260 protein-coding genes, 5 tRNA genes and 1 riboswitch (2 of these 266 running past the window's edge) are annotated in these 224424 nt (G+C 45.3%); of the genes, 217 read left to right on the forward strand and 48 right to left on the reverse strand.

Annotation, left to right across the window (positions count from 1 at the left end; all coding sequences use genetic code 11):
• A protein-coding gene (gene rpsT / locus LCM20_RS05420; protein WP_225194412.1) for a 30S ribosomal protein S20 crosses the window boundary here: on the reverse strand, positions 1 to 45 show its start. It extends 216 nt beyond the left edge of the window; the window shows 45 of its 261 coding nt (coding positions 1–45); the start codon lies at positions 43 to 45; its stop codon lies beyond the left edge, outside the window.
• A 157-nt stretch (positions 46 to 202) separates the two neighbouring features.
• Between rpsT and gpr the strand changes: the two genes are divergently transcribed.
• The 38 genes from gpr (at position 203) to LCM20_RS05610 (ending at position 37106) form a co-directional block, all read left to right on the forward strand.
• Positions 203 to 1294 carry a GPR endopeptidase gene (gene gpr, locus LCM20_RS05425; RefSeq protein ID WP_225194413.1) on the forward strand — a complete coding sequence of 364 codons (1092 nt, stop codon included), beginning with the start codon at positions 203 to 205 and terminating at the stop codon, positions 1292 to 1294.
• A gap of 77 nt (positions 1295 to 1371) precedes the next feature.
• The gene (spoIIP, locus tag LCM20_RS05430; RefSeq protein WP_225194414.1) at positions 1372 to 2514 is read left to right on the forward strand and encodes a stage II sporulation protein P; all 1143 of its coding nucleotides are present in this window, start codon (positions 1372 to 1374) and stop codon (positions 2512 to 2514) included.
• A gap of 5 nt (positions 2515 to 2519) precedes the next feature.
• The gene (locus LCM20_RS05435; RefSeq protein WP_225194415.1) at positions 2520 to 2786 is read left to right on the forward strand and encodes a hypothetical protein; all 267 of its coding nucleotides are present in this window, start codon (positions 2520 to 2522) and stop codon (positions 2784 to 2786) included.
• 83 nt (positions 2787 to 2869) lie between these two features.
• Positions 2870 to 4684 (forward strand): translation elongation factor 4, encoded by a 1815-nt coding sequence (gene lepA / locus LCM20_RS05440; RefSeq protein WP_225194416.1) that lies wholly within the window; start codon positions 2870 to 2872, stop codon positions 4682 to 4684.
• Between the two features lie 75 nt (positions 4685 to 4759).
• Positions 4760 to 5899, forward strand: coding sequence for a radical SAM family heme chaperone HemW (gene hemW, locus LCM20_RS05445; RefSeq protein ID WP_225194417.1), 1140 nt, complete (start codon positions 4760 to 4762; stop codon positions 5897 to 5899).
• Between the two features lie 98 nt (positions 5900 to 5997).
• A complete protein-coding gene (gene hrcA, locus LCM20_RS05450; RefSeq protein WP_225194418.1) occupies positions 5998 to 7020 on the forward strand; it encodes a heat-inducible transcriptional repressor HrcA in 1023 nt (340 codons plus the stop codon).
• Positions 7021 to 7139: 119 nt separating this feature from the next.
• Positions 7140 to 7679: a nucleotide exchange factor GrpE gene (grpE, locus tag LCM20_RS05455; protein WP_225194419.1), complete on the forward strand. Its 540-nt coding sequence runs from the start codon at positions 7140 to 7142 to the stop codon at positions 7677 to 7679.
• Positions 7680 to 7717: 38 nt separating this feature from the next.
• Positions 7718 to 9544 (forward strand): molecular chaperone DnaK, encoded by a 1827-nt coding sequence (gene dnaK / locus LCM20_RS05460; protein ID WP_225194420.1) that lies wholly within the window; start codon positions 7718 to 7720, stop codon positions 9542 to 9544.
• A 228-nt stretch (positions 9545 to 9772) separates the two neighbouring features.
• On the forward strand, positions 9773 to 10894 hold the full coding sequence (gene dnaJ, locus LCM20_RS05465) for a molecular chaperone DnaJ (protein WP_225194421.1): 1122 nt from the start codon (positions 9773 to 9775) through the stop codon (positions 10892 to 10894).
• 109 nt (positions 10895 to 11003) lie between these two features.
• The gene (gene prmA, locus LCM20_RS05470) at positions 11004 to 11942 is read left to right on the forward strand and encodes a 50S ribosomal protein L11 methyltransferase (RefSeq protein ID WP_225194422.1); all 939 of its coding nucleotides are present in this window, start codon (positions 11004 to 11006) and stop codon (positions 11940 to 11942) included.
• Between the two features lie 12 nt (positions 11943 to 11954).
• On the forward strand, positions 11955 to 12701 hold the full coding sequence (locus LCM20_RS05475; RefSeq protein ID WP_225194423.1) for a 16S rRNA (uracil(1498)-N(3))-methyltransferase: 747 nt from the start codon (positions 11955 to 11957) through the stop codon (positions 12699 to 12701).
• Positions 12702 to 12791: 90 nt separating this feature from the next.
• On the forward strand, positions 12792 to 13463 hold the full coding sequence (gene deoC, locus LCM20_RS05480; RefSeq protein ID WP_225194424.1) for a deoxyribose-phosphate aldolase: 672 nt from the start codon (positions 12792 to 12794) through the stop codon (positions 13461 to 13463).
• A 103-nt stretch (positions 13464 to 13566) separates the two neighbouring features.
• The gene (locus tag LCM20_RS05485; protein ID WP_225194425.1) at positions 13567 to 14130 is read left to right on the forward strand and encodes a flavin reductase family protein; all 564 of its coding nucleotides are present in this window, start codon (positions 13567 to 13569) and stop codon (positions 14128 to 14130) included.
• Positions 14131 to 14220: 90 nt separating this feature from the next.
• Positions 14221 to 14394 carry a 30S ribosomal protein S21 gene (rpsU, locus tag LCM20_RS05490; protein ID WP_225194426.1) on the forward strand — a complete coding sequence of 58 codons (174 nt, stop codon included), beginning with the start codon at positions 14221 to 14223 and terminating at the stop codon, positions 14392 to 14394.
• A 21-nt stretch (positions 14395 to 14415) separates the two neighbouring features.
• Positions 14416 to 14862, forward strand: coding sequence for a GatB/YqeY domain-containing protein (locus tag LCM20_RS05495; protein WP_225194427.1), 447 nt, complete (start codon positions 14416 to 14418; stop codon positions 14860 to 14862).
• A 204-nt stretch (positions 14863 to 15066) separates the two neighbouring features.
• Positions 15067 to 16386 carry an NfeD family protein gene (locus LCM20_RS05500; RefSeq protein ID WP_412097986.1) on the forward strand — a complete coding sequence of 440 codons (1320 nt, stop codon included), beginning with the start codon at positions 15067 to 15069 and terminating at the stop codon, positions 16384 to 16386.
• Positions 16383 to 17366 carry a flotillin-like protein FloA gene (gene floA, locus LCM20_RS05505; protein WP_225194429.1) on the forward strand — a complete coding sequence of 328 codons (984 nt, stop codon included), beginning with the start codon at positions 16383 to 16385 and terminating at the stop codon, positions 17364 to 17366. The genes LCM20_RS05500 and floA overlap by 4 nt, the downstream gene beginning before the upstream one ends.
• 30 nt (positions 17367 to 17396) lie before the next feature.
• The gene (locus LCM20_RS05510) at positions 17397 to 17891 is read left to right on the forward strand and encodes a hypothetical protein (RefSeq protein WP_225194430.1); all 495 of its coding nucleotides are present in this window, start codon (positions 17397 to 17399) and stop codon (positions 17889 to 17891) included.
• Positions 17892 to 17960: 69 nt separating this feature from the next.
• A complete protein-coding gene (gene yqfC / locus LCM20_RS05515) occupies positions 17961 to 18245 on the forward strand; it encodes a sporulation protein YqfC (protein ID WP_225194431.1) in 285 nt (94 codons plus the stop codon).
• A gap of 14 nt (positions 18246 to 18259) precedes the next feature.
• Entirely contained in the window at positions 18260 to 19441 is a 1182-nt protein-coding gene (gene yqfD, locus LCM20_RS05520; protein WP_225194432.1) for a sporulation protein YqfD, read from the forward strand.
• Positions 19442 to 19443: 2 nt separating this feature from the next.
• Complete coding sequence (locus LCM20_RS05525) at positions 19444 to 20406, forward strand: PhoH family protein (protein WP_225194433.1); 963 nt, start codon at positions 19444 to 19446, stop codon at positions 20404 to 20406.
• 150 nt (positions 20407 to 20556) lie between these two features.
• Positions 20557 to 22665, forward strand: a complete 2109-nt coding sequence (locus LCM20_RS05530) for an HD family phosphohydrolase (protein ID WP_225194434.1) — start codon at positions 20557 to 20559, stop codon at positions 22663 to 22665.
• A gap of 2 nt (positions 22666 to 22667) precedes the next feature.
• On the forward strand, positions 22668 to 23138 hold the full coding sequence (gene ybeY, locus LCM20_RS05535) for an rRNA maturation RNase YbeY (protein WP_225194802.1): 471 nt from the start codon (positions 22668 to 22670) through the stop codon (positions 23136 to 23138).
• Positions 23110 to 23493: a diacylglycerol kinase family protein gene (locus tag LCM20_RS05540; RefSeq protein WP_225194435.1), complete on the forward strand. Its 384-nt coding sequence runs from the start codon at positions 23110 to 23112 to the stop codon at positions 23491 to 23493. The genes ybeY and LCM20_RS05540 overlap by 29 nt, the downstream gene beginning before the upstream one ends.
• 69 nt (positions 23494 to 23562) lie before the next feature.
• Complete coding sequence (era, locus tag LCM20_RS05545) at positions 23563 to 24468, forward strand: GTPase Era (RefSeq protein ID WP_225194436.1); 906 nt, start codon at positions 23563 to 23565, stop codon at positions 24466 to 24468.
• Between the two features lie 65 nt (positions 24469 to 24533).
• Positions 24534 to 24722 carry a YqzL family protein gene (locus tag LCM20_RS05550; protein ID WP_225194437.1) on the forward strand — a complete coding sequence of 63 codons (189 nt, stop codon included), beginning with the start codon at positions 24534 to 24536 and terminating at the stop codon, positions 24720 to 24722.
• An 18-nt stretch (positions 24723 to 24740) separates the two neighbouring features.
• Entirely contained in the window at positions 24741 to 25487 is a 747-nt protein-coding gene (gene recO, locus LCM20_RS05555) for a DNA repair protein RecO (RefSeq protein WP_225194803.1), read from the forward strand.
• A gap of 318 nt (positions 25488 to 25805) precedes the next feature.
• Positions 25806 to 26693, forward strand: a complete 888-nt coding sequence (glyQ, locus tag LCM20_RS05560) for a glycine--tRNA ligase subunit alpha (RefSeq protein WP_225194438.1) — start codon at positions 25806 to 25808, stop codon at positions 26691 to 26693.
• Positions 26686 to 28770: a glycine--tRNA ligase subunit beta gene (gene glyS, locus LCM20_RS05565; RefSeq protein ID WP_225194439.1), complete on the forward strand. Its 2085-nt coding sequence runs from the start codon at positions 26686 to 26688 to the stop codon at positions 28768 to 28770. The genes glyQ and glyS overlap by 8 nt, the downstream gene beginning before the upstream one ends.
• An 82-nt stretch (positions 28771 to 28852) precedes the next feature.
• Complete coding sequence (locus tag LCM20_RS05570) at positions 28853 to 29482, forward strand: helix-turn-helix transcriptional regulator (RefSeq protein WP_225194440.1); 630 nt, start codon at positions 28853 to 28855, stop codon at positions 29480 to 29482.
• 25 nt (positions 29483 to 29507) lie between these two features.
• A complete protein-coding gene (locus LCM20_RS05575) occupies positions 29508 to 30320 on the forward strand; it encodes a pyruvate, water dikinase regulatory protein (protein ID WP_225194441.1) in 813 nt (270 codons plus the stop codon).
• A 222-nt stretch (positions 30321 to 30542) separates the two neighbouring features.
• Positions 30543 to 31007 (forward strand): DUF188 domain-containing protein, encoded by a 465-nt coding sequence (locus LCM20_RS05580; protein ID WP_225194442.1) that lies wholly within the window; start codon positions 30543 to 30545, stop codon positions 31005 to 31007.
• Positions 31008 to 31043: 36 nt separating this feature from the next.
• On the forward strand, positions 31044 to 32861 hold the full coding sequence (gene dnaG, locus LCM20_RS05585) for a DNA primase (protein WP_225194443.1): 1818 nt from the start codon (positions 31044 to 31046) through the stop codon (positions 32859 to 32861).
• Between the two features lie 36 nt (positions 32862 to 32897).
• On the forward strand, positions 32898 to 34031 hold the full coding sequence (gene rpoD / locus LCM20_RS05590) for an RNA polymerase sigma factor RpoD (RefSeq protein WP_225194444.1): 1134 nt from the start codon (positions 32898 to 32900) through the stop codon (positions 34029 to 34031).
• 136 nt (positions 34032 to 34167) lie between these two features.
• Positions 34168 to 34713, forward strand: coding sequence for a hypothetical protein (locus LCM20_RS05595; protein WP_225194445.1), 546 nt, complete (start codon positions 34168 to 34170; stop codon positions 34711 to 34713).
• Between the two features lie 109 nt (positions 34714 to 34822).
• Entirely contained in the window at positions 34823 to 35203 is a 381-nt protein-coding gene (gene cccA, locus LCM20_RS05600) for a cytochrome c550 (RefSeq protein ID WP_225194446.1), read from the forward strand.
• A gap of 80 nt (positions 35204 to 35283) precedes the next feature.
• Complete coding sequence (locus LCM20_RS05605; RefSeq protein ID WP_225194447.1) at positions 35284 to 35991, forward strand: tRNA (adenine(22)-N(1))-methyltransferase; 708 nt, start codon at positions 35284 to 35286, stop codon at positions 35989 to 35991.
• A complete protein-coding gene (locus LCM20_RS05610; RefSeq protein ID WP_225194448.1) occupies positions 35988 to 37106 on the forward strand; it encodes a Nif3-like dinuclear metal center hexameric protein in 1119 nt (372 codons plus the stop codon). The genes LCM20_RS05605 and LCM20_RS05610 overlap by 4 nt, the downstream gene beginning before the upstream one ends.
• 93 nt (positions 37107 to 37199) lie before the next feature.
• On the opposite strand, the gene LCM20_RS05615 is transcribed toward LCM20_RS05610, so the two are convergent.
• Positions 37200 to 38159 (reverse strand): 4-hydroxy-3-methylbut-2-enyl diphosphate reductase, encoded by a 960-nt coding sequence (locus tag LCM20_RS05615; protein WP_225194449.1) that lies wholly within the window; start codon positions 38157 to 38159, stop codon positions 37200 to 37202.
• Between the two features lie 160 nt (positions 38160 to 38319).
• Between LCM20_RS05615 and LCM20_RS05620 the strand changes: the two genes are divergently transcribed.
• Both LCM20_RS05620 and LCM20_RS05625 read left to right on the forward strand, forming a co-directional pair.
• Complete coding sequence (locus tag LCM20_RS05620) at positions 38320 to 39645, forward strand: DEAD/DEAH box helicase (protein WP_225194450.1); 1326 nt, start codon at positions 38320 to 38322, stop codon at positions 39643 to 39645.
• Between the two features lie 12 nt (positions 39646 to 39657).
• Complete coding sequence (locus LCM20_RS05625) at positions 39658 to 40551, forward strand: deoxyribonuclease IV (protein WP_225194451.1); 894 nt, start codon at positions 39658 to 39660, stop codon at positions 40549 to 40551.
• 191 nt (positions 40552 to 40742) lie between these two features.
• Here the strand turns inward: LCM20_RS05625 and LCM20_RS05630 are convergent, their stop codons facing one another.
• Positions 40743 to 41027: a DUF2624 domain-containing protein gene (locus LCM20_RS05630; RefSeq protein WP_225194452.1), complete on the reverse strand. Its 285-nt coding sequence runs from the start codon at positions 41025 to 41027 to the stop codon at positions 40743 to 40745.
• A gap of 195 nt (positions 41028 to 41222) precedes the next feature.
• Between LCM20_RS05630 and LCM20_RS05635 the strand changes: the two genes are divergently transcribed.
• Together LCM20_RS05635 and LCM20_RS05640 are read left to right on the forward strand one after the other, a co-directional pair.
• Positions 41223 to 41954, forward strand: a complete 732-nt coding sequence (locus LCM20_RS05635) for a lytic transglycosylase domain-containing protein (protein ID WP_225194453.1) — start codon at positions 41223 to 41225, stop codon at positions 41952 to 41954.
• Positions 41955 to 42434: 480 nt separating this feature from the next.
• Positions 42435 to 42914, forward strand: coding sequence for a rhomboid family intramembrane serine protease (locus LCM20_RS05640; RefSeq protein WP_225194454.1), 480 nt, complete (start codon positions 42435 to 42437; stop codon positions 42912 to 42914).
• A 36-nt stretch (positions 42915 to 42950) separates the two neighbouring features.
• On the opposite strand, the gene ispG is transcribed toward LCM20_RS05640, so the two are convergent.
• Positions 42951 to 44054, reverse strand: coding sequence for a flavodoxin-dependent (E)-4-hydroxy-3-methylbut-2-enyl-diphosphate synthase (ispG, locus tag LCM20_RS05645; RefSeq protein ID WP_225194804.1), 1104 nt, complete (start codon positions 44052 to 44054; stop codon positions 42951 to 42953).
• Positions 44055 to 44311: 257 nt separating this feature from the next.
• Between ispG and LCM20_RS05650 the strand changes: the two genes are divergently transcribed.
• The 16 genes from LCM20_RS05650 (at position 44312) to phoU (ending at position 58662) form a co-directional block, all read left to right on the forward strand.
• Complete coding sequence (locus LCM20_RS05650) at positions 44312 to 44968, forward strand: NfeD family protein (RefSeq protein ID WP_318247300.1); 657 nt, start codon at positions 44312 to 44314, stop codon at positions 44966 to 44968.
• Between the two features lie 71 nt (positions 44969 to 45039).
• Positions 45040 to 46827 (forward strand): methyl-accepting chemotaxis protein, encoded by a 1788-nt coding sequence (locus LCM20_RS05655; RefSeq protein ID WP_225194456.1) that lies wholly within the window; start codon positions 45040 to 45042, stop codon positions 46825 to 46827.
• A 239-nt stretch (positions 46828 to 47066) separates the two neighbouring features.
• On the forward strand, positions 47067 to 48725 hold the full coding sequence (locus LCM20_RS05660; RefSeq protein ID WP_412097981.1) for a Na/Pi cotransporter family protein: 1659 nt from the start codon (positions 47067 to 47069) through the stop codon (positions 48723 to 48725).
• A gap of 265 nt (positions 48726 to 48990) precedes the next feature.
• A tRNA-Met gene (locus LCM20_RS05665) sits at positions 48991 to 49064 on the forward strand.
• Between the two features lie 29 nt (positions 49065 to 49093).
• A tRNA-His gene (locus LCM20_RS05670) sits at positions 49094 to 49169 on the forward strand.
• Between the two features lie 3 nt (positions 49170 to 49172).
• A tRNA-Ile gene (locus tag LCM20_RS05675) sits at positions 49173 to 49249 on the forward strand.
• Between the two features lie 11 nt (positions 49250 to 49260).
• Positions 49261 to 49353, forward strand: a tRNA-Ser gene (locus tag LCM20_RS05680).
• A gap of 67 nt (positions 49354 to 49420) precedes the next feature.
• A tRNA-Phe gene (locus tag LCM20_RS05685) sits at positions 49421 to 49493 on the forward strand.
• Between the two features lie 272 nt (positions 49494 to 49765).
• Positions 49766 to 50380 (forward strand): superoxide dismutase, encoded by a 615-nt coding sequence (locus LCM20_RS05690; protein WP_225194457.1) that lies wholly within the window; start codon positions 49766 to 49768, stop codon positions 50378 to 50380.
• Positions 50381 to 50511: 131 nt separating this feature from the next.
• A complete protein-coding gene (locus LCM20_RS05695) occupies positions 50512 to 51747 on the forward strand; it encodes an MFS transporter (RefSeq protein WP_225194458.1) in 1236 nt (411 codons plus the stop codon).
• An 86-nt stretch (positions 51748 to 51833) separates the two neighbouring features.
• Positions 51834 to 53972, forward strand: a complete 2139-nt coding sequence (locus tag LCM20_RS05700) for a peptidoglycan D,D-transpeptidase FtsI family protein (protein WP_225194459.1) — start codon at positions 51834 to 51836, stop codon at positions 53970 to 53972.
• A 207-nt stretch (positions 53973 to 54179) separates the two neighbouring features.
• Positions 54180 to 55208: a PstS family phosphate ABC transporter substrate-binding protein gene (locus LCM20_RS05705; RefSeq protein ID WP_225194460.1), complete on the forward strand. Its 1029-nt coding sequence runs from the start codon at positions 54180 to 54182 to the stop codon at positions 55206 to 55208.
• A 76-nt stretch (positions 55209 to 55284) separates the two neighbouring features.
• On the forward strand, positions 55285 to 56229 hold the full coding sequence (pstC, locus tag LCM20_RS05710; RefSeq protein WP_225194461.1) for a phosphate ABC transporter permease subunit PstC: 945 nt from the start codon (positions 55285 to 55287) through the stop codon (positions 56227 to 56229).
• The gene (gene pstA, locus LCM20_RS05715; RefSeq protein ID WP_225194462.1) at positions 56229 to 57107 is read left to right on the forward strand and encodes a phosphate ABC transporter permease PstA; all 879 of its coding nucleotides are present in this window, start codon (positions 56229 to 56231) and stop codon (positions 57105 to 57107) included. The genes pstC and pstA overlap by 1 nt, the downstream gene beginning before the upstream one ends.
• On the forward strand, positions 57104 to 57982 hold the full coding sequence (pstB, locus tag LCM20_RS05720; RefSeq protein ID WP_412097987.1) for a phosphate ABC transporter ATP-binding protein PstB: 879 nt from the start codon (positions 57104 to 57106) through the stop codon (positions 57980 to 57982). Before pstA ends, pstB begins: the two co-directional genes overlap by 4 nt.
• A gap of 17 nt (positions 57983 to 57999) precedes the next feature.
• Entirely contained in the window at positions 58000 to 58662 is a 663-nt protein-coding gene (phoU, locus tag LCM20_RS05725) for a phosphate signaling complex protein PhoU (protein WP_225194464.1), read from the forward strand.
• 74 nt (positions 58663 to 58736) lie between these two features.
• Here phoU and LCM20_RS05730 read toward each other — a convergent pair whose 3' ends face one another.
• Positions 58737 to 59204, reverse strand: coding sequence for a hypothetical protein (locus tag LCM20_RS05730; RefSeq protein WP_225194465.1), 468 nt, complete (start codon positions 59202 to 59204; stop codon positions 58737 to 58739).
• Entirely contained in the window at positions 59201 to 59563 is a 363-nt protein-coding gene (locus LCM20_RS05735; RefSeq protein WP_225194466.1) for a hypothetical protein, read from the reverse strand. The genes LCM20_RS05730 and LCM20_RS05735 overlap by 4 nt, the downstream gene beginning before the upstream one ends.
• Before the next feature lie 187 nt (positions 59564 to 59750).
• On the opposite strand from LCM20_RS05735, the gene rpmG reads away from it, so the two are divergent.
• From rpmG to LCM20_RS05755, 5 genes are all read left to right on the forward strand, one after another.
• Positions 59751 to 59900 carry a 50S ribosomal protein L33 gene (gene rpmG, locus LCM20_RS05740; RefSeq protein ID WP_225194467.1) on the forward strand — a complete coding sequence of 50 codons (150 nt, stop codon included), beginning with the start codon at positions 59751 to 59753 and terminating at the stop codon, positions 59898 to 59900.
• A gap of 73 nt (positions 59901 to 59973) precedes the next feature.
• The gene (locus tag LCM20_RS05745) at positions 59974 to 60543 is read left to right on the forward strand and encodes a 5-formyltetrahydrofolate cyclo-ligase (RefSeq protein ID WP_225194468.1); all 570 of its coding nucleotides are present in this window, start codon (positions 59974 to 59976) and stop codon (positions 60541 to 60543) included.
• An 88-nt stretch (positions 60544 to 60631) separates the two neighbouring features.
• Entirely contained in the window at positions 60632 to 60814 is a 183-nt protein-coding gene (locus LCM20_RS05750; RefSeq protein WP_225194469.1) for a hypothetical protein, read from the forward strand.
• 36 nt (positions 60815 to 60850) lie between these two features.
• Positions 60851 to 60976, forward strand: a complete 126-nt coding sequence (locus tag LCM20_RS20050) for a hypothetical protein (protein WP_263621959.1) — start codon at positions 60851 to 60853, stop codon at positions 60974 to 60976.
• Positions 60977 to 62509 (forward strand): rhomboid family intramembrane serine protease, encoded by a 1533-nt coding sequence (locus LCM20_RS05755; protein WP_225194470.1) that lies wholly within the window; start codon positions 60977 to 60979, stop codon positions 62507 to 62509.
• Here the strand turns inward: LCM20_RS05755 and LCM20_RS05760 are convergent.
• Entirely contained in the window at positions 62506 to 63366 is an 861-nt protein-coding gene (locus tag LCM20_RS05760) for a hypothetical protein (protein WP_225194471.1), read from the reverse strand. The genes LCM20_RS05755 and LCM20_RS05760 overlap by 4 nt on opposite strands.
• 189 nt (positions 63367 to 63555) lie before the next feature.
• On the opposite strand from LCM20_RS05760, the gene LCM20_RS05765 reads away from it, so the two are divergent.
• From LCM20_RS05765 to LCM20_RS05790, 6 genes are all read left to right on the forward strand, one after another.
• The gene (locus LCM20_RS05765; RefSeq protein WP_225194806.1) at positions 63556 to 64959 is read left to right on the forward strand and encodes a spore germination protein; all 1404 of its coding nucleotides are present in this window, start codon (positions 63556 to 63558) and stop codon (positions 64957 to 64959) included.
• 67 nt (positions 64960 to 65026) lie between these two features.
• Positions 65027 to 65242 (forward strand): YqgQ family protein, encoded by a 216-nt coding sequence (locus tag LCM20_RS05770; RefSeq protein ID WP_225194472.1) that lies wholly within the window; start codon positions 65027 to 65029, stop codon positions 65240 to 65242.
• Between the two features lies 1 nt (position 65243).
• Positions 65244 to 66200 (forward strand): ROK family glucokinase, encoded by a 957-nt coding sequence (locus tag LCM20_RS05775; protein ID WP_225194473.1) that lies wholly within the window; start codon positions 65244 to 65246, stop codon positions 66198 to 66200.
• A gap of 439 nt (positions 66201 to 66639) precedes the next feature.
• Positions 66640 to 68535, forward strand: a complete 1896-nt coding sequence (locus LCM20_RS05780; RefSeq protein WP_225194474.1) for an LTA synthase family protein — start codon at positions 66640 to 66642, stop codon at positions 68533 to 68535.
• A 131-nt stretch (positions 68536 to 68666) separates the two neighbouring features.
• On the forward strand, positions 68667 to 69353 hold the full coding sequence (locus LCM20_RS05785) for an ATP-binding cassette domain-containing protein (protein ID WP_225194475.1): 687 nt from the start codon (positions 68667 to 68669) through the stop codon (positions 69351 to 69353).
• Between the two features lie 11 nt (positions 69354 to 69364).
• Positions 69365 to 70153, forward strand: a complete 789-nt coding sequence (locus LCM20_RS05790; RefSeq protein ID WP_225194476.1) for an ABC transporter permease — start codon at positions 69365 to 69367, stop codon at positions 70151 to 70153.
• A 40-nt stretch (positions 70154 to 70193) separates the two neighbouring features.
• On the opposite strand, the gene LCM20_RS05795 is transcribed toward LCM20_RS05790, so the two are convergent.
• Positions 70194 to 70358 (reverse strand): DUF2759 domain-containing protein, encoded by a 165-nt coding sequence (locus LCM20_RS05795; protein WP_225194477.1) that lies wholly within the window; start codon positions 70356 to 70358, stop codon positions 70194 to 70196.
• 164 nt (positions 70359 to 70522) lie between these two features.
• Between LCM20_RS05795 and LCM20_RS05800 the strand changes: the two genes are divergently transcribed.
• Positions 70523 to 71146, forward strand: coding sequence for an MBL fold metallo-hydrolase (locus LCM20_RS05800; protein WP_225194478.1), 624 nt, complete (start codon positions 70523 to 70525; stop codon positions 71144 to 71146).
• A 46-nt stretch (positions 71147 to 71192) separates the two neighbouring features.
• Here LCM20_RS05800 and LCM20_RS05805 read toward each other — a convergent pair whose 3' ends face one another.
• Positions 71193 to 71438, reverse strand: a complete 246-nt coding sequence (locus tag LCM20_RS05805; protein ID WP_225194479.1) for a DUF2626 domain-containing protein — start codon at positions 71436 to 71438, stop codon at positions 71193 to 71195.
• Positions 71439 to 71675: 237 nt separating this feature from the next.
• On the opposite strand from LCM20_RS05805, the gene LCM20_RS05810 reads away from it, so the two are divergent.
• Positions 71676 to 72059: a Spx/MgsR family RNA polymerase-binding regulatory protein gene (locus tag LCM20_RS05810; RefSeq protein ID WP_225194480.1), complete on the forward strand. Its 384-nt coding sequence runs from the start codon at positions 71676 to 71678 to the stop codon at positions 72057 to 72059.
• Positions 72060 to 72128: 69 nt separating this feature from the next.
• On the opposite strand, the gene LCM20_RS05815 is transcribed toward LCM20_RS05810, so the two are convergent.
• Genes LCM20_RS05815 through comGA form a run of 7 tightly spaced genes read right to left on the reverse strand, consistent with a single transcriptional unit; the run spans position 72129 to position 75982 of the window.
• The gene (locus LCM20_RS05815; protein ID WP_225194481.1) at positions 72129 to 72512 is read right to left on the reverse strand and encodes a hypothetical protein; all 384 of its coding nucleotides are present in this window, start codon (positions 72510 to 72512) and stop codon (positions 72129 to 72131) included.
• The gene (gene comGF / locus LCM20_RS05820; protein WP_225194482.1) at positions 72478 to 72894 is read right to left on the reverse strand and encodes a competence type IV pilus minor pilin ComGF; all 417 of its coding nucleotides are present in this window, start codon (positions 72892 to 72894) and stop codon (positions 72478 to 72480) included. The genes LCM20_RS05815 and comGF overlap by 35 nt, the downstream gene beginning before the upstream one ends.
• Positions 72881 to 73201: a hypothetical protein gene (locus LCM20_RS05825; RefSeq protein WP_225194483.1), complete on the reverse strand. Its 321-nt coding sequence runs from the start codon at positions 73199 to 73201 to the stop codon at positions 72881 to 72883. Before LCM20_RS05825 ends, comGF begins: the two co-directional genes overlap by 14 nt.
• Positions 73191 to 73685, reverse strand: a complete 495-nt coding sequence (gene comGD / locus LCM20_RS05830) for a competence type IV pilus minor pilin ComGD (protein ID WP_263621960.1) — start codon at positions 73683 to 73685, stop codon at positions 73191 to 73193. The genes LCM20_RS05825 and comGD overlap by 11 nt, the downstream gene beginning before the upstream one ends.
• Entirely contained in the window at positions 73624 to 73950 is a 327-nt protein-coding gene (comGC, locus tag LCM20_RS05835) for a competence type IV pilus major pilin ComGC (RefSeq protein WP_225194485.1), read from the reverse strand. Before comGC ends, comGD begins: the two co-directional genes overlap by 62 nt.
• Before the next feature lie 18 nt (positions 73951 to 73968).
• Positions 73969 to 75015: a type II secretion system F family protein gene (locus LCM20_RS05840; RefSeq protein ID WP_225194486.1), complete on the reverse strand. Its 1047-nt coding sequence runs from the start codon at positions 75013 to 75015 to the stop codon at positions 73969 to 73971.
• The gene (gene comGA / locus LCM20_RS05845) at positions 74951 to 75982 is read right to left on the reverse strand and encodes a competence type IV pilus ATPase ComGA (protein ID WP_225194487.1); all 1032 of its coding nucleotides are present in this window, start codon (positions 75980 to 75982) and stop codon (positions 74951 to 74953) included. Before comGA ends, LCM20_RS05840 begins: the two co-directional genes overlap by 65 nt.
• Positions 75983 to 76084: 102 nt before the next feature.
• Between comGA and LCM20_RS05850 the strand changes: the two genes are divergently transcribed.
• Complete coding sequence (locus LCM20_RS05850) at positions 76085 to 76570, forward strand: shikimate kinase (protein ID WP_225194488.1); 486 nt, start codon at positions 76085 to 76087, stop codon at positions 76568 to 76570.
• 48 nt (positions 76571 to 76618) lie between these two features.
• Positions 76619 to 76804, forward strand: a complete 186-nt coding sequence (locus LCM20_RS05855; protein ID WP_225194489.1) for a YqzE family protein — start codon at positions 76619 to 76621, stop codon at positions 76802 to 76804.
• A gap of 69 nt (positions 76805 to 76873) precedes the next feature.
• On the opposite strand, the gene LCM20_RS05860 is transcribed toward LCM20_RS05855, so the two are convergent.
• Positions 76874 to 77662: a YqhG family protein gene (locus LCM20_RS05860; RefSeq protein ID WP_225194490.1), complete on the reverse strand. Its 789-nt coding sequence runs from the start codon at positions 77660 to 77662 to the stop codon at positions 76874 to 76876.
• A complete protein-coding gene (locus LCM20_RS05865; protein WP_225194491.1) occupies positions 77659 to 79302 on the reverse strand; it encodes a DEAD/DEAH box helicase in 1644 nt (547 codons plus the stop codon). The genes LCM20_RS05860 and LCM20_RS05865 overlap by 4 nt, the downstream gene beginning before the upstream one ends.
• A gap of 161 nt (positions 79303 to 79463) precedes the next feature.
• Positions 79464 to 79552, forward strand: a riboswitch (glycine riboswitch).
• Between the two features lie 200 nt (positions 79553 to 79752).
• Here LCM20_RS05865 and gcvT point away from each other — a divergent pair.
• Genes gcvT through gcvPB form a run of 3 tightly spaced genes read left to right on the forward strand, consistent with a single transcriptional unit; the run spans position 79753 to position 83675 of the window.
• A complete protein-coding gene (gcvT, locus tag LCM20_RS05870) occupies positions 79753 to 80853 on the forward strand; it encodes a glycine cleavage system aminomethyltransferase GcvT (RefSeq protein WP_225194492.1) in 1101 nt (366 codons plus the stop codon).
• 22 nt (positions 80854 to 80875) lie between these two features.
• Complete coding sequence (gene gcvPA / locus LCM20_RS05875; protein WP_225194493.1) at positions 80876 to 82225, forward strand: aminomethyl-transferring glycine dehydrogenase subunit GcvPA; 1350 nt, start codon at positions 80876 to 80878, stop codon at positions 82223 to 82225.
• Positions 82218 to 83675 carry an aminomethyl-transferring glycine dehydrogenase subunit GcvPB gene (gene gcvPB, locus LCM20_RS05880; RefSeq protein WP_225194494.1) on the forward strand — a complete coding sequence of 486 codons (1458 nt, stop codon included), beginning with the start codon at positions 82218 to 82220 and terminating at the stop codon, positions 83673 to 83675. Before gcvPA ends, gcvPB begins: the two co-directional genes overlap by 8 nt.
• A 65-nt stretch (positions 83676 to 83740) precedes the next feature.
• On the opposite strand, the gene opp3b is transcribed toward gcvPB, so the two are convergent.
• Both opp3b and LCM20_RS05890 read right to left on the reverse strand, forming a co-directional pair.
• The gene (gene opp3b / locus LCM20_RS05885; RefSeq protein ID WP_225194495.1) at positions 83741 to 84658 is read right to left on the reverse strand and encodes an oligopeptide ABC transporter permease; all 918 of its coding nucleotides are present in this window, start codon (positions 84656 to 84658) and stop codon (positions 83741 to 83743) included.
• 171 nt (positions 84659 to 84829) lie between these two features.
• On the reverse strand, positions 84830 to 85213 hold the full coding sequence (locus LCM20_RS05890) for a rhodanese-like domain-containing protein (protein WP_225194496.1): 384 nt from the start codon (positions 85211 to 85213) through the stop codon (positions 84830 to 84832).
• A gap of 353 nt (positions 85214 to 85566) precedes the next feature.
• Between LCM20_RS05890 and LCM20_RS05895 the strand changes: the two genes are divergently transcribed.
• The 3 genes from LCM20_RS05895 (at position 85567) to LCM20_RS05905 (ending at position 89780) form a co-directional block, all read left to right on the forward strand.
• The gene (locus LCM20_RS05895) at positions 85567 to 88140 is read left to right on the forward strand and encodes a vitamin B12-dependent ribonucleotide reductase (RefSeq protein ID WP_225194497.1); all 2574 of its coding nucleotides are present in this window, start codon (positions 85567 to 85569) and stop codon (positions 88138 to 88140) included.
• 190 nt (positions 88141 to 88330) lie between these two features.
• Positions 88331 to 88762 carry a transcriptional regulator MntR gene (gene mntR, locus LCM20_RS05900; RefSeq protein WP_225194498.1) on the forward strand — a complete coding sequence of 144 codons (432 nt, stop codon included), beginning with the start codon at positions 88331 to 88333 and terminating at the stop codon, positions 88760 to 88762.
• Between the two features lie 130 nt (positions 88763 to 88892).
• Positions 88893 to 89780, forward strand: coding sequence for a patatin-like phospholipase family protein (locus tag LCM20_RS05905; protein ID WP_225194499.1), 888 nt, complete (start codon positions 88893 to 88895; stop codon positions 89778 to 89780).
• A 58-nt stretch (positions 89781 to 89838) separates the two neighbouring features.
• On the opposite strand, the gene LCM20_RS05910 is transcribed toward LCM20_RS05905, so the two are convergent.
• On the reverse strand, positions 89839 to 90237 hold the full coding sequence (locus LCM20_RS05910; RefSeq protein ID WP_225194500.1) for an SA1362 family protein: 399 nt from the start codon (positions 90235 to 90237) through the stop codon (positions 89839 to 89841).
• 323 nt (positions 90238 to 90560) lie between these two features.
• Here LCM20_RS05910 and LCM20_RS05915 point away from each other — a divergent pair, with 323 nt between their 5' ends.
• The 27 genes from LCM20_RS05915 (at position 90561) to spo0A (ending at position 113840) form a co-directional block, all read left to right on the forward strand.
• Entirely contained in the window at positions 90561 to 91076 is a 516-nt protein-coding gene (locus tag LCM20_RS05915) for a YqhR family membrane protein (RefSeq protein ID WP_225194501.1), read from the forward strand.
• A gap of 49 nt (positions 91077 to 91125) precedes the next feature.
• Positions 91126 to 91587, forward strand: coding sequence for a type II 3-dehydroquinate dehydratase (aroQ, locus tag LCM20_RS05920; protein ID WP_225194502.1), 462 nt, complete (start codon positions 91126 to 91128; stop codon positions 91585 to 91587).
• Positions 91580 to 92641 (forward strand): M24 family metallopeptidase, encoded by a 1062-nt coding sequence (locus LCM20_RS05925; protein ID WP_225194503.1) that lies wholly within the window; start codon positions 91580 to 91582, stop codon positions 92639 to 92641. Before aroQ ends, LCM20_RS05925 begins: the two co-directional genes overlap by 8 nt.
• Positions 92642 to 92662: 21 nt before the next feature.
• A complete protein-coding gene (efp, locus tag LCM20_RS05930) occupies positions 92663 to 93220 on the forward strand; it encodes an elongation factor P (protein ID WP_225194504.1) in 558 nt (185 codons plus the stop codon).
• Between the two features lie 301 nt (positions 93221 to 93521).
• Complete coding sequence (spoIIIAA, locus tag LCM20_RS05935) at positions 93522 to 94502, forward strand: stage III sporulation protein AA (RefSeq protein WP_225194505.1); 981 nt, start codon at positions 93522 to 93524, stop codon at positions 94500 to 94502.
• Positions 94447 to 94956: a stage III sporulation protein SpoIIIAB gene (gene spoIIIAB / locus LCM20_RS05940; RefSeq protein ID WP_225194506.1), complete on the forward strand. Its 510-nt coding sequence runs from the start codon at positions 94447 to 94449 to the stop codon at positions 94954 to 94956. Before spoIIIAA ends, spoIIIAB begins: the two co-directional genes overlap by 56 nt.
• A gap of 16 nt (positions 94957 to 94972) precedes the next feature.
• Entirely contained in the window at positions 94973 to 95179 is a 207-nt protein-coding gene (spoIIIAC, locus tag LCM20_RS05945; protein ID WP_225194507.1) for a stage III sporulation protein AC, read from the forward strand.
• 5 nt (positions 95180 to 95184) lie between these two features.
• Complete coding sequence (spoIIIAD, locus tag LCM20_RS05950) at positions 95185 to 95583, forward strand: stage III sporulation protein AD (protein WP_225194508.1); 399 nt, start codon at positions 95185 to 95187, stop codon at positions 95581 to 95583.
• A 17-nt stretch (positions 95584 to 95600) separates the two neighbouring features.
• Positions 95601 to 96764: a stage III sporulation protein AE gene (gene spoIIIAE, locus LCM20_RS05955; RefSeq protein ID WP_225194509.1), complete on the forward strand. Its 1164-nt coding sequence runs from the start codon at positions 95601 to 95603 to the stop codon at positions 96762 to 96764.
• 12 nt (positions 96765 to 96776) lie between these two features.
• A complete protein-coding gene (spoIIIAF, locus tag LCM20_RS05960) occupies positions 96777 to 97379 on the forward strand; it encodes a stage III sporulation protein AF (RefSeq protein ID WP_225194510.1) in 603 nt (200 codons plus the stop codon).
• Positions 97372 to 97992 (forward strand): stage III sporulation protein AG, encoded by a 621-nt coding sequence (gene spoIIIAG / locus LCM20_RS05965; RefSeq protein WP_225194511.1) that lies wholly within the window; start codon positions 97372 to 97374, stop codon positions 97990 to 97992. The genes spoIIIAF and spoIIIAG overlap by 8 nt, the downstream gene beginning before the upstream one ends.
• A gap of 14 nt (positions 97993 to 98006) precedes the next feature.
• Positions 98007 to 98558, forward strand: coding sequence for a SpoIIIAH-like family protein (locus tag LCM20_RS05970; protein ID WP_225194512.1), 552 nt, complete (start codon positions 98007 to 98009; stop codon positions 98556 to 98558).
• 206 nt (positions 98559 to 98764) lie between these two features.
• Positions 98765 to 99256 (forward strand): acetyl-CoA carboxylase biotin carboxyl carrier protein, encoded by a 492-nt coding sequence (gene accB, locus LCM20_RS05975; RefSeq protein WP_225194513.1) that lies wholly within the window; start codon positions 98765 to 98767, stop codon positions 99254 to 99256.
• Between the two features lie 18 nt (positions 99257 to 99274).
• Positions 99275 to 100633 (forward strand): acetyl-CoA carboxylase biotin carboxylase subunit, encoded by a 1359-nt coding sequence (gene accC / locus LCM20_RS05980; RefSeq protein WP_225194514.1) that lies wholly within the window; start codon positions 99275 to 99277, stop codon positions 100631 to 100633.
• Between the two features lie 15 nt (positions 100634 to 100648).
• Entirely contained in the window at positions 100649 to 101050 is a 402-nt protein-coding gene (locus tag LCM20_RS05985) for an Asp23/Gls24 family envelope stress response protein (protein ID WP_225194515.1), read from the forward strand.
• Positions 101051 to 101228: 178 nt separating this feature from the next.
• A complete protein-coding gene (gene nusB / locus LCM20_RS05990) occupies positions 101229 to 101606 on the forward strand; it encodes a transcription antitermination factor NusB (protein ID WP_225194516.1) in 378 nt (125 codons plus the stop codon).
• A 24-nt stretch (positions 101607 to 101630) separates the two neighbouring features.
• Positions 101631 to 102485 carry a bifunctional methylenetetrahydrofolate dehydrogenase/methenyltetrahydrofolate cyclohydrolase FolD gene (gene folD / locus LCM20_RS05995; RefSeq protein WP_225194517.1) on the forward strand — a complete coding sequence of 285 codons (855 nt, stop codon included), beginning with the start codon at positions 101631 to 101633 and terminating at the stop codon, positions 102483 to 102485.
• A gap of 12 nt (positions 102486 to 102497) precedes the next feature.
• On the forward strand, positions 102498 to 103847 hold the full coding sequence (gene xseA, locus LCM20_RS06000) for an exodeoxyribonuclease VII large subunit (protein WP_225194518.1): 1350 nt from the start codon (positions 102498 to 102500) through the stop codon (positions 103845 to 103847).
• A complete protein-coding gene (locus tag LCM20_RS06005) occupies positions 103840 to 104076 on the forward strand; it encodes an exodeoxyribonuclease VII small subunit (protein ID WP_225194519.1) in 237 nt (78 codons plus the stop codon). The genes xseA and LCM20_RS06005 overlap by 8 nt, the downstream gene beginning before the upstream one ends.
• Positions 104073 to 104957, forward strand: a complete 885-nt coding sequence (locus LCM20_RS06010) for a polyprenyl synthetase family protein (RefSeq protein ID WP_225194520.1) — start codon at positions 104073 to 104075, stop codon at positions 104955 to 104957. The genes LCM20_RS06005 and LCM20_RS06010 overlap by 4 nt, the downstream gene beginning before the upstream one ends.
• A gap of 697 nt (positions 104958 to 105654) precedes the next feature.
• The gene (locus LCM20_RS06015; RefSeq protein WP_225194521.1) at positions 105655 to 106245 is read left to right on the forward strand and encodes a hypothetical protein; all 591 of its coding nucleotides are present in this window, start codon (positions 105655 to 105657) and stop codon (positions 106243 to 106245) included.
• Between the two features lie 27 nt (positions 106246 to 106272).
• Positions 106273 to 108165, forward strand: coding sequence for a 1-deoxy-D-xylulose-5-phosphate synthase (gene dxs, locus LCM20_RS06020; RefSeq protein ID WP_225194522.1), 1893 nt, complete (start codon positions 106273 to 106275; stop codon positions 108163 to 108165).
• Between the two features lie 3 nt (positions 108166 to 108168).
• On the forward strand, positions 108169 to 108996 hold the full coding sequence (locus LCM20_RS06025) for a TlyA family RNA methyltransferase (RefSeq protein ID WP_225194523.1): 828 nt from the start codon (positions 108169 to 108171) through the stop codon (positions 108994 to 108996).
• A gap of 121 nt (positions 108997 to 109117) precedes the next feature.
• The gene (gene ahrC / locus LCM20_RS06030; protein WP_225194524.1) at positions 109118 to 109567 is read left to right on the forward strand and encodes a transcriptional regulator AhrC/ArgR; all 450 of its coding nucleotides are present in this window, start codon (positions 109118 to 109120) and stop codon (positions 109565 to 109567) included.
• A 24-nt stretch (positions 109568 to 109591) separates the two neighbouring features.
• Complete coding sequence (gene recN / locus LCM20_RS06035; protein WP_225194525.1) at positions 109592 to 111313, forward strand: DNA repair protein RecN; 1722 nt, start codon at positions 109592 to 109594, stop codon at positions 111311 to 111313.
• 218 nt (positions 111314 to 111531) lie between these two features.
• On the forward strand, positions 111532 to 112770 hold the full coding sequence (gene spoIVB, locus LCM20_RS06040; RefSeq protein ID WP_225194526.1) for a SpoIVB peptidase: 1239 nt from the start codon (positions 111532 to 111534) through the stop codon (positions 112768 to 112770).
• Between the two features lie 293 nt (positions 112771 to 113063).
• Complete coding sequence (gene spo0A, locus LCM20_RS06045) at positions 113064 to 113840, forward strand: sporulation transcription factor Spo0A (protein WP_225194527.1); 777 nt, start codon at positions 113064 to 113066, stop codon at positions 113838 to 113840.
• A gap of 137 nt (positions 113841 to 113977) precedes the next feature.
• Here the strand turns inward: spo0A and LCM20_RS06050 are convergent, their stop codons facing one another.
• The gene (locus LCM20_RS06050) at positions 113978 to 114259 is read right to left on the reverse strand and encodes a hypothetical protein (protein ID WP_225194528.1); all 282 of its coding nucleotides are present in this window, start codon (positions 114257 to 114259) and stop codon (positions 113978 to 113980) included.
• Between the two features lie 190 nt (positions 114260 to 114449).
• Between LCM20_RS06050 and LCM20_RS06055 the strand changes: the two genes are divergently transcribed.
• Complete coding sequence (locus LCM20_RS06055; RefSeq protein WP_225194529.1) at positions 114450 to 115799, forward strand: aspartate kinase; 1350 nt, start codon at positions 114450 to 114452, stop codon at positions 115797 to 115799.
• Between the two features lie 20 nt (positions 115800 to 115819).
• On the opposite strand, the gene LCM20_RS06060 is transcribed toward LCM20_RS06055, so the two are convergent.
• The 3 genes from LCM20_RS06060 to LCM20_RS06070 are packed head-to-tail and all read right to left on the reverse strand — an operon-like array spanning position 115820 to position 118741.
• Positions 115820 to 116548, reverse strand: a complete 729-nt coding sequence (locus tag LCM20_RS06060; RefSeq protein WP_225194530.1) for a PolC-type DNA polymerase III — start codon at positions 116546 to 116548, stop codon at positions 115820 to 115822.
• Between the two features lie 23 nt (positions 116549 to 116571).
• Positions 116572 to 118479, reverse strand: coding sequence for a DUF294 nucleotidyltransferase-like domain-containing protein (locus LCM20_RS06065; RefSeq protein ID WP_225194531.1), 1908 nt, complete (start codon positions 118477 to 118479; stop codon positions 116572 to 116574).
• 25 nt (positions 118480 to 118504) lie between these two features.
• Complete coding sequence (locus tag LCM20_RS06070) at positions 118505 to 118741, reverse strand: DUF2627 domain-containing protein (RefSeq protein ID WP_225194532.1); 237 nt, start codon at positions 118739 to 118741, stop codon at positions 118505 to 118507.
• A gap of 134 nt (positions 118742 to 118875) precedes the next feature.
• On the opposite strand from LCM20_RS06070, the gene LCM20_RS06075 reads away from it, so the two are divergent.
• The 11 genes from LCM20_RS06075 to LCM20_RS06125 all read left to right on the forward strand — a co-directional run bounded on the left by LCM20_RS06075 (position 118876) and on the right by LCM20_RS06125 (position 131410).
• Positions 118876 to 120948, forward strand: a complete 2073-nt coding sequence (locus LCM20_RS06075; RefSeq protein WP_225194533.1) for a sigma 54-interacting transcriptional regulator — start codon at positions 118876 to 118878, stop codon at positions 120946 to 120948.
• A gap of 79 nt (positions 120949 to 121027) precedes the next feature.
• Positions 121028 to 121930, forward strand: a complete 903-nt coding sequence (gene yqiS / locus LCM20_RS06080; RefSeq protein WP_225194534.1) for a phosphate butyryltransferase — start codon at positions 121028 to 121030, stop codon at positions 121928 to 121930.
• Between the two features lie 12 nt (positions 121931 to 121942).
• Positions 121943 to 123037: a branched-chain amino acid dehydrogenase gene (gene bcd / locus LCM20_RS06085; RefSeq protein ID WP_225194535.1), complete on the forward strand. Its 1095-nt coding sequence runs from the start codon at positions 121943 to 121945 to the stop codon at positions 123035 to 123037.
• A gap of 22 nt (positions 123038 to 123059) precedes the next feature.
• Positions 123060 to 124145, forward strand: coding sequence for a butyrate kinase (gene buk / locus LCM20_RS06090; protein WP_225194536.1), 1086 nt, complete (start codon positions 123060 to 123062; stop codon positions 124143 to 124145).
• A 15-nt stretch (positions 124146 to 124160) separates the two neighbouring features.
• A complete protein-coding gene (lpdA, locus tag LCM20_RS06095) occupies positions 124161 to 125582 on the forward strand; it encodes a dihydrolipoyl dehydrogenase (RefSeq protein ID WP_225194537.1) in 1422 nt (473 codons plus the stop codon).
• 20 nt (positions 125583 to 125602) lie between these two features.
• Positions 125603 to 126595, forward strand: a complete 993-nt coding sequence (locus tag LCM20_RS06100) for a thiamine pyrophosphate-dependent dehydrogenase E1 component subunit alpha (RefSeq protein ID WP_225194538.1) — start codon at positions 125603 to 125605, stop codon at positions 126593 to 126595.
• A gap of 15 nt (positions 126596 to 126610) precedes the next feature.
• A complete protein-coding gene (locus LCM20_RS06105) occupies positions 126611 to 127594 on the forward strand; it encodes an alpha-ketoacid dehydrogenase subunit beta (protein WP_225194539.1) in 984 nt (327 codons plus the stop codon).
• Positions 127595 to 127609: 15 nt separating this feature from the next.
• Positions 127610 to 128920, forward strand: coding sequence for a dihydrolipoamide acetyltransferase family protein (locus LCM20_RS06110; protein ID WP_225194540.1), 1311 nt, complete (start codon positions 127610 to 127612; stop codon positions 128918 to 128920).
• Positions 128921 to 129404: 484 nt separating this feature from the next.
• Entirely contained in the window at positions 129405 to 129842 is a 438-nt protein-coding gene (locus LCM20_RS06115) for a BrxA/BrxB family bacilliredoxin (protein WP_225194807.1), read from the forward strand.
• A 63-nt stretch (positions 129843 to 129905) separates the two neighbouring features.
• A complete protein-coding gene (locus tag LCM20_RS06120) occupies positions 129906 to 130856 on the forward strand; it encodes an aromatic acid exporter family protein (RefSeq protein WP_225194541.1) in 951 nt (316 codons plus the stop codon).
• Between the two features lie 38 nt (positions 130857 to 130894).
• Positions 130895 to 131410 carry a L,D-transpeptidase gene (locus tag LCM20_RS06125; protein ID WP_412097982.1) on the forward strand — a complete coding sequence of 172 codons (516 nt, stop codon included), beginning with the start codon at positions 130895 to 130897 and terminating at the stop codon, positions 131408 to 131410.
• A gap of 133 nt (positions 131411 to 131543) precedes the next feature.
• On the opposite strand, the gene prli42 is transcribed toward LCM20_RS06125, so the two are convergent.
• On the reverse strand, positions 131544 to 131654 hold the full coding sequence (gene prli42 / locus LCM20_RS06130) for a stressosome-associated protein Prli42 (RefSeq protein ID WP_225194543.1): 111 nt from the start codon (positions 131652 to 131654) through the stop codon (positions 131544 to 131546).
• Between the two features lie 175 nt (positions 131655 to 131829).
• On the opposite strand from prli42, the gene LCM20_RS06135 reads away from it, so the two are divergent.
• The 10 genes from LCM20_RS06135 to LCM20_RS06180 all read left to right on the forward strand — a co-directional run bounded on the left by LCM20_RS06135 (position 131830) and on the right by LCM20_RS06180 (position 142119).
• Entirely contained in the window at positions 131830 to 133476 is a 1647-nt protein-coding gene (locus tag LCM20_RS06135) for a methylmalonyl-CoA mutase (RefSeq protein ID WP_225194544.1), read from the forward strand.
• 16 nt (positions 133477 to 133492) lie between these two features.
• Positions 133493 to 134299 carry a methylmalonyl-CoA epimerase gene (gene mce / locus LCM20_RS06140; protein WP_225194545.1) on the forward strand — a complete coding sequence of 269 codons (807 nt, stop codon included), beginning with the start codon at positions 133493 to 133495 and terminating at the stop codon, positions 134297 to 134299.
• A gap of 6 nt (positions 134300 to 134305) precedes the next feature.
• Positions 134306 to 135853, forward strand: coding sequence for an acyl-CoA carboxylase subunit beta (locus tag LCM20_RS06145; RefSeq protein WP_225194546.1), 1548 nt, complete (start codon positions 134306 to 134308; stop codon positions 135851 to 135853).
• A gap of 68 nt (positions 135854 to 135921) precedes the next feature.
• Positions 135922 to 137046: a M20/M25/M40 family metallo-hydrolase gene (locus tag LCM20_RS06150; protein ID WP_225194547.1), complete on the forward strand. Its 1125-nt coding sequence runs from the start codon at positions 135922 to 135924 to the stop codon at positions 137044 to 137046.
• Positions 137047 to 137164: 118 nt separating this feature from the next.
• A complete protein-coding gene (locus LCM20_RS06155; RefSeq protein ID WP_225194548.1) occupies positions 137165 to 138412 on the forward strand; it encodes a DNA polymerase IV in 1248 nt (415 codons plus the stop codon).
• Between the two features lie 47 nt (positions 138413 to 138459).
• On the forward strand, positions 138460 to 138588 hold the full coding sequence (locus LCM20_RS06160; RefSeq protein WP_225194549.1) for a YpzI family protein: 129 nt from the start codon (positions 138460 to 138462) through the stop codon (positions 138586 to 138588).
• Positions 138589 to 138600: 12 nt separating this feature from the next.
• Positions 138601 to 138750, forward strand: a complete 150-nt coding sequence (locus tag LCM20_RS06165; protein WP_225194550.1) for a small acid-soluble spore protein P — start codon at positions 138601 to 138603, stop codon at positions 138748 to 138750.
• Positions 138751 to 138784: 34 nt separating this feature from the next.
• Positions 138785 to 139009: a DUF3892 domain-containing protein gene (locus LCM20_RS06170; RefSeq protein WP_225194551.1), complete on the forward strand. Its 225-nt coding sequence runs from the start codon at positions 138785 to 138787 to the stop codon at positions 139007 to 139009.
• Between the two features lie 171 nt (positions 139010 to 139180).
• A complete protein-coding gene (locus LCM20_RS06175) occupies positions 139181 to 139882 on the forward strand; it encodes an ABC transporter ATP-binding protein (RefSeq protein ID WP_225194552.1) in 702 nt (233 codons plus the stop codon).
• Positions 139879 to 142119 (forward strand): ABC transporter permease, encoded by a 2241-nt coding sequence (locus LCM20_RS06180; protein ID WP_225194553.1) that lies wholly within the window; start codon positions 139879 to 139881, stop codon positions 142117 to 142119. Before LCM20_RS06175 ends, LCM20_RS06180 begins: the two co-directional genes overlap by 4 nt.
• 331 nt (positions 142120 to 142450) lie before the next feature.
• On the opposite strand, the gene LCM20_RS06185 is transcribed toward LCM20_RS06180, so the two are convergent.
• Entirely contained in the window at positions 142451 to 143863 is a 1413-nt protein-coding gene (locus LCM20_RS06185) for an aldehyde dehydrogenase (RefSeq protein WP_225194554.1), read from the reverse strand.
• Entirely contained in the window at positions 143826 to 144752 is a 927-nt protein-coding gene (rnz, locus tag LCM20_RS06190) for a ribonuclease Z (protein ID WP_225194555.1), read from the reverse strand. The genes LCM20_RS06185 and rnz overlap by 38 nt, the downstream gene beginning before the upstream one ends.
• Positions 144753 to 144884: 132 nt before the next feature.
• Between rnz and LCM20_RS06195 the strand changes: the two genes are divergently transcribed.
• From LCM20_RS06195 to LCM20_RS06215, 5 genes are read left to right on the forward strand one after another with little or no spacing between them, the layout of a single operon-like run.
• On the forward strand, positions 144885 to 145343 hold the full coding sequence (locus LCM20_RS06195) for an NUDIX hydrolase (RefSeq protein ID WP_225194556.1): 459 nt from the start codon (positions 144885 to 144887) through the stop codon (positions 145341 to 145343).
• Complete coding sequence (locus LCM20_RS06200) at positions 145336 to 145977, forward strand: HAD family hydrolase (protein WP_225194557.1); 642 nt, start codon at positions 145336 to 145338, stop codon at positions 145975 to 145977. The genes LCM20_RS06195 and LCM20_RS06200 overlap by 8 nt, the downstream gene beginning before the upstream one ends.
• A 13-nt stretch (positions 145978 to 145990) precedes the next feature.
• A complete protein-coding gene (locus LCM20_RS06205; RefSeq protein ID WP_225194558.1) occupies positions 145991 to 146716 on the forward strand; it encodes an alpha/beta fold hydrolase in 726 nt (241 codons plus the stop codon).
• The gene (locus tag LCM20_RS06210; RefSeq protein WP_225194559.1) at positions 146703 to 147113 is read left to right on the forward strand and encodes a DUF4440 domain-containing protein; all 411 of its coding nucleotides are present in this window, start codon (positions 146703 to 146705) and stop codon (positions 147111 to 147113) included. The genes LCM20_RS06205 and LCM20_RS06210 overlap by 14 nt, the downstream gene beginning before the upstream one ends.
• 8 nt (positions 147114 to 147121) lie before the next feature.
• Positions 147122 to 147457 carry a DUF5666 domain-containing protein gene (locus tag LCM20_RS06215; protein WP_225194560.1) on the forward strand — a complete coding sequence of 112 codons (336 nt, stop codon included), beginning with the start codon at positions 147122 to 147124 and terminating at the stop codon, positions 147455 to 147457.
• Positions 147458 to 147683: 226 nt separating this feature from the next.
• On the opposite strand, the gene namA is transcribed toward LCM20_RS06215, so the two are convergent.
• From namA to LCM20_RS06230, 3 genes are read right to left on the reverse strand one after another with little or no spacing between them, the layout of a single operon-like run.
• A complete protein-coding gene (gene namA, locus LCM20_RS06220; RefSeq protein WP_225194561.1) occupies positions 147684 to 148700 on the reverse strand; it encodes an NADPH dehydrogenase NamA in 1017 nt (338 codons plus the stop codon).
• A 3-nt stretch (positions 148701 to 148703) separates the two neighbouring features.
• On the reverse strand, positions 148704 to 149858 hold the full coding sequence (locus LCM20_RS06225; RefSeq protein WP_225194562.1) for a glycosyltransferase: 1155 nt from the start codon (positions 149856 to 149858) through the stop codon (positions 148704 to 148706).
• A gap of 5 nt (positions 149859 to 149863) precedes the next feature.
• A complete protein-coding gene (locus LCM20_RS06230; RefSeq protein WP_225194563.1) occupies positions 149864 to 150610 on the reverse strand; it encodes a glycerophosphodiester phosphodiesterase in 747 nt (248 codons plus the stop codon).
• Positions 150611 to 150682: 72 nt separating this feature from the next.
• Here LCM20_RS06230 and LCM20_RS06235 point away from each other — a divergent pair, with 72 nt between their 5' ends.
• The 5 genes from LCM20_RS06235 to LCM20_RS20055 all read left to right on the forward strand — a co-directional run bounded on the left by LCM20_RS06235 (position 150683) and on the right by LCM20_RS20055 (position 154667).
• Positions 150683 to 152311 carry a M20/M25/M40 family metallo-hydrolase gene (locus LCM20_RS06235; RefSeq protein ID WP_225194564.1) on the forward strand — a complete coding sequence of 543 codons (1629 nt, stop codon included), beginning with the start codon at positions 150683 to 150685 and terminating at the stop codon, positions 152309 to 152311.
• 155 nt (positions 152312 to 152466) lie between these two features.
• Positions 152467 to 153444, forward strand: coding sequence for an MBL fold metallo-hydrolase (locus tag LCM20_RS06240; RefSeq protein WP_225194565.1), 978 nt, complete (start codon positions 152467 to 152469; stop codon positions 153442 to 153444).
• The gene (locus LCM20_RS06245; protein WP_225194566.1) at positions 153437 to 154231 is read left to right on the forward strand and encodes an SDR family NAD(P)-dependent oxidoreductase; all 795 of its coding nucleotides are present in this window, start codon (positions 153437 to 153439) and stop codon (positions 154229 to 154231) included. Before LCM20_RS06240 ends, LCM20_RS06245 begins: the two co-directional genes overlap by 8 nt.
• A 22-nt stretch (positions 154232 to 154253) precedes the next feature.
• Entirely contained in the window at positions 154254 to 154484 is a 231-nt protein-coding gene (locus LCM20_RS06250; RefSeq protein WP_225194567.1) for a hypothetical protein, read from the forward strand.
• Positions 154485 to 154541: 57 nt separating this feature from the next.
• The gene (locus LCM20_RS20055) at positions 154542 to 154667 is read left to right on the forward strand and encodes a hypothetical protein (RefSeq protein ID WP_263621963.1); all 126 of its coding nucleotides are present in this window, start codon (positions 154542 to 154544) and stop codon (positions 154665 to 154667) included.
• Between the two features lie 69 nt (positions 154668 to 154736).
• Here the strand turns inward: LCM20_RS20055 and LCM20_RS06255 are convergent, their stop codons facing one another.
• Positions 154737 to 155993, reverse strand: coding sequence for a DNA polymerase IV (locus tag LCM20_RS06255; protein WP_225194568.1), 1257 nt, complete (start codon positions 155991 to 155993; stop codon positions 154737 to 154739).
• A gap of 158 nt (positions 155994 to 156151) precedes the next feature.
• On the opposite strand from LCM20_RS06255, the gene LCM20_RS06260 reads away from it, so the two are divergent.
• The 10 genes from LCM20_RS06260 to LCM20_RS06305 all read left to right on the forward strand — a co-directional run bounded on the left by LCM20_RS06260 (position 156152) and on the right by LCM20_RS06305 (position 161063).
• Entirely contained in the window at positions 156152 to 156484 is a 333-nt protein-coding gene (locus LCM20_RS06260) for an iron-sulfur cluster biosynthesis family protein (RefSeq protein WP_225194569.1), read from the forward strand.
• Entirely contained in the window at positions 156481 to 156708 is a 228-nt protein-coding gene (locus LCM20_RS06265; RefSeq protein WP_225194570.1) for a YqkE family protein, read from the forward strand. Before LCM20_RS06260 ends, LCM20_RS06265 begins: the two co-directional genes overlap by 4 nt.
• A 112-nt stretch (positions 156709 to 156820) precedes the next feature.
• On the forward strand, positions 156821 to 157291 hold the full coding sequence (locus tag LCM20_RS06270; protein ID WP_225194571.1) for a hypothetical protein: 471 nt from the start codon (positions 156821 to 156823) through the stop codon (positions 157289 to 157291).
• A 30-nt stretch (positions 157292 to 157321) separates the two neighbouring features.
• Positions 157322 to 157480 carry a hypothetical protein gene (locus tag LCM20_RS06275; protein WP_225194572.1) on the forward strand — a complete coding sequence of 53 codons (159 nt, stop codon included), beginning with the start codon at positions 157322 to 157324 and terminating at the stop codon, positions 157478 to 157480.
• A 64-nt stretch (positions 157481 to 157544) separates the two neighbouring features.
• Positions 157545 to 157973: a DUF1801 domain-containing protein gene (locus LCM20_RS06280; protein ID WP_225194573.1), complete on the forward strand. Its 429-nt coding sequence runs from the start codon at positions 157545 to 157547 to the stop codon at positions 157971 to 157973.
• Between the two features lie 90 nt (positions 157974 to 158063).
• Positions 158064 to 158828, forward strand: coding sequence for a class I SAM-dependent methyltransferase (locus tag LCM20_RS06285; RefSeq protein ID WP_225194574.1), 765 nt, complete (start codon positions 158064 to 158066; stop codon positions 158826 to 158828).
• Positions 158825 to 159241, forward strand: coding sequence for a hypothetical protein (locus tag LCM20_RS06290; protein ID WP_225194575.1), 417 nt, complete (start codon positions 158825 to 158827; stop codon positions 159239 to 159241). The genes LCM20_RS06285 and LCM20_RS06290 overlap by 4 nt, the downstream gene beginning before the upstream one ends.
• Before the next feature lie 18 nt (positions 159242 to 159259).
• Positions 159260 to 159646 carry a VOC family protein gene (locus LCM20_RS06295; RefSeq protein WP_225194576.1) on the forward strand — a complete coding sequence of 129 codons (387 nt, stop codon included), beginning with the start codon at positions 159260 to 159262 and terminating at the stop codon, positions 159644 to 159646.
• Entirely contained in the window at positions 159643 to 160164 is a 522-nt protein-coding gene (locus LCM20_RS06300) for a GrpB family protein (protein WP_225194577.1), read from the forward strand. The genes LCM20_RS06295 and LCM20_RS06300 overlap by 4 nt, the downstream gene beginning before the upstream one ends.
• Complete coding sequence (locus LCM20_RS06305; protein ID WP_225194578.1) at positions 160161 to 161063, forward strand: alpha/beta fold hydrolase; 903 nt, start codon at positions 160161 to 160163, stop codon at positions 161061 to 161063. The genes LCM20_RS06300 and LCM20_RS06305 overlap by 4 nt, the downstream gene beginning before the upstream one ends.
• Positions 161064 to 161070: 7 nt before the next feature.
• Here the strand turns inward: LCM20_RS06305 and LCM20_RS06310 are convergent, their stop codons facing one another.
• Positions 161071 to 162198 carry a DUF2515 family protein gene (locus tag LCM20_RS06310; protein ID WP_225194579.1) on the reverse strand — a complete coding sequence of 376 codons (1128 nt, stop codon included), beginning with the start codon at positions 162196 to 162198 and terminating at the stop codon, positions 161071 to 161073.
• Positions 162199 to 162352: 154 nt separating this feature from the next.
• Here LCM20_RS06310 and LCM20_RS06315 point away from each other — a divergent pair, with 154 nt between their 5' ends.
• From LCM20_RS06315 to LCM20_RS06355, 9 genes are all read left to right on the forward strand, one after another.
• Entirely contained in the window at positions 162353 to 162661 is a 309-nt protein-coding gene (locus LCM20_RS06315) for a hypothetical protein (protein ID WP_225194580.1), read from the forward strand.
• A 229-nt stretch (positions 162662 to 162890) separates the two neighbouring features.
• Positions 162891 to 164108, forward strand: a complete 1218-nt coding sequence (locus tag LCM20_RS06320) for an MFS transporter (protein ID WP_225194581.1) — start codon at positions 162891 to 162893, stop codon at positions 164106 to 164108.
• A complete protein-coding gene (locus LCM20_RS06325; RefSeq protein WP_225194582.1) occupies positions 164105 to 164377 on the forward strand; it encodes a hypothetical protein in 273 nt (90 codons plus the stop codon). The genes LCM20_RS06320 and LCM20_RS06325 overlap by 4 nt, the downstream gene beginning before the upstream one ends.
• A 60-nt stretch (positions 164378 to 164437) precedes the next feature.
• Positions 164438 to 164899, forward strand: coding sequence for an SRPBCC family protein (locus tag LCM20_RS06330; protein ID WP_225194583.1), 462 nt, complete (start codon positions 164438 to 164440; stop codon positions 164897 to 164899).
• 18 nt (positions 164900 to 164917) lie between these two features.
• Positions 164918 to 165346, forward strand: a complete 429-nt coding sequence (locus LCM20_RS06335) for a hypothetical protein (RefSeq protein WP_225194584.1) — start codon at positions 164918 to 164920, stop codon at positions 165344 to 165346.
• Positions 165347 to 165359: 13 nt separating this feature from the next.
• Positions 165360 to 165878 carry a GNAT family N-acetyltransferase gene (locus tag LCM20_RS06340; protein ID WP_225194585.1) on the forward strand — a complete coding sequence of 173 codons (519 nt, stop codon included), beginning with the start codon at positions 165360 to 165362 and terminating at the stop codon, positions 165876 to 165878.
• Complete coding sequence (locus LCM20_RS06345) at positions 165875 to 166480, forward strand: hypothetical protein (RefSeq protein ID WP_225194586.1); 606 nt, start codon at positions 165875 to 165877, stop codon at positions 166478 to 166480. The genes LCM20_RS06340 and LCM20_RS06345 overlap by 4 nt, the downstream gene beginning before the upstream one ends.
• Positions 166481 to 167266 carry a class I SAM-dependent DNA methyltransferase gene (locus LCM20_RS06350; protein ID WP_225194587.1) on the forward strand — a complete coding sequence of 262 codons (786 nt, stop codon included), beginning with the start codon at positions 166481 to 166483 and terminating at the stop codon, positions 167264 to 167266.
• A complete protein-coding gene (locus LCM20_RS06355; protein WP_225194588.1) occupies positions 167220 to 167822 on the forward strand; it encodes a zinc dependent phospholipase C family protein in 603 nt (200 codons plus the stop codon). The genes LCM20_RS06350 and LCM20_RS06355 overlap by 47 nt, the downstream gene beginning before the upstream one ends.
• 419 nt (positions 167823 to 168241) lie before the next feature.
• On the opposite strand, the gene LCM20_RS06360 is transcribed toward LCM20_RS06355, so the two are convergent.
• Complete coding sequence (locus LCM20_RS06360) at positions 168242 to 169207, reverse strand: sodium:calcium antiporter (protein ID WP_225194589.1); 966 nt, start codon at positions 169205 to 169207, stop codon at positions 168242 to 168244.
• Positions 169208 to 169332: 125 nt separating this feature from the next.
• Between LCM20_RS06360 and LCM20_RS06365 the strand changes: the two genes are divergently transcribed.
• The 4 genes from LCM20_RS06365 (at position 169333) to LCM20_RS06380 (ending at position 172410) form a co-directional block, all read left to right on the forward strand.
• The gene (locus LCM20_RS06365) at positions 169333 to 170370 is read left to right on the forward strand and encodes an ArsR/SmtB family transcription factor (RefSeq protein WP_225194590.1); all 1038 of its coding nucleotides are present in this window, start codon (positions 169333 to 169335) and stop codon (positions 170368 to 170370) included.
• Complete coding sequence (locus LCM20_RS06370) at positions 170370 to 171572, forward strand: MFS transporter (protein WP_225194591.1); 1203 nt, start codon at positions 170370 to 170372, stop codon at positions 171570 to 171572. The genes LCM20_RS06365 and LCM20_RS06370 overlap by 1 nt, the downstream gene beginning before the upstream one ends.
• Before the next feature lie 70 nt (positions 171573 to 171642).
• Positions 171643 to 171870, forward strand: coding sequence for a hypothetical protein (locus tag LCM20_RS06375; protein ID WP_225194592.1), 228 nt, complete (start codon positions 171643 to 171645; stop codon positions 171868 to 171870).
• 81 nt (positions 171871 to 171951) lie between these two features.
• Positions 171952 to 172410 carry a GNAT family N-acetyltransferase gene (locus tag LCM20_RS06380; protein WP_225194593.1) on the forward strand — a complete coding sequence of 153 codons (459 nt, stop codon included), beginning with the start codon at positions 171952 to 171954 and terminating at the stop codon, positions 172408 to 172410.
• A gap of 14 nt (positions 172411 to 172424) precedes the next feature.
• On the opposite strand, the gene LCM20_RS06385 is transcribed toward LCM20_RS06380, so the two are convergent.
• Positions 172425 to 173063: a FusB/FusC family EF-G-binding protein gene (locus LCM20_RS06385; protein ID WP_225194594.1), complete on the reverse strand. Its 639-nt coding sequence runs from the start codon at positions 173061 to 173063 to the stop codon at positions 172425 to 172427.
• A 102-nt stretch (positions 173064 to 173165) separates the two neighbouring features.
• Here LCM20_RS06385 and LCM20_RS06390 point away from each other — a divergent pair, with 102 nt between their 5' ends.
• Complete coding sequence (locus tag LCM20_RS06390) at positions 173166 to 174008, forward strand: alpha/beta fold hydrolase (RefSeq protein ID WP_225194595.1); 843 nt, start codon at positions 173166 to 173168, stop codon at positions 174006 to 174008.
• Positions 174009 to 174083: 75 nt separating this feature from the next.
• Positions 174084 to 174335, forward strand: a complete 252-nt coding sequence (locus LCM20_RS06395; RefSeq protein WP_225194596.1) for a hypothetical protein — start codon at positions 174084 to 174086, stop codon at positions 174333 to 174335.
• A 115-nt stretch (positions 174336 to 174450) separates the two neighbouring features.
• On the opposite strand, the gene LCM20_RS06400 is transcribed toward LCM20_RS06395, so the two are convergent.
• Positions 174451 to 175599 carry an FtsW/RodA/SpoVE family cell cycle protein gene (locus tag LCM20_RS06400; protein ID WP_225194597.1) on the reverse strand — a complete coding sequence of 383 codons (1149 nt, stop codon included), beginning with the start codon at positions 175597 to 175599 and terminating at the stop codon, positions 174451 to 174453.
• A gap of 429 nt (positions 175600 to 176028) precedes the next feature.
• On the opposite strand from LCM20_RS06400, the gene LCM20_RS06405 reads away from it, so the two are divergent.
• Genes LCM20_RS06405 through LCM20_RS06420 form a run of 4 tightly spaced genes read left to right on the forward strand, consistent with a single transcriptional unit; the run spans position 176029 to position 177752 of the window.
• On the forward strand, positions 176029 to 176187 hold the full coding sequence (locus LCM20_RS06405; protein WP_225194598.1) for a hypothetical protein: 159 nt from the start codon (positions 176029 to 176031) through the stop codon (positions 176185 to 176187).
• Entirely contained in the window at positions 176184 to 176366 is a 183-nt protein-coding gene (locus tag LCM20_RS06410) for a hypothetical protein (RefSeq protein WP_225194599.1), read from the forward strand. Before LCM20_RS06405 ends, LCM20_RS06410 begins: the two co-directional genes overlap by 4 nt.
• Complete coding sequence (locus LCM20_RS06415) at positions 176353 to 177153, forward strand: alpha/beta fold hydrolase (RefSeq protein WP_225194600.1); 801 nt, start codon at positions 176353 to 176355, stop codon at positions 177151 to 177153. The genes LCM20_RS06410 and LCM20_RS06415 overlap by 14 nt, the downstream gene beginning before the upstream one ends.
• A gap of 11 nt (positions 177154 to 177164) precedes the next feature.
• Positions 177165 to 177752, forward strand: coding sequence for a GNAT family N-acetyltransferase (locus LCM20_RS06420; protein WP_225194601.1), 588 nt, complete (start codon positions 177165 to 177167; stop codon positions 177750 to 177752).
• 51 nt (positions 177753 to 177803) lie between these two features.
• On the opposite strand, the gene LCM20_RS06425 is transcribed toward LCM20_RS06420, so the two are convergent.
• On the reverse strand, positions 177804 to 178865 hold the full coding sequence (locus LCM20_RS06425) for a P1 family peptidase (protein WP_225194602.1): 1062 nt from the start codon (positions 178863 to 178865) through the stop codon (positions 177804 to 177806).
• A 66-nt stretch (positions 178866 to 178931) separates the two neighbouring features.
• On the opposite strand from LCM20_RS06425, the gene LCM20_RS06430 reads away from it, so the two are divergent.
• The 4 genes from LCM20_RS06430 (at position 178932) to LCM20_RS06445 (ending at position 180622) form a co-directional block, all read left to right on the forward strand.
• Positions 178932 to 179153, forward strand: coding sequence for a hypothetical protein (locus tag LCM20_RS06430; protein ID WP_225194603.1), 222 nt, complete (start codon positions 178932 to 178934; stop codon positions 179151 to 179153).
• 134 nt (positions 179154 to 179287) lie between these two features.
• Positions 179288 to 179449: an aspartyl-phosphate phosphatase Spo0E family protein gene (locus LCM20_RS06435; RefSeq protein ID WP_225194604.1), complete on the forward strand. Its 162-nt coding sequence runs from the start codon at positions 179288 to 179290 to the stop codon at positions 179447 to 179449.
• Positions 179450 to 179482: 33 nt separating this feature from the next.
• Positions 179483 to 179707: a hypothetical protein gene (locus tag LCM20_RS06440; protein WP_225194605.1), complete on the forward strand. Its 225-nt coding sequence runs from the start codon at positions 179483 to 179485 to the stop codon at positions 179705 to 179707.
• Positions 179708 to 180079: 372 nt separating this feature from the next.
• The gene (locus tag LCM20_RS06445; protein ID WP_225194808.1) at positions 180080 to 180622 is read left to right on the forward strand and encodes a GNAT family N-acetyltransferase; all 543 of its coding nucleotides are present in this window, start codon (positions 180080 to 180082) and stop codon (positions 180620 to 180622) included.
• Positions 180623 to 180630: 8 nt separating this feature from the next.
• Here LCM20_RS06445 and LCM20_RS06450 read toward each other — a convergent pair whose 3' ends face one another.
• On the reverse strand, positions 180631 to 181128 hold the full coding sequence (locus LCM20_RS06450; RefSeq protein ID WP_225194606.1) for a DUF4269 domain-containing protein: 498 nt from the start codon (positions 181126 to 181128) through the stop codon (positions 180631 to 180633).
• 196 nt (positions 181129 to 181324) lie between these two features.
• Here LCM20_RS06450 and LCM20_RS06455 point away from each other — a divergent pair, with 196 nt between their 5' ends.
• From LCM20_RS06455 to LCM20_RS06490, 8 genes are all read left to right on the forward strand, one after another.
• On the forward strand, positions 181325 to 181630 hold the full coding sequence (locus LCM20_RS06455) for a hypothetical protein (protein ID WP_225194607.1): 306 nt from the start codon (positions 181325 to 181327) through the stop codon (positions 181628 to 181630).
• 156 nt (positions 181631 to 181786) lie between these two features.
• Positions 181787 to 182227 carry a hypothetical protein gene (locus tag LCM20_RS06460; RefSeq protein WP_225194608.1) on the forward strand — a complete coding sequence of 147 codons (441 nt, stop codon included), beginning with the start codon at positions 181787 to 181789 and terminating at the stop codon, positions 182225 to 182227.
• Positions 182217 to 182678: a hypothetical protein gene (locus tag LCM20_RS06465; RefSeq protein ID WP_225194609.1), complete on the forward strand. Its 462-nt coding sequence runs from the start codon at positions 182217 to 182219 to the stop codon at positions 182676 to 182678. Before LCM20_RS06460 ends, LCM20_RS06465 begins: the two co-directional genes overlap by 11 nt.
• Positions 182679 to 182709: 31 nt before the next feature.
• Positions 182710 to 183192 (forward strand): GNAT family N-acetyltransferase, encoded by a 483-nt coding sequence (locus LCM20_RS06470; protein ID WP_225194610.1) that lies wholly within the window; start codon positions 182710 to 182712, stop codon positions 183190 to 183192.
• On the forward strand, positions 183189 to 183965 hold the full coding sequence (locus LCM20_RS06475; RefSeq protein ID WP_225194611.1) for an SDR family oxidoreductase: 777 nt from the start codon (positions 183189 to 183191) through the stop codon (positions 183963 to 183965). The genes LCM20_RS06470 and LCM20_RS06475 overlap by 4 nt, the downstream gene beginning before the upstream one ends.
• Positions 183966 to 184113: 148 nt before the next feature.
• Positions 184114 to 184584 (forward strand): hypothetical protein, encoded by a 471-nt coding sequence (locus LCM20_RS06480; RefSeq protein ID WP_225194612.1) that lies wholly within the window; start codon positions 184114 to 184116, stop codon positions 184582 to 184584.
• A gap of 23 nt (positions 184585 to 184607) precedes the next feature.
• Positions 184608 to 184844, forward strand: a complete 237-nt coding sequence (locus tag LCM20_RS06485) for a DUF3951 domain-containing protein (RefSeq protein WP_225194613.1) — start codon at positions 184608 to 184610, stop codon at positions 184842 to 184844.
• Complete coding sequence (locus LCM20_RS06490; protein ID WP_225194614.1) at positions 184841 to 185392, forward strand: NUDIX hydrolase; 552 nt, start codon at positions 184841 to 184843, stop codon at positions 185390 to 185392. The genes LCM20_RS06485 and LCM20_RS06490 overlap by 4 nt, the downstream gene beginning before the upstream one ends.
• A gap of 52 nt (positions 185393 to 185444) precedes the next feature.
• Here the strand turns inward: LCM20_RS06490 and rlmN are convergent, their stop codons facing one another.
• Together rlmN and LCM20_RS06500 are read right to left on the reverse strand one after the other, a co-directional pair.
• Positions 185445 to 186530, reverse strand: a complete 1086-nt coding sequence (gene rlmN / locus LCM20_RS06495; protein WP_225194615.1) for a 23S rRNA (adenine(2503)-C(2))-methyltransferase RlmN — start codon at positions 186528 to 186530, stop codon at positions 185445 to 185447.
• A 238-nt stretch (positions 186531 to 186768) separates the two neighbouring features.
• Positions 186769 to 187323, reverse strand: a complete 555-nt coding sequence (locus LCM20_RS06500; RefSeq protein WP_225194616.1) for a glutathione peroxidase — start codon at positions 187321 to 187323, stop codon at positions 186769 to 186771.
• Between the two features lie 343 nt (positions 187324 to 187666).
• Here LCM20_RS06500 and LCM20_RS06505 point away from each other — a divergent pair, with 343 nt between their 5' ends.
• Positions 187667 to 188152 carry a GyrI-like domain-containing protein gene (locus tag LCM20_RS06505; protein ID WP_225194617.1) on the forward strand — a complete coding sequence of 162 codons (486 nt, stop codon included), beginning with the start codon at positions 187667 to 187669 and terminating at the stop codon, positions 188150 to 188152.
• A 61-nt stretch (positions 188153 to 188213) separates the two neighbouring features.
• On the opposite strand, the gene LCM20_RS06510 is transcribed toward LCM20_RS06505, so the two are convergent.
• Positions 188214 to 188405, reverse strand: a complete 192-nt coding sequence (locus LCM20_RS06510; protein ID WP_225194618.1) for a DUF2197 domain-containing protein — start codon at positions 188403 to 188405, stop codon at positions 188214 to 188216.
• A gap of 119 nt (positions 188406 to 188524) precedes the next feature.
• Here LCM20_RS06510 and LCM20_RS06515 point away from each other — a divergent pair, with 119 nt between their 5' ends.
• From LCM20_RS06515 to LCM20_RS06545, 7 genes are all read left to right on the forward strand, one after another.
• Positions 188525 to 188836, forward strand: a complete 312-nt coding sequence (locus tag LCM20_RS06515; protein WP_225194619.1) for a hypothetical protein — start codon at positions 188525 to 188527, stop codon at positions 188834 to 188836.
• Between the two features lie 3 nt (positions 188837 to 188839).
• Complete coding sequence (locus LCM20_RS06520) at positions 188840 to 189007, forward strand: hypothetical protein (RefSeq protein ID WP_225194620.1); 168 nt, start codon at positions 188840 to 188842, stop codon at positions 189005 to 189007.
• Positions 189008 to 189103: 96 nt separating this feature from the next.
• Positions 189104 to 189298, forward strand: a complete 195-nt coding sequence (locus tag LCM20_RS06525; protein ID WP_225194621.1) for a hypothetical protein — start codon at positions 189104 to 189106, stop codon at positions 189296 to 189298.
• A gap of 75 nt (positions 189299 to 189373) precedes the next feature.
• Entirely contained in the window at positions 189374 to 190588 is a 1215-nt protein-coding gene (locus LCM20_RS06530) for an EAL-associated domain-containing protein (protein ID WP_225194622.1), read from the forward strand.
• A 74-nt stretch (positions 190589 to 190662) separates the two neighbouring features.
• On the forward strand, positions 190663 to 191202 hold the full coding sequence (locus LCM20_RS06535) for an AAA family ATPase (protein ID WP_225194623.1): 540 nt from the start codon (positions 190663 to 190665) through the stop codon (positions 191200 to 191202).
• Positions 191199 to 191996 (forward strand): class I SAM-dependent methyltransferase, encoded by a 798-nt coding sequence (locus tag LCM20_RS06540; protein WP_225194624.1) that lies wholly within the window; start codon positions 191199 to 191201, stop codon positions 191994 to 191996. The genes LCM20_RS06535 and LCM20_RS06540 overlap by 4 nt, the downstream gene beginning before the upstream one ends.
• Positions 191993 to 192502 (forward strand): DNA topology modulation protein, encoded by a 510-nt coding sequence (locus LCM20_RS06545; protein WP_225194625.1) that lies wholly within the window; start codon positions 191993 to 191995, stop codon positions 192500 to 192502. Before LCM20_RS06540 ends, LCM20_RS06545 begins: the two co-directional genes overlap by 4 nt.
• Here the strand turns inward: LCM20_RS06545 and LCM20_RS06550 are convergent.
• Positions 192499 to 192984: a DUF6944 family repetitive protein gene (locus LCM20_RS06550; RefSeq protein WP_225194626.1), complete on the reverse strand. Its 486-nt coding sequence runs from the start codon at positions 192982 to 192984 to the stop codon at positions 192499 to 192501. The genes LCM20_RS06545 and LCM20_RS06550 overlap by 4 nt on opposite strands.
• Before the next feature lie 93 nt (positions 192985 to 193077).
• On the opposite strand from LCM20_RS06550, the gene LCM20_RS06555 reads away from it, so the two are divergent.
• The 7 genes from LCM20_RS06555 to LCM20_RS06585 all read left to right on the forward strand — a co-directional run bounded on the left by LCM20_RS06555 (position 193078) and on the right by LCM20_RS06585 (position 198518).
• Positions 193078 to 194697 carry a glycoside hydrolase family 13 protein gene (locus LCM20_RS06555; protein ID WP_225194627.1) on the forward strand — a complete coding sequence of 540 codons (1620 nt, stop codon included), beginning with the start codon at positions 193078 to 193080 and terminating at the stop codon, positions 194695 to 194697.
• An 88-nt stretch (positions 194698 to 194785) separates the two neighbouring features.
• Complete coding sequence (locus LCM20_RS06560; RefSeq protein ID WP_225194628.1) at positions 194786 to 196093, forward strand: hypothetical protein; 1308 nt, start codon at positions 194786 to 194788, stop codon at positions 196091 to 196093.
• Positions 196094 to 196205: 112 nt separating this feature from the next.
• On the forward strand, positions 196206 to 196409 hold the full coding sequence (locus tag LCM20_RS06565) for a helix-turn-helix transcriptional regulator (protein WP_225194629.1): 204 nt from the start codon (positions 196206 to 196208) through the stop codon (positions 196407 to 196409).
• Positions 196406 to 196789 (forward strand): permease, encoded by a 384-nt coding sequence (locus LCM20_RS06570; protein WP_225194630.1) that lies wholly within the window; start codon positions 196406 to 196408, stop codon positions 196787 to 196789. The genes LCM20_RS06565 and LCM20_RS06570 overlap by 4 nt, the downstream gene beginning before the upstream one ends.
• Positions 196790 to 196802: 13 nt before the next feature.
• Positions 196803 to 196973, forward strand: coding sequence for a hypothetical protein (locus LCM20_RS06575; protein ID WP_225194631.1), 171 nt, complete (start codon positions 196803 to 196805; stop codon positions 196971 to 196973).
• A 27-nt stretch (positions 196974 to 197000) separates the two neighbouring features.
• Positions 197001 to 197750 (forward strand): AAA family ATPase, encoded by a 750-nt coding sequence (locus LCM20_RS06580; protein ID WP_225194632.1) that lies wholly within the window; start codon positions 197001 to 197003, stop codon positions 197748 to 197750.
• A gap of 171 nt (positions 197751 to 197921) precedes the next feature.
• Positions 197922 to 198518, forward strand: a complete 597-nt coding sequence (locus LCM20_RS06585) for a hypothetical protein (protein WP_225194633.1) — start codon at positions 197922 to 197924, stop codon at positions 198516 to 198518.
• Positions 198519 to 198553: 35 nt separating this feature from the next.
• On the opposite strand, the gene LCM20_RS06590 is transcribed toward LCM20_RS06585, so the two are convergent.
• Complete coding sequence (locus LCM20_RS06590) at positions 198554 to 199408, reverse strand: diguanylate cyclase domain-containing protein (protein WP_225194634.1); 855 nt, start codon at positions 199406 to 199408, stop codon at positions 198554 to 198556.
• 259 nt (positions 199409 to 199667) lie between these two features.
• Here LCM20_RS06590 and LCM20_RS06595 point away from each other — a divergent pair, with 259 nt between their 5' ends.
• The 6 genes from LCM20_RS06595 to LCM20_RS06620 all read left to right on the forward strand — a co-directional run bounded on the left by LCM20_RS06595 (position 199668) and on the right by LCM20_RS06620 (position 204023).
• Positions 199668 to 200678, forward strand: a complete 1011-nt coding sequence (locus LCM20_RS06595) for a MerR family transcriptional regulator (protein WP_225194635.1) — start codon at positions 199668 to 199670, stop codon at positions 200676 to 200678.
• Between the two features lie 65 nt (positions 200679 to 200743).
• Positions 200744 to 200971: a hypothetical protein gene (locus LCM20_RS06600; RefSeq protein WP_225194636.1), complete on the forward strand. Its 228-nt coding sequence runs from the start codon at positions 200744 to 200746 to the stop codon at positions 200969 to 200971.
• Between the two features lie 223 nt (positions 200972 to 201194).
• On the forward strand, positions 201195 to 201764 hold the full coding sequence (locus LCM20_RS06605) for a GNAT family N-acetyltransferase (RefSeq protein ID WP_225194637.1): 570 nt from the start codon (positions 201195 to 201197) through the stop codon (positions 201762 to 201764).
• Positions 201765 to 201775: 11 nt separating this feature from the next.
• Entirely contained in the window at positions 201776 to 202246 is a 471-nt protein-coding gene (locus LCM20_RS06610; RefSeq protein ID WP_225194638.1) for a GNAT family N-acetyltransferase, read from the forward strand.
• A gap of 3 nt (positions 202247 to 202249) precedes the next feature.
• On the forward strand, positions 202250 to 202804 hold the full coding sequence (locus LCM20_RS06615; RefSeq protein ID WP_225194639.1) for a histidine phosphatase family protein: 555 nt from the start codon (positions 202250 to 202252) through the stop codon (positions 202802 to 202804).
• A gap of 73 nt (positions 202805 to 202877) precedes the next feature.
• Positions 202878 to 204023 (forward strand): PstS family phosphate ABC transporter substrate-binding protein, encoded by a 1146-nt coding sequence (locus LCM20_RS06620; protein ID WP_225194640.1) that lies wholly within the window; start codon positions 202878 to 202880, stop codon positions 204021 to 204023.
• 450 nt (positions 204024 to 204473) lie between these two features.
• Here LCM20_RS06620 and LCM20_RS06625 read toward each other — a convergent pair whose 3' ends face one another.
• Together LCM20_RS06625 and sppA are read right to left on the reverse strand one after the other, a co-directional pair.
• Positions 204474 to 204983, reverse strand: a complete 510-nt coding sequence (locus LCM20_RS06625) for an RDD family protein (protein WP_225194641.1) — start codon at positions 204981 to 204983, stop codon at positions 204474 to 204476.
• A 12-nt stretch (positions 204984 to 204995) separates the two neighbouring features.
• Positions 204996 to 205988 carry a signal peptide peptidase SppA gene (sppA, locus tag LCM20_RS06630; RefSeq protein ID WP_225194642.1) on the reverse strand — a complete coding sequence of 331 codons (993 nt, stop codon included), beginning with the start codon at positions 205986 to 205988 and terminating at the stop codon, positions 204996 to 204998.
• A gap of 251 nt (positions 205989 to 206239) precedes the next feature.
• Between sppA and LCM20_RS06635 the strand changes: the two genes are divergently transcribed.
• From LCM20_RS06635 to LCM20_RS06660, 6 genes are all read left to right on the forward strand, one after another.
• Positions 206240 to 206896 carry an HAD family hydrolase gene (locus LCM20_RS06635; protein ID WP_225194643.1) on the forward strand — a complete coding sequence of 219 codons (657 nt, stop codon included), beginning with the start codon at positions 206240 to 206242 and terminating at the stop codon, positions 206894 to 206896.
• 8 nt (positions 206897 to 206904) lie between these two features.
• Positions 206905 to 207132, forward strand: coding sequence for a hypothetical protein (locus LCM20_RS06640; RefSeq protein ID WP_225194644.1), 228 nt, complete (start codon positions 206905 to 206907; stop codon positions 207130 to 207132).
• Positions 207133 to 207425: 293 nt separating this feature from the next.
• Positions 207426 to 209075 (forward strand): peptide ABC transporter substrate-binding protein, encoded by a 1650-nt coding sequence (locus tag LCM20_RS06645; RefSeq protein WP_225194645.1) that lies wholly within the window; start codon positions 207426 to 207428, stop codon positions 209073 to 209075.
• Between the two features lie 125 nt (positions 209076 to 209200).
• Positions 209201 to 209695, forward strand: coding sequence for a YjdJ family protein (locus LCM20_RS06650; RefSeq protein WP_225194646.1), 495 nt, complete (start codon positions 209201 to 209203; stop codon positions 209693 to 209695).
• Positions 209696 to 209710: 15 nt separating this feature from the next.
• A complete protein-coding gene (locus tag LCM20_RS06655) occupies positions 209711 to 210169 on the forward strand; it encodes a tetratricopeptide repeat protein (RefSeq protein WP_225194647.1) in 459 nt (152 codons plus the stop codon).
• Positions 210170 to 210235: 66 nt separating this feature from the next.
• Positions 210236 to 211351, forward strand: coding sequence for an NAD(P)/FAD-dependent oxidoreductase (locus LCM20_RS06660; RefSeq protein WP_225194648.1), 1116 nt, complete (start codon positions 210236 to 210238; stop codon positions 211349 to 211351).
• Positions 211352 to 211360: 9 nt separating this feature from the next.
• Here LCM20_RS06660 and LCM20_RS06665 read toward each other — a convergent pair whose 3' ends face one another.
• The gene (locus LCM20_RS06665; RefSeq protein ID WP_225194649.1) at positions 211361 to 211663 is read right to left on the reverse strand and encodes a TIGR04104 family putative zinc finger protein; all 303 of its coding nucleotides are present in this window, start codon (positions 211661 to 211663) and stop codon (positions 211361 to 211363) included.
• A 99-nt stretch (positions 211664 to 211762) separates the two neighbouring features.
• Here LCM20_RS06665 and LCM20_RS06670 point away from each other — a divergent pair, with 99 nt between their 5' ends.
• Positions 211763 to 212299 (forward strand): DJ-1/PfpI family protein, encoded by a 537-nt coding sequence (locus tag LCM20_RS06670; protein WP_225194650.1) that lies wholly within the window; start codon positions 211763 to 211765, stop codon positions 212297 to 212299.
• A 48-nt stretch (positions 212300 to 212347) separates the two neighbouring features.
• On the opposite strand, the gene LCM20_RS06675 is transcribed toward LCM20_RS06670, so the two are convergent.
• A complete protein-coding gene (locus LCM20_RS06675; RefSeq protein WP_225194651.1) occupies positions 212348 to 213790 on the reverse strand; it encodes a DHA2 family efflux MFS transporter permease subunit in 1443 nt (480 codons plus the stop codon).
• A gap of 657 nt (positions 213791 to 214447) precedes the next feature.
• Between LCM20_RS06675 and LCM20_RS06680 the strand changes: the two genes are divergently transcribed.
• Positions 214448 to 215479: a dipeptidase gene (locus LCM20_RS06680; RefSeq protein ID WP_225194809.1), complete on the forward strand. Its 1032-nt coding sequence runs from the start codon at positions 214448 to 214450 to the stop codon at positions 215477 to 215479.
• A 63-nt stretch (positions 215480 to 215542) separates the two neighbouring features.
• On the opposite strand, the gene LCM20_RS06685 is transcribed toward LCM20_RS06680, so the two are convergent.
• Entirely contained in the window at positions 215543 to 216463 is a 921-nt protein-coding gene (locus tag LCM20_RS06685) for an aldo/keto reductase (protein ID WP_225194810.1), read from the reverse strand.
• Positions 216464 to 216563: 100 nt separating this feature from the next.
• On the opposite strand from LCM20_RS06685, the gene LCM20_RS06690 reads away from it, so the two are divergent.
• The 9 genes from LCM20_RS06690 to LCM20_RS06730 form a co-directional block, all read left to right on the forward strand.
• Positions 216564 to 217109, forward strand: coding sequence for an NUDIX hydrolase (locus tag LCM20_RS06690; RefSeq protein ID WP_225194652.1), 546 nt, complete (start codon positions 216564 to 216566; stop codon positions 217107 to 217109).
• Between the two features lie 101 nt (positions 217110 to 217210).
• Entirely contained in the window at positions 217211 to 218269 is a 1059-nt protein-coding gene (locus LCM20_RS06695) for an endonuclease Q family protein (protein ID WP_263621966.1), read from the forward strand.
• A 156-nt stretch (positions 218270 to 218425) separates the two neighbouring features.
• Positions 218426 to 219064 (forward strand): stage II sporulation protein M, encoded by a 639-nt coding sequence (gene spoIIM, locus LCM20_RS06700; RefSeq protein ID WP_225194654.1) that lies wholly within the window; start codon positions 218426 to 218428, stop codon positions 219062 to 219064.
• 128 nt (positions 219065 to 219192) lie between these two features.
• Entirely contained in the window at positions 219193 to 219666 is a 474-nt protein-coding gene (locus LCM20_RS06705) for a Fur family transcriptional regulator (protein WP_225194655.1), read from the forward strand.
• A gap of 244 nt (positions 219667 to 219910) precedes the next feature.
• Complete coding sequence (locus LCM20_RS06710) at positions 219911 to 220129, forward strand: DUF4227 family protein (protein WP_225194656.1); 219 nt, start codon at positions 219911 to 219913, stop codon at positions 220127 to 220129.
• A 7-nt stretch (positions 220130 to 220136) separates the two neighbouring features.
• Positions 220137 to 221024, forward strand: coding sequence for a site-specific tyrosine recombinase XerD (gene xerD / locus LCM20_RS06715; protein WP_225194657.1), 888 nt, complete (start codon positions 220137 to 220139; stop codon positions 221022 to 221024).
• A gap of 100 nt (positions 221025 to 221124) precedes the next feature.
• A complete protein-coding gene (deoB, locus tag LCM20_RS06720) occupies positions 221125 to 222303 on the forward strand; it encodes a phosphopentomutase (RefSeq protein WP_225194658.1) in 1179 nt (392 codons plus the stop codon).
• 11 nt (positions 222304 to 222314) lie between these two features.
• Positions 222315 to 223136: a purine-nucleoside phosphorylase gene (locus LCM20_RS06725; protein ID WP_225194659.1), complete on the forward strand. Its 822-nt coding sequence runs from the start codon at positions 222315 to 222317 to the stop codon at positions 223134 to 223136.
• 21 nt (positions 223137 to 223157) lie between these two features.
• Positions 223158 to 224424 carry the 5' portion of a pyrimidine-nucleoside phosphorylase gene (locus LCM20_RS06730; protein WP_225194660.1) on the forward strand. Its footprint extends 35 nt past the window's final position, so the window shows 1267 of its 1302 coding nt (coding positions 1–1267); its start codon is at positions 223158 to 223160; the stop codon falls past the right edge of the window.

The raw sequence follows: 224424 nt of genomic DNA on the forward strand, positions 1-224424 counted from the left end.
TTGGTTGACGCGTACACGCTTTTTAGCTGATTTAATGTTAGGCATAGTTTCACCTCCTAGGTAAAAACAAAAGATCATTCATATCGAACAAGAGACATTTTACCAGAGCGGGAGTCGCTTTTCAATAGATATCTGAACGGTTGTGAAGAATTGCATAGTTTCAATGGTGGTAGGAAAAAATGGATATAAGGAGGAATGACGTATGAAGGAACGTGAAACATATAGTGTTCGTACGGATTTAGCCGTTGAGGCACAGGAGATGACGGTACGAGATCGACCATCATCTTCCGATTCGGACGGAGTGAAAGTAGAAGAAAATAATAAGGGAGATATCAAAATCACCTATGTAACGGTGGATGAAGCAGGAGCAGAGAGGATCGGGAAGAAGCCAGGGCACTATATCACCCTCGATTCCCAAGCGATCCGAAAGCAGGATACTCAACTGCAGGCTGATCTTGCTAAAGTACTCTCAGGCCAGCTGCGAAAACTGTTGCAGGACATGGGGGTCGGAGAACAGGACAGCGGCCTCATTGTCGGGCTCGGTAACCATAACATCACGCCTGATGCTCTCGGGCCTCTCGTCATGGAGCAGGTGCTTGTGACCAGTCATTTATTTAAGCTTCATCCAGAAACGGTGGCTGACGGTTACCGTTCCGTTTCTGCGGTCACTCCAGGTGTCATGGGTACGACAGGAATCGAAACGAGTGACATGGTTCACGGCATTATCGAAGAAGTGAAGCCTGATTTCGTTGTAGTGATTGATGCCCTCGCTTCAAGGTCGATCGACCGCATTAATGCAACGATCCAGCTGTCGGATACTGGCATTCAACCGGGTTCCGGCATCGGGAACAAGCGGAAAGAAATCAGCCGTGAAACGTACGGGATTCCCGTCATTTCGATTGGTGTCCCGACCGTTGTCGATGCGGTCACGATTACAAGTGACACGGTCGATTACGTGTTGAAACACTTTGGGAGAGAGTGGAAGGAGAAAGACGCCCCTTCGAACGCTCTATCACCAGCTATGAACCCTTTTGAGAGAAAAGAGCTTACAGATGAGGATCTACCGAATGAGGAGCAGAGTCAGGCGGTACTTGGGATGTTTGGACAATTGAGCTCAGAAGAGAAGAAGCAGCTCATTCGAGAAGTCCTCACCCCGCTTGGTCACAACCTGATGGTAACGCCAAAAGAAGTGGACGGATTCATCGAGGACATGTCGCATGTCATTGCAACGGGTATAAACGGTGCGCTTCACCCAGGAGTTGAAGATGGAGAGGCGCAATCTTATACAAGATAACCCAATAGAATGGTTCTATTAAATATTCTCTCTCATACGATTTACTAGATAGAGTTCGTATGGGGAGGATATTTTTTATGCGACGATTTCAGCAATGGGGCAGGAAGAAGTATAGTCCGCTCAAAACATGGGTCAAGGGATTAGTGATTCTGACAGCTGTTATGCTCGTTTTATTTATCGGAATCGGTTTGTTAACAGGCGCGAAAAGTACCTATCGATTATATTCAGAAACTATTCAAAACGTAACCAAGGAGCTTGAGGGGGAGTCTTTCATCTATTTGTTTGAGATGGAGAACAAAGCTTACAGGAGTGCACACCCGCAAGGAGATAACCTGCCGACCTTTTCCACTCTCGCTTTTCAATTGTTAACCAGTTTGACTCCGAATGACCCGCGGAGTCTTTTGGGAAGAGAGATTCCAGGTCTCTCCTCTTACAACAGCCGGATTATCATAGCGGGGCGGGGAACCGATTATACGACACTTCCGATCGAATCTGATCCTCCACTTGATGTGGATGAGAGAGGAGAAACAGGAGAAGTGAAAGAGGAAGCACCTGATAAACCGGATACGCCAGTAGTTGGTGAGGATCGAGTCTATATTTATGCCACGCACAGCGAAGAGTCTTTCTATCCTCATTTACCGGACGAATCCACCGCTTATGACGGAAAGGTCAATATCACCTTAGTCGGAGCCCGTCTTGGTGAGAGTCTCGAAGATAAGGGGATAGGGGTCAAAGTTGAGGATACCAACATAGCTGATATTCTCCGTGAGAAAGGTTGGAAGCATTATCAATCGTATGATGCTGCAAGGCCGGTCGTAGAAGAAGCAATCGCACAGAATGATTCGCTGGACTATTACTTTGATTTGCACCGTGACAGCATTGACCGTGAGCATACGACGACAACCATCGGGGGCGAGGATTATGCGAGGTTTGCGTTTGTTGTGGGAGCGGAGCATGCGGGTTATGAGGAGAACCTGGCTTTTGCATCTGAAATGCACAAACGTCTGGAAGAGGCGTATCCTGGAATCAGCCGTGGGGTCATTACGAAGAAAGGTTCTGGAGTCGATGGGGTCTACAACCAGGATCTGAATGAGAATGCCATGCTGATCGAATTCGGTGGCGTCTACAACAACCTTGATGAGCTTTACCGTTCAGCTGATGTATTCGCAGAAGTGTTTGCGGATTATATGCTTGAAGATCAGAAGGTCTCGGGAGAATGAAGGGGATGAAGTGGATCGTCCTCGTTGTGATGGCTGCTGCACTCTTTTTTACGGGAGCGTTGTACGGAATCGAAAAGAATCAACAAAAGGAGACAGAGGCTGTGAAAGTGGAGGCGCCGCAGCCTCAAGTGGCCTCTTCAGGGGAGTGTGCCCCTTCGGAATCTGAAGCAGGGGCACCTTTCATTACACAAATTGCAGAAGGAATCGGAGAGTTGGTGAAGGGAGTCTTCAACGGAATCGTTCTCGTTTTTTCTGAACTGATGGGTCACTGATACGGGTAAACATTGAACTATCCTTCATCTATTGCTATAATCAGGCTAGCTATTTGTGCCGAAATTAGTAGGAGTGATGAAAGTTGACTAGTCAATCAAAACAGCAAAGAGTACGTAACTTTTCGATTATTGCCCATATTGACCACGGCAAATCGACACTTGCTGACCGTATTTTAGAAAAAACAAACGCTCTCACACAACGTGAGATGAAAGAACAATTCCTTGATGCCATGGACCTTGAGCGTGAACGCGGGATTACCATTAAGCTGAATGCCGTACAGTTGAATTACAAGGCGAACGATGGCGATGATTATACGTTCCACTTGATCGATACACCTGGACACGTCGATTTTACATATGAGGTGTCCCGTAGTCTCGCTGCTTGTGAGGGGGCCATCCTTGTTGTGGACGCCGCGCAGGGAATTGAAGCCCAGACGCTTGCCAACGTGTATTTGGCGCTTGAAAATGACTTGGAGATCATTCCTGTCATCAACAAAATCGATCTGCCTGGAGCGGATCCTGAAAGAATCAAGCAGGAGATTGAAGATGTCATCGGCATCGATGCTTCTGAAGCGATTCTGGCGTCTGCAAAAGAAGGCGTCGGCATCGATGAGATTCTGGAGCGGATCGTGACAGACATTCCGGCACCGGAGGGAGAGGCGAACGATCCAACGAAAGCCCTGATCTTCGATTCCCTTTACGATTCGTACCGTGGAGTTGTCGCTTATACGTGTGTGCGTGAAGGTTCCATCAAACTAGGCGACAAGATCCGCATGATGGCGACGGGGAAAGAATTCGAGGTTAATGAGCTCGGTGTATTCCGTCCAACTCCAACACCATTAAAAGAATTGAATGTCGGGGATGTAGGTTATTTAACAGCCTCCATCAAAAATATCGGCGACTCTCGTGTCGGGGATACCATAACGCTTGCGAACAATCCAGCGAGTGAACCACTACCTGGATACAAGCGTATGAACCCGATGGTGTTCTGTGGTATGTACCCGGTTGATGCGAACAAATATAACGACCTACGTGATGCTTTGGAGCGTCTGGAGCTCAACGACTCCTCCCTCCAATTCGAAGCTGAGACTTCTCAAGCCTTAGGGTTCGGATTCCGTTGTGGATTCCTCGGAATGCTACACATGGAAATCATCCAGGAGCGTATTGAACGCGAATACAAAATCGATCTGATTACGACAGCTCCAAGTGTTATTTATAAAGTTAAGCAGACAGACGGATCAGAGCTGAACGTTGACAACCCGTCGATGATGCCTGATAACCAATCGCTTGATGAAGTGCAGGAACCTTACGTCAAAGCAACAGTCATGGTACCGAACGATTATGTCGGCCCGGTTATGGAAATCTGCCAGCGTAAACGCGGAAACTTCATGGACATGCAGTACTTGGATGATAACCGCGTCAATATCGTTTATGAAATTCCATTGTCCGAAATCGTCTATGATTTCTTTGATTCCTTAAAATCTCAGACGAAAGGGTATGCATCCTTCGATTATGAATTGATCGGCTACAGGGCATCCAACCTTGTGAAGATGGATATCCTGTTGAACGGTGATACCATCGACGCCCTTTCCTTTATTGTACACAGAGACTTTGCTTACGAACGTGGTAAGCTTATTGCGGATAAGTTGAAGCAACTTATTCCAAGACAGCAGTTCGAGGTGCCTGTACAGGCGGCAATCGGGAACAAGATCGTTGCGAGAACGACGATTAAAGCGATGCGTAAGAACGTCCTTTCCAAGTGCTACGGCGGGGATATTTCACGTAAGCGTAAGCTTCTTGAGAAGCAGAAAGAAGGTAAGAAACGCATGAAGATGGTCGGTTCTGTAGAAGTACCGCAGGAAGCCTTCATGTCGGTTCTCGATCTAAACGAAGATTAATTGAAAAGCAACAAGATAAACAAAGCCGCAGGAGTAACCCTCTTGCGGTTTTCCTTATGAAAGGTGGAAACAACCATGACAATCTCATCTGCATACATCCATATCCCTTTCTGCCAGCAGATCTGTCACTATTGCGACTTTACGAAGTTTTTCTACAATGAACGCTTAGCTGATGAGTACCTGGAGGCGTTGGAGAACGAAATCCACACGTACATTCCCGGTGAAAAAGCTAAAGTGAAAACGATATTCGTAGGTGGAGGGACGCCGACAGCCGTCAACCATGCCCAGCTGAAGAAGCTCCTTACGATGATCGATGAGCACTTCGACGTCTCTTATTGCGAAGAATACACGTTCGAAGCGAATCCTGGAGATTTAGATGAAGAGAAAGTACGTTTACTGAAAGAATTCGGTGTAGACCGAATATCGCTTGGCGTCCAAGTGTTTGATGATGACATGCTTGAAAAAATCGGGCGGGTCCATCGTGTCAAAGATGTCTATACCAATGTGGACCGTTTAGTGAAGGCTGGACTTACGAATGTGAGTATTGATTTGATGTATGCCCTGCCTGGTCAGACCGTGGATCATTTTGAAAAGACGATCGACGAAGCAATGCAGTTCGATCTGCCACACTACTCGTCATATTCTCTTCAAATTGAACCGAAGACGATTTTCTATCAACGCTACAAAAAAGGTACACTTGTAAAACCTCCTGAAGAAGACGAAGCAGAGATGTATGAGCTCTTACAGCGTAAATTAGCATCTGCCGGGGTCAACCAGTATGAAATCAGCAACTTCTCAAAGCCCGGGTTTGAAAGCAAGCACAACTTGACATACTGGAATAATGAGTATTATTTCGGAATTGGAGCAGGAGCCCACGGCTACCTTCCTGGAAAGCGGACGATCAATTTGCGTCCATTACCTGCCTATACGAAAAAGGCAATGGAAGACGGTCAGCCGATTCTGCACGAGGAACCCGTAGGCGTGAAAGAGCAGATGGAGGAAGAGATGTTCCTTGGTCTGCGTAAGACAGAGGGCGTCTCTTTCCGTGAGTTTAACCGAAAATACAATAAAGAGATTGTAGATGTATTCGGCGAAGCGATTCCGAAACTGAAGGACAGAAAGCTCATTCAGGAGTCAGATGGGTTTATTTCGTTGACCTCTAAAGGCAGGATTCTTGGAAATGAGGTATTTCAAGAATTTCTGCTTGATGACTAGTTTTCATAGGTTAACCGTTGACAACCTTATACCCATTTGATAATTTATTATTAGATTTAGCACTCAAGTAAATCGAGTGCTAACAGAGGTGATCATCGATGTTAACAGAAAGACAACTGCTTATTCTGCAAGTCATTATTGATGATTTCATCACAACCGCACAACCTGTAGGTTCGCGGTCTATATCGAAAAAAGATGCTGTGACCTTCAGTTCAGCGACGGTCAGGAATGAAATGGCGGACTTGGAAGAGATGGGGTTTATTGAAAAGACTCACTCTTCTTCCGGACGAATTCCTTCTGAAAAAGGGTATCGTTTTTACGTCGACCATTTGCTTTCTCCGTTACGCCTTTCTGATTCTGAGGTTACCATTATTCGTGATGCTTTCACGGACAAAATGATGGAGTTTGAACAAGTGGTTCAGAAGTCTGCGGGTATTCTGTCAGACCTTACGAACTATACCTCCATCATCCTCGGTCCTGAAGTGTTCGAGACAAAGCTGAAACAATTGCAGATCGTACCATTGAATGATCAGTCTGCGATTGCCATCCTAGTGACGAATACCGGACATGTTGAACATCGCGCTTTCAACGTACCGGTAGAAGTATCGACTTCTGACTTGGAGAAAATGGTCAACATTTTAAATGCGAGACTTCGTGGAGTGCCTTTGATTCAACTCCATGAGAAATTGTATGAAGAAATCGGGGGCCTTCTGAAAGCACACACTGATCAATACGAAAAAGCTTTTGCGTACTTACGCGCCGCGCTCGTTGAGGAGCAGCCAACGAAGCTGTACATCGGTGGCAAGACGAATATTCTGATGCAGCCGGAATTTAGAGATCTAGATAAAGTCCGCTCATTATACGCCACCATCGAAAAAGAAAGCGAAATGGCGGATCTGCTCAGATCAGATGATGAGGGAATACGTGTCAGAATCGGACAGGAGAATCCGTTCGATGCGATGCAGAATTGCAGTCTCATTACAGCAAGCTACCGTCTGGGTAATGACCAGATCGGAACGATTGCACTCCTTGGTCCAACAAGAATGGAGTACAACCGGATGTTTTCGTTAATGAATGTTCTATCAAAGCATATGACCTCCACATTCAGAGGTTGGTACTAGATCATCCTCTCAGAGATGGGATGCAATCTCCCATCGTTTCTTTTTGTCTATTGCTTTTTCAAATGAGGCATTCATGTTATAGTCAAAAACGGCTAAAGGGAAAGTAGGAGGTGTAAGTCGTGGAAGAGAACAAGAAAGAAGAAGTACTCGAAGAAAACGATGAACAACAGGAAGAAGTAGAAATTATCGAAGAAGAACAAGAACAAGGTTCATCTGAACTCGATGAGCTTCGCCAGGAAAAGGAAGAGCTGAATAATCGCCTTGTGAGACTTCAGGCAGATTATGATAACTTCAGACGCCGTACCCAGAAAGAGAAAGAGGCGGATCGGAAGTATCGCTCTCAGAGCTTGATCGAAGAGCTTGTACCTGTATTGGATAATTTCGAACGTGCACTTCAAGTAGAAGTGGATTCTGAATCTGCACAAAAATTCGCAGATGGAATCAAGATGGTTTATAACCAGTTCCAGTCAGCTATGGACAAAGAAGGACTCGAGGAAATCCCGTCTAAGGGAGAAGAATTCGATCCAAACCTTCACCAAGCTGTCATGCAGGTTGAAGATGAGAATTACGATTCCAATATTGTAGTCGAAGAGCTGCAAAAAGGGTATCGCTTAAAAGATCGGGTTATTCGCCCGGCAATGGTAAAAGTAAACCAATAATAGATGAATGATGAGATTGTAAAGGAGGACATTTAACCATGGGTAAGATCATTGGTATTGACTTAGGTACAACAAACTCTTGTGTAGCAGTAATGGAAGGTGGCGAATCGAAGGTTATTCCGAACCCGGAAGGTAACCGGACGACTCCTTCAGCTGTTGCATTCAAAAACGGTGAACGTCAAGTAGGTGAGGTGGCGAAGCGTCAAGCGATCACTAACCCGAACACGATTCTTTCCGTTAAGCGTCATATGGGCACAGACTACAAAGTAGAAGTGGAAGGTACAGAATACACTCCACAAGAAATTTCTGCTATCATTCTTCAGTACATCAAAAGCTATGCAGAAGACTATCTTGGAGATACAGTAGATAAAGCTGTCATCACAGTACCTGCATACTTCAACGACGCTGAGCGTCAAGCGACAAAAGATGCTGGTAAAATCGCTGGTCTTCAGGTTGAGCGTATCATCAACGAGCCGACAGCAGCAGCACTTGCTTACGGGATCGACAAGGAAGACGAAGATCAAACGATCCTCGTTTACGACCTTGGTGGCGGTACATTCGACGTATCAATCCTTGACATCGGCGACGGTGCATTCGAAGTTGTATCCACTGCCGGTGACAACCGTCTAGGTGGAGATGACTTCGACCAGGTTATCATCGATCACATGGTCGCAGAATTCAAGAAAGAGAACGGCATCGACCTTTCTCAAGATAAAATGGCGAAACAACGCCTGAAAGACGCAGCTGAAAAAGCGAAAAAAGATCTTTCTGGTGTAGCTCAAACACAAATCTCACTTCCATTCATCACAGCAGGTGAAGCGGGACCATTGCACCTTGAAATGAACTTGACTCGTGCGAAATTCGAAGAGCTTGCATCTGATTTAGTAGAGCGCTCTATGAAACCGACTCGTCAAGCATTGAAAGATGCGAAGATGAACGCAAGCGAAATTGACAAGGTTATTCTTGTTGGTGGATCGACTCGTATCCCAGCTGTACAAGAAGCGATCAAGAAAGAAATCGGAAAAGATCCTTCTAAGGGCGTAAACCCGGATGAAGTTGTTGCACTTGGTGCTTCCATCCAAGGTGGCGTTCTTCAAGGTGATGTTAAAGACGTTGTCCTTCTAGACGTAACTCCACTTTCCCTAGGAATCGAAACAATGGGTGGCGTAACGACGAAATTGATCGAGCGTAATACGACAATTCCGACAAGCCACTCTCAAGTATTCTCAACAGCAGCAGATAACCAGACAGCTGTTGATATCCACGTTCTACAAGGTGAGCGTGAGATGGCACAGGACAACAAAACACTTGGTCGTTTCCAATTGACGGATATTCCACCAGCACCACGCGGTGTACCACAAATCGAAGTATCCTTCGACATTGATGCTAACGGTATTGTGAATGTTCGTGCGAAAGACATGGGTACAAACAAAGAACAATCCATTACAATCAAGTCTTCTTCAGGTCTTTCTGATGAAGAAGTTGAAGATATGGTGCGTCAGGCGGAAGAAAACGCTGAAGAAGACAAGAAGAAGCGTGAAGCGATCGAACTTCGCAACGAAGCGGATCAGCTGATCTTCACAACAGACAAGACAATCAAAGATCTTGGCGAACAAGTATCTGAAGAAGAGAAGCAAAAAGCAGAATCAGCAAAAGAAGAGCTTCAAACAGCTCTTGAAGGTGAAGACCTTGATGTGATTAAAGAGAAGAAAGAGGCGCTTGAAGAACAAGTGCAGCAACTTTCTGTGAAACTTTATGAGCAGGCTCAAGCACAAGCGGAAGCACAACAAGGCGAAGCCGGCGGTTCTGATGATGATGTTGTCGACGCTGACTACGAAGAAGTAGACGAAGACGACAAGAAGTAAGGTATGAGGTAAGAAAAGAAAAGTCAAAGTCAGGTTCTTCTTGGCTTTGACTTTTTTTGAGGATTTGAGAAAAGGTGTGGGATGAACGGGATCCTCTTTAATCAGCGCTGCACCTTCTGTTCAAAGCAGGATCTCAATCCTTTCTCATACTCAATCGGCAGTTGCCTGTCGGATTTGTCAGTGTTAACATAAACGTTATGTAATAGCGCCCGGGAGAGTGATGGACTAGTGAGTAAACGCGATTTTTATGAAGTACTCGGCGTTTCAAAAGATGCTTCAAAAGATGAAATTAAGAAAGCTTATCGAAAACTGGCTCGGAAATATCACCCAGATGTCAGTGAAGAAGAAAATGCTTCAGAGAAGTTCAAAGAAGCGAAAGAAGCTTATGAAACACTAAGCGACCAGCAGAAGCGTGCCCAGTATGACCAGTTCGGACACCAGGATCCGAACCAAGGATTTGGTGGATTTGGCGGAGCACAGGACTTCGGTGGATTCGGGGATATCTTTGATATGTTCTTTGGTGGCGGTGGACGTCGCCGTGACCCGAATGCGCCTCGTAAAGGGGCAGACCTTCAGTATACGATGACCCTTCAGTTCGAAGAAGCGATTTTCGGTAAGAGTACGGATATCGAGCTTCCGACCGAGGAAGAATGTGAAACATGTGATGGATCAGGTGCGAAACCTGGCACGTCACCAGAGACATGTTCCCACTGTCAAGGAAGCGGTCAAATCAATCAAGAGCAGGATACACCATTTGGTCGTGTCGTAAACCGTCGTGTTTGTCACCATTGTCAAGGAAGCGGTCAAATCGTGAAAGACAAATGTGAAACATGTGGTGGAGACGGCCGTGTCCAAAAACGTAAGAAGATCCACCTTGATATCCCAGCAGGTATTGATGATGGGCAGCAAATCCGTGTTCAAGGAAAAGGGGAAGCTGGTGCGAACGGCGGTCCAGCCGGAGATCTGTTCGTCGTGATCCGCGTTCAACCTCATGAATTCTTTGAGCGGGAAGGCGACCACATTTTCTGTGAAATGCCTCTAACCTTTACGCAGGCGGCTCTAGGCGATGAAATCGAAGTGCCAACCGTTCACGGTAAAGTCAAGCTGAAGGTTCCAGCAGGTACACAAACCGGAAAAACATTCCGACTTAAAGAAAAAGGCTCTCCGAATGTCCACGGACGTGGAACCGGAGATCAGCACGTCATTACGAAAGTGATTACGCCGAAAAACTTAACAGATCGTCAAAAAGAGTTGTTGCGTGAGTTCAACGAAATCAGTGGAAATGAAGCGACTGATGAACAACACGGCAATTTTTTCGAACGAATGAAGCGAGCTTTTAAAGGCGACTAACATGTGAGAGGAGTGTCTGCTACGACGAGGTTCTAAAGGGTTCCACTAAATCCCATTTCCGAGCGTAGCAGGCACTCGTTTTAATTTTAATGAAAAGTGAGATGATAAGATGAAGTGGTCTGAATTCTGTATTCATACGACGAATGAAGCAATTGAACCGATTTCTAATATTCTGCATGAGTCCGGTGCGAGCGGCGTTGTGATCGAAGACCCGAAAGATTTGGAAAGGGAACAGGCTCCTCTTGGAGAAATCTATGAACTGAATCCTGACGATTACCCTGAAGAAGGCGTGCGCGTGAAAGCATACTTACCTGTAAACAGCTTCCTCGCTGAAACAGTTGATGAAATTAAAGAATCCATCAACAATTTGACGACATTCGGCATTGAACTAGGGCGCAACGAAATCTCGATGAGTGAAATCAACGAAGAAGACTGGGCCACGGCATGGAAGAAATATTATAAACCAGTCAAAATATCTGAGAAGATTACCATCATTCCTACTTGGGAAGATTATACACCGGTATCAAGCGATGAAATCATCATTGAGATGGATCCGGGTATGGCTTTCGGCACAGGAACTCACCCGACGACCGTCCTCAGTATTCAAGCGCTGGAGCAGTATCTTGAAAAAGGGGACAAAGTATTGGATGTCGGAGCCGGTTCCGGAATTCTAAGTGTCGCTTCCGTGTTGTTAGGCGCATCACATGCCTACGCTTACGACTTGGATGACGTAGCAGTGAAAAGCACTCAATTGAACGCAGAGCTTAACCAAGTGCAGGAGAAGGTCACTTCGAAGCATAATAACCTGCTTCAAGGCGTTGAAATGGAAGCAGACTTGATTGTTTCGAACATTCTGGCTGAAATCATCGTACAGTTCACTGACGATGCTTTCAACAGAGTAAAACCGGGGGGATACTTCATCACGTGTGGAATCATTTCAGGGAAAAAGGACATGGTTCGCGATCGATTAGTTGAGTCCGGCTTTGAGATTGTTGAAACGAATAAAATGGAAGACTGGATCAGCATTATTGCAAAAAAACCAATGTAAGGGTGGACGACCATGCAGCGTTATTTCGTAGAAACTGAACATTGGCAGGGTCAGGCTGTAACCATTGACGGTGAGGATGTCCATCACATTTCGCGCGTTATGCGTATGGAACCAGGATCTGAAGTCGTCTGCATCCACCCGGTCGAAGGGGCGGCGCTGTGCCGGATCGAGGAGATAAAAGAGAAAACCGTTGATTGTGAGGTTTTGGAGTGGATGGATGAAGACCGTGAACTCCCTGTAGAGGTCACCATCGTCCAAAGTCTCGGTAAAGGCGACAAACTGGAGCAAGTCGTCCAAAAAGGGACTGAACTGGGCGCCAGTCGCTTTATTCCTTTTGCAGCAGACCGCTCGGTAGCAAAGTGGGATCTCAAGAAAGTGAAGAAGAAAGTCGAGCGCCTTCAAAAGATTGCGAAAGAGGCGAGTGAACAGTCTGAGCGCACGCGTATTCCGGAAGTTTCCAGTTTGTATCAGTTACAGGATCTGCTGAAGGAAGAATCGTTTACGTGGTGCTTTTTCGGACATGCAGAAGAGGCCCGTGACGCTGTTTCACCTTCATTAAAGAGTCGATTAACTTCGATTGAACCTGGAGACAAGGTGCTGATTGTCTTCGGACCTGAGGGTGGTTTTTCGGAAAAGGAAGTCGAGGCGTTTAAAGACAGTGGCTACTTACCGGTAAGGCTGGGGCCACGCATTCTTCGTATGGAAACAGCACCGCTATACTTTTTATCAAGCCTTTCTTATCAGGTGGAAGAAGAGTAATCGAAAACCCCATTCGCATTTTAAGCGCATTCATGCTATGATAGGTTTAGAGGTACGTACAACTCAAAAGATAGAAGGGAAGATGTGAACATGGAACAGAATCTTGCGAAGATGATTGACCATACACAGTTAAAGCCAGATACTCCGAAAGAAAAAATCCTGCAAATTTGCGAAGAAGCAAAAGAAAACGACTTCGCATCCGTTTGCGTTAATCCACACTGGGTAAAAACTTCATATGATCTCCTTAAAGATACAGACGTGAAAGTTTGTACGGTCGTCGGGTTCCCTCTTGGAGCGACAACCAAAGAAACGAAAGCGTTCGAAACGCGCCAGGCTATTGAACAGGGTGCTACAGAAATCGATATGGTGATCAATATCGGAGAGCTGAAATCCGGTAACACGGACGTAGTTGGTCAAGACATCCAAGCGGTTGTCCGTGAAGCAGAAGGCAAAGCCATCGTAAAAGTAATTATCGAAACATCTCTTCTGAATGAAGATGAGAAGGTAAAAGCTTGCGAACTTGCTAAAGAAGCAGGAGCTGACTTCGTGAAGACGTCTACAGGTTTCTCTGGAGGCGGAGCAACGGTTGAAGATATCAGCCTGATGCGCAAGACGGTTGGTCCCGAACTGGGCGTTAAAGCGTCTGGAGGAGTGCGTGATTACGAAGGAGCTAAAGCGATGATTGAAGCGGGTGCGACTCGTATCGGCGCAAGCTCTGGTATCGCAATCGTAAATGGTGAACAAGGTACTTCTGATTATTAAGATATAAACGAACCCCGCCGTTCCTAACGGCGGGGTTTTTAGGTTGTTGATAAAGGTTCTGTACTTTGTGCTACAATACGTGTGTAGAGAAGAGGTGAGCAGGGTGAAAAAACGTGATCATATCAAAATGCACAGCTATCCGGGAATGGTGGCTGTTGTAGGTGTACATACGGAGGAAGGGGCGAACTTTATGTCAGCGGGCTGGCATGCCTATCTATCCATGGATCCACCCATGTATGGTGTGGCTGTCGGGCGCGAGCGTTACACGTATGACCAGTTAAAGAAAGCTGGGCGTTTTTCCATTAACTTTCTGCCATTCGGTCAGGCCGAGCATATTCAATACAACGGCAGCCTTTCTGGTTTTCAAACCGATAAAGGGAAGACCCAGAAGTGGTTCCTGACGGATTCGTCTGTTCCGATGCTGGAGGAAGCGTATCTAGGTTATGAATGCGAGCTGAGTTCTATGGTTCCTACCGGAGATCATGACTGGGTGATCGGAAACATTGAATTATGTTATTATAAAGAGGGATTGTTTGGTGAAGATGGACTGCCGGACTTCAGTCAGGTTAGCATTCCTCTGTATCTTGGCAGGTCAACTTATATGAAATTAGATGATTCCGTTAAAAAAACACAAATTCATATACCGAAAGATGACAAAAAAAGTTGACCATGTTGGCTCCTTATAATATAATTGTCAAAGGTATGGAGGTCCCATACGATAGAAACAGTTTTTGTGCTTCGGAGGGAGGGAAATTGCATGTCAAATACAACTCGCGTTCGTAAAAACGAGTCCATTGAAGATGCTCTTCGTCGCTTTAAGCGTAGTGTATCCAAAAGTGGTACATTAGCAGAATATCGTAAGCGTGAATATTACGACAAGCCTAGTGTACGCCGTAAGAAAAAGTCTGAGGCGGCTAGAAAGCGTAAGTAATGATAGAGGGTGTTGAATAGGATGACGATTACTGAGCGTCTTGCCCAGGATATGAAAACAGCCATGAAGGCCCGTGATAAAGCGAAGCTTTCCACGATTCGAATGGTTCGAGCTTCTATGCAGAATGAAGCTATTAAACTGGGGAAAGACTCATTATCTGAAGAAGAAGAAATGACTGTTTTATCTCGTGAGGTAAAACAGCGAAAAGATTCCCTCCAAGAATTCAAAGAAGCTGGACGTGACGATCTTGTAGAAGGACTTCAGTTCGAACTTGAAGTTTTACAAGCATATATGCCGAAACAGCTGACAAATGAAGAACTTGAGCAAATTGTTCAAGAAGCTATTGAAGAAGTAGGAGCAACAACCAAAGCTGACATGGGCAAAGTCATGACAGCCGTAATGCCGAAAGTGAAAGGGAAAGCGGACGGCTCACAGGTTAATAAACTTGTACTTCAGCAATTATCTTAAGCAAAAAGCCTCTCTTTGTAACAAAGAGAGGCTTTTTTAAATGCCACACCATCGTACATACAATCATGAAGACGGTTCGAAAAATATTTTTATTAATAGTGAAACATAATAACCAACACAACCGTATATGTACTATTCCATGTTCAAGATTTAGGAAGGGAGGTACGTATGGTGAAAGCTTTCAGAGTATGGTCGTTTGTGCTCATGATGGCCGTTGCGGCAGTGCTTTCAGTATTTCAAGTACTGCCTGTTGCGCAGGCTGACGGGGAAGGGGAACAGGTATATGTCATCCCTGTGGAAAGTACAGTCGAGCGAGGGATGGCTGCTTTTTTGAACCGGACGACTAGCGAAGCAGTTGAGAATGGGGCGGACCACGTCATTTTTGAGATTGATACGCCGGGAGGGCGTGTAGACGCAGCGAATGAGATTGCACAAATTCTTCAGGATCTTGATGTTCCGAATACGGCATTCATTACAAGCCAGGCCCTCTCAGCCGGTTCCTATATTGCGTTGAACACGGATCAGATCTATATGAAACCTCAAGCGACAATGGGGGCCTCTGGTGTCATCAATTCCGATGGCACTGCTGCTGATAAAAAAGCTCAATCGGCTTGGATTTCTGCAATGGTTGCGGCCGCTGAATCCACAGGTCGTGACCCGATCTATGCAAGAGCGATGGCTGATGAGAGTGTCGACCTGCCGGAATATGGTGCCGGCGAAGGTGCGTATCTGACGCTTGGACCAAGTGATGCAGTCGAAGTCGGATATGCAGAAGGAATTGTCGAAGATCGTACCGAATTACTTAGTAAGCTGAACTTGACGGATGCGACGGTCGTCGAAAAAGAGCCGACTGCAGCAGAAAACCTTGCCAGGTTCCTGACGAACCCTGTCGTAATCCCGATTCTATTATCTGTTGCAAGCCTCGGACTTGTGGTTGAATTGTATTCACCAGGGTTTGGGATACCGGGCACAATGGGACTGCTGTCATTGGTTTTGTTTTTCTATGGACATATTGTGGCAGGCCTGGCCGGTTATGAAGCCATTATTCTTCTCGTTCTCGGAATCGGATTGATAGTAGCAGAGTTTTTCCTCCCGGGAGGTATTGCCGGGATAGCTGGTATTGTAGCTGTTGTGGCGTCTCTTATGCTTTCGTCCGCTGATATGGGGCATATGGCTATGAGCATCGGAATCGCTTTGCTTGTGACGATTGTGGTCTCAGTCATTTTGTTTAAAACCATGGGCCTTGAGCGTGGCTTTTTCCGCCACATCATACTGACGGATTCCACGTCGTCTGAAAAAGGCTATGTGTCTCAAACGAACAGGCTTGAGTTGATCGGTTTGGAAGGAACAACACTGACGCCTCTTAGACCATCCGGAACAGCGGAATTTGACGATGAAAGGCTTGATGTCGTTTCAGAAGGCGGATTTATAGGTGTTTCTGAGCGAGTAAAAGTCGTAAAGACAGAGGGAACTAGAATTGTTGTAAGACAAATGAAGAAAAATGATGAGGAGGAAGTTCAATGACATTGGAACAATTGATGCCGATTATTATTATCGGAGTCATCATAATCGTGCTTGCTGTACTATTCACTTTCATTCCCGTAATGCTGTGGATCAGCGCACTCGCAGCAGGTGTAAAAATAAATATCTTCACGCTGGTGGGAATGCGTTTGAGACGCGTTATCCCGTCACGTGTTATCAACCCGTTGATCAAAGCACATAAAGCGGGTGTGAACGTAGATACGAACCAACTCGAGAGTCACTACTTGGCCGGTGGTAACGTTGACCGAGTGGTGAATGCTCTGATTGCTGCTCAACGAGCGAATATCGAACTCAGCTTCGAACGCTGCGCAGCCATTGACTTGGCCGGTCGTGACGTATTGGAAGCCGTTCAGATGAGTGTAAACCCTAAAGTGATCGAGACACCGTTTATCGCTGGTGTAGCTATGGACGGAATCGAAGTCAAAGCGAAGGCAAGAATTACGGTAAGAGCCAACATTGACCGCCTTGTCGGTGGTGCAGGTGAAGATACGGTCATTGCCCGTGTAGGGGAAGGGATCGTATCCACAATTGGTTCCAGTACCAACCACAACAAAGTACTTGAGAATCCGGATATGATTTCTCAAAATGTACTTGGTAAAGGATTGGATGCTGGAACAGCTTTCGAAATCCTGTCCATCGATATTGCCGATATTGACATCGGGAAAAACATCGGTGCAATTCTTCAGACTGATCAGGCTGAAGCCGATAAGAACATCGCTCAGGCTAAGGCCGAAGAGCGCCGTGCCATGGCGATTGCACAAGAGCAGGAAATGCGCGCACGCGTTCAAGAAATGCAGGCGAAAGTGGTCGAGGCAGAAGCAGAAGTTCCACAAGCTCTTGCTGCAGCTCTCCGTTCAGGCAAAATGGGTGTGATGGACTATATGAATTACCAAAACATCAACGCCGATACGGATATGAGAAATACACTTGGCAAGATGAACGATGAAGAAGAAGAGGAGTAAACAATTTCTAAGCGATAAAGGAGAATCCTCATGGAAAGCTTAATTGAGCTGATATTCAATAACATTTTCATTATCGCTATTGCAATTGGTGGAATCATCAGCTGGCTTGGGAGAGTCACAGGTAATGAGGATGAGAAGGAAACGACGCGTATGCCTTCCGGTCCTGTTCACGATGAGTCTCTCGAGCCCATGACTCCAGTCGAAGCCAGTCCTCCCCCTGAGAAAAAAGGGGAGGATCGTTTGAAGGAGTATTATGAGAAAAAGCAAGAAACCCTCGAGAAGGCGAAATCGTACGAAATTGGAGGCGGATCGAGTTACGAAACGCCGAATAGGGATATTCATACAATGGAGCGTATTGTTCCGAAAAAACCGAAGAAAACCAACAAGCATGCCGTCCCATCTGCTCATTCATTCAAAACAAAAGACTGGGATCAGAAGAAACTTGCGGAAGGGATTGTCATGGCCGAGATTTTAGGTCCGCCGCGAGCACATAAGCCTCACAGCTCCCATCCCAAAAAAAGATAACAAAAAGCACGAATTGTAGTGATACAATTCGTGCTTTTTTCGTATAAATACGAAGAGGGGGGAAGTCGGATGGCAAAATGGCAGCAGAATATACGGGCATGGATCGGACGTTACTTCGATTTACCTTCTGACGTGATGCTTGATCTGCCGAGGATTACAACCATCGGCTCCATTCACGTTTACATAGAGAACCACACAGGACTTCTGCATTTTTCTGAAGAAGAAATAAGGATTCAATACAAGAGAGGCCAGGTGCGAATTTCAGGAAAAGGTCTTGGCATAAAGATGATGTTGAAGGAAGAGTTGCTTCTAGAGGGGGAGCTCAAGGCTGTTGAATTCTTCCCTGATCAATAAGAGGAGGTGAAGTGATGAGGAATCAGTACGACTTCTACCAAGGGATGATGACCATCAAACTGAAAGGGAAGTTGATTGAGCCTTACCTGCAGGCATGCACAAGACAAGGGTGTCAGATCAGCCACCTCAAACGGATAGGGGATGAGGAAGTCGTCTTGACCATCCGTCTGCAGGACTGGGCTGCCGTACGTTCATTGAGGAAGAAGTACAGGTGTAAGATAACCATTGTTGGAGGGAAGGGGGTCCCTTTTCTCGTTCATAGGATGTTACGCAAAACTTCTCTCATGATTGCTTTTGCGGTAGCGCTGATCTTAATTTTCGTCTTAGCGAACACGCTCTGGTCCATTGAAGTGAAAGGGTTGAACCCTGAGCTCGAGGCGAGTGTTGAAAAAAGGTTGAAATCGTATGGCGTGTCACCTGGGAAATTAACCATTGGCATGAGTGATCCGAATGAGATTCAGGCCAAGCTTTTGGATGATATACCAGACTTGTTGTGGATCGGCGTAAAAAAACAAGGGACAAGCTATCATCTTTATGGTGTAGAGAAGATTCGTCACGATACCGATAAGAATACCAGACCGAGTTATCTTGTGGCGGAAAAGAAAGGCATGATCATCCGTCCGTTCATTAGAAAAGGAAGACCACTTGTATCGGTTTACGACATCGTTGAAAAAGGACAGCCCCTCGCAACAGGTGAACTTGTGGAGGAGGGGGAGATCTTTGTGCATACAGAAGGTGAAGTCATCGCAGAGACGTGGTACAAAGTCGAACAACAACTGCCGACCCGTCACATACTGAACTTGACGGATGGAGAACCTAAACGCACGTATGGGTTGAAAGTCGGTTCTATTGACCTGCCACTTTGGGGCTGGTGGGGAAAAGATGAAGGGACAATTAGAGAAGAGAACGTCATCACAGATTGGCAGATTAAAGGGTGGAAGTTACCGGTGCAATGGCAGTTCGCAGCCAGCTATAAAATGGATCCTTCTGCGTTGGAGAAGTCAAAGGAGGATCTCGGTAAAATGGGGGCTGAAACCGCAAAAAGAAGCCTGAAAAGACAGCTCGATGAAGACGCGGAAATATTGGATGAAAAAGTTTTGCACCTCGGTGAGGAGCATGGTAAAGTAAAATTAATCCTATTATTCAAAGTGCATGAAGACATCGCGGAAACAAAGTATATTAGCCAAGGAGATTGAGTATGCCAGAAGACTTAAGAACGATTGATATCCAATTAGATAATACAACAGAAGCTTTGGCACTCTTCGGAACAGAGGACAGAAACCTGAAACAAATCGAAGAGCAGCTGAAAGTGACAATTATTTCAAGAGGGGAGCACGTACGGGTCTCAGGTCCTACTGAACTCGTGAAACTGGTTGAAGATATTCTCATGTCCGTGCTGAACGTGATCCGCAAAGGGTTGACGATTACAGAACGTGACATCGTATACGCAGTTGAACTTGCGAAAAAGGGAAAAATCAATCAGTTCGAGGCTCTATTTGAGGATGAAATTACGCGCAATGCAAAAGGGAAATCGATCCGTGTCAAGACTCTCGGTCAACGGAACTACGTTTCAGCCATTAAGAACAATGATCTCGTATTCGGGATTGGTCCTGCCGGTACAGGGAAAACGTACCTTGCTGTCGTCATGGCCGTCAATGCATTGAAGAATGGTGAAGTGAAGAAGATCATCTTAACGAGACCTGCTGTTGAAGCAGGGGAAAGCCTTGGTTTCCTTCCAGGAGACTTGAAAGAAAAGGTAGATCCTTATCTTCGTCCCTTATATGATTCGCTTCATGATGTTTTTGGGGCTGAGCACACGACGCGGCTAATCGATCGTGGGACCATTGAAATTGCGCCACTTGCCTACATGAGAGGACGGACGTTGGACGATGCGTTTGCCATCTTGGACGAAGCTCAGAATACAACCCCTGAACAAATGAAGATGTTTTTGACGCGGTTAGGGTTTGGTTCGAAAATGATCATCACAGGTGACATTACGCAAGTGGACTTACCGAAAGGGGTCAAGTCCGGACTGAAGGTGGCTGAAGAGAAGCTTGGTCGTGTGAAAGGATCACAATTCATACACTTGGAACAATCCGATGTAGTCAGACACCCACTCGTACAACGCATTATTGATGCTTACGAAGGGGAAGAGAAGTAAGACCCATGACCTGGGTCTTACTTTCTTATGAGCTGAAATCTCACCTCTCAGCTGACCTTCATGAAGGTGTGAGAAAAGTCATGGACATCGCTCCACAAGATAGAAAGCTGCCTTTCATACAAGGAGAATAACTTTCAATGAGGTGTAAACATGAATAATAAACCTTCCGTTCTATGGCGCTGGCGATTTTGGATGTCCTTGTCTCTTCCGGTGCTTATCGTTGCGATTGTGTTCATGGCGTCCGCCTTCTCCAATATACATAAAAAGACGTACAGCTTAGAAAAGTACGGTACCGCCCCGGAAACCATTTACTCTCCGATTACAATCGAAAATGAGAAAGAAACCGACAGACAGATGAGAGAAGCATTGCAGTCTGTAGAAGATCGTTATTCTGTTTCGAAAACGATTACAGAAGAAAGAATTGAAAAAGTAGATGAAATTTTTGAAGTCGTCAAAGAGGTAGGAAGAGATAAAGAACCCCAGGAGAACTTCATGGATCAAACTTCGGAAATTCAGTCATTGATTTCTGAAGACCTGGCTGAATCACTGCCAGTAGAACTGTTCAGGCCACTGCTGTCTGCCGAGGAGGCAGAGCTCAACGAGGCAAGAGAGATGCTGGTTTCCGCCCTTCGAGGTTCTTTTGAAGGAGGGATCCGTTCCACGGATCTTGCAGGGCAAAAACGAAGTCTTGAGCTGAAAATTGAATACTCAAGCATTCCGGAGTCGTTGCAGCAAGTCGTAACTGACATAGGAAGTTATGCGTTGGTGGAGAACGCTCTGTATGATGCCGGGGAGACTGATGCGGCGAGGAAAGAGGCGATCTCCAACGTCGATCCCAATATGATCAGGTCAGGGGAAGTGATCGTCGAAGAAGGGGCGACCATCTCAAGCGATATTTACGATGAACTGATGCTCACGGGCTTGTTAGATGAGAAGAAGAACCTCCTGCCGCTTCTAGGACTCGGGGTCCTTACGGTTCTGCTTGCCCTCGTGTTTTATTATGAGACTTCAAGAGCTGTGAAAGCAGACGAATTGAATCGACAGCACGTCTATGTTTTGACGGCTATCTCCATTTTCATGATTCTCATGATGAAAGGTTTCGGCCTTTTTGTTACAGTGGGACAGCCCCTGTATTATTGTATGCCGGTCGCTACTGGAGTCATGTTGATCAAGCTGCTCTGTCATGAACGTATGGCGATTGTGATGTCGCTGATCTATGCTGTTATGGCGATGGTTCTTATGAATGGACAACTGTCGGGGCCAGTCAATGGTACAGCTGGTGCTTATATTCTTGTCACTCAATTGGCTGCTATTTTCTTTTTGATCCAAACGAAAGACCGCTTGTCCATTATTCGAGCAAGCTCAGCTGTGGCTGTGACTAATATATGCATGGTGCTCTTCTTTCTATTCGTCTCTTTTGAGAAATACTCCTGGGTGGATGTGTTCATCTACAGTGGATATGGCTTAGCGGGAGCATTCATTGCCGGCGTACTTACGCTTGGTCTGCTTCCATTTATCGAAACCTGGTTCGGAATCCTGTCTGATAACAAGCTGCTGACACTGGCCAGTCCGAATCAGCCTTTACTTAGGAAGCTGCTCATGGAAGCTCCTGGTACTTATCATCACAGCATAATGGTGGCAAACTTAAGTGAAGCAGCATGTGAATCGATTGGAGCCAATGGGCTGCTTGCTCGTGTAGGGGCTTATTACCATGACCTTGGCAAGACGAAAGAGCCCCACTATTTCATTGAAAATCAGATGAAGATGCGTAATCCACACGATTTTCTCGATCCGGAGCAAAGTGCCGATATTATTATTCGTCACCCGGAAGAAGGGGCGAAGCTTTTAGAGAAGGAAAAACTGCCTAAAGAAATCATCGATATTGCGAAACAGCACCATGGCACGACCCTCTTGAAGTATTTTTATTATCAGGCACAGGAAGAGAGGGCTCATGTGAGTGAAGGCGATTATCGATATCCGGGGCCCAAGCCACAGTCGAAAGAGGCAGCCGTTGTCTGTGTGTGTGACTCTGTGGAAGCGGCTGTCCGGTCTCTTGGAGAACCGACAGAAGAAAAAATCAAGAAGATCGTCCATTCGATCATCGAAGACCGCCTTCTTGATGGACAATTTGACGAAAGTGACTTAACGTTTAAGGAAGTCAATCAAATGGAACATGCCATTTGTGAAACACTTCAGGGTATTTTTCACTCAAGAATTCAATATCCTGAAGCAAAAACGGTTGTAAAGGAGGCAAAATAATGATTCATATTGATTTTCAAGACGAAACGAATTCTGTTGATGAGGCGTTTGTAGACCTGATCCAGCGAATTATTAAGTTTGCAGGAGAAAAAGAAGGGGTAAACACTGAATCCGAAGTGTCGATCAGTTTTGTTGATAATGATGAAATTCAGGAAATTAACCGAAATTATAGACAGAAAGACTACGCGACCGACGTCATTTCATTTGCCATGCAGGAACAAGTGGAAGGCGAAATGAATATTTTAAATGAAGATATGCCGCAAATGCTTGGAGATATCGTGATTTCTGTAGATAAAGCTAAGGAGCAGGCTGAAGAATACAACCATTCTTTGGAGCGCGAATTCGGATTTCTCGCTCTGCACGGCTTTCTTCATTTATTAGGCTATGACCATATGAATGAAGAAGAGGAAAAGGCCATGTTCGGCCGTCAAGAGGAGATCTTGAATGAGTTCGGGCTCGAGCGGTCGGAGTAAAAAGAAGTCGATTGGCTTCAGGTTTGCTTGGAACGGAATCCAAGAAGTATGCAGGACAGAGCGTAATTTTCGAATTCATCTTACAGCTGTCGCAGTCGTCGTTACGGCCGGCATTCTGCTTGGTTTGAGCCCGTTGGAGTGGGCGGTCATTGTGTTGATCTGCTCACTCGTCATGGCTCTTGAAATGGTCAACTCGAGTATTGAAAGAATCATGGATTACTTAGCTCCTGAAAAGCATCCGATGGCGGGGTTGATTAAGGATATGGCGGCTGGTGCCGTCTTGGTAGCTAGTATCGGCGCCGTCCTCATTGCCTTCTTCCTGCTTCTCCCTAAAATCGTCGATCTGCTATCCTAAGATGAAACGCGGGATTTTTTGTAGTAAAATGAAATGGAAAGAAAGTTATAGATTTTTGGAGGAACAACAATGACCGAATCATTTAAATCAGGCTTTGTCGCCATCGTAGGACGCCCGAACGTAGGGAAGTCCACATTTATGAACCGTGTAATCGGGGAAAAAATCGCGATCATGAGTGACAAACCACAAACAACAAGAAACAAAATACAAGGTGTGATGACAGATAAGGACTCTCAAGTCATCTTCATCGACACACCAGGAATCCACAAGCCGAAGCACAAGCTCGGCGACTTTATGGTGAACGTTGCGGAAAGTACGCTTAATGAAGTGGACGCTGTTCTATTCATGATTAATGCTGAAGAGGGATATGGCCGCGGTGATCAATTCATTATGGATCGATTGCAGCGAGTGAATCAGCCTGTCTACCTCGTCATTAACAAAATTGACAAAGTTCATCCAGACAAGTTACTTCCTCTTATTGAGCAGTACAAAGAGATGGTGGACTTTGAAGAGATCATCCCGATTTCCGCACTTGAAGGTAATAATGTTGATCATCTTCTAGGCGTTTTGAAGCAGCAACTGCCGGAAGGCCCGCAGTTCTATCCCGAAGATCAAATCACAGATCACCCGGAACGCTTTGTAATCAGCGAGTTCATCCGTGAAAAGGTACTTCACTTAACGAGAGAGGAAATTCCTCATTCCATTGCCGTTGTGATCGAAGGAATCGAACCGAGGGAAGACTCAAATGCTGTCTTTATTCAAGCTGCCATCATTGTCGAGAGGAAATCTCAAAAAGGGATTATCATCGGCAAGCAGGGAAGCATGCTTAAAGAAGTAGGTACGCGCGCTCGCAAGGACATCGAGGCTCTTCTCGGAAGCAAAGTGTACTTGGAGTTGTGGGTGAAAGTGCAGAAGGACTGGCGGAACCGTCAAATTCAATTGAACGATTTCGGGTATCACGACGACGAATATTAAAGGTTGGAAAAAATTAAGTCACATGATAATCAGAATGGGGAAGCAAGCTAAACATGTAAGCCAAAATGAGTTTCATTAAACGAAAGGCGGTGTTTCTTGTGCTCGATAACCTTTCATGGAATGTATTCAGTAAAACCGGGGACATTGAAACCTATTTGTTAATGAAAGAGTTGGAGTCTCAAGATCGGCAGTCTGAAATAAAAGCTTCCTCACCTGAAGTTCATGAAGAGCGTTTGAATGACCTTGATTGGTAAAGTAAGCAGGTGAGTCCGTTGTTGGAAAAAATCGAAGGCATTGTCATCCGTACACGAGATTACGGAGAAACCCATAAGATTGTAACGTTGTTCACCAGAGAAAAAGGCAAGATCGGCGTCATGGCGAGAGGCGCGAAAAAGCCTAAAAGCCGTACAGCCTCCGTCACACAGCCTTTTATTCACGGAATGTATCTCATTCAAATAGGGTCAGGGTTAGGATCAATGAGCCAGGGAGAAATGATATCCTCCTTACGAGGTATAAGGGAAGATATCGTCAATACAGCTTACGCCTCTTATTTGGCGGAGTTGACCGATAAGCTCATTGAGGAAAAACAACCTGACCCTTTTATGTATGAGCAATTTCTTAAAACGCTTGAATGGATCAATGAGGGAAAAGACCCCAACATCCTTTCGATGATGTACGAGTTGAAAATGTTCAAAAAAGCGGGCTTCGCGCCTGTAGTCGACCAATGTGTCCATTGCGGCCGGACGGAAGGTCCTTATTCGTTTTCGATGATGGAAGGCGGGCTTCTTTGTTACCGGTGTAAGGCGCGGGACCCTGAAGCATACGGTCTACCCGATCCACTTCCCAAGCTGTTACGAGTGTTTTTACATATGGATGTCAAACGGTTGGGTGAAATATCTATGAAGGAGCAAAACAAGAAATTGTTGCGTCAGATCATGGATGAGTATTATGATCGGTACGGTGGATATTTCATTAAATCCAAAAAGTTCTTAAGTCAGCTTGATTTATTTTCAGAGTAATGTTTGACAACAATCCATAAATTCAGTATGATTCTATTACTTAAACAAGTGTTGCAGAGAAGGAAAGTAGTAGTCAGAGCCCACGAATTTAGCGAGTCTGTGATGGTGAGAGACAGACATTGATGGACTGATGAAGGCATTCTGGAGCGACAGATCGTAAAAGTGGCTTCCGTACGGGAGCAATTAGGGTGGAACCGCGGATCAACCGTCCCTATGTCTATTGCAGACATAGGGACGGTTTTTTTATTTTCTCATGAGTTCGTACCTAACAATGCTTTCATGGAGCCAGCTTTACCACTATAAGGAGGGAAAGACGAAATGAATATTCAAAATATGATTTTGACACTGCAGAAACATTGGTCTGATCAAGGATGCTTACTGATGCAGGCTTACGATACAGAGAAAGGTGCCGGAACTATGTCTCCCATGACGCTGTTAAGAAGCCTTGGACCTGAGCCTTGGAACGTTGCATACGTAGAGCCGTCCCGTCGACCTGCAGATGGTCGTTACGGGGAGAACCCGAACCGCTTGTACCAGCACCACCAATTCCAAGTAATCATGAAACCTTCTCCTGATAATATTCAGGAATTATATTTGGACTCTCTTCGTGCTCTTGGAATCGATCCGGATCAGCACGATATTCGATTTGTTGAAGACAACTGGGAAAACCCGACACTCGGTGCGGCAGGTCTCGGTTGGGAAGTTTGGCTGGATGGAATGGAAATCACTCAGTTCACATACTTTCAGCAAATCGGCGGACTTGAAGCCCGTCCGGTTTCTGCTGAGATCACGTACGGAATTGAACGTCTTGCTTCCTATATTCAAGATAAAGAAAACGTCTTTGACTTGGAGTGGACGAACGGCGTGACAGTTGGTGATATCTTCACGCAGCCAGAGTATGAGCATTCAGTATATACGTTCGAAGAGTCTGATGAAGACATGCTGTTTGATCTTTTCACGACATATGAGAAAGAAGCGAAGAGAATCATGGATAAGGGACTTGTCTTCCCAGCCTATGATTATGTGTTGAAATGTTCTCATACATTCAATTTGCTTGATGCCAAAGGGGTCATCAGTGTAACGGAACGAACGGGATATATTGGACGGGTGCGAAACCTTGCCCGTGAAATTGCCAAAACATATGTGGAAGAACGCGAACGTCTTGGGTTCCCGATGCTTGAGAAGGAGGCTGAACACAATGAGTAAAACGGTATTATTTGAACTAGGAGTCGAAGAGCTTCCCGCGCGCTTCATTGACGACGCGCTTCGTCAGTTGGAAACAAAAACAGCGGCTTGGTTCAAGGATGCAAGAATTCCATTCGGAGAAGTGAAGGGGTTTGCTACACCAAGAAGGCTGGCTGTTCAGATTACAGAAGTAGCAGACAAACAACCTAACCTTGAAGAAGAGGCAAAAGGACCGGCAAAGAAAATTGCTTTGAATGAAGACGGCGAATGGACGAAAGCGGCCATCGGTTTCTCTAAAGGTCAAGGAAAAGATGTAGAGGACATTTACTTCAAAGAAATAAAAGGTACAGAGTATGTCCATGTTACGAAGTTTGTCGAAGGTGAATGGACAGAAAAGCTGCTGCAAGGATTCCACACTGTCTTTCTAAGCCTGAACTTCCCGAAGAACATGCGCTGGGCGGACTATGAGCTACGGTATGTGCGTCCGATTCGTTGGATTACAGCTCTATTCGGAGATCAAGTGATTCCTTTCGAGATTGGGAATGTGTCAACAGATCGATGGACACGAGGACACCGTTTTCTTGGGGAAGACATTGAAATCCTAGATGCCGAACAATATGAAGAGGCTCTTCAAAAGCAGTTCGTTCTGGCTTCCGTCGAAACGAGAAAACAAATGATACAAAAACAGTTGAACGATCTACAGGAGGAGAAGGGCTGGAACTTAATCATTGATCAGGATCTTTTAGATGAGGTCACCCACCTGGTTGAATACCCAACAGCGTTCAGCGGCTCGTTCAATGAAGAGTTTCTTTCCCTTCCAGAGGAAGCGCTCATTACCTCCATGAAAGAACACCAGCGTTATTTCCCTGTCCGTTCAAATGAGGGAGAGCTTCTTCCTTATTTCGTCGGTGTCCGTAACGGAAATGACAAACACATCGATAATGTTGCAAGAGGAAATGAGAAAGTGCTGAAGGCCCGCCTGAAAGATGCTCAATTCTTCTATGAAGAAGATCAAAAAGGAACCATTGATGAGAAACTGGCGAAGCTTGAGCGTATGGTTTACCAAGAGGAATTGGGTACGTTGTCTGATAAAGTGAACCGCATCGTGGCCATTTCTGGGAAACTAGCAGAATGGTTGCAACTTAACGATCAAGAAAAGCAGTTGACGAAGCGTGCAGCGGAGATCTGCAAGTTCGATCTTGTCACACAGATGGTCGATGAGTTTACTGAACTTCAAGGAGTGATGGGTGAGAAATATGCCCGCTTGTTCGGTGAAGAAGAGGAAGTAGCGGTTGCGATTAACGAACACTACATGCCGAGACAGGCGAATGGTGAACTGCCTTCGACGACAATCGGAGCGATCGTGAGCATTGCAGATAAACTGGACACCATTGTGGGAAGTATCTCAATTGGTATTATTCCGACGGGGTCTCAAGATCCTTATGGATTGAGAAGACAAGCGCTTGGAATCTTGCAGATGCTTAAAGAAAAAGGCTGGAATGTCTCCGTTGAAAAGCTGATTGAGCTCGTACACAACTTCTACGATGAGTTGAATCTGCCAACAAGAACACAAGAAGAAGTAAGTCATGACCTTCACGAGTTCTTCAAAGTGAGAGCGGCTTACCTGTTGAAAGAAGACGGAATCGATCCAGATGTCGTAGAAGCCGTACTTGTTCAGGGAATCGGTCGATATGCGACAACGAGAGATAAGGCTAAAGTTCTTGTCGCCAAACGTTCTGATGCCTCCTTCAAACCTGTTCAGGAAGCACTTGGAAGGGCGATGAACCTTGCGAAGAAAGCGGAAGGAACAGAGGTTTCGAAAAATCTGTTTGAAAATGAGACAGAAGCGAAACTATATGAAGTGTACCAAGCGACAACACCTGATTATCATAAGGCTTTACAAGAAAACAAACCAGAAGAAGCATTGGCTGCTCTTAGCCGCTTAGCTTCACCGATCCATGATTTCTTCGATCAGACGATGGTTATGGCCGAAGATGAACAAGTCAAAGAGAATCGTTTGAGCCTTCTGAATGCCATTTCACAAGATGTTCTGACGTTTGCTGACTTAACAGCCATAGAATGGAAACAGCAGTTTTAAGCATCGTTCTTTTACCACGATAAAAAAATGAGCTATAATAGTGGAATAGTATGTCACATTCCGTGAGCAGGGTGGTGAAAGAATGGAACTATCCAATCGTCAAGAACAAATCATTGAAATCGTTAAAGATAATGGACCCATTACGGGTGAAAATATAGCAGAACGTCTCCACTTGACCCGAGCCACTCTCCGTCCGGATCTCGCCATTTTGACAATGGCGGGGTACCTGGATGCGAGGCCGAGGGTCGGTTACTTTTTTACAGGAAAAACAGGGTCTGAATTGCTTACCGAGAAACTGAAAAAGTTCAAGGTGGAGGAATATCAGTCCGTCCCTATTGTAGTGGAAGAAGATGTGTCAGCGTACGATGCCATTTGTACGATGTTTTTAGAAGACGTCGGTACACTCTTTGTAACGAACGAAAAGTCTCAACTAGTCGGTGTCCTTTCAAGAAAAGACTTGCTAAGAGCGAGCCTTGGAAATCAAGATCTGTCCTCGATTCCCGTTCATATCATTATGACGAGGATGCCGAATGTGACCATTTGTCATCCAGAGGATTTATTACTCGATGCTGCACAGAAGTTGATTGAAAAACAGATTGACGGCCTGCCCGTCGTCATCAATCAAGAAAGTGGTCTGGAAGTAGTGGGACGACTGACGAAGACGAATATCACAAAGGCTCTGGTAGAACTTGGCCGTGACCAACACTTATGAGAATTAGAATTGAGGAGGGGACAGTTTGGAGAAGCCTTTGATCTACGTATTATCCGATTCAGTAGGAGAAACAGCAGAGCTAGTCGTGAAAGCCGCACTCAGCCAGTTTGATGATGGCCCGTTCGATCTTCAGCGTATTCCTTATGTGGAAGATAAGGGAACGATTAATGAAGCGGTCCTTCAGGCGAAAGAGCACGGAGCGATGATCGGCTTTACTTTCGTCATTCCAGAATTCAGAAAGCACTTGGTTGAGAAAGCGAAGGAACTAGAGGTTGAATGTGTGGATATCATGGGTCCGATGATGGAGTCGATGCAGAAACATTTTCAAATAGAGCCAAGGCTTGAGCCAGGACTTGTTCATAAGTTGGATGAAGATTATTTCAAGCGGGTAGAAGCCATCGAGTTTGCCGTCAAGTATGATGATGGTCGTGATCCGAGAGGCATTTCTAAAGCAGACATCGTGTTAATCGGTGTATCCAGAACCTCTAAAACTCCTTTATCCCAGTACTTGGCCCATAAGCGCTTGAAGGTGGCAAATGTACCGATCGTACCTGAAGTACAGCCGCCTGCTGAGCTTTTCCGAGTTGATCCGAATAAGTGTATCGGGTTAAAGATCAATGCTGATAAGTTGAACGACATTCGGAAAGAGCGGCTTAAGTCGTTAGGGTTAGGGGCTCAGGCGAGCTATGCGAACATGAATCGGATCAAGCAGGAGATCGAGCATTTTAATTCGATCGTCGAGCGAATTGGATGCCCTGTCATTAATGTCTCCAACAAAGCCGTCGAAGAGACAGCGAACCTCATTGTGAATAAAATGCGGGAAGTTGCCCAAGAATAGTACAAATTATCAAAAGTCGCGCTGTGGTTAAGCGCGACTTTTGTTGGGAATACTTGAATCAGGTAAAATTAAATATGGCTTTTCGGAAGGGTTTGTATTATAATAATTATTTGTGAAAAAATCCTTTTGAATGCGGGTTGAGAACACTGCATACTTTTCAGAAAAGTTAAACATTCCACGATTAGGAGGATTCTTTCGTTTTTCCGTAGAATAAGAGTAATTATGCCAAAACTAACTCCCACACTTTGGGTGGACGCAGACAGCTGTCCAGTCCAAAAAGAAATTGTACAAGTAAGTGATCATTATGGATGGAAGCCCCGATTTATCGCTACAATTAATCATTATAGAATGGATTTGGAAGGTCAGGATTGGACGTTTCTTGATCATGGTTCACAAACCGTCGATCTCTATATTCTTAATCGGGCAAAATCCGGGGATATTGTCGTAACTCAAGACCTGTCCTTTGCCGTGTTGTTAACCTCTAAAGGTGTTTATGTGCTTACACCTCGAGGTAAACTAGTTACAGAAGATGACGCTGCTCATATTATGGATTCCAAGTATATGAGACAACAAACGATGAGGAGAGAAAAGAAGTGGAAGGGACCTTCCGCATTTACAGATGAAGACCGTCAGCGCTTTTCCCATCAACTGAGAAAATTAATGTCAAATTATGAAGGGATTTCATAACTTAGCACGAATAAATCAATAGTATGGTGATGACAAATGGCAAGACATATTCCAGAAGAAAAAGTCGATGAGATTCGTCGGTCCACAGACATTGTAGAGGTCATCGGTGAATATGTAGATTTGAAGAAACAAGGTAGAAATTACTTTGGACTTTGTCCTTTTCATGGTGAAAGCACTCCTTCTTTTTCCGTTTCTGCTGACAAGCAAATCTTCCATTGCTTTGGATGTGGAAAGGGAGGGAATGTATATACCTTTCTCATGGAATTAGAAGGGTACGGTTTTATCCAGGCGGTCAAACAACTGGCTGACCAAACCAACATTGAACTACCCGAAGAAGTGGTGGAAGACGAGCCTTCGAGCGAGCGAAGTGAAGAAAGTCAAACCATTCTTGAAGCACACCAATGGCTTGCTAAGCTTTATCACCACTTACTGAGGAATTCAAAAGAGGGACAACAAGCTTTTCAATATTTGATAGATCGTGGCTTCACGGAAGAAACGATAAAGAAGTACAAAATCGGTTATTCTCCGAACTCGAGGGATTTCGTCGTGACGTTTCTTGAGAAGAAAGGTTTTCATCCGCAGACCATGGTCAAAGCGGGTTTGCTGAGTTCGAATGATCAGGGCGACTACAGTGACAGATTCCGGGGGAGAGTCATCTTTCCATTACGGAACCATCTCGGTAAGACGGTTGCTTTCGCCGGCAGAGCACAGGGTGATCAAGAACCGAAGTATTTGAACAGTCCCGAAACCGAGCTTTTTCAAAAAGGGAAACTGCTGTTTAACTTCGATCACGCCAGGTCTGCCATACGCAAGCAGAAATCCGTCATCTTGTTCGAAGGTTATGTAGACGTCATTTCAGCAGATCAAGCTGGAATTCACCATGGTGTAGGTACAATGGGAACGTCGATATCCAAGTCACAGGCGAATCTATTAAAGCGTTATGCCGATCAAGTCATCATATGTTATGACGGCGACCGTCCAGGTGTAGAAGCAGCGGTGAAAGCTGCCAAGCTGATGAAGGAAACAGGCTGTCAAACCTTTGTTGCAAGAGTGCCGGATGAACTGGATCCTGATGATTTCATTCAGAAATATGGAGGGGATCGTTTTCAAAAAGAGGTCATTGCTACGAGTGAAACGTACATGACCTTTATGATGAGTTATTTGAGGAGAGATTACAATCTTCAAATTGAAGGAGATCGGATCGCTTATATAGAAAAAGTATTACAGGAAGTCGCGACCCTTGAACGGGCTGTTGAAAGAGACTACTACTTGAACGAAGTGGCAAAGGAATTTGAAATGTCACCCGATACGTTAAGGGAAGAAGTCCAGGAAATCCAGCGGCAGACAGGGTTCAAAAAAACGGCCAAGCCCGCCCCTCAGCCTGCAAGAGCTGAAAAGCCGGCTACAGGACGGAAAAGGTTACTTCCTGCCTTTCATAACGCCGAACGGATGCTGATTGCATATATGTTGAAAGATCCACTGATTGCTGATAAAGTTCAGAACGAATTAGGAGGAGCTTTTAATATATCGGATCATCAGGTCATTGTCACGTACTTGTACGCATATTATGAAGACGGCAATGATGCAGATGTGAGTGATTTCATCGAACGGCTTGATGACCAGAGTTTGAAGAACCAGGTAATTGAACTGGCGATGGTTCCTGTGAATGAAGAAGTGTCGGATCAGGAAATATATGACTATATGGAAAGGATTCGAACAGAAGGAAGCGATCGCACGGATATAAAATCTTTGGAAGATGATCTGAAACGAGCAGAACAGCAGCAGGAACATATTAAAGCTGCTGAAATTGCAATGAAGATTATTGAGAAAAAGAAACAATTGAAAACACACTAGATAGTTTGGATAGATAAGTTGGAAGGAGGGGGACTTATGGCAGATAAGCAACAAAAGCCATCACGTTCTAAAGAAAATCAAAACACAAGCGACTTGACTCTGGAGCAAGCAAAAGAGCAGGTTATCGAAATCGGTAAAAAGCGAGGGGTGCTCGCTTACGAAGAGGTTGCCGAAAAGCTTTCGAATTTCGAGCTTGATTCCGACCAAATGGATGAGTTCTATGAACATCTGAATGAGCAGGGAATCGAAGTCATCGGTGACTCTGATTCAGACCCGAGTATAAAGCAGCTTGACAAAGAGGAAGAGTTCGACCTGAACGATTTAAGCGTACCTCCGGGTGTGAAAATCAATGACCCGGTCCGTATGTATCTGAAAGAAATCGGTCGTGTCAACTTACTTTCTGCAAAAGATGAAATCAGTTTGGCTCAACGTATTGAGAATGGTGACGAAGAAGCAAAGCGTGACCTTGCAGAAGCCAACCTTCGACTTGTTGTAAGTATTGCGAAGCGTTATGTAGGACGCGGCATGTTGTTCTTGGATTTGATTCAGGAAGGGAACATGGGATTGATCAAGGCGGTAGAGAAGTTCGACTACCGTAAAGGATATAAATTCAGTACGTACGCCACTTGGTGGATCAGACAGGCTATCACACGTGCTATTGCCGACCAGGCCCGTACGATCCGTATTCCTGTCCACATGGTTGAAACGATCAACAAACTGATCCGTGTTCAGCGTCAGCTTCTTCAGGACCTCGGACGTGAACCGACTCCGGAAGAGATCGCGCAGGATATGGAGCTGACTCCAGACAAAGTCCGAGAAATCTTAAAGATCGCTCAAGAGCCAGTATCGCTCGAAACTCCGATCGGGGAAGAAGATGACTCACATCTTGGAGACTTCATTGAAGACCAGGAAGCGACGTCTCCTTCAGACCATGCAGCCTATGAGCTGCTAAAGGAACAGCTTGAAGACGTTCTTGATACATTGACAGACCGAGAGGAGAACGTATTGCGCCTTCGTTTCGGCCTGGATGATGGTAGAACACGTACACTTGAAGAAGTAGGTAAAGTCTTTGGGGTAACACGTGAGCGTATCCGTCAGATCGAAGCGAAAGCCCTTCGTAAATTAAGACACCCAAGCCGAAGCAAGCGTCTGAAAGATTTCATGGAATAAGAATCATCCAGCTCAGAGACCATCGGTTGTGCACGGTGGCTCTGAGTTTTTTTATCACTTCTCATAAGGAGAGTATTCCAGAGAACTTTAACCATCATTTCCGGTTTGGACTTTCTTTCGGCCTTGGGGGGATCTTATGATTGATGAGCGCAAACAAACGATAATAAATGAAATTCAATATTGGAAAAAGAACAAGCTCCTGCCAAGTGAATATTGTGACTTCCTTCTTGCTCTCTACACTCAAGGGGATGGTGAAGAGTTTAAGGGGAAAGATAAGGCATCCCGAAACAAGCGGAGGAGAGTGGGGGCGATTCTTATGCTCGCTGTCATCCTGATTATGTTACCCCTTTCATTTCTTGTCATTTATTTTACTGAAATGGACATGATAATGCAAACAGGGCTTTTGTCGACTTTTGTTGCTGTCGCTTTATTGTACAGTTGGCGGTTGAGAAGGAGCGACTCCGAGAAGTTCCATCTACCTCTTATCGTAGGACTGTTGATTGCCCTTTTGTTATCAGTGGCAGTCGTCCATCAATATCTTCCGAATAACTGGAGTGTGTATGGGGTTCTATCTGCTCATTGCGGGTTGTGGGCACTTATTGGCTGGCGTATGAAACTGCCCTATTTACTAATTTCGAGTTCTATAGGTATAATAGTAATGGTCGTATTATTGGTTTCTTAATTTTTTCACATCTTATCTCTTTCATAAGTATGTCTTTTCGAGTAGAATAAAATTAGTCGAATAGACGCTAGAGTACTTTCGTAAGGGAATACATAAGGAGGATGAACTCATGAGGAAAAACCCTGTGATTCCATTCGCAGTTATTGCCGTATTGGGTATTGTGGCAATGATTATCGTTTCCGCTGCAGGTATTAATCAGCGTGAAGCTATTCAAAATCAAGAAGAAAATGGTGGAGAGCATCAAGAAGAATCAGGTGGAGATACAGCAGCCAGTTCAGATCCAGAGCAGCTGTTCCAAAACTCATGTGCAAGCTGTCACGGTGGAGACCTAAGTGGTGGAGCCGGCCCGAACTTGCAAGAAGTCGGAAGCCGATACTCTGCTGAAGAAATCCAAGACATCATTGTCAATGGTAAAGGCAGCATGCCACCAGGACTATACACAGGTGAAGAGGCTCAAATTGTAGCCGAGTGGCTGGCAGAGAAACAATAAGGAATTCGAAGGAGAAAAGCTTTCTGGGTCCAGGGCCCGGAAGCTTTTCTTTTTATTTTTTTGAAAAGAGGGAAAGAAAGATGAATGTTAACCAATTATCGAAACGGTTACAAACGGTAGCCGATTACCTTCCAGAAGGCGCACATTTTGCTGATATCGGATCAGATCATGCGTATTTGCCTTGCTATGTCTGCATGAAGGACCCTGATGCCAAGGCTGTTGCAGGTGAGGTGAATCAAGGGCCCCTTTCGAGTGCGGAGAGGGAAGTTGCTTCTCATGGATTACAGGACCGAATCGATACAAGACTTGGAAACGGACTGGACGTTGTGAAACAAGGTGAGGTCAGCCAAGTGACAATCGCCGGAATGGGAGGTCCTCTTATCCGGGACATTCTTGATCAGGGGAAGGAGAAGCTCTCAACCGTTGATCGACTGATTGTACAGCCGAATATCGATGCGCGTGCGCTTAGAAGATGGTTCCTTGATCATGGATATGAACTCGTCGCGGAGGAAATCATTGAAGAGAAAGGGCATATCTATGAGGTGCTGGTAGCGGACAAGGGAGATTCTCTTAAGCCTTATACAAAAGATAAAAGGGAACAGGAGCTTTGGTTCGGGCCTTTCCTGATGAAGAACAAAGGGGATGTGTTTCAGGCAAAGTGGAAAGAGGAATTGGAGAAGAAGCAGTATGTACTTGCTCAAATGAAGAAAGCACAATCGGTGGATGAAGACAAAATGGAGCAATTGAACAAAGAAATCGATTGGCTGGAGGAGGTATTAGCAGAATGAATAAAACGATTACGGGAGTAGACATCATTCGTGCTTTTGAAGAGTGGTCTCCGAAGTCTTTAGCATATGACTGGGATAACGTAGGACTGCAGGTCGGTACATTGAATAAGCCGGTTCAAAAGGTGATGGTGACGCTTGACGTATTAGAGAATGTCGTTGATGAAGCGATCGAGAAGGGCGTAGACTTGATCATTGCCCATCACCCACTATTATTCATTAAACTTAAGCAGATTAATTTCGATACGCCTAAAGGACGGATTGTTAAAAAACTGATTCAACATGATATTACCGTTTATGCGGCACATACGAATCTGGATGCAGCTAAAGGCGGAGTCAATGACGTGATGGCGGACCTGATCGGCTTGACTCACACACAGCCGCTTGTATCGAGCGGCTCAGACAATTTAGTTAAATTGACGGTCTTTGTTCCTGAAGGCAACGCAGACGACCTACGGAATGCCTTAAGCGAAGCAGGGGCTGGTTTTATTGGGAACTACAGCCATTGTACGTATCAGTTGTCCGGTCAAGGGACATTTAAGCCTCTTGAAGGAACGAATCCTCACATAGGTGAACAGGATAAACTCGAAGTTGTCGACGAGAAGCGTATTGAAACGATCGTACCGAAGTCGAAGCTCGCTGCAGTCTTGAAATCAATGCATGCTTCTCACCCATATGAAGAAGTGGCGTATGATTTGTATCCACTACTTAACGAAGGAGAAGCGATTGGTGTAGGTCGTGTAGGAGACTTGGAGTCATCGATGTCACTCGGTGAGTTGAAAGAGTGGGTCAAAGAAAAGTTTGATGTCCCTGCTGTGCGGTTTACAGGTGACCCTGACAAAAAAGTGAAGCGAGTCGCTGTCCTAGGCGGAAGCGGGGAGGATTATATCCATCAGGCGAAGCGCAGTGGTGCTGACGTTTACATTACAGGGGATATGACTTTCCATATTGCCCAAGACGCGCAAGCCATGGGACTCGCTCTTATAGACTCTGGACACTATTCAGAAAAGGTCATTGTTCCAAAGCTTGCTTCATTCTTAGAAGAGACATGTAATCCGGATAACCAATTGACGATTATCCAGTCTGCCTCTCATACAGAACCATTCACCTTTGGTTAAGGAAAATTCTTTTTTAAAAAACGAACGGAGCATTCCTATGCGAATGCTCCGTTCGTTTTTTTGATGATCTGCCTTTTCATTGAAAAGTGCGTGTTATTTTCTTTTTACTTTTTTGTTTGCGTGAATTTTAGGTAAAATCTTCTTCTGCTCTACTTTCGATTCACGGATCCAAGTCTCTTCATCGGATGGATCGAACTGTTCGATGAATTTGATGACTTCTTTAGTAATCGGAGTCGGTGTGGATGCGCCTGCTGTTACAGCTACTTTTTCAACGCCTTCCAACCATTCGAGATCGATTTCCGTTACGTCGGATATACGATACGCCACGGTCCCTGCTTTTTCTTGCGAAACTTGAGCAAGGCGGTTCGAGTTGTTACTTTTCGGATCACCGACTACAAGCGTCAAGTCTGCTTCTTTCGCTTGTTCAGATACGGCTTCCTGTCTCACTTGAGTTGCCATGCAGATTTCCTGCTGCTTCTCAAGCTGAGGGAACTTCTCTCTTGCTTTTTCCATAACGTCATAGACATCCCATTGACTCATCGTCGTCTGGTTTGTGATCATTAACTTATCATGATCTAGCTCAAGCTCTTCGACGTCTTCCTCAGTTTGTACGAGGTGGACTTTCCCTGGAGCGACACCCATAGCACCTTCAGGTTCAGGGTGGCCTTTCTTCCCTACATAAATCACTTCGTAACCTTCTGCGACTTTCTTGCGGATTAAATTATGGGTATTCGTTACGTCAGGGCATGTGGCATCGAGGGTCATTAATCCCTTGTTCTTAGCTCGTTCTTTAACTTCGGGTGATACACCGTGCGCCGTGAAGATGACGGTTCCTTCGTTAATGCCTTCGAGCAGATCGAGACGATTTTCACCGTCTACAGTGATGATGCCCTCTTTATGGAAAGCATCGGTGACGTGTGAGTTGTGTACAATCATTCCTAATATATGAATAGGGCGTGGCAGGTTCGGGTCTTTTGCTGCGTTTTGAGCAATAACCATGGCGTCCACCACACCATAACAATAACCGCGAGGGGCGATTTTAATGACTTCCATTACGAGACGTCCTCCTCTAATCGTATAAGTTCCACTTTTATTATAAAGGCTAAGTCGAAAGATGACAAAGATTCTCCTTAGAATGAAAGGGAATCGTGCAATTCTACCCTACGTCTATTATAATATAGTAGGGACATTATATATTTAAAGGAGAACGTCTATGAGTCAACATACATTTGAGCAATATGCCATCAGCCCGGAAGTCAGTAATATGGTAAAAGGGCTTGGCTTTACGAAACCAACACCTATTCAGCAGAAGGTACTGCCTGCTGCTCTAAGAGGAGAAAGCTTGATCGGGCAGTCACACACAGGTTCTGGTAAAACACACGCCTATCTTCTTTCTCTATTTTCGAAGCTTGATGAGAAACGGGATCACGTACAAGTTGTCATTACGGCACCTACGAGAGAGCTTGCCATTCAAATTCATGAAGAAGTAAAAAAAGCTGTGAAATTTGCGGGAAAAGATCAAGTTTGGCGATCTAAACTCCTGATCGGAGGAACGGATAAACAGAAGATGGTCGATAAACTTTCATCCAGACCTCCTCATATCATTGTAGGGACGCCTGGTCGTATTCTTGATATGGTGAAAGAAGAAGCCGTTGATCTTCATCATGCGACGGCTTTTGTTTTGGATGAAGCAGATCTTATGCTTGATTTAGGATTTATCGAGGATGTGGATCAGATTCTTGTGAGAATGGATGAAGAAGTACAAATGCTTGTCTTCTCTGCCACCATTCCAGAACGTTTACAGCCTTTCTTAAAAAAATATTTAACAAATCCTACTCACATTCAGATTGAAGATGATAAGCCTTCACCTGAATCGATGGAACACCGTCTGGTACCGCTCCGTCATAAGCACCCATCCGATATTATCATGGATATTTCAAAAGCGATTCAGCCTTATCTTGCCATCATCTTTACAAACGGGAAAGGTCATGCTGATGAACTGGCTGAAGCCCTCTTAAGCAAAGGGCTTGAAGTAGGAGTTCTTCACGGTGGCCTGTCACCTCGCGAAAGAAAGCGGATGTTGAAAGAACTTCAAAGTTTACGTTATCAATATATTGTCGCAACAGACCTTGCTTCAAGAGGGATTGATATCGAAGGCGTGAGTCATGTGATCAACGCTCAGATGCCGAAGGAAGAAGAATTCTACATCCACCGCGTCGGTCGTACAGCGCGTGCAGGACTTGAAGGGACGGCAATCAACCTTTATAAAGAAGAAGACTTCAAGCTGATTGAGAAGCTTGAGAAGAAAGGGCTGACCTTTGATTTCTACGAAGTGAAAAACGGTGAGTGGAAAGAACTGAAATCTTACAAAGAGCGTGAGACGAGGAAGCGTCCTGAATCGGATATGGAGAAGAAAGCCCGTAGTATGGTCCGTAAACCTAAAAAAGTTAAACCGGGTTACAAAAAGAAAATGAAACAAGAAAAGGATCAAAACTTAAGAAAAATGAAACGTAAACAGTACGGAAATAAGAAAAAGTAAGGCAGGGATAACATGGTCAAAATTGGTTCACATGTATCGATGAAAGGGAAGAAAATGCTTCTGGGTGCAAGTGAAGAAGCGGCATCATATGGCTCCGGTACTTTTATGATCTATACAGGAGCACCACAGAATACGAGACGCCGCCCGATCGAAGAGCTGAATATCGAAGCCGGCCGTGAGCATATGAAAGAAAACGGCATTGAGGACATCGTCGTCCACGCCCCTTACATTATTAACGTGGGGAATACGACGAAGCCGGAGACCTTCCAGCTCGGTGTTGACTTTTTAAGAAGCGAGATTGAACGTACAGAGGCACTGGGGGCGAAGCAGATCGTTCTGCACCCAGGGTCTCACGTTGGTCAAGGAGTGGACAAAGGACTACCTAAAATCATTGAAGGATTGAACGAAGTCCTCCACAAAGATCAGAATGTTCAAATCGCTCTGGAAACGATGGCAGGAAAAGGCTCGGAAATCGGTAGAAGTTTTGACGAACTGGCCAAGATCATCGATGGTGTCACGATGAACGAGAAGCTTTCTGTTTGTATGGACACATGTCACATCCACGACGCGGGATACAACGTGGTGGAAGACTTTGACGGAGTATTGGATGAATTCGACCGCATAGTCGGCCTGGATCGTCTGAAGGTGGTGCACGTCAACGACAGTAAAAACGTCCGCGGTGCTCAGAAAGACCGCCACGAGAACATCGGGTTCGGCCACATCGGCTTTAAAGCCCTTCACAAAGTGATTCATCACCCATCGCTTAAGGATCTGCCTAAAATTCTTGAGACTCCTTATGTGGGAGAGGACAAGAAGAATAAAAAGCCACCTTATCGTTTCGAAATTGAGATGGTGAAAGAGGGCACGTTTGATGAGCAACTTAAAGAAAAAATCATGGCCCAATAAATAGAAAAAAAGTTCAATCCGGTGCAACCGTGCCGGATTGAACTTTTTTTATGAAGACCATTATTCTGGGCGGGACAATGATAATTTTTGACGTAGTGCTGATTGAAAAATGAGGCAGGACATGTCGAATGGGCGAGGCGAATAAAGTCGAACTTCTTCTAACTTAGGGGCATTATCGTCTGTTTGTTGTCTTATTCCAACCAGTGTGATACACCATACTCATGGGCAAGTTTTTTAAGTAATTTGTTGACGGAGCGTGCGGTGTCATTTGACGTGATAGCGGCTAGTTTTTTCAACATTTTCTTTCTTCCTTCAGGATCAAACGGATTTTCTTTATTTTTTTTCAATGCGGTGACAATTGCCTCTGCTTCGGGCTTTGAAATGGAAATGTTGTACTTCTTGCTGTACTCCAGCACTTCGCGGACGGTTAAGCTTTTTAACTTTTGGGTAACTAACTGTTGTGCCCAGACTTTCATAGACATTCCCCTCTCCATTTCGGTATCTTTACACCTTATGAAAAGGGGGAAGATATTGTGTTTTTAAAAAATTTCGTCTATGAGTAAATGGTTTGCAATCGAACGATGCATCGGTTAGTATATGCCAATGGGTCCAGAGCGTATGCTAGTCGAAAGTACTAGATCGATGGAACAGGTTAAAGGAGTGAAACATTTATGAAACGTGTACAACCCCTCATACAAATTGGAGTTGCCGTTCTCCTCGTGGCAGGCACCTTCTTTGTTGTGAATGAAGTTCAAAAGCAACAATCAGAAGATCTGGCAGAAGAGAATGAACGCTTGGAAAATAAGAATGAAAAACTGGAGAACAAAAACGAAACGTTAACCTCTACGAATGACTATTTGAAGCAGCAGTCAAACGAGGACGCTAAGAAAGAGAATGGCTATTACACCTGGCCGAAAATGGAGCAAAAAGCAGAGCAGCTTGTCACCGAAAGTAATGGTGAATTCAAAAAAACATGGGCTTTGTATTTGGTAAGGGAAGCGAAACGTTATGATATTGACCCATATCTAGCTTACGAACTCCTCAAAGTTGAAACAGGTGGAACGTTCGATCCTGATTTAGTGGGCCCTGAAACGAAATATGGACATGCTTACGGCATGAGCCAATTTATGAAGAACACGGCACCTTGGATTGCTGATATGGCAGGGCTGCCTTACGAAGATGAGTTGCTATTCGACCCGTATTATTCCATGCAATTATCCTTAGTATATTTAGATTTTCTACACAATGAATACGGAAATTGGGACGAAGCATTGACGGCTTATCACCGAGGAATGGGTGGCCTTGAAGATTATAAAGAAGAGAATGGACATGCCAGAAGCTGGTATGCCAAAGAAATTCAAAATAAAGCAGAGAACCACACAACAGTAGCTCTTGCCAATTAATCAAAAAGCCCGTCCTTCGAGGACGGGCTTTTACAGGATGTCGAGAAAGTCCTATCGGTTCTTATAAAGTTTGAGAAGCGGTGTTGGCGAAACAACTCGCTTTCCGTGGGCGTCCGCTGAGTCTCCTCGCTCTCTTCGATCGCTGCGGGGTCTCATCTGTACTCTGCTCCCACAGGAGACTCGCTGTTTCGCCAACACCTTTATGAAGTGGAGACAGAACCTCTTATGCTACCGTCCGAAAAAGGCGATGATGGCACTGAATCGTGTTCGGGTTTCCGTAGCCACGCTCGGTTCTGTTCTCCACATTTGTAACAGAATCGTTCTCCAACCTTTTTCAACAGACTGAAAAAGCCCGTCCTTTGAGGACGGGCTTTTATATTGATGATGGAGAGGAGCGTCTTTCCAACAAATGCCTCGTTAAAAAGAGTCGTTCAACACATACTATAAACGATTCTCTAATTAGAAAGCGAGGTATGTATGATGAAAGATGAAAAAGATACTGTTGAGCTTGAGAATCATTCCTCCGATGAAGAATATCGGGAAGGTACAATTACAGATGGGGAAACCCAAAAAGCTCCTGAACACGGCGATGAACGTGAACAGGTTGCGGAAACGGTTGATGACCACGGGCGGGGTCCTAACCAGCCTGTGTACGGGGAAAGCTATGAAGAAGAGTATGCAGAGCAGGCGGCGGTCGCACCTATCCATGAGCCTGTTGTAAATAGAGAGCAAGAGACAAACATGCAGGACGATGTGAAAGTCGGCATGGGATGGATCGGGCTGTCAGCTGCCATCCTGTCCTTCTTTTTCGCACCGCTCATTTTAGGGGCGGCTGGGATCATATTTGGTGTAATTGGCAAGCGTCAAGGTGCTGATTCACTTGGGAATATGGCGATTATCGTCAGTGTGATTTCCATTCTTTTCTCCTTATTCTTTACGCCGATCATCAATTTCATTTAAACAAAAAAAGCTGGGATCTAGTCCCAGCTTTTTTCGTTATGCTTCTTGTTCTTCTTTTTCTTTACGCTGCTTTTCGTAATGTTCTTCAGCGAGTTTATCGACTTCTTTCTTCAACTCTTCGACCATGATGTCTTCTGGTACTTTACGGATGATTTCTCCGTGACGGAAGAGAAGACCTTCTCCTCTTGCACCAGCAATTCCGATGTCTGCTTCACGAGCTTCACCAGGACCGTTTACAGCACAGCCTAGAACGGCTACTTTGATCGGTGCCTTAATGTTCTGGATGTACTCTTCCACTTCATTGGCAATCGAGATCAGGTCGATTTCGATTCGTCCACAAGTCGGACAGGAAATTAATGTAGCGGCGTTGGCAGCTAAACCGAAGGACTTCAACAGTTCCTTCGCGACTTTTACTTCTTCAACGGGATCAGCACTTAGGCTGATTCGAACCGTACTTCCGATTCCTTTACTTAAGATTGCTCCAAGTCCAGCAGCACTCTTAACCGTTCCGGCGAACAGCGTTCCGGACTCGGTAATCCCTAAGTGGATCGGGTAATCGAAAGCAGCTGCTGCCTTCTCATAAGCGTCAATTGCAAGTTTAACGTCTGACGCTTTCAGAGAGACAATGATGTCGTGAAAGTCGAGGTCTTCCAAGATTTTGATGTGATGTAGAGCACTCTCAACCATACCTTCAGCTGTAGGGTAGCCGTATTTCTCAAGGATGTGTCGTTCAAGGGATCCGGCGTTAACTCCGATACGGATTGGAATGCCCTTAGCTTTTGCTGCTTTCACAACGGCTTCGACTTTTTCCCGTTTCCCGATATTCCCTGGGTTGATTCTGATTTTATCCGCTCCGCCTTCAATAGCTTTCAGAGCTTTTTTATAGTCAAAGTGGATGTCTACAACAAGCGGGATGTTGATCCGTTTTTTGATTTCAGGAATCGCATTTGCTGCGCGGTCATCCGGGCAGGCTACACGTACGATTTGACACCCTGCTTCTTCTAATCGTTTAATTTCTGCTACAGTTGCTTCAACGTCGTGTGTCTTCGTCGTTGTCATAGACTGGATGACGACTTCATCAGATCCGCCAATCGTTATGTCTCCGACTTTTACAGGACGTGTATCTTTTCTGTGCGTAATGGCCATTTCATATCGCTCCTTTATATAGTCACAAAAGGTTGCAAGACTATCGTTCCAACCCTCATTATAAGGGCTTCCTTCCTAAATGAGAAGTCAATCAACTCAAAAGTAGCCCATTTCATGTAAAAATAATGTAAATGGGGTGATAAACATGTCAAATTATATCATGGACAACTGTTTTATAAAAATCATTTGAGTTTCATGAAACGTTTAGCAATGATCGTTCGTATAACAGGTAATAAGATACGAAAAGGAGTGTGTGCTCTTTGCTTTCATATGATTGGATTGCTCTCATTATAACTTTGCTCGGTACGATGTTTCTCATCGGTGAACTTCTCGTGAATATGAGAGGCTTGTTCGGGCTGATCGGCCTCGGATTTATTACCGTTTACTTTTCGTCGTATTTGAGTACCGATATGTTCATTGTCATGATGCTCGTTTATTTCCTCGGCATCGCCCTCATGATCATCGACGGAAAACTCATTAATGACGGGACGCTTGCCATGATCGGTGGTGCAACGACGATACTTGCGGTAGGCTTGAGTGCACCGAACTGGGTGGCCGGACTCTACAGCATCATCGGTGTCATTTTAGGTGGTGCAGCATCCCTGCTTTTCTTAAGAGTATTCAAAAGAAGGAAAATGTGGACAAAAATCACGCTGGTCGATCAATTGTCTTCAGAAATGGGCTACAATTCTCTGAAGGAATCTTATCAGAACCTCGTCGGTCAAACAGGAGTCGCTATGACCGACATGCGACCAGTCGGTACAATACAAGTGGATCAGGAAGAATACAGTGCGGTGACGAATGGAACATGGATCTCAAAAGGGGATGATGTTACCGTCGTTTCTGTAGATGGGACTAAAATCTTAGTGAAGAAGTTGGAAGATAACGAAACATTTACCTCTTCTTAACAAAACATTAACACTCCGTTGTCATAATTTGAATGGGAAAGAAAATTCAAGAGATAATGGAGTGTTTATTCATGGAGAAATGGCTGCAAACGTTCAAATGGAAGAAACCTTCCTTTAAGCCTGCTTTGCCAAAACGCAAGAGTTTTACTAATTGGTCCCTTCAAGCTCGATTATCGTTCATTATTTGTATTATGTTTGCTTGTACAATTGGGCTTATCAGCTTTTTTTCTTATACAAATGCAAAAGACAGTCAAGTGAGTTTGGTTGAGGATCGCTTGGAACGTGAGCTTATTATGGCACAGGATGTTGCAGAGCAACTGATGTACGCCTTCGTTGGAGATAAAAATGAGTTCGAAACACGGATGGAAGGATATTCGAACTCTCAGCAGGCCGAACTGGTTCAAGACGGCCTCAGTACCCAAGCATACATAATTAATGAAGAAGGAGTCTTCTCCTATCCTGAGAAGGAGAAGCTCGACAGCTTTCCTCAAAGTTTCTCAGATAAAGTATTATCAGATGAGAAAGGTACGGTTACCCAGCAGCTTGACGGAAATTCATACGTCTTTTCTTATGCACCTGTACAAGAGCTGCAGAGTGTCTATATGCTTAGAATACCGGAAGAGGACTTTATGTCTGGAGTAAACCAATTGGCGGTTTATAATCTTCTATTAGGCGGAGCGGCTCTTCTCATTGTAGGAGTTACAATCTTCCTGCTGATTGGAAAAGTGGTAAGCCCATTGAAAAAAATGCAGTCCATCATGTTGAAGGCGAGGCAGGGAATTTTGGAAGACGCGACAGACATTCAAACAAGCCTGCCGGAAATTCAATCCTTGAAAAAGAGCTATCAGGAGTTAATTCAAACCATTGCATCCATATTGAGTTCACTGCAAGGAGCTGTGGATCAGCTGGAGAATGGAGGAAAGCAGATCGAGGATTCATCTACAGGCTTAAAAGAATCACAGTCTGGAGTGAAAGAAGAAGTTCATTCCGTCGCAGAGGGCAGTCGCCGAACGAATGAACTGATGGGAAAACAGGGTGATGTATTCGCTGAGTTGCATGAAGTGTTTGAAAGTCTGCGTGACACGTTGCAGCAAATGTATGAAAAGCAGGATGATATGAATGATGCTGTATCATCGGGGACTGAAGGAGTCCGTAAGATCGAAGTGTCGTTCGATGGTTTCCGCTCGGAACTGCAGGAGATGACGTCCAGAGTTGATTCGTTCCAAAACTATATGAACACCATACAGGATTCCGGCACAAAAATTCAGGACATCGCGGAACAGACTAGAATGCTTGCATTGAATGCATCCATTGAAGCTGCAAGAGCCGGGGAAAGAGGCAAAGGCTTTGCTGTAGTCGCAGCTGAAGTGCGTTTGTTGGCTGACCGATCTCGTGACGCTGCTCAGGATATCGATAAACGAATGACGGACGTATTAGAAATGGGACAGTATTTTGCGGATCAATTCACGCAGCTTGAGCATGAAATTCATGCACAGAAAAGGGAGATGATTGTCTCAAAGCAGGCTTTCTCCAACGTTTCGAATGGAATGAGTACTTTTAATGACCTCTTAAACCTTTCCAAATCACGATTACAGAATGGAGAAAGAGTGATGCCTCAAATGAAGGATGTGTTAGAGGGGATGAAAGAAGTGACAGAACGCCAGTCCCTTTCAACAGAAAGACTTCTTGAAGCGACAGATGAACAAGAGCATCGAATGGATCACTTTGATGAATTTTCAAGAGGATTAGTCGCCTTGACCCAGGAACTGTCCGGACTGATTGCATCCAACCAGTGGAGGGAGGAACCCCGCCCTTCATATGAAGAAAAACAACCGAAACTTAATCGTACTGCTTCATAAACTAAAGCACTTCCACCTGGTGGGGGTGCTTTTTGATTCCAAATAAAAGTATAGAAAAGGGATTTTTTCAGAACATATAGAGTAGCGGGAAACATAGATCTATGATGCACGTTTAAATGGAATGTAAATTTAATGTTAAGATTGTCGAATTCCCTTTGCATATGTAGAATTTATCGTTAATAATGGTAGAGGTGTTTTAAACAAAGAGATGACACTAAAGATTAACTTGATTAACTTGGATGAGAAGGGATGGAGATGAATTGGAAATTAATGTGCAACAGATGATATTTGAATTCATCGGTGGACTTGGTATTTTCCTATTTGGTCTTAAGTATATGGGAGATGGGTTACAAAAAGTTGCCGGTGACAGGTTGAGAGAACTGCTCGATCGATTTACAAGCAATCCACTAATGGGTGTAATCGCTGGTGCGGTTGTGACGATCCTTGTTCAAAGTAGTTCGACAACAACAGTATTAACCGTCGGTCTTGTCAATGCAGGGTTTATGACATTCAGGCAAGCCATCGGTGTCATTATGGGTGCTAACATTGGTACGACGTTTACAGCATTTATAATTGGTATTGATGTGAAAGAGTATGGACTACCTATTCTGGCAGTAGGTGCGTTCCTGATCTTCTTCTTTAAGAATAAAAAAGCTACAAATATTGGTCAGACTGTTTTCGGATTGGGCGCACTATTCTTTGGACTCGAGACGATGAGTGGAGGGATGAAGCCTCTTCGTTCATTAGAAGCTTTCCAAGAGTTGACGGTTAGTATGAGTAACAACCCGATTCTTGGAGTTGTGATCGGAACATTATTCACAGTCATCGTTCAAAGTTCCAGTGCGACGATTGGTATCCTGCAGGAGCTTTCCAGTGAAGGCCTTATTTCACTGCAAGCGGGACTGCCCGTCTTGTTCGGTGATAACATCGGTACGACGATCACGGCCGTTATTGCAGCAATCGGAGCGAGTGTAGGTGCGAAACGTGCAGCATTCGTACACGTTATTTTCAATATACTAGGTGCCGTCGTCTTCTTAATCTTACTGCGGCCATTCACCGCCTATGTGGAGTGGCTCCAAGGTGCACTTGGGCTTCAGCCTGAAATGACCATTGCATTCGCACACGGATCCTTCAACATTGCGAACACGATTGTTCAATTCCCGTTTATTGCTGTGCTTGCCTGGATTGTTGTGAAGCTGGTACCGGGTGAAGAGTCGCTGGTCGACTCTAAACCACAGCATTTAGACAGTATTTTCATCGAACAGTCTCCGGCACTTGCGCTGGATCAAGCGAAAGAAGAAGTCGTTCGAATGGGGCAGTATGCTTACAAAGGGCTGGAAGAATCAAGTCTTTACTTGAATAACAAGCAGCAAAAGCACTCTGAGATTGCCCTGCAGGTGGAGGAAGCTCTAAACAACTTAGACCGTAAGATCACGGACTACCTTGTTGAACTTTCATCTGCTTCCCTAACAGATGAGGAGAGTCACAAACACTCTGCCTTGATGGACTCTGTTCGTGATTTTGAACGAATCGGAGATCACTTTGAAAATATCATTGAGCTCATTGACTATAAAAACTCAAATAAAGTGAATTTGACTGAACAGGCTATGGAAGACTTGAACACCATGTTCGACCTAGCGTTAATGACTGTAAAACAAGCTACAAAAGCACTTGAAAACATGGACCGTGAAGAAGCGCTAGCCGTTGTCCAAAAAGAGAACGAACTGGACCGTATGGAACGCAGCTATCGTAAGAAGCACATCATTCGTCTGAATGAGGGTGTATGTACGGGACAAGCAGGTATTGTATTTGTAGATATGATCAGTAACCTTGAACGTATCGGGGACCACGCTGTCAACATTGCTGAAGAAGTACTAGGAGAGAAAGAAAGCCTGTAAGATGTGAAAACAAGAGTCGGCTCGTTGCTGACTCTTGTTTTTTCTTTGGGCATAGAATCACTCTTAGAGATCTTTAATGAAATAGAGGGTGAAATATTTAAGGCAGTGAGCAAAAACCCCTTGCATGGAACCATGGAAAATGCTATATTATTTTTGTCGCAAAAAACGAGGCGCTGTACTTCAGATGAATTATTAAAAAAGTGTTGACGAAAGATTGTGCAGATGTTATATTAATAAATGTCGCTTCAAGCGATTTACTTCATATGGCGGTGTAGCTCAGCTGGCTAGAGCGTACGGTTCATACCCGTGAGGTCGGGGGTTCGATCCCCTCCGCCGCTACTTTTATTTCTTACATATTGACAAACATGGCGGTTGTGGCGAAGTGGTTAACGCACCTGATTGTGGTTCAGGCATTCGTGGGTTCGATTCCCATCAGCCGCCCCATGTGGACCCTTAGCTCAGCTGGTTAGAGCTATCGGCTCATAACCGATCGGTCGCAGGTTCGAGTCCTGCAGGGTCCACCACATCGTAACACGGAGGAGTACTCAAGTTTGGCTGAAGAGAGCGGTCTTGAAAACCGCCAGGGGGTTAACGCCCCGCGGGGGTTCGAATCCCTCCTCCTCCGCCATTACATATCTGATGTGCAGAAAGAGTAAGGAGCAGCAAAGAAAACATTACAAGAAATACTTTTAAATGGCTCGGTAGCTCAGTCGGTAGAGCAACGGACTGAAAATCCGTGTGTCGGCGGTTCGATTCCGTCCCGAGCCACTTCTCAAAAGCAAGCCTAACAGGGTTTGCTTTTTTTGTATTGAAAAATGGGGAGGTGTAAACTTTTGCGCACTCGAAGAGGGGGTCCCTGTTAGAAAAGGACGTTTTATTTTCTGGTATAAGGGAATCCATAATATCGGGAGCAGGTTAGTTTTCACCAATTCCTGTTGCAAATTAGTTGCAAGTCATTTTTCGGTTTGATAATGTAAAATTAAGAAGTCGTGTAAAGACGCTTCTGGTTTTACATATTACATTTAAGGAGGAGTAATACCATGGCAAAATTTGAACTACCTGAACTACCTTATGCTTATGACGCATTAGAACCAACTATCGATAAGGAAACAATGAATATCCACCATACGAAGCACCACAACGGCTACGTAACGAAGCTGAACAATGCACTTGAAGGACATGCGGATCTTCAAGACAAATCTCTTGAGGAACTGCTAGCAGATAACCTGGCTGTAGTACCTGAAGATATTAAAACAGCTGTTCGTCGTAACGGTGGCGGTCACTCCAACCACAGCCTGTTCTGGACAATCATGTCCCCGAACGGTGGCGGAGAACCAACTGGTGACCTAGCTTCTAAAATCAACGATACATTCGGAAGCCTTGACGCGTTCAAGGAGAAATTCGAAACAGCTGCTAAAGGCCGTTTCGGTTCCGGATGGGCTTGGTTAGTCGTGAATAACGGTGAACTTGAAGTGACAGATACACTTAACCAGGATTCTCCGATCATGGAAGGTAAAACTCCAATCCTTGGTCTTGACGTATGGGAGCACGCTTACTACCTGAACTATCAAAACCGTCGTCCTGATTATGTTTCAGCATTCTGGAATGTAGTGAACTGGGATGAAGTAGCAAAGCGTTTCGACGCAGCTAAATAATTGTACAAAAGGAACACGGCTAATGCCGTGTTCTTTTTTTGTTCTATTTCAGCAACCTGTTGAATGGCTTTTATCCGTATATCTCTTTTTGTTCTGCCTACACTAAGAAGGAACGAAAAGGAGACATGTTTATGGTGAGTAAGCTGCGTGCGTGGTTACGCCACGAAAATGTATCAAAGGATTTGTTGCTGCTACTATTAATTGGAGGCCTTTACTCCCTAGGTATTTTCTTGTCGAGTACGTTCGTGAACATATATTTATGGAAACAATCAAACAGCTATACAGATATTGCGTTGTATAATATGAGTATTTACATTTTACAGCCCATTACGTTTATCTTCGCAGGTAAAATGGCTAAACGGGTAGACAGAGTGATCGTATTAAGAGCTGGAGTGACCGTGTTGTCGATATTCTTTCTTACCGTCCTATTGGTAGGGGAGAATGCAGCGACGTTCAATATTATGCTGGGAGCCTTGTTGGGGATTGGGTATGGGTTTTACTGGCTTGCTTATAATGTGTTGACCTTTGAGATCACTGAGCCCGATACCCGTGATTTTTTCAATGGTTTTCTAGGTGTCCTTCAGTCGCTGGGAGGGATGACGGGGCCGCTGCTTGCCGGCTTTGTCATTTCACGTCTTGATAACTTCACAGGCTATACGGTCATTTTTGCTGTTTCGTTCGGGTTGTTTATCGTGGCTGTTATTGTCAGCTTCGGTCTTTCAAAAAGGAAAGCAACGGGTACATTCTCATTTAAGCGTATCATCCATGAGCGGAATCACAACATCAACTGGAAACGCATTACGAACGCTCATATCTCTCAAGGGTTCCGGGAGGGGACATTTCTCTTTGCTGTCTCCATTTGGATTTTCCTAATGACACAGGATGAGCTTTCCATTGGGTTGTTCAACTTGGTGTACTCTGGTTTTTCTTTTTTGTTTTATTTCCTCGTCAGCCGTGTAGTGAAACCAAATCGCAGGAAGAAAGCGATTCTTTTTGCAGGACTGATCTTGTATTTGAACGTGCTGTTGTTACTGATGACTTACAACATGCCTCTCTTATTGATTTATGGAGCTGTAGGAGGAATTTTCTTCCCTCTATTTTACGTCCCGTATCTCTCCCTCACTTATGATGTGATCGGAAAGGCGTGGAACGCAGGAGAGATGAGGGTGGAATACATTGTCGTCCGAGAGATCTTCTTGAACAGCGGTCGGGTACTTTCGATTGCCATCTTTCTATTGGCGATTTCTTTCATTCAGCCGGAATCGGGGATTCCGTATATTCTGCTTCTCGTCGGTGGTGGGCACTTTGTTGCGTATTTCTTCATTCGTCGCATCGATACGAAAGCGATGCAGCCTTCACACAATTGAAACTTTCTCTCCTCGACTCTCGTCTATTCTTATAAGGAAATCCGTTGTATAATATAGAAAGAATGGAGAAACAGGGGAGAGAAATTATGGGTAAGGATAAAAAGCAGAAACAGCAGAAAAAGAAATCACATCTTCCTTTCCGCTTGAATGTCGTATTTTTTGTGGTTTTCCTTTTATTTGCAGCTATCATACTTCAATTGGGAGTTGTACAGATCCTGAACGGAGAAGAAGCGCAAGAGGAAATCAACAGAACTGAAAATACAACTACGAACATTCCTGTGCCGAGAGGTGAAATGTACGATCGGTTCGGGCGTCCAATCGTTGAAAACAAGCCGCTCTATTCCATTACATATACACCACCAAAGGGTGTGCAGGCTGGCGATCGCCTCGAGCTTGCGGAAGAGCTGGCTGAATATATGGATATGCCATTTGAAAATAAATTGACGACACGAGACTTGAAAGAGTATTTCTTCTTGATGAATCGTGAAGATGTCATGGCGCGGGTAGCTGATGCATCTACAGAAGATCTGGATCCGGGTGAGGAATACCAAATGCAGCTGGACAGTATTGAAGAAGAAGAAATACAAAGTTACGATAACCAGACAAAAGAGATCATCGCGATCAAGAAGGAACTTGATAAAGCGTACGCACTTTCACCGCATATCGTTAAGAATGAAAATATTTCAGAGGAAGAATACGCCACAGTCGCAGAACACCTAGCTGTTCTACCTGGTGTAAACGTAACAGCGGACTGGGAAAGGAATTACCCTTTTGAGAACACCTTCCGTAGTTATATAGGAAGTATTACGTCACGGAATCAGGGTGTACCGAGGGATGATCTAGAATATTACATGTCTCTGGATTACAGCCGGAATGACCGCGTCGGCATAAGCGGACTGGAGCAACAATATGAAGAAGTGCTGAGAGGCACGAAAGAAAAGGTCCAATATATCACGGACACAGACAACAACGTAGTGGACTCGAAAGTTGTTCGTGAAGGCGAGCGTGGAAAGGACCTGGTTCTCTCTATTGATATGGAGCTGCAGCAGAAAGTCGATCAAATTGTAAGAGAAGAGCTCGCGGCAGCGATCGAGGCAGAGCCCTATGAGAACCGTAATGTAGAGAATTCGCTGGCGGTCGTATCAGATCCACAGACCGGGGAAGTACTGGCGATATCCGGTCAGCGATACAACCGGAATATCGAAAATGGAGAAAGCCGATTCACAGATGTATCCCACCAGGCGGTTTACAATGCCTACACACCTGGATCGACGGTGAAAGGGGCGACCATTCTGACTGGTTTGCATGAAGGAGCGATTACACCAGGTTTTGGAGTCAATGACCGAGATATTACCATCAATGGTGATTCAAAAGGATCATACACACCGAACATTGGATATGTAAACGACATCTCTTCTTTGCAGCAGTCTTCCAACGTTTATATGTTTTTCTTGGCGATGAGACTAGGGGGCGTATATGACGGTCGTTACGATAGACAGTATCTAGATTTAGAAGATGATACGTTCCAGAATTTTGTCTACAACTTTAACCAATTTGGTCTAGGTGTGAAAACAGGTCTCGATTTCCCTTACGAAAGTACGGGTGTTCAGGGGGATGTGCCTAAATATTCCGGTAACCTTCTCGACTTCTCAATCGGCCAGTACAGCTCCTATACACCGATGCAGCTGAACCAGTACGTTTCTACGATTGCTAATGGGGGCGACCGAGTCCAGCTCAGGTTAGTTAAGGAAATTCATGATCCTCCCGTGGATCGTGACAGCCTTGGTCCAGTATATAAAGATTATTCGCCGAATGTCTTGAACCAGGTTGAGATGGATCCGTCTTATATTGACCGTGTACAGGAAGGTTTCCGCCAAGTGTTCCAGACCCCACGTGGTACGGCAAGCAGTACATTCTCAAGCGAACCGTACGCCCAGTACCGCATGGCTGGTAAAACCGGAACAGCTCAGAGTACAAAGTGGGTTCCCTCTGATGATGGCGAGGGGTACCGACCGATCCGAAACCTTTTGAACAAAACATTGATTGGATATGCACCACATGATAACCCGGAGGTCGCTTTTTCTGTTATGACCCCGTATGTTGGGGAGAACGCAGACTCAACATTCAATGTCAGTAATAAGATCGGAGCAAGAATCGGTCAGGCTTACTTTGAACTGAAAGAGCAACGTGCTCAACAGAATCAAACCCAAGAAACGGAACAATAGAGAGTGGGAAAGAGTGATGCGCAATGGCGTGTCACTCTTTTTTTGCTATGCAAGAGGGTTTGCAACATTTTTTTCAACAAAATCCGCCAATTTACAAAACCTTAACGTTTCGTTTATATGTGATTAAAACTTCCCCTTTATTATATAAATTGTGAGTTGGTCAAGCCGTTGCTCACACAAACTTTGTACCTATAGGGGGAGAAAGAAATGAAAAACTTTAAAAGCTTAGCACTTATGCTTGCGTTCATCCTAGTAGTAGGAGTTCTAGCAGCATGTGGAGGATCTGATTCAGAAGAAGGAACAGGTTCTGAAGGGGAAGCAGCAACAGAGAATAGTGAAGCATCAGGTGATTCTGGTGAAACAAGTGAGGAAGGCGAAGCAGTTTCCGGACCAATCGCAATTGACGGTTCTTCAACTGTTTACCCGATTATGGAGTACCTTACTTATGAATACAGCCAAAACAACCCAGACGTTAACGCAACACTAAACAGTTCTGGTTCTGGTGGTGGATTCAAGAAATCTACTGTTGGTGAAATTGATCTTTCTAACGCATCTCGCCCGATTAAAGAAGAAGAACAGGCGCTTGCAGAAGAGAACGGCATTCAGCTTGAGCCACTTGAGCTAGCATACGACGGTTTGTCTGTTGTAGTATCTGCACAAAACGATTTCGTTGACAGTCTTTCTATCGAGCAGCTTCAACAAATCTTCCTAGAGTCTTCTGACGCTACAATGTGGTCAGACATCAACTCTGAGTGGCCTGAAGAGCCAATCGAAATCTTCAGCCCTGGTCACGATTCTGGTACATTTGACTACTTCAATGAAGTAATTCTTGAAGAAGAGCCTATGAAAGAAGGCGAAAACACAACACTTTCTGAAGATGATAACGTTCTAGTACGCGGAATTGAAAGCAACCCGAACGCAATCGGATTCTTCGGCTATGCATACTACGCTGAGAACTCTGACAACCTTAAAGTTCTTGGAATCCAAGACGGAGAAGGTTCTGAAGCAGTTAAGCCAAGCCCGGAAACGATTCAAGACGGTTCTTACACGCCACTTTCTCGTCCACTATTCACTTACGTTAACGTGAATGCTTACAAAGAGAAAGCACAAGTTCGCGACTTCGTTGAATATACGTTGAACAATGCTGGTAAAGCTGCTGAAAACGCTGGTTATGTAGCTCTTCCAGAAGAGAAGTATCAAGAGCAAATGGAAAAGGTCCAAGGTTGGGCTGAGTAAGTAACTTAGAAAATTGAAGCAAGGTGAGACTCCAACACAGTCTCACCTTGCGTTATGGATGAAAGGAGTTTTCAAAATGGACAAAGGTTTGCAAACAGAGGGAAAATTAAATGTCCAGAACATGATTGAAAAGAGAATGCAGACGAAAACTCTGGGACAGAGTCTCGAAAAAATTGTTCCGTGGTTTTTGTTGCTATGTGCGATTGTTAGTGTCTTAACAACCGTTGGAATTCTATTCACATTACTCCGTGAATCAATTGGATTCTTCTCAGAAGTATCAATCATCGATTTCTATACAGGTACAGAATGGTCTCCATGGAGTGGCTCTTTTGGAGTTGCCCCGCTAATTGGAGGGACGCTGCTTATTACGTTGATTGCAACGATTACAGCAGTGCCATTAGGACTTATGGCAGCTATTTTCTTGAGTGAGTATGCGAGCGATAAGGCAAGACGTATCATTAAGCCAATCTTGGAAGTCCTTGCAGGGATTCCGACAGTAGTTTACGGGTACTTTGCGCTTACGTTTGTGACACCGATTTTTCAAGCGATTATTCCAGACTTGGGGATTTTCAACGCATTAAGTGGTGGATTTGTCGTAGGGGTCATGATCATCCCTATGGTGGCATCCTTGTCTGAGGATGCAATGAACTCTGTTCCCAATGCTTTGCGTGAAGGGGCCTATGGATTAGGAGCGACAAAACATGAAGTGGTATTTAAAGTCGTATTACCAGCCGCATTTTCTGGTATTGTAGCTTCTATCGTTCTGGCGATCTCCCGTGCAATTGGTGAAACGATGATCGTTACCATTGCTGCAGGAGCTACCCCGAGCTTAACGTTCAACCCGACGGATTCAATTCAAACGATGACTGCCTTTATTGTACAGGCAGCAACAGGAGATACGTCATTCGGTTCAACGATTTACTATAGTTTATATGCTGTTGGTATCACATTGTTTATCTTCACATTAGGGATGAACTTGATTGCCCAGTATATTTCTCGTAAGTTTAGGGAGGAATACTGATGCTTGGACAAAGTGAACAAGGAATTATCAAACGCATGAATGGACGGATTCGTACGAACAGGATTTTGAAAGGATTGTTCTTCTTAGCAACAACCTTTGCTCTTGTTTTTCTGGTTCTTCTATTCTATCGCGTATTGACTCAAGGAATTGGTTATTTAAATTGGAGCTACATTACAAGCTTCCCTGCTCCGTATCCAGAAGAAGCAGGAATTTGGCCGGGAATCGTCGGTTCCATCTATATGATGGTCATCGTCGCGATTGTCTCCGTAATCATCGGAGTATCAACAGCCATTTATCTAGAAGAGTATGCCAGCAAAAATAAGTTCACCGATTTCATCCGAGTGAACATTCAGAACCTCGCTGGAGTTCCATCTATTGTGTTCGGTTTATTAGGACTCACGTTCTTCGTTTACATGTTCAACTTCGGCTACACGTTGATCGCTGGTGGATTGACGATGGCGCTGTTGATTCTTCCTGTCATCGTCGTAGCAGCACAGGAAGCGATTCGCTCAGTCCCATCTGAAATTAAAGAAGCTTCTTACGGAATGGGCGCTTCTAAATTACAAACCATTGGTCGTGTTATTTTACCTGCTTCCATTCCAGGAATTCTTACAGGTACAATTATTGCGCTATCAAGAGCAATCGGAGAAACAGCTCCTCTGATTATCGTAGGAGCGGCAACAGCGATCTACACGCTACCAGACTCTGTACTTGCAAAGTACACCGTCATGCCGATTCAAGTTTACAAATGGACAAGTCGACCTCAGGAAGAATGGCAGTTCGTTGCAGGCGCAGGAATTATCGTGTTGCTTGTCGTCTTACTTCTAATGAATTCAATCGCCGTGTTAATCCGAAATAAATATCAACGTCGACTATAAAATTGGATGAGGAGGGTTTCGTAATGAACGAAACTATGGAGAAACAACAAAAAGCAAATGTAGCCATCGAGTCAAAAGGTAAAGAAAATAGAGAGAATAAGACGAACGGTGCTGCTGAAGGAAATCATGTGTTTGAAGTTGAAGACTTGAATCTCTGGTACGGTTCTGATCAAGCTCTTTATGAGATCAACATGCAAGTTCCTGAACGCCAAGTAACAGCGATCATTGGACCTTCTGGCTGTGGTAAGTCGACATTCCTGAAGACATTGAACCGTATGGTCGAAATGGTTCCTATTGTAAAGACATCTGGAGATATCAAATACCGTGGTGACCATATCTTTGCAAACAATTTTAAGCAGGAATACCTTCGTGCAAAAGTTGGGATGGTGTTCCAGAAGCCGAACCCATTCCCTAAATCTGTTTATGATAACGTAGCCTACGGTCCACGTGTTCACGGAATCAAAGATAAGAAGACGCTTGACCAAATTGTAGAGAAAAGTCTTAAGGATGCAGCAATCTGGGACGAACTGAAAGATCGTTTGAACGAGAATGCCTATGGACTTTCCGGTGGTCAGCAGCAGCGTGTTTGTATCGCTCGCGCTCTCGCTGTTGAGCCTGATGTGATTTTGATGGACGAGCCGACTTCTGCACTTGACCCAATTTCTACTGCGAAAGTGGAAGAGTTAGTTCAAGAGTTGAAGAAGAAATACAGCATCATTATCGTGACACACAACATGCAGCAAGCAGCACGTATTTCTGATAAAACTGCTTTCTTCTTGAACGGTGAGCTTATCGAATTCGCTGAAACAGACAACTTGTTCCAAAACCCTCAAGATAAGCGGACAGAAGACTATATTACAGGACGCTTTGGTTAATCGTTGAGGGAGGTGTAATGGTGTCTACAAGAACCCAATTTACGGAAGAACTTTTGCAACTGAAACAGCAGATTAAAGATTTAGCAATTGATACGAAATATTCGCTCGATACTGCGATTCATCTTCTTTATGAATTTGACGTAGAGCGGGCGAAGCGGTTGATCGAGGATGACGCCGATATTGATGCGCGTGAAGAACAAATCAACGACGATGCCGTTCTTATGATTGCCAAGCAGCAGCCTGTTGCCAGCGATTTAAGACGTTTGGTCAGTGCTATTAAGATTTCTTCAGATATCGAACGCATGGCAGACCATTCTACAAACATCGCGAAGGCAACCATTCACTTAGGGGAGAAACACAACATCGAGATTGATCCTGAACTTCGTGAAATGGCTGTCATCGCCATGGACATGGTGGATCTTGCCGTTAAGGCATTCGAGTATGAAGACATCAGTTTGGCTAACAAGCTTGCTGAGATGGATGATCTTGTAGATGAAAAGTATGGGGAAGTCGTCAAGCAGATGCTTGAGCTTACCGCGATCAACCCAGAACAAATCCAGCATATTATGCAGGTCGCTTATGTAGCCCGTTATATTGAACGCTATGCAGACCACATCACCAATATTGGAGAAAATATCTTCTACTTGGTGAAGGGGAAAGCGTACGACTTGAATAAATGATTGCAGACTAAACAAGGCAGAAGCTCCAACCGGAGCTTCTGCCTTTTGTCTTTATACTGGAATTAGAGCATTCATTATTTAGACGTAATCGCCTGTGCCATTTCACTTAAAGTCATATCAGATCGAATGGTTGCCTGACCAACTTGAATAAAGCGGCTGTAATCGTTCACGACCATGTACTGTTCGAGCGTCTCGGCTTCGTCAATCAAACCGGCGTTGGCAAGCTTTTGGCTGATGTCCTCAGATGTCGTCCCCGGTACAATGTCTAATGTGTACACGTAAATCTCCTGTACTTGATCTGCTTGATGTTGATCAGGTTCAGAGGGTTCAGGTTGTGATGGCTCTTTAAGGGATTGTACGTCTTGCTGAGTAAGGACACGATACCCGTCCTCTTCGATTTGTTGGATCATTTCTTCTGTTCCCATTGCATCAACGGGTTCTGCTGGCGCAGGAAGTTCAGGTTCTTCTAAATAGTACGTAATACCGAGGATCGTTGTTGCGGTCAGCAGTCCGAGGGAAAACGAGCGCACAGTATGTTTCATAGGTGAGCCCCCTGGGATTTCCATTGTTCGATGAATGCATGAATGTCGTCTTCATCAAGACCTGTTTGTCTTGCTATGTAATTGGGCTTGTACCCTTTTTGATACATGGAATAGATTGTGTCGACCACTGATTCAGAAGAGGGTTTCTGCTGCTTCATGATCTCACCTGTCAGGTCTTCGGCCAAAAGCTCTTCTTCTAGGACTTTCAATTTTTGGCTGGTTTGGTAATTAGACTGCATCATTTCCATCGAAAGCTGTTCCACTTGATCCTCGAGCTGCTTCATTTTGCTGCTCATGAAAAAGGACAGGATGAATAATAGAATGGAAACGGATAATAGCGTAGTGATGACATAGATCACGAATTTTCACTCCTAACTTGTGTCATGTTTATTTATATCATAGAATAGAAGCTGTGACTATGTAGATTCTGTGGTTTTTACGTCAAGAATACACTTGAAAGAGCGGCTTAATTTTGTTATTATAGTTAAGTCTGATAATGTGAATAAAAGACGTGAAACCATTGAACAAGATTTGGAGGGATAACCAATGCGTGTAAATATTACACTTGCTTGCACTGAAACTGGTGACCGCAATTATATTTCTACAAAAAATAAGCGTACAAACCCTGAGCGTCTAGAGCTTATGAAATACAGCCCACGCCTAGGTAAGCACACGCTTCACCGCGAAACGAAGTAAAACAGTAGGGATTCTCCTACTGTTTTTTTTATACCTGAAAACCGACGACTTTCAAATCAAATGGAGGGATCTAATGAAGAAGCAGGAATTACGAAGGAGTTCTCAGCATCTTTTGAAGAGTGGGAGTAGAGAGACGAGGGATGAAATCGAGTGTTTGCAGCAGCGGCATTTATTTGAAAGCAAGTTGTGGCAGCAAGCCCGAATCATTGGAACGACCATGTCTCAAGGGTTTGAATGGGATACGAAGAATATCATACATAGAGGGTGGGATGAAGGAAAGTACATGGCTTTACCGAAATGCTCCCCTAAGGATAAACGGATGCAGTTCTATCAAATCGATCATTTCGATCAGCTTGAGACCGTCTATTTCGGGTTGCGGGAACCCGATCCTTCAAAAACAACCTATGTAAGACAGGAGGAAATAGACCTTCTATTAGTTCCTGGATTGTTGTTCAACAGCAGAGGGTACCGTCTTGGTTTTGGAGGCGGGTTCTATGACCGGTTCCTTTCAACATATGACGGGGTGACGATGATGATCGCCTCCGAGGCTCAAAGGAATGAGGAGATTCCTGTTGAAGCGTTTGACCTGCCTGTCCAATACATTCTGACCGAGAAAGGCATTCAACGGACTGACGGAAGATGAGCGCGTCTCGTGGGATGTACATGCATAAAGGCTGAGGATGAGACAAAACCTATCTATAAAATCTTCAGGAAAATGAGGTGGGTTTCTTATGAAAGGAATCAATTGGATGGTTGCAATAGGGGCTGCATTAATCGGGGCGTACCGGTTTCGGTATCGTTTGATCAACACAGCCTCCTCCTATCCTTTACTTCGAAAAGCATTGGTCCGGTTAACGATGAATATTCCTTATTTGAGAAAGAAACTGTTAGGTCACATGTTTCAAAGTAGATAAACGGGGAGCTGTCATTGAGATATGACAGCTTTTTTTGTGCAGAAAAGAACCAAAAGCCAGGGAGATAAACTCAGTGTCACAGCTTGCTGTCATACCGACCATCTGAATGGCGGGGGTGTCTTGTTCCGTGCTATGATGATGAAAACAGAGGGGGAAGCGTGAGTGTTTGTTGATCAAAGTTATTATTATTGGAAATTTACTTATGAGCTGGTAGTGGTTCACGACTTCCAAGTCCTCCACATCGATACAGAGGGACAGGAAGTGTGGCTTGAGAAAGAGCGGAATTGGAAAACAGAAGTGATCCGGTTGCGGCAGACGCAAATGAACTGGAGCAACGAGTTAAAGCGTGATCTGCTCATGCTTCAACAGCAAATTAAGAAGAACCGTCAAGTGTTCCAGGGCGGAAAGGTTACGGTTCACAACGTTTATGTTTCCGAGTTTCCGCCAGTCGATGACTGGCAGCGGACTCTCGATGAGCTGCCAGAGGAAAAGTCTACGATTCATGTCTATTATATGGCTGATGAAACGAAAGCAGATGAAAGAAAGAGACTATACAATGCGTTCGATCTGAATGAGCCGGAGTTTGAACAGGATCCCTCGTCGGAAGAGAAAGAGGCGATGATCCCTTACCTTCAGCAACAGATTATGACGAGAGAACGTCAAAGGAGAAAAGAAGCGGAATCCGTTTTTCAATTCGGTAAACCGAGAATTACCTATTTACTCTTGGCTTTGAATATTTTCATTTTCTTATATATTGAAATGAGGGCTGATACGACAAATGTCGAAACCCTGATTCAGTACGGAGCGAAATATAACCCTGCGATTCTTGACGGAGAGTGGTGGAGAATCGTGTCTTCCATGTTCCTTCATATTGGAACGCTTCATATTATTATGAATATGCTTGCTTTATTTTATCTAGGTACAGCCGTCGAAAGAATTTACGGAACATGGAGGTTTACCTTCATTTATTTCTTAGCCGGAGTCTTCGGTGGGCTGGCAAGCTTTATGCTGAATCCGTCTGTAGCCGCTGGAGCGTCAGGAGCCATTTTCGGATTGTTTGGTGCTTTGTTGTTTTTCGGCGTGCAGAATCGTCAACTGTTTTTCCGCACGATGGGATGGAACCTGCTTTTTGTGATCGGGCTGAACATTGCATTCGGGCTCCTCGTGCCGCAGGTGGACAACGGGGCTCACGTTGGTGGGTTGATTGGCGGCTTTCTCGCTTCTGCCTTGGTGAACCTACCAAAGAGAAAAAATGCAGGCGTGCAGTCGATTGCGCTGGTTCTGTACAGTGTGTTCCTTGGAGCGATGGTGTACTTGGGGATGAACAGCACCTTCAATGATGGACAGTCGTTCGCGCAAATTCAGGAAACACAGCAGCTGAACCAGGAAGGTGAATTCGAGCAGGTCATATCGATGACGAGTGATTCAATTGAAGAGGGGGGAGATTTCGAGGCCCCTTTACGATTCAACCGTTCCTATGCCTATATCCAGCTTGGTGAGATCGCTCAAGCAAAGGAGGACTTGCTCCGTGTAGTGGAATTATCTCCTGACATGGCAGAGGCGCATTACAATTTAGCGATTTTATACAGACAGGAAGGAGAACTCGACAAAGCAGCTGACCACGCTGGAACAGCTGCTGAGTTGAATCCGGAGAACGAAGACTTCACCCGATTGGAGGAAGAGCTTTCCTCTTAGTAATATTGAATAAGCTGATGTTTTTTACCCGTATCATCTTCAAATAGGACCATCAGGTGCTTCCCGTTCTTGTCGAATAACACAACAGGCATATAACTCTGAATCGGGTGTTTCGACGAAGTGTCTGATATGCCTGTTATGTAGTTTTTGTAAAGCCCTTCCCATAATTGCCCGAGGATCCGGTCTGACTCTCCCTCTGGCGTATTCGGGAGGGGTTTTTCATTGTATTTCGCAAGATCAGTAAGAGCGATGGCTGTGTATTTGTTCTGTGGAATTTGGTAATGTTCAAATAAGTGCTGCCACTGAGCTTTCACTTGTTGGGATATGCTGTGGTCGAGCCTTTCCTTCCATTCCTTTTCTTCTTCGTTCTTTGCCTTTTTAAAAGATGAACGCTTCGTGTGCGGGGAATCGATGACGTACAACAAATCGTGAGATGTAGCTTGTATGCTTCGGATCGGCTCTTCGCCACGGTGAATTTCCCCGTGGTGGAAAGTGATCGCCTCATACTTCTGGCTGTCTTCTCCGTGTAGTTTACTGCTTTTTTGTATCTCCTGAACGTTTTCTTCCCACTTATTCATAATGCCTTTTAAACGGCCGTTTACGTACAGTAGAGAAACGTCCTGTCTTAAATACTGGGTTTGGTCGCTTTTGGAGTACATGTCCCAAACCACTTCATACTCATCCTCATCGGATTGCCCTTCAAAACTCAAGTCTGTCTCAAAAGAGGTGAAACCACTCATCGGGTCGAGTGGAAAGTACTTGATGACATCCATCTCCTTCGTGTGTTGGAGAAAATAAAGAAAGACGACAAAAATGAATAGTGAGCCTGTAAGCCCGTATAACACAACTCGGTTCATGTTTCCATCCCCTTACCGTGATAACAATACGTTGGTACTATAGGTATGACACTTCACTCCTGTACATGCTGATTCTTCAAAGAAAGTGTATGTTTTTTCAATTAAGGAAGAAGATAGGGATAAGGAGGGAGTCTAGTGAGCGAAGAAAAGCAACCGGTATTTAAACAATATGAACAAAACGTGGACTATATGAGAAAGCGGTTAGGTGTAGATGAGAGCTTTGACATGATTCATCTGGATCTCGTTTATGCCGGACGAGGAATGTCTCTCTTCCTTGTTGATGGGTTCGTAAAAGACGATATCCTTCACTATCTAATGAAGCTTTTATCTCAATTAAATAATGACCAGCTGGATCCTGATCCACTTGAACAGCTTCTGAAAACACATATTCCTTATGTGGAATTAGACCGCGAGAAAGATTTGAACAAGGCAGCCGATACCGTTTTGGCAGGTCCGACAGCCCTCATTGTTGAAGGCTGTGAAGAAGTAATTATGATTGATGCTCGTACATATCCTGTCAGAGGACCTGCTGAACCTGACTTGGAACGTGTTGTACGGGGGTCCCGTGATGGCTTTGTCGAGACGATTGTCTTTAATACAGCTTTGACGAGAAGAAGAATCCGGGATCGATCGCTGAGGATGGAATATACACAGGTCGGCAGGCGTTCTAAGACAGACGTTTGTATTTGTTATATTAAAGATATTGCAGACACCGATCGTGTAGAGCATTTGCAGCGAGTATTGAAGGAAATCGATACCGATGCACTTCCTATGGCTGAGAAGACAATCGAAGAATTTATCAGTGGACAGCATTGGAACCCGTACCCTGTCATCCGCTATACAGAGCGTCCGGATACAGCAGCTGCTCACCTTTATGAAGGGCACATTCTCGTCATCATCGACGGATCACCGAGTGTAATGATCACCCCTTCTACGTTTTGGCACCATTTGCAGCATGCTGAAGAGTACCGCCAGAAACCCCTTGTCGGGGCATACCTGCGATGGGTTCGCTTCTTTGCGTTTGTTGCTTCTATCTTTATACTTCCTTTATACTTTCTGTTTTCAATGTATCCGGAGTTACTACCCGAGGCGATTTCTTTCATAGGTCCGTCTGAGCAGGGCGTCATTCCACTTCTGCTTCAGTTTCTAATTGCTGAGATCGGGATCGACCTCCTACGAATGGCAGCCATCCATACACCTTCTTCACTGGGAACAGCTCTTGGGCTCGTTGCTGCGATCTTAATCGGACAAGTAGCCGTCGACGTCGGATTGTTCTCAAGCGAAGTCGTGCTCTACCTGTCATTGGCAGCGATTGGCACCTTTGCTACGCCAAGTTATGAAATGGGGCTAGCAGACCGGATATCAAGGCTCGTTCTCCTCATTGTTACGGGTCTATTCGGAGTCAAAGGATACGTAATCGGAGTCAGCTTCTGGTTATTATATCTTGCAAGAATGCAGACATTCAAAACACCGTACCTATGGCCGTTTCTGCCGTTTTCGTGGAAAGCCCTTCGAGACGTACTTATCCGTTCTCCGATCCCATTGAAAAACAGAAGACCAGCCTTTCTACACCCTAAAGACCCTGATCGTTAATCGTTCAGGGTTTTTTACCGTTTTCATTTCACACACGGTCTTGATATAATGGAGTAGGTGATAAAACGTGAAAACAATCTATGATATTCAACAAATGCTGAAAAAATTCGGAACGTTCATTTATGTAGGGGACCGAATGGCAGAGCTAGAGCTGATGGAAGAAGAAGTGAAGGAACTTTACAAAGCACAGTTTATTGAAAAAGAAGATTTTCAAATGGCACTCCTCTTGTTAAGGGGAGAAATTGCTCGTATGAAGGATCGTTCAAAGGGAGAGATTTTCTAATATGGAAAAGTTTTTTTTAGGAGCAGATATTGGAGGAACGACCGTGAAGTTAGCGGTTATCAATTCTAGCGGAGAAATTAAAAAGAAATGGGAAATTCCGACGAACACAGATAACCAAGGTGCGTCCATTCCTGAAGATATTTCTCAAGCGATCAATGAGACGCTGGATGAATTACATATCGACAAGGATCAACTTGTCGGAATTGGAGCAGGAGCCCCCGGGTTTGTGGATACAGACACAGGCTATATTCATGAAGCGGTGAACATTGGCTGGAAGAATTTCGATTTTGGTAACATTTTGAAAAGTTTGACGGGTCTCCCTGTCTGGGTCGACAACGATGCGAATCTGGCTGCTCTCGGAGAGAACTGGCTGGGAGCCGGTGAGGGAGCGGAGAACCTGATTGCTGTAACGCTTGGAACCGGTGTCGGAGGTGGAATCATTTCCAACGGCCAGATTATTAACGGCGCCAACGGAACAGCGGCTGAAATCGGTCACATGACAGTCGTGAAAGAAGGGGGCGCGCCTTGTAATTGCGGGAAAACAGGCTGCTTGGAAACGGAGACCTCTGCAACGGGAATCGTTCGGAAGGCGAAGCTTGCTCTTGCAGACTTTCCGAGCTCTTCATTAAAATCAAGCATCGATCAGCAATCCCTGACTTCCAAAGAAGTGTTTGAAGCGGCATCCAATGGAGACGAATTAGCGGAGAGTGTTCTAGAAGATGTCATTGATGTACTAGGTTTATCGATTGCGAACCTGGCGATTGCCCTTAACCCTGAAAAAATTGTCGTCGGTGGCGGCGTTTCACAGGCAGGCGAACAGTTGCTTCGTCCGCTGCGCGATTCCTACCAGTCCTACGCTCTGGCTCGCACAGCCGAGGCAACCACGTTTGACTTAGCTCGTCTCGGAAATGATGCAGGAGTTATTGGCGGAGCTTACTTAGTTAAGAAAAATCAATAAATCGAAAGAAAGTCTAATCGGTTCTATTTTGGTTGGATAAGCGGTGTTGACGAAACAGCTCGCTTTCCATGGTCATCCGCCGTGGAAAACGAGCCGTTTTCCACTCTGCTGTCCACTCTTTTTGTAACAGAACCGTTCTACATACTTCTACAACAGTCTGAAAGAAAGCCGGAGCGCTATGCTCCGGCTTTCTTTGGGTTTATTGGTAAGAATAGGGGGTATTATGTCATATGTTGTCCTGTTGGTTAAGCAAAATTAACAATCTAATTACATTTAATGTATATTTGAAAATCTGTGAAACTTTTGTGGTAAGATATACGTCATATAAGGAGACGTGTTTAATATCCATTATATATGGTAATTGTAGACATAGTTGTGTATGATGGTTAAGCGTGTGTAAATGCAGTGTGTTATATGGTGTTTTAGAGGAGGAGCCCACATGCAGCGAAGAAATTTTAAAATGCCTTTATTTATTATAGCTACGCTATTATTCGGATTGAAAACGTATATTGTGTACAGATTTATGTTCGATCTCTCGATTGAGAATGCAATGCAGGAGTTCATACTGTTCGTGAACCCTATTGCAAGTGCTTATCTTGTTTTTATGATCAGCGTCTGGTTGAACCCGAAGCGACAGATGAAATACCTGCGCTGGACAGCGTTGATCGGATCACTTGTTTTGTTTGCCAACTTGATCTTTTACCGTAATTTCACAGACTTCATTACCATTCCTGTATTGTTTCAAGGGAACAATGCCGCTGATTTAACAGGGAGCTTTCTCACGCTTCTTCACTGGGAAGACATCATTATCTTCCTTGATGTAGTTGTGATCTGGTATTTAAGTAAACAGAAATTCAATCTTTCAGTCGACCTGCCGAAAACAAGCAAGATTGCAGCAACAGCTGTTACGTTCCTTCTGCTTGCTGGTAATGTAGTCTTGGCAGAAATTGAACGTCCCATGCTCTTTGTCCGTGCTTTTGACCGCGAATATCTCGTGAAAAATATCGGCGTCTACAACTATCACTTGTATGATATGACGATGCAGACCAAAACACGGGCACAGCGAGTAATGGCCGATGAGAGTGAAATCAGCGAAGTAGAATCCTATTTGAAGGAGCATTCCCCTGATCAAAAAGGGGAAGAGACCGAGCTTTTCAGAATTGCAGAAGATAAGAACGTCATTTTCGTAAGCGTCGAGTCATTCCAGAACTTCTTACTGGATTCAGAAATCAAAGGAAAAGAAACAACGCCATTCTTAAATGATTTGAAAGAAAGTCAGGATACCATCTGGTTTAAAAACTTTTACCACCAGACAGCACAAGGGAAGACATCTGACTCCGAGTTCATCGTGGAGAACTCTCTCTATCCATTAGGAAGAGGAGCCGTCTACTTCACGCATGCTCAGAACGAGTATAATGCGCTTCCGGAAATTCTGAACGACAATGGTTATGAGACCTCTGTGTTTCATGCGAACAACAAGACGTTCTGGAACAGGGACGTCATGTACGATAACCTTGGGTACGATCAATTCTACGGGGAACAGTCCTTCCAAGTTACACCTGAAAACTCGTTTGGCTGGGGGCTTGAAGATAAAGCGTTCTTTGAACAGTCCATCAAGTACCTTCAGTCACAGGAGAAGCCGTTTTACAGCAAGTTCATCACATTGACGCACCACTTCCCCTTTGAATTGCCGGAAGAAAAAGCGAATGTGGAATTGTACGATTCGGGATCAAGTACGTTGAACCATTATTTCCAAACTGCAAGATATACGGATGAAGCTCTTCAACAGTTCTTCGAACAGTTGAAGCAATCCGGTATTTATGAAGACTCCATCATCGTTCTGATGGGAGATCATTACGGCATTAGTGAGTTCCACAACAAAGCGATGGGAGAATTCCTAGGAAAGGAAATAGACAGCTACGAGCACGTTCAACAACAGCGTGTACCTTTCATGGTTCACATTCCTGGATATGAAAAAGGTGAAATAAACGAAAAAGTGGTTGGACAAATTGATGTGAAACCGACGTTGCTTCACCTGCTTGGAATCGAGGAAGAGAATGATTTAACATTCGGGGAAAACATGTTTGCAAAGCAGGAAAAGGATTTCGTTGCTTTACGTGACGGTAGCTTCATTAACGGAGATTATATCTATACAGACAGCGTCTGTTATGATCGTCAAACAGGTGAGCCTGTGCAGGAAGAGCAGCAGGGCGAAGCCTGCGCACCAATTAAAGAACAGGTGGATCAGGAGCTGAAGCTTTCAGATAACGTTATATACGGTGATTTGTTCCGCTTTTATGACTTCGGAGATGAAGAATCAAAATCCGGTTCATGACCGGAAACGCCCTTGGACGGCAGAGTCCAGGGCGTTTTTTTGTGCATTCGTCAGGTGAAATCCTCACATAATTTGCATTCAAAAAGGGTAAGGTGAAACTATACATATTTTTTCAGAGAGTAGGCGTTGTGATGTTCAGATTTGAAAACGTAAGTCAGCCCCCACTTCAACATGTCAGCTTTACAATTGAAGAGCGTGATAAAGTCATTTTGTTCGGTCCGTCAGGGGCTGGGAAAAGTACGCTGTTGTATTTGTTTAATCGTTTACGTGATCCCGAGGAAGGAAGTATATATTTTCAAGGTGATCCGATCGAAGACCATCCGATTTCATCATTAAGGAAAAAGGTAGGCCTTGTGCTGCAGGCTCCCCATCTATTTCCTGGGACCGTCCTGGATAACTTGAAATATGGACCTGCTTTGTTTAATGAGTGGGATCAAAGGGATCCGAAGAAACTGTTGGAATATGTACAGCTCCCGAGTTCATTTCTGGAAAGAGAAGTAGATCAGCTTTCCGGTGGGGAACAGCAGCGCGTATCATTAGCGAGGACACTTGCCAACGAGCCGGACATGCTCCTGTTGGATGAGCCGACGAGTGCACTGGACAACAGAACAGCTGAAGACATTGAGGACGTACTTGAGAGCCTCATAGAGGAACAGCAGTTGACGATGCTTATGGTGACACATAATATGAGGCAGGCGAGAAGGCTCGGGAACCGTGGTCTTTTTATTTCTGACGGTGCTCTACAGGAAGACGGTCGTATTCCGGACATGCTGGATGCCCCGTCTACAGAGGCCCTTTCTCAATTCCTGGAACAGTAGGAGGTGGTAAGATGTCACCGGAAATTTCGAACCAATCTTTATTGTTTTTAATTGTTTTTGTGCTGATCCCGCTGAGTCTTTCATACTTTTACCAGTTGGGAATGAGTAAGAGCATCCTCTGGTCATCCATCAGGGGGACCGTACAGCTCTTTGCGATCGGTTATATTCTGACATACTTATTCGACCTCCCACCCGGTGTAGGCATCCCACTCATGGTAGGCATCATGCTGATTATCGCCACCTTCCATGCGAGGCAGAAGGGAAAGGAGCTTCCGCACGTACTCCCCGTCATTTTCTCCGGACTGCTCATTGTCGAAGTGAGTGTTTTATTTATGTGGCTTGCTTTTGACATGGTGGAGTTCGCTCCATCTGAAGTGATTCCGATGAGTGGAATGGTCATTGGAAACAGCATGGTGGCTATGGGGTTATCGCTGGAGAGGATGAAAAATGAGTTCAAACAAAATAATGGACAGCTGCTTGCGGCGCTTTCTTTAGGGGCAGAACCGAAACAGGCCTCTCATTTGATTGTGCGGAACACATTGAACGCTGCTTTAATTCCGAATGTGGACCGTATTAAGACGATCGGCTTAGTTCAGCTTCCTGGAATGATGACAGGGTTGATCCTCGGAGGGGTTGATCCGGTTATGGCGATCAAGTATCAGCTCGTTATTTCCCTCAGTATTTTCTCATCCGTATCCATAAGCGCCATGTTCGTGACGATTTTTATGTATCGTTATTTCTTCAATGAGCATAAACAGCTGATTGAGTCGGAAGAAGAAATGGAAAGTCAGCGATCATAAATAAAAAACCGAGCTGCGGCTGCAGCTCGGTTTTTTGGTATTAACTGAAAAGGTTTGCCCAGACTGTCATGACAGAGAACCAGCCAAATACTAATGCTGATACACCTGCAAACAATACTGCGAAGAAATTTTTCGTTTTCAGTTCACGGAAAACGGCAAAGACACAAAGAACGGCTACGATGAGAAGAATGATAGCTGTTACCAAATTCAGCACCCCCTATTAGAACTTTACTTTATTATCATCCCGAATAAGGGGATGTTATACTATATGTAGCTTAATTTGACTCAAAGCTTATTCTATAGTATTCCCCGCGAAATGTCGAGTTATCTATCTGTATTTTAATAAAAGAAAGAAGAGGTGTCTACCCATTGATTAAAATTTCCAGAATGCCGCTTGGTCCAATGGCTACAAACGCTTACATTATCCATGAAAATAAACAGGCACTAGTGATCGATCCTGGCGGTGATTTTGATAAGTTACACACATACTTAGAAGAGCGTAATTTGAATGTCATCGCCGTATTGCTGACTCACGCTCACTTTGACCATATTGGTGCGGTCGATGAAGTGAGGGATGCTTACGGAGCTCCTGTGTACTTACATGAGGCCGAACAGAATTGGCTGATGGATCCGTCGCAGAATGGTTCTGCGTTATTTCCGGTAGGAGAGATAACAGCGAAGGCCGCTGATCATTCGTTGAACCCGGGACAGATGGAAATCGGTCCTTTCTCATTCGAGGTTCGACATACACCCGGACATTCACCTGGAAGTGTATCATTTGTTTTTAGAAATCAGAGGTTTACAGTGGCTGGTGATACGTTGTTCCAACGGGGTATCGGAAGAACAGACCTACCAGGTGGCAGCCGTCAGCAGTTAGAAGAAAGTATTCAAGAACAGTTGTTCAGGTTGCGCGATGATATGAGGATTTATCCAGGGCACGGCATGCCGACTACGGTCGGTGAAGAGAAAGAAGACAATCCGTTTTTCCTGTAATAAAAAAGAAAACCCGGTATCTGAAAAGATACCGGGTCTCTTTTTTTTAGTGGCCACCGAACGAAGGTACTAAAATGAATGATGAATAATACGTGAAACCGATCATGAAAACTGTCAAGTATGAGAAAAATATGTACACATACATACGTTCAGACAGTTTAAGGTAACCAACAGTAAGGAAAAAAGCCGTTTGAACTAAAGATAATAATGCCGCTTCCATCATGTCACCAGCATAAAACATTATAGTGAAAATACCTGTCCAAAAGGCAAGCACTCGAAACATACGATCCATGCTTTTTCCCCCTCCTTTTTCCATCGTTAAACTATCACACCTATTATAAACGAACCGCTTTCAATTGTAAATGTATCAATGTAGAGACGATACTCAGTATTTGCCTGAATCGACATTGTTATACAACATTTCTACATTGTTTCTGAAAATTATAGCGAAAAAAGAGTTTAATAAATTGTACAAAGGTTATACAATAAGTGTACAATACCAAAAACATCAACATGAGGAGAGTTAAAGATGGAAAAGTTAAAATTCTACAGTTACCCAAGTTGCACATCTTGTAGACGTACAAAGTCATGGCTTAAGAGTCAAGGGGTGGATTTTAACGAACAGCATTTGTTCCGAGAAACTCCATCTGCCGACGAACTAAGAGAAATTCTTAGGCTAACCACTCAAGGTATTGACGAAATACTAGCGAAGCGTAGTAAAGAGTTCAAAGCTTTAGATATAGATATAGAAGACTTAACGGTAAATGAATTTTTGAACTTGGTTGCAGAGAAACCAAAACTTCTTCGCCGTCCTATTTTGACAAATGGTGAAAAGATTGTTGTCGGCTATGATGTGGATGGGCTGAGAGGGATTACAGACCGAAAGATGGAATACACAGAACAGATTTCATAATGTACAGGAAAATAGAAGAATGCATGTGAACCATCGCCTCCTTTTAGCAGCGGGAAGCGGTGGTTTTGTTTATGTGGAGGGTAATACGTAATTCGTGCTCTTATAAGCTTGTTGACCCGTATTAGTGGTGAGTAACCATTGACAACTCAGCAGATCTTCACTGGAATACTGACAGTCCGCTTCAGCTGTTCCCAAGGGGAATTGGAAAAACTGTGGAGACTCATACTCTTCGATTTCTAACTTATCCCACCTTTCCCAAAGAGCATGTTCAGCGACTTCCAACAGGTTTTGATAAATATAGGAGTTCGTTAATGATTCGGTGTATTTGAGTTCGTTGTGGTACAGCTGAACGGCGTATAACGTGCAGGTAATGACGAGTGTACCTATCACGAACATCCACGGATAGATCACACCTCGTTCATTTTTTATTAAAAACGTATATTTGTTTTTCAAGCTCCAATCCCCCTTCCATTAGAATGCTAATTCGAACGTCGCCGCCTTCTGCCATCACATGGAAGGACTTCACGTCTCTCAGCAGGAGTTCGTGTCCTCTACGATCCACCCTTCTTCGAATGTTGGTCCCATAAGATTCAATGGTGACTGTCCTTCCTTCTCCATCTTGGATTGATAGGGACGAGCCCGTAATAGAGACTTGGGTGGAGTGATTGATTTCTTCCTGAACAAATTGAAAGAACTGTCTCGCGGATTGCTCTTGGTAATAGGAAGGGGAGTCCAACGCCTTCAATAAGGGATAGGATAGGGATAAGATGATCATCGCCGTCAACAGGCTTATTAAGGTTTCGAGTAAAGTGAAGCCTTTGTTATTGAGGCGCATATAAGCAGATCTCCTTTTTCTCAGAGTGTGTGAAGTACGTACACCCTTTGATGAAACTCCCTTCCTGTTTGAAAGAGTATAGAATAGTTGAAAAGTCAGGATCAGGAACCTCAGATGGAAGAGGGAGGGATGATGGATCAAGCGTCTGCATGTGGTCATGAAGAGTGGATAAAGCGTGTCTTTTAACAGCGAGTTCTTTCTGGTTCAGTTGAACTTCCACCAAAAGAGGGAGGATCGTGAGCACTACAATGAGAAGAAGGGTAAACGAAAACATGACTTCTACGAATGAAAATCCATTATGTTTCATGAAGGATCATCCTCACTGTCCCGAACGGAAATGTGACGCGGTAAGCCAGTTCTCCATTTTCGAAACGGATGGTGCCGGGCTGGCGTATGGTTCCATCGCGATTAAAGCGAATGCTTGGCTTCGTGGTAATGAATTGGTATTGCCACTTGTCGGGAAGTGTCCGCTTGAATACGGTTTTTTTCTGCAACCCGTCATAAAGGATATAGTCGTTCGTTTCGCGCCTGAACATGATTTGGAAGAAAGCATGCTTCTCAATCGTTAATTGCTGCGTGAGTAGGAGATCTGACTCAAACTGGCCGAAGAATTGTTTTGCTTTTACTTTTTCAATCGTTTGGTAATGGAGGGGGATTACGAGTATCGTAATCATGATGAAGGTGGATAAGACGATAAGCATTTCAGATAATGTGTATCCTTTGGACGAATTAAGGCGTAGCTGGTGGAGAAGGCTGTTCGGAAATAACTTTCCCTTCCTCTGTGCTGTCATACTTCAACACCTCACCATTCGGACAATCTGTCTGTTTTAAATATCCATCAGTTACCAGGGTTTCGATAGTGGCCGGATACGTCTCATTCTCGATCAGGTAAGCTTCCGTTTGAGCTTCAGCAGTTGAAATGAGGGCTTCACACCCTTTTGAGCGGATGGTGCCTGTTTGAGCGGAAAGGTTCGGGATGGTGATAATCAGTAGAACGGAGATGACTAAAAGAACAATCAGCATTTCGATCAATGTAAATCCTTTTTCGTTTTTCATATGAGTTGTCTCCTTTATTTACATTTGGTCCATCCATTGGTAAAGCGGAAGCATGATGGAGGCGTAGATGAGTACGACTAACAGGGCGATCAATAAAAAGAATATAGGTTGTACACGTTGTAACCATTTGGCTAAAGTCGTTTCCATGTAGTCCATATAGAAATCGCTCAGCAGCTCGAGCTCTCCCTTCAGCGCTTCATTATCATGTGCTTGATGAAAAATGTTTGTCACTTCCTCGCGTAACAGTGTGCATGGGTAAATGGACTGTCCAGCCGTTTTTCCATCTTGAAGTCCTGAGAGAATTTGTTCACTATATTTAGATAATACTCTCTGGTGGGATTGATTTCTCATCAATACAAGAGCATCCTTTAACGTAAGACCAGCTGCAAGCAGCGTTTGAATATGTGTTGTGAATGAGAAAGAGAGGGTTAAGGCGTACCCATGGCGAATATAAGGGATACTGGATACAATTGATAAAAGTTGGTTTGTGGAGAGTCTTGGAGATACGAAAAGCCAAGAAATCCAAGTGACCGTAAGAACCGCAGCGGTCAATCCGAGGCCGTCGATCAAAAGTGATAAGCCCTTGATCAACCAGAGTGTCGATCCATCATTAAAAAGCATCATAAAGTTTGGGAGAATGCTTCTTTGAATGACACTGAAGGCCAGAAGTACGAAAATGAACAGTAAAATGGGATAGCGAAGCGAATGAATAAGCTTTTTCTTGTTCGTTTCACGCATTTCTAGTATGAGTTCACATTGTTTAAAGGTGACCGTCAAGTCAAAATGGTTTTGACCAAAAAACAAGAAAGTGATGACAACAGGAGAAAAGTGGGTTTTCTGGAAAGCCTGGTCAAGCGCGAGCCCTTCTTTTAAATGAATAGAGATCGTGCGTGTGATTTGGGATAGCTTAGGGTCCCAACTCGTCATGGATAGGGCATCCAAAAGGGGATATCCCTTTGATAAAATGTGATTGAGACGATGGAAGAAGAGGATTTGAGTGTCAGCGGGTAATCGTGGAGGTTTCTTCTTTATCCAGGTTGGCAGCTTCGAGGTACCCAAGGGCATAGGCTTTCCTCCTTAGCTGAGAAAATGAACGGAAAGTCGGTACGTTGTAGGGGGCAGAATCCTGTGTGGCATTTACTAATAAGTTGCCATCCAATAACTCAACGATGGCGGCGCGTCTCGGGATATACGCCTGACCTTGAATCGGGAGGAGTTGTTGAGCGGCTATGGCGACGAGCGTCTGCTCTAAGTCCGCTTGCTGAATGTTCATTTCCTTTAACCTTCGGATCGTACCGAATGCATCCTTTGCATGAATGGTGCTGATGACAAGGTGACCGCTGAGTGCAGCCCGGAAAGCGAAATGAGCGGTTGCTTCATCTCTGATTTCTCCAACCATCAATAAATCAGGATCGTGCCTGAGCGCTGCTTTGAGTCCGGTGTCATACGTAATTCCTGCCCGCTCGTTGACTTGGACTTGTATAATGTTTGTTAAGTTCTTCTCGATAGGATCTTCGAGAGTGATGGCTTGGAAGGAACGTCTCTTTAGAAGGGATTGCAGAAGGGCGTATAGCGTGGTTGTCTTTCCTGATCCCGTCGCACCTGTGAATAAGATCATCCCGCTTTTGTAACGAAGCCAGCTTCTAATTTGGTTTAATTGGTTGGGGAAGAGGAATAGTTGTTCTAAGGGGGTATGATCCATCGGGCTAAGGATTCGAACAGCGAGGCTTTCTGTGCCTGTTATAGGAAGGGTAGATAACCTTAAGTCAAACGTTTTCTGGTCCGTGCGATGCTCGAGTGTACCGTTCTGGGGACGTTTCATTTCACCGATGTCCATTCCTGATGTGAATTTGAAATAGGAGAGAAGACGCTGGTATTCGACAAGTGAGAGAGAAGAGTGGAGGATGCGTTCACCGTGAATTCTGAAGTGGATGTTTGCGTAGTCTTCATAAGGAAGGAAATGAATATCGGATGCCGTTTGTTGAATAGCAGAGGCAAACAAGTCTTGGGCGAAACTAGCTGGAGATTTCAATAAATGGATCACCTCGATTTTTAAATTATTTGTACATAAGTACTATTCGACAAAATACAATTAATTCCTTCTTTTAAAAAAACTATTTTCGGAGGTATCAAAATGATTTTTCTTATTGGGTTTATGGGAAGTGGCAAATCAACCATTGCAGTTCAACTGGGAGAAAGGTTAGCTTTACCGGTTATTGAAATGGATACAGAAATTGAAAAACAGGAAGGTGTGTCAATCAAAGATATGTTCTCGCAAAAAGGTGAACCATTCTTCCGCCAGAAAGAGACGGAGCTATTGCAAAATATAAAAGCGGATTCCGTTGTTTCAACAGGTGGAGGCGTTGTAGAACGCGAGGAGAATCTGGAGGCGATGAACGTGGGGAAAGTGATTTACCTTCAAGCTTCATGGGAAACCATCTGCGAGCGACTCATTGGGGACACAGATCGTCCCCTTTGGAGAGGTGAAGAGAGTGAAAAGAAGAAAAAATTCACGGATCGCCAGTCTATGTATGAACAGGCAGCCGATTTAACGGTGGAGGTAGACAACCGGACTCCGGAAGAAATTACAGAAATCATCTTGAAACGATTAAAGGGGTAAGTTTTCGCCCATACTAAATGAAAACAGCATGTAAATGAGGGGATTCAAATGGATCGTAATGATTATGTTAAGTTTCTGACGGAAGAAATGGTTAAATATATGCACATGTCCAAGCAGGAGAAGGAAGAGAGAAAAGCGAAAAAACCTTCCAAAAAATCTTCTCTTTATTGGTTCGGCATTCTTCCATTTGCCATCAAGATGTTCAGAAAACGTTGGAAAACCCATCATAATTAAAAGGCCCGAAAGGAAACCCGGTCGATGCATGATGAATCATGCGTCGACCGGGTTTCTTACGTAAGCATCTCAGGAACCTGATTGCAGAATCCCTTGATTGGAATTTTGTGATAGATAAAACAAGCCGCCATTGATGACATCCATTTCGATGCGTGGAACGTATCGCTTCGATAGCTGCTCTTTTTCATTTTTGTAATAGTCTTCGGATAAGTCTCCCGAACTGTAAAAGCTCTCAAGAAGGTCTTGCTCTTGCTGCCATTGCTCATGGGATTCCCTGGCCCAGTCGTGATTCAAGGTTCCTGCGTATTGTTCAACATAGCCTTCGATTCTTTTGTAAGCACTGGACAGCTGAATAATCGGTGTCATCGGGAACGTATAATCAGAAACCTTCTGTTCAAATGAAAAGTTTTCCAAACGATCCATCATATGATGAACGAAAGCTCCGTTGACTAAGTTCAACCCTAGAGACATGTGTTCGTTCTTCGTCTGTTTTCCACGAAAATGAAGGAAGAAATTGATCACAAGCCACGGTGTCAGGGCACCTTTTGAAGATGTAGCTTCGTATAATCTTGCTGTTTTCCCGTTCTTCATGGCTGTTCTGTAGAGCGTGTGAAGTTTCGGGGTACCGGCGTGAAGGTAGATGCCATCGACGCTGCGGTCTTCGGTGAACGTGAGCTGCATCGGATCACCCTCACGGTTCATTTTTTTCATATAATGCCAGTAAAACGGCCGGTTCATGATTTGTTCGTCCATATCATTCGTTAACTGAACCTGCAGCTGGGACGGGCTTTCCTTGAGAACCGTACATCCGTTAGTGGCAAAAAAGTGCTTTACGAAATGAAAATGGTGGTTGCTCAACTGGATTCTCTCCTTTCATTCACCGAGTATTCGACATAGCTGACCAGGTTGTTCAGCTTGATATCGACTTCTCCCTCGCTTTCCGATTCGCGGACGATCGTTTTAATATGTTCGTCAAAGGATCCTCCTGGAAGCTTCTCAAGAATCAAGTCAAGATCCCCGACAGCATTCCGGAACATCTCAATCTTTTCGTATAAAAGGTTCATAATATGGTCTTCAATGGTGTTCTGAATCCCAAAGTTATAAATTTTCACATCCTGATCCTGACCGAAACGGTGGATTCGCCCGATGCGCTGTTCGAGCCTCATAGGATTCCATGGCAGGTCGTAGTTGATCATTTGGTGACAAAACTGCAGGTTGATTCCTTCTCCGCCTGCCTCTGTCGCAATCAACACTTGAGCTTTATCCCTGAACAGCTGCTTCATCCAATCGCGTTTGCTCTTATTGAATTTTCCGCTGAACGGAACGGAGGAAATACCGTGTTGCTGCAGAAACCATTGCAAGTAGAACTGCGTTGCGCGGTATTCTGTGAAAACGATGAACTTCCCGCCTTCCTGTTCAATCAATTCAACCATTCTCTTAGCTTTCACGTGATGGGGGAGCTGTTCGAGTTGTTCAATTAACCCGATGAAGTGCTCAGCCTTCTCTTTATCCATCTTTTTGACCATTTCTTTAAGAGACATGAAGCATGCTTCTCGTGAAGAACAGAATTCCTTGGCAAGGGTGAGCCACGTAAACGAGTTTTGTTCTCCCTTTAAGGATGTCAGCTGGTTGTACCAGGATTGTTCCTCTTCTGTGAAAGAGAGGCGCTCATTCACAACTTTTCGCTTAGATTCATTCAAGCCGGTATCTCTTCTTCTGTTCCGAATCATCAATTGACTGACGAGAGAATGGATATGTTCGACCCCTTTTGAATCATCCTTATTGTTCCGATATTTCTTTTTGAAGTCGGTTAAATTTCCGAGATATCCCGGTTTTAAAATAGAGACAAGATTGAAAAGATCGCTTAGCTTGTTTTGAATCGGAGTGGCCGTCAGTAATAAGCAGTACGTCTTCTGCAGGGATTGAACGAATTGATAATTTTTTGTTTGGTGATTTTTCAACTTATGAGCTTCGTCAATAATGATTAAATCGTAAGGGATGGATAGAATTTCTTCGCGGTGTCCCTGGCGCTTTGCCATATCGATGGACGTCACGGTAATATCCCAATCCTGCCAAGCCGCCTGTTTTTTCCGTGGTGAAGCTGCCTGTATATAAAATTTTTCGTTCAGTTCCTGAATCCACTGGTTTACTAGAGAAGCGGGCGTAAGGATCAACACTTTCTTAGCTGCCCCACGGATCATCAACTCTTTTAAAATCAATCCGGCCTCGAGCGTCTTACCGAGTCCCACTTCGTCTGCAAGGATGGCACGTCCGTTCATTTCATGGATGACTTTCTGAGCCGCCTCGATCTGGTGCTCTAAGAAGTCGACGTGGGGGAGGTGTTCAAGAGATAATAGGCCATCGAATTGTGGGATGGATTTAAACTTTGACGCAGCAAAGGAAAGTTTGAAGCTTTCCCAGTCCGCTAGATGTTCTGCTTGATTCAAGCTTTCTTGTAATTCATGGAAAAAGGTTTTGTCCGGATGAATCTCGAACATAGTGATGCCTCCATACCTATCAGGATTTTTCGTTAAAGAATTGCGAATGATTTGCAAATTTAAATAGTCACTCGGTAAATCCCGTGCTATAATAAACGTGAATTTAGAGCTTTAGATAGTATGTAGTATAACCATGCCAATCTAATAAAATACGATAGCGAACGACTGCAGGGGGAGAGACTACACTTGTAGCGCCGAAGGAGCAAACAGATGATGTGAATCTCTCAGGCAAAAAGACCCCTGTAGGACGCAGCTCTGGAGAGTGCCTGAAACGACAGGCCACCCAAGAAGCAAGCGGCTTGAAACGCCTTCTAGTCGTCAAACTTTCTGGTGAACAGACAGAGACTTCCCTTACCAATGGAGAAGTCTCTTTTTTTATGGCCTGACAGTGTTTCAGACAGGCGCAAGATGCGCCTTGTAAAAGGGATTGAATGAAAAGGAGTGGTGAACATGGCAGATTTAAAGCGGACCCCGTTATTTGATGAATACAAGAAGCTCGGCGCTAAAACCATCGATTTCGGTGGATGGGATTTACCCGTACAGTTCTCAAGCATCAAAGAAGAACACGAAGCAACGAGAACCAAGGCAGGTCTATTTGATGTCTCACATATGGGGGAAGTCTTGGTTGAGGGAGAACAAAGCCTACCTTACTTGCAGAAAATGTTAACCAATGATGTGTCTAAACTTGAGCCTAACAAAGCTCAGTACACGATCATGTGCTATGAGGACGGTGGAACGGTAGATGATTTGATCGTTTATCATTTGTCTACGGACCGTTATCTACTTGTCATCAATGCTGCGAATAGAGAAAAGGACGTTCAATGGTTGAAGGACCATCAAATCGATGGTGTTTCCATCACAGACGTCTCGGATGAATACGTACAGCTCGCACTCCAAGGTCCAAAAGCAGAGCAGACTCTCCAGACGATTACAGATACCGACCTTTCTGAGATTAAATTCTTCCGCTTCGCTCAAGAAGTGGCCATAGATGGTGTATCCGAAAAGGCCATCGTTTCACGCACAGGTTATACAGGGGAAGATGGATTTGAAATTTATCTTCCTGCTGCGGCAGGGCCGGACTTGTGGCAGGCCATTCTAAAGGCAGGCGAAGCCTACGGTGTACGTCCTGTAGGCCTAGGAGCTCGAGATACGCTGAGATTCGAAGCCAACCTCGCTTTATATGGTCAGGAACTCTCGAAGGATATCACACCAATCGAAGCGGGTGTCGGGTTTGCGGTTAAAGTGAACAAAGAAGAAGGTTTTATAGGAAAGTCCGTACTAAAGCGTCAAAAGGAAGAAGGTCCATCACGCAAGCTCGTTGGAATCGAAATGATCGATAAAGGCATTCCGCGTACTCATTATGAAGTACTTGATGGGGAAAACGTGATTGGATTCGTAACGACGGGGACGCAATCACCGACCCTTGGTAAAAATGTCGGACTCGCTCTTGTCGATACAGATTATACAAAAGAAGGCACAGAGGTAACCGTCCAGGTCCGTAAACGTCGTCTTCAAGCAAAAGTGGTTCCAACGCCTTTTTATAAGCGATAAATAGAATGAGGGGGAAGAATGAATGGAATTCCGTTATTTACCAATGACCAAGGCGGATAAAAAAGAGATGCTTGATACAATCGGCGTCCAGTCGTCTGATGAGCTTTTTGCTGATATCCCTGAAGCTGTGCGCTTCAAAGGGGACCTGAACATCAAGGAGCCGAAGAATGAATTTGAACTAACGAAAGAGCTGACGCGTTTAGCTGAGCAAAATGTGAACTTGAAATCTCACACATCCTTCCTGGGTGCCGGAGTCTATGATCACTACATTCCTTCTATTGTAGATCATGTGATTTCAAGATCGGAATTCTACACAGCCTACACTCCTTACCAGCCAGAAATCTCGCAAGGTGAACTTCAAGCCATCTTTGAATTTCAAACGATGATTTGTGAACTGACAGGAATGGACGTTGCCAACTCTTCGATGTATGACGGCGGCACAGCCCTCGCAGAAGCGGTCAACTTGTCTGCTGGACAGACGAAGAAAAAGAAAGTACTTGTATCGAAGGCGATTCACCCTGAATCTCTTGCGGTCATTCATTCTTATGTGAAGGGACCCGGCGTTGAAGTGGTTGAGATCGATCACAAAGATGGTCTGACGGATTTGAATCAACTTGCTGAAGAGCTGGATGAAAATACGGCGAGCGTCGTCGTTCAGTATCCGAACTTCTTTGGTCAGATTGAACCGTTGGATGAAGTACGTAAGATCGTAGACGCAGAGAAGAAAGCGATGATGATCACATCAAGCAATCCGCTCGCTCTCGGTTACCTGACACCTCCTGGAGAGTTCGGTGCTGATATCGTTGTTGGGGATGCACAGGTATTCGGGATTCCAGCTCAGTTCGGGGGACCACACTGTGGGTATTTTGCGACAACGAAGAAGTTAATGCGTAAAGTGCCGGGACGCCTTGTCGGTGAAACTGTTGATGAAGACGGACGTAGAGGCTTCGTATTGACCCTGCAGGCTAGAGAACAGCACATCCGTCGTGATAAAGCGACATCGAATATTTGTTCGAACCAGGCATTGAATGCACTTGCCTCTTCTGTTGCGATGTCTTCTTTAGGTAAACAGGGTCTTAAGAAGATGTCGAAGATGAACATTCAGAAAACAGCTTATTTGAAGCAGCAACTTCAACAGGCAGGATTGAAGGTTGCGTTTGAAGGTGCGTTCTTCAACGAGCTCGTTGTCGATCTGTCCGGTCAAATTCCAGAAATCAATCGAATGCTTCTCAAAAAAGGAATCATAGGCGGCTATGACCTCGGTGAAGTCGATGAACAGCTGTCTGGTCACATGTTGGTGGCGTGTACGGAAATACGTACAAAAGAAGAAATTGATCAATTTGTAAAAGAATTGGGGGATCTACATGGCTAATCAAGACTTTCCACTTATTTTTGAACTCAGCCAAGAAAGCCGTACGGGATTCAGTCTGCCGACTATGGACACACCGGAGATTGACGTCGACGATATGATTGGGGAAGCGTACGTACGAAAGAGTGAACCTGAGCTTCCTGAAGTAAGTGAATTGCAAATCATGAGGCACTATACGGGCCTTTCAAAACGGAACCATGGGGTCGATTCCGGTTTCTATCCACTTGGCTCTTGTACGATGAAGTACAATCCGAAAGTGAATGAAGACATCGCGCGACTGACTGGATTTAGTCATATCCACCCTTATCAACCAGCAGAAACCGTACAGGGGGCTCTTGGCTTGATGTATGATCTGCAGGTATCATTAGAAGAAATTACCGGTCTTGATACGGTTACTCTTCAACCGGCAGCCGGAGCTCACGGTGAGTGGACTGGCTTGATGATGATCCGTGCCTTCCACGAAGCGAACGGTGACTTCAACCGTACGAAAGTCATTGTTCCAGACTCTGCCCACGGCACGAACCCTGCTTCTGCTACAGTGGCAGGGTTTGAAGCGGTCACCGTAAAGTCCGATGAGCGTGGTTTAGTCGATTTGGAAGACTTGAAGAGAGTCGTGGACGATCAAACAGCTGCTTTGATGCTGACGAACCCGAATACGCTCGGATTGTTCGAACAAGATATTGAAGAAATGGCAGCCATCATTCACGATGCGGGCGGCAAGCTTTATTATGATGGGGCTAACTTGAATGCAATCTTAGGTTATGCAAGACCTGGAGATATGGGCTTTGATGTCGTTCACTTGAACCTTCATAAGACGTTCACCGGTCCTCACGGCGGAGGAGGTCCTGGGTCTGGGCCAGTTGGTGTAACAGCAGAGCTTGAGCCATACCTTCCGAAGCCTGTCTTGAAAGAAGAGAACGGTTTCTATTCCTTCGATTACGAGCGTCCGAAATCGATCGGCCGAGTGAAGCCATACTATGGTAACTTCGGAATCAATGTGCGTGCCTATACGTATATCCGTACAATGGGACCTGAAGGTTTGAAGAAGGTCAGTGAGTATGCTGTTATCAATGCCAATTATATGATGCGTCGTTTACAAGCTGAATACGATCTACCTTTTGATCGTCATTGTAAGCATGAGTTTATCCTTTCTGGTAAGCGACAGAAGAAACTCGGAGTCAGAACGCTTGATATTGCGAAGAGACTTCTTGACTTCGGCTATCATCCGCCGACGATATATTTCCCGATCAACGTAGAGGAAGCCATGATGATCGAACCGACAGAAACGGAGTCGAAAGAGACCCTAGACGCATTTGTAGATGCGATGCTTCAGATTGCAGAAGAAGCGAAAAACACTCCTGAGAAAGTACAGGATGCGCCGCATACGACGATTGTCAGTCGTATGGATGAGACGCAGGCTGCACGTAAACCTGTTCTTCGCTATCAATCCTAAATGGTTGTATCTAAAGAGCCCGTGCCCTTCAAAAGAAGGTCACGGGCTCTTTATGATAGGCTTTATTAAGACAAACGTATTCTTGGATCAATGATGCTGTAAAGAAGGTCGATCACCAGAATCATCACGACAAACGCGGCTGAGAAGAGAAGCGTCGTCCCCATAATGATCGGGAAGTCATTCGTATTGATGGACTTTACGAACTGCTCTCCGATGCCTGGGACGGCGAATATGGTCTCGATCACGAACGTACCTGTCATTAATCCGACTGCAAGTGGTCCGAGCACAGTTACGACTGGAATAAGTGAATTCTTCAAGGAATGCTTAAATATGACGACAGACTTACTCAGCCCCTTGGCGCGAGCTGTTGTAATAAAGTCAGAGCCTAACACCTCCAGCATCTCCGTGCGCATAAAGCGTGCTGTAATCGCCATTGGGAAGATGGCGAGGGCAATCGTCGGCATGATGGTATGGGCGAAGGAACCCCATAAGGCAACGGGAAGCCAGCCGAGCTTCACACCGATGAAAAATTGCAGTAACCCGGCAAATATAAACCCTGGGATCGACTGGCCGAGAACGGCGAATATGGTAGATGAGGTATCCAGTGCCCCGTTATGGTAGATAGCGGATACTATGCCGAGGATTATGCCAAGAACAGTTCCGATCACCATCGCTTGTGCGCCGATTTGAATCGAAGGTCCAATCCGTTCGCTGATGACGGCTGTCACAGCACGGTTATCAAACTGGAAAGAGACTCCCAGATCCCCTTGTGCCAGTCCGGTCATGTATTGAAAGTACTGTACAGGGATTGGGTCGTCCAAGTTATACTTTTCCAAAACGATCTGTTTTTGTTCATCTGAGAGTTTATCTGCAGCTGTTAAGGGTGTTCCGGGGAGCAGCTTCATGAGAAAGAACGTGACAGAAGCGATCATGAAGAGTGTAATCATCAAGTAGATAATGCGCATTCCTATGTATTTCGCCATTTTTAACCTTCCTCCTTTACGATAACAATATAATACAAGTAAAAGAAGGAAAATTCAAACAATTTTAACATTTATTTTATTACAAGAAAAAACCGAACCATCATACGGCTCGGCTTTTCTTGAGTAGAAATTAATGAAGGCGGCTTTTCGCAAAAGATTAAGTCCGCAACCTTATTTCTTCTTAGCTTTGATTTTCCCAGTCCATTTCTTAAACCCGCCTTCAAGCTGATTCAAGTCAGAATATCCTTTTTTATGAAGCATCATAGCAGCTCTTGTAGATCTCGCACCGCTCTGACAGTACAGATAGACCGGTTTGTCTTTACGCAGTTCCTGAAGGCGTGTACGAAGCTGTGACATCGGAATGTTCCTCGCTCCTAAAATATGTCCACCATCGAATTCCTTCGGCTCTCTGACATCGATTAGCTGTGCTTTTCGGTATCCCTCACGGAATTCCTCTTCAGACAAAGTGTTGATGATCTTTCTCGCTTTAAAGAATCTATACAGACCGACTGCGACAAGGACCACAATCGTTGCAACTAAGATCCAAATTTCCATATCCTATCCCCCCAATTCTCTGTTCCTCTATCTATTATAGGAGGGAATCGGTCCGTTTTCAAAAAAATTTATTAGATTCGGCAAAATAAATCGTGTCACCAAGGCGATTTGGATTCGATATATTTTGCAACATATAAAAAAGGGGTTCAGCGGATGATAGAGCCCTTCTCTCTTCATTTTTCTCCATATTTCCACCGTTTACGCTCGTTTTTCTAATTGACAAATCGAAATAAATTCGTTCAAAACACAATATATAGAAAATTATTTTGAAAACAACACAATATATTGATTAACTTTTTCTGAATGTGGTATGGTACTAGTACGAGTTGAAAGTAGTAAGGGAGAGATGATCAATGCAGACCACAACATCTAGTGAGACGCATGCGAAGATTAATACGGAACGTTTGAATCAAGACATCAGGCAGTTCCCTCAGGTACATGAAATCAAACCAGATATGAAGATTACACACAAAGGAGTATCCCGGTTGGTCATGTTGGACCGCTATGCCTTCAAAGACACAGAGAAGGTGACACTGACAGAGGGAGACTTTGTTGTACTTACGGTGAAAGACGATCCTAAGTTCCCTGCAAGAGGATTCGGTTTCATTCATTCCATCGACTGGCAGAAACATGAAGCTGTCGTTCGGGTAGAAGATGAGTTTGTCCATGTTCTTGACCGCGAAGAGGAACAGAAAACAGGACGTATCACTCGGAACTTAGATACCATAGATAAACCGCTGGAAGTCTTCTACGAGCAGATCGCATTGCGTAATGCTACAGGCCTTGCAGAGGTAGAGGTTGACCCTGCTAAACAAAAAGAGAGCTTTGAGAAGTTCTACGAGGAGCTTTCTGAGCTTAATTTTGTTCCAGCAGGCCGCGTACTATACGGAGCGGGCTCTCACACAGACGTTACGTACTTTAATTGTTACGTAATGCCTTTCATCCAGGATTCACGTGAAGGAATCTCGGATCATAGGAAGCAGGTTATGGAGATCATGTCCCGCGGCGGAGGTGTAGGAACAAATGGATCGACCCTTCGTCCACGGAACACGCTCGCAAGAGGGGTGAATGGGAAGTCGTCCGGTTCGGTTTCCTGGCTGGATGATATCGCGAAGTTGACTCACTTAGTTGAGCAGGGTGGTTCAAGAAGAGGTGCCCAGATGATCATGCTTTCAGACTGGCACCCTGACATCGTGGAATTTATCATCTCTAAAATGCAGAATCCAAGAATTCTTCGTTTCCTTATTGAAAATACGGAAGACGAACAAATTAAACAGCTGGCTAAAGACAAGTTGAAGTTCACTCCACTCACAGAAACAGAGAAAGATCTTTACCAGAGCGTAGTGAATTATAAAAACATGCCTGGCCTGGGTGGCTTTACCGAACAAAGCCTGCAGGAAGCAGAGGACAAGCTAAACACGGGAGGGAATTATGATGTTCACAACTCTGAATTTCTGACCGGTGCAAATATCTCTGTATGTATTACCAATGACTTTATGGAAGCAGTCGAAAACGACGCAGATTATGAACTTCGCTTCCCTGATGTCGAGAATTATACGTCCGAGGAAATGGCTGTATATAACGAAGAATGGCAGGAATGCGGAGATGTTCGAGAATGGGAAGAGCGAGGGTTTGGAATTAGAACCTACCGCACGGTGAAGGCTAAAGAGCTGTGGAATTTGATCAACATCTGTGCAACGTATTCAGCTGAACCAGGCATCTTCTTTATTGATAATGCCAATGAGAAGACGAACGCTACAGCATACGGTCAGAAGGTCGTAGCTACGAACCCATGTGGGGAACAGCCACTCGCTCCTTATTCTGTATGTAACCTTGCCGCTGTCAATCTCGCATCAGTCGCAGATAAAGAAGCGAAGGCGGTTGATTTCGATAAGCTGAAGCGGATTGTTCAGACGGGTGTCCGTATGCAGGATAATGTCATTGATGCTACCCCATATTTCCTTGAGGAGAATAAAAAGCAGGCCCTCGGAGAAAGACGAGTAGGGCTCGGGGTGATGGGACTTCATGACTTGTTGATCTACTGTGAGACCGAATATGGTTCTCAGGAAGGAAACAAGCTCGTGGACGAGATTTTCGAAACGATTGCCACAACGGCGTACCGGGCTTCCATTGATCTGGCGAAGGAAAAAGGGAGCTTCCCGTTCTTAATTGGTGAAACCGACGATGAGACACAGGCGCTTCGAGAGCAGTTTGTAGACACAGGTTACATGCAGGGCATGCCTGAGGATATCCGCGAAGCTGTTCTTGAACATGGAATTCGAAACTCTCACCTTCTTACGGTCGCTCCTACGGGAAGTACAGGTACGATGGTTGGTGTAAGTACAGGGCTCGAACCTTACTTCTCCTTCTCCTATTACAGAAGCGGAAGACTAGGGAAGTTTATCGAGGTGAAGGCAGACATTGTTCAAGAGTATCTAGAAGCGAACCCTGAACAGGATCCGAACCAACTTCCAGAGTGGTTCGTAACAGCGATGACGATGTCACCTGAGGCCCATGCGGACACGCAGTGTGTCATTCAACGCTGGGTGGATAGCTCCATTTCCAAAACCGTGAATGCGCCGAAAGGCTATTCTGTTGAACAAGTGGAGAATGTGTATCAACGACTTTACAAAGGCGGTGCCAAGGGTGGAACTGTGTATGTGGACGGAAGTCGAGATAGCCAGGTTCTTTCACTGAAAGCAGAAGAAAATGACTTCGCAGGGGAACAGACTGAGATGGAATTCGAAGAGGATAAAGGCCCGCGTGTTGTACTGATGGATACGGTACATGAATTGGATAAAACCAACGTCACGATCGGATCGGAAGTGGGCGATACGTGCCCTGTTTGTCGAAAAGGAACGGTTGAGGATATCGGTGGATGCAATACGTGTACAAATTGTAACGCACAGCTGAAGTGCGGATTGTAAAATTGCAAAGGGCATGAGGAGGAAGCTCCTCATGCTTTTTTTGAGCAATCAACATGAGGTCCTGGTTTTTGTGAGATACTATAAGAGGACTTGCTGTACGCTGCACGGCTTGGGTCCTTCCTTGTCACGTGGTCCAAACTAGTGTAGACTTTTTATGAAACACCTACATAAGGTCACATGGGGGTTTAACATGCCGACACCAAGTATGGAAGACTATATTGAACAAATATATTTATTAATAGAAGATAAAGGATATGCCCGTGTCTCTGACATTGCAGAAAACCTGCAGGTCCACCCCTCTTCAGTTACGAAGATGGTCCAGAAACTGGACAGGGACGAGTACTTGAACTATGAGAAGTACAGAGGGTTGATTCTGACTCCGAAGGGTAAGAAAGTCGGAAAGCGACTCGTTTATCGTCATGAGCTTCTTGAGCAGTTTCTTGAGATTATCGGAGTGGATCAGGATAAAATCTATGACGATGTCGAAGGTATTGAGCACCACCTCAGCTGGAATTCGATTGATCGAATCGGAGATCTCGTTCAGTACTTCGAGGAAAAACCAGATCGTGTGAAGTCATTACGAGAAACCCAAAAAAAAAATGAAGCGCAGAATGAAGAATAGTATGTGTAAACACAGATCCAGGCAGCTTGGATCTGTGTTTTTTTATCTTAACTACACATGAAATCATCTGGCACCTCGTTCTATTTGCTTTTCTACTTGTTTATAAATGTAGTAAGTGGAGGTGGTGTCGGTGAAAGTAGATGGTGTGTTTTCAGGTGGAGGCGTAAAGGCACTCGCCTTTATAGGAGCGACAGAGGAACTCGAGGAGAAAGGGTATGAGTTTCGGCGTATTGCCGGAACATCAGCGGGTGCCATCCTCGCCAGTTTGAAAATTGCAGGATACACAGCGGGGGAGCTCAGGGAGAAAATAACGGCGCTTTCGTTTGAACAGGTGGTCGATAAACCGATTGCTGACCGGTTGTTTCCATTTATGAAATGGCTGCTGCTATACTACAGGCTCGGTTTGTATAAAGGAAATCTGCTTGAAGCCACTTTGGAGAGCTGGCTTGAAGAAAAGGGGGTTCGTACGTTCGCCGACGTCCCTCCGAATTCGTTGAAGATCATCTGTTCTGACTTGACGAACGGGCGCATCATCGTCATTCCGGATGATTTGAAAAAGGTGTACGGTATTGATCCTGCGACATTCTCTGTAGCAAAAGCTGTCCGGATGAGTTGCAGTCTTCCGTATTTCTTCATTCCGGTAAAGCTTCACGGGAAAAAAGGTAAGTGTGTCATCGTCGATGGAGGAGTATTGAGTAATTTCCCGATTTGGGTTTGGGAGGATAAGGAAGGGTGCAGGACGCGTCCTATCATCGGTTTAAAACTGAGCGACCCTCCGAACAAACTTCCTGAAAGAAAAATTCAAAACGCCATTCAAATGTTTCATGCTTTGTTCAAAACCATGCAGCAAGCTCATGATGCGCGGTATATATCCCTGCCAAAAAGCAAGGACATCATTTTCATTCCAGTCAAGGGAATCGATACGACGGACTTTAGTATGTCCGCTATAGAAAAAGAAGAGTTGATGGAAGTGGGGAGGGAACATGCCAAAGCTTTTCTAGCAAGGTGGAAAAAATAAAAGCAGCGAGCTCCGGGGCTTTCCTGGGGATCGCTGCTTTTGTTGAAAGGACAGGTCTTTATCTTGCACTTGCGCCTTTGTTTTTGTTTTTATTGCCTTCAATCACCCGTAGGTGCGGGGCATTCATTCGTTTGCGGTTTCGCTTAGGGGCTGCTTGGTTTTTAGGGGCCACCTTAGAAAGGGGCGATTTCTTAACGGTTGGTGCCGGTTGTTTATATTTTTGCTTGGATTGTTTAACCGCTTGTTTGTATTTCTTCATTTCGTTTCCACTGCCACCACCCATACCTCTGTTACGAAGGAATAGGAAGTAAATCGCACCATAGATAAGTACGGCGATTCCGACCATCATGATGAGCTGTCCGAGAAAACCTGTGGTATCCGTAATGAGTCTGAAGCCTATTCCGAAGACAGCAAGGGCCATGAGAGCGTATATGATAGGAGTCATCCAGTTGCGCATAGTTGTTCATCCTCCTTTCTTTCATTTTAATAAAAGTCTCTTATAATGTATATACCACTATAGGTGTCTTTTCTATCACAATTTGAGCATTTAAATAGATGAAAAATGACTATTTACATTGTTTCCCTATCTGTTCAAATTATGCATGTTGGAATTGTAGATTTCTATAAAAAAGTTTCGGATTCCTGCTTATTGTTCCATATTTTATCTTATGTAACTGTTACCTAAATGATTGAGCGCTAAACCCGACAATGTGTCATTCTTTCGATGTAGAGAGCATGAAAACAAGAAGGTTGGTGAATGATAAAAATGAGGTGATCATGATGACAGATAAACCAAAACAACAATATCAAAAAGAAGCTCCTCAGAGTGTCTTTACAAAGGCGCTTTCCATTGGGTTTTCGGCAGGAATCATTTGGAGTGCGCTCGGTCTTTTGACGTACCTGTTTCATTTTTCCGAAGTTTCGGCTGCCTCTTTCCTCATTCGTTCCTACTTTCAGTCTGATTGGACCGGCACGTGGCTTGCAGAGGTGATTTCCATCATCGGAGTAGGGGTTCTTTCATTTGTAACGGCCATTGTGTATTACTTTACGTTGAAACGACAGAGTGGAATTTGGCCTGGATTTGCGTACGGTTTGATTCTCTGGGCGTTGGTTTTTATTATTCTTACCCCTTTGTTCCCGGCGATTCCTTCCTTTACAGAATTGTCTAGTGATACGTGGGTCACAACAGGCTGTTTGTTTATTTTATATGGTGTGTTCATCGGATATTCAATTTCATACGAATTTCAGGAATTTAACCAGCCAGCGAAATCGTATTCAAATGAGAGCGGAGTATGATAAACTAACAGAGTGTGACTATTCCGTGAACGGTGGGGATTTTTTGAATATGACATCCAAAAAATTGTACTTAGTGAATGGACCGAACCTCAACCTCCTTGGGAAAAGGGAGCCTGATACCTACGGGAAGTCTCGTTTGGAGGATGTTGTAAGGTTGGTTCAAAACACTGCAGAAGAAAAAGGCTATGACGTGATTCATTTCCAATCCAATCATGAAGGGGACTTGGTAGACTGCATTCAAAAAGCGGGAGAAGAGGCAGAGGGAATCATATTGAACCCTGCCGCCTATACGCACACGAGTGTTGCCATTCGAGATGCCATCAGTGCAATTGCTCCACCTGTTATTGAAGTGCATATATCAAACGTTCACCGTCGTGAATCGTTCCGTCACCAGTCCTTTACAGCCCCTGTATGCGACGGTCAAGTCGTGGGGTTCGGGGTGGATGGATATCGTCTTGCTACGCTTGGATTAATAGAGAGAATTGAAGAAGGGAGAAATAAAAATGAGTAAATTAAACCAGTTAAGAACATCGCTTACAGAAAAGCATGTAGACGGCTTATTGATTATGAGCCCGCAGAATAGACGCTATGTGTCAGGGTTTACCGGGTCCTCAGGGGCACTTCTTATCACGAAGGAAGAAGCGCTGCTAATCACAGACTTCAGATATACAGAGCAGGCTGCAGAACAGGCGGAGGGCTTTGAAATTGTGACTCACAAAGTTCCTATGCCGGAAGAAGTCTCAAACCAGGCGAAGCGTCTTGGGCTTTCTAAAATCGCGTTCGAGAAGGATCATGTTACATATACAGCTTTTGAGCAGTATAAGGACGCTCTGGATGCAGAATTAGTCCCGACTGCAGGCATAGTTGAACAATTGCGCTTGATTAAGACCGACGAGGAGATTAATATATTAAAAGACGCTGTCAAAATTGCGGACGACGCTTTTGAGCATATCCTTGGTTACATAAAGCCAGGCGTAAAAGAAATCGATGTCTCAAACGAGCTTGAGTTCTTCATGAGAAAGCAGGGGGCGACCTCATCCAGTTTCGATATTATCGTGGCGTCCGGCTACCGTTCAGCTCTTCCACACGGTGTAGCTTCAGAGAAGGAGATCCAATCTGGTGAATTGGTAACACTTGACTTCGGTGCTGTTTATAAAGGGTATTGTTCCGATATTACTCGTACAGTGGCTGTAGGAGAGATCAGTGATGAACTGAAAGAAATTTATGATACGGTCTTACAAGCTCAATTAAAGGGTATGGAAGGACTAAAGGCAGGTATTACTGGCATTGAAGCTGACGCATTAACCCGCGATTATATTAAAGAAAAAGGGTACGGAGAGTACTTCGGCCACTCCACGGGACACGGCATCGGACTGGATGTCCACGAAGGTCCAGGTCTTTCATTCCGTTCGGAGAAAAAGCTTGAAGAAGGTATGGTCGTTACGGTCGAACCAGGCATTTATGTTCCAGAAGTAGGCGGCTGCCGCATTGAAGATGACGCCGTTATTACAAAAGATGGGAACATTTCTTTGAGTAAATCTACGAAAGAACTCATCACGCTGTAAGTTTTTAAAGGAGGAAACACTATGATTTCAGTAAACGATTTTAAGACAGGCTTAACCATCGAGGTGGAAGGTGATATTTGGCAGGTCATGGACTTCCAACACGTAAAGCCGGGTAAAGGCGCCGCGTTCGTACGCTCTAAACTGCGTAACCTGCGTAACGGAAACATTCAAGAGAAAACATTCCGCGGTGGGGAAAAAGTGGAACGTGCGCACATCGAGAACCGCAAAATGCAATACTTGTATGCAAATGGTGATATGCACGCATTCATGGATATGGAAACCTACGAACAGGTTGAGATTCCAACTGCTGTTATTCAAGAGCAGCTGAACTACTTGAAGGAAAATATGGAAGTTCATATCCAGTCTTATCAAAGTGAGACGATTGGCGTAGAGCTTCCAAAGAACGTAGAACTTGAGGTTACCGAAACAGAGCCTGGTATCAAAGGGGATACAGCAAGTGGCGGCACGAAGCCGGCCACTCTTGAAACAGGCTTGATTGTACAAGTGCCATTCTTCATTAATGAAGGAGAAGTTCTTTTGATCAGCACAACGGATGGTAAATACGTATCTCGTGCGTAAATAGCATGAAAAAAATCCCAGCACTTTATGTGCTGGGATTTTTTTGTATTGTTTCTACTTTTACCTTTGCTTTTACATATAAGGCCTTGTCGTGATTACTAGATTAACTAGAATTTTTTTAAAAGAGCAGATTGTTTCAGGTTCGTTCGGGGGTCTTTCGCAATTGATAGAGTCCATCTATCTGGGCTTATCCGCTCTATCAATTTGTTTCCCTCCCTCTCATTCTTTTCTATTGAATTTAGTCATAAGCAGAGAAAGAGGACATACATATGAAGTAAACCTGTTAAAGGAGTTAGAAGGAATGAGAGAGATTATCCGGTTGTTCCCTGAGCCGTTTCAGCTTCGTCTGAAGCAGGAGGTCGACTGGAACAAGGTTCAGGAGTTGAGGGTTCGTGTGAATCAGCCTATCGAAGTCTTGGATCGGCATCAACACCGCTCCTTAGGCAGTCAATTAGTAGAGCCGAAAGATGTGACGTACATGCTCAATCAAATCAGTCAATTTTCGCTCTATCGTTTTAAAGACGAATTAAGAGAAGGCTTCATTACGGTGGAAGGAGGACACAGAGTCGGTCTTGCCGGCAAGGCGAACACGGTTAATGAGGAAGTGGAGACACTGAAGCACATTTCGTTCATGAATATTCGAGTGGCGCGGTCTACAACTGGACAAGCCGAGCAGCTTCTCCCTTATCTGATGGAAGAAGGGAGATGGTGCAGTACGCTCTTGATTGGTCCTCCGCACTCTGGCAAGACGACTCTGTTGAGGGGGTTGGCTAAGTCGATCAGTACTCCGCAAGATGGCCGGCAGGCGTCGAAGGTAGCCATTGTAGATGAGCGATCGGAACTGGCCGCAAGCTTGAGAGGAGTCCCGCAGCTTGATGTTGGACGAAGGACGGACGTGATGGATGCCTGCCCTAAGGCCGAAGGGATGATGATGATGATTCGATCAATGTCACCTGAGGTACTCATCGTAGATGAAATCGGGAGTGAAGAGGATGCCAGGGCGATCCATGAAGCCACATTGACTGGGGTGGAGGTCATCTGCAGTGTGCACGGTGATCGTCTGGAGAAGGTGAAAAAGCGCCCATCAGTTGAGAAATTGGTAAGAGAGCAGATCTTTGAACGATTTATCGTCTTACATCGCATTCGCCCAGGACAAGCGGGGACCATTCGAATCTTGAATGCTCGTGGGGAAATGATGGCGGAATGCAAAGGGGGGTTAGATCCTGGTGCAGTGGGTAGGGGCTCTTATCATTTTAACCGTTACAACATGGACAGGGTTTGATATCGCTTCAAGGTTCCAAAAAAGGCCGGGGCATATCAGGCAATGGAAAAATGCTCTCCAGATGATTGAGGCAGAAATGGTTTACGGACAGGCGTCCTTGTGGGAAGTCTGTGAGAACCTTTCTAAACACCTTCCGAAGCCCATCTGTCACTTTTTTCAATCAATAGAAGAAACAGAAGAGCCTTGTCATGATTTCTCGAGTCTATGGTCCTCTCACCTTAAGAAGCATTGGGGATGGAATGCCCTTGGAAAGAGCGAGTGGGAGATCCTCGACCAGTTTGGGCGTACTTTGGGTCAACATGATCTCGAACAACAACAGAAGCACATCCAGTTGGCGATTCACCACTTGGATCGTGAATTGCATGAAGCGCTGGAAGCAGCTGATAAATATCAGAAAATGGCCCGTGGAATGGGTGTTCTTAGTGGATTGTTAGTCATACTATTGATCATTTAAAGGGGGAAGGGGCATTGTGCTGCAGGATGCAACCATTCTTTTTCAAATTGCGGGTGTAGGCATCATCGTTGCGATGATTCACAGTATTTTAAAGCAGATGGGCAAGGAAGAAATCGCTCAAGTTGTGACGTTGACAGGCTTCATCATCGTATTGTTTATCGTCCTTTACCGGCTCGCTGATTTATTTCAGCAAATCAAGTCGGTGTTTTTATACCAGGGGTAGAGTAGATGGATATTGTACAGATTGTAACTCTTGGATTAGTGGCAGCCTTGTTGATTATTCTTCTGAAAGAACAAAAGGCGTCTGTCGCATTCTTGCTCTTACTTTTCACTGTGATCATCATCTTTTTATCGATCCTTGATCAGGTCAGACACATTTTCACACTGCTGTCATACATGGCTGATCAGGCTCAGGTAGAACCAGTGTACTTCAAAACCATTTTGAAAATCATTGGAATTGCTTACATTGCTGAATTTGGAGCGCAGCTTATCCGGGATGCAGGGCTTGGTTCCCTAGCATCCAAGGTCGAACTTGCCGGTAAGTTATTCATTCTTATGCTGGCGATTCCAATTGTTACAGCCGTCATTGAAACGATTATCAACTTCATACCTGGACAGTTAGGCTAAAGATCGCGAGGTATTACATGAAACAGATATGGATGGTTTGCCTGATAATCATATCCTTGTTTTGTTTTCCGCTTTCTATCGCAGCAGAACCTTCAACTGATGTCACGCCTTCCTTACTGGATCATGTTTCAACGGAAGAATTAGAGGAAAGCTGGCAGTTTATCAATGAGGAGTACGGAGAATTCATGCCTTCGTACAACTTGGGAAGTTTTAAGGAATTTGTTGAGAATGACGGGGAAGTACAGTCCACTGACTGGTTCCAAGGGATTCTGAAGTTCTTGTTCCAGGAACTGATGGTCAATGGGAAGCTGCTTGCCTCCCTATTACTTCTCACATTGTTCAGTACGCTGCTGCAGTCTGTGCAGTCTTCGTTTGAAAACACTGCCGTCAGTAAAATCGCTTACCTCGTCGTCTACTTAGTACTGATCTCTCTTGCACTTGAGAGCTTTCAGCAGGTAATCGATTATACGCTTGGGTCCATCAATCGGATGAGCAGCTTTATGATTGGTTTACTTCCTTTGCTTTTAGGCATCATGGCTTCTTTCACTCATCTGATGTCGATTTCATTTTTCCATCCGATTATTGTTGCGCTCGTTCAATCCAGTGGGCTGTTGGTCAAATATATTCTTATCCCTCTGTTTGCCTCATCTGCTCTGTTGTTGATTATGGGGTCTCTTAATGAGACTTATAAAGTCGATCAGCTGGCAGAGCTGTTGAGGAAGACGGGGCTTGCTGTCATGGGTGTCTTTTTGACGATATTTCTCGGTGTCATTTCCGTTCAGGGTACGGTAACAGCCGTCCAGGACGGGGTGACGATGAAGACGGCCCGCTTTGTGACAGGGAATTTTGTCCCGGTCGTCGGAAGGTTGTTTACCGATGCGACCGATACCATCTTAGGGGCTTCCCTCGTCTTGAAAAATACATTAGGGCTCGCCGGGGTGGTCATTCTGCTTGGAATTGCGATCTTCCCCGCTATAAAGGTTTTTGCAATTGCTATCATTTACAAGCTGGCAGCAGCGCTTCTTCAACCGCTCGGAGATGGACCTGTCATCAAGGCCATGGATGTTGTCAGCCGACACATCATGTACATCTTCGCAGCTCTTTTAATGGTATCGATGATGTTTTTCTTAGTCATTGTCATTATGGTTGCGGCCAGCAATATTACCATGATGGTCAGGTAAGGGGAGAAGGATATGAATTGGTTTATTGAGTGGATCACCCAAATTGTATTATTTCTGTTACTTGCGATGGTAGCCGATACGCTGCTCCCTTCCGGATTGATGAAAAAATACGCCCGGCTTGTCATGTCGATCTTACTTCTTTTGATTTTTCTCGGTCCCCTTCTCGATGTTCTGAGTATTGATCCTGAAGAGATCATGAATGCGGCAGACGAACAGATGAATCAACAGGTGAACGCCGATTTAGTAGAAGATGAAATTGAAAAGAAGAAAAGTGAAATACTTGAAGGACAAGGTGCATATAAATTAGAGCAGGTGACTCAGTCACTGCAGGCGGAACTGGAAAACCCTCTAAAGGAGGAGCTGGACCTTCAGTTAATAGGTGTGGAAATGAGCTTCCTGAATGAAACGTATGACATGGAAACACTGGACAGGCTGATGATTACCGTCAGCCGGGACATGACGACAGAACAAGTGAAAGAGGTTGATGTTTCATTTGAAGACAAGCCTGATGATCCAAACAAGGAAGTGACCGAACGAGTGAAATCGTGGGTTGCGGATTATGTCGGCCTCGAAAAGGACAAAATTGAAATTCGCTGGGAGGAAGAGGATGAGTAAGTGGTGGAATAAATTGATGCAGCCATTGTCTCAGGGAGAGGGTCGGAAGATCAACAAACCGAAATATTTCATCGGACTCGGACTCGTCGGCGTGTTGATCATTTTAACGAGTAATTGGTTTCAATCCGATCCAGCGCCAGCCGTGCCGCCAGATGATATCGAACAGTCTTCCAATCACTCCTCTGCTGCTCAAAGTCTGGAAAGGACGGACTCCATTACCGTATTGGAAGAGGAATATGAGAAGCAGCTGAAGCCTCTTCTTGAGAATATAGATGGAGTCAGTGCTGTGGATATCATGGTGAATTTAGCGGCAACACATGAAAAGGTGTATGACAAAAATTTAATTATAAGTAAGCAGACTACGATGGAGACAGATAAGAATGGAGGGGAAAGAGAAATTGAAGATTATTCGAGGGAACAACAACTCGTACTGGTGAGACAAGGCGACCGTGAAGTGCCGCTGTTGACGAAGACCGAGAAACCGGATGTCGGGGGTGTCTTTGTGACAGCCAAAGGGGTCGATTCAATGGAAGTGAAAAGCTGGGTAGTTGAAGCCATTTCAAGAGTATTGGATGTTCCGAGTCACAGGGTGTCTGTTCTGCCTAAACAATAAGGAGGGTGTCTTCTATGGTGAAAAAACAAACGGTTTGGTTATTGACGATGTTGAGTTTGCTGATTGTTCTGAGTGTGTACTACATGACTTCCCCGGATAATGGAGAAATGGCATTCATACAGGATGAAGAATGGTCTGAAATGACGGATGAGGCCTCAGGAGAAGAGAATGTTGAGGTAAGTGGTGAAGATACCGTCATCTCTCAGATCTCCACAGAGGAATTGTTTGCAACGATCCGCTTAGAACAGCAGAATAAGCGCGATCAGCTCCAAGAGCAGCTCTCAGAGATCGTGACCTCGAGCGACTTCACCGCTCAGGAAAAGAATGAAGCCCTGGAGCGGATGGAGACGATTAAAGAGCGCCAATCCAAGGAGTCCATACTTGAGAACACAATCCGTGCTGGTGCCTCTTACGAGGATGTTCTTGTAAGAGCAGAAGATGATGTGATCTACGTATCTGTGAAAGCCAGTGAGCTTTCCAAAACGGAAACAAACGATATCATCCAGATGGTCTCCGATGAATTCGGAGAGAAGACCGTACAAGTCCAGTTCCAGCCAGCAAGCTGAAAAGAACCCTCTGACTGAAAGCAGTCAGAGGGTTTTTTGCGTGAAAAACGTCTGAACGGGAACAATGTAGGAAATTCGCATAATTTGAAGAAACTAACAGCGCTTTCAAACGGGAAGTTGCAGGTCTGGTTCATCTATCGTAAAATGTTATCAGGAGTTATTAGTACCAGTTATAAAAAAGAAATTTACATAAAGGAGTGCCAGAGATGTTAAAGGTGCAAGAAATCCGAGAAATCATCAAATTAATCGATGAGTCAAACATTGACGAATTCAAGTATGAAACAGAGGGAGCGAAAGTTTCCATCAAGAAGAATAATGGACAAGTGGTGACAGAGCCTGTACAGGTAGCTCAACCTGCCAAGCCACAAGCAGCTCCTCAACCGGCGCCGGCCCCTGCCCAAGAAGAAGCAAAAGCACAAACGCAAGAAACACAGCAGAAAGAGGCGGCGTCTGATTACGATAAAGAGATCACGTCACCTATGGTAGGGACATTCTATGCCTCTCCATCACCGGATCAGCCTGTATATGTCAAAGAGGGAGATCAAGTGAAGGAAGATAGTGTCGTTTGTATTGTAGAAGCGATGAAACTCTTCAACGAAATCGAAGCGGAAGTATCGGGCGAGATTGTAGAAATTCTTGTAGAAGACGGCGAATTAGTAGAGTATGGCCAACCGTTATTCCGCGTGAAATCTAAATAACGGAAGGTGATGAATAGAATGATTAAGAAAGTATTGATTGCCAATCGAGGCGAAATCGCCGTACGAGTCATTCGTGCATGTAAAGAGATGGGAATTGAAACAGTAGCTATTTATTCAGAAGCAGATAAAGAAGCGCTTCACGTTCAAATAGCGGACGAAGCATACTGTGTTGGTCCGAAGCTGAGTAAGGACAGCTACTTGAATTATACGAATATTCTAAGTCTGGCTACGCTGACTGAGACAAATGCCATTCATCCAGGATATGGCTTTCTCTCTGAGAACGCAGAGTTCGCTGAAATGTGCGAGGAATGTAACATCACGTTTATTGGTCCATCTGCTTATGCGATTCAGAAAATGGGAACGAAGGACGTCGCTCGCGAAACGATGCGTGAAGCCGGGGTTCCTGTCGTACCTGGTTCCACAGGCATCATTGAAAGCGAGGAAGATGGAATCCGCATTGCTGAAGAAATTGGATACCCGGTCATCATTAAAGCAACAGCAGGAGGCGGGGGAAAAGGCATCCGCGTTGCCCGTGATGAGGACGACCTTCGTAAAGGTATCCGTATGACTCAGCAAGAGGCGGAAACTGCCTTCGGTAATCCTGGTGTTTACATCGAGAAGTTCATTGAGGACTTCCGTCACGTCGAAATCCAGGTGCTCGCTGATAATCACGGAAACGCCGTCCATCTCGGTGAGCGTGACTGTTCCATCCAGCGCCGCTTGCAGAAGCTGATCGAAGAAACTCCTTCTCCAGCGATCGACCCTGCCATGCGTGAAAAAATGGGGGATGCAGCTGTGAAGGCTGCGCTAGCTGTTGATTACTCTGGTGCAGGTACAGTGGAATTCATTTTCGATCAAAAAGAAAATTCCTTCTACTTCATGGAGATGAACACGCGCATTCAAGTAGAACACCCTGTAACTGAAATGGTGACAGGCGTTGATTTGATCAAGGAAATGCTTCTCATCGCAAATAACGAAAAGCTATCCTTCACTCAGGAAGAAATCACGTTTGAAGGCTGGTCCATCGAGTGTCGGATCAATGCAGAAGACCCGTTTAAGAACTTCATGCCTTCAGCTGGAAAGATTGATATGTATCTTCCACCGGGGGGACTCGGCGTACGAGTAGACTCTGCAGCTTACCCGGGCTATATGATTCCACCTTATTACGACTCCATGGTAGCGAAGTTGATCACTTACGGAAAAGATCGTGACGAAGCGATCAGCCGTATGAGACGCGCACTAGACGAATTCGTCGTGGAAGGCGTTCATACAACGATTCCATTCCACCAACGCATGATGGAACACGAAGTTTTTGTTGGAGGAGACTTTAATACGAAGTTTCTAGATAAATATACTATAATGAAAGATGAATCCTAATAAGGGGTGGTCATGATGAGTGAAAAGCAACTGTTGAATGTAACAGCTGGATCAACACTTGGTAATATCGAGATTGCACCGGAAGTCATCGAAGTTATTGCAGGAATTGCCGTATCAGAAGTTGCTGGTGTTGCGTCTATGCGTGGAAACTTCGCTTCTGGAGTTGTGGAACGCCTCGGTAAGAAAAACCATGGTAAAGGCGTCAAGGTAGAGCTTACAGAAGAAGGGATCCTAATCGAAGCGTATGTCGTGATGGATTACGGAATTTCCATTCCCGATACCGCTCAGAAGATTCAGGACAATACGAGACAGGCCTTGAAGAACATGACAGCTCTTGAAATTAAAGAAATCAATGTTCACGTTGTAGGCATTCAGATGGAAGCGAAAGAAGAAATTGAGGTTGAAGAAGAAATGTAAACGCTACAAGTCAGAGAGGGAGCTTCCCTTTCTGACTTTTTTCATTGCTTTCTCACCCTTGAGTTTGGGGTGGATAAAGGAAGCTCGTTCAATTATTTACGATACTTCCTTTGTTCAATGGCTTTTATTAAGCTAAAATGGTATTATTCTAACGGATATTATTTAAAGGAGAATGATCATGAAACGACGTACAGCCAGAGAAAAAGCCTTTCAGGCGCTTTTTCAAATGAACACGAACGAAATTGATATAGACGAGGCGATCCAGCATGTCGTTGAAGATCCGACGGTTGACAGCTTTCTAGATGATCTTGTGCACGGAGTGACGGAACATCGTTCTGAATTGGACGAATGGATTGCCGCACACTTGGAGAACTGGACGTTTGACCGTCTGCCAAAAGTCGAAAAAACAGCACTTCGCATCGCAGCTTATGAGATGAAGCACAATGAAGAAGTGCCAAATCAGGTAGCGATTAACGAAGCGGTAGAGCTTGCTAAGATCTTCGGTGAAGAGGATTCAGGTAAGTTTGTTAACGGTGTTTTATCTAAAATGCTTTAATCATCTTTTTGAGGAGGAACGGATATGTCGGCGGAAGTAATTTACGGAAATGTATTAGCAGAAGAGTTAAGGGAAGAAATGAAGCAGGAAGTAGCAGAACTCGGGACGCGCAACATCCACCCGAAGCTGGTTGTCGTAATCCTTGGGGAGGACCCGGCATCGATGTCCTATGTAAAAGGAAAGCAGAAGGCATCAGCCAAAATTGGTATGGAATCCGATTTGATCGAGCTGCCGGAGAGTACAACGCAGGAAGAACTGCTTCAGTTGATTCACAAACTGAATGAGGACAACCACGTTCACGGCATTTTAGTTCAACTGCCTGTACCGGATCATATTGATGATCAGGCTGTCATTGAAGCGATTTCTCCTAAGAAAGATGTAGACGGGTTCCACCCGATTAACGTAGGGAAGATGCTGACTGGACAAGATACATTTTATCCGTGTACCCCGTACGGCATTTTGGTCATGCTGAAACGAGCGAATATAGAGCTTGAGGGAGCGAATGTCGTTATTGTAGGCAGAAGTAACTTGGTCGGTAAGCCTGTCGGACAGCTTCTTCTGAATGAGAATGCTACAGTGACACACTGCCACTCTCGTACAAAGGATTTACGCTCGCATACTAAGCAGGCGGATATTTTAATTGTAGCAGCGGGTAAAGCCGACCTACTATCAGGCGACGATGTCAAAGAAGGCGCAGTTGTCATTGATGTAGGTGTGAACCGAGTAGATGGTAAATTGACTGGAGATGTGGAGTTCGAGTCCGCGAAACAGGTTGCTTCCCACATCACACCTGTACCAAAGGGTGTCGGTCCGATGACCATTACGATGCTGCTTCATAATACAATCAAAGCAGCTAAACAAATTCACAATGCTCAATAAGGAGTTTTTTCTGTGAACGATCAGTACCTAACTGTAACGGCTTTGACAAAGTATATAAAACGTAAACTGTCTGGTGACCCTCATTTAAAGACGGTGTGGCTCAGAGGGGAAATATCCAACTTCAAACACCATAGCAGAGGTCATATGTACCTCTCTTTGAAAGATGAGAAGGCAAGAATTCAAGCTGTGATGTTTGCAGGACAGAACCGCAGCTTGAAATTCAATCCTGAAAACGGAATGAATGTCTTGATCAAAGGCGAAATCAATGTGTACGAACCGATGGGGCAGTATCAGCTGTACATTAAAGAAATGCAGCCTGACGGGATCGGGGCCCTCTATATGGCATTTGAGCAGTTGAAGGAGAAGTTGGAGAAAGAAGGGCTTTTTTCTGTTGATCGAAAAAAGCCGATCCCTACATATCCGAAGCACATAGGGGTGATCACCTCTCCTACGGGTGCAGCGGTTCGGGACATTATGACAACTATTCATCGACGCTATCCGATCGTCCCGGTCACCGTTCTTCCTGTTATGGTCCAAGGAGAGCGTACAGCCAAATCCGTTTCAAATGCTATTAAATATGCGAATGAACACATGGATTGTGATGTGTTGATCGTCGGACGAGGTGGAGGTTCGATTGAGGATTTATGGGGCTTTAATGAGGAATTAGTGGCGAGAGCCATTTCAGAATCCAACATTCCGATTATCTCCGCTGTCGGGCATGAGACCGACACAACAATCAGCGACTTTGTTGCGGATGTGAGGGCTGCTACGCCGACAGGTGCAGCTGAACTCGCCGTCCCGTCCATTCTCGAATTGAGAGAACAGGCGAAATCCCTTAGGCAACGGTTGAATCGTGCAATGGAAGTGAGTCAAAAAGAAAGAAAACAACAGCTTCAACGCATTCAGAAGTCTTATGCCTTCAAGTATCCAGAACAGCTGATGAGGCAGAAGGAACAGGATTTAGACCGTACGTTAGAGCAATTGACTCGCAAGATGAGGGACCGCCTCCAACAAACTTCGGATCGGTGGACTTATCTTGAGAAGCGGTTGACTCAACAGCGTCCTGACACGAAAGTGCAGGAAAACAGGGAGAAGTTGAATCAACGGACGAAGCAGATCACCGGGAACTTCCAGCAAATCGTTGACCGTAAAAAAGACCGCTTCAGAAATAATATTGAGAAGCTTAGTCTTCTCAACCCCCTCGAGATCATGAAGCGTGGCTATGCCATCCCGTTTACTGATCATGGTGAAGTGGTGAAGAGCGTGAGCCAAGTGAAAAAAGGGCAGCAGCTTGAAGTCAAATTGACAGATGGTCATTTGAATGTAGAAGTACTGGACAAGAAGGAGGAAGATCATGGCTGAACAAAAACAAGAGCTTACTTTCGAACAGGCAATGGAGCAATTAGAAGAGCTTGTTGAGAAACTAGAGTCCGGCGACGTACCGCTTGAGAAAGCGATCCAATATTATCAGGAAGGCATGAAGCTTTCTAAAGTCTGCAATGAGAAGCTTGGCAATGTTGAAAAGCAAATGCAGCAGATCATGAATGAGCACGGTGAGTTGGAACCTTTTTCGATCCAGGAGGACGAATGAAGGTGAATCTTCAGTCGTATTTATCTGAAAAACGTCAATTAGTCAATGAACAGCTCGAAAACTATGTCAGAGATTATTCCTATCCAGGCAGGCTGCAGGATGCTATGCTCTATTCCATTGAGGCCGGAGGGAAAAGGCTGCGTCCTATCCTTCTCATGGCTACCGCTGAAGCGTTCGGTGTCGAAGAAGTGAAGACACTTGCCGTCGCTTCTGGTTTAGAGATGATTCATACGTATTCCCTTATTCATGATGACCTTCCCGCTATGGATAACGATGATATCCGCAGAGGGATGCCGACGAGTCATAAGAAATTCGATGAGGCTACTGCCATCCTTGCGGGGGATGCGCTTCTGACACTCAGTTCTCAAGTAATTACAGACAACGAGAAGTTGACTGATGAACAAAAAGTCTTCCTCGTTCGCGAGCTGTCTAAAGCAAGCGGTGCACGCGGCATGGTGGAAGGCCAGATGAAGGATATGGAAAGTGAAAACCGAAGTGTCTCGCTTGAGGAGCTTGAGTATATCCACAAAAACAAAACCGGCCAGCTTCTGAACTTTGCTGTCATGGCAGGAGCTTACCTCGGTGAGGCAACTGATTTTGAAATGGACCAAATGAAGCACATGGGACAAGCGCTAGGACTGATTTTCCAAATTCAAGATGACATTTTGGATGTTACCGGTGACGCAGACAAAATCGGTAAACCGGTCGGAAGCGATGAAGGCAATCATAAAAGTACGTATCCCAAGCTTCTTGGTCTTGACGGTGCAAAAGAGCAGAAGAATCGTCTCGTTCAAACAGCAGTAGAGGCTTTGGAGCAGGCAGGTGTGAACGATTCATGGCTGTCTGAATTAATCGACCATTTGAGCAGTCGTGACCACTGATGGATTTTGATTGAGCGACTCTTCATATTGTGGTATATTAGGTTTAGAAAAGGAATGGTGCAGTATCCTAGTCGGTCCTCCGTTCCTGAAGGCGGGCCTAAAAATCCGCCAAAGGGCACATCGATGAAGTTCCTTGTGTTGGCTTGAGGCGCCCAGCCTTGGGTCGATGCTGGGAGTTAAGGTCGCAGGGCGATCCACAAAGGCATGTGGGCGTTGACCCTGCTTCCGCGGAGGCCCATCTTTGTAAAGGTTTCTAAGCTAGAAATCTTTATGAAATGGGGTATGAACCTGCAGCATAAGGAGTAAAATCTTTATGCGCAGCGTAGCCTGCCTTGAGTGGTCATGAGGGGATTATAGTATGTCAGCATCAAAAAACTGGATGGCCACCAGTTTCGGGATGTGTTAACTATATGAAATCAGAACTGCAAAAGAGGCTAAGGAACGGTCAAAGGCTGTCGGGGAAATCCCCTAGGCTGTTCACGTACAGGACATGATTCAGGAATTATAGTGCGGACTGAGTGGCAATCTAGTCCAGTATTCGGAAACGTTACTGAGTCGAGTTTAATGGGGAACCGCCAGAGTGGTGACACTCGGTACTCGATTGGGAAAACCTACTAGACCTAAGCCGCAATTTTTACCTGAATGATGACCATTCCTTTCGTTACATACTAAAATTAATGAACAGCAGAGGTTTACCATGAATGATAAATTTAAAAAATCAGTCAAATTCAGTATAAGTATTGCCGTTATCACATTTGTGTTAGCGGCTATTTTTTCAGTCGTTTCCAACTCGGTGTTAAGCGGAGTAGTATGGATTATCGGACTCATCATCGTGTTTATCATCGTATTTATTGGTGTGTTTTTCGATATGCTGGGAATAGCGGCTACTGCTGCAGAGGAGACGCCGTTTCATGCCATGGCATCGGAGAAGGTGGCTGGAGCTAAGGAAGCCATCCTCATCGTGAGAAACGCCGATCGATTCGCTAGTTTTTGTAATGATGTAATAGGGGATATATCTGGTATAGTGAGTGGTACTGCCTCGGGTATGGTCGTCCTTCAATTGGCTGGATCTATCGGCTATACTGAAGGTTCCACCGTTCAAATTACGATATCCGTAATCCTGACGAGCATAGTGGCTGCTCTCACTGTAGGAGGTAAGGCGCTCGGGAAGTTCCTGGCGATTAATTCATCGACGAGAATCATCTTTCTTGCCGCGCGGTTGATTTCCTGGATGGAATCCAGACTTAAGATCACGGTACTGCCTAAATCAACATCCTCCAAAAAATAATATAGATCATGATAAGGGGGTCCTTTGATGGATCTGAACAAAATTCAAAACCCTTCTTTTTTGAAGGAATTGTCAACAAACGAACTAGAGGTACTAGCGGAAGAAATTCGTCAGTTCTTAATTACGAACTTGGCGGATACGGGTGGTCACTTAGGAGCTAATCTAGGCGTCGTCGAATTAACACTGGCGCTTCATAAAGTGTATGAAAGTCCGAAAGACCGCTTCTTGTGGGATGTCGGACACCAATCATACATTCACAAAATCCTTACGGGTAGAGCGGATCAGTTTGACACGCTGAGACAATATAAAGGATTATGCGGTTTTCCGAAGCGGAATGAAAGTGAGCATGATATCTGGGAAACCGGTCACAGCTCCACCTCTCTATCTGGTGCAATGGGCATGGCGATTGCAAGGGATTTGAAGAATGAAGACCATTCGATCCTTCCCATCATTGGTGATGGAGCCTTGACTGGTGGAATGGCTCTGGAAGCTTTGAACCACATCGGACATGAGAAAAAAAATGTAACCGTTATCCTTAATGACAACGAAATGTCGATCGCTAAAAACGTTGGAGCTCTTCACGGAGCACTAGGCAGAATGCGAAGCGCAGGTAAATATAACCGAGCAAAAGAAGATTTAGAATGGCTGTTGAAGAAAGTCCCTGCGGTAGGAGGACACCTTGCTAAAGCAGCAGAACGTCTGAAGGACAGCATGAAATATTTTGTCGTACCTGGGATGTTCTTTGAAGAGTTTGGGTTCACGTATTACGGTCCTGTTGATGGACACGACTTCAACGACCTGATTGAGAATTTAAACTACGCACAGAAGACGAACGGACCAGTTATTGTGCATGTCATGACGCAGAAAGGGAAAGGTTATCACCCTGCTGAAACGGACGTTAAAGACAAGTGGCATGGTGTGGGTCCTTATAAGATTGAGTCTGGTGAGAAAATTAAACCGGTTAATGCCCCGCCTGCATGGAGTCAAGTCATCAGTGACGCTTTATCACATGAAGCAAGAACCGATAACCGCATCGTTGCCATTACCCCAGCTATGATCCTCGGCTCTAAACTGGACAAATTCGGTGAAGAGTTCCCGGACCGTCTGTACGACGTCGGAATCGCCGAGCAGCATGCTACGACGGTAGCTGCTGGACTGGCTACACAAAATATGAAACCATTCCTTGCCATTTACTCAACATTCCTTCAGCGTGGATACGATCAAGTAATTCATGATGTGGCGCGTCAGAATCTGAATGTCATATTCGGGATTGACCGCGCAGGACTTGTAGGGGCAGATGGAGAAACCCACCAGGGCGTTTTCGATATTGCCTTTATGAGGTCAGTTCCGAACATGGTGATTACGATGCCGAAAGACGAGAATGAGGCACAGCATCTTGTGCACACAGCTGTTGAATACGATGATGGACCGATAGCAATTCGTTATCCTCGAGGAAACGGTAAAGGTGTCGAGATGGACAAAACGCTTAAGACCATTCCATTAGGAAGCTGGGAAGTTCTGAAGGAAGGGACGGACGGAGTCATTCTCACCTTCGGAACGACGATCGATATGGCGCTTGAAGCAAGTAAACAACTTGAACAAGAGGGTCGTTCCGTAAGGGTTGTGAATGCACGTTTCATCAAACCGCTTGATGATGCGATGCTTCACGATATTATGAAGAGCGAATTGCCGATCTTGACAGTAGAAGAAGGAGTTCTCCTCGGAGGATTTGGCTCAAGTATTCTGGAGTTTGCAGAAGAACATCATTACACGTCGCAGTGGGTGAAACGTATGGGCGTGCCGGATCGTTTTATCGAGCACGGCAGTGTTTCGAAACTGTGGGAAGAGATCGGTTTGACTTCTGACAATATTGTCTCGAATGTAAAAGAGATGATACCAAGTAAACAGCAAAGGGCTTGACATATGAGTAAAAAAGTACGATTAGATGTATTATTGGTTGAAAAAGGATATATCGAAACAAGAGAAAAAGCGAAACGGACGATTATGGCCGGTCTTGTCTTCTCTGAACAGACCAGATTAGATAAGCCCGGGCTCAAAGTCGAAGAAGATCTTCCGATTACCGTGAAGGGAAAGGCTGTCCCTTACGTGAGTCGAGGAGGCTTGAAGCTTGAGAAAGCCTTGAATGAATTCGATCTCAACGTGAAAGACAAAATTATGATTGATATCGGTTCATCTACTGGTGGATTCACTGACTGTGCCCTGCAGAATGGTGCAGCGCTTAGTTATGCTGTAGACGTCGGCTATAATCAGTTGGATTGGAAATTGAGAAACCATCCGCAGGTCGTCGTGATGGAGCGAACAAACTTCCGGTATGTGACGAAAGAAGATCTGACGCAAGGACTTCCTTCTTTTGCTTCCATTGACGTTTCGTTCATTTCTTTAAAATTGATCCTGCCCGTTTTGAAAAGTCTCCTTACAGTTGGAGGAGAGGTAGCTGCCCTTATAAAACCGCAGTTTGAAGCCGGACGGGAACAGGTTGGTAAGAAAGGAATCATTAAAAACCCTGTGATTCACGAAGAAGTATGTCAAAACATCCTCAGATTCGCTGTCGAGCAGGGGTTCTCTGTAGAGGCGCTGACCTTCTCTCCTATTACTGGAGGGGATGGCAACATTGAGTTCCTCGTACATTTACGTAATTCAGGCGAAAAAGAGGGAATGATATCAGAGGAAGTCGATATTGAGGCGGTTGTGCAGGAAGCGCATGCGACTCATAAAAAAAAGACAGAGTAGGATAGGGGCTGATACAGCCCTTTTCTTATGATAAAGGGAATACATGCTTTCTCTTAGTCGCGACATCTTTAGAGTGTTAGGAGTAAGAATAGGTTTTGCATCCTTGAAATGGAGGAAGGTCATGAATAAAGGACAACGACACATCAAAATTAGAGAGCTTATTACAAATGATGATATCGAAACACAAGATGAGCTTGTCGATCGTCTCAAAGGGATGGGCTATAACGTCACACAGGCTACTGTATCGAGGGACATCAAGGAACTTCACTTAGTGAAAGTGCCGATGATGGATGGACGATACAAATACAGCCTCCCTGCAGATCAGCGCTTTAATCCTTTTGAAAAGTTGAAGCGACTTATGATGGATGCTTTCGTCAGTATCGATCGTGCGGGTCACTTTATCATCTTAAAAACGCTTCCCGGTAATGCGAATGCTGTTGGAGCTTTGATTGATAACCTGGAGTGGGAAGAGATCATGGGAACGATTTGTGGAGACGATACATGTCTCATCATTTGCCGTAGTGAGGAACAGACTCAAACCATAAGTGATCAACTATTAAATATGCTATAAATTTAAACTGAGGTGGATCGTTTCATGCTTACTGAATTATCTATTCGTGATTTTGCTATCATTGAACATGTTTCAGTGAACTTTAAAGAAGGCTTGACGGTGCTTACAGGTGAAACAGGTGCCGGGAAGTCGATTATTATTGATGCGATTCAACTGCTCTCTGGTGGAAGAGGGTCGGTCGAATTCGTCCGTCACGGAACAAAGAAAGCAGAAATCGAAGGGTTATTTACCATTGATGCCGACCATCCGATTTATGAGAAAGGCCAGGAGTTCGGTGTTGAAATTGAGGAGGATGGAATGGTCGTTCTACAGAGGACGATTACCCATCAAGGCAAAAGTATCTGCCGTGTAAACGGAAAACTCGTGACGCTTGGGATACTCCGTGAATTTGGACATACGCTGATCGACATTCACAGCCAACATGAAACACAGTCGCTTATGGACCCGGATCGTCACATAGAGCTGTTGGATCTGTTTTCAAATAAAGAACTTCAAAAATCCCAACAGGAATATCGTGATTCCTATGATCAATACCGCGCTATCGTGAAGCGCTACAAAGAACTAAGTGAGAATGAGCAGGAAATGGCTCAACGTCTTGACCTTTTAGAGTTTCAATTAAACGAGTTGCAGGAAGCGGAGCTCGTGCCGAACGAAGATGAAGAGTTAAGCGAAGAACGGACCAAATTGAATAATTATGAAAAGATTTACCAAGGGATCCACGACGCCTACAATTCCTTATACGGTGAGCAGAAGGGTCTGGACTGGTTAGGACATGCGATGAGTTCAATGGAAAGCATTGCAGATTTTGATGAGAAAATGGGTAAGATTGCAGAAGAGCTTTCGAATTCTTACTATATCATGGAAGAATTAACGTTCCAGCTGAGCAGTCAAATGGCCGATTTGGAATTCGATCCTGAACGGTTGAATCAAATTGAATCTCGACTGAATGAACTGAACCGCCTGAAAAAGAAGTACGGTGTTTCGGTAGAAGAAATGATGGAATATGCTTCTAAAATTGAAGAAGAGATCGATGAAATTAAGAATAAGGATTCTCATTTGTCGAAGTTGGAGAACCAGATTTATGAAATCGGGCAGGATGCGGTGTTAGAAGCGAAGAACATCCATGATTTACGTGTTCAATCTTCTGAGGAACTCTCAAAGTCAATCCATGAAGAACTCCAAGACCTTTACTTAGAGAAAGCTTCCTTTGCTGTCGATATTCAGATGAAAGAGGGGAAAGAAAGTGACCCCAAGCTTGATGGAAAGCACGTACAACTGCTCCCGACAGGCATTGACCTTGTTAAATTCCTTATTACGACGAATCCGGGTGAACCTCTTAAAGAAATACATAAGGTTGCATCTGGAGGCGAAATGTCACGAATCATGCTTGCTTTAAAAAGAATCTTCTCTCGTCATCAAGGCGTTACGAGCGTCATTTTCGACGAAGTTGATACAGGTGTAAGCGGGCGAGTCGCTCAATCCATTGCTGAGAAAATTCACGGGATTTCCGTAGGTTCCCAAGTGCTTTGTATTTCACACCTTCCTCAAGTAGCAGCAATGGCCGATACACATATAAGAATCGAAAAGCAGGTCGATAATGACCGCACCTATACGCGTGTCATCGAGCTAGAAGACAGCGAGAAAACCGACGAATTATCCAGAATGATAACAGGTGCTGAAATCACTCAAACAACGCTTGAGCATGCCAGGGAACTACTTCAAATGGCCGAAAAACATAAAAAATAAAAACGTAAACGTGGGAATTTTTCCTGCGTTTATTTTTTGTTGAAGTGCGAAAGAATATGCAGATAACACGGTCTTATTATTCTTGGTTGTTGTTTCATGTGGTGGGAAAGCGTACTATTTTTACGCAGATTATGCTCGTTTAAAATGAGGGCTTGAAGACCACATTAGTAGTAAGCCAATTAAGTTGGCATTGGATGATTGAGGAGTGAGAACCTTTGATGCAACAGAGAACATTTAACTATATATGTGGTTCGATTCTCCTGCTGTTCATGCTCGCTTTACCTTTTCTAAGCCCGGTTCAAAAATATTTGTCCATCCCTGATGAAGTGAAGGTGATGGCTTCAGAAGACGCACAGCCTGTCTTCAAAGACAGCTCGAATGAAGCTTTGACAGCTTTTTCTTCGAGCAATGATCATCAGATATTTTATGAAGTGGCGGGCGTCCCTTTAAAGAAAACACAGGTTCAAGCCATGAAGGATATCCGTCTGATTCCAGGCGGTCAATCTGTAGGTGTTGAGCTGCATACGAAAGGGGTACTCGTCGTAGGGCACCATCTTGTCACAGAAAAAGGGGATCAAAGTGTATCTCCAGGGGAGAAAGCTGATGTGCTGGTTGGTGACATTTTGTTAGAAGGAAATGGTCAGGAATTGAATAGTATGGAGGACTTGTCTTCTTTAGTCAAAGAGTCAGGTCAGGCGGGAGAAACAATACAGCTGACGCTTCAAAGAGACGGTAAGGAATTAGAGACGTCACTGAAGCCCGCATTCAACGAGCAAGACGCGGAATTTCAAGTAGGTCTATATGTACGTGACTCAGCTGCTGGGATTGGAACGATGACGTTTTATCATCCAGAGAGTGAGAAATACGGGGCACTTGGTCATGTCATTTCAGATATGGATACAAAGAAACCGATTCAAATTCATGAAGGCACTATTGTCGAATCTCATGTGACGTCCATTGAAAAAGGCAGCCAAGGCGTTCCTGGAGAGAAAAAAGCACGCTTCTCAATGAAAGAAGATCGTCTCGGTACCATTACGAAGAATACACCATATGGAATTTTTGGAGAGCTTGATCGTGATATGGCGAACGACCAATTTCCAGAAGGGCTTCCTGTCGGGTATTCTGACCAGGTCGAAGAAGGACCTGCACAGATTTTAACCGTGCTTGAAGGAGACAAGCTTCAGGCTTATGATATCGAAATTGTAAACAATATGCCGAAGAAAAGTGCCGTGACAAAAGGCATGATCCTGAAGGTTACAGATGAAGAATTGTTGAACGAAACCGGTGGAATCGTTCAAGGGATGAGTGGGAGTCCGATTATTCAAAACGGAAAAATCATCGGAGCGGTGACGCACGTGTTTGTAAATGATCCGACCAGCGGATACGGGGTTCACATTGAATGGATGCTGCAGGAAGCTGGGATTGAGATTTACGAAGAGACATCGAAGGCAAGCTAAGTAGCACATGAAGAACCCGTACGTAGCATTGACAAATGCGCTGTACGGGTTTTTTTATGCAATTTCAATAGACGATCTGAACACGACTATGTACATATTATCCATTCGACAAAATTCGACAATAGCGGTCGCTGTCTGTCGAATGAGTGCGAATTCTAAAGGATTTTTAAGCATTTTGAAGATAATCTCAAATTATGAAATTTTTTTGTTATAATAAAAAAGGGTTAAGTTACCTGTTGTCGAATATATCAACACAAGGGATTAGAGAACTATTCTCGTAAGGAGGAAATTTCATGGAGAAGATTCAAGTTTGTTTGGCCGATGATAACCGTGAACTCGTTAAGCTTCTTGAGGAATATTTTGAGGGTGCTCAGGACATTGAGGTGGTAGGTGCTTCTTATAACGGCAAAGACTGCTTGCAAATGGTGGAGGAGAAAAAGCCTGACGTTCTCATTTTAGATATTATCATGCCACATCTAGATGGACTGGCTGTATTGTCTAAACTGAAGGAATTCGAATCGAACCCTGACGTCATTATGCTTACAGCTTTCGGTCAGGAAGAAGTAACGAAGAAAGCGGTTGAGTTAGGTGCTTCTTACTTTATGATGAAACCGTTTGATTTAGACCACTTAGCTGAACAAATCCGTCAGCTGAAGCATGCAGGGGATCCGATTAACAGAGCGTTAGGCAGCACGTACACGTCTTCCAGAAAGAAACCGGATCTTGATACAAGCATTACGCATATCATTCACGAAGTTGGAGTACCAGCACACATTAAGGGGTATCAGTATCTGCGTGAAGCGATTACGATGGTGTACAATGACCTCGAGCTTCTTGGCTCTATTACGAAAGTTCTCTATCCAGACATTGCAACGAAGTACAATACGACAGCTTCAAGAGTAGAGCGTGCCATCCGTCATGCCATCGAAGTGGCTTGGAACCGTGGAAATATTGATGCAATTTCATCACTGTTTGGTTACACGATTTCCAACACGAAAGCAAAACCGACGAACTCAGAATTCATCGCAATGGTTGCAGATCGTCTGAGACTTGAACACAAAGCAAGCTGAAGATAGACGATTCAAAACTTCACTGGACTTATTTATGTACGCTTAAGTTTAAAAGTCTCTTGTCTCCTGGTGGGATAAGAGGCTTTTTTATTTTTCCAACAAAATAGCAGGGAAACGCGGCCATGCCGCTTTCCCTGCTATTTGTATTCCATCCATTTATGTATATGCTCAGCAAGTTGTCTGTCATCATAGAAACCTTGATCAATCGCATGTATGTAGGGGTCAAGGAGTTGGCGCAGAGGTTGTTCAAGGAGGAAGACGCCCATGCGGTTGAATAACCGATAGCAGAACGGAAGGTCAGGATATTGGATGATGACATACCGGTGACCATCACTTTTAAAAGTACATACTAAATTAATTTCGCACTCTGAGGGATAAAATGAATATCCTCCGAAGCCGTTACGGCGACGAACCAGCAAGGGTGAGCCTCCTTTCTTAAACGTGTTAACCTGTAATCATTATACATGAATAATGACATCATTTGTCATCTGATGTCAATTTTCTATTAATTTCTTATTTTTTTTATTCTTTTTACCTTCATCTTCAACCGACTATTGTGGTACAATTCTTAATTATTAAATACTTTAGGTCGTTAATGGGGTGTTGTAGATGAAAGTAGTAAAATTTGGCGGAAGTTCCGTAGCAAGTGCAGATCAAATTAAAAAAATTACGAAGATCATTACATCAGACGAAGAGCGAAGGGTCATTGTGGTGTCGGCGCCCGGAAAACGCTTTTCAGAAGACGTGAAGGTTACTGACCTCTTGATTCAGCTCGGAGAATCTTTGCAGGCTGGAATCGATCATCAGGAAGCTTACCGACAAATCATCTCACGTTTTGGTGGGATCGTGTCCGATTTGGGTATCGACTCTTCGGTCATGGAAACAGTCAAAAATAAAATTGATCAGTCGGTCGAGCTGATACGATCGAATGACTCCACAGGGATGGATTCCCTGAAGTCGTGTGGGGAGGATGGATCGGCACTCATTATCAGTGCCTATCTGAGTCATCTCGGATATAAAGGTGCTTATGTCAATCCAAAGGAAGCGGGGATTCTCGTCCGTGATCAGCCGGGTGGTGCCCTTGTGCTGGATGAGAGCTTCGAACGTTTGTATCAGCTTAGAGAAAGGGAGGAAACGCTCGTTATACCCGGGTTTTTCGGGTTTACGCCTGACGAGAAGCTTGTAACGTTCTCAAGAGGGGGCTCTGATATTACAGGGTCGATTGTTGCGGCGGGTGTCAAAGCTGATTTATACGAAAACTTCACAGACGTCGACTCCGTTTTTTGTGTCAATCCAATGCTCGTTGATAACCCGCGTCCTATGACGACGCTCACGTACAGGGAAATGCGAGAGCTTTCCTACGCTGGTTTCAGTGTGTTTCATGATGAAGCACTTATTCCCGCCTTTAAAGAGAAGATACCGGTCTGTATTAAAAATACGAACAATCCATCTGCGCCTGGCACGATGATTGTTGCCGAGCTGCCTGAGCGTGAAGATCATGTTGTCGGAATCGCTAGTGATGAAGGTTTCCTGAACCTTTATGTCAGCAAATACTTAATGAACCGAGAAATTGGATTCGGGCGCAGATTGCTTCAAATCCTTGAGGATGAGGGCGTCTCGTTCGAGCATGCTCCTTCGGGAATTGATGATATGTCTGTCATTATTCGGGATCACCATCTTCCGAAGGATAAAGAACAAGTGGTTGTCAGGCGAATTAAAGATGAACTTCAGGTCGACATGGTCTTGATTGAGCGGGATATGGCGATGATCATGATTGTCGGGGAAGGGATGAACCAGACAGTCGGCATTGCAAGCAGCGCTACTTCTGCATTCCATAAGGCAGGGGTCAACATTGAAATGATTAACCAGGGGTCTTCTGAAGTATCCATGATGTTTGGCGTAAAGTCAGAGGGACTTGCTTCAGCTGTGCAATCTCTATATAAGACGTTTTTTGAGTGAAAAAAAGCGAAGCGGGACGCTTATCGGTCCTGCTTCGCTTTTTTCTGTTTATGCTTCCTTAAAATTTCTTCGAGCTCGCCGAACGTTTCCACGTGCCTATTAAAGGTCATGTAGAGAAGCTGACGGAATAACTCAGCTGTCATAATGGCATCGTTTAAGGCGTGGTGCCGGTCTCTCTTCTCAATCCCGAAGTATTTCAATAACGGATCGAGCTGGTGTTTATCGGCGGGTAAGAGCCACTGCGCCAATACTTGAGAATCGATAACAGGAGGCTGGTACTGCGGAAGTTTCCACCTTTTCAGCATGGCCTGCAAAAATCGCATGTCAAATTTTGCAGGGTGTGCAACGAGTACTGAGCCTTCACTGTAATCGAGAAAGTTTTGGAATCCGTCAATAAAGGGACTCGCATTCCGCAGTCGGTCTCTTGAGAGCCCTGTTAATCTCAAGGTTTGATTGTTGACAGGACGAATCGGGCGAATCACCTGGTGGAACGTTTTCCGGTGACACGCATCCAGTCCTTTGATGCGGATGGCACCGATGGAAATGATCTCATGTCCAATTTCAGGAAGAAACCCAGTCGTTTCCAAGTCGAATATTGTGTAATCTAACTCTTCAAGAGGTTTATTTTCGATCTCTGGATCGCGGGTGTAGTCCGACAGTTGTTGTTCGAGACGCTGGTAATGATTCCACTTTAAATACGGCTTAATTTTAAAATAATACATCGGTTTTTCAAAAAGGATGTATTTCAAAATTTGTAAGTCAACGGGAACCATTAAACCACCCGATTCCTATTGTAGCTGAGTTCTAGAACCTGCTGTAGACGTTTGGCGATAATTAATGCCTCACGCAGGGAGCGTCGTTGATCCTTTTTCAACTGTGACAACTTCAAGTCGTTGGACAGGCTCTCTTCCTCCTCGAGTTGGTTCAAGTTCGTCTCTAAGCGGAACAGCATCAAGCGGTGAAGGGCGGTTTTCGCGTTTTCGACGTCCCTTGGGTGGAAACGTTCCTGCTCAGCCAGAGATTCCAGACGGTTAACTGTATTGATGGCTTCAATTCCATGCTTCATGCTGTAAATCCGTACTGCATTGACAATCTGCATGATAGCGGACTTCTTCAAGTTGAGTGTCCGCTTCTTGCCAACACCGGAGATTCTTCCGAACGGCTGTACGGGGACTCTGAAACGAAGGGTATCCTTCATAAGCAGTTGATGGAGGTTCAAGGATTTCTGAACGCGGTTTGTCACGTATTTCTTCAAGTCATAAGCGAGGGAATAGTCCCCGAAAATCGGTCTGAAGTCCATGAAAATCGTAAAGTCGCGAATCTCTTCTGCATCCATCTGTTCAATCCAGCGGTCGATACTTTTATGCCAATTCGTCATCTGTTGACGCCACTTGTCCTCTTTTGCCATGATGCCGCCGTTACAGTAGGGGAATCCGCAGTCATCGAGCATGCGGTTGATCTTTTCAGCAAACGTAATAAAGTAAGCTTCAATTTGCTTCTTATGTTTCGAGTTTTCGTAATCCGACAAGATCATTCCGTTATCCTGATCCGTTGAGAAGGATTGCTCTTTTCTTCCTTCACTACCCATCACAAGAAAACAGTAATTGACGGGAGGAGCACCATGGCCTTCAGCAATCATTTCGTCTTCAGCAATTTGAACAATTTGTTTATGGATACGATCGTTGTAGTTCGTCATTAATTCCGCAATGTCATAGGCGAACATATTCTCTTTGATCAGACTGCGCACAAACTGCTGGAACCGCTTATTGTAGATAGGCGACAGCTGCTTGATCTCCTCCACACTCGTTGCATTCGAAATTCGGTAAGTCAAATCGAAATACACGGAGTTTTTAATCGTGAAGAAGGAAGACTGCCTGAGGACCCCTACGACTTTGTCTCTGTGTAAGACAGGGATAATTTCGGTTGGATGGTGCTTTAAATAACTGAGCGCGTCGTAAATGAATTCCTGTTGATTGATTTCATAAGATTCTTCTGACATATAGGCTCTCACTGGGTTCAAGTGGTCATTTTCGAAATAAGCTTTCAGGATTTCCCCGTAACCAATCATCCCGAGCATGGATTTCTCATCATCACTGACAATCAAAGCTTCAATTTTCTGCTGTTGCAGCAGTCGGGCTGCTTCTTCGATCGAAGCGTCCGGGTGAATGAACGTCGGCGTCTCCATGTAAGCCTCCGCACGCTTCTTATAAAGATCACGGTCATCCTGCTCATCTGTCGTCGAACTCTTGTATTTCACTTCATCATACAAGCTCTTCATCAGGTGGCTGATGCCGTCCATTACGACTTTGGAAAACTTCGTGTTATTCGACATCACTTTCAGGAATGACTCCCGCTCAAAGCAAAGCGTCTTGATCGGCTCTAATGCTTGTACAGAAAACCGCATCTCTCCGCTGGTGAGCAGGATCATGACGCCGATCAAGTCACCTGGATAATAAAATCGGACCGAAAGCTGACGGCCGTTCGATCGGTGCATAATATTCTTAGCCAGACCGGACACTAAGAAATGGATATCAATGGTATCGTCTGCCTGGTCTTCATGAATCAAGAATTCATTCTTGCTGAATTCTTTCACAACTGCTTTGCCGAAGACTTCTTCAAATTCTTCCTCGCTCAGCAAGTCGAATGGATATTGTGTGCGAAATAGTTCAAACTCTGCCATTGGAGATAACCCCCTTTTTTCATAATCAATCTTCTTTTTGAAAGCGTCCTTTTGTCAGGTTGCGCTTTCGGTCGCGATGTAAAATAAACCCTCCGATAAAGGCGATGCCTCCGATGACGAAAGCAAGTCCCGCAACCCCTTGCAAGGCGATATGCAGGAAAACCGGATGAAATTCACCAAATAAAGCATCCCGAATCAGTTTAATGCCGTAAACAGCAACAATTCCGGGAATGACTAAAATGAGAAGTGCAATGATTCGCATAGTCGTATAACCCCTTTAATTATTCCATTCATAGTATATCAAATCAGAGATAGAGAAGGAACTCTATAGGACTTGCTAAAAGGTGCAGGCTAATGTATGATTAAATTGCGCAAAAAATTGCAGGGTGTGGTGAAATGAAACGTGTATTAATTGTCGGTGCAGGAAAAGGCGGAACAGCCCTGTTGCAGTTGTTGAATGAAACGGATCGGATGAAAGTGGTGGCAATCACGGACATCGACCCAGAAGCTAAGGGATTTGCCCTTGCCCATTCTTATGGGATATCGACTGGGCGTGACTGGCAGGATTGGATACATAGAGAGATCGATATTGTGATCGAGGCCACTGGCAGTGACACGGTTTTTGAAGAGATACGGTCCACCCGTAAACGGTCGACCGTTTTAATACCAGGTTCAGTTGCTTATATTACGTCGGAACTCCTTGAAGAGAAGGAGTCTCTTGTACAGAAGCTGAAAGAGCAGACCGATAATCAGCATTTGATTCTAAACAGTATTCACGATGGTATGATCGTCATTTCCAAAGACGAACACGTTTCTTTCATGAACAAAAGTGCAGAACGGATTTTAGGTAGAGACCGGAACCGCATTATCGGACGACCGGTCCAGGACATTATTCCAACCTCGAGACTTCCTCACTTGTTGGAATCAAAAGAAAAAGAAGTGAACCAGAAGCTTGAGCTAGATAATGGAAAAAAGGTCATTACGACAAGAATTCCGATGATTGGCGAAGATGGACAGGTCATTGGAGCTTACGCGGTTTTCAAAGATATAACAGAAGTGGTCGATTTAGCGGAAGAGATTACAGATCTCAAAGAAGTCAAGACGATGCTCGAGGCGATCATTCATTCTTCAGACGAAGCCATTTCGGTCGTAGATGAAATTGGAAACGGTTTAATGATCAACCCCGCTTATACGAGAATTACAGGTTTAGAAGAAAAGGATATCGTAGGCAGACCGGCGACGGTCGACATTTCAGAAGGTGAGAGCATGCACATGAAGGTGCTCAAAACCCGTAAGCCCGTAAGAGGAGTCCGTTTGAAGGTTGGACCGGCCAAGCGTGATGTACTTGTAAACGTCGCCCCTGTCATCGTTGATGGTGAACTGAGAGGAAGTGTAGGGGTTCTGCACGATCTTTCAGAAATCGAATCGTTAACGAACGAACTGAAGCGGGCGAGACAGATTATCCGAAATCTGGAAGCGAAATATACGTTCGATGACATTATTGGAAACTCCGAAGAGATGACCCTTGCTCTCGAACAGGCCAAAGTCGGAGCAAAGACGCCCGCTACTGTTCTGCTTCGAGGAGAGTCCGGTACAGGGAAGGAACTGTTTGCTCACGCCATTCATAACGAAAGTGAGCGGCGACATAATAAGTTCATTCGTGTGAACTGTGCAGCCGTAGAAGAATCCCTATTAGAAAGAGAACTGTTCGGTTATGTGGACGGAGCTTTCTCAGGCGCCAGAAGAGGCGGGAAGAAAGGTTTGTTCGAAGAAGCGAACTCGGGAAGTATTTTCCTTGATGAAATCGGTGAGTTGACCCTGCCGATGCAGGCGAAGCTGCTCCGAGTCCTTCAGGAGAATGAAGTCATTCGTGTAGGTGGTACGAAGCCCATTCATGTTGATGTTCGAGTGATTGCTGCCACCAATATGAATTTGGAGAAAGCGATTATGACGAAGGTGTTTCGTGAGGATCTTTATTACCGGCTGAACAGGCTGCCTATTTATATTCCTCCTTTGAGAGAGCGGAAGTCGGACGTTAAGATGCTTTCTCATCATCTCATCGAACGGTTGAATGAGGATTATGGACGGAATGTAACCAGCCTGTCTGGTGAAGCATTAGCACTTCTTGAAGAGTATGATTGGCCGGGCAATGTGCGAGAGCTTGAGAACATAATCGGCCGGGCTATGATTTACATGGATCATTTAGAGGAAACAATCAAAGCGGACCATCTACCGAGGTTGAACCATGACGCCAAATCAGAGCTCAATGAACCCCAAGCGGCATGGCTTGGAGAAACGCTTCAGCAGGCCGTCGATGATTTTGAACGGAAGCTGTTAGCCGATGCCTTCAGGGCACATCATTTTAATAAAACTCAGACTGCAAAGGCGCTGGGGATCTCCGTACGCAACTTATACTATAAGTTGGAGAAGTATGGATTGGATAAAAACACCATGCAGGATTCTTCATGAAATTGAACATGAAAATGATAAGGTTTTCAACTTTTTATCAATTGGCACAATGGGTGCTTGACCAAAACGAGGTGACAACATGAATTCGTTGAATGAATTAGTACAAAATGTCGACCGCACCAACATCAAGACAGTGGCTGTTGCTCAAGCGGCAGACAACGAGGTGCTGAAGGCTGTCAAAAAGGCAGCAGAAGAGAAGCTTGCAAACTTCCTACTTGTAGGAGAGAAGGAGCGTATCGAAGAAGCCGCAAACGAGGTGGCGCTTGACCTGCAGCAACCGGGGATCGAGCTGTTGGAGTGTTCGAATTCCGAAGCAGCATTAGAGGCGGTCAAAGCCGTTCAACAAAAAAAGGCACATGTGGTGATGAAAGGAAATATCGATACGAAGTCTCTCTTGAAAGCGGTCCTCGATAAGCAGTACGGACTGCGTGGGAAAGGAGTGCTTTCGCACGTTGCCTTATTCGAAGTGCCGGGCAGGGACAAGCTGATCTTCTTAACGGACTCAGCTATGAACATCGCTCCGACATTAGAAGAAAAAGTATCCATTTTAAACAATGCGGTGCAAGTGGCGAACAAAGCCGGGTGGGCTGAGCCGAAAGTCGCTCCAATTGCAGCTGTTGAAGTAGTGAACCCGGCCATGCCGGCTACACAGGATGCAGCCATCCTCACCCAGATGAATCGACGAGGTCAGATTAAAGGCTGTCTCGTTGACGGACCACTTGCTTTTGACAATGCAGTGGACCAGAAGGCTGCAGAACAGAAAGGCATTCATTCAGAAGTAGCAGGTCATGCGGACATCTTACTCGTTCCGACCATTGAAGTGGCCAATGCTTTATATAAATCTTTTATGTATTTTGCAGGTGCAAAAGTCGCCGCTGTCATAAGTGGAGCAAAGGCTCCGATCGTACTTACATCTCGAGCAGACACAGCGGAAAGTAAAGTCTATTCACTAGCTCTTGCCCTACAATCAACTACCAACTAGGAGGAATTTATAATGGAAATCTTCAAGTATATGAACGAATACGATTACGAACAATTGGTGCTTTGTCAGGATGAACAATCTGGTTTGAAAGCGATTATTGCGATTCACGATACAACGCTTGGACCTGCTCTTGGTGGTACTCGGATGTGGACATACGCTTCTGAAGCAGATGCGATTGAAGATGCTCTTAGACTATCAAAGGGAATGACATACAAAAATGCTGCTGCCGGATTGAATCTGGGTGGAGGTAAGACGGTTATCATCGGTGATCCTAAAAAGGATAAAAACGAAGAAATGTTCCGTGCGTTCGGACGTTTCATCCAAGGATTGAACGGAAGATACATCACAGCTGAAGACGTGGGAACAACGGTACAGGATATGGACCTGATTCACGAAGAAACAGACTACGTAACAGGAATTTCACCAGCATTCGGTTCATCAGGAAACCCTTCACCAGTAACAGCGTACGGTGTCTACCGTGGTATGAAGGCTGCTGCGAAAGAAGGATTCGGTTCTGATTCACTTGAAGGGAAAACGGTTGCTGTTCAGGGTGTCGGGAACGTTGCTTATAACCTTTGCCGCCACCTTCACGAAGAAGGAGCGAGCCTGATTGTAACAGACATCAATAAAGAAGCTGTTCAACGTGCTGTGGAAGAATTCGGTGCAGAAGCAGTGGAACCTGATGAAATTTACAGCGTAGATTGTGACATTTATGCGCCTTGTGCCCTTGGTGCGACGATCAATGACGACACGATTCCTCAGCTGAAGGCTAAAGTCATTGCTGGTGCAGCGAACAACCAATTGAAAGAGACGAAGCACGGCGATATCCTACACGAAAAAGGCATCGTGTACACACCTGACTATGTCATCAATGCTGGCGGTGTCATCAACGTAGCCGATGAGCTGCATGGCTACAACAAAGAGCGTGCGATGAAGCGAGTGGAAACGATTTACGATAACGTAGCACGTGTATTTGAAATCTCTCGTCGTGACAACATACCAACATACGCAGCAGCAGACCGTATGGCTGAAGAGCGCATCGAACGCCTTCGTCGCTCACGCAGCCAATTCCTTCAGAACGGTCATCACATTCTTTCTAGAAAATAAGTCATAACGGAGGTCAAAGACAGTGCAAACCCATCGAATACTAGTCATCAACCCAGGCTCCACCTCAACTAAGATCGGCGTCTTTGACGATCAAGAAGTAGTTTTTGAAAAGACAATCCGTCATAAGCCGGAAGAGGTCAATCAATATAAACGCATCATCGATCAATATGATTTCAGAAAGCAAGTCATTCTTGATGAGTTAAATTTTGCAGGGATCAAGATTGATGAGTTCAGCGCTGTATGCGGACGGGGCGGCCTGCTTCGTCCGATTGAAGGCGGTACGTATGAAGTCAATGATGCGATGCTTGAAGATTTGAAGAACGGCTATAACGGCGAGCATGCCTCAAACCTTGGCGGAATCATTGCTCACGAAATAGCGAAAGGGCTTGATATTGGAGCTTACATTGTAGACCCGGTCGTCGTCGATGAGCTTCAAGATATTGCACGTGTTTCAGGTGTACCTGAAATACCGAGGAAAAGTATCTTCCATGCGTTGAATCAAAAGGCTGTTGCCAGAAGAGCCGCAAAAGATTTGAATAAGTCGTATCGAGAAACGCGCCTGATCGTTACCCATATGGGCGGAGGGATTACGGTCGGAGCACATGCTGAAGGACGCGTGATCGATGTGAATAACGGCCTGCATGGTGACGGACCTTTTTCTCCTGAACGTGCCGGCACGGTTCCGGCAGGGGACCTTGTATCCATTTGTTTTTCCGGGCAATACTACCGTGATGAAGTGATGAAAAAGCTCGTCGGACAAGGTGGTCTGATGGCTTACCTTGATACGAATGATGCCCGCGAAGTGGAGAAGATGGTCGAACATGGAGATAAGAAAGCGAAGCTGGTCTATGAGGCTATGGCGTACCAAATCGCGAAAGAGATCGGCAGTATGAGTGCCGTGCTTGGCGGTGAAGTGGATGCGATTGCACTTACTGGTGGACTAGCCTACGGAGAGCGATTCGTCGAAGAAATTAAAAAGCGCGTACACTGGATCTCAGATGTATTGGTTTACCCAGGTGAAAACGAGCTGGAAGCCTTAACGGAAGGGACACTGCGTGTGTTGAATAAAGAAGAAGTGCCGAAGCAATATCCTAACTTTGCAGAGTAGAAAGGAAAGGTATGTATGGCAGAAGAATATGATTTGGTCGTCTTAGGCGGAGGAACAGGCGGTTATGTAGCCGCCATCCGTGCGTCAAAGCTTGGATTGAAAACAGCGCTTGTTGAAAAGCGTGAATTAGGAGGAACATGTTTGCACAGAGGGTGTATTCCTTCAAAGGCTTTGCTTAGAAGTGCAGAAGTGTTCCGCCAGACAAAAGAAGCGGAATCCTATGGTGTGTCGGCGGGTGAACCGACGTTGAACTTCCTGAAAGTCCAAGAGCGTAAGCAGTCGATTGTCGATACGCTACATAAAGGCGTTCAAGGGTTGATGAAAAAAGGGAAGATTGACGTCTATGAAGGGTTCGGTCGCATTTTAGGACCGTCGATCTTTTCCCCTACAGCCGGTACCATTTCTGTCGAAATGAATAACGGTGAAGAAAATGAGATGCTTATTCCTAAAAATGTTCTCGTTGCAACAGGTTCAAGTCCAAAGTCCCTTCCTGGCCTTGAAGTGGATGGGGAGTATGTGATGACTTCTGACGAGGCACTGAATATGGAGGAACTTCCTAAATCGATCATCATCGTCGGTGGCGGTGTGATCGGAATCGAATGGGCTTCCATGCTTTCAGACTTCGGTGTCGATGTCACCGTGCTTGAATACATGTCAGCGATCCTCCCGACTGAGGATCAGGATGTATCCAAGGAAATGCTTAAACAGATGAAGAAAAAGGGCGTCAACGTCGTCACGGATGCGAAAGTATTGCCGGATACACTCGATAAATCTAACGGTGTCTCCATCCAGGCAGAAGTGGATGGCGAATCTGTCTCCTATGAAGCGGAGAAGATGCTCGTCTCTGTCGGACGCTCAGCGAACGTGAACAATATCGGACTGGAAAACACGGATATTGTGGTGGAGAACGGGTTCATTCAAACGAATGACATGTACCAGACGAAAGAGAGCCACATCTACGCAATTGGAGACGTGATTGGCGGCATGATGCTAGCGCATGTTGCCTCTCATGAGGGAATCGTAGCCGTCGAGCATATGGCTGATAAAACGCCGCATCCGATTCAGGCTGATCAAGTCCCGACTTGTATTTACTCCAACCCTGAAGTAGCAAGTGTAGGATTGACAGAACAGCAGGCTAAAGACCAGGGCTATGATCTGAAAGTAGGCAAGTTCCCGTTCCAGGCGATTGGAAAAGCGCTCGTGTTCGGTGAAACAGACGGTTTTGTGAAAATTATTGCCGATAAAGATACCGATGACTTGTTAGGGGTCCATATGGTCGGACCTCATGTAACAGATATGATTTCAGAAGCAGGACTTGCCAAAGTGTTAGATGCGACCCCTTGGGAAATCGCAGAAAGCATTCACCCACACCCGACACTTGCTGAGGCGATCGGTGAGGCCGCGATGGCAGTGGATGCTAACCAAATTCACGGATAGAGATCAGAGGAGGGAATTTCATGGCTGAAAATCGCCATAAATCATTAGGTTTAAGTGACGATCAAGTATTAGATATGTTCCGCACGATGCTCTTAGCGCGAAAAATTGACGAGCGCATGTGGCTGTTGAACCGTGCTGGTAAAATTCCGTTTGTTATTTCCTGTCAAGGTCAGGAAGCAGCTCAAGTAGGTGCTTCGTATGCCTTGGACCGCGAGAAAGACTACGCGCTTCCTTATTATCGTGATATGGGGGTTGTGCTTTCATTCGGAATGACAGCGAAAGACTTAATGCTATCCGGGTTTGCGAAGGCAGAAGATCCGAACTCTGGCGGCCGTCAGATGCCAGGTCACTTCGGACAGAAGAAGAACCGTATCGTAACAGGCTCATCGCCCGTAACGACACAGGTACCTCATGCTGTCGGAATTGCATTAGCCGGTAAGATGGAGAAGAAAGACTTTGTATCCATCGTGACGTTCGGTGAAGGGTCTTCCAACCAAGGGGACTTCCATGAAGGAGCAAACTTTGCAGGTGTGCATAAACTTCCGGTCATCTTTATGGTCGAAAACAATAAATATGCGATCTCGATTCCTGTTTCCAAACAGCTTGCTTGTGAGAAGGTATCTGATCGTGCCATCGGATACGGCATGCCTGGATACACAGTGGACGGAAACGATCCATTAGCGGTTTATGAAGCTGTTAAAAATGCAGCAGACCGCGGCCGCGCAGGTGAAGGTCCGACTCTGATCGAGACGGTCTCTTACCGCTTGACGCCGCACTCCAGTGATGACGATGACCGTACGTACCGTGAGAAAGAAGAAGTCGAGGAAGCGAAGAAGAAGGATTCCATCATTACCTTCGCTGAATACTTGCGGGAACAGAACATATTGACTGAAGAAAAAGAACAGGCGATGCACAAAGAGATTGATGAGATCGTGAACGAAGCGACAGATTACGCTGAGAACGCAGCTTATGCGGAAGCGGAATCAGCCTTGAAATATGTCTATGAAGAGTAAGGAGGGGGAATAACGATGCCAGTATTATCTTATATTCAAGCAGTCACTCAAGCTCTGAAGGAAGAAATGCAGCGTGATGAAAAAGTATTTGTTTTAGGTGAGGACGTTGGGAAGCGTGGAGGCGTGTTCCGCGCGACGGACGGTCTATATGATGAGTTCGGAGAAGATCGCGTATTGGATACACCGCTTGCCGAATCAGCGATTGCCGGTGTAGGAATCGGTGCCGCGATGTATGGGATGCGTCCTGTGGCGGAAATGCAGTTCGCAGACTTCATTATGCCGGCCGTAAACCAGATCATCTCAGAAGCAGCGAAGATCCGTTACCGTTCGAATAACGATTGGCAGGCACCGATCACAATCCGTGCACCATACGGTGGCGGTGTACACGGGGCTTTGTACCACTCCCAATCTGTGGAATCTGTTTTTGCCAATCAGCCTGGACTGAAGATCGTCATGCCTTCTACTCCATATGACGTGAAGGGACTTCTGAAAGCTTCCATCCGTGATAATGATCCTGTTCTATTTTTCGAACATAAGCGTGCTTATCGTTTGATTAAAGGGGAAGTACCAGACGAGGATTACACGCTTCCCATTGGGAAAGCGGACGTGAAACGGGAAGGCTCAGACATTACGGTCATCACGTACGGTCTCTGCGTACACTTCGCTCTTCAAGCAGCCGAGAAGCTGGCGGAAGAAGGCATCGATGCGCATATCCTTGACCTTCGTACCGTCTATCCACTCGACAAAGAGTCGATTATCGAAGCAGCATCCAAGACAGGGAAGGTTCTTCTTGTGTCGGAAGATAATAAAGAAGGCGGCATCATCTCTGAAGTGAGCGCCATCATCAGTGAGAACTGTCTGTTCGACCTTGATGCTCCTGTACAGCGACTTGCTGGACCTGATGTACCATCCATGCCTTATGCACCAACAATGGAGAAATTCTTCATGATGAATCCTGATAAAGTAGAAAAAGCGATGCGTGATCTCGCTGAATTTTAAGAAGGAGGAATTCCTGTGGGTTTAGAGAAAATCAATATGCCCCAGCTTGGTGAGAGTGTCACAGAAGGTACGATCAGTACGTGGCTTGTCCAACCTGGAGATACTGTAAATAAATATGATCCAATTGCTGAAGTCATGACCGATAAAGTCAATGCAGAAGTCCCGTCTTCCTTTACCGGAACGATCAAAGAACTGGTAGCACAGGAAGGCGATACAATCGAAGTAGGCGACTTGATGTGCTACGTAGAAGTGGAAGGCGCAGGCTCTGTTTCTGACGATGAGCCGTCCCCGGCACAAGAAGACCCAGTAGCTGAGGAGAAGCCAAACAAGGAAGAAAAGCCTGTCAAGAAACCTGCCAAGCAGGAAAAAGGCAGTAAGAAGCGCTATTCTCCTGCAGTTATAACGCTTGCTCAGGAACATGAGATCGACTTGAATCAAGTCGAGGGCAGCGGCCGTGGCGGACGCATCACACGTAAAGATATCGAGAAGCTGATTGAGAGCGGAAACATTCCAACAGCTGGTTCTGCACCTGCCAAAGAAGAACCAAAGCAGGAACAGCAGGCTCCGGCACAACCTGCCCCAGCAGCTGCTTCTGGCAGCGCTGTTCCGAATGTACAAGCTGGTGAAGGGGATATCGAAATCCCTGTAACAGGTGTACGTAAAGCGATCGCTTCCAACATGGTCAAGTCGAAGACCGAAATCCCTCATGCATGGATGATGGTGGAAGTGGATGTGACGAACCTTGTTGAACTTCGAAATGCGAAGAAGAAACAGTTCAAGGATCAAGAAGGATTCAGCTTAACGTATTTCGCATTCTTCGTGAAAGCAGTCGCACAGGCTCTTAAAGAGTATCCGCAGTTGAACTCTTCATGGGCTGGCGATAAGATCATCCAGCGTAAGGCGATCAACCTTAACATCGCCGTGGCAAAAGAGGACCAATTGTTCGTTCCGGTCATCCGTAACGCCGATGAGAAAAGCATTAAAGGTATCGCTAAAGATATCACGGACCTTGCCGGCAAAGCTCGTCAAGGCAAGCTGACGTCTAAGGATATGGAAGGCGGAACCTTCACGGTCAACAATACCGGTTCATTCGGTTCTGTTCAGTCTATGGGCGTAATCAATCACCCTCAGGCGGCCATTCTTCAGGTGGAATCGATCGTCAAGAAGCCCGTTTATCAAAACGGGATGTTCGGTGCTCGTGACATGGTAAACCTATGCCTTTCCCTCGACCACCGTGTCTTGGACGGCCTTGTAGCAGGGAACTTCCTTGCACGTGTCAAAGAGATTCTAGAGAAAATGTCCGAAGAGAATACGTCGGTCTATTAATAGGAAATGCCTCCTTTTCAGGGGGCATTTTTTTCGTTTTGTTTAAAAAGGTTTTTGATGAAATAGAGTGGATTGCGGGGTTGGAAAATAGCCCCTGTCTTGGTTTGCTGCAGGATCGTCTTGAAATTGAGTCCTGTTATCGACGTTTCGAGAGGCGGATGGAGTTAAAAAGTAGATAATATGGATTTTATCGACGTTTCGAGAGGCGGATGGAGTCAAAACGTAGATAATATGGATTTTATCGACGTTTTGAGAGGCAGATGGAGTTAAAACGTAGATAATATGATTTTTATCGACGTCTTGAGATCCGCGCGGAGACCAAACGTCGATTATCCATTTTTTATACCCTGACGATACCATCTTCAGAGTTTTCTGACGCTACTTTTCGAAAAAATGACCAAACAGCGCTGGCCTGTGATTTCTGTTTTCATTGAAAGGCTTGAGAGAACTTGGTAGAATATTGATAGTACTTAACAAAGGAGCCATGCAGATGGATTTCAATATTTTTATGAACGACGTAGTCACACAAGCGCGTGACGAGATTACAAAGGCAGGTTATGAAGAACTTACGACGCCTGAGGAAGTCGATCAGGCTCTTACAAAGCAAGGGACGACTCTTGTTATGATTAACTCCGTATGCGGATGTGCAGGCGGCATTGCCCGTCCAGCGGCTTCTCATGCGATTCACTATGATAAGCGCCCGGATCACTTAGTGACGGTTTTTGCTGGACAAGACCGTGAAGCGACGAACCGTGCTCGTGAATATTTCGAAGGGTTCCCACCATCATCACCGTCCTTTGCGCTATTGAAAGACGGCAAGATTCAAACGATGGTCGAGCGTCATGATATTGAAGGATTTGAACCGATGGAAGTCATCGGGAAGCTTCAGCGTCAGTTTGAAGAACACTGTGAAGAAGTTTAATTTAAGGCGGGATCTTTGTTCCTAACAAAGATCCCCTTTTTGGTTGAAGAGGTGAAGAAGCTTTTGAAGATAGGCTATCGAACAATTAAGACGGCACTCGGAACCCCGTTTGCTATTTGGGTTGCGCAGATGCTTCAGTTGGATAATTTCGCATCTGCCGGAATTTTAACGATATTATGTATACAAATTACGAGGAAGAAATCGATCCTTTCTGCCTGGCACCGGTTTGCCGCATGTATGATCGCGATGGGTCTCTCCTTCGCGTTCTTTGAGGTCTTTGGGTATCAGCCTATAGCGATTGGTCTGATGCTGTTCGCATTCATCCCGGTTACGGTCTGGTTGAAGATCACCCCGGGTATTGTGACGAGTTCCGTTATCATTCTTCACCTTTATGGCTCAGGTAACATCGGGTGGGGTGTGATTTGGAACGAATTAGTATTGATTACAGTCGGAATTGGAACGGCACTATTACTGAACTTATATATGCCAAGCCTTGAAACGAAACTGGAGCAGTATCAAAGGGAAGTGGAGCACAATTTCTCATCCATTCTAAAAGAATTTGCGGCCTATTTGAGGGAAGGGAATGAGCACTGGGCAGGCAGAGAACTGACACATACGGCAGAGGTTCTCGAAAAAGCGAAATCACTGGCTTTCCGCGACGTGGAAAACCACCTGCTTCGCACGCATAATCCTTTTTACCATTACTTTCATATGAGGATGAAGCAATTCGAACTGCTCGAGAGGATGCTTCCACTCGTCAGTCAGATCTCTACTTCTTATTCCCATGGACAGGCGATAGCCGATTTCTTTGAAGAACTTGCAGATGCCGTTCACTCAGGAAATACCGCAATCATCTATTTGAAAAAATTAAAACAAATGAAAGATCAGTTCCGCAATGATCAACTTCCTGAATCACGAGAAGAATTCGAGGTGCGGGCGAGCTTATACCACTTGTTGAACCAAATTGAAGAGTACTTAATTATTAAGAGGTCCTTTAAAAAGAGTGACGTATAAGGTATGAGGCCGGTAGGAAAACTAAGCAAAAACGAGGAGTGGAACTTGTGAATGGACTACTTCTATTTATAGGGTTGATGATCCTTCCTGCCGGATTCCAGGATGAATCCGTCCTGTTCGTCAATAAATCGACACATGAAATCGCACTATTTGAAAGTGGCGAGGAACAATTTACGGCGCCAGCTGCTATTGGGAAAACCGATGATCTGACCCCTGAAGGGATCTTTTCGATTGTCGTTAAAGCAAAAGACCCTTACTACCGGAAAACAGATATCCCTGGTGGGGATCCTGACAATCCGCTGGGAAGCCGCTGGATCGGCTTTGATGCCAGGGGAACAGACGGAAGGATGTATGGTGTTCACGGCACGAATCGCCCAGAATCGATTGGTAAATCCGTCTCAGCCGGCTGTATCCGTTTAAAGAATGAGGATGTCGAGAAGTTGTATGAGTCTGTTGGTAAAGGAACAGACATCGTGATCGTAAAAAGTGAACAATCGATGGAACAGTTGTATGATGAGTGGTTAAAGAACAAATGGAAGGAGGCGCTGGCTTAGTTGTACCAGCGTTTTTCAACTTTAAAAAGCCGGAGGTCGATGACCTCCGGCTTTTGTCATTTTTAATATTTTTCCTTACTAATGTTCTAGGACTGTACGCCTTCTTTAGAACAGGCGCCTTTATGCCTTTCGTTTATAGGAAATATGATGCGCCCATTAGTAGTGAGGACAATACCATGGAAAGAATCATGATATAAATGACGACTTTCATACGGCGTTCGCGCTTTCTCTTTTGTGCTGCCAAGGTGTTAACCTCCTTCTAGTCAATCCTATCAAACATTTTACCTAAAAAAGTGGATTTGGACAAGTCGCTGAAATAAATTACAATAGTATTGGGAATTGTATCATTTTTTAGATAAGTAAGCGCTTTATTTCTGGTATGCTAGAGAGGGAATGGTTAAGAGAAGGGAGCATCTGTGATGAGCGATGATAAAAAAATGAAACAGAGCTGGGAAGAAGACGTTGAGAAAACCAAAAAACGTTTCCCAGAACGAAAAGAGACGTTCAAAACGAGTTCTGAGCTGACCGTGGACCGTCTGTACACTCCGGCTCAGGAAGACAGTCATTATCATGAGGAGATCGGATATCCGGGGCAGTACCCTTATACAAGAGGCATTCAACCTACGATGTATCGAAGCAGGTATTGGACGATGCGGCAATATGCAGGTTTCGGTTCTGCAGAGGAAACGAACAAGCGTTTCCGGTATCTGTTGGAACAAGGTCAAACCGGTCTCTCTGTGGCATTCGACCTGCCCACTCAGATCGGATACGATTCAGATGATCCGATGGCGGATGGAGAAGTCGGGAAGGTCGGTGTCGCCATCGATTCCCTAGAGGATATGGAGCAGCTGTTCGATCAAATTCCATTGGATCAGGTGAGTACATCGATGACGATCAATGCCCCTGCTTCGATTCTCCTTGCGATGTACATAGCTGTCGGAGAAAAGCAGGGAGTGGCGCCTGAGAAGCTGACAGGAACGATCCAAAACGATATTTTAAAAGAATACATTGCAAGAGGGACATATATTTATCCGCCTAAGCCGTCTATGCGGCTGATTACGGACATCTTTGAATATTGCCAGACACATCTTCCGAAATTCAACACGATCAGCATTTCAGGGTACCATATCAGAGAAGCGGGCTCGACGGCTGTGCAAGAAGTCGCCTTTACGCTGGCGAATGGAATGGCTTATGTGGATGCTGCGATTGAAGCAGGGCTTGAAGTCGATCAATTTGCACCGAGGCTTGCCTTCTTCTTCAACGCACATAACCAGTTTTTCGAAGAAGCAGCTAAGTTCAGAGCAGCACGAAGAATGTGGGCGAAAATTATGAAAGAGCAATACGGGGCGCGCAACCCAAAGAGCTGGAAGTTGAGGTTTCATACTCAGACAGGCGGCAGTACACTGACCGCCCAGCAGCCTGATAATAATATCGTGCGCGTTACACTGCAAGCTCTTGCGGCCGTTATGGGCGGTACGCAGAGCCTGCATACGAATTCGCGTGATGAAGCGCTGGCTTTGCCGACAGAAGAGTCTGCACGCATTGCCCTTAGAACCCAGCAGATCATAGCCAATGAAAGCGGAGCGGCTGATACGATCGATCCGCTTGGAGGTTCTTACTACGTGGAATCCCTGACAGACCAAATTGAGAAGGAAGCCAATGACTATATTGAGAGGATCCGAAAGCTCGGAGGAGCCGTTCAAGCTGTTGAAGAAGGCTTTATGCAGCGTGAAATTCATACAGCGGCTTATGAAGCACAGAAGAGGATGGAAGCAAAAGAGGATATCGTCGTCGGCTTGAACGAATTTCAAGTGGATGAGGAAATACAAGCGGACCTACTTCGTGTGGACGAGGCGCTCGAGAAATCCCAGATTCAAAAAACAAAACAGGTTAGAAAAACGCGTGACCAAACCGTCGTCGATGGTACTTTAGGTGCTTTAAGGGAAGCGGCGCGGTCGCGGGATAATGTGATGCCGTATATTCTGAATGCCGTAAAAGCCTATGCAACGGTAGGGGAAATCGCCGGTGTGATGAGAGAGGAATTCGGAGAATATACGGGAATGTAGGAGGGGGAAGTTGACGATGAAGCCAATACGTGTACTTATTGCAAAGCCAGGACTCGATGGACATGACAGGGGAGCCTTAATTATTGCCCAGGCTCTCAGAGACCACGGGATGGAAGTGATCTACACCGGGCTCAGGCAGTCTGCAGTCCAGATTGCACGAGCAGCCGTTCAAGAGGATGTCGATGTGGTCGGCCTTTCTTCTTTGTCAGGTGCCCACAAGTCTCTTTTTCCAAAAGTTGTGAAAGCCTTGAAGGATGAACAGGCAGAAGATATTCCTGTCATCGGGGGAGGAGTGATTCCAGCCGAGGACATTCCGTTCCTTGAAGAGCAGGGAGTGAAGAAGATCTTCACAAGTGGGTCTCCGACCGATGCGATTGCAGTGTACATCAAGCAGCTGTTTGCAGGGGAAGCGGTACAGGAACCGAAGAGAATCGCTCATATCGGGATTGCTGTCGAAGATATTGAAGAAGCTCTTCCTTTCTATCAGCACACTTTAGGGCTATCGCTTGAATCGGTTGAAGAGGTTCAATCTGAGCAGGTCCGGGTCGCGTTTTTGAAAATCGGAGAAACGAGATTTGAGCTTCTTGAACCATTGAGTGATGAATCATCGATTAAAAGCTTTTTGACGAAAAAAGGGCCGGGTGTCCATCACATCGCTCTTGAGGTCGACGATATCCATCGTCGTCTTGAGCAGTATAAAACACAGGGCGTTCGTTTGATTCATGAGGAGCCGAAGACAGGCGCACACGAAAGTCAAATTGCGTTTCTGCATCCAAAAGCCGGACACGGAGTATTGTTTGAGTTATGTCAGCCGAAGGAGTGAATGGAAATGGATATCTTTGATAAAATCAATGAACTGTACGACAAGCGACGTCAGACGGAACTTGGCGGTGGAGACGAGAGAATCGCAAAGCAGCACGACAAAGGCAAATGGACGGCGCGTGAACGGATCGACTATTTAGTGGATGAAGGGTCATTTGTAGAGCTGAACCCTTTCATTGAACACCGTCATGATGCCTTCGGAATGGACGGGAAACAAGCTCCTGGTGAAGGAGTGGTAACAGGATACGGCAAAATCGACGGCCGTCCCATATACTTATTTGCGCAGGACTTCACCGTATATGGCGGGGCTCTCGGAGAAATGCATGCCAAAAAAATTGCTGCGGTCATGGATTTGGCTGCCAAGAACGGAACACCGTTCATCGGTTTGAATGATTCAGGGGGAGCTCGTATCCAGGAAGGCGTCTCCTCACTGGACGGGTATGGTCAAGTCTTTTACCGAAATTCCATCTACTCAGGCGTCATTCCCCAAATTTCGGTCATAATGGGGCCATGCGCAGGTGGAGCCGTCTATTCGCCTGCCATTACAGACTTCGTCATTATGGTGGAGAAGACTTCGCAAATGTTTATCACAGGTCCGAAAGTCATTGAGACGGTAACTGGAGAACAGATCTCAGCAGAGGACTTGGGTGGAGCCGGCGTTCACAGCAGTCTCAGTGGAAATGCCCATTTAAAAACACCGGATGAAGCGAGTGCACTGGATGCTGTCAAAAATCTTGTGAAATACCTGCCAGCCAATAACCGGGAACGACCTGAGCCGGTGGAAGGGGCCGGTGAAGACGATTATCGTCCGGACATCACCGACCGCATTCCGTTTGATCCTGTTCGTCCATATGATGTTCGGATCATCATTGATGAAGTCGTCGATCGCGATTCGTTTTTCGAGATCCATAAAGACTTCGCAAAGAACATCGTTGTCGGCTTTGCCCATTTGAAAGGCCAGACGGTCGGCTTAGTTTGTAACCAGCCGAAATATATGGCCGGCGGGCTCGATATTGATTCGAGTGATAAAGCTGCACGCTTCATCCGCTTCTGTGACTCGTTCAATATTCCGTTGATTACGTTCGAGGACGTCACAGGCTTTTTCCCGGGTATTAAACAGGAACACGGGGGCATCATCAGGCACGGGGCGAAGATTCTTTATGCGTATTCAGAAGCAACAGTGCCGAAGCTTACGGTCATTACAAGAAAAGCTTACGGCGGAGCTTACGTGGCATTGAACAGTAAGTCCATTGGAGCGGACCTGGTGTTCGCCTGGCCGAATGCTGAAATCGCCGTAATGGGACCAGAGGGAGCGGCCAATATCATTTTTGCCAAAGAAATCAAAGATAGTGAAAACCCTGAACAAACCAGGCAGCAGAAGATCAATGAATACCGTGAACGCTTTGCAAACCCCTATGTGGCAGCGGGGCTCGGGATGGTTGACGATGTAATTGATCCGAGAGAAACAAGACAGAAGCTGATTCAATCGCTTGAAATGCTTGCGAATAAACAGGAGGATCGACCGTACAAAAAGCATGGAAACATTCCTCTCTAATTGACATGCCCTTCTCGTTCCGCTAACGTACTATTAGGCAGGTCTACATATGAAGGAGGAATTTTGACATGACAGCCATCAATAAAGAACGTTTATTAGAAGAGTTTCTTGAACTCGTACAAATTGATTCTGAAACAAAAGAAGAAGCGAATATCGCCAAAATATTGAAAGAAAAGTTCGAATCCCTCGGTCTCGAAGTATTGGAAGATGATGCGAAAGAGAAAACGGGTCACGGTGCAAACAACCTCATCTGTAACTTGAAGGGCACAAAAGACAGTGCAGATCCGATTTATTTTACATCCCACATGGATACAGTTGTACCGGGTAATGGCGTTAAGCCTTCCATCGAAGACGGATACGTCATCACCGACGGAACGACGATTCTTGGAGCGGATGATAAAGCCGGAGTAGCAGCCATCTTGGAAGCGATCCGTTCATTGAAAGAGAACAACGTAGAGCATGGTGATTTGCAGTTCGTCATCACAGTTGGAGAAGAAAGCGGACTTGTCGGTGCGAAAGCTCTGGACAGTTCCCTTCTGAAGGCGAAGTACGGCTATGCACTCGACAGTGATGGTCAAGTCGGAAACATCATCGTCGCGGCTCCTACACAAGCGAAGTTGAATGCGGTTGTGAAAGGCAAGACGGCTCACGCAGGTGTCGCTCCCGAAAAAGGGATTTCAGCGATTACTCTTGCCTCTAAAGCCATCTCGAAGATGCCGCTTGGTCGTATTGATGAAGAGACGACGGCAAACATCGGTCGCTTCGAAGGCGGTCAAAAAACGAATATCGTCTGTGACCACGTCGAGATTCTGGCAGAAGCGCGTTCCCTTGTTCCAGAGAAAATGGAAGAACAAGTGGAGAAGATGAAAAAAGCTCTTGTAGAAACGGCGGAAGAAATGGGCGGCTCTGTTGATCTGGATGTTCAGGTCATGTACCCGGGCTTCAAGCAGCAAGCGGGAGACCAAGTAGTAGAAGTGGCGCGTTCAGCAGCCAAAGCGATCGGAAGAGAAAGTGAACTTCTGACAAGCGGTGGAGGTAGTGACGCAAACATTATCGCAGGCTTCGGGATTCCAACTGTAAACCTTGCAGTGGGTTACGAAGAGATTCACACGACCAATGAGCGCATGCCGGTCTCAGAACTTGAGAAAGTGGCCGAGCTTGTCACATCAATCGTTGAAGAAGTAGCGAAATAGCCTAGATACCCGAGCGAGCATTCGATTCCGAAATGCTAGCTCGGGTTTTCTTCTGTTAACGCCCGAGGGCTTCGTGATATAATAGAGGAACAACAGTTCGAGAAAAGGACGGATTCACGTGTCGAAATGGTATCCGAAAAACGGGCGTGTCATCTTTCACGTCGATATGAATAGCTTCTATGCTTCCGTCGAGATGGCTTTCGATCCTTCGTTAAAAGGACAACCTCTTGCGATTGCCGGAAACCCTGAGGAACGGAAGGGGATCGTTGTAACGAGCAGCTATGAAGCAAGGAAATTCGGAGTGAAGACGACGATGCCCTTGTTTGAAGCCAAAAGGCTTTGTCCTGACTTGAAGGTGATGCGCCCCAACTTTGAGCGTTACCGCACGGCATCGAAGGAAATGTTCAAGATCCTGGCAGAGGTTACGGATCTGGTACAGCCGGTTTCGATTGATGAAGGATATATGGACATTACAGCCTGTGCCGATCAAGGGTCACCACCTGAAATTGCAGAGAACATCCAAAAGCGCATTTATGAGGAATTGGACCTCCCTTGCAGTATCGGAATTGCTCCGAATAAATTTCTGGCGAAAATGGCTTCGGATATGAAGAAGCCAATGGGCATTACGATTTTAAGGAAAAGAGATCTTGACCATAAACTTTGGCCGCTGCCTATCGAGGAAATGTACGGAGTAGGAGAGAAGACAGCGGAAAAATTGAAGAAAATCGGCATTGAAACGATCGGGGACTTGGCGAAGCAACCCGTTTTGGATTTGAAGAGACTGCTTGGGATAAACGGAGAAAGACTCCAGAACAGGGCGAACGGACTGGATGACCGCCCCGTCGACCCTGACGCTGTCCATGAATTCAAAAGCATTGGCACCTCCACAACGCTCGCTGAAGATACGACAGACGATACAGAGGTCCGGTCTGTTCTTCGAAGACTCGCTGGGAAAGTAGAAGCCAGGATGAAAAGCAAAGAAGTGCTTGCACGCCACGTACAGCTGATGATCCGTTATCATGATCGGAGAACGATTACGAGAAGCAAGCAGCTGCATGACTATATCGATCATAAGGATGACTTGTTCTCCGCTGCCATCCAACTGTTTGATGATCATTGGAATCAGACGCCCGTCCGCCTTCTTGGGATTACAGCTTCCGACTTTGCAGAAAAGTCAGAAGTGACCCAGCAGCTGGACTTATTCAATTACGAACAGCACGCTGAGAAAGAAAACCTTTATAAAGTGATCGACCATCTAACGGAACGTTATGGTTCAAATCCATTCAAAAAAATATCCGCACCGAAAGATGCAAAAGTCGAAACCAGCTTTCAAAAGGATTTTTTGGATGACTATAAGAAAGAATAATCGCCTTTTTTCTCTCCATACTAAAAGAGAAGGGAGGCGATTTTGTTATGGGTAAAGATCGTCAAGAGAAAAAGCTGAAACGTTCTGGAAAAGTCGAGTCTGACCGAGATCAGAAGCTCAGCTATCCAGGTGCTACCGCAATGGAAGGACCGGAAGCTGCCAGAAAGAGACGTTAGGAGGCGATGACCATGGGTCGACGCATGGGACCGAAACAACAGAAAGCTCCCCATCTGCCGAAATCTCCGAAACAGGGGTACGGCGAACCGATGGAAGGCTCTCATAAAGTGAAGACAGCCAACCATTCACGAAACAACCAAAAAACTTCTCACGATATGTAACAAACGTGAAAGAAATAAAAGGAGGCCCGCTCAAATGCCGGACCACATTGTAGCTGTTCGAAAAAACGCTGAAGGAAGCATTGTTGAAATGCAGCTTTCATCTGGACGTGTTGTTGATTATAAACAAGCTCATGAACTTGCAAGAAGTGGTGAAATTGAGCACGTCCAGTTGATCAAAGGGAAAGATGGCGAAGACCACCTTCGCAGTCAGCCTGATGGCGATAAATCGAATAACCTGGATCAACTGCCTACTTTCTAATAAGAGAGCCGGAACGGACCATCGTTCCGGTTTTCTTTTTTTATTTATAAAAAATGAAATATAAGCATAGATATATTTCAAAAAGTCGTTGCGGTTTCAATAGGGGTGTAGTAAACTGAAAATGAAATAATCAATGTAATTCATTTCAAAACTTTCATTGGAGATGATGAAATGGCGATTGCCGTGCAAAACGTAAGTAAGGTGTATCAGAGTGGTGAAGTGAAGGTGCATGCACTAAGGAAAGCGACCCTGGAGGTGCCGGATCACAAGGTTGTCACCATTCTAGGTCCGTCTGGTTCAGGCAAATCCACATTACTGAATGTCATCGGCGGGATCGACCGCTATGACGAAGGATCGATCACGATAGCTGATCAAAAACTCGATGCCCTGAAGGATCACCAATTGACTGAATTCCGTCGAAATTATGCCGGCTTTATTTTTCAACAATATAATTTGATCCCGACCTTGACCGTGGAGGAGAATGTGGAGGTCGGTCGTGAACTCAGTCAAAACCCTTTGGATATGAAAGATACATTAGAAAAAGTCGGAATGTGGGATAAAAAAGATAAGTTCCCATACCAACTCAGTGGAGGTGAACAACAGAGAGTCGCGATTGCGAGAGCCTTGATCAAGAACCCGGAATTTTTACTATGTGATGAACCGACTGGCGCCTTAGACGAAGAGACCGGGAAGAAAATCCTCAAGCTGCTGCAATTCGTTAATGAAACGTACGGTACGACGGTGTTTATCATCACACACAACCAAGGAATCGGCGAGATGGCTCATAAAGTGATTCGGATGAGCAGTGGTGAAATTGTAGAGCAATATGACAACGAACACCCGATCGATCCTGAGAAGGTGACGTGGGCATGATTTTACGAAAAACAATCAGCCGCACAATTAAAGAGAAGAAATTTCAATACGCAGGAGTGACCATCCTGTTGATGCTTGCTGTGATGCTTTATGTGTCTCTCTCGATGGCCATTACGACGCTTGAGGAGCGAAATGAAGCGTTCAAGGAAGATTACAAACAGGAAACGCTCCATTGGATGGCGAGTGAACCGCTTGATGATACTACGCTCACTGGTCTTGAAGAATCGTACGAGATAACCTTGGAACAACGTACGTTCAAAGATGTCGGGACGGATGAAAACACGACCCTCCGTCTATTCCATCCAACGGAAGACGTGAATATCCCTTATACTTCAGAAGGTGAGATGCCTGGAAGTACGGGAGAAGTGGCTTTAGCCCGGACATTTGCGGACAGTCAGGGATTGGAGATTGGCGATACGTTCACGGTGAATGAGGTCGACTTTTCCATTACTGGATTCGTTTATCTGCCTGACTACATTTACATGATCGAGCGGCAGACAGACCTACTGAGTGACCCTTCTCAATTTGGAATAGGCGTCACAACAGCGGATACGCTGGAGCAAATGGAAGAGAGGGCACAACTCCAGACCTTGGGGTGGACGTCTACAGGAGAGGTTCCAGAAGGGCTCAGGACGGAAGTGAACGAAAGAGCGTCTCTTCTTCAATTCGTCAGCCGTGAAGACAACGCCAGAATTCAATTTGTTGAATCTGAGATTGAAGGGTCGCAGGCATTAATTACAACGCTGCCTTTAATCATACTGGCTCTCTCGATCGCTATGGTTCTTCTATTGATGAAGCGGAGACTGGACCTTCAACGCAAGGAAATCGGAACGTTGATGGCTCTTGGTTACTATAAGAAAGAGTTGAGAAGGCATTACCTCGGCTATGCCTATGCGATTGGTCTTGCAGGAAGTATTCTCGGCATCCTCTTAGGTGCCTTATTGTCGCTTCCACTGTCTGACCTTTATGCGACATACTTCAATCTTCCGGCCTTATCAAACTTTGATTTCGACCCCGTCGTTCTATTGATCGGGTTCGTCATCCCAATCGTCCTTTTGGTCCTGTTAACGATGCTTGTGATCAACCGTACGTTGAAAACAGAGCCGTTGACCCTTTTGAAGCCTAAGGAAATGTCGACAGGCAAGAAATCTTGGTTGGAGAAGCTCCCTTGGCTGGCCAAAGGTCGTTTTATCCGGCGATTCCGTCTCCGGTTGCTGGTTCGGAGTAAGGCGAGGAGCCTTTATATTTTTCTTGGTGTCATGTTTTCCACGGTTCTATTACTATTCGGATTGATTACGTTCAATTCGATGGACCGCCTTGTGGAAACGACGTATGAGGATATCCAGACTTACGACTATGCCGTTCATTATGCTGGTTTGCAAACCGAACAACTACCTGAAGGTGTGAGTCCTTACACGACAGCGGAAGTGCAGGTCGATAGCGCAACATATACCCTTTATGGAGTGGAACCAGATACAGGCTATCTTCAATTGATGAATGGTGGAGAACGTTTGAATGGGAAATTGACTGAAGGGGCGATTGTTAGCAGGCCGGCAGCCGCTGTTGCCGGTGTCTCGGTTGGAGATCGAATATCGATTACAAACGCTTTGAATGACGAAGAGCATTCTGTTCCGATCGCGGGCATTGCCGATGTGTATATCGGAAGTCACATTTACCTTCCGAGAAGTGAAGTGAATGACTTTTTATCGTATCCAGAAGGGGCTTACACAGGTGCCTGGCAGGATACAGAACCTGAAATGACAGAAGATGTCTTTATGGTTGAGAACAAAAAGAGCTTGATTGAAAGCTTTGAATCGACATCCGGTGCTACCCGGAATTCTGTGATCGGAATGGCTGTATTTGCGGTGCTGATCGGCGTCATCGTGTTGACACTCTTAACGAACTTGATCGTCGAAGAGAATTCGCCTTCCATTTCGTTGTTCAAAGTGCTTGGCTATCATGAGAAAGAGGTATCGAAGCTCGTATTGAATGTGTACACACCTATTGTGTTTCTATCTTATTTCGTCTCGATTCCTCTTGCGGGGCTTGCGCTGTCCCAGGCGATGAATGGTCTTGTTCAAGAAACAGGATTCATTCTTCCGACAGATGTCACCTGGTGGATGGTTGTCGTTGGCTTTGTCGTGATCGGTCTTACGTATTGGCTATCGTTGACGTTGTCGAAGCGCAAGCTGAAAAAAGTATCTTTGCAGGAAGCGCTTAAGAAACAGCAGGATTAAAAAAAGTTCTTGATGAAGTAGAGTGAGTCGTGGGGTGGAAAATGACTCGCTTTCCGTGGGCGGCGCTGAGCCTCCTCATTCCCTTCGGTCATTCCGGGGTCTCAACTGACCCGCTGTTCCCACAGGAGTCTCGCCATTTTCCACCCCACTTTGCGATAATAGTGGATCTGGGAAAAATTAGCCTCTGAAGCAAAGGGCTGTGCGAACACTCAGCATTTGAACATTCTTTCCATCCTATATAAAAATATCATTTTCGAAATAATATTGAGTAAATTTCAGTGCATTCTTAACACTCTAAAAAGCCTCCGTTTTTAATAACGGAGGCTTTATTTCACCCAAATATTCGCTTGATGATTTTCAGTCCTACCTCGGATCCGGGGTAGCGGAAGTTTTGGTCGAATTTCGTAGACTGTTTGGTAATGCTCTTGTGGTGAGTGAACGTATCGAAACTGTATTTGCCGTGGTAGCTTCCGATTCCACTTTCTCCTACACCGCCGAATGGGAGGTAGGGATTCAAAATGTGATACAGCGTGTCGTTGATACATCCTCCTCCGAAACCAACAGACTGGATGACTTTCTCCTGATTTTCCTCCGATTCTCCGAAGTAATAGAGAGCAAGTGGTTTTGGTCGGTCCGTAATTTGTTCGATAGCTTCATCCAGGTTTTCATAAGTGAGAATCGGCAGAACCGGTCCGAATATTTCATCCTGCATGACGGAATCGTCCCAGCTGACGTCATCAAGAAGCGTAGGTTCGATCTTCCTTCTGACAGAATCGAATGCTCCGCCTGACAGGGTTGTTCCGTCATTCAAGTATCCTTTGATACGATCGAAGTGCTTGTCATTGACGATTTTCACGTAATCTGGATTTTCGAGCGGTGCGTTTCCGTAAAATTCAGCCGTATAGTGCTGGATTTTTGCGATGAGCTCTTCTTTCACGTCCTGATGAACGAACAGGTAATCAGGTGCAATACACGTCTGACCGGCGTTCGTGTATTTCCCCCAGACAATGCGTTTTGCGGCTAAGTCAAGCTTTGCATCCTTGTGGACGATGGCTGGACTCTTTCCGCCGAGCTCAAGCGTCACGGGAATAAGGCGTTTACCTGCCTGTTCCATGACGATTTTCCCGACGGGGACACTTCCTGTGAAAAAGACGTAATCGAGCGGTGAGTCCAGCAGCTGCTGTGTCACTTCTTTGTCCCCTTCAAGTACAGCGATGTATTCAGGTGGGAAGTACTGCTCGATCATCTTCTTGATCACCCAGGAAACCGTCGGCGTAAGCTCTGATGGTTTGATGATCACCGTATTTCCGGCTGCCACTGCTCCGATAACGGGAGCAAGAGCCAACTGGACCGGATAGTTCCACGGAGCAATGACGAGGACGGTTCCATACGGCTCTTTATAGATATAGTTTTTCGAACCCGTATGCGTCAGTGGCGCTTTCACTTTCTCCGGGCGCATTAACTTTTTCAAATCCTTCATCTGATGATGGATCTCACTTTTTAGAAAAGCAAGCTCCGAAGCATAGGCTTCATATTCCGACTTGTTCAAGTCAAACTTAAGGGCATCCAGAATCGGTTTCTCGAACGTAATGAGCATTTTTTTCAGACGTTCTAACTGTTTGCGGCGAAATTCATAGCTTTTTGTATGGCCTTTTTGAAACCACGTTTTCTGTTGATCAACAACGGGATGCATCCCAAGTCCTCCTTTATTCACTTCGCTTGATGGCGTGCTGATAAAAGTCATAGGCCACAGTCGTGTTCGGAAAGATCGAACGTGCTTCTTCCTCGAGCTGTTGAATCGCTTTCCCTTGGTAACGGGAAGAAATGTGATTCAAAATTAACTCGCCGACTTCTGCCTCGTTGGCGAGAGAAGCGGCTTCTGTAACGGTAGAGTGATAGTAATCATAGGCGAGTTCAGCATCCTCACCCGCAAAAGTCCCTTCATGTACGAGAACATCTGCTTTGTATAGAGGTTCCTTCAATTCAGGAAGGGAGCGTGTGTCACCAAGTATGGCAACTTTTCTGCCTTTCTTCGGAGGTCCGATCACATCTTTACGATGAATGATGCGGCCGTCCTGAAGCCGGGTCTGTTCTACTGATTTGATTTGCTGATAGATGGGACCAGGCGGTACACCGAGCGCTCTCAGCTTATCCGGCTGTAGTTCCCCGAGTTTCTCCTTCTCTGTCACTATGTACCCGTAACTGTCGAGCCCATGCTCCAATTTCACAGCTTCGACTATAAACTGATCGTCTTCAAATACAAAGCCTTCTTCCACTTCTTCGACATAAAGAGGGTAGCGCAGGTGAGTCCCACTCAGCTGCAGACTGATTTCAATATAATCCTTTAATCCGCGCGGACCATAGACGGTTACAGGGGTTTCGCCGCCCTGAAAGGACCTGCTGCTTAACAACCCGGGTAGTCCGTAAATATGGTCACCGTGAAGGTGTGTAATGAAAATCTTCTCAATGCGCCTTGGGCGGATATTTGTGTTTAAAATTTGTTGCTGGGTTCCTTCACCACAGTCAAAGACCCATGTCGTTCCGCGCTCTTCCAGCATACGGAGGACGAGGGAGGAAACATTGCGTTCCTTTGACGGTACTCCGGACCCCGTTCCTAGAAAAAATAGTTCCATGTAGATACCCTCCTACTGCTTCTATCATACCACTTGAAGGCTTTTTCCACACTTCAAATGAAATGAAAGAAAATGTTGTAAGATTATGTTAAACTATCATATGTCATTATTTTCTGAAAACGGAGGTGCCACATGACGATATTAGTAAGTGATAAAGGACATGCCTTTCTTGAGTTTCTAGAAGTTGAGGAAAACGAAATGAAAAGCTCGCTCTCAGATGCGCCGCTTACTCACGCACTGGTTGTAGCAGAGTATGATGGAAAGTATTTGCTGCTTTACAATACGTGGCGTCAACATTGGGAGCTTCCTGGAGGTGTCATTGACGCGGGAGAAAGTGCAAGAGAATGTGCGATACGTGAAATGAAAGAAGAGACAAATCAACAATCAAGGGATATGTGTTTTAAGGGATTGATGAAGTTCCAACTGAAGCCGGATGACCGCTTAGAATACGGGGCTTTATATAGCTGCCGGCTACATGATATCCAACCTTTTAGGGAAAATGATGAGGCTGATCAAATTGTACTATGGGACCTTTTGGAAGATATCGGATATGTCGACCAAATAGACAAGGCTTTGATTGCTTATGGTTAAACTGTTCATTTTTGATTTTGACGGTCTTATATTTGATACGGAGTCGTATGATCTTCAAGCTTTTGAACAACTCTATAAATCTTACGGCTCTAAGTTCCCGAAGCAACAATGGTTATCATGTATTGGCGGATCACTTAACTTTGATCCCTATGAAGCAGTCTTAAAAGCTCGTCCGCACCTTATAAGAGAAGTAATAAGGCAGGAAAGAAGGCAAATCTATCAGGCGCTGATTTCCGAAGCAGAGCCTAGAGAAGGGGTGCGTGACTATCTTGACCAAGCTAAAAATAAAGGCCATACTCTTGCATTAGCCTCGAGCTCGACGAGAAGTTGGGTGGACAATCATTTAAGCCTGCTTGGGTTGGAGAGTACCTTTGATTTTATCTGCACAGCTGATGATGTAGAAAGAGTGAAACCAGATCCAGAGCTCTTTTTACATGTATTAGATAACTTCCAATCAGAACCGGAATCAGCCGTAGTGTTTGAAGATTCACCAAACGGCGCAAAAGCAGCTATTCGTGCAGGAATTCCTTGTGTTGCCATACCCAATCCAACTACAAGAGATCTGTTTTTTGATAAACAAATCCATTTAAGGGTCGAAACGATGTCTGATCCAATTCTGAAACAACTTATTTAAGGAGTGAAATTCAATGAAACTACATACATACGAAAAAGGAAACGGCGAACCCATCGTGTTCCTGCATACGGGTCTTGAAACCGGCATCACAGATTTTGAAGAGCAGCAGAAAGCGTTCGAGAAAGACTTTCGAGTCATTGCACCGGATTTAAGAGGGCATGGGAAGTCTTACACAGAAGACTTTGACCATTTCTTTGAAGACAGCGCAGATGATTTGAAAGAAACCCTCGACGGCCTCGGATTGAAAGAGGTGCATGTCGTCGGATGTTCACTCGGTGCTCTTGTCGGTCTGTTTTTCACAAGAAAGTATCCAAGCTATGTACAGAGCCTCTCAGTCTCCGGACTGATGCCCGGGAAGCCGCACAATTGGGAGGAGATGCACGGGGAGGACAGTGCCATGCAGTCTCAGCTTTTGAATAATGAAGAGCTCTGTGCGCAGCTGGATGAAAAGCATCAGTCTGATTGGAGGACGATCATCCATATGGCACAAGACGGTTCTTGGTATCCGTTTGAAGAGACGAAGAATTTAGGGGATATCGATGTGCCTATTCTGTTTATGGTGGGAGAGCGTAATCTTCATGAAGTGAAAGGAGCGGCTCTATATCCAGAACAGTCGGACCGCGTTCGAGTGGCCGTCCTTCCTTTTGCCGCTCACCTTGTCCATGACGAACAGCCCGAGTTGTATTCGACGATCTTGAGGCAGTTCCTTGAAGAAGTCGGTGCCTATGAACGCGTATAGTCGACAGTTGGAAGAGACGCTGCTTCGTTTGGAGAAAGACCACATCCATATGGAAGTCAGATCCTCTACACTAAAGCTTTCTCAGCTATTAGCCGATGATTTCTGGGAGTTTGGCAGTTCTGGAGTCATTTATGACCGTGAACACTGCTTGAATGAAGGCGTTGTTCTGACAGACATGACGATTCACCACTACGGCATTGAAATTCTCGCAGAACATGTGGTGCTTGCCACATACTTTTTAGAGGACCTTACAAGGAAACGAAATACGTTCAGAAGTTCCATTTGGAAGCGTCAGGGTGCGGAGTGGAAGTTGTCTTTCCATCAAGGCACCATTACGAATTACTCAGTAGGAGAAGTGGACTTTAAAACCCTTAGAAGTCCTCATTTTTCATCGTGAACGCACATGTGAAGAAGGAAATTGTTATCTTAGGTGTGGTGCTCGGAACGCTCTTGGTTCTGGTGATCATGGTCGGAGGGACTTGGCTCTCATTGAAACCTGATGTCAAAGGGGTTGTCCATGAAATGGATGGCAGTGGATTTTTGCTGAATCCTATCAGTAAGGACCCCGAAGCCGAATTTCCGGTGTACACGATCCGGGTAACGGAAGAAACAGATTATAGTGGTGAAGCGGATTCTATACAGAACGGTCAGTTGGTGGAAGTGTGGGGGAAGCAGGCTGAAGGTTTAGTCGATGCTGGTCGCATTCATATCCTATCCAAAAAAGTAGAGCGGGATGAATGAGCTAGAGTAAGAAATTCATTAGTGAGGGAAGTCTCTTTGCTTAATGAAACGGTGTAGGGGTGGCAGTCGAAGAGTTCATCTTATGGACTTTATAAGGTTCTGCATCCACTAAATAACGTTTCCCACCCAACGGTTTACGAATCGTTGTGCAGAACCGGTCATCCATTTATGATTACCTGTCATAAAGAAGGAGACTCTCGATGGTTGAGAGTCTCCTTTTCGATCTTTACCAGGCTCTCGTATATTGACGAGGACCTTCGAGTTCATATCCGAGTTCATCCGCTGCCTGCTTCGGCCAGTACGGATTTTTTAGTAAGGCACGGGCAAGGAAAATCAAGTCCGCTCGATCATTTTGCAGAATCTCTTCAGCTTGGTTTCCTGACGTAATGAGTCCGACAGCTCCTGTATCGATCTGAGCTCCATTTTTCACTTGCTCTGCATAGGAAACCTGGTAGCCTGGGTACGGGTCGATGGCGGCAGGAACCACTCCACCAGAGCTGACGTCGATCAAGTCGACTCCCTGCGCTTTCATTTCCTTCGAGAAGAAGATGAAATCCTCCATCGTATTGCCGCCCTCGTGATATTCTTCACCAGATATGCGGACGAACAACGGACCGTCCCAAACCGTCTGGACCGATTCAATGACTTCCTTCAGGAAACGGTAGCGGTTTTCTGCGCTTCCTCCGTACTCATCGTTACGTTCATTGGTAAGCGGGGAGAGGAACTGGTTGATCAAATATCCGTGCGCACCGTGCAGTTCAATGATGTCGAATCCTACTTCTTTGGCACGCTCTGCCCCTTCTTTAAAGGCTGTGATCGTTCGGTCTATATCTTGTTTTGTCATTTCTGTAGGTACTTTGAATGCATCGTTGAACGCTTTTGCACTTGGTGAGAAGATTTCATCCTTCAAGTTGGCTTTGCGTCCGGCGTGGGCAAGCTGGATTGCAGCTTTCGCATCATGACGGTGGATGCCTTCTGTTACTTCTTTCAGTCCTTCTATATGTGCATCTTCCCAGATACCTAAGTCTTCGTGAGAAATACGTCCTTCAGGTAAGACGCTCGTTGCTTCGATCATCACAAGGCCGACTTGTCCGGCTGCACGGCTCTCATAATGGGCAAGGTGGAAAGGTTGGACCATTCCGTCCTGCTCATGTGATGAATACATGCACATCGGCGACATGACGATGCGGTTTTTCAGTGTCACGTTTTTAATCGTGTAGGGTGAAAACAATTTATGCTTCACGTGTTAGTCCTCCTCAGAGTGTTTGAAATGCTGCTTTAATTCCTTTAATGAGTAACGGCTGCCACGCCATTCGATGCCTCCCCGAATCCATGTAAGCAATAGCGCCCGCGACAGCATATAGACGAATAATAAGGCAAAAATCGGGAGTGCCAGAATATACCACATGGAGTACGTTGTCAGGCTGTGAATGGTCAAGGCATATAAACAACATAACAAAACGATATTCACCGCGCTAATGATTTGAATTTCGAGTGGCGAAATAATGAGGAGCAAGTAAGGGAGGACTTGTGAAATAAAGACGCCGACGACGGCTGTTAACGCTAAGAGTACCGAATAATTGAGTCCTGCGAAGGCATTTTTTTCAAAACCGATCAAGGCAGCCTTCAGCGATGGGTACCATTCCACCGTCATATCATCGAGGGCAGAGACGAGACGCTGTCTGAATCCGAAACGTTTCACTCTCTGTCCGAGCTCCAGGTCGTCATCCGGCCTGAGGCGGATCGCTTCATGACCGCCGATTTGTTCATAACACGTTCGTGAGATCAAGTTGAAGGCACCGATCCCCATGCCGCCTTTTTTATTATCCTGATTGGCCTGCCAGGGTCTTTTCAAATAGCCGAACCCTAACAGGAAAAAGGAGATGAGGCCTCGAAGCCAGAAGGATTCGCCGTTCAAGTCGGGCGCCGCCGTTACGTGATCAGCTTTTTCCTTTTTCAAAAACGTGAAGGCTTTGGATAGAGCGTTCTTCTGAAAGATAATATCGGCATCCGTGAAGACGAAGTAGTCCCCTGTTGCCTGTTTCACGCCGAAGTGGAGGGCATGGTTCTTCCCGAGCCACCCGTCTGGCAGCGCCTTGATTGTGAAGCTTTGAACCTGCGGGAACTCACCAGCAAGCCGCTCCATCCTTTCACCTGTTCGGTCATCCGACCGGTCATTGACCGCAATAATCTCAACGTTTACGTTTTCCTGTCCAGCAAGGGAGCGGATCGTGGCTTCGATATCCTTCTCTTCATCTTTAGCGGCGATGATCACCGAGAGTTTTTCGTCAGAGGGAAGACTGCTCATCGAGGTAAGAGAAGGAATCTTTCTGTACCCCAGCCAGTAATCCACCAACACAACCATCCAGAACAAAGCGAGTATTACATAGAGCCAGAACATAGCGCTTATCCCTTTCTTTTTTGAAAAAGTTCCCGGTGCTCGAGAGCTTCATGTGGCACATCCGTGAAGATAGCATCAACACCGAGCTTATAGCATTTCTTCATCATACCCGTACGGTTCACGGTATAAACACGCAAGTCCATGTTTTGCCTGTGACATTGTTTCACCAGTTTTTTATCCAAAATACGGTGTTTGACATGGAGGTCATTGGCGCCGAATGATTGAGCATATTTCACAAGGTCTCGGCGGTTCGTAGAAGTCAGGAAGGCAGTCCTTACCGCCGGATTGATCTCGTGCATCCGGACGAGGCTGTCCGCATTGAAACTCGAAATGACCGTTCGGTCGAGCACCTGCCTATTCTTAAGGTTCTCATAGACGATCGATTCGATGTGTTTATATTCAATGACGTTCGTTTTGAGCTCAATGTTCAATAACATCTTTTGTTCTTTAAACCACCGCAGGAATTCATCCAGTGTTACAATAGGTGTATTAGAAAATTCTGAAGAAAACCAGCTTCCTGCATCAAGACGACTTAGTTCATCATATGTATAGTCTTGAACAAACCCTGTTCCGTTTGTCGTGCGACGCAGGTTCTCATCATGAATCAGCACTGGGATATTGTCTTTCGTCAGCTGAACGTCGGTTTCGATTCCTTCCGCTCCTGAAGCCTGGGCCAATTCGAAGGCTGGCATCGTGTTCTCTGGTGCCAGTTTACTCGCTCCTCTATGAGCAAAAATTAAAGTGTTTTTCAAAGAATCTTCACCTCTTTCGTAAGAATGTCGTTGTCTATTATACAGAAAAAAGGAAAAAAGGGGGACCATACTATGAATCATTGGCAGACAAAGGATGAGCTGACCGATCTATTATGTGCGTTGGTGGAGTACCCGAGTGTCACAGAAAGCAATGCCGAAATCGCCATCATGGAATACTTATATTATATTTTAGAAGATCGTGATTATTATCAAAATCACCCCGATCACCTTAATCTGCACCCTTTGAAGGACGGGCGCCAACTGTTGACAGCCCTCGTGAAAAAGGAAAAAGCAGAGAAGACGATCGTATTGATTGCCCACGCGGACGTCGTGGGTGTGAAAGATTATGGTTCCTTTGAAAACCTTGCCTTTTATCCGGTTGAATTGACGGTCGAGCTCCATAAACATATCGATGAACTCCCTAAATCAGCAGCCCAGGATCTTCTTCAAGGAGATTGGCTGTTCGGGAGAGGGACGATGGATATGAAGGCAGGGCTTGCCGTTCACCTTTCCATGCTTGAAAGAGCGATGGACGGAGAATTTGATGGGAACATCCTGCTGGTTGTCGTTCCCGATGAGGAAATGAACTCGGAAGGGATGCTGACGGCGGTTCCGGTACTCGCCGAACTGAAAGAAAAGGAAAACCTTGAATACGTGATTGCTTTTAACGGGGAGCCGATGTTCAGTAAATATCCTGGTGACGAGTCGTATTATTTGTACACCGGATCGATCGGAAAGACGCTGCCAGGATTTCTCTGTTACGGGAAGGAAACGCACGTTGGAGAGCCGTTCGCCGGACTGAATGCGAACTTGATGGTCAGTTATTTAGCACAGGAGATGGAGCTGAATGAATCCTTCATCGAAAAAGTGGATGGGGAGCGTACGCCGCCACCGATCAGCCTGATGCAGCGTGACCTCAAGTTTGAATATTCTGTCCAGACCCCTCAGGCCGCCGTTGCGATGTATAACGTTTTATACATGAAACAATCGATACAGGAATTGAATGAAAAGCTGCTCCGGGCCGCGCAGCGCGCCCGTGCCAACATCATTCATCACTATCACCACCAGGCATCCTTTTATTTAGAAGGGACACAGACATCGTCCTTCTCGCCTGACATCCAAATCTTAACATATGAGCAGCTGTATGAGGAAGCTGTCAAACGTTTTGGGAAGAGTGAGGTAGACCGAAGATTGAACCGTCTGAAAAACCAACGGGACCAGAGTCAGGGAGATCGGGACTTTTCAACAATGCTCGTTCAGAATCTGTCTGCTCTATGTAAGGACCTGAGCCCGATGATCGTCTTATTTTACAGTCCACCCTTCTATCCGTCCGTATCTTCTCATCACGATGCGTTCGTGCAGGAAGGCGTGAATCTTGCCATCGATACGGCGAAGAACGACTATCAGGTGGAACTCGAAGAAGTCGAATACTTTACCGGTTTATCGGACTTGAGCTTCATCGGCCCGAGTGCCATGACTTCACCCATCGATGACTTGTTGAAGCAGATGCCGATCCAGGGAAATGGTTATACGCTGCCCGTGGATGCGATGAAGGCGATCACTATGCCTGTCATCAATATCGGGCCGCTGGGAAGGGATCCACACCAATGGACGGAAAGGCTTGAACTCACCTACAGCTTTGAGACGCTACCGAAAATTTTAAGAAAAACCATTCACCATTTTCTCGAGAAAAGTAAATAGACGCCTCCAGTAAGGGAATTCCTTTCATGTAAATGGGGTTCTCTTGCTATTCTCGATTGAGGAGAAAAACGGACAGGTCATTCGAGGGAAGATAATTCCACCGTTTCATGATAAACTGAATAATGAATGATGATTCAGTTTGGAGGCTTGAAAGGATGCAGACTTTGAAAGATACCATTCATCGACTTACGGTCCCTACACCTTACGCGGTCGGGGATGTGCATATGTATTTGTTGGTCGGCGATCAAATGACGCTGATTGATGCAGGGGTTCAGACGAAGGAAGCCTGGGACGCTGTCCGAACTCAACTTAAAGAACTAGGGTATCAGCCGGAAGATATTTCACAGGTCGTTCTCACGCACCACCACCCCGATCATATGGGGCTCGTCAATTATTTTCCTAATGTATCGGTCGTCGCCGGACATCCGAAGCTTGAGCCATGGCTTGAACGGGATGAGCGATTCTTCACCCGGTATGAACAGTTTTTCTACCATATGTATGAGGAATCTGGTGTGCCGGATAAATACTACGGTCTCCTGAAAGCGCTGAGGAAGCCGCTTAAGTGGACAGCAGAAGGAACCCTGACTCACAGCCTGACAGAAGGGCAGCGGATTCCCGGGCATGAGGAGTGGATGACGATCGAAACGCCAGGTCATGCCCAGTCTCATCTTTCTTTTGTGAGGCAGGCGGATGGGCTGATGATTGCTGGAGACCATCTCCTTCATCATATTTCATCCAACCCTTTACTTGAGCCTCCTTATGAGGAAGGCGAACCGCGTCCGCGCCCCCTTCTGCAATATCGGCATTCCATGCAAAAAGTGCTGGAGCTATCGATACGAGAAGTATATCCAGGCCATGGTAAAGCATTTACTGATGTCGAGCCGCTTATTCTGAAGCGTTTGAAGAAGCAGGAAGAACGGGCGGAAAAAGTAAGGCTGATGTTCAAGGAAGGACCGATGAACGCGTTTGAAGTGTGCCAGCTGTTATTTCCGAAACATATCGAGGCTCAATTCGGCTTGACGATGTCCGAAACGATCGGTCAGCTCGATTACTTAGAAGACACGAAGCAGCTCGAAACCTTTATGGATGGAAAAACGAAATATTATCAATTAGCGGGTGATGGGCATGAATGAACGCGTGAAGGGAAGGAAGATCTTAATTACAGGAGCCTCAAGCGGGATTGGGCAGTATTTAGCCATTCATGTAGCCCAGCAGGGTGGCACGCCGATTATGGTGGCCAGGTCGACGGACCGCCTCCGCATTATCGCAGATAAAGTGGAGGAGTCTTTTGGCATCAAAGCCTATTGGTATGAAGCGGATCTATCGAATGATGCGGACTGGAAGGATATCATCGACCAGATCTGTTATGATCACGGGTCGATCGACGCTCTTATCAACAATGCGGGAATGGCGGTGTTCGGTTATGTGGCAGATACGAAGTGGAAAGATATCGAAAGCATGATTTCAATCAACGTCAAATCTTTGATTCGTACGACCCATCAGCTGCTGCCGCATTTTATCCAACAAGGGAACGGTCACATTGTGAATATTGCTTCCCAAGCCGGAAAAATCGCTACGCCGAAGTCGGCTGTTTATGCCGCGACGAAGCATGCTGTGCTCGGGTTCACGAATGCCCTGCGCATGGAGGTGGAGGACGACGGTGTGTTTGTCACCTCTGTAAACCTTGGTCCGGTCCGTACGAACTTTTTCAAGCAGGCTGATCCGTCCGGGAGCTATGAGCGTTCGGTCGATCGAATCATGCTCGATCCGAACCACGTTGCACAGGTGGTCGTCCAAGGACTCTTTAAGAAACAGCGGGAAATCAATCTTCCGGGCTGGATGAACTCAGGAAGCAAAGTGTATTCCATCGCGCCCGCCTTGATGGAAAAAGCCATGCAGGGCCAGTTCAATAAAAAATGACGGCCGCTGGAGGTGGCGTTTTATGCTGAAGTTCCTCATCCTCTTTTTACTCGTATGGGTCAGCCAGTTTCTGGCTGTTGTGATGTGGGGCGAGTACGTGTGGCTGGAGAAGTTCTCGAACGGAGGAGTCGGAGGAACACCGATGGATCAGGTACAGCCTGTTCTCTGGTGGACACTTGTACTCGAAGCCCTTGTGTTCGCTTTTCTGATCGCCTGGAAAATCCGCAGCCAGGGAGAAAAGAAGCATACATAAGATGCGAGGGAAATGTGTAACTTAATCAAGTACCCAACAATCATTGGAGGGGAAAAGATGAGTAAAAACTCGAAGTCGAAGCGTAATCCACAGAAGTCGCGGGATGCCGTACAACCTGCTAATGGGAAAGAACGGACAACCATCTCGAAAACCGACGCATTCTTTAATGAGAAAGAAAAGTAATAGAGAGCAGCTTCCGTCAGTGGAAGCTGCTTTGTTTTGCATATAGGTACCTAGGTTGGGAAACGTCCCTTACGCATAATGCCCGCCGATCTTTTTGCTGCGCTCAGGGGTGATGCCGGCATCTGTAAAGCTGCTCGCCCGTAAAATCGCGGTCGATCCGTACTTATCGCGGATTTGGTCCATGACGTTCCCGACGTCTTTCTTTTTCGGACGATCATCAAATAGAGTGAGCTGGGTTGCGATGTCTTCATCGAGGTTCGTCAAGGTTACGGCAATGCGGCGGATCATGCTGAATCCGTCATAATACTTGTGAAACAACTGCAGGCACAGACGGTACATATCCATCGTGATGTTCGTCGGCAGATCAATCGAGGTGGACCTGCTGAACCCGCCGCCTGTGTCTCTTTCGTACCCAACGGATAAATGAACCGTCCGGCCAGCCTGTTTCGCCTTGCGTGCACGTCGGCAGGCTTCTTCACAAAGGTCGAGCATAACGGCTGGAACTTCTTCTTTGGCATAATTGCGAAGGAGCGTCACACCATGGCCGAAGCCCTTCTGTTCGGTCTTCGTAAAATCTCCGATCACAGGGCTCAAGTCGATTCCCCAGGCGTGCCAGTACAACTGCTCTCCGATGATACCGTAGTGCTTCTTCAAATATTTGAGCGGGTATTTGGCGAGCTGTCCGAGACGGACGATGCCGAGACGGTTGAAGTTGCGCGTCATCCTCGAGCCGATTCCCCATATGTGTTCAATGGGTGTCGGCCACAACAGGCGTTCGACGTCTTCATAGCGGCATTCTGCAATTCCGTCATCCGCTTTTTTGGCGTGGATGTCCATGACGACCTTGGCGAGAAACTTATTATCACCGATTCCAATCGCGCATTCGACGCCGAACTGCTCCCGAATGCGGTCTTGAATCATCGCCGCAATCGTATAAGGAGAGCCATACAGCCGGCCGAGTCCGTCGACCGTGACCCACAGTTCATCGACCGAATAGACATGAATGGCCTCAGGCGGAACGATTTCCTTCATCATCCGTGTAATCTCGACGGACACACGGACGTATTCGCCCATTCGGGCAGGAGCCACAATCAGCTCCGGATCATTCGGCAGTTCAAAGTAACGGCTGACATTGCTGACACCGTGTTTCTTTTTTAAAGCGGGCGAGGCGGCAAGCACGATGCTGCCATTTCGCTCCGGGTCCCCTACGACAGCTAGGAGTGCGGTTTTCGAATCAAGACCGCGATGTGCCATTTCAACACTGGCATAGAAACTCCGCATATCGATACAGAGTACATCGTGGCGAGGATAATGAGAATAATCCATCACAATACCTCCAAACAGAACGTTTGTTCCCATTATACACAAAATGGACGCGATGATACATATGAAATTTTTGTAAAGTAAAAAAATATGCCGGAATGAAGCAAAACAATTGCCGGAAGATAGCAGATTTTTTAAACTAGAATAAGGAGGAATGCCTCATGAAACTCGTATTGACAGAAGAAGCTAAACAACAGTTAACCTATATGAAGGAAGAAGAACGCCCGTTGATCCGCCTGTTTTACGATACGGAAGGGTGCGGATGCGGCGTGAACGGTCTTCCGACTATAAGACTGGATTATGAAAAACGAGATACAGACGAAAACGTCGAGAACGAAGATTTCCATGTCATCATCGATCAGCAGCAGGCTGTGTTTTTCCGAAAAGAAATGAAGCTGGACTTTAAGAAAGGCTTATTCCGCTTATCAAGCCCGGAAGGTGTGCTGAACCCGATCATTCCGATTCGAGACGTGCGGGAAGGAGCGACGGTATGAGTAAGAAGAAAAAGCAGCAGGAGGGAACGCTCGGTTCCCAGCTGAATGAAGATCTGCTTGCCAAGCTTCAATCCAAAAAATCGGAATTGAAGGAGCAGCAGGTTGAAAGAGAAGAACAAGAACGAGAGAAGCGCATAGAAGAACGGAAGCGTCGTGAAGCGAACAAAAGCTTTGAAGAATTGCTGAACGAAAGCGACTTGGACTGGAAATCATTCAAAAAATAAGCACCTGCCTCAGGCAGTGTGCTTATTTTTTTGTGATAAATTCTGGGGAAGTGAAACGTGCGTGAATGTGCCATCGTACATATAGTAGATACTAGAAAAAGGGTGAGAAGAAATGATATTCCAATACGCCTTCCATGATGAAGCGAGAAGAATCGTAAAGCAGTCATTTATGAATGTGGGCGGACAGGTTCTGCTTATTGCGGTTTCATTGTATCTCAATCATGAGGTAGCTCAGTACGTCGTATATGCATCGGCTTTCATCATTCTTATTTCATTGATAGCGGCCGTTTACAATATGAACATCACGCAAAGAGATTATGTCCGGATGTCGGAGCAGTATTTCACGGTACATAATCGAATCGTAGATCCCCGACATAAAGTCTTCTATGAGGATGTTACGCAGATCTCGTATGTGGAGAATGTCCTTTCGGTTCAAACAACGGATGACAGCCACCGTGACGACATTTACACAGATAAAATGGAGGAAGCGGATGCGTCGATCCTGATACGTGAACTGGAGAACCGGACGGGTGTGACCGTGACGACGCTTGAGGAAGAGGAAATAAAGCAACAGAATGGGTAAGAGTATAAAACAGGTATGAGGAGGGGCATCATGGATGTAGTCTTGCTGCTTTTAATTGGAATCGCAGGAATCGTTGTCGCCGTTGCCGGAACTTTGGTCGCGGTAGTGAGAAGAATGAAAGAACCGAATCAATCAATGGAAGATAGGGTGGAGAAGCTTGAGGAAGAAGTCGAGCGCCTGAAAGATTGAATGATTGGAAGGGATTTGAAAAGGTTTGTCGAATAAGGGAGTAAGGAATGGAGGTGCACCCGGAATGTATGAACTGAAAACAAAAGAGAACGACAGCAGCGTCATCGAGTTTATAGAAAAAGTGGAGAAACCGAAAAAGAAGGAAGACGCTTACCGTCTTTTGGACCTTTTCACTGAAACCTCAGGCTATTCCGCCAAAATGTGGGGGACGAGCATCATCGGATTCGGCTCTTATCACTACAAGTACCCAACCGGTCATGAAGGGGACGCGCCGCTCGTCGGTTTTTCACCGAGAAAAGCGAATTTCAGCCTTTATTTCGCTACCGGACAAGAGCGGGACGACATGTTGGAGCGTCTTGGGAAGCATAAGTCCGGCAAGGCGTGTGTGTACATTAATAAGCTGGACGATGTGGACGCGGAAGTGCTGAAAGAAATGATTACCTCCTCAATAAACTATTTGCAAAGCATGTACCCGGAGCAAAAGGAAGAGTAGAGGAAGCGATAGGGTGAATCTATCGCTTTTTATTAGGTTCAGAAAACTAGATTGCGATTCAAAAAGCCATACATAACAAGGGAGAAACAAATGGAAAAGTTTATAGAACATAATCGTAAGGCGTGGGACCAGAAGGTAGAAGAGAATGTAGCTTATACACAAGCCGTTGATAAGGAGACCATTGAAAGAGCGGTAGAAGGAACGTGGGAGATCGGTGTCACAGCGGACAGGAAAGTGCCGCGCCAATGGTTTCCGAAATTGCTTGAAGGGCGTAAGGTGCTCTGTCTGGCATCCGGCGGCGGACAGCAGGGTCCTGTTCTCGCAGCGGCGGGAGCAGATGTCACCGTCATCGACCTTTCAGAGAAACAGCTGGAGCAGGATCGTTATGTCGCGGAGCGCGACGGACTGAGGTTACGCACCGTCCAAGGTGAAATGGCGGATTTGTCTGCTTTTGAAGATGAGACATTTGATGTCATCGTTCACCCCGTGTCCAACGTGTTCGTAGAAGATGTACGGCCGGTCTGGAACGAAGCGAGTCGAGTGTTGAAGACAAACGGAACGCTGATTTCTGGGTTTATGAACCCGGTGTTGTATTTGTTCGACGATGAGAAGGAGGAGCAGGGCGAGCTTGAGGTGGTCAACACCATCCCGTACTCCAGTTTAAAGGAGGACGTTCAAGAAGGGCAGGCGCTCGAGTTCGGTCATACATTGGAGGACCAGATCAAGGGGCAGACGGATGCTGGGCTAGTGATTGCAGACTTCTATGAAGATGACTTCGGTGGAAGGAGAACCGTGGATCGATACATTAAGACGATGGCCGCCACCAAGGCCGTCAAGTTGAAGGTGATCGAATGACGTTTACCGCAACTCCTTATAAACTGTCGTTTACGATGATGAGCATCGTGTTATTGTTCTCTTTGATTCTATCCCCTAACTGGTGGTATGCGGTGGCCATAGCAGTGGTCGTCTACAGCATCCCGACAACATTCGAACTCCGGATCGAAGACGAACATTTGGAATATCAGGTCAAACTTATGGGAGGGATCACCTTCACGAAGGTGCTGCACCCTTCTGATATACGTGTCATGAAATTTGAGTTAAGAGGGTTTGCCTGGCGCTTTATCAAGATTAAACAGAACAAAGGACTGCCGATTCGAATCTACCAGTTCAAACCTGAGAATATCGATCGGTATTTACTAGACTTTGCAAAGCAGCACGACATTGAAGTGGACCGCACGAAAGGGTATGGAAGCGTCAGCTTAGACTAAATCATGGAGGTGTCGGAAATGGCACATTTGAGACGAGTAGGAACAACGTATCTGCCCGTTCAGGACGTAAGACGGGCGGCGGATTGGTATGAAGCGAAGCTTGGAGCACGGCTCAATTTTATAGATGATGAAAAGGCGATTGTGGAAATGGCGGGTCAGAGCTTTTTCTTAGTATTGGCAGAAGACGGGGCGACAGCGAACTTTAGAGACCGAAAAGGGCACCGTCGGTTCTCTCTTACGTTTGAAGTGGATGGAATGGATGAGTTGGAGGAGCTGAGAGAAAGTCTTCAGGAGAGGCATGTCATCGTGGGTGACGTTGAGGATCGTGGCCATATGGGAAACAACTTCGTCTTTTATGACTTGTGTGGCAACGTTTTCGATGTCTGGAGCGAGTTAAGTCCGTGACGCGGAAAGTGGAAGTGCACCCCTATCAGCCGGAGTGGGGCTCAAGTTTTACGAAGGAAGCGAAAAGACTTGAATCCTTGTTTGGCAGGGAACTATTGGATATTCATCATATCGGAAGCACGGCAGTCGAAGGAATGGCTGCTAAGCCGGTCATCGATTTGATGCCGGTTGTCGCGGATATTGCGAGGATCGATGCACACAATGAAAGCATGAAAGCGCTTGGGTACGAGCCCAAAGGTGAATACGGCATAAGCGGACGGCGCTTTTTCATAAAGGGTAGGGACCTGCGTACCCATCACGTTCATATTTATGAAAAAGGGAATCCAGAGATTGAGCGTCACCTCATCTTCCGTGACTACCTGATGGAACACCCAGCAGCGAGGGAGCGGTATAGTCAGGTGAAGCAGGTACTTGCAGAGAAGTACCCCGATGACATCGGCGCCTATATAAAAGGAAAAGAGCGGATTGTGAAAGAATTGGAGCATGAAGCCTTTTGTTGGAGGGGACTTATTACATGATAGAGTCATGGATTCGAAAAGGGATCGCGTCCGTCTGCCTTCCACTGACGCTGTGGAATGCATACCGCAACAGTCGCAATAGAACCAACCCCCCAGGAGAAATGATCAGGACAACCGAATCCCACCTGCATACCATAAAAAGGGGACACGGTCCTGCAACGGTCGTGCTTGAAGCAGGGATGAGTTCGCTATCGATCGACTGGCATCTCGTGCAGCCCGCTCTGACTGATACGGCGACGGTCGTCTCTTATGATCGAGGGAATTATGGTTGGAGCCGCACGAATAGAAGGTCGATGTCTTCTCTCACGGCAGTGAATGAAATGAGAGAGCTGCTGAAGGTATACGGGTTGAAGCCTCCCTACATACTTGTCGGTCACTCGTTCGGATCAATGGCAGTAAGGCTTTTCTCCAGCCTTTATCCAGAGGAGGTCAAAGCTCTCGTCCTCGTCGATCCGACACATGAAGATTATTACATAAGAACAGAAGAAAACCTCTCGAGAATCCGCTCATTTGAGAGAACGGCAAAGCTCGGCTATATGATGTCTTTGACCGGACTGCCGCGGCTTTTGAAGCAGGGGGTTGGCCGCTCGGATTTAGGGAAGGAATACACCGCTCATCTTGATTACGTATCTTACAAAAATGGGGCTTTTCAATCGTTGTATCAGGAAGTGAAAGATACAGAGATTTCAGCGGAAGAAGTGATGGTCAGTAGACCGCTTGCTAAAGACCTTCCTGTAACGGTATTGAGCGCAACAGAACGCTCACCAGATTGGCTGAAGCATCAGGAGAAGTTTGCTGCGCTCACCGATCAAACCGAACACATCTGGGTGGAGAGTGGGCATTCGATTCATTTGGAAAAACCGGACATCGTCATTCAATCCATTAAGAAGTATGTGTGAAGGACGACTATTCGCTGTCGTCCTCCTTTTCCCTCAAGGCATTTTTAGCGACTAAAGCAAATTCAAGCTTTTCAATCGTATCACAATAAAGAGGAAGGACATCCCCATCCTGCTCTTCGATGCCTTTTGTAAGCAGATGGATTTGCCTCACGTGGGTAAACCAATCCTCTCCCTCAGCAGGAGTCGGGAGTTGATCTGGCCAGGCCTGCTGTAAAGTTGGACTGTAAAATCTCGGCGCATTACCGTGAATGCCACAAGGCTTTTCGACAGGACGCTCAATTTGGTGGGGAATCCGTTCTCTTACATCATTGAATAACGTCGGCCAATAGTCTTTTCGCGAACCACTATGAGGGTGATCCGCGGCCCAGTCGATGACTTGCTTCAGTCGGCTGTCCACGGAATAGAGCAAGTCGTACAGCTCCTTGCCGAACTGAATCCGTTCTTCCAACGAGGAAAAATGGTGAACAGTATGGCCGAACAGTCTTCGCTGTTTCAGCGTCGTTGTCGTATAGGGGAGCAGAATGTGATTCAAGTTCAGTAAGTCCTGCATTTTGAACAAAAGGGTGTCGGTCACGGTTTGCTTGTAATGCTTGTTTTGTATCACTCGACCTTCAATGTAATGCTGTTCATTCACAATCAGCGCTTTTGTGAGGAGGGAAGAGTCTCCTTTCTCTATGAATGCTTCCCAAAACGGACGCATAAACCTGGACACACGAAAAGCGGGCAGTAGATGAAGAAGGGAACGGTTTTCCTCGACGCTTTTGTCATAGAGTAGAAGTTGAGGATAGGCATCTTGAAAGATCAGCCAATTGCCCCGCTCGAGAAAAAGGAAAAAATCCTTTTGTTCTGAAGGAGTAAGGAGTTCGGGTAAATGTTCTCCTTTAAGATCTGTCATATTCCAGCCCGCATTGCGGGAGACGAGATGGGCGAGCAGAGCCCAGTGAAGGGTCGGATGCTTCACGAAGAGGTCCCAGTAAGCTTGCGTCCTGGTGACGTTATTCCGATTCATTTCTTTCGTTGACTGGTGAATGTCATCAATCAACTGTTTCTCTCTTTCTGAATAAGTCCCCACCTTGGTTTCACTAAGTGACTGCTTCAGCTTCTTTTTCAACGTTCTGTTTGAAAAGGGAAACATGCCCCCACCTCCTTTAAAGCGGTTCTAATTAAATTAGTTTATTCTTTCATGGAAAAGTTATACAAAATATATTAAACTATCCATAGTTCATCTTAAAGAAGGTGCGCGGATAGAAGGAATCGGCCAAATACTTAAATAGAAAAGGATGTGCGGCATGCCATTAGAATTTATTCAAATCACACTTTTTCTCGCTCTTTTCGCTACATTCCTGTTCGTTCTTTTTCAAAAGAAGCCTTTTGTGAACGGGACGACGGTTGTAGGGATCTCTGTCCTTGGCTTCCTGATTGGAGCTGAATCTCTTTATATGCAGGGGATGGCAGTGGATGCTTTGAACGGCAGTGGAAGCGTGCCTGCTTTTATATTGTTTTTAATGACTGCCGGATTATGCCTCGTGAATCCTGTGCTGTATTTCAGGTTGTGGGAATTGAAAGTTGACAAGCAAATCACACCTTCACAACGCTGATTATGTGCGGAAGTAGTATATTTACGTTTTGAAATGTTTTTTACAACAACGCATTCAGTGGTCTCTGGATGACTACACCATCTATCGAAATGAGTCCTACCCTCTAGAGTTATAAAACACGTATCTTACAAAAGCTCGACCAATTACATGTAAAGGAAGGAGAAATCTGCCTATGTAGAACCTCCCTTTTCAACCAAACACAATCTTTGGAGAAAAGGGGTAGGAATTCATGAAATTCACATCATCATTTCGATATTTATGGTTGGGTCAATCTTGTGCAAATCTTGGTGATATTCTTTACGTTGTTGCGCTGATCGCATTATTGTTTGAATCGACGGCATCTGCATTTTCTCTTGCGCTGCTGCCGTTCTGTCATACGTTCGGCCGATTCTTTGGCGGGCTGTCAGGGCCGGTCTGGATGAACCGGCTGTCTTTAAAGAGGGTCATCACTGTCCCTCAATGGGGAAAGACCGTTTTATTGTTCAGTTTGACGGTACTTCTGAACGCTGTGAGTGAAGCACCGCTGTATCTGGTCTTCGGATTCGTTTTGGTCATTGCCTTTTTAGACGGATGTTCAGGACCGGCATCGAGAGCGATGGTACAAAGGGTCGTGGCGAAAGCAGAGCTGTTACAGGCGAATAGCTGGCTTTCGGTCGTCACCCAGTCGATCCAACTAACCGGCTGGGCTGTGGGGGGAATGATGGTGGCGTTATGGGGCGGTCTTAACGTGTTGTGGCTGACCGTGACGTTGTTTATCATCTCTTCCCTTCTCATGATGAGAATCAAAGAACGACGATCGGATGACCGGAAATGGAAACCATCTTTCTCTTTCCGGATGTTAGGCGAGGGCTGGTCCCTCATTTGGAACCAAAAGCTGTTCCGTAAACTCCATGCTGTTGTATTTCTCGATGCTTTCGCCAACGTTGTATGGATTGCGGCGATCGTATACGTTTTTGTGGCTGAGGTGCTTCATCAAACAGAAGCCTTCTGGGGTTACATCAATACGACATTTTTTCTTGGTCTTTTGGCCGGAGGAGCGCTCGTCAACGTGATCAGAACGAAAGTATTGATGAAAACGATGATGGTGACAGCAGCAATCGGGTCAAGTGGACTGACCATTTTGTTCGGGCTGAACTCCATTGCGTGGATCGCTTTGGTCATCTCGGCACTCTTTGGAGTGATGGAGCAGGCGAAATCCATCGCCATCGAAACGACCCTGCAAATCGAAGTAGATGAAAATCAGCTGCCTCTCGTGTACAGTGCTCAAGAAGCCTTGGTAACGCTCACATTCGGAATCGGCGCGTTGGTGTTCGGTTGGTGGACAGATGGGGTTGGGGTACAATACGTATTTTTAGCAGCAGGTTTTGTAATGGCTGTCGGTGCTCTCGTACTGATGACTATACGAATCAATGAACAGACAACTATGAAGAAGGAGATGAGCGTATGAAGCGAACAATCATAATCATCCTTTTAATTTTGAACATTGCCTATATCGCAACAGCCTTGACAGATACGCCGTTTCGATACACAGCTCCCTATACGACCGGGGTTGCTTTGCTGTTGGTCGTCAGTCTATTAGTGGGAGGAATCACATTCTTTCAAGCGAGGACCGAGCGCCATCAGCCGATCTTTCTGGCGGTCAGTTTATTTTTTATCAGCTTAGGTGCGGCTGGATGGTTTGCATTCGTGAACTATTTAGCTCTGTTGATCGGTTGAGACGAAACGACTAAAAGGAGCAGTCCTAACTGCTCCTTTTTCATAAGGTGGGAGAGACAGATGCCTGTCATTATACTTCATCAGAAAATTAACGCTCCGCGTAACATTTGCTTTGACTTGGCACGTGACGTCGCCACCCACACAGAAACGACGTCACAAACAGATGAAAAAGCGGTAGCGGGTCGAACCGAAGGGCTTTTGGAACTCGGGGAACGTGTGACGTGGGAAGCCGTCCATTTAGGTGTCCGACAAAGGCTGACAGCTGAATTATCAAAAATGGAAAAGGATCGCTTTTTCGAAGACATCATGGTGAGAGGGGCTTTTCACTCTTTTACGCATGAACATCACTTCAAAACGACCCGGGACGGAGGGACGATGATGACAGATGTATTCGACTATCGTTCTCCATTTGGTCTTATAGGAAGGGTGGCAGACAGAATCTTTCTTGAGTTTTATATGAAGAAACTATTGAAGAAAAGAGGGCTTCTTCTTAAACAAAAGGCAGAAGCCCTGTACATCTAGAGAAAGAGGGGGATGAGGATGAGAAGAATATGGATGCCTTTTTACATCACCGGGGAATGGCTGCTTTTAGGACTTGTTCTCCTAACGGTCCTATTCATCCAAGCGATGTATATGGCAAACGTCGTCTTGATTGACATGCCATGGGAAGAGACGATCACATTGTCAGACTCTGCTTTGAAGACGTTCTTAGGTTTCATAGGGGTGGGGGGATTACTCTTTGTCTATATCCATTATCTTGCAGGTGGGAGAATGTATCGATTGATCAAAGAATGGGCTTGGGGCTTCGTGATCGTTATAAATTTCTTCGGAAGTGCACTTTGGCTCACCCTATCACTTATATCCGGGAATGGGGACATGATAGCTCTGATCTCTTCAACCGTCATAAGTTTGATTCTCGGTGTTCAACTAGCTCTTCGTTACAATAAAGACAAACTAGCCGAATCCTAAAGGAGGTTGTATCATGCCGTGTAAACTTGTTGCACCATCGATGGAGTGGAAAGATGCGTATCTGGATTTTTACAGGGAATGGAAGCATAGTGGTGAAACGATGGTTCCATGGGTAATCGAGAAGGACCCGAAAGATTTTGAAGAAATGATCCAGTACTTGGAGAATCATGCAGAGGGACTTCATCTGCCGGAGGGATTCGTGCCGGACTCTACCTACTGGTTTGTAAACCCGTCAGACAACATTGTCGGAGCAGTGAATATCCGTCATGACTTGACCGAAGCGCTCAGAAACGGTGGCGGTCACATCGGATATGGCATCCGTCCGACTGAGCGGAGAAAAGGATACGCGACCGAGCTGCTGAGACAATCCGTTCAAAAAGCCTGTGAAATCGGGATTAAACAAGTGCTCGTTGTTTGTGATGAAACCAATCTGGGTTCCATGAAGACCATCCTGAACAATGGTGGCATAATCGATCATGATTTCATAGAAGAAGACGGAAATGTTGTCAAAAGGTTTTGGATTGCGACATGAACCCGGAGTTATATGATTCATTCATCGCTTCCATTCGAGAATCGGATCACCGCTATTTGCTAGGTGTGGATGGCCTGAGCAGGTCCGGCAAGACCACCTATTCCAAAAATCTTGCCCGATATTTGACGGAACAGAATTACCATGTCGTCACGATTCATCTAGACGACTATGTTGAACCGTGGTCCATCCGATACGGAACAGGGCTGCCCGAATGGGAGGAGTACTATTCCTTACAGTGGAACGTCATGGAATTGAGAGAGCATTTATTCGAGCCGATGAGGAGCGGAGATACACTTGAGATTCCTCGTTATCATCCGGAACTGAACGTGTATGAACAGCATGCCGTGGCGATAGGGGATGCGGATGTCATCATTGTTGAGGGCGTATTTCTGCAAAGAGAAGAATGGCTTGGATTCTTTGACAAAGTCGTATATTTGGATGTCTCACGCAGCGTTCGTTTCCTTCGTGAAAAGCCGGAGACGAGGAGAAAGATCAAGAAATTTACGGAAAGATACTGGAAGGCAGAAGAGTATTATATGGAGAAGTGTCAGCCGATCAAGAATGCGGATGTCGTAATCACGTACTTGGAGGGAGAGGGATAAATGGCGTATCGAGGTTCCGATGCATATGATCAAGATGAATTTTTCGAGAGGTTTCTGTCAAGAAGGAACCGGGATGAAAGTCCGAACAATCTTATGGAACGACCGGCAATCTTGGAACTGCTGGATGATGTGAAGGGCAGAAGTGTTTTGGATTTAGGATGTGGGGATGGACGTTTTGGACTTGAACTCTTTCAAAGAGGGACGCGCCTTTATACAGGCGTAGAAGGTTCTTTGAAAATGGTGGACCGAGCGAAAGAGGTCACGGAAGGGTTTCATGCTACAATTGATCACACGTCTCTTGAAGAATGGCAGCCAGCAGCTGAACAAACGGATGTGGTCGTCTCAAGAATGGTTTTTCATTACATAGAAGATCTACGTTCTGTATTTGAAAAAGTCGCAAGCAGCCTGAAGCCAGGTGGACAGTTTTTATTCAGCGTCCAGCATCCTGTTCTTACGTCTTCTATTGAGAGTGCTGAAGCGAAAGGAAAGCGCGGGCAGTGGATAGTGGATGATTATTTTCGAACCGGCAAGAGGGAAGAGCCGTGGATTGGGGAAAGCGTCGTCAAGTTTCATAGGACAATAGAAGCGTACGTAAGCCTTGCCGCGAGAAGCGGGTTTGTCATCGAAGGCTTAAGTGAAGCAGAGCCTAAAGAAGACATGTTTCAGGAGAGGGAAGAATACGAAAGACGACAGCGCATCCCCTTGTTTCTGATTCTCTCTTGTCGCAAGGAGGGTGAGCATGGGATCAAGAATGATGCATCTATTGATCGCAAACCGGATTTGTGAGGAAGCTCCGATTCAGGACCGCACCTCTTTTCTTCGCGGATCGCTCGCACCCGATGCCTCCCGGTCGAAGGAACGCTCACACTTTTATGCAGGAAAAGAAGAGGATTACTCGAGATTCATCCTGTATGATTCCTTCCTGAAGAAATACCAGCATCTTCAGGAGCATGATTTCATTAAAGGTTACTATACGCACTTAATTGCTGATCACCTTTGGTTGAGTGGTTTTTATCTAAGCTGGTTGAGGAACCGTATGGCAGTGAACGACAGAGTACACAGCGAATATCACCATGACTTCAGACTCTTAAACAGCAAGTTGCTGAACCATTACGGGGCTAGGGAAGAGGTGATGGAGGATCTATTGAATCCTGTAGAAGGTCTCCCCATCGATGAAGTGGAGGAGAAAGAGATAGAAGCTTTTATTCCTTCAGCGCTCGAAGACTTTCAATGGCAGTCATCGCATTTAGAAGAACCTCTCAGCATTTTTACATTTGATCAAATCATTGGCTACATCGAAACAGCAGTCGATCAAAGTGTGCAGGCTTTAAATCGTTTATGAGAAAATCTTATCGGTTCTTTTTTAACTGGAGAAGCGGTGTTGGCGAATCAACTCGCTTTCCGTGGGCGTCCGCTTGAGTCTCCTCGCTCCCTTCGGTCGCTGTGGGGCCTCATCTGTACTCTGCTCCCACAGGAGTCAACACCTTTATGAAGTGGAGACGGAACCTCATATGCTATCACCCGGAAAAGACGATAATTGCTCAGAATAACGTTCAGCCTTACATATCCCAACCTGGTTCTGTTCTCACTACCTTCGCACAGTGGTTGGAAAATGGGGAGACTCCCTCGTGATTTACGGACCACGGCGAGCTACTTTCCAACCCGCTGTCCACTCCATTTGTAACAGAACCTTTCTCTATACTTTTCAACAGTCTGAAAAAAGCTCAGGGTACGACCCTGAGCTTTTTTAATGGGTGGTTCCTAATAGATCGCAAAAGTCACGACAAAGTACAGCACGGTGATGAGGAGAGACGGCACAGCATATCTCCAGTGGCTTTGAATACTGGTTTGTGGTCTCACAAGCAGGTAGATCATCACCAATGTCATCATAATACCGAGCAGGGCCGTGAACAGATGGGATGACCCTACCACAGACATAATCGGTGCCTCGCGGTAGAGGGCATCCGTTATAACAAGCAGCTGCATGTTGAACAGGTTACTCCCGAGAATGGAGCCGATCGCCATGTTGTAATTCGCTAGTTTAAATGCTGCGAGCACTGCGACAAGCTCAGGAAGTGAAGTCGAAGCAGCGATGAAGAAGCTTCCTACAAAGCTTGAATCAAGGCCTGAAACTTGGGCGATCTGGTCACCTGATACCGACAGCACACTACCTGAGATGAATACAACAAGGGCTGCGATAATGAAGCCGATCACACCGGTTTTCAGTGAATAATCTTTTTCAAGTACTTCCTCTTCTGACTCATCCTCACCGTCAGGCATCAGCTTGACAGCCGCAATATAGATCCCGACGATTACAAACATCTCAAGGCCGATGTTGAACAAGCTTCTCGATCCTGGAATCAGAATAGAAGTGATAATAATGACTAAGAACACCAGACCGACTACCGCCGACGGGATATTCCCCTTATGATCGATCCGCTGAAAGAGTCTCCGCTTTCTGTAAAAGAGGTCGACTGCGGCCAGAATAAGCAAGTTGAATACGTTACTTCCAAGCATGTTCCCAACCGCGATGTCCGGGTTATCGATAAAGACAGCCGTCAGACTGGTTGTCAGCTCGGGAAGTGATGTGGCACCCGCAATAAGAAAGGTACCGACTACGGCTCCGCTTAACGTAGATTTTTTACTGATTACGTCGCCGAATCTATTCAAATAGATAGCTGAATAGACTACGACTACTGCAGCTATCAAAAAGACAATATATAACATTTTTTCTCCTCCTTACGCTCCTTCTTTATACCCTATTTTGATAGATTTGAAAAGAGTAAAGCATATTATTCTAAAAATATTGAATTTTTAATTCTAAAATTATAGAATATAGTAGAGGTGATAAAATGGAAGTGATTAACACAAGTTCATTAAACAGGGAAACGTATGAAATATCCCTGCAGTATTCGCTTGTATTTGAAGCGGCACTGGGTATTGCAGCTGTGACAAATGATTCTCTCATTCAAACGTTGGAAGAGCCGTGGCAGGGAAAGCGTTCAACATTTTCTGAACCGCTTCAGCACCAACTCGATCACGTGCAGACGTATAACACCTGGAAAGCCCTGCTTCAGTTGGCACACGCTGCAAAAAGCACAACCATTGAGGAATGGCAGACGTTTGTCCAAGGTTTATCAGACAATCATCTTAAGCAACATTGCTTACCTTTTATGAGAAAAATGGAGCGACAGGTGTATGACCTGGCAGCTCTTGGTGAGGAAGCGGCGATAGAAGAGCTCTACCTGAGAGCGGAAGGTCATCCATTTTATCCGGGCTATATTCAATATGTAGTCGATGCAGATGCTGGTGAATTAAAACGGGGTCTGCTCGAGGTTATGACATTGTGGTGGGATGAGGTCATCGTTCCAGAACAGGACGAGCTCTCTTCTGTTTTAAAAAGAGACTTCGAGACCAAAAGTCAGATGAGCGATCGGATGCATCCTGAAGAGTTCGTGAAATGGGCGACACAGGGACGTGAATATCTGCCTGAACCAAGCGTTCTGACGGTCCTGCTCATCCCTCACGTCAGTTACCGCCCGTGGAATGTCGAAGCAGATCTGCCTCATACCAAAGTAATTTATTATCCAGTGGCAAAAGAAAGTCTCGAGCCTGATGGAGAAGAGCCTCAAGATCAGCTTGTTCGCCCTTTGAAGGCGTTAGGGGACGGCAAGAGACTTTTGATTCTCAAAAAATTGAACGATCAACCCCAGACATTGAAAGACCTGACCCATGATCTAGAAATGGGAAAAACAACGATTCACCACCATTTGAAAACAATGAAAGCAGCGAGGGTGATTAAACAGGACGGAGCCGTGTACGCCGTGAATTGGAGCGTGCTATCTCAAATTCAGGCGAATCTCGAGCAATACTTGAAGGGTGTGAGATGATGGAGGCGCTTGAGAACGAGCCATTCAAAGCACACGATGAACGGAAAGCCTTCCGCCTGTTAGGGAGCAATTTCATATCATTTTTCGGTGATCAGATCTACATGATTACACTCCCGCTTATTATTCTCGGATTAACGGGCTCACCGCTTCAGATGGGGATTGTCTCTGCACTCGAACGGCTCCCGGTTCTCCTCCAGCCATATGCCGGTGTATTAGCCGACCGGGCGAATAGAAAAATACTGCTGCTCTCTTGTGACGCAGGCAGGTTTGCCATCATGGGTGGCCTTGGGGTACTGGCTGTTACACAATCCCTTCAGTTGATCCATTTGTATCTAGGGGCTTTGTTGATCGGTTGTCTGACGCAGTGCTACCAAACGGCTCAGTTTGCCACTCTACCAAGACTTGTACATAAAAGCCGTCTGCAGCTGTTCAATTCCATCAATACAGGTCTCCTTCAATTTTCCATCGTCATCGGACCTGCAGTCGGAGGTCTGGTCATCAGCCTGTTCGCTCCAGGCGTTGGCTTGATCCTGAACAGCCTGACATTTCTCGCTGCATTCTTTTTGATGTGGGCGCTTCCGAACAAGGCACCATCTACTGAAGAGAGGCCTACAATTTGGAATGAAGTAAAGGAGGGGGCGCAGTTTATCATCGATCATAAGCCGATCCTTTTTACCAACTTGGCGATGTTTTTCTCCATATTTGGGACGACGTTGTTTTTGACGATGATGATCGTCCATGTGAGATTCCTTTCGTTCAGTGCGGTTGAGATCGGCTGGTTCGCATCATTCGGCGGCTTGGGGGCTCTGCTTGGTGCGGCGGGCGTAAATGTTGTGAAACCGATGATGTCCGCAAGAACTCTCTTGTTCTCGGGAGGAACGATTGGTGCTCTTTCGATTATAGCTTTCAGCGTAGTCGAATCGTTCTGGATGCTTTCCCTTATGAATGCGATCGGGGCGTTTACGGCATCGATGATGAGTCCGGCCATCGTAACCATCCGTCAGTACTTGACCCCGGACCGGCTGCTCGGGCGTGTGCAGGCAACGAGCCGCTGGATGACATGGCTCCTGATGCCCGTCGCGGCCCTGGTGTCAGGAATTTTGGCAGAGTGGATCGGAACGGGAGCGACAATCGCGATCGGCGGTGTTGTAGCTTTTGCGGCATCGTTTCTCTATCTCCATCCTTCATTGAAGCAAGTTTAAAGGATAGGTTATGAAAAATTGAAACATTTTCTTTAGGCGTTCGTCCAATGTGGAGAAGGGGGAATGAACGATGTGGAAAGCAGCATCTGTACTTATGGCGCTGAGCGTTGGTTTTTCTGGAGGTACCGCTGTGAATGAGGATTTGGCTGAAGTAGAGACAGACGGCCAGCGAACATTAGTGATTGGAGAAGCATTGTATGAAAACGGTCTTCAACCACTTCCGGAAGTAGAAATAGAGCCTATTGAGCCTCTGCCTGTTCCAGGGGAAGAATCTCTTGATCTGCTTCCTTTACGTTAAGAAGAAAAATGGGCTGATAAGACCGCTATTAGGTGGGGTAGTAGCGGTCTTTACATAAACTCACAAGCAGGAGGCCGGGGTATGAAGATAAGAAAAGTGAGATTCGAGCAGGATCAAGACAAGCTCCTGTCATTCAGGCGGGATGCTGAGCTTGAAAGTTACGGCCATATGGAAAGGTTTGATGAAACCTCCTACTTAAAAAGAATCCGAAGTCGAATCGACAATAAATCGGGTGGTCAAGTGTTTATCGTGGAAGATGGATTTCCAATTGGTCAAATCGGCTGCGAAATAAGAGGTAACCTAGGTTACGTGAATATTTTTTATTTGGTTCCAAGTTACAGAGGAAAGGGATATGGAAAGAAATTGATCCGCTGGGCAGAAGATTATTTTAGAGAACACGAACTGAACACATACCAGTTAAAGGTAGCGAAGCGGAACATTCGTGCAGTGAGCCTTTATGAAAAAGAAGGGTTGGTCCCAGTCAAAAAAGAAGAAGAGTGTTACATTATGGAAAAAGACATAAAAAACCCCTCTGATTAAACAGAGGGACTTGATCAGCCTTTCAGCCGTTCGACGAATTGGTCGAGCGGTTTTCGATTCTTTATATTATGATTACATTGAACGCTGTTCTGGCAGATGTAATTGCCGCGGCTCACGGTTTCTTCAGACCGGCTTTTCTGGTTGGTCGTGGTGAATAAGCCAACGCTCTCCGTTTCGTGGCAAATCGCGCAAATGCCTGTCTTATTCGATGGGAGAAAGTCTCCTTTAAGTCCGGTCCATTCATCATTTTGATGCGTGATGATGTATTTACGGCCTGAACCTGGCTCATTCCAGCTCAAGTAGGAGATATGGTTCCAAGGGACCTGGGTCAAGTCTGGAACCTGCAGGCGTTTCACTTTTGGGAAAAGGTCTTTGATCTCTTTTTCCGTCAAGTTTGGAAAAGGGATGATATACTGCTTTAACCGTGAGAGGAAAAACAGGGCATCGGCTTCGTCTTTGATTTGATTGACCTGAGCGATCATCTGCTGCTGTTCCTCGGTAAGGTCCAGGAACGCGTCGACCACTTTCTCCTGCGTGATGGCCATCATGGCAGAGGCAACGGCCTGGTCATTTGTCGAGGAATGACTGTTCACCAATGAAGCGGTCTGTTTCTCGATGTAATGGTACTGATCAGCACGAATGAATGATTCCATTAAGCTTCCCCCATTTCTTAATACTTTTACACATTATCACAAACTATGTTTGACTGTTCAAGCCGTACGTACTAGAGAAGTTTTTGAAAGGAAGGATCGTTGATGTCAAGTTGGAAGAGAACGACAGTCGAGACGGAAAGAGGCACATTCGAAGTCTTCGTAAAAGGGGAAGGTCCCCCTGTAGCGGTCACCCATTTGTACTCCATTTTCAATGAATCCGGCGACTACTTCGCAGAAGCGTTAAGCCGTTTCTATCAAGTCTATTTGATCAACCTGAAGGGATGTGGCGACTCTTCTACTATCGCGTCCCGCTATGAATGGAGTATGCTCGAAGCGGCTATCGATCTGGATGCCATCAGGCGGGCTATAGGGTTTAATAAGTGGAGCTTTGCCGGGCATTCAACAGGTGCTATGCTCGGATGTCTATACGGTATTCATTACGCTGACAGTTTAGAAAGATTAGTGATGGTAAGCGGTGCGGCGCGAGAGTACATGACGGAGAGCCCGGAATGCATTTACAATAATGAACATCCGCAGTTCGAAACGATGCAGCATTACCTCGAGGAGCTGAAACAGAAAGACCAATCCGAACCAGAAAGGAAAAGGATCAAGAGAGAAAGAACGAAGCTGTCCCTTTACAAACCTGCTCAGTTCGACTCTTATTTTGATCAATCGATTGAAAAGGAGCTCTCAGCAGAGCGTTTGAGATTCTTCAGTCGGGAGTTACATATCTTTGACGTCACCCGGAAGCTTCCGCTCATTTCGTGCCCTACGCTCGTCGTTTGCGGGGAGCATGATGTTCAGTGTCCGCTTTCCTATTCCCGCGAAATCGCGGATCATATCCCGGATGCCCGGTTGGAAATTTTTCGTGAAAGCAACCATTACCCATTTTTAGAAGAAAAACAAAAATTCTCTGACGTCTTAGAGGATTTTTCGACAAAATAGGTGATGACAGAGGTGGATTGTGATCCATTCCTCTGTTACTCTTGAAAAGCTGTAGAAAAGGAAAGGGGAGGTTTCATGCTGCTTGTGATGACAGTCCTGACAATCATTTTAGTCGGAGTATCCGGCTATTTTACGTATAAAAAACGCAAGGATAAAGGGGAGGGTGGGAGCAAGAAAAGCTGGGTTACACCTTTCTGCCTTCATCTTGCTCCGGTAGTCGCACTTTTGAGTTACGCCTATGATGGCCTATATGGTGCCGGCTATCTCCTGCTTGGTGTTCTGTTCGTCTCTGCTGCCTACTTCTCGAAATTCCAGCCGCAGGGGTAGTTCTTTTCGTCGCCTGAGTTGTTCGGGGAAAGGCAAGGCGTGTGTGTAAAGAAGAATAGAGTTTATAAAAAACGACCGACTCATTCGCGAAAGAGTCGGTCGTTTTTTTGTGAGGTTAGTCCCCAAACATATATGTTCGTTGATGGTAGGAAACCGAGAATGTGAATCCGATGGCCATCATGGCTCCGATCAAAGCACTTCCTCCATAACTGATGAAAGGAAGAGGAATTCCGGTGATCGGCAGCAACTGAATCGACATTCCGATGTTTTGGAACACATGAAAAGCGATCATGCTGATAATACCGACCATAGCGTACGTGCTGTAATCATGATTCGCGTTAAAGGCTATCGCAGTGAATCGATAAATCAGGAAGAAGAACAAGACCAAGACGACGCATGATCCGATAAATCCATATTCCTCCGCTATGATACTGAAGATGAAGTCGGTTTGGCTTTCTGGTAAGTATACTTCCCGGTCACCGAAGCCTTTCCCGTAAAGCTGACCGGATCCAATGGAACGCATCGCTTTGACGAGTTGATACCCGGACGAATCCTCGTATTTCGTCGGCTGCAGCCACGAATAGATACGATCGAGCTGATACTCTTTCACCCCTAAATATTGATCAAGAAGCTGGGGCATTTTCAATGCGAGCAGGATCAGACTTGTTCCGAGCGATGCAATGGTGAGAAAGATCGGAATGATGATCTTCCACTGAATTCCCGACACCAGGATCATGCCGCCTAAAATGGCGATAAAGACAAGGCTTGTTCCAAGGTCTGGCTGCTGCATGATCAATAAAAGCGGCAAGGCCGTGGTCCCTATCAGCTTCGCCAACAGCATGAAGTCCATTTTCAATGATTTCTTATGTTTTTCATGGTGCTGGGTGATCACCCTTGCCAGCACGAGTATGGTGAAGATTTTCATAAATTCAGATGGCTGTAAAGAGGCACCGGGCAACTGGAACCAGCTTTTCTGCCCTTTGATGACAGGTGCGATCGAGTCCGGCGCAAGGATCAGCGCAATAAGTAGAAGGTTCCCAAAAGCATACAAATACCAACTGATTCTTTTGAAGTCTTCCGGGTCAGCAAGCAGCATACCGCCGATCATAATGGCTCCCACTCCATAGAAGAACAACTGTTTAACGGCGAAGTTTGAATCATATTGCGGGCTTTGTTGTGCACTATATAAAGCAATAACACTGACAGCGATGAAGCAGCACATGATAAATAGAAGCTGCCAGTCAAATTTCTCTTCGAATTTCATCAGGTTAAAACCGTTCCTCTCTAGCTGCAATTTACCTTACTTAGCATACCAACATTTCGCCGAAATGAAAATATTTGATTCGAATTTGCCGTTTTTTGAAACTTGCTGAAGGTTCAGCTCGTATATACGTAAACACAATCACTTTAGGAGGGGCAATCATGGAAGCATTGCTGTCCATACTCGGGATTTTGGCTTCAATCCTCGTTCTTTATTCATTGGGAAAAGCAGGGGTAGCCATGGACGGGAGAGAAGAGGATCAGAAGTGATGGGGTACGTTATCGGACTCGGTTTGTTTATGATCTCTGCAGGGATTGCAGAAGTCGTGCTTTCAGGAAGGGCTTTAAGTAGAACATATCAATAAACGAGGCGGGGCCGGGAGAAACGGTTCCGTCTTTTTGTTAAAATATAGAGAGAGGGAGGATGTTATGTTTGTTACTCATATTAATTGTGTTGGTCGTTCTGACGTGGATCAATACATTCGTTTTGATGCGTAATCAAAGACAGATAAAAGAAGAACTAGGATTGAAGCAGAGTCCGCGACTGTTCCAATACGGTCATGCTGACGAAAAGGGGGAGGAAAGACGATGATCGTGATTTTGGTTGGTGTCATACTGTTTCTCTTATTTGCTATCATTGCAACGTGGATCAATACACGGACGATTTTGAAGGATTTAGAGAAAGTGAAAGAAGCACTTGATATTAAGGAAGACTCGCCGTTTACGTTCAGTGAGTTTGAATCCATGGTGGATAAAGATGAAAAGCAATAAGAACGGCATACATATTCGAAATAAATGGAACGGGAAACAAGTCACGATCTTGTTCCTGCATGGTTTGGGAAGCACGGGGGACACGTTTGTACCACTGATGGAATCACTGAGTGGATCAGTGGACGTAGTGGCTGTCGACCTGCCCGGGCACGGACAGTCAAAGCCTTTAGAGGTGCACACGATTGAAGCGTGGGTGAAGTGGCTGGACGGTTTAGTAGCGAATTTTGAATGGGAGCGGCTCCATCTAGCAGGCCATTCGATTGGCGCGGACTTGATTGTTCAATATGCGCTTCATTTTCCAGAGAAAGTGGACTCCCTTCTATTATTAGATGGAGGTTACCTGACAGGGGAAGCCTTCGGTCAATCTGTGGAGGAAGAGGTCCGGCAGACGGAGGAGCACTGCGAAGGGTTCGTCTTTTCGTCATGGAAGGAGTTCCTGGAGATGCCCGGAGCAGAGTCGATGAAAGCTGCGATGCATGAAAGTGGTGGAAAGGTTCGGTTGAAAGTAGATGTTGAAACCGCCAAAGGACTCACAAGGGAGCTGTCTAATGAACCGTCAGACAAGACGCTTCAGAAATGGTCTGTCCCTTCATTGTTACTGAGGGCGACTGAGCCAGTTGAAATAGAGTCGATCAGGACCAAACAAGCAGATCGATTGAAAAACGGATCACCGGTTCAGGTTTGCGAGATTGAACAGGCAGCACACGATGTGTACCTGGACCAAAAAGATTTAGTGGCATATGAAATACTGAAATGGATCACCCGGATTAATGAAGGAACAGCATAGGAGTGGGATACGTGGCATTTACAAATAGTCGAAAAACAGAGCGCTTAGTCATCAGGCCTTTAAGAAAGAAGGATTACAAACCGTGGCTCAGCGGTTTCGAAAGCCGGCAGCCAGCGGTTAGGAAATATGACCCTGGAAAGATTGATATGTCGGAATGTACCAAAGAATGGTTTGCCGCACTGGTCGCTAAGCATCAAAGTCTGGCGCAGGAGGACACGGCCCATGTATTCGGTGTCTTTGAGGAAAAGTCAGAAACGCATATAGGGATGGTCGATTTCTCTACGTTGGCAAGAGACCAATTTCAGTGGGCGAGAATTGGTTATACCATTCATAACCAGCACTGGAGGAAGGGGTTTGCGAAGGAAGCGGTCGAGGCGGCCTTGGAGATTGCCTTTGAAGACCTTGATTTTCACAGAGTGGAAGCCCATATCAATATTAATAATGAACCCTCCTACAGACTGGCGGAGTCCGTCGGGATGGAGTATGAATGTACGCGTAAAGGCTTTATCTACGAAGGGCTCCAGTGGACCGATCATTTAGTGTACTACATACAGAAAGACCCGGGAGTTGTCAGTGAAATGGCCGTAACGGAGGAGTAATGGTGTTAAAGAATGGGAGAGCCAGTGGGATCAGCTCTCCTATTCACATGTTTAGAGAGAAAGGTTGAAACGGTCGAGTAAGTCAGTGAAAGCAGGTCTCTCATTGCCGTCTCTTCCTTTTACAGCGACTGCTGTTGTAAGTGAGTTCAGAACAGCTTCCTCGGTGGCTTCGCCGATAGCACGGAATGCTTCATCCATTTCCTCTTCGTGGATCATGGATACCTCAATCGGCTGGTTGGTCTTCTCATGAGGGATTCTTGTAGCGGTAGAGAAACCAATGACGATCTCCCCGCTTCCGTGTGTGATGATCGATCCTGTTCTTGATAACCCAGTCACCGTCCGTTTCAGGATACGGTTGAGTTGCCTGTCTGTGACAGGGAGGTCAGTGGCTGCAATGATCATGATGGAGCCTTTGTCTTTTTCCTGCCATTCGTCCAGAAGCTTCTTCTTCAGCTCCTGACCGATACTGCGGCCCTTGATGGTCAAGTCCCGCAGAATGCCGAAGTTAGACATGACGAGAATCCCCATCGTGTAAACGCCGTGGGAAAGAGGGATCAGCCTGGAAGAGGTGCCGATTCCGCCTTTCAACGAGTAGCAGAGCATGCCGCGGCCTGCACCGACGCTCCCTTCCTCCACTTGCTTTGAAGCGTGTTGGATCGCTTGGTGGATGTGTGTTTTATGTACATGCTGCTTCCTGATATCATTAAGAAGCATATCGTTGCATTCACCGATTACCGCATTTACGGTTCCGGTTGTTCTTCCGATCTCAGGATTCCTCGCAAGCATGTGCTCGATGCAGGCATCGGCAGCAGTTCCGACATTCAACGTGTTTGTGAGCAGAATCGGGGTCTCAATCACACCAAGCTCTTGAAGTTGAATCGTACCCATCGTTTTGCCGAAGCCGTTCAATACGTGGCTTGTGGCAATCAGTTTCTCCTTAAACAGGTTTCCTTGGTGAGGCAGGACAGCCGTGACACCTGTTTGACAATCACCGTCAGAAAGGGTTACGTGACCGACCGTAACTCCCTCGACATCCGTAATAGAGTTCAACGGCCCTGTTTCCATTTCGCCGATGCTTCCATGGCGTTCACGGAATCTGTTTTGTTTTTTCATCAATACACCACCCTTTTTTGTATTTTAACACGTTTATTCAGGGTGAATGACAGGAGGTGGAATTTCTTGAGGTATGGTATGGCTCATGTCATGACAGTGTTTGGATGTGGCACACTGTTATATCTACTTATTGCAGGCATCATGGACGGGGCTCGACTCCCGGTGGTCAGTTATTTCTTATCTTTGATTGCGAGTCACTTGCTGCTTGAAAAAAATCAATGGCTCGTCTACTACGTGGATGGGTGGCTGACACCGCGGGGTTCAGAGGATAATGATCGTCACAGGTGATCGCCATATTTCAGCAGGGGAAGGGGGAACGTGTCGCCTCTTCTCTTTTTTTGTGTTCTCATTCATGAATGATTGTGATATTGTTTTACTTATATAATAATAGGGTAAGGTCGTAATATTAGGGGGGCGAAACAATGACTCATGTATCATTGGAAAAAGAGATAGAAGACATTCGGTCGGAAATGTACCATGCCCATTTAAACGATCATAAATATGAAGATGTGTTGAAGATTTCTCAGAAGCTGGATCAAGCATTGAACAGGCTGTATGGGATGTCGGAGGAACCGCGCTCTTAAAAAAGTTTTTTTCGTATAAAAGGAGTTTTATATTTGGACTTGATTTCTCTTTTAAAAGAGGAAGGGTACACGAAAGTTTCCTATATTATGGACGGTGAGAAGCATTCCAAGTTTCTCAATCAAGAGATGGATGCGGACTCTCTCATGAAGTTATTTATGAAAAATACGCACATGATTGAATATTTCCCTTACGAAGCGAAACCGTACTTGATGGTGTTGCAACCAACGACAAGCATTAAAGTTCTATTATACAAATAGAGTCGACAAAACAGGATGTAGCCTTGGTCTGTATTTGTCGACTCTTGTATAATGCGAAGACTTTTGGAATAATGATAGAGGGTCCTTCAGGCTTTCCGTAGTTATACATAAAAGGGGAATCGTATGCAAATCATTGTTTTTCTACTTACCATATTAATAGTATCCATTGGAGTGTACTTCTTCAATAAAGGAATAAAAGGCAGGCGAGCCAAGGAAAAGGCGCATTCTATTCATTTATTCTCAGGTGCTTCTTTACTTGTATTAGTAGCCATGATGCACATTGTGAATCAATTCTCATAGACACAGGCAGACAAGACGTAGGTTCTTGTCTTTTTATTTAGGGGAAAAGAAGGAACAAGAAAGGAGGAGGTTATCGTGAAAGGGAAGCATATACATATGCGACCGTTACAAAGGGAAGATGCTGAACCCCTATTACAGTTTCAAGCTTCTAATAGAGAATTCTTCGAAACGTACTCGATGGATCGGGTGGAGAATTATTATTCGGTCGAATATCAACGTAGCTTGATTGAGAAACAACAGGCCGCAAGAAAAAAGGATGAAGAATATGCATATGGGATTTTTCTTAACGGTGAGAACCGGTTGATTGGAACGATTAATCTTTTTCACGTGATGCGTGGTCCGCTTCAGAGTGCTTTCATCGGGTACTTTCTCGACCGCAGGGAAAATGGGAGGGGATATACGACGGAAGCCGTTGGATTACTTGAGACATTCGCATTCGAAAAGCTGGGGCTGCACCGTATTGAAGCGGGGGTCATGCCGCATAATCAAGGTTCCATCCGTGTCCTGGAGAAGTCTGGGTTTCAAAGGGAAGGATTGGCAAGGAAAAATGTACGGATCAATGGAAAGTGGGAAGACCACGTTGTGTTAGCTGCGCTCAATCCAGCGGATGAGTAACAGATGGTCTAAATGAAATGTCTTGCTTTCCCGTAGCGAATCAATCCGGTGTAAGGGTCTCCTTTAATCCCCAGTTGTTCGCAAAAAGCCTCTTCTGTCGTAAGGCCTGTACGTTTCAAATAAACGATACGTTCCTTGAGCGAAGCGTCTTCTTGAAGCAGTTTGTGTTCAATGATCATGTGTAAGTATGCGTTTTGAAGGAGCGACGGCTGGTTTTGAGCGTAAAGCTCGAACTCAAACCCGCCAAAGAAAAAGTTGGCTTTCAAGGCAGCGGGTTTTCTTTTGATTTGAAATTTTTCTTTATTTTGATATAACTTCAGCAACCTCTCTTCATACAAAGCGAAGTCTTCTACATGGAGAACAATATCCAAATCCGAACCCTCCAAGTCGAAACCGATCGGAATGGTCCCGCATAATACGGGTTGATAGCAGGAAAGGTCGTAAAGCAGGTGGAGATTCTGCAGAGCCTGATAAGCACGCTTCTGCTTGGGAGATCCTTCCTTCATCTTGTTCAATAAATCACACATATCCTCATTTCCTTTCCCATAAACTAACAGGCAGCATCCATTTTAAAGGTAGCATGAAATGAAGTGGGTGTAAAACGTTGTAAAGATTCAGGTGTAAAACTGAAAGAGATGGGGAAGAACGTGTATAATCTGAATAAACGACCACGCGGCTGGTTCAATAGAAAGGAATGGAGATATGTATCTGAAGGACTTACAAAATTTCGAGCTCTATAGTCAACTCTCTCTGAAACAAGTCGAAGATCGTTTACTCATTACAGCTGATTTTCCAAAGGAATTTTTGACAGAGAACAATATGAAGGAACCCTTCTTATATGTGATTTTATATGTTCGTGGAGGCGAGCGGATCAAGGTCATTGATGAAAGCAGTGCGAAGATTTATTATCCATCGAAGCAGGAAATTGCTCCTGAGACACGGAGAGGCATTGTAAAGTTTGCCAAGTCGAAGGCTAAACAATTTAGAGAACAGACAAATAAAGCGTAATGGTTTGTATAGACACTTGGTTGATGCGTGTATCGTATCAGCGAGTGTTTTTTTTATATACTGATATAAGAGGATAAATTTGAATAATTGAGAGAATTTTGCCATAATTTAGTTTAGAGCAAGACGTGAAGAACTGTTCAAGAGGGGGGGAGGGCGATGGAAGAAGAAATCGACTATGATTTGAGGCAGGTTTACATAAAGAAGAAAAGAATGGTCGAGGCTGCTCTCATAGGTTTCCTTTTCATCGGGACTCTTTATCAAACCATCGACGGTTCCTTTGAAATGCCCGTCCTTGCTGCAGTCCTATTTCTTTTCTTGAGTTGGCTGCATTATGGGTGGAAAAGCAGACAGGAGACAGCTGAACTATGGAAGATTTGGGATGTGAAGTGGAGTGAACGGAAATATAAGTATGCGGTTCTTCGTTCGCTTCCGAATGTGCTGTTCATCTGTTTAGTAGCAGCCCCTTTTCATCCGGTCATGTCAACAATCCTTGCTTTTATCCTATTCCCTTTCTTCATCTCCAGGAACCTCGAAAAGTGGCACCGGAGGCAGGCGATGCACGAGCATAATAGAGCGGAGGTCGAGTATGGAAGATAACCTGACTCGGTTTCCTGTAGAAAGAATACGTTTCTTCTTGTTATGGCTAATGGGAGTAGGGGTGGCTTTTCTAATCAGCTATTGGCTATCCTATCACATGCTTTTTCACCCGAAAGGTTACAAAGTCATAGAAATCGGGGAGCAGTATTTGGTTTTACAGCAGAACACGTTGATAGGTTTGAAAGATGCTGTTGTTAGAGTAACTTTCATAGATGGCGAAAGTTGGAAAATAGAAAAAATCGTGCAAGATGTAAAAGATATGCGACTCAAATATATGTTTTTCTATATGACGACATCCTCATTGCTTTATTTCTTTCTTCTTGAACGTGCAAAGGACGAACGGTTGAAAAAATCGGATCTGTTCTGGCTATTGATCAGCATTTTATTAGCGTGGGGCACTTTAGCTATGGAACTGGATCGGCTGCACGAATTTTTTCTGGAGAAGTCCTAACCAATGAGGCTTCGTTTTTGGAGGGGAAAAAATGAAATTATCGAACCGAGATATGACGGAACAAGATGCGCGCCAAATCGTGAGCTGGAGATATGACCCTCCCTATGAATTGTACAATCTTGAGATGAACGATGAATCGATCGCAGAGTTTCTGGATGGTTCCTATAAAGCGGTGTTTGACGACCAGCAGCGGCTATTCGGTTTTTATTGCAGCGGGAGGTCAGCGCAGGTTCCGGCCGGCGATCAATACGACGTTTATCATAAGAAGGCAGTAGATATGGGGCTAGGTATGAATCCGATCTATACGGGGTGTGGTCTTGGGTTTGATTTTGTAAAAATGGTGACCGCAGAACTTCATAAAAGACATGGAAATGTTCCGATTCGGTTGACGGTAGCCAATTTCAATACGAGAGCGATCCATCTTTATGAGAAGCTCGGCTTCAAAGAAGTAGACCAGTTTTCGAATACGGCCACAAGTTTCAAGACGATGATACGTATAGGAGGGTTAGCATGAGTTCAGAGAATAGGAAAATAGCGGTCGTAACAGGAGCAAGTAGAGAGGATGGCATTGGAACGGCTGTCTGTCATGCACTCGCAGAGGATGGAATGGATATTTTCTTCACGCATTTCGGAAAATACGATGAAATAGAAGGGAACGGTCAGGAGCACGAATGGCCGAGTCAGTTGAAGGAGCAGTTGTCAGCCAAAGGGGTACGGGCTGCACATATGGAAATCGACTTTTCTATCAGTGGTTCCCATCAAACCCTTCTTGATGCCGTGGAGAAAGAATGGGGAACACCCTCTGTATTGATCCATAATGCGACTTATCAGACAGACACCGATTTCCGGTCACTGAATGCAGAGACGCTCGATACATACTATAAGATCAATAATCGTGAGCCGATTTTGCTAAGTACGGAGTTTGCCAAGCGTTTTGAGGAAATGGGTGGCAGTGATGAAGGCAGGATTATCCAGCTTGTTTCGGGTGGCCCTGACCCCAATAACCTTGCATACATAGGAACGAAAGGAATGTTGAAGGCGATGACTTATCCGCTTGCGGTGGGTCTTGCTCCTCTTGGCATAACCGTGAATTCGGTGGACCCAGGTCCGACAGATACAGGTTGGATGGACGAATCTTTAAAGGAACAGCTGAAGCCTCTCTTTCCGAAAGGTAGAATTGGGAAAGCAGAAGATGCAGCAAAATTGATTCGTTTCCTTGCAGGGCCGGAATCAGGTTGGATTACAGGTCAGACAATCGATTCAAATGGTGGTTTTCTAGGTAAGTAATAAATCCGTGAAGGTATCGTCAAAAAGTAGGATTGTTAAAATGTTGGAAATTTGGAATAATTTAAGTGGGGAAGGGTATTAGCATAGAGACCCATAGACCGAAAGATAGAAAAGAATGGTAGTTAGATCGACATAGGAGGAACCCACGTTGAGGAAAACCCTTATTCCAATAGTCGTCATCCTTTTGATTTGTGCTGGCTGTACGAACCGAATAGAGGCAGGCTCAACATTCGATAAGAAGAAGGTGACAGAAGACATCAAGGGTCTTACGATGAATGTTAAGTTACCAACACTTGTCCCCTTTGAAACCTTCAAAATTATGAGCGAAAGCTCTTCGGACAACCGTGCTGAATCCTATACGCTGAATCTGTTTGCGAAACCGGAAGATAAGGAAGCTCTCTCGATTACGGCTGTAGAGGGGAATTTATCGCCTCCTGAAGAAACCGAGAAGGTGGAGCTGAGTGAAGGGAAGGTCGGCTATTTTTCTGAACAGGGAGATATTGCGGTGATGGTTTGGGAGGATGAAGATGTTAGTTATCATGTTCAGCATATCTGTGAGGACAATCGGAAGCTGTTCTCGAAAAATGGGTTTGTACAATTTGTAAATCAATTTAATTGAAGTGTCAAAGGATGGGAAGAGTCATGACATTGTTTTATTCTATACCACTGATTCTTTTGGCTTTGTTGACTCTCCTCATAGGTCGGCAGTTCTATCAAGTCATGATTAAGAAGAACATTCCCGAAAACTATTACACTCCCTTCGATCACATTACGGGTCATGCGGTTCACGAATTCCAGGAAGAAAGCCTAGAAAATCAGCAGGAGGAAGAAGAAGGTACGGGAGATAATAAGCATAAGAATGAGGAAGGTTTAAGATGAAAAAGTGGAAAACTCTACGTTCGAATAAGTTGATTGATACAGAGTTCGTTACCGTCAAGCGAGAACACTGCAAGCTTCCAAGTGGTTTGGAAATCGATGACTATGTCGTTACCGAGTATCCCGATTGGGTCAATGCAGTGGTGATGACGAAAGACCAGGAACTAGTTTTGGTGAAGCAGTACAGGCACGGAGCAAGAGATTCCTTCCTGGAAATACCAGCAGGGAAAGTTGAGGGGAATGAGTCAGACGAAGAGGGGGTCATAAGAGAAGTACGGGAAGAGACAGGTTACCAGTCCGCCCATAAACCGATCTGTCTTGGAGACTACTATGTCAATCCTGCTGTGCAGAGTAACAAGGTGAAAACGTTTTTGATTCTTGAGGCTGAAATGGTCCATAATCAAGATCTGGATGTAACGGAAGATATACATATTGAGCATATAAACTTTCAGGACTTCGGTCAGCTCGTGCGTAAAGGAACGATTCAGACGCAATTGTTGTCGATGAGCGGTTATTTACTTGCGTCAGCTTATTTAAGTAATAAAATATGAATCCATTATATTAAAAAGGCTTCGTATCTGTTTAGATACGAAGCCTTAAGTCTTAACTGACTGGTGCTTTATTCTTTTTGCGTGCTTTCTCTTTCTCGATCTGCTTACTGCGAAGTTGTCCGCAGGCAGCATCGATATCTGTACCATGTTCTGTTCGAACTCCGCACTTGATGCCACGATCCATCAACGTTTGGTAGAAGGAAAGGATCGCCTCTTTTTCACTACGCTCGTAAGGGTTATCCGCAACCGGGTTATAAGGAATAAGGTTCACATAGGATAAATGCTTCTTATCCATCAACAAGTCCGCCAGCTGGTGGGCCTCTTTGACGTGATCATTGACATCTTTCAGAAGAATATACTCGAAGGTGATTCTTCTATTCGTCTTTTCGAGGTAGTAATCAATCGCAGGCATGAGTTTCTCCAATGGATACGCCTTGTTGATTTTCATAATACGTGAACGCAGCTCATTGTTCGGTGCGTGAATGGAAAGAGCCAGGTTAATCTGAATGCCTTCATCTGCGAATTCATACATTTTCGGTGCAATTCCGCTGGTTGATACGGTAATGTGACGAGCGCCGATGGACAAGCCTTTCTTGTCGTTGACGACATTCAGGAAGTCGATTAAGTTATCATAGTTATCAAACGGTTCACCGATTCCCATTACGACGATGTGGCTCACACGCTCATCTTTGCCTTGCTCGTCCAAGTGGTGCTGAACCTGCATGATCTGTTCGACGATTTCGCCGCTTGTCAGATCACGGTTTTTTCTCAAAATACCACTCGCACAGAAAGAACAGCCGATGTTACAGCCGACTTGGGTCGTCACACAAACAGACAAACCATAATTGAATCGCATCAATACAGTTTCAATGACGTTTCCATCTTCCAGTTTGAAAAGGAATTTAATAGTCCCGTCCTTAGACTCCTGCTTGATCTCTTCTGTGAGTGATCCTAAAGTAAAATGTTCGTTCAATTTATCAATACATGACTGATTGACGTTCTTCATGTCTGCAAATTGTGTGACACGCTTCTCGTAAAGCCAGTTCCAAACCTGCTTGGATCTGAATTTTTTCTCCCCGTGTTCCACTAACCAATCTGTCAGCTGATCAAATGTCAGTCCGTAAATAGATGGTTTCATACATACGCTCCTCTGAAAAAAATCACTATTCCTATCATACTTCAATTTGGTTGTCTGCACAAGTGGTAGTGTATCAACCTCTTTACTGGATCCAGCCGATAGGGACTTTTGTAGGAGTCGAACTGCATGTCCAATCCAGCTTAAGTGGTATGTAAAAGTAAGGGACAAAAACTATATTTAGATAATAAATAACAGCGCATCAGATTTGTGGGTCTGATGCGCTGTCAGGATGGATTGTTTATCGGGCAGCTAGAGCAAGCTCAATTTCTTCTTCCATATCTAACGGTTCTGTGGTGGATTCAAAGCGCTTGATGACTTCTCCCTCCCGGTCAATCAAAAACTTTGTAAAGTTCCATTTGATCGAATTTCCTTCTAAATAGTGAGGATACCGCTCGTTCAGGATAGCGAGTAAAAGCTTGGAAGTCGGGTGGTTGTGGTCAAAGCCTTCGAACGGCTTTTGTTCTGCTAAGTAGGTAAACAGGGGGGAAGCGTCTGCATCTCTTACATCAATTTTCTTCAAAATCGGGAAGTTGACTCCGAAATTCAATGCACAGAACTCTGTGATTTCCCCGTCTTTAAGAGGCTCTTGATCAGCGAACTGATTGGAAGGGAAGCCTAGAATCTGAAGACCTTGACTTTCGTATTTGCCTTGAAGCTTTTGTAGATCCTCGAGTTGAGGTGTAAAACCGCACTTTGTTGCGGTGTTGACAATTAACATGACTTTGCCTTCATAACGATTTAATCCGGTCGTCAATCCACTAGCTGTTTTCACTTTGAAATCATATACACTCATAACCTTTACTCCCTCTATGTGCAGAAACCCTTCATAAAAAATATCACATTCATTATACAAAGATTGTAAGCACGCATTTATTTTTATTGTAAAATACTATTTCCACTCAATCGGGGTGTTCTAAACATCTGTTTTTTGGCCGATGCGTCAAGCAGCGCATTGTATAGAAGAGAACTTGATGTATATCTTTCGACTCGGAATCATATCGTGTTCAGTAGCGTATTAGGTCTTTTCCATTATTTTCAAAATAAAGGAAGGGGAAATGGTGCACGACGGCGAATCATTTTTAGTTAAGAGCGGTTCGAAGTGCAGTTTGGGATTTACGTTCAAAAGGAGTGTTCAAATGAAGTCTGTTGTGGTCTATAGACCTTCTGAGAAAAAGCTGGGAGACGTAACACTTGTTGGTTTTCGGGTGCTGTGCACCCAGGGAGAAGATTATGTTGATGAGATTCCAAAGGCCGTTCAGAAATTATTGGATCGAACTCATGAAATCGATTTTGTAGAGGAAGAAGATCATTTCTACGGGGCTTTCATGGTGGATGCCTGCGAACCTGCTTATGATGGTTACTGGGTCGGTAAGCGAGTAGGCAGAGTGGGAGAAATCCCTCATGGAATGGAAGTGCTCACTGTTCCCGCCCAAACTTATGCGACGATTCCATTCAAAGGGCCGAACCACCGAATCATGACGGCCTACCAGGAGCTGCATGAGTGGATCGACAAAAATCAGTATGAAAGAATGTTGAATAAGTGGCATCTAGAAAGATACAGGGTGAATTCAGCAGAAGACATTACGCAGGTCGATGTAGAGCTATATGACACCATCCGATAGAACGAAGCGCGAAGGCAGCGGTCGAAAGACTCGCTGCCTTTATTATGGAGAAGAAATACTGTCACAAGTATTTGTTGTAAGCGTCGATTTGATGCGGGTGCAGCCCCGTGCTCGTTTGGGCATCGCGCTGCATAGAATCATTGCAGGGCTTACACACATAGCTCGATTCAGGGTTTCGCTGCAGTTTCGTGTATTGAGGATCCGAAAGATTGATTGAGAAGTCTTTCTTGCAGAAGAAACATGTCACATCCATGGTCAAACACCTCCTATTTGTATTCCTTCGTGACTTATCCAATAAATCCCTCGTTGTATTGAAACCTTTTTTAAGGTCGGGTCGTATAAATGAACAGTACATAGTTGAGGAGTGAGACAATGAAGAAGTGGCTGCCTTATGCATCTCTTATTTTCCTCGGATTGAGTATACTGATCGGAAGCTCGATCGTTGCGAGTGCATTAAATCAAACTGAAGAGCACAATGCAGAAGTTAGCGGAAACCAATCAGAAATGCAGGAGTCATATCGTTACGAAATGTTCTCAGCGAATGATTCCAACCTCATCGTATTCGATAAAGAGACAGGCATGTATTACCGGAAGTATATCCCGAACACTGAAGGACCGACAGAATGGACGCTTGAAATCAATCCATTCGAAAGTGATTCATCTGGAACGAGCAGGAGCTATTAGAAGGTGGCATGGATGAAGAAAAAAGGGACCTTGATGATTTATGGTTTCGTTATCTTGCTGCTTGGCTTTGGGGCGGGGTATTGGTCAGCTCAGGAACCCGTAAGCCGCGAAATACGATTCGGTTTCCCTCATGAAACACAGGACAACAGGATTGACTTCCTTAAGACCTAAACCAACACCTCTGATCAAATCGTGGTGGATAACCTTCTTGGGATCCTTTTCTCAAGGGAAAAAGTCTCGCAACCCAGGGAATTAGGTGAACCGGATATGCTCTTTCAGGTAAGGAGCCCGAAACAGTCTGTGGTATTGTTTTCAGAAAATGTCTGGTTTGAAGGTGCCGTAAGCTACCTCCGCTTAGAGGGCGATGGTGATCGCTACTACAGACTTGGAGAGGGAGAAACGGAGTACTTGAAAGAAGTGTCGAACTTCGAAGTTTTATCGTCGAATCGTTCCGAAAAATAAAAAAATTAAATCACGACTCTCATCATTCCTTTGTTCGTCATGATACAATAATAGAGGAACAAAGGAGTGAGTCACATGGATCCATTAGATGTCATAGGAAACTTACATAATGTTAAACCAGTTTACCAACCCATAATCAGTGCCATCAGGCAAGATGTGAAAGGGCACGAAGTCCTCGGACGATACCATGACGGGGAAGCGTGGCAAAGCCTCCGTTCCTTCTTCATGCACCCCGACGTTCCAGAGGAGTTCAAAGTGGAAGTCGACCAACACTTGTTGACGGTCGCCTTAGAGAAGGTGATGGCAGAAGGTGTAGGGGGGCTTCTTTTTATCAATAGAAGTGCAAAGGAATTGATGGTCAATGACGGAGAGGACCTCCTGGATACGCTGCTTGAGTTTGAGGAAAAAGGATTTGACCTGAGCCGCATCGTCATTGAGGTGCGTGAACATGATTTTGATGAAGACTTTGAAGCTTTGAATCATCTCCTTCTTTATTATAAGACGTTCGGTATCATGATCGCGGTGGACCATGTCGGGGCTAAAAGTTCCAATATAGATCGCATCCGCCAGCTTGAACCACATATCCTGAAAGTGGACACGATGCACATTCGTAACCATGATTCGCAAGGGTTCCAGGATATTATGTACTCACTGTCCATGCTTGCCAATCGGATAGGAGCGGCGATGCTTTTTGAGACGATTGAAGACGATTACCAGCTGTACTTCGCCTGGAAGCACGGCGGCAGGTATTACCAAGGCTTTTACCTGGCGGAACCGAGTTTCGAATTCGCTACGAAGGATTCTTTACGAGTAGATGCTGTAGAGAAGGTGAACCAGTATATCCGACGCGAGAAAGCTTTGGTCGAACGTCGACTGCGGTTCGTCCTATCTTGGGAGCAGCGCTTAAAGGAACGTGTTTTGAAGTGGGAGGGACCGAAGAAGGTCGATCAATACCTAGAGCGGCTGACGTCGGAATTCAATGAAGAAAGCTTTCGTATGTTCATTTGCGACGCAGATGGTATTCAGGTCTCCTCTAACTTCAGGAAGCGACAGGAGGAATGGGAGCCGGAGTACAATAAGAAAGGCTCCAACTGGGCGTTCCGACCGTATTTCTTAGAGAATGTCATGCAGATGAAAACCTGGAACAAAGGACTTTTGTCGGACATCTATTCAGATATCGAAACGAAGGAGCTGATCCGTACGTTCAGCTTCCCGTTGACGGATCAATACTTCTTATTTATCGATCTTAATTACTCTTACATCTACGAAAATGAGTTTTTACTCATGTAACCTGAACTGTCCCGCTTGCGGGGCAGTTTTTTGTCGCTGCACTGATAGCTAGTGGAATAGAAAGGGGAGGTATGATGATTATCATGATCAACGGTGCGTTCGGCGTCGGAAAGACTACGACGGCGAATGCGCTGCTGGACGAGTTGCCAGAGAGTTTTCTTTTTGACCCTGAGATGGTCGGGTTCATGTTGAGGGAGATGATACCCGATGACCTGAAAGAAAAGGAAGCACCATCCGGGGATTTTCAAGATCTCGTATTGTGGAGAGAATTAGTGGTCAAAACGGCCGCTTCCATCGTCCAAACGTATTCCTGCAACTTAATTGTTCCCATGACCATTCACAATGAAAAGAATCTGACCTATATCAAAGACGGGTTTTCAAGCATTGCTCCAACGAAACACTTCTGTTTGACTGCGAGCAGGGAGACGATTCACAATCGTTTAACGGAAAGAGGGGAACAACCAGGGAGCTGGCCTTTTCAGCAGACGGAGAAGTGCCTCGAGGCTTATCAAAAGGATGCTTTCGCTACTAAGATTTCCACGGAGAATCGAACGATCGCTGAAGTAGTTGGGGACATTTTATATGCATCTCAGTTAGGTGGCGGAAGCTTATGAAGGAATATGGGAATGAACTCTTCAAAGGGGCTGCACCTTACTATGCCAAGTATCGGCCGGTGTATCCCTCCTCTCTCATTCGAGCTGTGGTGAAGCGATTTTCACTGGATGGTTCCCAGCATCTTTTGGATATAGGGTGCGGGACAGGGCAGTTAACGGTGCGGTTTGCGGGTTGGTGTGAAAGGATTACAGCGATAGATCAGGACTCCGGTATGATCAAGGAAGCCGTGAGGATTCACAATGAACTTAGGACGGGTAAGATCGACTGGCAGCAAGAAACGTTATCGTCCTATCTATCTCAAAACAAGGATCAATTATTTGACCTCGTCTTGATGGCGAAGTCCTTTCATTGGATGGATCGTCAGGAAACTTTGAATCAGTTATACCCTCATATAAGGAGGGGAGGAGGCGTAATGGTGGTTGGTACAATCCAATCATCAGAAGAACCAGACTTATGGAAAGAAGCGTTCAACCAAATCGTGAAGAATTGGTATGGAAGCGAAAGAAAGGCTGGTATTACAACGTATTCCCATCCTGTAAAAGGTCATGCACAAGTGATAGAGGAATCCCATTTTGAGCTTGAGCGTCACACTTTCTCTGACTTCAACATCGATTGGACAATCGAGTCTCTTCTCGGTCATTTGTATTCCACCTCGTACGGCTTACGAAGCTTCTTAGGGGAATCCGTCGATGACTTTGAAAAGGAAGTAGAAGAGGCGTTGTTAACTTATGATCCAGGAGGAATATTTCAGGAAAAGTGGACGGTTACTTTACATATAGGAGTGAAAACATGAAACGGATAGCTGTTATTGGTCCCGCAGGATCTGGTAAATCGACGTTATCCCGTGAGCTTTCCGAGAAGACCGGGATTGCAGTCTATCATCTTGATTCCCTGCACTGGCGTCCCGGCTGGGAAGCTGTGTCGAAGGAAGAGCAGAGAAGCATACAGAACGGAATCATCTCACAGAATTCCTGGATTATCGATGGCAATTACGGAGGTACCTTAGATGTAAGACTGACAGCAGCAGATACCATTGTGTTCATGGACGTACCAAGAAGGGTATGTCTTTACCGTATTATAAAAAGGTATGTCCAATACAGAAACCGAACAAGGCCGGATATGGCGGAGGGGTGCCCGGAAAGGATCTCGTTCCAGCTTTTGAAGTGGGTGTGGCAGTACCGGAAGAAAAAGAGACCAGAGATTATGGAAAGGTTAAGGAGCTGTTCTCTTGAGAGGGAAGTGGTTGTACTGAAGTCGACACGTGGAGTGAGTTCTTTTCTAAGTCAAATAACGGATTAGTCGCTGTAGATGGCTGAGAGAGTGGCGCCTGTTGCCTGGATCCAGCTCCCGGCAAGCGACCAGTCTTTCCTCGCACGTCTTGCTCCTTCTGCCTGAAGAATATTCCCTTTTACTTGGAGGGCATTGCTGTAAAAGTGAATGGCATCACGCCTTTCCAGTCCTTCGACGAGAGAAAGGGAGGATCCGAGTGCCTGCAGTTGGTTTCCTTTGATCGTAAATGCAAGTTCCTGTTCAGGTGACACATCAAGGATGGTTCCTGCTATAATAGTGGAGTTTCCGCTTGCTTGAATGATATTGCCCAAATGATCCAGACTCTGAGGGTCATTCAGGTCGGCAGATAGCCCGTTACCCGTTGCCTGGAGGACATTTCCCCAGAGTAGTAAGTTCTCCATTTGTTCAGGTGTCCATGAGAAACTTGGCGTTTCTCCAATTGCTGCAACGATTGTGCCGACAGCTTGAACCCAGGCTGCGAACCTTCTCATGTTTACTCCCTCCACCTACATATGTAATCCCTTACATTACGCGCTCCTTCCTGTATAATATGAAGTATCTAAAAAAGAGAGAGGGCGAACTCAATGAACAAGACATGGTGGAAAGAGGCTGTCGTATATCAAGTGTACTGGCGCAGCTTCAACGATACAGATGGCGACGGATACGGAGATCTCAAAGGAGTCATCGAGAAGCTCGATTACTTAAAAGAGCTCGGTGTAGATGTGATCTGGCTGAACCCTTGCTATGAATCTCCCGATTTTGATAATGGCTATGACATCTCAAATTATTACCGGATAATGAAAAAAGCTGGAGATATGCAGACATGGGAACGATTACTGAATGAAGTTCACAGACGTGGTATGAAGTTGATTATGGACTTGGTTCTCAACCATACCTCCCATGAACACCCATGGTTTATTGAATCTTCTTCATCGAAAGACAACCCGAAAAGAGACTATTACATATGGAAAGATCCTGTGGAAGGAGGTCCGCCGAACAACTGGCGATCTTACTTTGAACCTTCCTCCTGGACGTTTGATGAGAAGACCGAACAGTATTACATGCATTCGTTTGCTGTAGAACAGCCGGATTTGAACTGGGAGAACGAAGAAATGCGTGAGGAAATCTATGACATGATGCGCTTCTGGCTTGATAAGGGAATCGATGGTTTCCGTCTGGACGTCATTAACCTTCTCGCGAAGCAGAAAGGGTTCCCGGACTCAGAAGACCCGGCCAGCCTGAGCTATCTCGGCAACAACCCGGGTATCCATGATTACTTGAAGGAAATGAATGAAAAGGTCCTTAGTCATTATGACATTATGACAGTAGGCGAGATTCCTTTTGTAACACCAGAGGACGGGCTGCTTTATGTCGGTGAGGATCGACAGGAGCTTCACACGTTGTTTCATTTCGAAGTCGCGGACGATATGCCGTCATGGGATATGAAACGGTATAAAGAAATTCAAAACAGGTGGTATGAGGGACTGAAAGAAAAAGGGACGAACTCTCAGTTTTTGAATAACCATGATCACACACGCCAAGTGACACGGTTCGGGAATGACGGGGAGTATCGTGAAGAATCAGCCAAGCTCCTGGCGACCATGCTGCACACCCTGCCTGGGATCCCTTACATTTATCAAGGGGAAGAAATCGGAATGACGGGTGTTCGTTTTGATTCGATCGAAGATTATCAGGATATTGCGATGAGGAACAAGTATGAAGAAGAGGTGGCGAAAGGCCGGGACCATCAGGAAGTGTTTGAAGAGCTGCTCCCCCTGAGTCGCGATAACTCGCGGACACCGATGCAATGGTCCGATGATGAGAATGCAGGCTTTACAGAGGGACAGCCTTGGATGAAAGTGAATCCGAACTATCCTTCGATCAATGTAAAGGAAGCATTGAAGGATCCGAATTCCGTCTTTTACTTCTATCAGCAATTGATTCGACTGCGTAATGAGAACCCTGTCATGGTTTATGGTGATTATCAGGATTTATCTGGAGAAGACCCGGATTTATATTGTTACAAAAGGACGTATGAAGGCATCACATGGCTCGTGGCACTCAATCACTCCGATCAGCAGAGTGATTTGGCTCGACTGCAGCTGCAGGAGAATGAGGGAGAAGTGCTGCTTTCCAACTACTCATCACCAGAAGGCTCTGTTATGCAGCCGCATGAGGCAAGGATTTATAAAATTTCCAAATAGGTGCGAAAAGACTCTTTCCATTTCAGGTTGAAGAACCTAAAATGGAAGGGTCTTTTTTTTTAATGATTTACATAAAGGAGCAAGTGAAATGAAACATAGATGGAAGTGGATAGGGGCTGCAGTTCTCGTTGTTGGAGCGCTGGCCTTCTGGATGATCAATAATGAAGCTGCAGAACAGAAGGAATGGATGGAAGTCTACCATGATTGGGTCAGTGGTGAAATGGACGAATACAGACAGCTTAGTTATCACTTAGAAGGAGCGTTGGCATCCAGCTCACCTGAGGCTACGCTGGGTCACCTCTACAGGGCAGTCGAGTCCGACGGGAGTCCAAGGATGGACACGAACATACCTTTAAAAATGGATGTCGCATCTCCCTTGGGTGAAATGCCCTACGTTGAGTACCCCTTCTATTCAGGGGATACGTACGGCTATATAGACTATGTAATCGAGGAGTGGGACAACCAGGGGTTATCCACTGAAGAATGGCGCTACTTGAAGACGGTGCTTGAGCGGAGCCGTGCTGCAGAGGCTGCGTTTGAATCCATTCAGCAATCTTTGTATGAAGACGGGAGCAGGGTTAACGTAGCATTCGTTCGAGAAGAACTCAGGACCCTTCAGGAGAAGTGGGATTCTTACCAATCTGCCAGAGAGAATGATCCTGCATTCGAACAGTATTTATACGGCGATAAGAGGTCCAACATCGTTTTCCATGACGAGAAAAAACTGACTCGTAATGAAGTTGGAGGGATAGTCCAGAATAAGGCGATGTCGATCTTACCTGAAGCGAGTGAGGTTAGCAGTTCTGGTGGTGGTATTGGTGGTCTATACCCTGAATTCGGTGCCTATTACCACTTCGAATCGGATGACGAGGTATATCTTATTGATGCAGCAGAAAATGGTGGTCACATCCTTGGCCTATCTAATTTTGATCGTGAGAAATTGACCTATCAATCGCTGAGCGAAGGTCAATTGAAAGAGGATGCAGCACGAAGAGTAAATGCCTGGAAAGAAGAAGAGTGGAAAATCGAAGCGATCACACGGAGCAATCAGGATGTCGATGTGTTCTTCTACCCTGTCAAAGAAGGGGTAGCTGTCCAAGCTCAGAAAGTAGTCGTGAGCTATGATGAAGAGGAAGGGCAATACGCGCTTTCCGAAATCATGTTCAAAGACTATTACACGCAACCAGAGCAGTTGGAAGCTGAACCCACTATTACGGCAGAAGCGGCCTGGAAAGAAGTGAACCCTCACTTGGAAAAAGACGGGGAAGCGGAATTGGAATTCATTGAAGTGAAACACGAATCTGTTCTTGCCTACCGCCTGCCTGTGACAGGATTGGACGGAGTGTCGGCTGTCTGGATTAATGCAGACAGCGGGGAGTATATCAAACGGAATTAATGGTGTAAGAAAGCAGGAGCTTAAGTCTCCTGCTTTTCATATTTCATGATTGTAAAGTTTCCTTTACAAAAACAGAACGATGGCATAAACTGTATGTGAGGGAGGGGAAGGCTTGAAAAATAGAGTTGCAGAGCATCGCAAAAAGCTCGGTTTGTCTCAAGACCGGCTGGCTCAAAAGCTGGACGTATCCAGACAAACGATCATATCGATTGAAAAAGGGCGTTACTCCCCTTCACTGCCACTGGCTTTTCAATTGGCGAAGACGTTCGGAGTCACGATTGAAACACTATTCATATATGAGGGGGAAGAAGATTGAGGAAGGATTATTATCCTAAGGCGTTTATCGGGGCAGGGGTCGTACTCGGTTTGCAGTTTTTGTTTATTTTGACGATCAGTCTGCTTGCAAAAGACGGGATTCCGCTATATGCACTGCCGCTTTTGTCACTTGCTGTCATCGCTTTCTGCATGAGTCACCTTTACCCGCAATTTAAACAGAAGGATGAGCGGATGAAGCTGATCCGCTACAAAGGGTTATTTGTATCGTTTTTCGTCATTTTAGGCTTAATGTCGGTTTTGCTGTTGCTGCTTCAAGTGAACGTGGTTTCGTTGACAGCTGTTGAAGTGATTCAAATTCTGATTGCCCTTTATATGACCGTTGTGTTCAGCTCGTGGGTCATCGTTTCAAAGACCACTTAGAGGAGGAGATCAAATGGCCTGGTTGACGCTGTTGTTGTTTTTGGTCGGGTTTGGTGCCATGTATATGATTACAAAGAAATTCACGGTTGATCGGTCCCTGACAAAGCAGGGGTTCATCTGGTTGATTGTAACATCGGGGATCTTGTTTTTCGTGACGTTCTTAAGTGTTCGGATGTTTTCATAGTGAAGAGAGTTTAAAGGAGAGGATGACATGGGAATGACTTCTAATCATACTTATATCCAATCGATAAGGCTGAAGGAGGGGGACCTGCCTAAAGAAGAGTTCCCTTTGAACATACCGGCATTACGATCTTTTTCGTCCCTCTATTTCCATCCGAATGTTACGTATGTCATTGGTGAGAATGGAGTGGGCAAGTCCACGCTTCTCGAAGGGGTCGCTGTTGCGTTAGGATTCAATGCAGAGGGTGGAACGTTGAACTTCAATTTCTCCAGCTACGATTCTCATTCTGATTTACATGATTACCTGCGTGTCGCAAGAGGTACAACGCGTCCAAAGGATTCTTTTTTCTTCAGGGCTGAAACGTTCTATAATGTAGCGACGAATATTGAAGAACTGGATTCAGAAGGATTCGGTCCAAAAGTGATTGATGGGTTCGGAGGAGAGTCATTACATAAGCAATCTCATGGGGAGTCGTTCTTTGCTGCGTTTATGCACCGGTTCTCTGGAAACGGACTATATATCCTGGATGAACCAGAGGCGGCACTCTCTCCGACGCGCCAGCTTTCGATGCTGTCACGGATCCATGAATTAGTAGAGCAGGGATCACAGTTCATCATCTCCACCCATTCTCCGCTGCTGATGGCTTATCCGGATTCGAAAATCATCGAGCTGACGGAAGAGGGGATGGAAGAAACGCATTTAACAGAAACCGATCACTACCGGACTATGGAACAGTTCTTTGAAGACAGAGAGCGGTTGTTGTATCATTTGTTCAAGTGAGAAATGCCGAGAGGGAATGGATCGCCGCCGAACCATTTCCTTTCTTAGTAGAAAAGGTTGATGAAGAAAATGGGAAAAATAAAATGGTCGATCGGGATATGTGTCTTGCTCGCCGGAGTTGTTTTTTTATGGGATATAAATCGTGGAGTGGAGCCTTTGGAAGACGAAACGATGACAATTCAAATGAAAGATTCTAATCTATTTGAAATGAGTATGGGAGAAATGTGGTCGGATGTAAGGAAGGAATGGCCACGGGGAAATGCCGGGCGTATCGATGAGTTTCGACTTGTATTGGATCAGACCGGAAGCGTCGAGCGTTTAGACGCTGTGGTTCTTATTCCTCTTCAAGAAGGAACCGCTCTCTATGATCTGGAATTCAACAAAAAAAGAAGCGTAATGGACGTCAGGCGAAGTATCCATGAGAACCACCATATGGAGATTGATTCTGATGATGTAAGTCCAGAAGCGTACTTTGCCTATATGAACTGGATCGAAAAAGAGACCATTCCCGGTGATTCAAACTATTATACAATCAGTTCCGAACCCTATGTCCATAAAAAGTATGATATTCCGAACTATGATTCTTATCATGTAAAGGAAGAAGGAAAGACCGACGTAAGTGACCTGTACGATCCAGTAACGACTGTCGTAACGAATGTGTGTGGAACGAAAGTATCACCTGATAATCCTTACTTTGCTGAGGAATGTCAAGTGAGTGAAAAGTGGCTCTTTGATATGAGAAGAGATGAAAATGGCGAATGGTATTAAAGGTCAGAGCGGACAGGCTCTGGCCTTTTTGCGTTTTATGATGGGATGTTATTCGGTTTGTTTTCATAAGATACATATACTTTATCTTTACTTGATTTCGCATCGTACATCGCTTGATCCGCTTTATCCAGAATGGAATCGAGCTCTTCATGTCCAAATTGAAAGACGTACACCCCGATACTCAAGTCCACCTTTAATGAAATCCCTTCAATCGTAATGAAGTCCTCAAATGGCTTTCGAATCTGTCGACATTTAAACGGCACCTCGTTTTCGGGGTCGATGACAGGGTGAACCAGGATGAATTCATCTCCTGCGAGCCTGTATAGACGTGTTCCTTTTCCCGCCTCTTTTGATATGGTGCGCGCCATAAACTTCAACACAAGATCCCCCATCAGGTGACCGTATGTATCATTCACCTTTTTAAACCGGTTCAGATCAAGAAAATACAAGGCATAAGAACGTCCTATCTTGGATTCGGTGTGGTGGAAGAATTGTTGAAGCGCCAGTCGATTCGGAAGTCTCGTTAAGTCATCACGCTGCATCGAACGCTGTGTCTTTTGGAGGGCTTCGATTGTGCCGTTTACATTATTTCGAAGGTCACCTAGAAGCCCTGTACTTTTCATATCGGATCGTGCGCTCAAATCGCCTCTACGGACAGCTTTTAACACATTTTGAAAATGTTGAATGAATTTTTTGATGAAAATGGAAAATATGAGATAATGACCAAGACCCAGCACGACACCTGTGATGACGCAGACAATGGTAAACAGCGGTCTCATATCATCCGGAAGTGGCATCCATACTGGTAAAGTAAGGGAGAAAAATACCCCGATCAGGACGCCAAGCCCGATATAGACTGCGAGAACAATATGCAAATAGTTCATCTTCATGATCTACGACCTTTCAAAGACTGAATGATTTCTCAATAATATGTCCCCTTTACATAGGACTATGAAACTATCTCAGTAAAATTAATTAAATGTGGAGGTGGTAAGATGTTAATCAATATCCTGTTAGGTGTCGGCTTGACGTTCTTCGTCATTTTTATCATTGCTGTTGGAAGTGCTTTGAAAAAATAATAGATTTCCCCTTTACTTTAACGTGACGTCAACCTTTATGATGTAGTCAACACATGAAGGAGGAAGGACATTGCAGATTAAACAAGTTGCAGAGAAATTACATACGACGACTCGAACGATCCGCTATTATGAAGAGAAAGGATTAATCGAGCCTGAAAAAATGGAGAATGATTACAGAGTTTTCAATGAGGAACAGGTCGAACAGCTGAAGGTGATTCTGGCCTTAAGGGAAGTCGGAATGTCTACTAGTCAGATCAAACAGACCATCACACACCAAGGAGCAATGGATCGTAAATTAAGTGAACAACGTTCGGCCCTCTATTCAGAGTGGCTCGAGATTAGGGACATGGTTGAGACTCTCGATGATCTATTGAAAAGCGACCAAAAGAATTTAGTAGATAAAGCTCGCGCGCTGAAGCAAATGAAAGAAAAGAGAAAGAGCTGGAAGGATCAATGGGACTTCGATTCACAAGCGGGAACGTATCAATCGGACTTAAAGAAAGAAGGACACGGATTCAATGTCCATGAAGGCTATGATGAAGCGTTAGGTTATGCTCATCGCATTGTAGAAGCAAAAGTAGGAGAAACAGGGCTTGATATCGGTATTGGAACAGGAAATCTCGGTTCCCGCTATTTGGCGGATGGCGCTTCGGTGATTGGGGTGGATCAGTCCGAAGAAATGCTTAAGATGTGCCGTGAACAGCACCCGGAAATCGATACGAGGTCAGGTCATTTCCTGCAACTACCGGTCATGAGTCAATCCGTCGATTTTATTACAACGAGCTATGCCCTTCACCACGTAAAAGAAGAAGATAAACCCCTGGCTCTTGAGGAGATGGCTCGAGTTTTGAAGCCGAATGGGCGTCTTGTCATTGCGGATCTCATGTTTGATGATGAAGAAGGCCGCCGCGGAGTTCTGCGAAACTATGAGGCAGCAGGAAACGATGAAGCGGTCGAAGCCATCGAGGATGAGTATTATGGGAACCGTTCTCGAATAAAGGAAAAGCTTATGCAGCTCGGATACAGAGTAAAGGTTCGTAAAATCAATCATATTCTCACTGTCATCCATGCAGAAAAGTAGAATAAAAATGCGAGAGCGCTCATATAGTGTGGTACACATTATGATGGAAAGCGGGTGTGTGTATCATGCAAAGAAGAGGATGGCTCGATCGTACACAGTGGGAGCTGGTGTGTTCAACGAAGGATATCAATGAGTATTTCAGAAGGCTTGGCGCTTTAAAAAATGATGGCATCGAAGTGAGAACGGAAACATCACCTGCAGGAGCCACTCATGGAGGTGGTTCCAGGATCACGTGTCATTATCAAATCTATGTAGAAGAAAACTCTTATCACCAGGCCATGGAGATTCTATAATGTCAGGATATTTTTCCACTGGCATGATTAAAGGCAGCCTCTTCCAAAGTGAAGGCTGCTTTTTGATTGCTTGAATTGTTGAGCAAAACTGGTCATATTCGATGTGGATGTGAGCTGCAAATAAGATTTGGATGTCATATCATAGAAAATTCCAAAAATTCTATTGATTTTCTCCATGAAGTGCGGTTTGATTGTATGTACCCAATAAAATGGAGGAGATTGTATGAATGCTGCCTTAAGGGAAGTAAAAGAAGAAATTTTGACAGAACGTTTGGTCCTGCGTGCTCCAAGACCGGGGGATGGTGAAGAAATCAATAGAGCTGTTCATGCTTCTATCAACGAACTAAGCCAATGGCTTCCGTTCGCTTTTCAAAAACCGACTGTAGAAGATACCGAGTCCAATACTCGAAAGGCAGCGGCTAAATTTCTTACGAGAGAGAACTTACGTTATTTGATCCTGTCGAGGGAGTCGGGGGAACTGATCGGGTCGACAGGTTTTCATAATATAGACTGGGACGTACCAAAGCTTGAGATCGGATATTGGATTGTAACAGAACATAGCGGAAAAGGGTATATAACTGAAGCGGTGCAGGCTTTGACTACCTATGCTCTAAACGACTTAGACATGGCCCGTGTCGAAATCCAATGTGACCGTGAGAACATGAGAAGCCGCTCGATTCCAGAGAAGTTAGGGTATGAGCTTGAAGGGATTTTGAAAAACGATGACCGATCTGTCGATGGCTCAAAACTGACGGATACGTGTATTTATGCAAAGGTGAAAGAAGAGGCATAGGGGCAAAGGACATGAAGATCGAGAAGAATGAAACGATTGATAAAGAGCGATTGACACGATTCTTTTCGAAACACTGGGGATCCAACGAGATGGTCATTTCGTCAGGAACGTTCGTATGTGATGAACTGCCAGGGTTTACTATTCTAATTGAGGACGAGCTCGTTGGATGTATTACGTTCGTCGAGGGAAAAGAGTTTGAAGTCATTTCTTTAGACAGTGACCAAGAAGGGCTGGGAATAGGGAGCCTGCTGCTGAAGGAAACAGAAGCTCATGCAAAGGCACGAGGGTACTCCGATGTACAGTTGATTACAACAAACGATAATCTGAGTGCGGTTCGATTTTATCAAAAACGAGAATACAGAGTCGTAGGAGTCATGCTGAATGCTGTACAGAACGCACGAAAAAAGAAGCCGGACATTCCGTTTTACAGTAACGAGGGGATTGAAATCCGGGATGAATGGATTCTCAGAAAGGAACTATAATCGATGACGACCATTTATTTAGTCAGGCACGCTCATTCCACCTACACGCCTGAAGAGCGGTCGCGCCCGTTGTCGCAAAAAGGGACGCAGGAAGCAAACAAGGCTTGCAAGTCGCTCGCTGGATTTCCGATAGATGTCATTCTATCCAGTCCGTATCAAAGGGCGGTAGAGACCGTTCAGCCTTTAGCTGCCTCTTTGCAAAAGGAGATAAGAATCGTTGAAGGGTTTAAGGAGAGGAAGCTTATGGAAGGGGGAGCTGAAAATTTCGACGAGGCGATTCGAAGGGTTTGGTCGGATGAAACATTTTCCCACCCCGGGGGTGAATCGAATGAAGGGGCCAGAAGAAGAGGAGTCCAAGCCATAAATGAAGTACTGTACCAATACGAAGGCCAGCATGTCGCGATTGGCACCCATGGGAATATCATGGCTTTGGTGATGGGGGCTTTTGACTCCCGTTACGACTTTCGTTTCTGGAAGAAGCTGCAGATGCCTGATATATATGCCTTAACCTTCAACAAGTCTACCTTAGAAGACGTGACACACATTACGTATGAATAATAACTTTAAAAGTGTATTTTTACACTAAAATATGCTATACTTCTTTTAAAATATGGAAAAAAGGAGTATCAGCATGGCAAAACGTATCATTGGTGCCGTTATCTTCACGGTATTGTATTCGATGATCAGTTTGTTTGTAGTGGGCATTTCCTTACTTGCCTCTTCAAAAAACGGGTACATCTACATAGCTATTGCGTTAGCAGCTCTTGGCATTACGCTCAACTTATTCATTTTAGGCTACATGCAGAAATGGAAGAAGGGAGTTCAGTGGGGCGTCATCCTGTCGCTTTTCCTTCTACCCCTCGGTGGTTATGGAGGGTTCGAATGGTATATGAACAAGATCGAAATTCGTACTGCAGAAGTGGACCTTGAAGCGTATGAGCCCTTCGCAGGTCAGGACAAACTTGCCCAGCTCGACCAGCCGTCCACATTAAAGTTGACGGGAGAACTGCCGCACCTGGATGGTGCCACCGCTTTGTATCCTGTCTATTCTGCATTTACACAGGCGGTTTATCCTGAAAAAGACTATTCTCATCAGCATACAGGAGAGAGTGAAGTAGTTGTCACGAAGACGAACTCAGCTTATCTCAGGCTGCAAAAAGGAGCTGCTGATCTCATCATCGCAGCCGGCCCATCCGAGCAGCAGGCTGAACGATTAGGACGTACGATGGAGAAAACGGCAATCGGCAGAGAAGCTTTCGTATTTTTTGTACACGAAAGCAACCCCGTTCAAAATTTGACTATCAAGGAATTGAAGGGAATCTATTCGGGGAGGATCACGAATTGGAAAGAGGTTGGAGGTTCAGATCAAGAAATCATCGCCTTCCAGCGGCCGGAAGGAAGTGGAAGTCAAACAGGATTGCAGAATATGATGGGAACTACACCGATTATGGAACCTCCTATGGATGAGCGTGTTGCAGGAATGGGCGGCATCATTGAGAAAGCGTCGACCTATCGGAATTACCGGAACGCCATCGGTTTTTCCTACCGCTATTTCGCTACCCGGATGGTTGATGAAAACCGGATCAAACTGCTTGAAGTGAATGGTGTAGCTCCGACTGTTGAAACGATCCGCAGTGATCACTATCCGTTAACGGCTGCGTTTTACGCCATCACGAACGGCACGACCAACCCAAATGTCGAGCCGTTAATTGAATGGATGCTTTCACCGCAGGGGCAGTCACTCATCGAGAAAACCGGCTATGTTCCCATTCAGTAGACCAAACGTACGCTTCTTACACGCCGCTTATGATACTTAAAGAGAACCGAGGGACTTATCGACGCTCTTTCAGGTTGTTGAAAAAGTATGGAGATCGCTTCTGTTAAAAATGAGGAGGACAGTGGGGTGGAAAATAGCTCGCTTTCCGCGGCGGACGCCGAGCTAACTCAGGCTATCGCCTGAGTGGATCTCGCCGTGGTCCGTGCATCCCGCCGGAGTCTCACCATTTTCCACCCCACTGTATGAAAGTAGTGTGAACAGAACCGAGCGAGAAGAAGAAAGACGAACGTTATTCTGTGCCATCACCGCCTTTTTCAGATAGTAGCATAAGGGGTTTCGTCTCCACCTCAATAAGTTGTTTCGCCAACATCGCTTTTAAATCTATAAAAGAACCGATATGACTTTCTCGACACTCTAAAAAGAGCGTCAGCAAAATGCTGACGCTCTTTGTTATCTATCTATGGTTTGATTTAATGTTCTAAACTTTTCTTTAATAACGGATGTATCGGCAAAGTAGTCGTGAATGCCTTGGTGTTTTTTAGTGAAAGCGACAACAAGATAGGGAAGTCCCCAAACAGCCATACTGATATAACGGCCGATGCATTCCCTGAAAATGATCTGCCCCGTCGTCAAGGAATCTCCTTTGAGCGATTCGACTGAGAGTCCGAGAATCATTTTACCGAGCGTAGCTCTGAAGTATTTTGTCATGAGAATGAAGTAAAGGAAGAAAATCAGTAATGTAAGCAGGTTGCTCACACTAAAGAAATCAATCCACAGCTTGGCATCTGACAGTCCTGTTAGGTTTAATAACGGACGTGTCACGATGGAGTTAAAGCCCCATAACACGATCAGATCAATGATATATGCGAAAAAGCGGACCCAGAACCCGGCATAGAAAAGGCGCTGGAGGTCATCTTTATGTTTCGGTGAAAAGGTGTGTTCCTGATTTGTTAGTTCCATTCGAATCCCTCCTTATTCATACAAGTACATAAGCGTCGGGCCTTGGCGGTTGTTGATCAATTCCTCAACAAGTTGAATCTCGCTGTTAGGCATAAAGCTTTTCGCGAATGGCAGATTGGCGAACAAATCGCCGACACCGTTTCGGTATTCAATAACCTGCGGATTCCCTCCGATTTCCTCTTTCAAAGCGTTTAACGCATCATCTGTGAATCCAATTTCATCAATCAGCCCATTCTCGAGTGCTTGATTTCCTGAATAGATCCTGCCATCTGCGAGCTCGAGCACACGGTCTCTCTCCATGTTCCTTCCTTCTGCAATGACCTGGACGAACTGATCATAGGATTCATTGACGAGCTCTTGAATGATTTCACGTTCCGCATCGGTCATTTCTTTTGTCGGACTCAAGATATCTTTAAATTCCCCGCTTGTGAACGTATTCCATTTCACACCGTATTCAATGGCCAGCTCCTGGTAATTGATGCTTTGAATGATGACCCCAAGCGATCCAGTCAAGGTCTCTTTGGAGGCGAAGATCTGATCAGCTGGAGTGGCCACATAATAACCACCTGATGCCGCTGTGCCACCCATTGAAACATAGATGGTTTTGCCGGCTTCTTTTATTTCGTTCAGGTGCTCATGGATTTCTGCACTTTCATAAACACCGCCTCCCGGAGAGTTTACATAAAGGAGCACGCCTTTAACAGAATTGTCTTCCTTGATGGCTTCAAGCTTCTTAATCATCTGCTGATGCTGATAACCACCGCTGTTGAAAGGGTTGGAACCGGAAGTGGTAGAACTGATAATCGGTCCCTCGATGTTGATCCTTGCAATTTTGTTCGTCTGCGAGCCGTTTTCCACCACTTTCACATCGGGAGTCTGGTTGGCTCCCATCATTTGGGAGGCGCTATCCATTTGGTTACCGAAGAAAGCGCCGGCAATGTTAACCACAATCCCTATGATGAGCACCCCAATGGCGATAAGGCTTGCTGCTATACGTTTGTTCATTTTCATTCCCCTTTCATTATGCCTGTCGTCTCTATGTAACGAGGCTTACCTTTGATACGGATATTCATACAAAAAGTTTCACATTTATTTGATGTTCCATAGAAGATTACGCATTTCTTATTTATCCAATTCAATGCAAGTACAAACTTGTGACGTTTTATAAAACACATATTCCATTCAAAAGGTTTCATTCTCCACCCTTTCAAACTATTCAAAAATCGGGTAAAATAACAAAAAATGGAGGTGTTTCGATGAGAGCGGTCATTTTTGATCTTGATGAAACATTGTTAAATAGGGACGCAACGGTAAGGGCGTTTTTGGCGGACCAGTACAGTCGTCATCATGAAGAGGGAGAAGAACGAGATTCATTTATCTCAAGGTTCATGGAACTCGATCAAGGGGGCTATGTTCCGAAACGGGAGGTTTATGCACAATTACAGCGTGAGTTCGATTGGGTGAATGACACTGTATTTTTACAAGAATATGAGGAGAACCTCAGCCAGTTCTGTGTACCTTTTGAGGGCACCGCCCAACTGTTAAGTGGTCTTTTCGGGCGGTATAAGCTCGGGATGATTACGAATGGTCAGGAAAAGATGCAGCGTTCGAACATTCAGGAGCTCGGGCTTGACGCATACTTTGATACGATTCTGATTTCCGAGACAGAAGGAGTGAAGAAGCCAAGTCCCGAGATCTTCGAGAGGGTCTGTGAACGACTCGATGTTAGCCCGGAACAGTGTGTATATATCGGAGATCACCCCGAAAACGATGTGGCAGCTGCACAGGCGGTAGGAATGAAAGGGTACTGGAAGGTCAACGACAGATTCAGCTGTCATTTCGCGGACGAATACATAACAAGCTTCGATCACCTGCGTTTTGTGTTGGATGCAGAAAGCAGAATGACGGGATGAACGGGGCAATGGAAAAAATGGCGCAGCTCATACTCGGCATGGCTTTCATCTGTACCATGCTGCTGCTGTTCACAGACTGGAGTACATATGCTTTCACCTTGATTCTGCTGTCTACCTATATGATTGTAAATGGTGCGATTCTTTACAGTGAGCAGACCCGGTCCATCTCTTCTTTGCTGTATTTAGGCATCAAGGGATTAACGATGGGCATCTCTGTCAGCGTGCTGTTTGTGTAAGAAGTCAAAGCTTTCGTTAGAACGTCCATTTTGGGTGATTCAAGAACTGGTTCTTAATGCCTTTATAAATTGAAAACATTTGAATTTGATTCAACAAAAATAATCTATACAATTTAAACTGTATAATTTGATGGTTATAAAGTAACGAAAACGCATACAAGAAAGAGTGTAAAGACCTAATAATTTTCAAAAATTCGATTAGAGTGACTTTTGTTGAAATAAAAACAAGTATGTATAATAGCTCCCATGTGCTTCGGCACGAACAAGCTACATAACATCTGGGAGGTTATTTCTTGAAGAAAACAAAATGGTTGATGCTCAGCCTCATGCTTGCAATGAGTACACTTCTTGCAGCGTGTTACGGAGGCGGGAGCGAAGAAGCAGATGCCACACAAGGCACGGAAGAAAAAAAGCAGGAATTAAATTTAGTTGAGAGTGCAGAGATTCCGACGATGGACTCTGCTTTGACAATTGATGCCATCGCTTCACAATGGTTAGGTTCTACGAAAGATGGTTTGTACCGTCTTGGAAACGACGGCCAGCTGGAGCCTGGAATGGCTAAGAAACATACGGTAAGTGAGGACGGACTCACTTGGACATTTGAACTTCGTGAAGGAGCGAAATGGTCTAATGGAGACGAAGTGACAGCAAACGATTTCGTCTTTGCATGGAGACGTGCGGTGAATCCGGAGACCGGATCTGAGTACGGCCCATATATGATGAATGGCGTCATCAAAAATGCCAAAGCCGTATCAAACAGTGAAATGGAAGTCGATCAATTGGGAGTGACCGCTGTAGACGACCATACGTTGGAGGTAACGCTTGAAAAGCCGACTCCTTACTTCGAGTCGATGACAGCATTCGGTACCTTCCTTCCTCAAAATCAAGCTTTCGTTGAGGAAAAAGGCGAAAAGTATGCTCTTGAAGCAGAAAACCTATTATCCAACGGTCCTTTCGTCATGACAGAATGGAATCATGGAGCAGGATGGACAGTCGAAAAGAATGAAGACTATTGGGATGCTGAAAATGTAAAGCTTGATAAAATCTCCGTCAAAGTCGTGAAGGATGTAGCATCAGCTGTCAACCTTTATCAGACAGGAGCGATTGACAGGGTCAACCTTTCTTCTGAATTTGTAGACGAGTACCGCTCTTCCTCAGAATTCAAAGTTCAAAAAGCGCCGACGACCTTCTTCATTAAAATGAATCAGGAAAACGAAATCTTATCTAATGTAAAAGCACGACAGGCGATTCAGCATGTTATCGACCGTAAGAGTATGGTGGATGTCATTTTAAACAATGGATCCGTCGTGGCTGATGGGATTATGCCAAGTGAATTCGTAAACCATCCTGAAACAGGAGAGGACTTTACGGAACTGAACGCAGATATGGTTGAACAGAATGTGGAAGAAGCACAGCAGCTTTGGAGTGAAGCGAAAGAAGAGCTCGGAATCGAAACGGCTGAACTTCGTTTCCTTGGTGGAGATACAGAAGTCTCTAAAAATCTCGATGCTTATCTGAAAGCGCAGTTAGAGGAGTTAGAAGGTCTTACAGTCAATTTAGAGAGCGTACCATTCAAAGTTCGACTCGAACGCGATGCCAATATGGATTACGATCTTCAAAACTATGGCTGGGGTCCTGACTACATCGATCCGAATACTTTCCTTAACCTGTGGGTGACGGGTGGAGGAAACAATAAGACCGGTTATGCAAGCGAGACATATGATTCGCTGATCAATCAAGCCGCAAACGAATTGGCACAAAAACCGGTAGAACGTTTCGAAGCTTTCCTCGAAGCGGAACGTTTATTGATTGAAGAGGATGCAGTGCTGGCCCCTCTTTATCAAAGAGCTCATGCTCAGCTTTGGCAGCCTTACGTGAAGAACGTAACGCCAAACGCAATGGGACCAGACTACACATATAAATATGCTTATATCGAAGAATAAACTAAAGCGCTTTGAGTTCAGACCTGAACTCAAGGCGCTTTTTTTGATAGAGGTGACAGAAGTGGAAAAACAATGAAGCAGAACTTATAATGAAGGAGAGCAAAAAGGGAGGGAGGTTACTATACATGATGACCTTGATTTTTCTTGGACTAGTAACGATTTTTGCAGGAGCAGCTTTAGCGGCATGGTATGAGGGAAGTGCATTGTTGGATCGCCCGTGGGAATGGCCGTATTCGACACCTTTTTCACATTGGGAGTACGGTGAAGTAAGGAGTAGTGAACAGATCTCTGAACTTGACTTCTTCGTTTATGCCGTTAAGTTCAATCCATTTTATCCGGGCGTAATGAGTATTTGTATCGTCGTCTTCGTCGGACTGATCGGGTATCAACTAGTAAAGTCGAAGCCGAAAGCCTTTGCTTTGTTCTTGATGAGTACAGGTCTTTTCTATTTTCTTATTAGTGTAGGGCTGTTTCAGTCCCACATTATGAGTGGAGGCGTCATCAGTTACATCTACTTGATGGCTGGGGTGGTGAATGCGGCTGTCGGTACCATGATCTATTTGTTCCGATACAATCCAATTGTCACCGGCTTAGGTAAACTGCAGGATGATAGAGAATAGTGGGAGGATAACAGAATGAAAGATTTTCTTTCGATGAAAAAAGACGGCTTATATGAGGATGCTATAAAGGTTTTACGAGAAAGGTTGCAGACGGAAGAGACGGGGGAGCTGTATCATCACTTTGCACAGTGTCATGACGCACTCGGTTATGAGAAAGAGGCTGTCACGTATTATGAAAAAGCGCTCAAGCTTGGACTGCCTGACGAAGTGAAGAAGGATACGTACGTCTGCCTTGGAAGTTCCTGTCAAGTGCTTGAGCAGGTGGAGATGGCTTTGCAAATCTTAGATCAGGGTCTTTCGGAATTTCCGGATTATCCACCGCTCCATTTGTTCCGTTCCCTCGTGTTGTTTTCGTGTAATCAGGAAGGAGCAGCATTACAGGAAGTTCTCTATACATATTTGAATACAACGAGTGATCGGGATGTGACGAAGTACAGACGAGCGCTTCAGCATTATGCGGCTCAATTGACATAATCATTGTCGACCTGTCCGATCACATGTAGAATCAAAGGTATCAATGAATAGAAACAGGTGGTCATAATGAAAGAAGTCATCGTAATCGGAGCGGGAATCGTGGGTTCATCCACCGCTTATCATTTAGCAAAAGCGGGTTCATCCGTCACCATCATCGACCGGGGCGAGCCTGGACAGGCAACACAGGCCGGTGCTGGGATCATTTGTCCGTGGTTGACGAACAGGAGCAACAAAGCATGGTATCAGCTTGTTCTTGCAGGAGCGCGCTATTATCCATCATTAGTGGAAGGATTAAAGGCAGATGGGGAGACGGATACCGGCTACAAACGTGTCGGGGCCATCAATATCTTTGATACAGATGAGAAGCTCGATAAGAAATATCAACTGGCATTGACGAGAAGAGCCGAGGCGCCTGAAATGGGAGAGGTCATGAAGCTCGATTCAAAAGAGACGAACGAGCTGTTTCCGGTTCTCGATGACTCGTACCAAGCTTTACATATCAGCGGCGGTGCCAGAGTGAACGGGCATAAAGTCAATCAGGCTTTGCTGCGAGCGGCAATAAATCATGGTGCTGAATATGTGCAGGGAAATGCACAACTTCACGTTGAGAACGGGAAAGCCAAAGGGGTAAAGGTGGACGATGAGACCCTCTATAGTGATCAAGTCGTGGTTGCGAACGGTGCATGGGCCAATGAGTTGTTTCAATCGGTGGGTTTGCGTTCGAACGTTACATTTGAAAAAGCGCAGATCCTTCACCTTCAATTACCGACAGAGAACACGTCCGAATGGCCAGTCTTACTGCCACCATTCGGACACTATCAATTAGGGTTTGATTCTGGACGAGTCGTGATCGGGGCGACAAAAGAAAAAAGGAACGACTATGATACGCGGGTAACCATGGGGGCGGTTCATGAGCTATTGGAAAAAGCCCTTAAGGTTTCCCCTGGACTTAAGAATGCAGAATATGTTGGAACGAAAGTAGGTTTTCGTCCTTTTACAAAAGGCTCTCTTCCAGCGATTGGACAAGTCCCTGATCATGATAACGTATGGCTTGTGAACGGCATGGGTGCCTCAGGTCTGACAAGCGGCCCTTATGTCGGTGCTGAAGTAGCCAAAATGGTGAGTGGGAATCAGCCAGAATTGGACGTAAATCACTTTGGTGTTGAGCGAATCTTTCATTAAAGGAAAACATCACCATAAGGGCTGCTCTTCATTGGAAAGCTCAAGTGTGAATGGATGAAGCAGGACGAAAGCTAGCAATAGAAACCCGGCAAGTCCATATGCTGTAGATATTTCTAGATCAAGCAGCCAGGCGATGGGCAGTAAAGCTAAAGGAATCAACGTCAGAGACGAAGATCTCTTGAGTGATTGTTGAGATTGGTATTGTTTCTTTCCGCAATTCGGACATTCCATCGAACGTTTGAATCGTAGAAACGTTTTTTTAAGGGATGTGCTGTAACTCCATTTGTAACCGCAGTTCTGACAGTTTGCCATATTGAATCCTCCTCTATTATACGTACGATACAGGTGGAGGAGCGGTTTCAATAATTGGTGATTATTTGCAGTTTTCACATGTGCAAGAGGGGGGATTTCATGAAAACGGGAATTATCCTTTATGATCGGTTCAGCGAATATGAATTGTCTGTTGCCCTTTCTGTTTTACAGCAGGGTGGAAAGGAGGTCGTGTTCATTGGTCTTACTTCTGCAATGGTCAAAGGAGAAGCAGGTCTCCCATGTCTCCCGGAAACAACGGTTCGCACGGTCGACGTCCGCTCACTGGACAGCCTTCTTCTTCCTGGTGTGGACGACATGGAACACCTTGTCGATCACCTTGGGTTAAACGAGTTTCTAAAAGAATTTTCTAATGACGAAAGATGGATAGGGGCGATTTCCAGTGCGCCGTACTTTTTAGCAAAAGCAGGGTTATTAAAAGGAAAATCCTTCACTTGTGGACTGGATGAGGGACAAAGAAGTTTTCTTGGAGTATTTGATCATGCGTTCTATCGTGACAAGCCGGTAGTAGTGGATTCCAGGATTGTAACGGCTCGCGGGTCGTCATTTATTGAATTTGCCCTCACCTTTGCAGACGTTCTTGGCTTAGAAGTAGACGAGAGCTGGTATCGAACCTAATAAATATGGAATTTAAAACGGAAGACGCAGGGAGCGTCTTCCGTTTTATTATGCTTCTTTATATTGCTTTTGTTGATCAGAGGACGGCTGTTCCATCTCTTCTTCTGGAGGCGTTGTTTTCTTTACGAACCCAGCTAAGATCAAAGCGATAAGTGAAATGCCGGCTACGACCATGAAGGCCGTGTTCACACCGTAAATCCCCGGGTAATCAATCGCCGGAGAGTTTTTGGCGGTTTCTTCTGTCGTCGTCATGACTGTTACTAAGATCGCGGTTCCGACAGATGCAGCCACCATCCGCATCGTATTGCTCATGGCTGCGCCGTGTGGAATCAACTTCTTAGGCAGCTGGTTCAAACCTGCTGTTGTGACAGGCATCATAACCATAGATAGGCCGAACATTCGAATCGCATAAAGGATTGTGATCGTCCAGAACGTCGTTTCAATCGTTAAGAAAGAAAAGGCGACCGATGCTCCTGTAATAATCGTTAACCCTGTAATGGATAGAAGCCTCGCTCCGATCCGATCAAAAATACGACCGGTAATCGGCGACATAAAGGCAACAATCACTGCACCCGGAAGCAGGGCAAGTCCGGATTCATAAGCAGAAAAGTCACGCATGTTCTGCATGTACAGAGGAACCAGCGTTTCGGCACCAATCAATCCTAAGAAGGCGATCATCGCAATGACAGTCGAAATGGCGAATATCGGGTACTTGAACACCCTGAACTCAAGCATTGGGTGCTTCATTCTCAGCTGTCTCATGATGAAGGCGAACAGTGATGCAGCACCGACGGCTAACGTCGTGATCGTCCAGACACTTCCCCAGCCGACGTTCCCTGCCAAAGTGAATCCATAAAGCAGACTTCCGAACCCGATAGATGAAAGAATGATAGAGAAGGGATCCACTTTAGGGTTGGATAACTCGGTCACGTTTTTCAAAACGAAGTAGGCAAGGGCAATGATTAATAGTCCAAGCGGCAGTACGATCCAAAATAACAATCTCCAAGAATAGTTGGACGTTACCCATCCGGAGAGTGCAGGGCCGATTGCCGGGGCGAATGAGATGACTAGACCGATATATCCCATCGCAGTCCCTCTTTTATTAACGGGAAAAATCATTAAAAAGACGGTTTGCATAAGAGGGAGCATCACGCCCGCTCCGGCGGACTGCACGACTCTTCCTAATAGAAGGAATCCGAAATTCTGGGCTAACCCGCCCATTACAGTGCCGACTGTAAAGACACTCATTGCAGCAATGAATAATTGACGGGTGGTGAATTTTTCGATTAAGAAAGCACTGACTGGGATCATGACACCATTCACCAACATAAAGACCGTCGTCAGCCACTGAGCGGTATTCGCTGTTATGTTCATCTCTTCCATAATCGGTGGAATGGCTGTGATCATCAATGTCTGGTTCAAAATGGTGATAAACGAACCGGCCAGTAATAGAGCGGCCATCAATATTTTGTTGTAGCCTGTATGGGGCATTGTGTGTACCTCCGATCGTAGAGTTATCAATTCCACTATTATACGCTTATTGCGTAAAAGGAAGCAACAGTAATATTTCGTGATTCGAAATTTTATAAATTTACAGTAATATTATTATGTAAACAATAAACAAGAAAATAAAATAGACCTGAACGAATAGGTGTCAGGTCCATCTATTGTTGAAGCTTTGTATGTGTAGGTAACCTTCCTCCATAGCCTGACTATGCACTCTTCTTCACGACAGAATCCTGGCTGATCCCTTTCAACAAAATCATTTTATCCTCATTTGTCAGTTTACTCCAAATACCTGCCTGGATTTTCATTCTTCACGCCTCCTAAAAAGGTTTGATGAACAGGCTGTGACGAAAGGACGGTTTTCTTCTGTGCTTATTATAAGATATACCGTCTTTTTCTGTACCGTAAACATTTTTTCATCACCATAATTCGTGGCAGATTGCAAGCAAATTGAAAAGAAGCCCCCTTTTTGTCGAATGATCGGTTTTTCCATGAAGGAATGGTTTAAATAGGCGCACCTGTTGTCAAAAGCTGTCGGAAATTTTTCCATTAAAATGTTTGTTTTTTTCCATGTATAATGGAAATGATCATTCTTTAGTGGTTGATCACATATTAAATGGGAGAGGGAGTGTGAACGTTTTGATGAAATGGATAGATGGTCATAACGACACGATCACAAGGGTCGAAAATGTGGAAGAGTTCATAAAAGGGAATCATAACACTCATATTGACCTGCCGAGAGCAAGGCGTGCAGGACTTGGTGCTGGATTCTTCGCCATGTTCAGTCCGAATGATGAGGGAATGCCTAAGTTCAGCGATTTTCAAAATGAAGAAGGCTACCAGTTCCCTTTACCAGATGCTTTGCCGATAGAGAAGAGTCAGCTGATGACAAACGAGTGGTTTTCCAGGTTGATTCAAGCTGAAAAACAGTCAGGTGGAGCTTTCACTTTAATTCGAAACACGGATGAATTGGAAGAATGCTTGACAGGAGACCGTTTAGGGGCAATTGTCCATATGGAAGGGGCTGAATCGATCGATACCGACCTAAACGCTCTAGATGTATATTATGAAGCCGGTTTACGTTCGCTTGGGATCGTATGGAGTCGGCCGAATGCCTTTGCAACGGGTGTTCCTTACCACTTTCCTTCAACACCTGATCTGGGAGAAGGGTTGACCGAGGCAGGAAGACGACTGGTGAAAAAATGTAATGAACTTGGGATCATGCTGGATTTATCTCATCTGAATGAAAAAGGGTTTTGGGATGTTGTGAAGCTATCGGATGCGCCGATTGTCGCGACTCATTCAAACGTACATAAGCTTTGTCCGATTTCAAGAAATATAACGGACGAACAGTTGGATGCGATCGCTGCGTCTAACGGAGTCATTGGCGTGAGTTATGTTGTGAACATGCTCAGGGAAGATGGAAAGATCGATTCCGACGTCCCACTGACGGTGGTGACGGACCATATACGCTACGTCATCGATCGGATCGGCATTGATCATGTGGCTCTCGGTTCAGATTTTGATGGAGCGACGATTCCTGACTCGATTAAAGATGTCGGAGGGGTACAGGGGCTCCTTCAACACCTCCAGGCGGAAGGTCTGTCTGATGACGATGTTAAGAAAATAGCTTACCAAAACTGGCTTCGCGTGTTGGAACATACGTGGAAGTAAGATCATTGGTATAAAGTAAACACGGGAACGGCGCACATGGGCGTCGTTCCCGTGTTTTTGTATTTACCGGTGTTTGTCATATTGGATAGCGCGTGTCATCGATTGCAGCTCAGCAAACGCTTCATCTGTAAGGGCAGGGGCATCAAGGTAAGAAAGGTTGTCTTCCACCTGTTCGATTGAACTTGCTCCGAACACGGCGGACCCGACAGCAGGGTGCTTAAGAACGTATTGCAGGGCTAGAGCTGTTGGCGTTTTATCTCCTTGGGCATAATCTTTCCACTTTTCAGCGATTTCAACAACATCCTCCTGGCTGTAGGATAGAAAACCACTGTCCGCTTTTTTGCGAGCTACTTGAACGCCTTTCGAGGAGAGCATGCCTTTGGCTAATGGTCCTCTTGCCAGTACACTGATGTTTTGTTCATGAAGCAGGTCGAGGACGTTTTCTTCCGGCCTGCGGTCTAAAGCATTGTACTGGCTCATCACACTTACGATATTCGACTTTTTCACAAATTCACGGATGACGTTCGGTCGGATGGAAGAGATGCCGTATTCTCTGATCAATCCTTCCTGCTTCAAATCTTCGAATGCCTCTATCGTTTCGTCTATCGGATCGTCTATCGTTCCTCCGTGAAGCTGATAGAGGTCGATATAGTCTGTCCCGAGGCGCTTCAAGCTGTCCTTGATACCAGCTTTGATATGCTCTTTGGATGGGTCCCATGTCCAACCCTCTTCACCTGGTGTGAAGCGATTTCCTACCTTGGAACCGATAATCAAATCTTCGCGCCTGTTTCGGATCGCTTCGCCGACGATTTGTTCGTTCTTACCAAAGTCGTATAAATCCGCTGTATCAAGGTAGTTGATGCCTGCATCAAGTGCGCGATCTATGATCGATTTGGCCTGTTCTTTATCTGTGCCGAGTGACATGCACCCTAAGCTTATTTCTGATACGTGTAAATCTGAATGTCCTAACTGTCTTTTTTTCAATTGAACCATCCTTTCTCCTACTAAGCATAACGAATCGTTCCTGAATTCAGCCACTCCTATGATAAAATGATGGTACATTTTGTGTGAGAGGATGCTGAAGTTGAAAAAATTTGAAGAGAAAACCTATGAAAAACAAACGATTTATCAAGGGAAGATCGTGCAGCTTGATATCGATAGTGTTACTTTACCCGATGGGAACACCTCTAAACGAGAGTTGATTAAACACCCGGGTGCGGTCGCCGTCATTGCTCTCACCGATGAGGGGAAACTCGTCGTTGTCGAGCAATACAGGAAGCCGATGGAAAAAAGTATGGTGGAGATACCAGCTGGAAAACTCGAACCGAATGAAGCACCAGAGACGTGTGCCTTGAGAGAATTGGAAGAAGAGACAGGATACACGACCGATCATTTGGAGAAAATCACCTCCTTTTATACATCCCCGGGCTTTGCGGATGAGATTGTACACTTGTACTTTACTGATCAAGTGAAGCCTTTGAAAGAGCGCCCAGCCGGCGATGAAGATGAGTTTGTCGAGCTGATGGAATTAACGCTTGAGGAAGCGGAGCAGATGGAGAAAGACGAACGCATCCATGATGCCAAAACGGCTTATGCGCTTCTTTACTGGAAACTTCGTGGTACCAAGTGAGGACGTTTTTTGCCGATCTGCACATTCACATAGGTCGTGACTGGAATGGGAGCCCGGTGAAAATAACGGGCTCCAAGTCGCTTACAGTCCACAACATATTAATGGAAGCAAGCCGGACGAAGGGACTTGATCTCATCGGAATCATTGATGCACAGGCTCCAGCTGTCATGGATGAAATTGAGTCCTTAATTCAAACAGGGCAGGCTTCTGAATTAGAAGAAGGGGGCATCTCCTTTGAACAGACGGTGCTGCTTCTCGGTTCGGAAGTGGAAATCTATGATGCGTCGTGCAGTGGGCCTTTACATGTGCTTTGTTATTTTCCAACTATCGAAAAAATGAGGGCTTATCGTGAATGGCTCTCTGCCAAGATGAAAAATACGGGCTTGAGTACGCAGCGGTTTTACGGAACAGGCAGGGAACTGCAGGAATATGTCCATAAGAACGGTGGTTTGTTTATTCCAGCTCACATTTTCACACCTTTCAAAAGTTTATACGGAAAAGGGGTCAAGCAGTCGCTGAAAGAAGTCTTTCACCCTGAATGGATCGATGCAGTGGAGTTGGGCTTGAGTGCAGATACATCCATGGCAAATCAGATCAAAGAGTTGGAACCGTACCCTTACGTGACGAATTCGGATGCCCACTCTTTAGGAAACCTTGGTCGCGAGTATCAGAAACTATCTCTTAGGCACCCGTCCTTCCAGGAACTGAAATGGGCGCTGAACGAACAGAATGATCGAAGGGTTGTATCGCACTACGGCTTGGATCCGAGGATGGGGAAGTATCACCAGACGGTGTGTGGGAATTGCCACGAAGAACTGGACCCGGATGCAAAGACATGTTTCCGTTGTGGTTCTAAAAAGGTCATCAAAGGGGTTGCGGACCGGATTGTCGAGCTGAAATCTGAGGTTCCTCAAACACGTCACAGGCCTCTGTATGTGCACCAGGTCCTCTTGTCTTCGATACCAGGAATCGGTCCGAAAACGTATAATAGGCTGATTGATACCTTTGAATCGGAAATGAACGTTATTCATCATGCCGATTCTGAAGAAGTGAGGAAGGTCATGCCGAATCACTCCTGGGAAATTCTAATGAAAATGAGAAAAGGCCAGCTTTCCGTGAAACCTGGCGGTGGGGGGACCTACGGAACCATCATGGGATGAGCTGAAACAGGATGACAAGGTGTGTTCTTTTTACCGCATTCGTTTCTCGCATCAGGTCTATCATGATCAATCTACTGAAATGAGGAAGAGTTGGTCTATTTATTCTTTCGATTTCATAGATTGGTGGTAGACCTGGTTGAGGAAAGGGTGTAAAGGATGCAGCAAGGTGTGCGGGTAGCAAAACGAGATATTCAAAGCCACATGAATATTTTTGTATTCATTTTTGTCCTTTTTATAATGGGCATGATTTTCGGGGCAGTGATTGTAAACAGTATGAATTTTGTTCAAAAGCAGGACCTGTTCTTTTATTTGAAACAGTTTTTTGAGCAGTCCATCATTACTGAGGGGTCGAGTAAGGCAACGCTGTGGAAAGATAGTGTGTTTTATCATGCTAAGTATATGCTGCTTTTGTTTCTCTTGGGGATCTCTGTCATCGGCATGCCGATCATCACAGTGCTCCTTTTTATAAAGGGTCTTGTTGTTGGCTTTTCAGTCGGCTTTTTAGTCAACCAGATGGGATGGTACGGCTTATTCATTTCATCTGCTTCGATAGCACCGCAGAACATCATCATTATTCCAGTGTACTTAACAGCAGGGTCACTTGCGCTGATTTTCTCTTTGACGCTGTGTAAACAATTGTTCGTGCGCAGGGTGCATCAGCCCATACTCCCAGGACTGATGAGGTACAGTTTGATGTTCGTCGTGCTTCTTCTTGTTTTGATGGTGTCATCTACGGTTGAAGTGTTTTTCTCCAATACGGTTCTTGAGTATGTGTTAAGATGGATTTATAACTAGAATTACGGCGATAATCATTATCATTTTAGAATCGTTATCACCTTGTTAATTATAATGATTTTAATTTGACACTCTTTTCGCCTCTGATTATAATGAAAGAGTAGAAATGGCGAGGGAGGGACGAACCGATGGAACACCGCATAGATAAAATTAAAAAGCAGCTCCATTCCCAGAGCTATAAACTTACGCCTCAACGGGAAGCGACTGTTCGTGTATTACTTGAAAACGAAACCGATCATTTGAGTGCTGAAGACGTGTACCTCCTCGTGAAAGAGAAAGCACCTGAAATTGGTCTAGCAACGGTATATCGTACATTAGAATTATTATCCGAACTAAAAGTCGTCGATAAGATAAACTTTGGAGACGGCGTTTCCAGGTACGATCTTCGCAAAGAGGGAGCAGAGCACTTCCACCACCACTTAGTCTGTATTGAGTGTGGGGCTGTGGAAGAGATTGAAGATGACCTTTTAGGAGACGTTGAAAAAATCGTCGAAGGGCAGTGGGGATTTGAAGTGAAAGACCACCGTCTGACGTTTCATGGGATTTGCAAGGTATGCCAGAAGCAAGCAGTGGCGGCCTCATCCACCAACGAATCGAATTAATCGAACGGCCGCTATGATCGATACATAGTGGCTTTTTTATTTTCAGATTCGCTTACTTAAGCATGACATTCTGAGTAGACGGGTCTCTCTAAATCTTTCGATGATCAGAACGTTCAAATTACATGAAAATGATTTACAAACGAAAATAAATCGTGTACGTTAAACGTAGAGGCAGGTTTCATGTATAGTTCGACCTGTTATGGGCATATCCTTTTACAAAGATCTTTGTAAAAGGAGGCCTACGATGAGCAATTTACGCGCTCACCTGCAAGACTTAACGAAAGTGATGATTGTATTCACGATTTGTACATGTGTGTTTTATTTTGCCCTGCGCATCGTACATTACGAATATGAGAGACAGCATCGTTACGATCCGCCCAAAGGAGCTGCTGTCAAGGTCTATCAACCAGTGGAGCTGGATTGGACGGAGCGGTTGTCGATGTTTTTCCGGCTGGGGGAGTAGGATAACAATGAATGATGCTTTACTGGATTTCTTTCACTACTTAACGGTTGAACGAGGGCTTTCACACAATACGATACAATCCTACAAACGAGATTTGAATCAGTATCAGTCCTACTTGCAGGAAGAGGCTCAAATCAGTGATTGGGATCACGTATCCAGAACGCACATCATGAAATTCATGTATGCGTTAAACGATAAAGGGCGCTCCACGGCAACGATTGCAAGGCTGCTGTCATCGGTACGCCTTTATCATCAATTTCTCGTTCGTGAGAAAGTAACGAGCCAAGATCCGAGTCTTCATATCGAGACGCCGAAAAAAGAACGCAAATTACCCAAAGTATTGTCCTCTGATGAGGTGGACAAGCTGTTGAGCATTACACCCCACGACCCTCTAAGTTCGCGGAACAAAGCCATGCTGGAAATGCTTTATGCCACAGGTTTAAGGGTGAGTGAGCTCGTATCTTTAAAAATGGGTGATCTGCATTTATCAATGGGGTTCGTCCGATGCTTAGGCAAAGGGTCAAAAGAAAGGATTATTCCACTAGGCGATATGGCAAAAGAGGCTGTGGAGCACTATCTTGATCATGGTCGTTCTACTTTAACGAAACAGAAATCTACAGAAGAACTATTCGTGAATCACCACGGGAATCGCTTGACCCGTCAAGGTTTTTGGAAGATACTGAAAGCGGTTGCTCGTGATGCAGGGATTTCTAAAGAATTAACACCACACACGCTTCGCCACTCATTTGCCACTCATTTGCTGGAAAACGGCGCAGATCTGCGTGCTGTGCAGGAGATGCTTGGTCACGCAGACATCTCCACAACTCAAATCTACACACAAGTAAGCAAAACACGCCTAAAAGATGTTTATCGCTCGTACCATCCACGAGCATAAGCACTTTTTCGTCTTTCTAGTTGTCTGACATCCTACAACTAGCTGAAGAAGCGTAATTTTTCGCTGGCTTGGGAAATTAACCTTTAGGAGGGATTATGAAATGAAATCATTTAACCGAGTATTTTTAATTGTCATGGATTCAGTAGGGATCGGCGAAGCGCCTGATGCTGAGCAGTTTGGGGACAAAGGTGCCCACACACTCGGACATATCGCTGATCATATGAACGGTTTGAACATGCCGAACATGGGTGCTTTAGGGTTGAGTAACATCGAGGAGATCAAAGGCATCGAGGTTGCCGATCAACCTAAAGCCCACTATACGACGATGAAAGAAGCGTCCAACGGAAAGGACACGATGACAGGACACTGGGAAATCATGGGTCTCTACATCGATCAGCCGTTCCAAACGTTCCCTGAAGGGTTCCCGGATGAGCTTCTTGATCAAATCAAGGAAAAAACGGGAAGAGGTATCGTTGGGAATAAACCAGCATCAGGAACAGAAATAATCAAAGAATACGGTGAGCACCACATGGAGACAGGTGATCTGATCATCTATACGTCAGCGGATTCGGTTCTGCAAATTGCAGCACATGAAGAAGTGATTTCTCCAGAAGAGCTCTATGAAATTTGTGAGTTCTGTCGTGAAATCACGCGAGATGAAAAATATATGGTCGGACGCATTATCGCCCGCCCATTCGTCGGGAACCCAGGAGAGTTTGAGCGGACGTCGAACCGTCACGATTATGCCTTAAAGCCCTTTGGACGCACGGTTATGAACGAGCTGGCTGATGAGAATTATGACGTGATAGCCCTTGGGAAAATCTCTGACATTTATGATGGCGAAGGCGTTACGGAAGCCATTCGTACGAAGGATAATATGGACGGCATGGATAAACTAGTGGAATCGATGGACAAGGACTTCAAAGGATTGAACTTCCTGAACCTCGTTGATTTCGATGCCAAGTATGGTCACCGCAGAGACCCACAAGGGTACGGGGAAGCTCTAGAAGCTTATGACCAGAGGCTTCCTGAAGTATTAGACAAGCTTCAGGATGATGATTTGCTGATCATTACAGCCGATCACGGAAATGACCCCGTCCACCACGGAACCGACCATACGAGAGAGCTTGTTCCTCTTGTTGTGTATTACAATGGAATCGCAGAAGGACGTCAACTTGATCAGCGTCAAACGTTTGCTGACATCGGGGCTACGATTTCTGAGAACTTCTCAACGAAAATGCCGGAACACGGAAAAAGCTTTTTAAAAGACATTCAATAGGGGTGAAGAATATGTATCAATTACAAGTAAAAGAAGCAGCAGACTATATTCAGGGACAGATGAGTGTAGAACCAACAGTCGGACTAATCTTAGGTTCAGGCCTCGGTGTATTGGCAGATGAAATCCAAAACCCTACAACCATCGTGTACAGTGACGTTCCACATTTCCCAGAATCCACCGTATCCGGACATAAAGGTCAGCTCGTGATTGGTGAATTGGAAGGACGTCAGGTTATTGCCATGCAGGGGCGTTTCCACTACTACGAAGGTTACAAAATGGAGCAGGTTACATTCCCGGTAAGAGTCATGAAGGAACTTGGTGTAGAAACGCTGTTTGTCACGAATGCTGCAGGTGGCATCAACGAAACGTTTGAACCAGGAAACCTCATGATCATTACCGATCACATCAACAACATGGGAGACAGCCCATTGATCGGACCGAATGATGAGAAGATGGGACCTCGTTTCCCTGATATGTCCGAAGCGTATGACCGCGCTTTGGTCAAGCATGCAAAAGAAAGTGCCGAGCGCCTGGATCTTAAAGTTCAGCAGGGTGTCTACGTAGGCAATACAGGTCCTGCTTATGAAACAGGGGCAGAAGTAAGAATGCTGCGTACACTTGGTGGAGATGCTGTTGGGATGTCTACCGTACCGGAAGTGATGGTAGCGAACCATGCAGGGATCCGCGTTCTCGGAATTTCTTGTATTTCCAACATGGCTGCAGGTATTCTTGACCAGCCGCTTACGCACGATGAAGTCATTGAAACAACCGCGCAAGTACGCCAGGATTTCCTTAACTTTGTGAAAGAACTTCTTAAAACACTTCCAGCATAACTACGTAAAGGGTGATTAGACATGAGAATGTACGACATTATTGTGAAAAAAAGAGACGGTGCAGAACTAACAAAAGAAGAAATCGAATTTTTCGTTGAAGGATACACGAAAGGTGACATCCCTGATTATCAGGCTTCAGCCCTTACGATGGCCATTTACTTCCAGGGTATGACGCCTGAAGAGACAGCCATTTTGACACAAGCGATGGTCGACTCCGGGGAAACGATTGACTTATCTGCGATCCACGGTAAGAAAGTGGATAAGCACTCCACTGGTGGAGTAGGCGATAAAGTGACCTTTATTGTAGGACCTCTAGTTGCGTCTGTAGGTGTTCCTGTTGCAAAGATGTCTGGCCGCGGACTAGGTCATACAGGTGGAACGCTTGATAAGCTCGAGTCGATCAAAGGACTTGAGATTGAAATGACGAAAGAGAAGTTCATCGAAAACGTCAACAAGCATAAACTTGCTGTTGCAGGTCAAACTGGAAACCTTGCTCCAGCGGATAAAAAGCTTTATGCCCTTCGTGATGTAACAGGCACAGTGGATTCTCTTCCACTGATTGCAGGTTCTATTATGAGTAAGAAACTTGCTTCCGGTGCAGACAGCATTGTCTTGGACGTTAAAACAGGATCAGGCGCCTTCATGAAGACATTGGAGGACTCTGAGAACCTCGCGCGTGAAATGGTGAATATCGGGAATAACCTTGGTCGTAATACGGTTGCTGTGATCAGTGATATGAACCAGCCGCTCGGCTACGAAGTTGGAAATGCCAATGAAATCCGTGAAGCAGCTGAAATTCTTCAAGGTAAGAATGTAGAAGATCTACGTCAACTTTCTCTTGAAATTTCATCTCACATGGCTGTTCTTGCTGAAGTGTTCACAAGCTATGATGAAGCCTATGCTGCTCTTGAAGCGAACATTGAGAATGGTAAAGCATTCAACGCTCTTCGCACACTTGTCGAAGCACAGGGCGGAGATGTCAGCATGATCGATGATTTGGATAAGCTTCCTAAAGCGAAGTACGACATCGAAGTGAAAGCAGACAAGGACGGATTCGTATCTGAAATTGATGCGGAGTCCATCGGAATTGCTGCGATGTACCTAGGAGCAGGTCGTGCAACGAAAGAGGACGAAATCAACCACGGCGTCGGTATAACGCTGAACAAGAAAATCGGTGATGAGGTAAAAGCAGGAGAAGCGTTAGTCATTCTTCACAGTGACGATGAGACTCCTCAATCCTCCATCGATAAAGTGAAAGAAGCATACACCGTTTCTTCCGAAAAAGTGG

Source organism: Halobacillus litoralis (genome assembly GCF_020171725.1).
Taxonomy (GTDB): Bacteria; Bacillota; Bacilli; order Bacillales; family Halobacillaceae; genus Halobacillus; species Halobacillus litoralis_F.

Excerpts from the sequence above, each read along its gene's own strand:
- gpr (WP_225194413.1), top strand. The coding sequence starts at position 203 with ATGAAGGAACGTGAAACATATAGTGTTCGTACGGATTTAGCCGTTGAG.
- spoIIP (WP_225194414.1), top strand. The coding sequence starts at position 1,372 with ATGCGACGATTTCAGCAATGGGGCAGGAAGAAGTATAGTCCGCTCAAA.
- LCM20_RS05435 (WP_225194415.1), top strand. The coding sequence starts at position 2,520 with ATGAAGTGGATCGTCCTCGTTGTGATGGCTGCTGCACTCTTTTTTACG.
- hemW (WP_225194417.1), top strand. The coding sequence starts at position 4,760 with ATGACAATCTCATCTGCATACATCCATATCCCTTTCTGCCAGCAGATC.
- hrcA (WP_225194418.1), top strand. The coding sequence starts at position 5,998 with ATGTTAACAGAAAGACAACTGCTTATTCTGCAAGTCATTATTGATGAT.
- dnaK (WP_225194420.1), top strand. The coding sequence starts at position 7,718 with ATGGGTAAGATCATTGGTATTGACTTAGGTACAACAAACTCTTGTGTA.
- prmA (WP_225194422.1), top strand. The coding sequence starts at position 11,004 with ATGAAGTGGTCTGAATTCTGTATTCATACGACGAATGAAGCAATTGAA.
- LCM20_RS05475 (WP_225194423.1), top strand. The coding sequence starts at position 11,955 with ATGCAGCGTTATTTCGTAGAAACTGAACATTGGCAGGGTCAGGCTGTA.
- deoC (WP_225194424.1), top strand. The coding sequence starts at position 12,792 with ATGGAACAGAATCTTGCGAAGATGATTGACCATACACAGTTAAAGCCA.
- rpsU (WP_225194426.1), top strand. The coding sequence starts at position 14,221 with ATGTCAAATACAACTCGCGTTCGTAAAAACGAGTCCATTGAAGATGCT.
- LCM20_RS05495 (WP_225194427.1), top strand. The coding sequence starts at position 14,416 with ATGACGATTACTGAGCGTCTTGCCCAGGATATGAAAACAGCCATGAAG.
- LCM20_RS05500 (WP_412097986.1), top strand. The coding sequence starts at position 15,067 with ATGATGGCCGTTGCGGCAGTGCTTTCAGTATTTCAAGTACTGCCTGTT.
- floA (WP_225194429.1), top strand. The coding sequence starts at position 16,383 with ATGACATTGGAACAATTGATGCCGATTATTATTATCGGAGTCATCATA.
- LCM20_RS05510 (WP_225194430.1), top strand. The coding sequence starts at position 17,397 with ATGGAAAGCTTAATTGAGCTGATATTCAATAACATTTTCATTATCGCT.
- yqfC (WP_225194431.1), top strand. The coding sequence starts at position 17,961 with ATGGCAAAATGGCAGCAGAATATACGGGCATGGATCGGACGTTACTTC.
- yqfD (WP_225194432.1), top strand. The coding sequence starts at position 18,260 with ATGAGGAATCAGTACGACTTCTACCAAGGGATGATGACCATCAAACTG.
- LCM20_RS05525 (WP_225194433.1), top strand. The coding sequence starts at position 19,444 with ATGCCAGAAGACTTAAGAACGATTGATATCCAATTAGATAATACAACA.
- LCM20_RS05530 (WP_225194434.1), top strand. The coding sequence starts at position 20,557 with ATGAATAATAAACCTTCCGTTCTATGGCGCTGGCGATTTTGGATGTCC.
- LCM20_RS05540 (WP_225194435.1), top strand. The coding sequence starts at position 23,110 with ATGAGTTCGGGCTCGAGCGGTCGGAGTAAAAAGAAGTCGATTGGCTTC.
- era (WP_225194436.1), top strand. The coding sequence starts at position 23,563 with ATGACCGAATCATTTAAATCAGGCTTTGTCGCCATCGTAGGACGCCCG.
- LCM20_RS05550 (WP_225194437.1), top strand. The coding sequence starts at position 24,534 with ATGAGTTTCATTAAACGAAAGGCGGTGTTTCTTGTGCTCGATAACCTT.
- glyQ (WP_225194438.1), top strand. The coding sequence starts at position 25,806 with ATGAATATTCAAAATATGATTTTGACACTGCAGAAACATTGGTCTGAT.
- glyS (WP_225194439.1), top strand. The coding sequence starts at position 26,686 with ATGAGTAAAACGGTATTATTTGAACTAGGAGTCGAAGAGCTTCCCGCG.
- LCM20_RS05570 (WP_225194440.1), top strand. The coding sequence starts at position 28,853 with ATGGAACTATCCAATCGTCAAGAACAAATCATTGAAATCGTTAAAGAT.
- LCM20_RS05580 (WP_225194442.1), top strand. The coding sequence starts at position 30,543 with ATGCCAAAACTAACTCCCACACTTTGGGTGGACGCAGACAGCTGTCCA.
- dnaG (WP_225194443.1), top strand. The coding sequence starts at position 31,044 with ATGGCAAGACATATTCCAGAAGAAAAAGTCGATGAGATTCGTCGGTCC.
- rpoD (WP_225194444.1), top strand. The coding sequence starts at position 32,898 with ATGGCAGATAAGCAACAAAAGCCATCACGTTCTAAAGAAAATCAAAAC.
- LCM20_RS05595 (WP_225194445.1), top strand. The coding sequence starts at position 34,168 with ATGATTGATGAGCGCAAACAAACGATAATAAATGAAATTCAATATTGG.
- cccA (WP_225194446.1), top strand. The coding sequence starts at position 34,823 with ATGAGGAAAAACCCTGTGATTCCATTCGCAGTTATTGCCGTATTGGGT.
- LCM20_RS05605 (WP_225194447.1), top strand. The coding sequence starts at position 35,284 with ATGAATGTTAACCAATTATCGAAACGGTTACAAACGGTAGCCGATTAC.
- LCM20_RS05610 (WP_225194448.1), top strand. The coding sequence starts at position 35,988 with ATGAATAAAACGATTACGGGAGTAGACATCATTCGTGCTTTTGAAGAG.
- LCM20_RS05615 (WP_225194449.1), bottom strand. The coding sequence starts at position 38,159 with ATGGAAGTCATTAAAATCGCCCCTCGCGGTTATTGTTATGGTGTGGTG.
- LCM20_RS05620 (WP_225194450.1), top strand. The coding sequence starts at position 38,320 with ATGAGTCAACATACATTTGAGCAATATGCCATCAGCCCGGAAGTCAGT.
- LCM20_RS05625 (WP_225194451.1), top strand. The coding sequence starts at position 39,658 with ATGGTCAAAATTGGTTCACATGTATCGATGAAAGGGAAGAAAATGCTT.
- LCM20_RS05630 (WP_225194452.1), bottom strand. The coding sequence starts at position 41,027 with ATGAAAGTCTGGGCACAACAGTTAGTTACCCAAAAGTTAAAAAGCTTA.
- LCM20_RS05635 (WP_225194453.1), top strand. The coding sequence starts at position 41,223 with ATGAAACGTGTACAACCCCTCATACAAATTGGAGTTGCCGTTCTCCTC.
- LCM20_RS05640 (WP_225194454.1), top strand. The coding sequence starts at position 42,435 with ATGAAAGATGAAAAAGATACTGTTGAGCTTGAGAATCATTCCTCCGAT.
- LCM20_RS05655 (WP_225194456.1), top strand. The coding sequence starts at position 45,040 with ATGGAGAAATGGCTGCAAACGTTCAAATGGAAGAAACCTTCCTTTAAG.
- LCM20_RS05660 (WP_412097981.1), top strand. The coding sequence starts at position 47,067 with ATGAGAAGGGATGGAGATGAATTGGAAATTAATGTGCAACAGATGATA.
- LCM20_RS05690 (WP_225194457.1), top strand. The coding sequence starts at position 49,766 with ATGGCAAAATTTGAACTACCTGAACTACCTTATGCTTATGACGCATTA.
- LCM20_RS05695 (WP_225194458.1), top strand. The coding sequence starts at position 50,512 with ATGGTGAGTAAGCTGCGTGCGTGGTTACGCCACGAAAATGTATCAAAG.
- LCM20_RS05700 (WP_225194459.1), top strand. The coding sequence starts at position 51,834 with ATGGGTAAGGATAAAAAGCAGAAACAGCAGAAAAAGAAATCACATCTT.
- LCM20_RS05705 (WP_225194460.1), top strand. The coding sequence starts at position 54,180 with ATGAAAAACTTTAAAAGCTTAGCACTTATGCTTGCGTTCATCCTAGTA.
- pstC (WP_225194461.1), top strand. The coding sequence starts at position 55,285 with ATGGACAAAGGTTTGCAAACAGAGGGAAAATTAAATGTCCAGAACATG.
- pstA (WP_225194462.1), top strand. The coding sequence starts at position 56,229 with ATGCTTGGACAAAGTGAACAAGGAATTATCAAACGCATGAATGGACGG.
- phoU (WP_225194464.1), top strand. The coding sequence starts at position 58,000 with ATGGTGTCTACAAGAACCCAATTTACGGAAGAACTTTTGCAACTGAAA.
- LCM20_RS05730 (WP_225194465.1), bottom strand. The coding sequence starts at position 59,204 with ATGAAACATACTGTGCGCTCGTTTTCCCTCGGACTGCTGACCGCAACA.
- rpmG (WP_225194467.1), top strand. The coding sequence starts at position 59,751 with ATGCGTGTAAATATTACACTTGCTTGCACTGAAACTGGTGACCGCAAT.
- LCM20_RS05745 (WP_225194468.1), top strand. The coding sequence starts at position 59,974 with ATGAAGAAGCAGGAATTACGAAGGAGTTCTCAGCATCTTTTGAAGAGT.
- LCM20_RS05750 (WP_225194469.1), top strand. The coding sequence starts at position 60,632 with ATGAAAGGAATCAATTGGATGGTTGCAATAGGGGCTGCATTAATCGGG.
- LCM20_RS05760 (WP_225194471.1), bottom strand. The coding sequence starts at position 63,366 with ATGAACCGAGTTGTGTTATACGGGCTTACAGGCTCACTATTCATTTTT.
- LCM20_RS05765 (WP_225194806.1), top strand. The coding sequence starts at position 63,556 with ATGAGAAAGCGGTTAGGTGTAGATGAGAGCTTTGACATGATTCATCTG.
- LCM20_RS05775 (WP_225194473.1), top strand. The coding sequence starts at position 65,244 with ATGGAAAAGTTTTTTTTAGGAGCAGATATTGGAGGAACGACCGTGAAG.
- LCM20_RS05780 (WP_225194474.1), top strand. The coding sequence starts at position 66,640 with ATGCAGCGAAGAAATTTTAAAATGCCTTTATTTATTATAGCTACGCTA.
- LCM20_RS05785 (WP_225194475.1), top strand. The coding sequence starts at position 68,667 with ATGTTCAGATTTGAAAACGTAAGTCAGCCCCCACTTCAACATGTCAGC.
- LCM20_RS05790 (WP_225194476.1), top strand. The coding sequence starts at position 69,365 with ATGTCACCGGAAATTTCGAACCAATCTTTATTGTTTTTAATTGTTTTT.
- LCM20_RS05805 (WP_225194479.1), bottom strand. The coding sequence starts at position 71,438 with ATGGATCGTATGTTTCGAGTGCTTGCCTTTTGGACAGGTATTTTCACT.
- LCM20_RS05810 (WP_225194480.1), top strand. The coding sequence starts at position 71,676 with ATGGAAAAGTTAAAATTCTACAGTTACCCAAGTTGCACATCTTGTAGA.
- comGF (WP_225194482.1), bottom strand. The coding sequence starts at position 72,894 with ATGCGCCTCAATAACAAAGGCTTCACTTTACTCGAAACCTTAATAAGC.
- LCM20_RS05825 (WP_225194483.1), bottom strand. The coding sequence starts at position 73,201 with ATGAAACATAATGGATTTTCATTCGTAGAAGTCATGTTTTCGTTTACC.
- comGD (WP_263621960.1), bottom strand. The coding sequence starts at position 73,685 with ATGACAGCACAGAGGAAGGGAAAGTTATTTCCGAACAGCCTTCTCCAC.
- comGC (WP_225194485.1), bottom strand. The coding sequence starts at position 73,950 with ATGAAAAACGAAAAAGGATTTACATTGATCGAAATGCTGATTGTTCTT.
- LCM20_RS05840 (WP_225194486.1), bottom strand. The coding sequence starts at position 75,015 with ATGCCCTTGGGTACCTCGAAGCTGCCAACCTGGATAAAGAAGAAACCT.
- LCM20_RS05850 (WP_225194488.1), top strand. The coding sequence starts at position 76,085 with ATGATTTTTCTTATTGGGTTTATGGGAAGTGGCAAATCAACCATTGCA.
- LCM20_RS05855 (WP_225194489.1), top strand. The coding sequence starts at position 76,619 with ATGGATCGTAATGATTATGTTAAGTTTCTGACGGAAGAAATGGTTAAA.
- LCM20_RS05865 (WP_225194491.1), bottom strand. The coding sequence starts at position 79,302 with ATGTTCGAGATTCATCCGGACAAAACCTTTTTCCATGAATTACAAGAA.
- gcvT (WP_225194492.1), top strand. The coding sequence starts at position 79,753 with ATGGCAGATTTAAAGCGGACCCCGTTATTTGATGAATACAAGAAGCTC.
- gcvPA (WP_225194493.1), top strand. The coding sequence starts at position 80,876 with ATGGAATTCCGTTATTTACCAATGACCAAGGCGGATAAAAAAGAGATG.
- gcvPB (WP_225194494.1), top strand. The coding sequence starts at position 82,218 with ATGGCTAATCAAGACTTTCCACTTATTTTTGAACTCAGCCAAGAAAGC.
- opp3b (WP_225194495.1), bottom strand. The coding sequence starts at position 84,658 with ATGGCGAAATACATAGGAATGCGCATTATCTACTTGATGATTACACTC.
- LCM20_RS05890 (WP_225194496.1), bottom strand. The coding sequence starts at position 85,213 with ATGGAAATTTGGATCTTAGTTGCAACGATTGTGGTCCTTGTCGCAGTC.
- LCM20_RS05895 (WP_225194497.1), top strand. The coding sequence starts at position 85,567 with ATGCAGACCACAACATCTAGTGAGACGCATGCGAAGATTAATACGGAA.
- mntR (WP_225194498.1), top strand. The coding sequence starts at position 88,331 with ATGCCGACACCAAGTATGGAAGACTATATTGAACAAATATATTTATTA.
- LCM20_RS05910 (WP_225194500.1), bottom strand. The coding sequence starts at position 90,237 with ATGCGCAACTGGATGACTCCTATCATATACGCTCTCATGGCCCTTGCT.
- LCM20_RS05915 (WP_225194501.1), top strand. The coding sequence starts at position 90,561 with ATGACAGATAAACCAAAACAACAATATCAAAAAGAAGCTCCTCAGAGT.
- aroQ (WP_225194502.1), top strand. The coding sequence starts at position 91,126 with ATGACATCCAAAAAATTGTACTTAGTGAATGGACCGAACCTCAACCTC.
- LCM20_RS05925 (WP_225194503.1), top strand. The coding sequence starts at position 91,580 with ATGAGTAAATTAAACCAGTTAAGAACATCGCTTACAGAAAAGCATGTA.
- efp (WP_225194504.1), top strand. The coding sequence starts at position 92,663 with ATGATTTCAGTAAACGATTTTAAGACAGGCTTAACCATCGAGGTGGAA.
- spoIIIAA (WP_225194505.1), top strand. The coding sequence starts at position 93,522 with ATGAGAGAGATTATCCGGTTGTTCCCTGAGCCGTTTCAGCTTCGTCTG.
- spoIIIAD (WP_225194508.1), top strand. The coding sequence starts at position 95,185 with ATGGATATTGTACAGATTGTAACTCTTGGATTAGTGGCAGCCTTGTTG.
- spoIIIAE (WP_225194509.1), top strand. The coding sequence starts at position 95,601 with ATGAAACAGATATGGATGGTTTGCCTGATAATCATATCCTTGTTTTGT.
- spoIIIAF (WP_225194510.1), top strand. The coding sequence starts at position 96,777 with ATGAATTGGTTTATTGAGTGGATCACCCAAATTGTATTATTTCTGTTA.
- spoIIIAG (WP_225194511.1), top strand. The coding sequence starts at position 97,372 with ATGAGTAAGTGGTGGAATAAATTGATGCAGCCATTGTCTCAGGGAGAG.
- LCM20_RS05970 (WP_225194512.1), top strand. The coding sequence starts at position 98,007 with ATGGTGAAAAAACAAACGGTTTGGTTATTGACGATGTTGAGTTTGCTG.
- accB (WP_225194513.1), top strand. The coding sequence starts at position 98,765 with ATGTTAAAGGTGCAAGAAATCCGAGAAATCATCAAATTAATCGATGAG.
- accC (WP_225194514.1), top strand. The coding sequence starts at position 99,275 with ATGATTAAGAAAGTATTGATTGCCAATCGAGGCGAAATCGCCGTACGA.
- LCM20_RS05985 (WP_225194515.1), top strand. The coding sequence starts at position 100,649 with ATGAGTGAAAAGCAACTGTTGAATGTAACAGCTGGATCAACACTTGGT.
- nusB (WP_225194516.1), top strand. The coding sequence starts at position 101,229 with ATGAAACGACGTACAGCCAGAGAAAAAGCCTTTCAGGCGCTTTTTCAA.
- folD (WP_225194517.1), top strand. The coding sequence starts at position 101,631 with ATGTCGGCGGAAGTAATTTACGGAAATGTATTAGCAGAAGAGTTAAGG.
- LCM20_RS06005 (WP_225194519.1), top strand. The coding sequence starts at position 103,840 with ATGGCTGAACAAAAACAAGAGCTTACTTTCGAACAGGCAATGGAGCAA.
- LCM20_RS06010 (WP_225194520.1), top strand. The coding sequence starts at position 104,073 with ATGAAGGTGAATCTTCAGTCGTATTTATCTGAAAAACGTCAATTAGTC.
- LCM20_RS06015 (WP_225194521.1), top strand. The coding sequence starts at position 105,655 with ATGAATGATAAATTTAAAAAATCAGTCAAATTCAGTATAAGTATTGCC.
- dxs (WP_225194522.1), top strand. The coding sequence starts at position 106,273 with ATGGATCTGAACAAAATTCAAAACCCTTCTTTTTTGAAGGAATTGTCA.
- LCM20_RS06025 (WP_225194523.1), top strand. The coding sequence starts at position 108,169 with ATGAGTAAAAAAGTACGATTAGATGTATTATTGGTTGAAAAAGGATAT.
- ahrC (WP_225194524.1), top strand. The coding sequence starts at position 109,118 with ATGAATAAAGGACAACGACACATCAAAATTAGAGAGCTTATTACAAAT.
- recN (WP_225194525.1), top strand. The coding sequence starts at position 109,592 with ATGCTTACTGAATTATCTATTCGTGATTTTGCTATCATTGAACATGTT.
- spoIVB (WP_225194526.1), top strand. The coding sequence starts at position 111,532 with ATGCAACAGAGAACATTTAACTATATATGTGGTTCGATTCTCCTGCTG.
- spo0A (WP_225194527.1), top strand. The coding sequence starts at position 113,064 with ATGGAGAAGATTCAAGTTTGTTTGGCCGATGATAACCGTGAACTCGTT.
- LCM20_RS06055 (WP_225194529.1), top strand. The coding sequence starts at position 114,450 with ATGAAAGTAGTAAAATTTGGCGGAAGTTCCGTAGCAAGTGCAGATCAA.
- LCM20_RS06065 (WP_225194531.1), bottom strand. The coding sequence starts at position 118,479 with ATGGCAGAGTTTGAACTATTTCGCACACAATATCCATTCGACTTGCTG.
- LCM20_RS06070 (WP_225194532.1), bottom strand. The coding sequence starts at position 118,741 with ATGCGAATCATTGCACTTCTCATTTTAGTCATTCCCGGAATTGTTGCT.
- LCM20_RS06075 (WP_225194533.1), top strand. The coding sequence starts at position 118,876 with ATGAAACGTGTATTAATTGTCGGTGCAGGAAAAGGCGGAACAGCCCTG.
- yqiS (WP_225194534.1), top strand. The coding sequence starts at position 121,028 with ATGAATTCGTTGAATGAATTAGTACAAAATGTCGACCGCACCAACATC.
- bcd (WP_225194535.1), top strand. The coding sequence starts at position 121,943 with ATGGAAATCTTCAAGTATATGAACGAATACGATTACGAACAATTGGTG.
- lpdA (WP_225194537.1), top strand. The coding sequence starts at position 124,161 with ATGGCAGAAGAATATGATTTGGTCGTCTTAGGCGGAGGAACAGGCGGT.
- LCM20_RS06100 (WP_225194538.1), top strand. The coding sequence starts at position 125,603 with ATGGCTGAAAATCGCCATAAATCATTAGGTTTAAGTGACGATCAAGTA.
- LCM20_RS06105 (WP_225194539.1), top strand. The coding sequence starts at position 126,611 with ATGCCAGTATTATCTTATATTCAAGCAGTCACTCAAGCTCTGAAGGAA.
- LCM20_RS06115 (WP_225194807.1), top strand. The coding sequence starts at position 129,405 with ATGCAGATGGATTTCAATATTTTTATGAACGACGTAGTCACACAAGCG.
- LCM20_RS06135 (WP_225194544.1), top strand. The coding sequence starts at position 131,830 with ATGAGCGATGATAAAAAAATGAAACAGAGCTGGGAAGAAGACGTTGAG.
- mce (WP_225194545.1), top strand. The coding sequence starts at position 133,493 with ATGAAGCCAATACGTGTACTTATTGCAAAGCCAGGACTCGATGGACAT.
- LCM20_RS06145 (WP_225194546.1), top strand. The coding sequence starts at position 134,306 with ATGGATATCTTTGATAAAATCAATGAACTGTACGACAAGCGACGTCAG.
- LCM20_RS06150 (WP_225194547.1), top strand. The coding sequence starts at position 135,922 with ATGACAGCCATCAATAAAGAACGTTTATTAGAAGAGTTTCTTGAACTC.
- LCM20_RS06160 (WP_225194549.1), top strand. The coding sequence starts at position 138,460 with ATGGGTAAAGATCGTCAAGAGAAAAAGCTGAAACGTTCTGGAAAAGTC.
- LCM20_RS06165 (WP_225194550.1), top strand. The coding sequence starts at position 138,601 with ATGGGTCGACGCATGGGACCGAAACAACAGAAAGCTCCCCATCTGCCG.
- LCM20_RS06170 (WP_225194551.1), top strand. The coding sequence starts at position 138,785 with ATGCCGGACCACATTGTAGCTGTTCGAAAAAACGCTGAAGGAAGCATT.
- LCM20_RS06175 (WP_225194552.1), top strand. The coding sequence starts at position 139,181 with ATGGCGATTGCCGTGCAAAACGTAAGTAAGGTGTATCAGAGTGGTGAA.
- LCM20_RS06180 (WP_225194553.1), top strand. The coding sequence starts at position 139,879 with ATGATTTTACGAAAAACAATCAGCCGCACAATTAAAGAGAAGAAATTT.
- LCM20_RS06185 (WP_225194554.1), bottom strand. The coding sequence starts at position 143,863 with ATGACTTTTATCAGCACGCCATCAAGCGAAGTGAATAAAGGAGGACTT.
- rnz (WP_225194555.1), bottom strand. The coding sequence starts at position 144,752 with ATGGAACTATTTTTTCTAGGAACGGGGTCCGGAGTACCGTCAAAGGAA.
- LCM20_RS06195 (WP_225194556.1), top strand. The coding sequence starts at position 144,885 with ATGACGATATTAGTAAGTGATAAAGGACATGCCTTTCTTGAGTTTCTA.
- LCM20_RS06200 (WP_225194557.1), top strand. The coding sequence starts at position 145,336 with ATGGTTAAACTGTTCATTTTTGATTTTGACGGTCTTATATTTGATACG.
- LCM20_RS06205 (WP_225194558.1), top strand. The coding sequence starts at position 145,991 with ATGAAACTACATACATACGAAAAAGGAAACGGCGAACCCATCGTGTTC.
- LCM20_RS06210 (WP_225194559.1), top strand. The coding sequence starts at position 146,703 with ATGAACGCGTATAGTCGACAGTTGGAAGAGACGCTGCTTCGTTTGGAG.
- LCM20_RS06225 (WP_225194562.1), bottom strand. The coding sequence starts at position 149,858 with ATGTTCTGGCTCTATGTAATACTCGCTTTGTTCTGGATGGTTGTGTTG.
- LCM20_RS06235 (WP_225194564.1), top strand. The coding sequence starts at position 150,683 with ATGAATCATTGGCAGACAAAGGATGAGCTGACCGATCTATTATGTGCG.
- LCM20_RS06240 (WP_225194565.1), top strand. The coding sequence starts at position 152,467 with ATGCAGACTTTGAAAGATACCATTCATCGACTTACGGTCCCTACACCT.
- LCM20_RS06245 (WP_225194566.1), top strand. The coding sequence starts at position 153,437 with ATGAATGAACGCGTGAAGGGAAGGAAGATCTTAATTACAGGAGCCTCA.
- LCM20_RS06250 (WP_225194567.1), top strand. The coding sequence starts at position 154,254 with ATGCTGAAGTTCCTCATCCTCTTTTTACTCGTATGGGTCAGCCAGTTT.
- LCM20_RS20055 (WP_263621963.1), top strand. The coding sequence starts at position 154,542 with ATGAGTAAAAACTCGAAGTCGAAGCGTAATCCACAGAAGTCGCGGGAT.
- LCM20_RS06255 (WP_225194568.1), bottom strand. The coding sequence starts at position 155,993 with ATGGATTATTCTCATTATCCTCGCCACGATGTACTCTGTATCGATATG.
- LCM20_RS06260 (WP_225194569.1), top strand. The coding sequence starts at position 156,152 with ATGAAACTCGTATTGACAGAAGAAGCTAAACAACAGTTAACCTATATG.
- LCM20_RS06265 (WP_225194570.1), top strand. The coding sequence starts at position 156,481 with ATGAGTAAGAAGAAAAAGCAGCAGGAGGGAACGCTCGGTTCCCAGCTG.
- LCM20_RS06270 (WP_225194571.1), top strand. The coding sequence starts at position 156,821 with ATGATATTCCAATACGCCTTCCATGATGAAGCGAGAAGAATCGTAAAG.
- LCM20_RS06275 (WP_225194572.1), top strand. The coding sequence starts at position 157,322 with ATGGATGTAGTCTTGCTGCTTTTAATTGGAATCGCAGGAATCGTTGTC.
- LCM20_RS06280 (WP_225194573.1), top strand. The coding sequence starts at position 157,545 with ATGTATGAACTGAAAACAAAAGAGAACGACAGCAGCGTCATCGAGTTT.
- LCM20_RS06285 (WP_225194574.1), top strand. The coding sequence starts at position 158,064 with ATGGAAAAGTTTATAGAACATAATCGTAAGGCGTGGGACCAGAAGGTA.
- LCM20_RS06290 (WP_225194575.1), top strand. The coding sequence starts at position 158,825 with ATGACGTTTACCGCAACTCCTTATAAACTGTCGTTTACGATGATGAGC.
- LCM20_RS06295 (WP_225194576.1), top strand. The coding sequence starts at position 159,260 with ATGGCACATTTGAGACGAGTAGGAACAACGTATCTGCCCGTTCAGGAC.
- LCM20_RS06305 (WP_225194578.1), top strand. The coding sequence starts at position 160,161 with ATGATAGAGTCATGGATTCGAAAAGGGATCGCGTCCGTCTGCCTTCCA.
- LCM20_RS06310 (WP_225194579.1), bottom strand. The coding sequence starts at position 162,198 with ATGTTTCCCTTTTCAAACAGAACGTTGAAAAAGAAGCTGAAGCAGTCA.
- LCM20_RS06315 (WP_225194580.1), top strand. The coding sequence starts at position 162,353 with ATGCCATTAGAATTTATTCAAATCACACTTTTTCTCGCTCTTTTCGCT.
- LCM20_RS06320 (WP_225194581.1), top strand. The coding sequence starts at position 162,891 with ATGAAATTCACATCATCATTTCGATATTTATGGTTGGGTCAATCTTGT.
- LCM20_RS06325 (WP_225194582.1), top strand. The coding sequence starts at position 164,105 with ATGAAGCGAACAATCATAATCATCCTTTTAATTTTGAACATTGCCTAT.
- LCM20_RS06330 (WP_225194583.1), top strand. The coding sequence starts at position 164,438 with ATGCCTGTCATTATACTTCATCAGAAAATTAACGCTCCGCGTAACATT.
- LCM20_RS06335 (WP_225194584.1), top strand. The coding sequence starts at position 164,918 with ATGAGAAGAATATGGATGCCTTTTTACATCACCGGGGAATGGCTGCTT.
- LCM20_RS06340 (WP_225194585.1), top strand. The coding sequence starts at position 165,360 with ATGCCGTGTAAACTTGTTGCACCATCGATGGAGTGGAAAGATGCGTAT.
- LCM20_RS06345 (WP_225194586.1), top strand. The coding sequence starts at position 165,875 with ATGAACCCGGAGTTATATGATTCATTCATCGCTTCCATTCGAGAATCG.
- LCM20_RS06350 (WP_225194587.1), top strand. The coding sequence starts at position 166,481 with ATGGCGTATCGAGGTTCCGATGCATATGATCAAGATGAATTTTTCGAG.
- LCM20_RS06355 (WP_225194588.1), top strand. The coding sequence starts at position 167,220 with ATGGGATCAAGAATGATGCATCTATTGATCGCAAACCGGATTTGTGAG.
- LCM20_RS06360 (WP_225194589.1), bottom strand. The coding sequence starts at position 169,207 with ATGTTATATATTGTCTTTTTGATAGCTGCAGTAGTCGTAGTCTATTCA.
- LCM20_RS06365 (WP_225194590.1), top strand. The coding sequence starts at position 169,333 with ATGGAAGTGATTAACACAAGTTCATTAAACAGGGAAACGTATGAAATA.
- LCM20_RS06370 (WP_225194591.1), top strand. The coding sequence starts at position 170,370 with ATGGAGGCGCTTGAGAACGAGCCATTCAAAGCACACGATGAACGGAAA.
- LCM20_RS06375 (WP_225194592.1), top strand. The coding sequence starts at position 171,643 with ATGTGGAAAGCAGCATCTGTACTTATGGCGCTGAGCGTTGGTTTTTCT.
- LCM20_RS06380 (WP_225194593.1), top strand. The coding sequence starts at position 171,952 with ATGAAGATAAGAAAAGTGAGATTCGAGCAGGATCAAGACAAGCTCCTG.
- LCM20_RS06385 (WP_225194594.1), bottom strand. The coding sequence starts at position 173,063 with ATGGAATCATTCATTCGTGCTGATCAGTACCATTACATCGAGAAACAG.
- LCM20_RS06390 (WP_225194595.1), top strand. The coding sequence starts at position 173,166 with ATGTCAAGTTGGAAGAGAACGACAGTCGAGACGGAAAGAGGCACATTC.
- LCM20_RS06395 (WP_225194596.1), top strand. The coding sequence starts at position 174,084 with ATGCTGCTTGTGATGACAGTCCTGACAATCATTTTAGTCGGAGTATCC.
- LCM20_RS06400 (WP_225194597.1), bottom strand. The coding sequence starts at position 175,599 with ATGAAATTCGAAGAGAAATTTGACTGGCAGCTTCTATTTATCATGTGC.
- LCM20_RS06410 (WP_225194599.1), top strand. The coding sequence starts at position 176,184 with ATGATCGTGATTTTGGTTGGTGTCATACTGTTTCTCTTATTTGCTATC.
- LCM20_RS06415 (WP_225194600.1), top strand. The coding sequence starts at position 176,353 with ATGAAAAGCAATAAGAACGGCATACATATTCGAAATAAATGGAACGGG.
- LCM20_RS06425 (WP_225194602.1), bottom strand. The coding sequence starts at position 178,865 with ATGAAAAAACAAAACAGATTCCGTGAACGCCATGGAAGCATCGGCGAA.
- LCM20_RS06435 (WP_225194604.1), top strand. The coding sequence starts at position 179,288 with ATGACTCATGTATCATTGGAAAAAGAGATAGAAGACATTCGGTCGGAA.
- LCM20_RS06450 (WP_225194606.1), bottom strand. The coding sequence starts at position 181,128 with ATGAAGGAAGGATCTCCCAAGCAGAAGCGTGCTTATCAGGCTCTGCAG.
- LCM20_RS06455 (WP_225194607.1), top strand. The coding sequence starts at position 181,325 with ATGTATCTGAAGGACTTACAAAATTTCGAGCTCTATAGTCAACTCTCT.
- LCM20_RS06460 (WP_225194608.1), top strand. The coding sequence starts at position 181,787 with ATGGAAGAAGAAATCGACTATGATTTGAGGCAGGTTTACATAAAGAAG.
- LCM20_RS06465 (WP_225194609.1), top strand. The coding sequence starts at position 182,217 with ATGGAAGATAACCTGACTCGGTTTCCTGTAGAAAGAATACGTTTCTTC.
- LCM20_RS06470 (WP_225194610.1), top strand. The coding sequence starts at position 182,710 with ATGAAATTATCGAACCGAGATATGACGGAACAAGATGCGCGCCAAATC.
- LCM20_RS06475 (WP_225194611.1), top strand. The coding sequence starts at position 183,189 with ATGAGTTCAGAGAATAGGAAAATAGCGGTCGTAACAGGAGCAAGTAGA.
- LCM20_RS06485 (WP_225194613.1), top strand. The coding sequence starts at position 184,608 with ATGACATTGTTTTATTCTATACCACTGATTCTTTTGGCTTTGTTGACT.
- LCM20_RS06490 (WP_225194614.1), top strand. The coding sequence starts at position 184,841 with ATGAAAAAGTGGAAAACTCTACGTTCGAATAAGTTGATTGATACAGAG.
- rlmN (WP_225194615.1), bottom strand. The coding sequence starts at position 186,530 with ATGAAACCATCTATTTACGGACTGACATTTGATCAGCTGACAGATTGG.
- LCM20_RS06500 (WP_225194616.1), bottom strand. The coding sequence starts at position 187,323 with ATGAGTGTATATGATTTCAAAGTGAAAACAGCTAGTGGATTGACGACC.
- LCM20_RS06505 (WP_225194617.1), top strand. The coding sequence starts at position 187,667 with ATGAAGTCTGTTGTGGTCTATAGACCTTCTGAGAAAAAGCTGGGAGAC.
- LCM20_RS06510 (WP_225194618.1), bottom strand. The coding sequence starts at position 188,405 with ATGGATGTGACATGTTTCTTCTGCAAGAAAGACTTCTCAATCAATCTT.
- LCM20_RS06515 (WP_225194619.1), top strand. The coding sequence starts at position 188,525 with ATGAAGAAGTGGCTGCCTTATGCATCTCTTATTTTCCTCGGATTGAGT.
- LCM20_RS06525 (WP_225194621.1), top strand. The coding sequence starts at position 189,104 with ATGCTCTTTCAGGTAAGGAGCCCGAAACAGTCTGTGGTATTGTTTTCA.
- LCM20_RS06530 (WP_225194622.1), top strand. The coding sequence starts at position 189,374 with ATGGATCCATTAGATGTCATAGGAAACTTACATAATGTTAAACCAGTT.
- LCM20_RS06535 (WP_225194623.1), top strand. The coding sequence starts at position 190,663 with ATGATTATCATGATCAACGGTGCGTTCGGCGTCGGAAAGACTACGACG.
- LCM20_RS06540 (WP_225194624.1), top strand. The coding sequence starts at position 191,199 with ATGAAGGAATATGGGAATGAACTCTTCAAAGGGGCTGCACCTTACTAT.
- LCM20_RS06545 (WP_225194625.1), top strand. The coding sequence starts at position 191,993 with ATGAAACGGATAGCTGTTATTGGTCCCGCAGGATCTGGTAAATCGACG.
- LCM20_RS06550 (WP_225194626.1), bottom strand. The coding sequence starts at position 192,984 with ATGAGAAGGTTCGCAGCCTGGGTTCAAGCTGTCGGCACAATCGTTGCA.
- LCM20_RS06555 (WP_225194627.1), top strand. The coding sequence starts at position 193,078 with ATGAACAAGACATGGTGGAAAGAGGCTGTCGTATATCAAGTGTACTGG.
- LCM20_RS06560 (WP_225194628.1), top strand. The coding sequence starts at position 194,786 with ATGAAACATAGATGGAAGTGGATAGGGGCTGCAGTTCTCGTTGTTGGA.
- LCM20_RS06575 (WP_225194631.1), top strand. The coding sequence starts at position 196,803 with ATGGCCTGGTTGACGCTGTTGTTGTTTTTGGTCGGGTTTGGTGCCATG.
- LCM20_RS06580 (WP_225194632.1), top strand. The coding sequence starts at position 197,001 with ATGGGAATGACTTCTAATCATACTTATATCCAATCGATAAGGCTGAAG.
- LCM20_RS06585 (WP_225194633.1), top strand. The coding sequence starts at position 197,922 with ATGACAATTCAAATGAAAGATTCTAATCTATTTGAAATGAGTATGGGA.
- LCM20_RS06590 (WP_225194634.1), bottom strand. The coding sequence starts at position 199,408 with ATGAAGATGAACTATTTGCATATTGTTCTCGCAGTCTATATCGGGCTT.
- LCM20_RS06600 (WP_225194636.1), top strand. The coding sequence starts at position 200,744 with ATGCAAAGAAGAGGATGGCTCGATCGTACACAGTGGGAGCTGGTGTGT.
- LCM20_RS06605 (WP_225194637.1), top strand. The coding sequence starts at position 201,195 with ATGAATGCTGCCTTAAGGGAAGTAAAAGAAGAAATTTTGACAGAACGT.
- LCM20_RS06610 (WP_225194638.1), top strand. The coding sequence starts at position 201,776 with ATGAAGATCGAGAAGAATGAAACGATTGATAAAGAGCGATTGACACGA.
- LCM20_RS06615 (WP_225194639.1), top strand. The coding sequence starts at position 202,250 with ATGACGACCATTTATTTAGTCAGGCACGCTCATTCCACCTACACGCCT.
- LCM20_RS06620 (WP_225194640.1), top strand. The coding sequence starts at position 202,878 with ATGGCAAAACGTATCATTGGTGCCGTTATCTTCACGGTATTGTATTCG.
- LCM20_RS06625 (WP_225194641.1), bottom strand. The coding sequence starts at position 204,983 with ATGGAACTAACAAATCAGGAACACACCTTTTCACCGAAACATAAAGAT.
- sppA (WP_225194642.1), bottom strand. The coding sequence starts at position 205,988 with ATGAACAAACGTATAGCAGCAAGCCTTATCGCCATTGGGGTGCTCATC.
- LCM20_RS06635 (WP_225194643.1), top strand. The coding sequence starts at position 206,240 with ATGAGAGCGGTCATTTTTGATCTTGATGAAACATTGTTAAATAGGGAC.
- LCM20_RS06640 (WP_225194644.1), top strand. The coding sequence starts at position 206,905 with ATGGAAAAAATGGCGCAGCTCATACTCGGCATGGCTTTCATCTGTACC.
- LCM20_RS06650 (WP_225194646.1), top strand. The coding sequence starts at position 209,201 with ATGATGACCTTGATTTTTCTTGGACTAGTAACGATTTTTGCAGGAGCA.
- LCM20_RS06655 (WP_225194647.1), top strand. The coding sequence starts at position 209,711 with ATGAAAGATTTTCTTTCGATGAAAAAAGACGGCTTATATGAGGATGCT.
- LCM20_RS06660 (WP_225194648.1), top strand. The coding sequence starts at position 210,236 with ATGAAAGAAGTCATCGTAATCGGAGCGGGAATCGTGGGTTCATCCACC.
- LCM20_RS06665 (WP_225194649.1), bottom strand. The coding sequence starts at position 211,663 with ATGGCAAACTGTCAGAACTGCGGTTACAAATGGAGTTACAGCACATCC.
- LCM20_RS06670 (WP_225194650.1), top strand. The coding sequence starts at position 211,763 with ATGAAAACGGGAATTATCCTTTATGATCGGTTCAGCGAATATGAATTG.
- LCM20_RS06675 (WP_225194651.1), bottom strand. The coding sequence starts at position 213,790 with ATGCCCCATACAGGCTACAACAAAATATTGATGGCCGCTCTATTACTG.
- LCM20_RS06680 (WP_225194809.1), top strand. The coding sequence starts at position 214,448 with ATGAAATGGATAGATGGTCATAACGACACGATCACAAGGGTCGAAAAT.
- LCM20_RS06695 (WP_263621966.1), top strand. The coding sequence starts at position 217,211 with ATGGAAGCAAGCCGGACGAAGGGACTTGATCTCATCGGAATCATTGAT.
- spoIIM (WP_225194654.1), top strand. The coding sequence starts at position 218,426 with ATGCAGCAAGGTGTGCGGGTAGCAAAACGAGATATTCAAAGCCACATG.
- LCM20_RS06705 (WP_225194655.1), top strand. The coding sequence starts at position 219,193 with ATGGAACACCGCATAGATAAAATTAAAAAGCAGCTCCATTCCCAGAGC.
- LCM20_RS06710 (WP_225194656.1), top strand. The coding sequence starts at position 219,911 with ATGAGCAATTTACGCGCTCACCTGCAAGACTTAACGAAAGTGATGATT.
- xerD (WP_225194657.1), top strand. The coding sequence starts at position 220,137 with ATGAATGATGCTTTACTGGATTTCTTTCACTACTTAACGGTTGAACGA.
- deoB (WP_225194658.1), top strand. The coding sequence starts at position 221,125 with ATGAAATCATTTAACCGAGTATTTTTAATTGTCATGGATTCAGTAGGG.
- LCM20_RS06725 (WP_225194659.1), top strand. The coding sequence starts at position 222,315 with ATGTATCAATTACAAGTAAAAGAAGCAGCAGACTATATTCAGGGACAG.